The sequence below is a fragment of the Flavobacterium algicola genome (assembly GCF_022399565.1).
Lineage (GTDB): Bacteria > Bacteroidota > Bacteroidia > Flavobacteriales > Flavobacteriaceae > Flavobacterium > Flavobacterium algicola.
Map to the genome: position 1 here is coordinate 230,687 of NZ_JAJTUT010000003.1, position 230,686 is coordinate 461,372.

Annotated in this window: 188 protein-coding genes (2 of these 188 cut by a window edge); 83 read left to right on the forward strand and 105 right to left on the reverse strand. The window is 33.9% G+C overall.

Annotated elements, in window-relative coordinates; translation table 11 throughout:
• A protein-coding gene (locus LXH21_RS11835; RefSeq protein WP_239866115.1) for a Gfo/Idh/MocA family protein crosses the window boundary here: on the forward strand, positions 1–505 show its end. The gene continues 680 nt to the left of window position 1, outside the view; the window shows 505 of its 1,185 coding nt (coding positions 681–1,185); its start codon lies off the left edge, out of view; it ends in the stop codon at positions 503–505.
• Between the two features lie 111 nt (positions 506–616).
• Positions 617–2,458, forward strand: a complete 1,842-nt coding sequence (locus LXH21_RS11840) for a family 78 glycoside hydrolase catalytic domain (protein WP_239866117.1) — start codon at positions 617–619, stop codon at positions 2,456–2,458.
• A 78-nt stretch (positions 2,459–2,536) separates the two neighbouring features.
• Here LXH21_RS11840 and LXH21_RS11845 read toward each other — a convergent pair whose 3' ends face one another.
• Together LXH21_RS11845 and LXH21_RS11850 are read right to left on the reverse strand one after the other, a co-directional pair.
• Positions 2,537–4,105 carry a solute:sodium symporter family transporter gene (locus LXH21_RS11845; protein ID WP_239866119.1) on the reverse strand — a complete coding sequence of 523 codons (1,569 nt, stop codon included), beginning with the start codon at positions 4,103–4,105 and terminating at the stop codon, positions 2,537–2,539.
• Between the two features lie 16 nt (positions 4,106–4,121).
• The gene (locus LXH21_RS11850) at positions 4,122–4,994 is read right to left on the reverse strand and encodes an inositol oxygenase (protein WP_239866121.1); all 873 of its coding nucleotides are present in this window, start codon (positions 4,992–4,994) and stop codon (positions 4,122–4,124) included.
• 576 nt (positions 4,995–5,570) lie between these two features.
• Here LXH21_RS11850 and LXH21_RS11855 point away from each other — a divergent pair.
• The 25 genes from LXH21_RS11855 to scpA all read left to right on the forward strand — a co-directional run bounded on the left by LXH21_RS11855 (position 5,571) and on the right by scpA (position 52,659).
• Positions 5,571–8,675, forward strand: a complete 3,105-nt coding sequence (locus LXH21_RS11855) for a SusC/RagA family TonB-linked outer membrane protein (RefSeq protein ID WP_239866123.1) — start codon at positions 5,571–5,573, stop codon at positions 8,673–8,675.
• Between the two features lie 14 nt (positions 8,676–8,689).
• Complete coding sequence (locus tag LXH21_RS11860; RefSeq protein ID WP_239866125.1) at positions 8,690–10,354, forward strand: RagB/SusD family nutrient uptake outer membrane protein; 1,665 nt, start codon at positions 8,690–8,692, stop codon at positions 10,352–10,354.
• A 164-nt stretch (positions 10,355–10,518) separates the two neighbouring features.
• Positions 10,519–12,582: a glycosyl hydrolase 115 family protein gene (locus LXH21_RS11865; protein ID WP_239866127.1), complete on the forward strand. Its 2,064-nt coding sequence runs from the start codon at positions 10,519–10,521 to the stop codon at positions 12,580–12,582.
• Entirely contained in the window at positions 12,583–14,892 is a 2,310-nt protein-coding gene (locus tag LXH21_RS11870; protein WP_239866129.1) for a GH92 family glycosyl hydrolase, read from the forward strand.
• Positions 14,893–14,897: 5 nt separating this feature from the next.
• Positions 14,898–16,202 (forward strand): alpha-L-fucosidase, encoded by a 1,305-nt coding sequence (locus tag LXH21_RS11875; protein WP_239866131.1) that lies wholly within the window; start codon positions 14,898–14,900, stop codon positions 16,200–16,202.
• 22 nt (positions 16,203–16,224) lie between these two features.
• Positions 16,225–18,780 carry a glycoside hydrolase family 3 protein gene (locus LXH21_RS11880; protein WP_239866133.1) on the forward strand — a complete coding sequence of 852 codons (2,556 nt, stop codon included), beginning with the start codon at positions 16,225–16,227 and terminating at the stop codon, positions 18,778–18,780.
• A gap of 87 nt (positions 18,781–18,867) precedes the next feature.
• Positions 18,868–19,956 (forward strand): phosphatidylinositol-specific phospholipase C1-like protein, encoded by a 1,089-nt coding sequence (locus LXH21_RS11885; RefSeq protein WP_239866135.1) that lies wholly within the window; start codon positions 18,868–18,870, stop codon positions 19,954–19,956.
• Positions 19,934–22,918 carry a glycosyl hydrolase 115 family protein gene (locus tag LXH21_RS11890; RefSeq protein ID WP_239866145.1) on the forward strand — a complete coding sequence of 995 codons (2,985 nt, stop codon included), beginning with the start codon at positions 19,934–19,936 and terminating at the stop codon, positions 22,916–22,918. Before LXH21_RS11885 ends, LXH21_RS11890 begins: the two co-directional genes overlap by 23 nt.
• 26 nt (positions 22,919–22,944) lie before the next feature.
• Positions 22,945–24,780 (forward strand): metallophosphoesterase family protein, encoded by a 1,836-nt coding sequence (locus LXH21_RS11895; RefSeq protein WP_239866147.1) that lies wholly within the window; start codon positions 22,945–22,947, stop codon positions 24,778–24,780.
• Positions 24,781–24,819: 39 nt separating this feature from the next.
• Complete coding sequence (locus LXH21_RS11900; protein ID WP_239866152.1) at positions 24,820–28,884, forward strand: hybrid sensor histidine kinase/response regulator transcription factor; 4,065 nt, start codon at positions 24,820–24,822, stop codon at positions 28,882–28,884.
• Positions 28,885–29,140: 256 nt separating this feature from the next.
• Entirely contained in the window at positions 29,141–31,255 is a 2,115-nt protein-coding gene (locus LXH21_RS11905) for a TonB-dependent receptor domain-containing protein (protein ID WP_239866154.1), read from the forward strand.
• A 440-nt stretch (positions 31,256–31,695) separates the two neighbouring features.
• The gene (locus tag LXH21_RS11910; RefSeq protein ID WP_239866156.1) at positions 31,696–33,291 is read left to right on the forward strand and encodes a sialate O-acetylesterase; all 1,596 of its coding nucleotides are present in this window, start codon (positions 31,696–31,698) and stop codon (positions 33,289–33,291) included.
• Positions 33,292–33,314: 23 nt separating this feature from the next.
• A complete protein-coding gene (locus LXH21_RS11915; RefSeq protein ID WP_239866158.1) occupies positions 33,315–34,763 on the forward strand; it encodes a glycoside hydrolase family 30 protein in 1,449 nt (482 codons plus the stop codon).
• Between the two features lie 6 nt (positions 34,764–34,769).
• The gene (locus LXH21_RS11920) at positions 34,770–37,064 is read left to right on the forward strand and encodes a glycosyl hydrolase family 95 catalytic domain-containing protein (RefSeq protein WP_239866160.1); all 2,295 of its coding nucleotides are present in this window, start codon (positions 34,770–34,772) and stop codon (positions 37,062–37,064) included.
• A gap of 28 nt (positions 37,065–37,092) precedes the next feature.
• Positions 37,093–38,727, forward strand: a complete 1,635-nt coding sequence (locus LXH21_RS11925; RefSeq protein WP_239866162.1) for a GH39 family glycosyl hydrolase — start codon at positions 37,093–37,095, stop codon at positions 38,725–38,727.
• Between the two features lie 8 nt (positions 38,728–38,735).
• Positions 38,736–39,479, forward strand: a complete 744-nt coding sequence (locus LXH21_RS11930) for a DUF6250 domain-containing protein (protein WP_239866164.1) — start codon at positions 38,736–38,738, stop codon at positions 39,477–39,479.
• 31 nt (positions 39,480–39,510) lie between these two features.
• Positions 39,511–41,922 (forward strand): glycoside hydrolase family 3 N-terminal domain-containing protein, encoded by a 2,412-nt coding sequence (locus LXH21_RS11935; RefSeq protein ID WP_239866167.1) that lies wholly within the window; start codon positions 39,511–39,513, stop codon positions 41,920–41,922.
• A gap of 226 nt (positions 41,923–42,148) precedes the next feature.
• Positions 42,149–43,810, forward strand: a complete 1,662-nt coding sequence (locus LXH21_RS11940; protein WP_239866169.1) for a UxaA family hydrolase — start codon at positions 42,149–42,151, stop codon at positions 43,808–43,810.
• Positions 43,811–43,838: 28 nt separating this feature from the next.
• The gene (locus LXH21_RS11945) at positions 43,839–44,618 is read left to right on the forward strand and encodes an SDR family NAD(P)-dependent oxidoreductase (RefSeq protein ID WP_239866171.1); all 780 of its coding nucleotides are present in this window, start codon (positions 43,839–43,841) and stop codon (positions 44,616–44,618) included.
• 30 nt (positions 44,619–44,648) lie between these two features.
• On the forward strand, positions 44,649–45,503 hold the full coding sequence (locus LXH21_RS11950) for a fumarylacetoacetate hydrolase family protein (protein WP_239866173.1): 855 nt from the start codon (positions 44,649–44,651) through the stop codon (positions 45,501–45,503).
• Positions 45,503–46,327 carry an amidohydrolase family protein gene (locus LXH21_RS11955; protein ID WP_239866175.1) on the forward strand — a complete coding sequence of 275 codons (825 nt, stop codon included), beginning with the start codon at positions 45,503–45,505 and terminating at the stop codon, positions 46,325–46,327. Before LXH21_RS11950 ends, LXH21_RS11955 begins: the two co-directional genes overlap by 1 nt.
• 20 nt (positions 46,328–46,347) lie before the next feature.
• A complete protein-coding gene (locus LXH21_RS11960; RefSeq protein WP_239866176.1) occupies positions 46,348–47,130 on the forward strand; it encodes an L-fucose dehydrogenase in 783 nt (260 codons plus the stop codon).
• A gap of 43 nt (positions 47,131–47,173) precedes the next feature.
• Entirely contained in the window at positions 47,174–48,514 is a 1,341-nt protein-coding gene (gene fucP / locus LXH21_RS11965; RefSeq protein ID WP_239866177.1) for an L-fucose:H+ symporter permease, read from the forward strand.
• Positions 48,515–49,142: 628 nt separating this feature from the next.
• Positions 49,143–49,472 (forward strand): L-rhamnose mutarotase, encoded by a 330-nt coding sequence (locus LXH21_RS11970; RefSeq protein WP_239866178.1) that lies wholly within the window; start codon positions 49,143–49,145, stop codon positions 49,470–49,472.
• A gap of 1,054 nt (positions 49,473–50,526) precedes the next feature.
• Positions 50,527–52,659, forward strand: a complete 2,133-nt coding sequence (scpA, locus tag LXH21_RS11975) for a methylmalonyl-CoA mutase (RefSeq protein WP_239866179.1) — start codon at positions 50,527–50,529, stop codon at positions 52,657–52,659.
• A gap of 75 nt (positions 52,660–52,734) precedes the next feature.
• Here scpA and LXH21_RS11980 read toward each other — a convergent pair whose 3' ends face one another.
• The 5 genes from LXH21_RS11980 to dapF form a co-directional block, all read right to left on the reverse strand.
• Positions 52,735–53,376, reverse strand: a complete 642-nt coding sequence (locus LXH21_RS11980) for a peptidoglycan-binding protein LysM (protein WP_239866180.1) — start codon at positions 53,374–53,376, stop codon at positions 52,735–52,737.
• Positions 53,377–53,473: 97 nt separating this feature from the next.
• Positions 53,474–54,394 carry a DUF2279 domain-containing protein gene (locus tag LXH21_RS11985; protein WP_394799573.1) on the reverse strand — a complete coding sequence of 307 codons (921 nt, stop codon included), beginning with the start codon at positions 54,392–54,394 and terminating at the stop codon, positions 53,474–53,476.
• A gap of 2 nt (positions 54,395–54,396) precedes the next feature.
• A complete protein-coding gene (gene mltG / locus LXH21_RS11990; protein ID WP_239866181.1) occupies positions 54,397–55,437 on the reverse strand; it encodes an endolytic transglycosylase MltG in 1,041 nt (346 codons plus the stop codon).
• 19 nt (positions 55,438–55,456) lie between these two features.
• Positions 55,457–56,002: a GNAT family N-acetyltransferase gene (locus LXH21_RS11995; RefSeq protein WP_239866182.1), complete on the reverse strand. Its 546-nt coding sequence runs from the start codon at positions 56,000–56,002 to the stop codon at positions 55,457–55,459.
• Positions 56,003–56,027: 25 nt separating this feature from the next.
• Entirely contained in the window at positions 56,028–56,810 is a 783-nt protein-coding gene (gene dapF, locus LXH21_RS12000; protein WP_239866183.1) for a diaminopimelate epimerase, read from the reverse strand.
• 243 nt (positions 56,811–57,053) lie between these two features.
• On the opposite strand from dapF, the gene LXH21_RS12005 reads away from it, so the two are divergent.
• Both LXH21_RS12005 and LXH21_RS12010 read left to right on the forward strand, forming a co-directional pair.
• Positions 57,054–58,454 (forward strand): trypsin-like peptidase domain-containing protein, encoded by a 1,401-nt coding sequence (locus LXH21_RS12005; RefSeq protein WP_239866185.1) that lies wholly within the window; start codon positions 57,054–57,056, stop codon positions 58,452–58,454.
• An 826-nt stretch (positions 58,455–59,280) separates the two neighbouring features.
• Positions 59,281–62,088 (forward strand): TonB-dependent receptor, encoded by a 2,808-nt coding sequence (locus tag LXH21_RS12010; protein ID WP_239866187.1) that lies wholly within the window; start codon positions 59,281–59,283, stop codon positions 62,086–62,088.
• 141 nt (positions 62,089–62,229) lie between these two features.
• Here LXH21_RS12010 and LXH21_RS12015 read toward each other — a convergent pair whose 3' ends face one another.
• The 5 genes from LXH21_RS12015 to dnaA form a co-directional block, all read right to left on the reverse strand.
• Positions 62,230–63,111, reverse strand: a complete 882-nt coding sequence (locus tag LXH21_RS12015) for an SDR family oxidoreductase (protein ID WP_239866190.1) — start codon at positions 63,109–63,111, stop codon at positions 62,230–62,232.
• Positions 63,112–63,210: 99 nt separating this feature from the next.
• Positions 63,211–64,338 (reverse strand): methionine aminotransferase, encoded by a 1,128-nt coding sequence (locus tag LXH21_RS12020; protein WP_239866191.1) that lies wholly within the window; start codon positions 64,336–64,338, stop codon positions 63,211–63,213.
• Between the two features lie 12 nt (positions 64,339–64,350).
• Positions 64,351–65,073: an SAM-dependent methyltransferase gene (locus LXH21_RS12025; RefSeq protein WP_239866192.1), complete on the reverse strand. Its 723-nt coding sequence runs from the start codon at positions 65,071–65,073 to the stop codon at positions 64,351–64,353.
• A gap of 140 nt (positions 65,074–65,213) precedes the next feature.
• On the reverse strand, positions 65,214–65,681 hold the full coding sequence (locus LXH21_RS12030) for a low molecular weight protein-tyrosine-phosphatase (RefSeq protein ID WP_239866193.1): 468 nt from the start codon (positions 65,679–65,681) through the stop codon (positions 65,214–65,216).
• 8 nt (positions 65,682–65,689) lie between these two features.
• Positions 65,690–67,117: a chromosomal replication initiator protein DnaA gene (gene dnaA / locus LXH21_RS12035; RefSeq protein ID WP_239866195.1), complete on the reverse strand. Its 1,428-nt coding sequence runs from the start codon at positions 67,115–67,117 to the stop codon at positions 65,690–65,692.
• Between the two features lie 196 nt (positions 67,118–67,313).
• Between dnaA and LXH21_RS12040 the strand changes: the two genes are divergently transcribed.
• Positions 67,314–67,721 (forward strand): acyl-CoA thioesterase, encoded by a 408-nt coding sequence (locus LXH21_RS12040; protein ID WP_239866197.1) that lies wholly within the window; start codon positions 67,314–67,316, stop codon positions 67,719–67,721.
• A gap of 15 nt (positions 67,722–67,736) precedes the next feature.
• Here the strand turns inward: LXH21_RS12040 and LXH21_RS12045 are convergent, their stop codons facing one another.
• Genes LXH21_RS12045 through ribD form a run of 3 tightly spaced genes read right to left on the reverse strand, consistent with a single transcriptional unit; the run spans position 67,737 to position 70,015 of the window.
• Complete coding sequence (locus LXH21_RS12045; protein ID WP_239866199.1) at positions 67,737–68,369, reverse strand: IMPACT family protein; 633 nt, start codon at positions 68,367–68,369, stop codon at positions 67,737–67,739.
• 6 nt (positions 68,370–68,375) lie between these two features.
• Positions 68,376–68,978: an HAD family hydrolase gene (locus LXH21_RS12050; protein ID WP_239866201.1), complete on the reverse strand. Its 603-nt coding sequence runs from the start codon at positions 68,976–68,978 to the stop codon at positions 68,376–68,378.
• Positions 68,975–70,015 (reverse strand): bifunctional diaminohydroxyphosphoribosylaminopyrimidine deaminase/5-amino-6-(5-phosphoribosylamino)uracil reductase RibD, encoded by a 1,041-nt coding sequence (gene ribD, locus LXH21_RS12055; RefSeq protein WP_239866203.1) that lies wholly within the window; start codon positions 70,013–70,015, stop codon positions 68,975–68,977. The genes LXH21_RS12050 and ribD overlap by 4 nt, the downstream gene beginning before the upstream one ends.
• A gap of 114 nt (positions 70,016–70,129) precedes the next feature.
• On the opposite strand from ribD, the gene prmC reads away from it, so the two are divergent.
• Positions 70,130–70,984 (forward strand): peptide chain release factor N(5)-glutamine methyltransferase, encoded by an 855-nt coding sequence (gene prmC / locus LXH21_RS12060; RefSeq protein WP_239866205.1) that lies wholly within the window; start codon positions 70,130–70,132, stop codon positions 70,982–70,984.
• A 14-nt stretch (positions 70,985–70,998) separates the two neighbouring features.
• Here the strand turns inward: prmC and LXH21_RS12065 are convergent, their stop codons facing one another.
• A complete protein-coding gene (locus LXH21_RS12065; protein ID WP_239866207.1) occupies positions 70,999–72,240 on the reverse strand; it encodes an ABC transporter permease in 1,242 nt (413 codons plus the stop codon).
• 418 nt (positions 72,241–72,658) lie between these two features.
• Here LXH21_RS12065 and hisS point away from each other — a divergent pair, with 418 nt between their 5' ends.
• The 9 genes from hisS (at position 72,659) to LXH21_RS12110 (ending at position 81,850) form a co-directional block, all read left to right on the forward strand.
• A complete protein-coding gene (gene hisS / locus LXH21_RS12070) occupies positions 72,659–74,029 on the forward strand; it encodes a histidine--tRNA ligase (RefSeq protein WP_239866209.1) in 1,371 nt (456 codons plus the stop codon).
• A 296-nt stretch (positions 74,030–74,325) separates the two neighbouring features.
• Complete coding sequence (locus LXH21_RS12075; RefSeq protein ID WP_239866210.1) at positions 74,326–74,901, forward strand: nucleotide exchange factor GrpE; 576 nt, start codon at positions 74,326–74,328, stop codon at positions 74,899–74,901.
• Positions 74,902–74,950: 49 nt separating this feature from the next.
• Positions 74,951–76,069, forward strand: a complete 1,119-nt coding sequence (gene dnaJ, locus LXH21_RS12080) for a molecular chaperone DnaJ (protein WP_239866212.1) — start codon at positions 74,951–74,953, stop codon at positions 76,067–76,069.
• A gap of 130 nt (positions 76,070–76,199) precedes the next feature.
• Positions 76,200–77,120: an ABC transporter ATP-binding protein gene (locus LXH21_RS12085; RefSeq protein ID WP_239866214.1), complete on the forward strand. Its 921-nt coding sequence runs from the start codon at positions 76,200–76,202 to the stop codon at positions 77,118–77,120.
• A 70-nt stretch (positions 77,121–77,190) separates the two neighbouring features.
• Complete coding sequence (locus LXH21_RS12090) at positions 77,191–78,513, forward strand: ABC transporter permease (protein WP_239866216.1); 1,323 nt, start codon at positions 77,191–77,193, stop codon at positions 78,511–78,513.
• A 291-nt stretch (positions 78,514–78,804) separates the two neighbouring features.
• Positions 78,805–79,968, forward strand: a complete 1,164-nt coding sequence (locus LXH21_RS12095) for a sigma-54-dependent transcriptional regulator (RefSeq protein ID WP_239866218.1) — start codon at positions 78,805–78,807, stop codon at positions 79,966–79,968.
• Between the two features lie 50 nt (positions 79,969–80,018).
• Entirely contained in the window at positions 80,019–80,687 is a 669-nt protein-coding gene (locus LXH21_RS12100) for a DEAD/DEAH box helicase (RefSeq protein WP_239866220.1), read from the forward strand.
• A 47-nt stretch (positions 80,688–80,734) separates the two neighbouring features.
• On the forward strand, positions 80,735–80,953 hold the full coding sequence (locus tag LXH21_RS12105; protein WP_239866223.1) for a DUF2007 domain-containing protein: 219 nt from the start codon (positions 80,735–80,737) through the stop codon (positions 80,951–80,953).
• A gap of 99 nt (positions 80,954–81,052) precedes the next feature.
• Positions 81,053–81,850, forward strand: coding sequence for a Cof-type HAD-IIB family hydrolase (locus LXH21_RS12110; RefSeq protein ID WP_239866225.1), 798 nt, complete (start codon positions 81,053–81,055; stop codon positions 81,848–81,850).
• Positions 81,851–82,027: 177 nt separating this feature from the next.
• Here the strand turns inward: LXH21_RS12110 and LXH21_RS12115 are convergent, their stop codons facing one another.
• On the reverse strand, positions 82,028–82,279 hold the full coding sequence (locus tag LXH21_RS12115; RefSeq protein ID WP_239866227.1) for a hypothetical protein: 252 nt from the start codon (positions 82,277–82,279) through the stop codon (positions 82,028–82,030).
• A gap of 120 nt (positions 82,280–82,399) precedes the next feature.
• Here LXH21_RS12115 and mtaB point away from each other — a divergent pair, with 120 nt between their 5' ends.
• The gene (gene mtaB / locus LXH21_RS12120; RefSeq protein WP_239866229.1) at positions 82,400–83,734 is read left to right on the forward strand and encodes a tRNA (N(6)-L-threonylcarbamoyladenosine(37)-C(2))-methylthiotransferase MtaB; all 1,335 of its coding nucleotides are present in this window, start codon (positions 82,400–82,402) and stop codon (positions 83,732–83,734) included.
• 95 nt (positions 83,735–83,829) lie between these two features.
• Here mtaB and LXH21_RS12125 read toward each other — a convergent pair whose 3' ends face one another.
• The 4 genes from LXH21_RS12125 to LXH21_RS12140 all read right to left on the reverse strand — a co-directional run bounded on the left by LXH21_RS12125 (position 83,830) and on the right by LXH21_RS12140 (position 88,655).
• Positions 83,830–85,974, reverse strand: coding sequence for a VWA domain-containing protein (locus LXH21_RS12125; RefSeq protein WP_239866231.1), 2,145 nt, complete (start codon positions 85,972–85,974; stop codon positions 83,830–83,832).
• A 40-nt stretch (positions 85,975–86,014) separates the two neighbouring features.
• Positions 86,015–86,935, reverse strand: coding sequence for a hypothetical protein (locus tag LXH21_RS12130; RefSeq protein ID WP_239866233.1), 921 nt, complete (start codon positions 86,933–86,935; stop codon positions 86,015–86,017).
• Between the two features lie 2 nt (positions 86,936–86,937).
• On the reverse strand, positions 86,938–87,438 hold the full coding sequence (locus LXH21_RS12135) for an RNA polymerase sigma factor (RefSeq protein WP_187016547.1): 501 nt from the start codon (positions 87,436–87,438) through the stop codon (positions 86,938–86,940).
• Between the two features lie 500 nt (positions 87,439–87,938).
• Positions 87,939–88,655, reverse strand: coding sequence for a 3-ketoacyl-ACP reductase (locus tag LXH21_RS12140; RefSeq protein WP_239866235.1), 717 nt, complete (start codon positions 88,653–88,655; stop codon positions 87,939–87,941).
• Between the two features lie 329 nt (positions 88,656–88,984).
• Between LXH21_RS12140 and LXH21_RS12145 the strand changes: the two genes are divergently transcribed.
• The gene (locus LXH21_RS12145) at positions 88,985–89,872 is read left to right on the forward strand and encodes a L,D-transpeptidase (RefSeq protein ID WP_239866238.1); all 888 of its coding nucleotides are present in this window, start codon (positions 88,985–88,987) and stop codon (positions 89,870–89,872) included.
• Between the two features lie 134 nt (positions 89,873–90,006).
• On the opposite strand, the gene pepT is transcribed toward LXH21_RS12145, so the two are convergent.
• Together pepT and LXH21_RS12155 are read right to left on the reverse strand one after the other, a co-directional pair.
• Positions 90,007–91,278, reverse strand: coding sequence for a peptidase T (gene pepT, locus LXH21_RS12150; RefSeq protein WP_239866239.1), 1,272 nt, complete (start codon positions 91,276–91,278; stop codon positions 90,007–90,009).
• A gap of 327 nt (positions 91,279–91,605) precedes the next feature.
• The gene (locus tag LXH21_RS12155) at positions 91,606–92,013 is read right to left on the reverse strand and encodes a DUF1003 domain-containing protein (protein ID WP_239866240.1); all 408 of its coding nucleotides are present in this window, start codon (positions 92,011–92,013) and stop codon (positions 91,606–91,608) included.
• A 168-nt stretch (positions 92,014–92,181) separates the two neighbouring features.
• Between LXH21_RS12155 and LXH21_RS12160 the strand changes: the two genes are divergently transcribed.
• A complete protein-coding gene (locus tag LXH21_RS12160; protein ID WP_239866241.1) occupies positions 92,182–93,201 on the forward strand; it encodes a quinone-dependent dihydroorotate dehydrogenase in 1,020 nt (339 codons plus the stop codon).
• 69 nt (positions 93,202–93,270) lie between these two features.
• On the opposite strand, the gene LXH21_RS12165 is transcribed toward LXH21_RS12160, so the two are convergent.
• Positions 93,271–94,224 carry a sugar phosphate isomerase/epimerase family protein gene (locus LXH21_RS12165; protein ID WP_239866242.1) on the reverse strand — a complete coding sequence of 318 codons (954 nt, stop codon included), beginning with the start codon at positions 94,222–94,224 and terminating at the stop codon, positions 93,271–93,273.
• 164 nt (positions 94,225–94,388) lie between these two features.
• Between LXH21_RS12165 and LXH21_RS12170 the strand changes: the two genes are divergently transcribed.
• Together LXH21_RS12170 and LXH21_RS12175 are read left to right on the forward strand one after the other, a co-directional pair.
• A complete protein-coding gene (locus LXH21_RS12170) occupies positions 94,389–95,303 on the forward strand; it encodes an AEC family transporter (RefSeq protein WP_239866243.1) in 915 nt (304 codons plus the stop codon).
• Positions 95,304–95,400: 97 nt separating this feature from the next.
• Entirely contained in the window at positions 95,401–96,039 is a 639-nt protein-coding gene (locus LXH21_RS12175) for a peroxiredoxin (RefSeq protein ID WP_239866244.1), read from the forward strand.
• Between the two features lie 199 nt (positions 96,040–96,238).
• Here LXH21_RS12175 and LXH21_RS12180 read toward each other — a convergent pair whose 3' ends face one another.
• The 9 genes from LXH21_RS12180 to LXH21_RS12220 all read right to left on the reverse strand — a co-directional run bounded on the left by LXH21_RS12180 (position 96,239) and on the right by LXH21_RS12220 (position 106,037).
• A complete protein-coding gene (locus LXH21_RS12180) occupies positions 96,239–98,041 on the reverse strand; it encodes an alpha-amylase family glycosyl hydrolase (RefSeq protein WP_239866245.1) in 1,803 nt (600 codons plus the stop codon).
• Positions 98,026–98,196 (reverse strand): hypothetical protein, encoded by a 171-nt coding sequence (locus LXH21_RS12185; protein WP_239866246.1) that lies wholly within the window; start codon positions 98,194–98,196, stop codon positions 98,026–98,028. Before LXH21_RS12185 ends, LXH21_RS12180 begins: the two co-directional genes overlap by 16 nt.
• A 356-nt stretch (positions 98,197–98,552) precedes the next feature.
• Positions 98,553–98,996 (reverse strand): response regulator, encoded by a 444-nt coding sequence (locus LXH21_RS12190; RefSeq protein WP_239866247.1) that lies wholly within the window; start codon positions 98,994–98,996, stop codon positions 98,553–98,555.
• Positions 98,997–99,075: 79 nt separating this feature from the next.
• Positions 99,076–99,660: a helix-turn-helix domain-containing protein gene (locus LXH21_RS12195; RefSeq protein WP_239866249.1), complete on the reverse strand. Its 585-nt coding sequence runs from the start codon at positions 99,658–99,660 to the stop codon at positions 99,076–99,078.
• Positions 99,661–100,091: 431 nt separating this feature from the next.
• Positions 100,092–100,673, reverse strand: a complete 582-nt coding sequence (locus LXH21_RS12200; RefSeq protein ID WP_239866251.1) for an NUDIX domain-containing protein — start codon at positions 100,671–100,673, stop codon at positions 100,092–100,094.
• A 49-nt stretch (positions 100,674–100,722) separates the two neighbouring features.
• Entirely contained in the window at positions 100,723–101,994 is a 1,272-nt protein-coding gene (locus tag LXH21_RS12205; protein WP_239866253.1) for an adenylosuccinate synthase, read from the reverse strand.
• 88 nt (positions 101,995–102,082) lie between these two features.
• Positions 102,083–102,595, reverse strand: coding sequence for a Fur family transcriptional regulator (locus LXH21_RS12210; protein ID WP_239866255.1), 513 nt, complete (start codon positions 102,593–102,595; stop codon positions 102,083–102,085).
• A gap of 173 nt (positions 102,596–102,768) precedes the next feature.
• Positions 102,769–104,988, reverse strand: coding sequence for a RelA/SpoT family protein (locus LXH21_RS12215; protein ID WP_239866258.1), 2,220 nt, complete (start codon positions 104,986–104,988; stop codon positions 102,769–102,771).
• Between the two features lie 263 nt (positions 104,989–105,251).
• Positions 105,252–106,037: a TrmH family RNA methyltransferase gene (locus tag LXH21_RS12220; protein WP_239866260.1), complete on the reverse strand. Its 786-nt coding sequence runs from the start codon at positions 106,035–106,037 to the stop codon at positions 105,252–105,254.
• A 230-nt stretch (positions 106,038–106,267) separates the two neighbouring features.
• Between LXH21_RS12220 and LXH21_RS12225 the strand changes: the two genes are divergently transcribed.
• The 6 genes from LXH21_RS12225 (at position 106,268) to LXH21_RS12250 (ending at position 112,334) form a co-directional block, all read left to right on the forward strand.
• Entirely contained in the window at positions 106,268–106,870 is a 603-nt protein-coding gene (locus tag LXH21_RS12225) for a trimeric intracellular cation channel family protein (protein WP_239866261.1), read from the forward strand.
• Between the two features lie 168 nt (positions 106,871–107,038).
• The gene (locus LXH21_RS17300; protein ID WP_239866263.1) at positions 107,039–107,989 is read left to right on the forward strand and encodes a GNAT family N-acetyltransferase; all 951 of its coding nucleotides are present in this window, start codon (positions 107,039–107,041) and stop codon (positions 107,987–107,989) included.
• Complete coding sequence (locus LXH21_RS12235; RefSeq protein ID WP_239866269.1) at positions 107,986–109,089, forward strand: DegT/DnrJ/EryC1/StrS family aminotransferase; 1,104 nt, start codon at positions 107,986–107,988, stop codon at positions 109,087–109,089. The genes LXH21_RS17300 and LXH21_RS12235 overlap by 4 nt, the downstream gene beginning before the upstream one ends.
• Positions 109,090–109,094: 5 nt before the next feature.
• Entirely contained in the window at positions 109,095–110,360 is a 1,266-nt protein-coding gene (locus LXH21_RS12240; RefSeq protein WP_239866271.1) for an O-antigen translocase, read from the forward strand.
• Positions 110,361–110,996: 636 nt separating this feature from the next.
• Positions 110,997–111,335: a hypothetical protein gene (locus LXH21_RS12245; RefSeq protein WP_239866273.1), complete on the forward strand. Its 339-nt coding sequence runs from the start codon at positions 110,997–110,999 to the stop codon at positions 111,333–111,335.
• 660 nt (positions 111,336–111,995) lie between these two features.
• Entirely contained in the window at positions 111,996–112,334 is a 339-nt protein-coding gene (locus tag LXH21_RS12250) for a hypothetical protein (RefSeq protein WP_239866275.1), read from the forward strand.
• Positions 112,335–112,376: 42 nt separating this feature from the next.
• Here LXH21_RS12250 and LXH21_RS12255 read toward each other — a convergent pair whose 3' ends face one another.
• From LXH21_RS12255 to LXH21_RS12265, 3 genes are read right to left on the reverse strand one after another with little or no spacing between them, the layout of a single operon-like run.
• Complete coding sequence (locus LXH21_RS12255; RefSeq protein ID WP_239867379.1) at positions 112,377–112,847, reverse strand: DUF1456 family protein; 471 nt, start codon at positions 112,845–112,847, stop codon at positions 112,377–112,379.
• Positions 112,848–112,897: 50 nt separating this feature from the next.
• Positions 112,898–113,920 (reverse strand): aminotransferase class I/II-fold pyridoxal phosphate-dependent enzyme, encoded by a 1,023-nt coding sequence (locus LXH21_RS12260; RefSeq protein WP_239866277.1) that lies wholly within the window; start codon positions 113,918–113,920, stop codon positions 112,898–112,900.
• Positions 113,921–113,925: 5 nt separating this feature from the next.
• The gene (locus LXH21_RS12265) at positions 113,926–114,936 is read right to left on the reverse strand and encodes a dipeptide epimerase (protein ID WP_239866279.1); all 1,011 of its coding nucleotides are present in this window, start codon (positions 114,934–114,936) and stop codon (positions 113,926–113,928) included.
• A 222-nt stretch (positions 114,937–115,158) separates the two neighbouring features.
• Here LXH21_RS12265 and LXH21_RS12270 point away from each other — a divergent pair, with 222 nt between their 5' ends.
• Entirely contained in the window at positions 115,159–115,569 is a 411-nt protein-coding gene (locus LXH21_RS12270) for an excinuclease ABC subunit B (RefSeq protein ID WP_239866281.1), read from the forward strand.
• 30 nt (positions 115,570–115,599) lie between these two features.
• Here the strand turns inward: LXH21_RS12270 and uvrB are convergent, their stop codons facing one another.
• From uvrB to rlmF, 3 genes are all read right to left on the reverse strand, one after another.
• Entirely contained in the window at positions 115,600–117,588 is a 1,989-nt protein-coding gene (uvrB, locus tag LXH21_RS12275; RefSeq protein ID WP_239866284.1) for an excinuclease ABC subunit UvrB, read from the reverse strand.
• Between the two features lie 126 nt (positions 117,589–117,714).
• Positions 117,715–120,849, reverse strand: coding sequence for a TonB-dependent receptor (locus LXH21_RS12280; RefSeq protein WP_239866285.1), 3,135 nt, complete (start codon positions 120,847–120,849; stop codon positions 117,715–117,717).
• A gap of 682 nt (positions 120,850–121,531) precedes the next feature.
• Entirely contained in the window at positions 121,532–122,497 is a 966-nt protein-coding gene (rlmF, locus tag LXH21_RS12285; protein ID WP_239866287.1) for a 23S rRNA (adenine(1618)-N(6))-methyltransferase RlmF, read from the reverse strand.
• A 222-nt stretch (positions 122,498–122,719) separates the two neighbouring features.
• Here rlmF and LXH21_RS12290 point away from each other — a divergent pair, with 222 nt between their 5' ends.
• The 4 genes from LXH21_RS12290 to LXH21_RS12305 all read left to right on the forward strand — a co-directional run bounded on the left by LXH21_RS12290 (position 122,720) and on the right by LXH21_RS12305 (position 126,314).
• Positions 122,720–123,412: a response regulator transcription factor gene (locus LXH21_RS12290; protein ID WP_239866288.1), complete on the forward strand. Its 693-nt coding sequence runs from the start codon at positions 122,720–122,722 to the stop codon at positions 123,410–123,412.
• Positions 123,399–124,703: a sensor histidine kinase gene (locus tag LXH21_RS12295; RefSeq protein ID WP_239866289.1), complete on the forward strand. Its 1,305-nt coding sequence runs from the start codon at positions 123,399–123,401 to the stop codon at positions 124,701–124,703. The genes LXH21_RS12290 and LXH21_RS12295 overlap by 14 nt, the downstream gene beginning before the upstream one ends.
• 57 nt (positions 124,704–124,760) lie before the next feature.
• Positions 124,761–125,516: a YHYH protein gene (locus LXH21_RS12300; protein WP_239866290.1), complete on the forward strand. Its 756-nt coding sequence runs from the start codon at positions 124,761–124,763 to the stop codon at positions 125,514–125,516.
• A 189-nt stretch (positions 125,517–125,705) separates the two neighbouring features.
• On the forward strand, positions 125,706–126,314 hold the full coding sequence (locus LXH21_RS12305; protein ID WP_239866291.1) for a toxin-antitoxin system YwqK family antitoxin: 609 nt from the start codon (positions 125,706–125,708) through the stop codon (positions 126,312–126,314).
• 43 nt (positions 126,315–126,357) lie between these two features.
• Here LXH21_RS12305 and LXH21_RS12310 read toward each other — a convergent pair whose 3' ends face one another.
• The 25 genes from LXH21_RS12310 to trmD form a co-directional block, all read right to left on the reverse strand.
• On the reverse strand, positions 126,358–127,020 hold the full coding sequence (locus LXH21_RS12310; protein ID WP_239866292.1) for a thiamine diphosphokinase: 663 nt from the start codon (positions 127,018–127,020) through the stop codon (positions 126,358–126,360).
• Between the two features lie 156 nt (positions 127,021–127,176).
• Positions 127,177–127,998: a DUF4249 domain-containing protein gene (locus tag LXH21_RS12315; protein ID WP_239866293.1), complete on the reverse strand. Its 822-nt coding sequence runs from the start codon at positions 127,996–127,998 to the stop codon at positions 127,177–127,179.
• 3 nt (positions 127,999–128,001) lie between these two features.
• Complete coding sequence (locus LXH21_RS12320) at positions 128,002–130,410, reverse strand: TonB-dependent receptor (RefSeq protein WP_239866299.1); 2,409 nt, start codon at positions 130,408–130,410, stop codon at positions 128,002–128,004.
• Between the two features lie 432 nt (positions 130,411–130,842).
• Positions 130,843–131,532 (reverse strand): hypothetical protein, encoded by a 690-nt coding sequence (locus LXH21_RS12325; RefSeq protein ID WP_239866300.1) that lies wholly within the window; start codon positions 131,530–131,532, stop codon positions 130,843–130,845.
• A gap of 155 nt (positions 131,533–131,687) precedes the next feature.
• Positions 131,688–132,389, reverse strand: coding sequence for a hypothetical protein (locus LXH21_RS12330; protein WP_239866301.1), 702 nt, complete (start codon positions 132,387–132,389; stop codon positions 131,688–131,690).
• 157 nt (positions 132,390–132,546) lie between these two features.
• Positions 132,547–133,200, reverse strand: coding sequence for a porin family protein (locus LXH21_RS12335; protein ID WP_239866302.1), 654 nt, complete (start codon positions 133,198–133,200; stop codon positions 132,547–132,549).
• Between the two features lie 495 nt (positions 133,201–133,695).
• Positions 133,696–134,283: a hypothetical protein gene (locus tag LXH21_RS12340; RefSeq protein ID WP_239866303.1), complete on the reverse strand. Its 588-nt coding sequence runs from the start codon at positions 134,281–134,283 to the stop codon at positions 133,696–133,698.
• Between the two features lie 1,420 nt (positions 134,284–135,703).
• Positions 135,704–136,087 (reverse strand): hypothetical protein, encoded by a 384-nt coding sequence (locus tag LXH21_RS12345; protein ID WP_239866304.1) that lies wholly within the window; start codon positions 136,085–136,087, stop codon positions 135,704–135,706.
• 254 nt (positions 136,088–136,341) lie between these two features.
• Positions 136,342–136,965 carry an FEKKY domain-containing protein gene (locus tag LXH21_RS12350; protein ID WP_239866305.1) on the reverse strand — a complete coding sequence of 208 codons (624 nt, stop codon included), beginning with the start codon at positions 136,963–136,965 and terminating at the stop codon, positions 136,342–136,344.
• Positions 136,966–137,118: 153 nt separating this feature from the next.
• Positions 137,119–137,862, reverse strand: a complete 744-nt coding sequence (locus LXH21_RS12355; protein ID WP_239866315.1) for an abortive infection system antitoxin AbiGi family protein — start codon at positions 137,860–137,862, stop codon at positions 137,119–137,121.
• A gap of 1,157 nt (positions 137,863–139,019) precedes the next feature.
• On the reverse strand, positions 139,020–139,517 hold the full coding sequence (locus LXH21_RS12360; RefSeq protein ID WP_239866318.1) for a hypothetical protein: 498 nt from the start codon (positions 139,515–139,517) through the stop codon (positions 139,020–139,022).
• Positions 139,518–139,676: 159 nt separating this feature from the next.
• Complete coding sequence (locus tag LXH21_RS12365) at positions 139,677–140,387, reverse strand: hypothetical protein (protein ID WP_239866320.1); 711 nt, start codon at positions 140,385–140,387, stop codon at positions 139,677–139,679.
• A 178-nt stretch (positions 140,388–140,565) separates the two neighbouring features.
• The gene (locus LXH21_RS12370) at positions 140,566–141,168 is read right to left on the reverse strand and encodes a tetratricopeptide repeat protein (protein ID WP_239866322.1); all 603 of its coding nucleotides are present in this window, start codon (positions 141,166–141,168) and stop codon (positions 140,566–140,568) included.
• Between the two features lie 156 nt (positions 141,169–141,324).
• Positions 141,325–141,831 (reverse strand): hypothetical protein, encoded by a 507-nt coding sequence (locus LXH21_RS12375; protein WP_239866324.1) that lies wholly within the window; start codon positions 141,829–141,831, stop codon positions 141,325–141,327.
• 167 nt (positions 141,832–141,998) lie between these two features.
• Positions 141,999–142,427 carry a hypothetical protein gene (locus tag LXH21_RS12380; protein ID WP_239866326.1) on the reverse strand — a complete coding sequence of 143 codons (429 nt, stop codon included), beginning with the start codon at positions 142,425–142,427 and terminating at the stop codon, positions 141,999–142,001.
• A 184-nt stretch (positions 142,428–142,611) separates the two neighbouring features.
• Complete coding sequence (locus LXH21_RS12385) at positions 142,612–143,226, reverse strand: hypothetical protein (RefSeq protein ID WP_239866329.1); 615 nt, start codon at positions 143,224–143,226, stop codon at positions 142,612–142,614.
• Positions 143,227–143,396: 170 nt separating this feature from the next.
• The gene (locus LXH21_RS12390; protein ID WP_239866335.1) at positions 143,397–143,750 is read right to left on the reverse strand and encodes a hypothetical protein; all 354 of its coding nucleotides are present in this window, start codon (positions 143,748–143,750) and stop codon (positions 143,397–143,399) included.
• A gap of 331 nt (positions 143,751–144,081) precedes the next feature.
• Positions 144,082–144,573, reverse strand: a complete 492-nt coding sequence (locus LXH21_RS12395; protein ID WP_239866336.1) for a hypothetical protein — start codon at positions 144,571–144,573, stop codon at positions 144,082–144,084.
• 175 nt (positions 144,574–144,748) lie between these two features.
• Complete coding sequence (locus LXH21_RS12400; RefSeq protein ID WP_239866337.1) at positions 144,749–146,395, reverse strand: serine hydrolase domain-containing protein; 1,647 nt, start codon at positions 146,393–146,395, stop codon at positions 144,749–144,751.
• A gap of 1,189 nt (positions 146,396–147,584) precedes the next feature.
• Positions 147,585–148,166, reverse strand: coding sequence for a hypothetical protein (locus tag LXH21_RS12405; RefSeq protein ID WP_239866338.1), 582 nt, complete (start codon positions 148,164–148,166; stop codon positions 147,585–147,587).
• A gap of 170 nt (positions 148,167–148,336) precedes the next feature.
• Positions 148,337–148,954 (reverse strand): hypothetical protein, encoded by a 618-nt coding sequence (locus LXH21_RS12410; RefSeq protein WP_239866339.1) that lies wholly within the window; start codon positions 148,952–148,954, stop codon positions 148,337–148,339.
• Between the two features lie 160 nt (positions 148,955–149,114).
• A complete protein-coding gene (locus LXH21_RS12415; RefSeq protein ID WP_239866341.1) occupies positions 149,115–149,600 on the reverse strand; it encodes a hypothetical protein in 486 nt (161 codons plus the stop codon).
• Between the two features lie 624 nt (positions 149,601–150,224).
• Positions 150,225–152,450: an NADP-dependent isocitrate dehydrogenase gene (locus LXH21_RS12420; protein WP_239866343.1), complete on the reverse strand. Its 2,226-nt coding sequence runs from the start codon at positions 152,448–152,450 to the stop codon at positions 150,225–150,227.
• A 514-nt stretch (positions 152,451–152,964) separates the two neighbouring features.
• Positions 152,965–153,315: a 50S ribosomal protein L19 gene (rplS, locus tag LXH21_RS12425; protein WP_239866345.1), complete on the reverse strand. Its 351-nt coding sequence runs from the start codon at positions 153,313–153,315 to the stop codon at positions 152,965–152,967.
• A 283-nt stretch (positions 153,316–153,598) separates the two neighbouring features.
• Positions 153,599–154,276, reverse strand: coding sequence for a tRNA (guanosine(37)-N1)-methyltransferase TrmD (gene trmD / locus LXH21_RS12430; RefSeq protein WP_239866347.1), 678 nt, complete (start codon positions 154,274–154,276; stop codon positions 153,599–153,601).
• A 221-nt stretch (positions 154,277–154,497) separates the two neighbouring features.
• Between trmD and LXH21_RS12435 the strand changes: the two genes are divergently transcribed.
• The 5 genes from LXH21_RS12435 (at position 154,498) to LXH21_RS12455 (ending at position 161,018) form a co-directional block, all read left to right on the forward strand.
• Positions 154,498–156,576: a M3 family metallopeptidase gene (locus LXH21_RS12435; protein ID WP_394799578.1), complete on the forward strand. Its 2,079-nt coding sequence runs from the start codon at positions 154,498–154,500 to the stop codon at positions 156,574–156,576.
• A gap of 240 nt (positions 156,577–156,816) precedes the next feature.
• Positions 156,817–157,812 (forward strand): alpha/beta fold hydrolase, encoded by a 996-nt coding sequence (locus tag LXH21_RS12440; RefSeq protein WP_239866349.1) that lies wholly within the window; start codon positions 156,817–156,819, stop codon positions 157,810–157,812.
• Between the two features lie 113 nt (positions 157,813–157,925).
• Entirely contained in the window at positions 157,926–158,594 is a 669-nt protein-coding gene (locus LXH21_RS12445; protein ID WP_239866350.1) for a peroxiredoxin-like family protein, read from the forward strand.
• 264 nt (positions 158,595–158,858) lie between these two features.
• Entirely contained in the window at positions 158,859–160,028 is a 1,170-nt protein-coding gene (locus tag LXH21_RS12450) for an MFS transporter (RefSeq protein WP_239866351.1), read from the forward strand.
• Between the two features lie 57 nt (positions 160,029–160,085).
• Positions 160,086–161,018, forward strand: coding sequence for a peptidylprolyl isomerase (locus tag LXH21_RS12455; RefSeq protein WP_239866352.1), 933 nt, complete (start codon positions 160,086–160,088; stop codon positions 161,016–161,018).
• Between the two features lie 122 nt (positions 161,019–161,140).
• Here the strand turns inward: LXH21_RS12455 and LXH21_RS12460 are convergent, their stop codons facing one another.
• The 4 genes from LXH21_RS12460 to LXH21_RS12475 all read right to left on the reverse strand — a co-directional run bounded on the left by LXH21_RS12460 (position 161,141) and on the right by LXH21_RS12475 (position 164,783).
• Positions 161,141–162,607: a sensor histidine kinase gene (locus LXH21_RS12460; protein ID WP_239866353.1), complete on the reverse strand. Its 1,467-nt coding sequence runs from the start codon at positions 162,605–162,607 to the stop codon at positions 161,141–161,143.
• Between the two features lie 2 nt (positions 162,608–162,609).
• Positions 162,610–163,314 carry a response regulator transcription factor gene (locus tag LXH21_RS12465; protein ID WP_239866354.1) on the reverse strand — a complete coding sequence of 235 codons (705 nt, stop codon included), beginning with the start codon at positions 163,312–163,314 and terminating at the stop codon, positions 162,610–162,612.
• Between the two features lie 55 nt (positions 163,315–163,369).
• Entirely contained in the window at positions 163,370–164,227 is an 858-nt protein-coding gene (locus LXH21_RS12470; protein WP_239866355.1) for a transporter, read from the reverse strand.
• A gap of 94 nt (positions 164,228–164,321) precedes the next feature.
• Positions 164,322–164,783, reverse strand: coding sequence for a DM13 domain-containing protein (locus LXH21_RS12475; RefSeq protein ID WP_239866357.1), 462 nt, complete (start codon positions 164,781–164,783; stop codon positions 164,322–164,324).
• Between the two features lie 410 nt (positions 164,784–165,193).
• Between LXH21_RS12475 and LXH21_RS12480 the strand changes: the two genes are divergently transcribed.
• The 4 genes from LXH21_RS12480 (at position 165,194) to LXH21_RS12495 (ending at position 168,787) form a co-directional block, all read left to right on the forward strand.
• The gene (locus LXH21_RS12480) at positions 165,194–166,057 is read left to right on the forward strand and encodes a hydroxymethylglutaryl-CoA lyase (RefSeq protein WP_239866359.1); all 864 of its coding nucleotides are present in this window, start codon (positions 165,194–165,196) and stop codon (positions 166,055–166,057) included.
• A 33-nt stretch (positions 166,058–166,090) separates the two neighbouring features.
• Entirely contained in the window at positions 166,091–166,645 is a 555-nt protein-coding gene (locus tag LXH21_RS12485; RefSeq protein ID WP_239866361.1) for a hypothetical protein, read from the forward strand.
• Positions 166,642–168,042 (forward strand): DUF5723 family protein, encoded by a 1,401-nt coding sequence (locus LXH21_RS12490; protein WP_239866363.1) that lies wholly within the window; start codon positions 166,642–166,644, stop codon positions 168,040–168,042. The genes LXH21_RS12485 and LXH21_RS12490 overlap by 4 nt, the downstream gene beginning before the upstream one ends.
• 265 nt (positions 168,043–168,307) lie before the next feature.
• Positions 168,308–168,787: a VOC family protein gene (locus LXH21_RS12495; RefSeq protein ID WP_239866365.1), complete on the forward strand. Its 480-nt coding sequence runs from the start codon at positions 168,308–168,310 to the stop codon at positions 168,785–168,787.
• 3 nt (positions 168,788–168,790) lie between these two features.
• Here the strand turns inward: LXH21_RS12495 and LXH21_RS12500 are convergent, their stop codons facing one another.
• From LXH21_RS12500 to LXH21_RS12530, 7 genes are all read right to left on the reverse strand, one after another.
• The gene (locus tag LXH21_RS12500) at positions 168,791–169,291 is read right to left on the reverse strand and encodes a 4'-phosphopantetheinyl transferase family protein (RefSeq protein ID WP_239866367.1); all 501 of its coding nucleotides are present in this window, start codon (positions 169,289–169,291) and stop codon (positions 168,791–168,793) included.
• Entirely contained in the window at positions 169,288–169,542 is a 255-nt protein-coding gene (locus tag LXH21_RS12505; RefSeq protein ID WP_239866369.1) for an acyl carrier protein, read from the reverse strand. Before LXH21_RS12505 ends, LXH21_RS12500 begins: the two co-directional genes overlap by 4 nt.
• Before the next feature lie 86 nt (positions 169,543–169,628).
• Positions 169,629–170,906, reverse strand: coding sequence for a beta-ketoacyl-[acyl-carrier-protein] synthase family protein (locus tag LXH21_RS12510; RefSeq protein ID WP_239866371.1), 1,278 nt, complete (start codon positions 170,904–170,906; stop codon positions 169,629–169,631).
• A gap of 93 nt (positions 170,907–170,999) precedes the next feature.
• Positions 171,000–171,422 (reverse strand): 3-hydroxyacyl-ACP dehydratase FabZ family protein, encoded by a 423-nt coding sequence (locus tag LXH21_RS12515; protein ID WP_239866373.1) that lies wholly within the window; start codon positions 171,420–171,422, stop codon positions 171,000–171,002.
• Position 171,423: 1 nt separating this feature from the next.
• Complete coding sequence (locus LXH21_RS12520) at positions 171,424–172,476, reverse strand: type III polyketide synthase (RefSeq protein WP_239866375.1); 1,053 nt, start codon at positions 172,474–172,476, stop codon at positions 171,424–171,426.
• Positions 172,473–173,183, reverse strand: a complete 711-nt coding sequence (locus tag LXH21_RS12525) for a methyltransferase domain-containing protein (RefSeq protein ID WP_239866377.1) — start codon at positions 173,181–173,183, stop codon at positions 172,473–172,475. The genes LXH21_RS12520 and LXH21_RS12525 overlap by 4 nt, the downstream gene beginning before the upstream one ends.
• On the reverse strand, positions 173,184–174,302 hold the full coding sequence (locus tag LXH21_RS12530; protein ID WP_239866379.1) for an NAD(P)/FAD-dependent oxidoreductase: 1,119 nt from the start codon (positions 174,300–174,302) through the stop codon (positions 173,184–173,186).
• Between the two features lie 166 nt (positions 174,303–174,468).
• Between LXH21_RS12530 and guaB the strand changes: the two genes are divergently transcribed.
• Positions 174,469–175,941: an IMP dehydrogenase gene (guaB, locus tag LXH21_RS12535; RefSeq protein WP_239866381.1), complete on the forward strand. Its 1,473-nt coding sequence runs from the start codon at positions 174,469–174,471 to the stop codon at positions 175,939–175,941.
• A gap of 73 nt (positions 175,942–176,014) precedes the next feature.
• Here guaB and LXH21_RS12540 read toward each other — a convergent pair whose 3' ends face one another.
• From LXH21_RS12540 to LXH21_RS12560, 5 genes are all read right to left on the reverse strand, one after another.
• Entirely contained in the window at positions 176,015–177,877 is a 1,863-nt protein-coding gene (locus LXH21_RS12540; protein WP_239866383.1) for a CocE/NonD family hydrolase, read from the reverse strand.
• Positions 177,878–178,028: 151 nt separating this feature from the next.
• On the reverse strand, positions 178,029–180,278 hold the full coding sequence (locus LXH21_RS12545) for a cation:proton antiporter domain-containing protein (protein ID WP_239866385.1): 2,250 nt from the start codon (positions 180,276–180,278) through the stop codon (positions 178,029–178,031).
• A 164-nt stretch (positions 180,279–180,442) separates the two neighbouring features.
• On the reverse strand, positions 180,443–181,789 hold the full coding sequence (purB, locus tag LXH21_RS12550; protein WP_239866387.1) for an adenylosuccinate lyase: 1,347 nt from the start codon (positions 181,787–181,789) through the stop codon (positions 180,443–180,445).
• A 296-nt stretch (positions 181,790–182,085) separates the two neighbouring features.
• Positions 182,086–182,730, reverse strand: coding sequence for a YceI family protein (locus LXH21_RS12555; RefSeq protein ID WP_239866389.1), 645 nt, complete (start codon positions 182,728–182,730; stop codon positions 182,086–182,088).
• Between the two features lie 146 nt (positions 182,731–182,876).
• On the reverse strand, positions 182,877–183,569 hold the full coding sequence (locus tag LXH21_RS12560; RefSeq protein WP_239866391.1) for an SIR2 family NAD-dependent protein deacylase: 693 nt from the start codon (positions 183,567–183,569) through the stop codon (positions 182,877–182,879).
• Between the two features lie 209 nt (positions 183,570–183,778).
• Here LXH21_RS12560 and LXH21_RS12565 point away from each other — a divergent pair, with 209 nt between their 5' ends.
• Positions 183,779–184,441 carry a TrmH family RNA methyltransferase gene (locus LXH21_RS12565; protein WP_239866393.1) on the forward strand — a complete coding sequence of 221 codons (663 nt, stop codon included), beginning with the start codon at positions 183,779–183,781 and terminating at the stop codon, positions 184,439–184,441.
• A gap of 140 nt (positions 184,442–184,581) precedes the next feature.
• Here the strand turns inward: LXH21_RS12565 and LXH21_RS12570 are convergent, their stop codons facing one another.
• From LXH21_RS12570 to LXH21_RS12600, 7 genes are all read right to left on the reverse strand, one after another.
• Positions 184,582–185,673 carry a hypothetical protein gene (locus tag LXH21_RS12570; RefSeq protein ID WP_239866395.1) on the reverse strand — a complete coding sequence of 364 codons (1,092 nt, stop codon included), beginning with the start codon at positions 185,671–185,673 and terminating at the stop codon, positions 184,582–184,584.
• A gap of 170 nt (positions 185,674–185,843) precedes the next feature.
• A complete protein-coding gene (locus tag LXH21_RS12575) occupies positions 185,844–187,373 on the reverse strand; it encodes a PepSY domain-containing protein (RefSeq protein WP_239866397.1) in 1,530 nt (509 codons plus the stop codon).
• 6 nt (positions 187,374–187,379) lie between these two features.
• Positions 187,380–189,536, reverse strand: a complete 2,157-nt coding sequence (locus LXH21_RS12580; RefSeq protein ID WP_239866399.1) for a TonB-dependent receptor — start codon at positions 189,534–189,536, stop codon at positions 187,380–187,382.
• A 93-nt stretch (positions 189,537–189,629) separates the two neighbouring features.
• Positions 189,630–190,004, reverse strand: a complete 375-nt coding sequence (locus LXH21_RS12585) for a hypothetical protein (protein WP_239866401.1) — start codon at positions 190,002–190,004, stop codon at positions 189,630–189,632.
• Positions 190,005–190,136: 132 nt separating this feature from the next.
• Positions 190,137–190,649 (reverse strand): hypothetical protein, encoded by a 513-nt coding sequence (locus LXH21_RS12590; RefSeq protein WP_239866403.1) that lies wholly within the window; start codon positions 190,647–190,649, stop codon positions 190,137–190,139.
• A 247-nt stretch (positions 190,650–190,896) separates the two neighbouring features.
• On the reverse strand, positions 190,897–193,167 hold the full coding sequence (gene katG, locus LXH21_RS12595; protein WP_262916212.1) for a catalase/peroxidase HPI: 2,271 nt from the start codon (positions 193,165–193,167) through the stop codon (positions 190,897–190,899).
• 805 nt (positions 193,168–193,972) lie between these two features.
• Positions 193,973–194,347 (reverse strand): cupin domain-containing protein, encoded by a 375-nt coding sequence (locus LXH21_RS12600; protein WP_239866406.1) that lies wholly within the window; start codon positions 194,345–194,347, stop codon positions 193,973–193,975.
• 1,024 nt (positions 194,348–195,371) lie between these two features.
• Here LXH21_RS12600 and LXH21_RS12605 point away from each other — a divergent pair.
• Positions 195,372–196,220: a polysaccharide lyase family 7 protein gene (locus tag LXH21_RS12605; protein WP_317208802.1), complete on the forward strand. Its 849-nt coding sequence runs from the start codon at positions 195,372–195,374 to the stop codon at positions 196,218–196,220.
• Between the two features lie 526 nt (positions 196,221–196,746).
• Here the strand turns inward: LXH21_RS12605 and LXH21_RS12610 are convergent.
• The 11 genes from LXH21_RS12610 to LXH21_RS12655 form a co-directional block, all read right to left on the reverse strand.
• Positions 196,747–197,010, reverse strand: a complete 264-nt coding sequence (locus LXH21_RS12610) for a WYL domain-containing protein (protein ID WP_239866408.1) — start codon at positions 197,008–197,010, stop codon at positions 196,747–196,749.
• A 4-nt stretch (positions 197,011–197,014) separates the two neighbouring features.
• Positions 197,015–200,368: an AAA domain-containing protein gene (locus LXH21_RS12615; RefSeq protein WP_239866410.1), complete on the reverse strand. Its 3,354-nt coding sequence runs from the start codon at positions 200,366–200,368 to the stop codon at positions 197,015–197,017.
• Between the two features lie 281 nt (positions 200,369–200,649).
• Positions 200,650–202,251 (reverse strand): DUF2326 domain-containing protein, encoded by a 1,602-nt coding sequence (locus LXH21_RS12620; protein ID WP_239866412.1) that lies wholly within the window; start codon positions 202,249–202,251, stop codon positions 200,650–200,652.
• Positions 202,235–202,468, reverse strand: a complete 234-nt coding sequence (locus LXH21_RS17315) for an ABC-three component system middle component 7 (protein ID WP_394799574.1) — start codon at positions 202,466–202,468, stop codon at positions 202,235–202,237. The genes LXH21_RS12620 and LXH21_RS17315 overlap by 17 nt, the downstream gene beginning before the upstream one ends.
• 1 nt (position 202,469) lies before the next feature.
• Complete coding sequence (locus tag LXH21_RS12625) at positions 202,470–203,243, reverse strand: ABC-three component system protein (RefSeq protein WP_239866414.1); 774 nt, start codon at positions 203,241–203,243, stop codon at positions 202,470–202,472.
• Between the two features lie 437 nt (positions 203,244–203,680).
• Positions 203,681–207,028, reverse strand: a complete 3,348-nt coding sequence (secA, locus tag LXH21_RS12630; RefSeq protein WP_239866416.1) for a preprotein translocase subunit SecA — start codon at positions 207,026–207,028, stop codon at positions 203,681–203,683.
• 87 nt (positions 207,029–207,115) lie between these two features.
• Positions 207,116–207,337, reverse strand: a complete 222-nt coding sequence (locus LXH21_RS12635) for a DUF2795 domain-containing protein (RefSeq protein ID WP_007138072.1) — start codon at positions 207,335–207,337, stop codon at positions 207,116–207,118.
• Positions 207,338–207,546: 209 nt separating this feature from the next.
• A complete protein-coding gene (locus LXH21_RS12640) occupies positions 207,547–208,116 on the reverse strand; it encodes a cob(I)yrinic acid a,c-diamide adenosyltransferase (RefSeq protein WP_239866417.1) in 570 nt (189 codons plus the stop codon).
• Between the two features lie 127 nt (positions 208,117–208,243).
• On the reverse strand, positions 208,244–208,933 hold the full coding sequence (locus LXH21_RS12645) for an ABC transporter ATP-binding protein (protein ID WP_239866419.1): 690 nt from the start codon (positions 208,931–208,933) through the stop codon (positions 208,244–208,246).
• Between the two features lie 112 nt (positions 208,934–209,045).
• Positions 209,046–209,675: a carbonic anhydrase gene (locus LXH21_RS12650; RefSeq protein WP_239866421.1), complete on the reverse strand. Its 630-nt coding sequence runs from the start codon at positions 209,673–209,675 to the stop codon at positions 209,046–209,048.
• 16 nt (positions 209,676–209,691) lie between these two features.
• Positions 209,692–210,483 (reverse strand): O-methyltransferase, encoded by a 792-nt coding sequence (locus LXH21_RS12655; protein ID WP_239866424.1) that lies wholly within the window; start codon positions 210,481–210,483, stop codon positions 209,692–209,694.
• Between the two features lie 203 nt (positions 210,484–210,686).
• Between LXH21_RS12655 and LXH21_RS12660 the strand changes: the two genes are divergently transcribed.
• Together LXH21_RS12660 and LXH21_RS12665 are read left to right on the forward strand one after the other, a co-directional pair.
• Positions 210,687–212,240, forward strand: coding sequence for an SDR family oxidoreductase (locus tag LXH21_RS12660; protein WP_239866426.1), 1,554 nt, complete (start codon positions 210,687–210,689; stop codon positions 212,238–212,240).
• 147 nt (positions 212,241–212,387) lie between these two features.
• The gene (locus tag LXH21_RS12665; RefSeq protein ID WP_239866428.1) at positions 212,388–212,615 is read left to right on the forward strand and encodes a CDGSH iron-sulfur domain-containing protein; all 228 of its coding nucleotides are present in this window, start codon (positions 212,388–212,390) and stop codon (positions 212,613–212,615) included.
• Positions 212,616–212,722: 107 nt separating this feature from the next.
• On the opposite strand, the gene LXH21_RS12670 is transcribed toward LXH21_RS12665, so the two are convergent.
• From LXH21_RS12670 to LXH21_RS12680, 3 genes are all read right to left on the reverse strand, one after another.
• Positions 212,723–213,163: a hypothetical protein gene (locus LXH21_RS12670; protein WP_239866430.1), complete on the reverse strand. Its 441-nt coding sequence runs from the start codon at positions 213,161–213,163 to the stop codon at positions 212,723–212,725.
• Between the two features lie 165 nt (positions 213,164–213,328).
• A complete protein-coding gene (locus LXH21_RS12675; RefSeq protein WP_239866431.1) occupies positions 213,329–215,191 on the reverse strand; it encodes an ABC-F family ATP-binding cassette domain-containing protein in 1,863 nt (620 codons plus the stop codon).
• A 245-nt stretch (positions 215,192–215,436) separates the two neighbouring features.
• Positions 215,437–215,874: a hypothetical protein gene (locus LXH21_RS12680; RefSeq protein WP_239866433.1), complete on the reverse strand. Its 438-nt coding sequence runs from the start codon at positions 215,872–215,874 to the stop codon at positions 215,437–215,439.
• Positions 215,875–216,402: 528 nt separating this feature from the next.
• Between LXH21_RS12680 and LXH21_RS12685 the strand changes: the two genes are divergently transcribed.
• A complete protein-coding gene (locus LXH21_RS12685) occupies positions 216,403–216,726 on the forward strand; it encodes a hypothetical protein (protein WP_239866435.1) in 324 nt (107 codons plus the stop codon).
• Between the two features lie 2 nt (positions 216,727–216,728).
• Here the strand turns inward: LXH21_RS12685 and LXH21_RS12690 are convergent, their stop codons facing one another.
• The gene (locus LXH21_RS12690; protein ID WP_239866437.1) at positions 216,729–217,682 is read right to left on the reverse strand and encodes a T9SS C-terminal target domain-containing protein; all 954 of its coding nucleotides are present in this window, start codon (positions 217,680–217,682) and stop codon (positions 216,729–216,731) included.
• 73 nt (positions 217,683–217,755) lie between these two features.
• On the opposite strand from LXH21_RS12690, the gene LXH21_RS12695 reads away from it, so the two are divergent.
• The 12 genes from LXH21_RS12695 to LXH21_RS12750 all read left to right on the forward strand — a co-directional run bounded on the left by LXH21_RS12695 (position 217,756) and on the right by LXH21_RS12750 (position 227,515).
• Entirely contained in the window at positions 217,756–218,940 is a 1,185-nt protein-coding gene (locus tag LXH21_RS12695) for a glycosyltransferase family 2 protein (protein ID WP_239866439.1), read from the forward strand.
• A 65-nt stretch (positions 218,941–219,005) separates the two neighbouring features.
• On the forward strand, positions 219,006–220,325 hold the full coding sequence (locus LXH21_RS12700) for a dihydrolipoamide acetyltransferase family protein (RefSeq protein WP_239866441.1): 1,320 nt from the start codon (positions 219,006–219,008) through the stop codon (positions 220,323–220,325).
• 344 nt (positions 220,326–220,669) lie between these two features.
• Positions 220,670–221,440, forward strand: a complete 771-nt coding sequence (locus LXH21_RS12705; RefSeq protein ID WP_239866443.1) for a 3'-5' exonuclease — start codon at positions 220,670–220,672, stop codon at positions 221,438–221,440.
• 64 nt (positions 221,441–221,504) lie between these two features.
• Entirely contained in the window at positions 221,505–222,116 is a 612-nt protein-coding gene (locus LXH21_RS12710; RefSeq protein WP_239866445.1) for a fumarylacetoacetate hydrolase family protein, read from the forward strand.
• Entirely contained in the window at positions 222,117–222,464 is a 348-nt protein-coding gene (locus LXH21_RS12715) for an Hpt domain-containing protein (RefSeq protein WP_239866447.1), read from the forward strand.
• Positions 222,465–222,561: 97 nt separating this feature from the next.
• Positions 222,562–223,812 carry a CinA family nicotinamide mononucleotide deamidase-related protein gene (locus LXH21_RS12720; RefSeq protein ID WP_239866449.1) on the forward strand — a complete coding sequence of 417 codons (1,251 nt, stop codon included), beginning with the start codon at positions 222,562–222,564 and terminating at the stop codon, positions 223,810–223,812.
• A gap of 75 nt (positions 223,813–223,887) precedes the next feature.
• Positions 223,888–224,124 carry a 50S ribosomal protein L28 gene (rpmB, locus tag LXH21_RS12725; RefSeq protein ID WP_239866451.1) on the forward strand — a complete coding sequence of 79 codons (237 nt, stop codon included), beginning with the start codon at positions 223,888–223,890 and terminating at the stop codon, positions 224,122–224,124.
• A gap of 29 nt (positions 224,125–224,153) precedes the next feature.
• Positions 224,154–224,336, forward strand: a complete 183-nt coding sequence (gene rpmG / locus LXH21_RS12730) for a 50S ribosomal protein L33 (protein ID WP_108740707.1) — start codon at positions 224,154–224,156, stop codon at positions 224,334–224,336.
• 76 nt (positions 224,337–224,412) lie between these two features.
• The gene (locus LXH21_RS12735; protein WP_108740708.1) at positions 224,413–224,565 is read left to right on the forward strand and encodes a DUF4295 domain-containing protein; all 153 of its coding nucleotides are present in this window, start codon (positions 224,413–224,415) and stop codon (positions 224,563–224,565) included.
• Between the two features lie 101 nt (positions 224,566–224,666).
• Complete coding sequence (gene ftsY / locus LXH21_RS12740; RefSeq protein ID WP_239866453.1) at positions 224,667–225,647, forward strand: signal recognition particle-docking protein FtsY; 981 nt, start codon at positions 224,667–224,669, stop codon at positions 225,645–225,647.
• Positions 225,648–226,797: 1,150 nt separating this feature from the next.
• Positions 226,798–227,238 (forward strand): lipocalin family protein, encoded by a 441-nt coding sequence (locus tag LXH21_RS12745; RefSeq protein ID WP_239866455.1) that lies wholly within the window; start codon positions 226,798–226,800, stop codon positions 227,236–227,238.
• Complete coding sequence (locus tag LXH21_RS12750) at positions 227,219–227,515, forward strand: DUF721 domain-containing protein (protein WP_239866457.1); 297 nt, start codon at positions 227,219–227,221, stop codon at positions 227,513–227,515. Before LXH21_RS12745 ends, LXH21_RS12750 begins: the two co-directional genes overlap by 20 nt.
• 113 nt (positions 227,516–227,628) lie before the next feature.
• Here the strand turns inward: LXH21_RS12750 and LXH21_RS12755 are convergent, their stop codons facing one another.
• The 3 genes from LXH21_RS12755 to LXH21_RS12765 form a co-directional block, all read right to left on the reverse strand.
• Complete coding sequence (locus LXH21_RS12755; protein WP_239866459.1) at positions 227,629–228,048, reverse strand: nucleoside-diphosphate kinase; 420 nt, start codon at positions 228,046–228,048, stop codon at positions 227,629–227,631.
• Positions 228,049–228,117: 69 nt separating this feature from the next.
• Positions 228,118–229,707, reverse strand: coding sequence for a bacillithiol biosynthesis cysteine-adding enzyme BshC (gene bshC / locus LXH21_RS12760; RefSeq protein WP_239866461.1), 1,590 nt, complete (start codon positions 229,705–229,707; stop codon positions 228,118–228,120).
• 278 nt (positions 229,708–229,985) lie between these two features.
• Positions 229,986–230,686 carry the 3' portion of an SDR family oxidoreductase gene (locus tag LXH21_RS12765; RefSeq protein WP_239866463.1) on the reverse strand. The gene runs 106 nt beyond the window's last position, so only the last 701 of its 807 coding nucleotides appear in the window; its start codon lies beyond the right edge, outside the window — the gene reads right to left on this strand; the stop codon is at positions 229,986–229,988.

A 230,686-nucleotide genomic window follows, 5' to 3' on the forward strand; every position in this document is an offset into this window, starting at 1 on the left:
TGATTTTGCAAATTGGGTACTAGATGAAAAACCATATCAAGTTATGGGTACGGGTGGCGTAGATTACTGGAAAGATGGGCGTGAGACCTATGACAATACCCATTTGATTTATAACTACCCAAGTGGTGTAAAAGCTACTTTTAAATGTATAACAAGCAATGCTAATGATGGGTATCAAATAAAAGTGTTGGGAGACAAAGGCACAATTATTCTAGAATATGCAAAAGCTTGGTTTTATCCTGAGGGAACTTATAAAAAGGAATTAGGAATTGTAGATGGAGTATCGGGTGCTACAGTACTTTGGGAAAAAGGCCTTGGAATTCCGATAACTATAGATCATATCGAGCCTAGTGAGCAGGCATTGATGGATTTTAAAGATAGTGTGACTTTCAATAAAAAACCTATTTCAGACATTAAAACAGGAGCTAATACTGCTATCTGTATTCAGATGGGACTTGATGCTATGTATGATAACAAAATTGTAACTAGTCCTAAATTTTATTAATCGAAGATTATCAATTGTCAGTAGAATCTATTTTTCGCAAAATGGGTTCGTACTTTTTAAGAACAGCTTACTTTTAGTAGGCTGTTTTAATTTTAATTAAAACTACTTTAAATGAAAAAATGCATTCTTTTATTTTCCATCTTATCTGTATTTACGCAAGTAAAAGCTCAAAATGAAACGGATAAATTTGAATTAAAAACTACATTAATAAGTCCAGAAAAAATCACGAAAATAAATGAAGGACACTACTTCATAGACTTTGGAAGGGATTTTTTTGGTACCGTAGGCGTAACATCCAAGAGAGAACAAAACGATTCAATCATCTTTCGTTTAGGGGAGAAGCTAGAGACCACAAACAAAATAGATAGAAACCCAGGAGGGACTATTCGATACCAACAAGTTAAAGTAAATAGCTTATCTGCCAATCAATCTATTAGTTTGCAACTTACTCCAGATAAAAGAAATACGGGTAGTGCTGCAATTGTAATGCCCGCTGAGATTGGAGTCATTATGCCATTTAGATACCTAGAAGTAGAAAATCTAAAAGTTCCTATTGACGAAGTTGCATTTGTTCAAAAGGCGGTTCATTATCAATTCAATGATGATGCAAGTTATTTTTCATCTTCGAATAAAATAATGGATTCTATTTGGGACATGTGCAAACACACCATCAAGGCAACTAGTTTTACCGGTTTCTATGTGGATGGAGATCGTGAGCGCATACCTTATGAAGCCGATGCTTATATCAACCAGTTGAGCCATTATAGTGTAGATAATGATTACGGCATGGCAAGAAGAACCAATGCTTATTTTATGAGCAATCCTACTTGGCCTACAGAATGGTTATTGCATACTGTTTTAATGTTTCATACGGATTATATGTACACTGGTGACATTGGTCCACTTGAGGAGCATTACGAGAATCTAAAACTTAAAACGTTGATGGATCTAGAACGAGCTGACGGATTGATTTCATCACATTCTTCGAATCTAGATGAGGAATTAATTTTAAAATTAGGTTTTAAGAAAGCAAATGTAAAAATTAAGGATATCATAGATTGGCCTGGTGCACAAAAGGATACAGGTTGGAAACTTGCAATGCCAGAAGGCGAACGCGATGGGTATGATATCGTACCCGTGAATACCGTTGTCAATGCTTTCTACTATTATAATTTAAAATTAATGGTGGATATTGCTAATGCTATTGGAAAAAAAGAAGACGCTATATTTTTTAAAGACAAGGCAGAAAAAGTTATGGAGACTATTAATTCAAAACTTTTTAATCATGAAAAAGGATATTATTTAGATGGTGAAAACACTACGCATTCTTCTTTGCACGCCAATATGTTTCCTTTGGCTTTTGATTTGGTACCACAAGAACATGTGAAAACTGTTACCGATTTTGTAAAAACAAGAGGAATGGCTTGTAGCGTTTACGGAGCACAATATTTGTTAGAAGGATTATATAAAAATAATGAAGAGAAATATGCTGCAGCCATGATTTCTGATACTATTGGTGATCGCAATTGGTGGAACATGATTAAAATAGGATCGACCATGACGATGGAAGCATGGGATATGAAGTACAAACCAAATTCTGATTGGAATCATGCGTGGGGTACCGCTCCCTTAAATGTTATTACGAGATACATGTGGGGAATTCAACCAAAAACGGCTGGGTTTAAAACAGCAATGATTAAACCTCTACTGGGAGACCTTGAGAGTAGTAGTATAAAAGTGCCAACTATTTTGGGACCTATCACAGCTGATTATGTAGCAGCAGCCAATAATAAAAAACAGTATACCATCTCCATTCCAGAGCACATGACTGCAGATTTTGAAATTGGACAGGCTAAAAAAATCTATTTAAACGGAAAAAAAGTTAGCAAGAAAAAAGAAATAATTCAATTACAGCCAGGAAAAAATGTAATCGAAATTACTTCATCAAAGTAGAGGAATTACTTTTTAGAAGGATAAAAAATAACTCGTTGAGCGCCATTATTGATAGTGTGCTCAACGAGTTTCTTTTTTTTAAGATAATAATACATAAATTAATACGGTCAAAAATACGAGTACAAAGCCTGCTATTTTAACTCCCGACCAAGAATCTTCTTCGATCTCCGTAAGTTTAAATTCACTCTGAATTTCTGGATACATTCTTGAAACAGCAAACATAATTATAAAGTTCAGTACAAATTCAATTCCCCATAAGTGAATGAAGTGGATGTTCAATTCTAAAATAAAAGTAGTTAGGATATAAAAGACAAATCCAAAAAACAATCCTGCTTTGGCTCCTTTGGTTGTAATTTGTTTAAAGAATATACCCGCAATTATGATTGAAGAGATAGGAATAAAAAAGATTCCGTTTAATTTCTGTAACAGTTGATACAAACCATCTGGAGCATATGCTACAAGCGGTGCTACCGAAATAGCGATTACGGCAAGTACTACCGAGGATAATTTCCCATACCTTACAAGTTTTTCGTCGCTTACATTTTTATTGATATTTTTTTTATAAATATCGAGACAAAAGATAGTACTAGCAGAGTTCAATACACTATTAAAAGTGCTCAAAACGGCTCCCAATATGACAGCGGCAAAAAATCCGTAGAGGTAAGTAGGCAGTACTTTTTTGACCAATAAAGGATAAATCATATCTGGATTTTCATAATATTGATCTTTAAAGTAATAATAACTTATAAGGCCAGGAAGTACAATAATAATAGGCACAAATAATTTTAAAATACCAGTATAGATGAGACCTTTCTGTGCTTCAATCAAATTTTTTGCTCCAAAAGCGCGCTGGATAATAGCTTGATTCATTCCCCAGAAATAAATTTGGTTCACCATAAGACCTGTAAAAAGTACCGAAAAAGGCATCACAGAATCCGACTCACCGATTATATCAAACTTATCAGGGGCAAAATCGTAAACGGTACTCAAACCGCTAAAAAAATTTCCGTCACCAATTTGATACAGTGCAATAGCAGGAATAAGTAATCCACCGAGCATCAGACCAATCCCATTTAATGTATCCGAATACGCTACGGCTTTTAATCCGCCAAAAATGGCGTACAAAGAACCAATAAAACCAATTACGACTACAGTGTACACCAAGGATTCTTCTTTTGAAATCTGGAATAAGTTAGAGAAATCAAAGACACTTTCGATATTGATAGCACCAGAATACAAAACGATAGGCAATAAAGTAATTACAAAAGATGCCATTAATAAAAAGGCAACTACAGAACGTATAACGCCATCAAAACGTTTTTCTAAAAATTCGGGGATGGTGGTCAAGCCAAGTTTTATGAAGTGCGGAATAAAATAAATAGCAGCTATAACAAGAGCTATCGCAGAAGTTACTTCCCAAGCAATGACTATTATTCCGTTTCTGTAAGAGCTCCCATTCATACCAATTAAATGTTCGGTAGATATGTTTGTAAGTATCATTGACCCAGCGATGATAGGACCAGTCAAGCTTTTTCCAGCCAAAAAATAACCTTGGACCGATGTAAAACTTTCTTTTCGGAGTTTATAAATAGTGTAAAAAATAACAAAGAAGGTAAATCCAAAAAAACCTAGACATGTATATAACATAAGTTGATTTTTTTAATTAGAAATTTAACTTTTCTGGCAAATATTTAGAAACAAGTTCTTTGTAATAAGGCATTAGTTTTTTTACATCTGGTTTTACGGGTGCTTTGGTGTACAAATCATAAGGGTTGAATAGTTTTACCCATTCAAACATTTCCACATCTTTTTCATTCATCAAATGGGCATAATCATTTTCTCTATGTTGCGAATAAAAGGAGTGATAACGGATCATGTATAGGGCAGGATCAGGTAAATAATTTTTCATTATTTGATACAGATATTCATCGTGTCCCCAGCTCATCTTTACATTATCTAAACCGCAGTTTGGGCTGTAAACTCCAAATTTTGTATTGTATTTAGGATTTGTAGTATCAGGATTTTCAGAGAAAAATTCAGGATAAACAATCTTATCTGAAAATTTACAACCTACAGGGAAGGTGTCACCTACAACAGCCCATTGTGGCTCTCCAAACAAACACAATACTTTACCCAAATCGTGTATAAAACCAGTTAATATAAACCAGTCCGGATGGCCATCTGCTCGAATTGCTTCGGAGGTTTGCAATAAATGCTGCAGCTGATCTAAATCAATATCAGGATCACTATCATCAATTAGGGTGTTTAAAAAATCTACGGCTTCCCAGAGGGATAATTCTTTTTTATCAAATTTTAAAAATTCTTCTTCCTTGCTACAAACAAAATCATAAGTCTGGTACAAATGATTGATTCGGTAAAATTCTTTGACAGTTTCTAATCGTTCTGAATCGACATAATTTCGAAATTCTTCCTTTTCTTTTACAGTGGCATCGGGATCAGGATATCGCTCTTTCAAGTTGTCTTCCCAGTCGTCAATATTTTCCATGGGATTGTTCTGGTTCTTTAAATCTTTCATAGGTTTTTGTTTAGTTATTATAATTATTTAAAATTTTTTTAAGTGTCAAATCTTTTCGCATTCCGATAACTCATTTGTATATCTTAAAATTCTTCACTTCATTCGAAAAAAAAATACAGGAATGATTAACTGTTTTTGATGTTTATAAAATGAATTAACGGGTCTATAAAAACAAGTTTTAAAATGAGATTAGATGAAAAGGCATTATTCAAATTATACAGATAGAATTACATGTACTATTTCAAAAAAAGTCATTGTAATCTCCATAAAAATCATGCTCAAAAATGTCAAACAATAATTGAAAGTGTTCGAATGATCGAATGCTTTAGTGAAAATGTCGGGTCAAAGCGTTTTATTATCAGTTGATTAGATTTACTAATATAAAACTTAAAACCCTTTTTTAGATGGACAGATGCATCACATTCAAGGATAAATTATTCATTTTTAGATCGAAATTTACGCAGTACTAAACAGCTCGCTTTTCCATGTTTTTGAATAGATCGTCCATTTCTAAACTTAACTTTTATGCTAATTTTAACAAATCATTACTAACCATTATTAACTAAACTAACCAAAATGGAAAAACTTAAATTATTATTAACCGTGTTTTTAATAACGTTTTCAATTAACACATGGTCACAAACTACTCAGGTGAGTGGTACCGTTCTAGACGAATTAGGCATGCCACTACCAGGAGCCAATGTTATGGTAAAAGGAACAAAAAGTGGAGTTACTACAGATTTTGATGGGAACTTTACCATTGCTGCAGACAATAAGAAAGGTGTTTTACAGATCTCTTATATAGGGTTCACTAATAAAGAAGTAAGTTTAAATGGAGCTAAAAGTTATAAAATCAAACTTGGCTCTGATGCAACAGGACTAGATGAAGTAGCCGTGATTGGTTATGGCTCTGTAAAAAAATCAGATTTGACAGGGGCGGTTAAATCTTTAAACAATAAAGATTTGACAAGCCAAAAGAAAACAGATATCGGTCAAGCTTTACAAGGTAGAGTATCTGGTGTTGATGTTCAAACTTTGAGTTCAAAACCAGGAGCACCTCTTTCTATAAAAATTAGAGGTAATACGGTAATTACAAATACAACAGTAGACAATGACGGAGTTAGCGATGATGTCAACCGCGACTTGTCAAAACCACTTTATGTAGTAGATGGAATCTTTTTTAACAATATCAACATACTTAACCCAGCGGACATTGAGCAAATAGATATTCTTAAAGATGTATCTGCAACGGCGATATATGGTTCAAGAGGAGCAAATGGAGTTGTTATCATTACAACAAAAAATGGTATCGAAGGAAAAACAGAATTCTCATATGAGTCTACTTTTGGATTACGCTCTGCTACAAACTTACCAGACTTTTTTAATGGTGATGAATATTTAGATTTCGTAGATGATGCATTGAAAGCAGTTGTTTGGAGAGGAAAATTTACTACCAGTGGTGGAGTAGGTACTGTAGATGATTATAATAATGCAGTTATAGATCGTACAACGCAGATACAGACCAATAATACAGAAGCAGATAATGCAGATAGTGGAAAATATACTGATTGGGCAAAATTAATACGCAAAACAGGTATTCAAACAAGTCACAACTTGAGTATGTCTGGTGGTTCTAATGGGCTTGTGTATAGCGGATCATTGAGTTATTTAAAAGATGAGGGTGTTATAGGTATTGAAGGATACGATCGCTATAATTTAAGTGCTTCACTTTCTAAGAAAGTCAATGACAAATTAACTGTCGGAGTTAAATCTTATTTAGCATTTTCGACAAGGGAAGAGGGAAGTAGAGAATTGTTTAGAACTAGTTATAGATTAGCACCAACATTAAGTGCTTATGACACAAATGGGGAGATTATACCATTTCCTGATGCACAAGATAATTTTTTACCAAATCCATTGTATGAGTCAGAAGGGACATGGTTCACAAATACAAAAACGATTGATGTTATAGCAAGTGCATTTGTAAACTATAAACCAGCGAAATGGTTAAGTTTAAAAACACAGTTTGCGCCTAATATAAATACTACACGTTTTGGAGAGTTTCGCGGTTTATTGAGTAAATCTTCGGCTAATAATCCAGCATCTATTAGATCTTATTACAATACAGATTTTCATACTTCTTACACTTGGGATAATATTGCCGATTTAAATTTTGATATCAAAGAAGGTCATAATTTAAAAGCGACTATAATCTCTTCTATTTTTTACGACCATTATGAAGGTAGTGATACTGAAACTAGAAATTATGATACAGACGCTTACAGTTTCTACAATACAGGTGCGGGTACTGATATTAGAAATTATGATACGTATGCAACCAAAGAGACTTTATCTTCTTTTGCAGGTAGATTGAATTATTCGATCAACAATAAATATTTATTCACCTTCACAGGAAGATATGATGGATCATCAAAATTATCTGCTGGTAATAAATGGAATTTTTTCCCATCTGCTGCCTTTGCTTGGAAAGCTAGTAATGAGGAATTCTTAAAAAATATTAATTGGTTGAGCACGTTAAAAGTTAGAACGAGCTATGGTGAGGCCGGTAATGCTCAACGAGTTCCAGTATACAGCTCATTTCCTCTACTGTCAGCTTCAAATTATTTATTTAATACAACAATTGGATTAGGAAAAGATATTAGCACACTAGCAAACCAAGAATTGACATGGGAGGTTTCAAAAGAGTATAATTTTGGTCTTGACTTTGGATTCTTAAACAGTCGCATTAGCGGTAGTTTTGATTATTATAATAAGAAGACAGTTGGAAGTATTCTTTCTAGACAGTTGTCTTATATCACAGGATTTGGTACTTCTACAGCGGTGCCTTCTGCAATTGGTAATTTCGGTTCTGTTCGTAATAGTGGAGTAGAGATTGCATTAAAAACAGTAAATGTTAAATACAGAGATTTCACTTGGGCAACTAACTTTAATTATACTAAGAATACGAATGAAATCTTAAAATTAGATGGAAATTTAAATACAATTCCTTACGGACGAAATGGTGTACTTAATGTTGGGTCTTCTATTGATGCAGTATATGGTTACGAAAAACTTGGTATTTGGCAAATTGACGAAGCTCCAGCTGCAGCTGTTTATGGTGCCGTTCCTGGTTTGTATAAATTTAAAGATCAAAATAACGATAACATAATAAACCAAGCTGATAAAGTTGTTTTAGGTTCAAGAGATCCTAAATGGGTAGGTGGTTTAACAAATTCTTTTAGCTATAAAAATCTTGATATGAATGTTCAAGTAAATATTAGGCAAGGTGTTTACGGACATTCTGAATTTTTACAAAATTTTAATGCGCAGTCACCAACTTTTAATAGTTTGGATCTGAACTACTGGACACCTAATAATCCAACTGGAGATTATCCAATTCCAGGTTATGGAAATCAAAACAGTGGAGCAAGTAGCGCTGATGAGTGGTTTTTTGAAGATATGTCCTATGTAAGAGTTGGAAACATCGGACTAGGTTATAAATTTAATCAAGATTTATTAGATAAATTAAGTATGAATAATATGAGAATATCATTAGATGTTCAAAATCCATTTACGTTCACCAATTATAAAGGGCCAGATCCAGAAACGGGATTGCAAAACTCTTACAACATGACATATTCTGTTAGAACTGTATTACTTGGACTTAGCTTATCATTTTAATAAAAATATATATTATGAAACATTCAATAAAATTTAATATTTCCTATTTCTGGATTTTTTCAATGGTATTTTTATGCTCTTGTAACAATTACTTGGAAGAAGAAATTTATTCAGACCAAACTGCAGATTCGTTTATAACAGAAAATAATGCAGATCAATTAGTAGTAGCGACTTATACAGGCTTAAGAAGGATTTATACCAATTATGATTTCCAATTTTTAGGAACTGATATTTTCACAGCACAAACAGAGCTTTTTTCTATAACAAAGCAAAATGATTATGTCACTTTAGATTCTAGTCAAGGTTTAGAATACTGGGCATCAAATTATAACGTAATCGCTCAAGCTAATACGGTAATTAATAGATATGAAAATCAAATAAACTGGAGTACTTCAAAGTTAGGCGATAAAGCATATGGTATTGCTCAAGCAAAAGCGCTTAGAGGTTTGGCATTCTTTAATTTGGTACAACAATACGGAGGTGTAGTTTTACAATTAAACGAATCTTTAAGTATTCGATCAGATTATACAAGAAGTACTGAGCAACAAACTTACGAGCAAATAATAAATGATCTAGAAGCTGCCATTCCAAGTTTGCAAGACGTACCAGCTGCAGGACGTTTTTCTAAACGTGCGGCTCAACATTTACTTGCTGAAGTTTATTTGACAAAAGGATACAAATCTTATGGTAGCACTACCGATTTTAGTACTGCGGCTGCATTGGCAGAACTAGCTATTGGAACATATGATATTAGAACTCAAACGTATGCTAAAGTATTCGATATTACAAATCAAGTTAATGCAGAAGTATTATTTGCAGTACAAAATGGTACAACTGGAGATGTAAGCAATAGAACAAATACAAAACATTCTATTTTTATAAATGCTTTGAACAACTACAGTGGGATTAGTAGAACAAGCTCATATGGTCTACCAAACAGCACTTTTGTCGCAATGCCAACTCCATACTTTTATTCATTATTTGCTGCTAATGATACAAGAGAAGCGGTAACAATTAATCGTGTTTTATACGCAAATGAAGTTGCTACTTATGTTTCTTCAAACGGAACTGATAATGTTAAAGTGGGGGACACAGTAGTTTACTATCCTAAAAACGCACTTAGTGCTACAGATTTGGCCAAAAGATTGAACAGATATTTAGTGTATCAACCAACTGAATATTTATACGGATTGCCGGCAAATGTTGCTGGATCAATATACCAGTATAGTTCTAATATCAACAGAATTAACTTTCCGATTTTCAAGAAATTTGCTGATGTTGGAGTTGTTGGTAGCGAAAGTGGTTCCCGTGATACATTTATCTTTAGAGTTGCGGGTTCACATTTAGTTGCTGCAGAAGCATATTTAGCTGCAGGAAATGCAACTAAAGCATTGGAACATCTCAATAGAGTTAGAGAACGTGCAACTGGAGTTACTAATTTTTACACTGCAGTAACTGTTGATACAATTTTGAATGAACGTGCCCTTGAACTGGCAGGTGAAGACAATAGATGGGCTGTTTTAAAAAGAACAAGTAAATTAGAAGAGCGTATTAAACTTTATAATCCTCACGTAATTGATCATGGTGCTTATTCTGCAAGCACACATTCGCTACGACCTATACCTGCTATCGAGTTACAATTATCTCCGACAACGATGGTACAAAATAGCGGTTACTAATTAAAAGCCGATTAGATAATTAAACGCAGAGATTTTTATCTAGCAATACTTTGTTCAAATCATACAAGGTATAATTATACCCAAAAAAGGCAGACAAATTAATGTCTGCCTTTAATTAAAAAGGAAATATTTATTAAACGCAATTACTAGCACCTTTTAAATAAATGATGAAAAAATACAACAAAAAAAGAATAGTGTTTAGTCTTATTGTGGGGATGATTTTTCTTTTCTCATGCAAATCAAATGCGATAATTAAAACAAATTATTATTTAGTTTATGGTTCGAAAGCTTCAAAATTAGAGCTAAACAGCATAAACGATTTAAAAAACGACTTAAAAAAAGTCGTAAATGGTACGGTTACCACAATTTCGGATGCTACCGTATTGCCCAAAAACGGAATTTGTTTTATTCTGGGTACTCCAGAATCTAGCAAATTAATTGCTCAATTGGCCAAAGAAGGTACTATTTCAATTTCAAAAGATATTCCTGGTTCTAGGGGCGGAATATGGAATAAAGTAAAGAGTAAAAGTGGTTCTGAAAATATTGTATTATCTGGGTCAGATGTACAAGGACTTCAATATGCCATCTATGATTACTCAAAAGAAATATTGGGAGTAGATGCTCTAGAATATTGGACTGGCAAAACACCAAAAAAAATTAAGGATATTGATTTATTTAAATTCGAAAATAGAATCATTCCACCACCACAAATTCCAATACTAGGTTATTTTGAAAATGACGTAGATGAGTTGGCCAACTATAAAGGCAAATTATTAGAATACGACTGGGAAAGTTATACCGAGTTGATTAACTCTCTGGTAAGAATGCGATACAATGCTATTCAGTTATTCGACATGCTAGGTCGTCCTGAATTCTTTACTCGTCCAGAATATGTAGAATTAAAACCTGATTATAAATTAAGAACGACTTATGTGGATAGTTTGATCAACTATGCTCATGAAAAAGGAATGATGGTACAAATCGATATAAGTTTAGGGTACCAAATAAAACCATTAGATCAAGATAAAGCAGATTGTTGGGCAGAGAATAAGCAAGATTGGATTGCGACTTGGGCCTATTACTTTAAAGAGACACCGTTTAAAAAAGCAGACATATTTTCACTAAGACCTCGCAATCAAGTTTGGGATTGGGAGTATAAAAGTTCTTGTGGAGAAGACAAAATTGAAGTGTTTAATGAGGTTTATCAAGTTTTAGACAAGATGATTGATGACTTTAACCCAAACGCAAAAAAAGTATTGGTATGTTACGCAGATGGGATGGATATGTTTAACCAAAATTTCAGTCCACCCAAAGATTGGTTAGTAGCATGGTCAGATGATGGATTTGGAGGTTTCAAATATCTTCCAAAAAGTACCAAAGGCTATCAATTTGGGACATATATGCATGCTGGTTTTTGGTTGAATCATACAGTACATGATCCTTATCCTCAAAAGATTGATACTATCATGAAAAACATGGTGCGAGACTATCAGGCAGATCAATATTGTTTAGTGAATGGGCAGCAGTTTAGACCGTTTTTATTAAATATGGAAGCCTATTCTGAAATGGCAAAAGATGTAAAAGCCTTCGACGGAGAAGTTTTTTACAAGCAATGGGCAGAACGTTATTTTGGCAAAGAGGCAGCTGTATTTGCAATTCAATCGATGAAAAAATTACACGATGCACAAGCGGATCGAGGAGGTTATGTTGAGCACCTTTGGGAAATTAGAGAAACAGTATCTTATTTGTCAAATGCACCTATTCAACGTCCCGGTAAAACACCTATACCATTTGATTATGGTGTAGTTGAAACAGATTTTGAGCATGTAGAAAAACGTATTGAAATTCTGAAATCAGCTTTAGACGCTGCAAATAAAGGAAATAAACATATAGACAAACAAGACTTGTTTTATCACGATTACATTTTACTTCCTGTCAATCTCTATTTGGACTTATTAGAATTCGAAAATTGTTTGCATAAAATGGCACAATTCAAAAAAAGTTTTGAAGAAAAAGGAAACAAACAGGATATAACCCAGGCAATAAACTTGCTTGAGGATGCACAATTAAAATTAGAAATTATATACAAAAGGAGTTTAGAAGGTGATAAAAATCCAAAATGGAAAAATTGGTATGACCCAAAAATAAGAAGACCCAACAATGGTTTTCCATCTAATGAGATGCTTCAAGAGATAAAATCTAATTTAATGAAATTAAAAAACAATTAAATGAAACTAAAGAATTGTATTAGTAAAAAAGTCCTATTTCTGACTGTCGCTATTTTAACATTATATTCCTGCGCAAGGGAGCAGAAAAAAGAACTAAGCAAAAAATATTTATCTGATAAAGTGTACCCCCTGTTAGATACCGAAAATTCAAGATGGTTTTTCTTTTCATCTGCGAGTCGTCCTTTTGGGATGGTTAATTTAAGTCCAGACAATCAAATTGGCAGCGATTGGGGAAGCGGCTATAGATATAAAACAGATACTATTAAAGGTTTTAGTCATATCCATGCTTGGCAAATGTCGGGTGTTTCTATGATGCCAGTTACCATATCGGAAACAAATAAATCAAGTATATTCAAAGACTTTTATTCAAAGTTCAGTCACACAACAGAGAAGATCGCACCTGGTTACCACTCGTTGATTTTAGATCGATACCAAATCAAAGCAGAATTAACAAGTACAAAAAGAGTCGGTTTTCATCAATATACTTTTCCTAAGAATCAAAAAGCAGCACTGTTATTCAATTTGAATACTATGCTGGGAACATGTAAAAATTCCGGTGGGTTATTAGAGCAAAATGACAAAAACCAATTGTCGGGTCAAATCGTGATGGAGCCTACGCACAGGCGTCCAAAACCTTTGACTGTTTACTTTAAAGTTGAGCTTAACAAAGATATTGAGTCCGTTGATGTGGATAAAGAGACTGGCAATTATTTGGTTAATTTAAAGCCTACAGATGAGAAAGTTTTGGTCAAAGTAGGAATATCGTATACCTCTGTAACCAATGCAGCCAATAATATGAAATCGGAATTACCAGGATGGGATTTCGAAAATATTATTGACCAATCAAAAACAGAATGGAGTGACTTATTGGGTAGAATAGAGGTAAAAGGGAGTACAGAGATGGCACAGAGGAGGTTTTATACCGATTTATGGCATGCTTTACAAGGACGTCGTATTATTAACGATGTAAATGGTGCCTATCCAGATAATACGGGAACTACTTTTAGAGTGGGTCAACTACCATTAGATAAAAATGGAAAACCAGAATTTAATCATTTTAACTCAGATTCCTTTTGGGGAGCACAATGGACAATTAATACTTTATGGGGATTGGTATACCCAGAAATTATGAACGATTTTGTGCATTCATTAATGCAGTATTACAAAGATGGCGGCTTAATACCTCGTGGTCCATCAGGTGGAAATTACACCTTTGTGATGACCGGCGCTTCTACCACACCCTTTATTGTAACAGCAATTCAAAAAGGAATAATTACAAGCGATTTAGAAGGGATTTATCAAGCTTTGAAAAAGAACCATATTCTAGGAGGTATCATGGGTAAAGCAGGTTATGAGCACAAAACCAATTTGGGTGGCGGTTTAAAATATTATTTAAAAGATGGTTATGTACCTTATCCTATACCCGAAGGTGAATTTGGTGGACATCAAGACGGAGCGAGTCTTACCATGGAATATGCTTATCAAGACTGGACCTTGGCGCAGTTGGCCAAAAAACTAAATCATACCGATGATTATAATTATTTTTTAAATCGATCAAAAAACTACAAAAATGTATTTGATGATAAAATAGGTTGGATGCGTCCCAAAGATGTAGATGGCAAATGGTATGAGAATTATGATCCTTATGTTCATGAACATGGATTTATCGAATCAAATGGAGCACAATCTACTTGGTTTGTACCACATGATTTGGACGGTTTGGTTGAATTAATGGGAGGAAAGGAAAAAGCAATTCAGAAATTAGAACAACAATTTGAAAAGTCTGAAGAATTAAATTTCACAGCGGGAACTTCACACTCACAGGAATTGCATCCAGAGTACATGCGCATTCCTATAAACTACGGAAACCAGCCTTCTATTCAAACGGCCTTCATATTTAATAAACTAGGACGAGCAGATCTTAGTCAGTTTTGGTCTCGAAAGGTTGTGGATAAAGCCTTTAGCGGTTTGACTCCAGCAACTGGATATAATGGAGATGAAGACCAAGGATTAATGGGAAGTTTATCAGTATTGATGAAAATTGGACTTTTTCAAATGAATGGCGGCACCGAGAGCAATCCTGAATACCAAATAGGAAGTCCTATTTTTGACGAAATCATTATTAAACTAAATCCTAATTATTATTCGAATAAAACATTTACCATAAAAGCGACTAATAACAGCCCTAAAAATGTATATGTCAACTCAATAGAGCTTAATGGACAACCGATTAAAACCTTTTCTATTTTACAAAGTGATATTATAAAAGGAGGAGAATTAAACTTGAATATGTCTAATAAAGTTAAATAACCAATATGAGATCAAAAATACAAATAACCATTTTATTAGCGCTAGTATGTTGTTTATCAACTTTTGCTCAATTAAAAAATAAGCCGCAGCTTTCTGAGGATTTTATGGATATGGGCTTTGGTATTTTTGTTCATTGGAGTGTTGATTCACAGTTGGGTAGCGTAATCAGTCATTCTCTAGTAGGCGCATCCGACGATTATGTCAACAAGTATTACAACGAACTATCAAAAACATTTTACCCGGATAAATTTGACGCTGATGAATGGGCGAGATTGTTTAAAATTTCGGGCGCAGAGTATGTTGTATTTACGGCCAAGCACCATAATGGTTTTTGTATGTGGGATACAAAAACTACCAGTTTTAATAGTATGAATACACCTTATCGCAAAGATATTGTCGACCAATTGGTCAAAGCGTTAAGGAAACAAAACTTGAAAGTGGGATTGTACTTTTCGCCTGAAGATTTTAGCATTTTAAAGAAGCAAGGGAATCTTATTTCACGCAATAGTAAAATGAGCCAGGTAACAGAGAATCCAGAATTATTAGCGTATGATAAGAAACAAATATCAGAATTAATAGAAAAATTTCATCCCGATATGATGTTTTTTGATTCATTTAAGCATGGTGATTTGGTTCAATTTGTGCATGATAAGGACCCAAATATTTTTGTAACCCGTGGCGAAATTAAAACACCAGAACAATCGGTTCCTGATGCACCCATGCCAGGCCCTTGGGAAACATGCATGACGATGGGTACACAGTGGGCTTACAAACCAACTAATGAAAAGTACAAAAGTGGTACTGAAGTAATTAATAAATTGATCGAAATAAGAGCCAAAGGCGGTAATTTCCTATTGAATATAGGACCAAAGCCCAATGGTGAAATTCCGATCGAGCAAGAAGAGCGACTGAGAGAAGTGGCGCTTTGGATGTATGTAAATGATGAAGGTGTAAAAAACGTACGTTCATTACCAACTATTATCAAAGATGGTGATATGTGGTTTACAAAAAACAAGGAAGAAAACACAGCCTATGTTTTTATAACAGGCCAAAAGGATTGGTTCAAAGGTTTTAGAAGAAATTTTATGCTCAAAAATATGAAAGCGACCGAGAAAACTAAAGTCTCTGTCTTAGGACAAAGTGACTTGGAGGTGGAGTATTGGCCAGAAAACATTCCAGAGACAAGGTACATACAACATGAAAAACTGCTAGAAATATCAGTAAGTAGAGCGCAAAGATTGTACAATGATAAAATTTGGCCCAATGCAATTGTGGTCAAAGTCACCAATGTAGAATTTATTAAGAAATAAAATTAAACAGCTGTAGAACGTTATGAAATTAAACAAGCTCATATTATTTACCCTTTATCTATTTCCAATTGTAGTGGTATCTCAGACTAGATATGATTTTCAAAATCAGGAATTAAGTACCGAGAAAAGAGTAAATGACCTGCTACAAAGATTAACAGTAGAAGAAAAAGTATCCTTGTTGGTTTCTACTGCCGAAGCAATACCTAGGTTAGAAGTAGAAAAGTATTACCATGGTAATGAAGCCTTGCATGGTATTGTAAAAGGGGGACGCTTTACTGTTTTTCCTCAAGCAATTGGACTCGCGGCTACGTGGAATCCAGATTTGATTTATGATGTTGCTACAGCAATTTCTGATGAGGCTAGAGCAAAATGGAATTTCTATAATCAGGGTATAGATCAAAAAAATGTGTACAGCGATTTGCTTACTTTCTGGTCTCCAACAATAAACATGGCGAGAGACCCAAGATGGGGCAGAACACCAGAAACTTATGGTGAAGATCCTGTATTGACAAGTAAAATTGGTGTTTCATTTGTAAAAGGGTTACAAGGTAATGATGATAAATATCTAAAAGTAGTTTCTACTCCCAAACATTTTGTTGCCAATAATCAAGAAGAAAATAGATTTGCATACAATGCCATAATATCTGAAAAATCACTACGTGAATATTATTTTCCTGCCTATAAAGCTACGGTTCAAGAGGGTAATGCACAATCTATAATGAGTGCTTATAATGCTATAAACGGTATACCAAGTACCGCCAACAAATGGTTACTCAACAATGTTTTACGAGATGAGTGGGGCTTTAAAGGTTATGTTGTGAGTGATTGTGGTGCGCCTACCTATATTGTCAAGTCTCATAAATTTGTAGACTCAAAAGAGTTAGCAGCCAAAGCAGCAATTGAGGCAGGTTTGGACTTAGAATGTGGTAATGATATTTATGCAGATCATTTGTTATTGGCTTATAATAAAGGATTAGTCTCTGCTACTAGCATCGACCAAGCCGCTGCTAGAGTTCTTACAGCAAGGTTTAAATTGGGTATTTTTGATAGTACAGATAGAAATCCCTACACCAAAATTTTACCTGATGTAATTGGTTCGCAAAAACACCAAGAATTGGCACTTGAGACGGCCAGACAGTCGATTGTTTTGTTGAAAAACAAGAATAATATATTGCCTTTAAATTCGAATAAAATTAAAAAAATAGCCGTTGTTGGATTTAATGCTAATCAAGTAGTTTTTGGAGATTATAGCGGTTTACCAATGATAAAACCAATTTCACCTCTCGACGGAATTAAAAATAAAGTGGGTGATAAAATAGAGGTTACTTATGTGAAGTGGAAAACAGCTGCGAGAAATCTAAATCTCATAGAAGCCGAAAATTTACGTAATGACCATAATGATGAACCAGGATTATTTGGAGAATATTATAATGATAAATTTCTTGAAGGAACTCCACAAACGCGAGTTGATAAAGAGGTGAATTTTGATCCTGTTAATAATCCGCCAGATCCGTACACCAATTACAGACACAAATCGATGCGCTGGACCGGATACATAACGCCCAATTTTTCTGGTATTTACAAAATCGGAGTCAATTCAGATGATGGTGTTCGATTATGGTTAAACGATAAATTGGTTGTTGACCAGTGGCACAATCGAGGCATGACTACCGATCAAGTCGCTCTAACAATGGAGGCAGGTAAAAAGTATGCTCTAAAACTAGAGTATTTTGACAACGGAGGAGATGCCATGTGTCAATTGCTTTGGGAAGTACCAAGTTTGTCAAATGATTTGTATGAGGAAGATAAAGAGGTTGCAAAAGCTAGTGATTATGTGATTGCCGTGATGGGAATCAATAAGTCGATTGAAAAAGAAGGTAAAGACAGAACTACACTTGAGTTGCCCGAAGATCAAGTTAATTACTTGAAACAAATATATGCCGAAAATAAAAATCTAATTGTAGTCTTGGTGGCTGGAAGTTCCTTGGCTATTAATTGGATGGATGATACAGTTCCTGCAATTATAGATGCTTGGTATCCTGGAGAATCTGGCGGTGCAGCGATTGCAGATGTATTATTTGGAGATTATAATCCAGCGGGTAGACTGCCGTTGACATTTTATAAATCATTAACAGATTTACCAGCGATGGACGATTACGAAGTATCAAACGGTAGAACGTATATGTATTTTAAGGGTGATGCACTGTATCCTTTTGGACATGGATTAAGCTACACGAATTTCAAATACAGCGGCTTTAAAGTCGAAGAACAGGCGGATAAAATTGTCATTATAGCTACTGTAAAAAATACAGGAAATCATAATGGTGATGAGGTAGCGCAACTGTATTTTAAAGCACCTGAATCAGTTTCGAAAAGTCCAATAAAGAAATTAATAGGATTTAAAAGAACGACCATTAGGGCTGGAGAAAATCAGAAGCTCGTTTTTGAAGTTGCCAAAAAAAACTTGCAGTATTGGAACGATAACACTAAAAAATGGGTTTTCGAAAATGGAAATTATGAATTTATGCTTGGTGCCTCATCAGCTGATATTCGATTAAAGAAAGCCATAAAACTTTAGATTCAAATCTTCTTTCACTTATTCGAAACTGAAAAATTAATTCAAATTGGCCTTCTATTTTTAGATGTCAATTTAATATTCATCACCATGGTAAATAGTTATAAAAAATTCATTTCGATCTTCTTATTATTAGTTGGGTTGTTCTTCGGGGTTTCCTCTTTTGACTCGAATGATCCAAAACTTAAAATGAATGACATTCAAGTTATCGGAAGTCATAATTCTTATAAGATAGCGATAGAAGAATCATTATGGAAAATCATAAACACATTTGATTCAAAGGCGGGTCAAAGTTTGCAATACGGACATATTTCACTTGTAGATCAATTAGACTTAGGACTGCGCAATCTCGAACTTGATGTTTTTTACGATCCCAAGGGAGGTCATTTTTCTAAACCGAAGGGACTAAAAATGGTAAAAATGGCATTAAAAAAGCCCTTGCCTTATGACGAAGAAAAAAAATTAGAAGAACCTGGTTTAAAACTTTTTCATGTTCAAGATCTAGATTTTAGGAGTTATCATTTGTTGTTTAAAGAAGGTTTATTGGCAATTAAATCATGGTCGGATAAAAATCCTAATCACAGTCCAATTATCATAATCATCAATGCAAAAGATAGTAAGGTTAAAGGTACTCGTGATCCGCTTTTATTTACAAAAGAAGCGCTAAATGAGATTGATAACGAAATAAATGCTGTCTTCAGTAATGAAAAATTAATTACGCCAGATTTAGTACGCGGTAATTTCAGCACATTAGAGCAAGCGATTCTCACCAAAGGGTGGCCTGTTTTAGATAGCGTAAAAGGAAGGTTTCTATTTGTTTTAGACGAAAAGGAAGATAAAATCAATAATTATTTAGAAGGGCATCCTAGTTTAAAAAACAGAGTCTTGTTTGTCAACAGTATCGAAGGCAATCCTGAAGCGGCTTTTCGAATCATCAATAACCCGATCAAAGATTTTGAGTACATACAAAAACTGGTTGCCAAAGGTTATATGGTACGCACGCGTGCCGATGCAGATACGAAGGAGGCACGGGCAAATGATTATTCTCGATTTGAAAAAGCAAAAGAATCGGGTGCTCAAATAATTTCGACAGATTATTACCTGCCTTCAAAACTGTTTAAATCTGATTTTAAAGTTGTTTTTGAAAAGGATACTTATGAAAGAATTAAAACAAAATAACATGATTTATAGGAATATAGCAGTAAAATTAAGTTTTATAATAATGTTTTTTTGTGGTTTTGTAAATGCACAAAATACTACAAGTTTCCCTATTGTTTCAACTGAAACCAAGGCATCTATTGTAATTGATGACAAAGACGCTGAGGTGGTTCAAATAGCTGCAAAAATGTTGGTTGATGACATCTTTAAAGTTTCAGGAAAACAGATATCTAGCAAAGATAAACAAGCTCCCTTTCAAATTATAGCAGGAACTCTTGGGCAGAGTAAACTCATCAACGAATTTGTTGTAAATAATAAAATAGATGTATCCGACGTCAAAGGAAAATGGGAAACCTTTAAAATTTTGGTAGTAGAGAATCCTTCAAAAAATATTAAAAAGTCTTTAGTAATAATTGGTTCTGACAGAAGGGCTACGGCTTATGGATTGCTCGAAATATCAAGAATGATAGGAGTTTCTCCTTGGGAATGGTGGGCAGACGCTACACCAAACAAGCAACTAAATTTAGAACTTAATATTACTAATACAAAATATGGTTCTCCGTCTGTAAAATACAGAGGCATTTTCTTAAATGATGAAGATTGGGGACTGCAAAAATGGGCTGCACTTAATTTTGAACCAGAAACAGGCGATATCGGTCCAAAAACCTATGCCAAAGTATTCGAATTATTATTGCGTTTGAGAGCAAATACAATTTGGCCAGCGATGCATACGTGTACGAAGGCGTTCTACCATTATCCGCAAAATAAAGTAGTTGCGGATAAGTATGCTATTGTGATTGGGAGTTCGCATGCCGAACCTATGTTGTGTAATGTAAATGCAGAATGGAATCATGACACAATGGGGGAATACCGTTATGATACCAATGCTGAAGTTATCAAAAATTTGTTTAAAAAAAGGGCAAAAGAGACGGCAAATTATGATGGTATCTACACTGTGGGTATGCGTGGTGAACATGACTCACCAATGATTGTAGGCGAAGATGATACCGATTCACAAGTTAAACTTTTGGAAAGAGTAATTACAGACCAAAGAAATATTCTTAAAAATTATACTGTAAAGGGAGAGCAGAAACCGCAAGCTTTTGTGCCCTATAAAGAAGTATTACATTATTATCAAAACGGATTAAAATTACCCGAAGACATCACCCTAGTCTGGACAGACGATAATTACGGATATATGAGACAACTGAGTAATCCCGAGGAGCAGAAACGTAGTGGTGGTGCAGGTGTATACTACCATACATCATACTGGGGGCGACCTCATGATTATTTATGGTTAAATTCTACAAATCCTGTTTTGATGTGGGAAGAAATGGCAAAAGCCTATGAGTTTAAATCTAGGGATTTATGGATATTAAATTGTGGTGACATCAAACCCCATGAGTACAATATAGAGTTATTCTTAGACATGGCTTGGGATATGACAAATTATAAGGAAAGCGAAAGTGTAAAAAAACACATGACCAATTGGACAGCGAGAGAGTTTGGCTCAGAAAAATCAAATGCTATTACAGCTATTTTATTCGAACAAAATCGATTGGCATACCAGCGTCGTCCCGAATTTATGGCGTGGAGTCAAGTGGAACCGATCATTAAATCGGGAGAAACGGAACTTACTCAATACCATTATGGAGATGAAGTTTCTACGAGAATTGACGCTTACCAAGAACTCATGAATTCGGCAGAAGTAATCAAAGGTGATATTCCGTCACACAAGCAGGATGCCTTTTATCAACTTGTTTATTATCCTATAATTGGAGCCGCTAGTTTAAATAATAAATGGTTGTACGCTTTTAAGAATGATTTTGTAGCCAAGCAAGGTCGAAAAAGTGCTTCGTTCTTTGGTGAAAAGTCAATGGAGTCTTATAATCGAATAGTTAGTGAAACAAAATACTATAATGAAACCATGAAAAATGGGAAATGGAATCATATCATGAGTATGGCTCCTAGGCACTTACCCGTATTTTCTAAACCTACCATTGCGACTACAACAGAAAATTCTAAGCCAAAATTGGGTATTGCTCTTGAAAGTTATCAAATGGAGCTGAACAATAAAATTGTGAATAGCTATGCTAATGTCTTGCCTGTTTTTAATGCGTATACCCAAAACAGTTATTATATTGATTTGTTTGTCACGGGCAGTGGTACTGTAAACTGGGAAGCAAAACCCAAAGCAGATTGGATTAAAATTACAAAGACGTCAGGAGAGTTAAATAAAAATAAATTGGAGGAACGTTTATGGGTCACTATAGATTGGGACAAAGTTCCAGAAGGAGAAAATAAAAAGGAAGCTCCACTAGGGCATGATTATCAATTAATTCCACCGAGTTATAAAGTAAATTCAATGATTGATTTTGTAACCAAAGATACAGTGACTAGTATTGGTGTTTCTACTTTTAATCCGAAATTTAAAGCGTTAGACTCGTATCATGGATTTATTGAAGACAAAGGTTTTATCTCCATAAACGCAGAAAATTCAACCAGTAAAAAAGCAGGAAAAGTGGCAAGTTGGGATGTTTTTGAAGGTATAGGTTATACGGGTAAAGTTGCCGTAGCTTTACCACGAAGTGCAGAATCAGAAACTGAGATAGCATCAATTGTTAAAAACAGCCCAGTTTTAGAATATGATTTCTATAGTTTTAATTTTGGTCAAGCAGATGTTTATCTTCAAGCAGTTCCTACACATGCGCTATATGAAGGTAGAGGTGTGCGTTGTGCCGTTGCCATTGATGATGCCAATCCTGTAATAGTAGATTTTCAGACTTTTGACAGAAGTGAAACTTGGAAACAGAATGTTTTAAAAAATGCAGCAGTAGAATCGGCCAAACAAATTATAAACAAGTCAGGAAAACATACTTTAAAAATTTGGATGGTAGATTCGGGTGTGATGATTGACCAAATTTTAATAGATTTGGGTGGCTGGAAGAAATCGTATATGTTTCCTCCAGAAACCAAAATGTAAAACGATTGCTACTACGATAAAAAAAAATGAATCAAATTATAAAATACGTTCCGCTAGCACTTTTATTGCTATTCATTTCAGCCTGTAATAGTACTAAAATAGTGCAAAACAAAGAAGTGAAGATTGCTTTCTTGTCAGATGTACATTTATTAGATATCTATGGTGAATTTTCAGACTTCAATTATAGAGGTGTTTTAAATCCAATGACAAATAAATATACTCTGGCAAGGACTATGCAATCGCAGTTGCAGTCTACGAGGTTATTCAATGAAAATTATTTCGCATTTATTGCAGCATTGGATGATGTTGCGAAAAGAAAGATTAAATACGTTGCTTTGCCAGGAGATTTTACGGATGATGGACAGCCTTTGAACATTCGAGGAATAAAAAATATTTTAAATAACTACTCGAACAAATTTGGTATACAATTTTTTATTACAACAGGAAATCATGATGTGGTGCGACCTTTTTTGATGGATGGTGGGAAAAAAGATTTCTTGGGTGAGGGTGGCAAGCAGCAAGTAATTATGAGTAAAGAAGGACTTTATAGTCCAAAGGAATCATCAGAGTTACCAATAGTAGTGACAAAAGATATAGGTCGTTTGGGATATAATGAAGTTTTATCAGAACTAAAAGATTTTGGTTTTACTCCAAAACAGTCAGACGTATATTGGGAGACGCCATTTTCTAGCTATAATTATTCTGAATATAATTATAAAAAGGCTACTCAGGCAGCATTAATTGACAATAGAAAATATACGATACCACCCTTCGGTTCTCCAATTCCAGATTTAAGTTATTTGGTAGAACCGGTTGATGGTTTGTGGTTGTTGGCAATTGATGCCAATGTGTACATTCCAAAACAAAAAGCAAAAGATGACCCAAATAATCCAGACAATTATGATAGTCCCAATGTTGGGTACAACCATGTTTTGACACATAAAGAGCATTTGATCAAATGGATAGAGAAAATCACAAAAGAGGCTGACAGTAGAGGGAAAACTCTAATCACATTTAGTCATTATCCGATGGTGGATTATAATGACGATGCAACAGTAGCAATAGAAAATTTATTTGGCGAAGATAAAATGCAATTACACCGAGTACCAGATGAAAATGTGGCACAAATTTTTGCAGAGGCAGGTATAAAAATTCATTTTGGAGGTCATATGCACATTAATGACACAGGAGTGCGCACTTATGAAAATGGAAAAAGCCTAGTAAATATCCAAGTGTCTTCGTTGGCTGCTTACATTCCGGCATACAAACTGCTTACTGTAAAGAGCAATCAGCTTATGGAAATCGAAACTATTGTAATCGATTCCGTGGCAAATTTTAAAGAATTATTTCCCCTGTATAAGCAGGAACATGATTACCTGGTTAAAACTGGCAATAGTACGATCTGGAATGAAGACGTATTAAATTCAAAAACTTACAAAGAGTATACACAATGGCATTTAAAAGAGCTGGTTCGATTGCGATTTTTGAAAGAAGATTGGCCATTAGAATTTAAAGACTCATTGCTAGAAGCAAGCGGGAAAGATTTACTGTTCCTATTTGACCAAAATTTAAATGGAGAACTATTACCTGATAATATAGCATTAACTGATTTTGAGCAGTGGACAGGATTTGATATGATCTATGATTATTACAGACTCAAAAGTGCCGATGAGTTGGCCATAAATGATATTGGTATAGCTAGATTGGAACAATATAAATTGGTCTGTAAACAATTTGAAAAATCGGCAAACACCAATTTTAAATTGTGGGCTGAAATATTCGAAAAAACGTGTAATGGCGCTCCTTCAAATCATTTTGTAATCGATTTAAAATTAAATACTATTGATAGAATAACTCATTAACTATTCCTATCTTAGGATTTTTTACAGCATTTTATATTTATGAAAAAGATTTTTTTAATACTTCTATTCCTTTCATCATTCCTTACTATAACGGGTCAAAATATAAAATTTGAACATTATAATGATGGTGACGGTCTTTCTCATAATTCGGTTAGGCATATTGTTCAAGACAAAAATGGATTTTTGTGGCTAGGTACTTTTTCGGGACTTAATCGCTTTGATGGCTATCAATTCAAATCATATTTAAGTACATCGCTCAACGAGAACAAAATGTACAATGATGATATAACGGTGTTAAAACTAGATGAAGTATCAAATAATCTTTGGATAGGTACTAGAAACGGACTAACACTTCTTGATTTAGATACACAAAAATTCACCACTTATGTAAAGGAGAAAGGAAACCCCGATAGTTTACCTGATCAGGAAATTCGCTCGATATACGTTGATAAATTCAAACGAGTTTGGGTGGGTACCAAAAATGCAGGACTCTACCTTTTCTCGCCTACTGACGGTAAGTTCAAAAAAATAAATATCAAAGGATTTAATTACATCAAAGATATTTTTGAGGATTCAAAAGGAGATATCTGGATTGGTTCGTATGGCTCAGGTGCTATTGCAAAAATTATTCTTGATCGAAAGGGTGGTATTTCAGAAATTTCCAAGTACACGCTGTCGATTCCAAATTCAAAAGGAGTCAATCCTTACATTAATTTTATATACGAAGATTTTAAATCTGATATATTTGTAGGGACCCGTGAAGGGCTTTACAAATTAGATACAACTACCAATGCCTTTGTAAATCTCTACATTAGTAATTCTGCGGAAAGAGATAATTTAGGTCCTTACTTCCTCTCCATCGCCCGTGCACCCGACGGAAAATATTGGGTAGGAACATTAGGAGGATTATTGGTCTGTAATCAACTCGAAGACATTCAAAAAGGGGACTATCAGTGGCATTATTCAATACTATCAGACAATACCTCCTTGGTAGATAATTTAATTTCTGCTTTGTATTTTGATGCTTCAGGAGTCTTATGGATCGGTACAGAAGATGGTCTTGATAAATACGATCCTTTCGAAAATCAATTTAAGATCAATAAAGACATCTCACATTATATTGACAATAAAGCACCACGTATTAGGGGTTTTTCTAAAACCTATGACGATAATGTAATTGCTGTTACGAGACATAACGGACTATATATTTCTAGAAAAAACGGTTTTGTGCCACTGTACAATAATAAAAATGACATCGCAAGTATTTATTCCTATGACGGAAAAACATTTTACTGCGGATTATGGAGTGGTAAAGTGTTATTGTATGATTATGTAAACAATAGCTCAAAAATTATAGATGTAGGTTTCAAAAATTCACCCATTTTTACCTTTGTTGATTATGATGCCACTTCTATGATCATTGGCTCTTTTGGAGAAGGTGCAACAATATTAAATAAAAAAACGCTACAACCAATAACGCCTGTCGGGAAAATGCTACCAGGCTACCAAGTCAATAAAATTACAAAAGATAAAGCTGGAAATTTATGGTTTGCAACAGAAGAGGGATTGGTAAAATACCAATTTGCTACAAAAAGATCAAAGTTGTACAAACAAAATTCGGGAACAAAATATGGCCTGCCGCACAATAATGTGAGTGATGTAGTTATGGACGCTTCGGGTAAAATATGGGCCGCTACGCGCATGGGACTAGCGAGTTATTTACCAAAACATGACAAATTTGTAAAGGTTACAGAACCAAAGGAAATTAATGGTAAATGGATTACCGATATTGTTGTAGATAGCAATGGCGATTTATGGCTTAATATGAACAATAACAATATTGCCAAGTACAGAGTCAGTCAAAATAAAGCAAATATTTATCATGTAAATGGTGGAAATAAATTAGATATTTTTAGTTCTAGTGGTTTTTATAATTTCAACAGCTCTCAAATATATTTGGGTGGAAAGAATGGTATTATCTATTTCTCACCACATAAAATTAGTGAAAACAAATGGTCTCCAAAACCCATGATTACCGAGTTTAAAATTCAGGATAAAGAAATACTTCCGGGAATAAAAAGCAATGGTCAAATACCACTTTTAGAGGATTTAAACAAAAACAAAAGCATAACATTAAATTATAATAATCGTAATTTTTCGATTCAGTTCTCTACGCCTTCTTATACAAATGAGAGGCTCAACAAATTTAAATACATGCTTGTAGGGTTTGATAAAAATTGGATTGAAACCAACAGTGATTCAAGAACTGTACAATACACCAATTTATATTCAAAATCATATGTTTTCAAAATACAGTCATGTAATAGTGATGGAATATGGAGTGATACCGTTTCCTATGATATAAAAGTGTTACCGACTTTCTGGTTTACCTACAAAGGAATTATCTTAATAGTAGCACTACTTTCTTTTTTAATTTACTTCTTTAGTAAACAAGTTAATTACCGTTTAAAATTAAAAAAAGAACTGTTAACAGAGAAAATTAGAAGGGAACGTGATGAGAAATTAAACAATGAAAAACTTCGATTTTTCACAAATATATCTCATGAATTACGCACGCCACTTACTTTAATTCTAGGGCCTGTTAAGCAATTGCTAGACCAAGATAATAGTAACAGCTATGAGAAAAGCAGGGTGAATCTCATTTACCAAAATGCAAATCGATTGTTGCGATTGGTAAATCAAATATTAGATTTTAGGAGAGCAGAAACGGGTGAGTTAAAATTAAGGGTGACCAAAACAGATATCCTACCGGACACAACCGATATTTTTAACTCTTTTATCGAGATGGCGCATACCAAAAATATTAGTTTCAATTTTAATGTTGAAGATGATGTTATAGAATGTTGGATCGATATGGATAAATACAGTAAGATTTTATTCAACTTACTTTCCAACGCCATGAAGTTTACCAACAATTACGGAAATATTGATTTGTATATTGGTATCAAACAAGGAGTTGAAGAGACATTAATTATCGAAATAAGCGATGACGGAATCGGAATTCCACTAGAAAGTCAAGAACGTATATTTGATCGTTTCTATCAGGCAAGTAATAGTAAAGAAAACACTACGGGTACCGGAATAGGATTGTCATTTGTTAAAGCTTTGGTAGAAATAGTAAGAGGAACGATTAAAGTAGAAAGTGAACCGAATCGCGGAAGTATTTTTACCGTGGAATTACCAGTGGCTAAAAAAGCTTTTACAGAGGATGAAATTGATGATTCACCAATTGTTGAAAAAGACGAAAATATTGGTTTTACATCGAATGTGCTGCTTGCAAATCAAAAAGAAGTCAAACAAATAAGCAACGATAGGATTAATAAAAATGCAGAAATAAAACTTAAAATATTAATAATTGACGACAATACAGAATTAAGAAAATACCTTGTTGACTTTTTATCCAGTTTTTACAAAGTCTATGAGGCAGAAAACGGAAAAGAGGGACTTGAAGTATGTCGTAAAATCAAACCTGTATTATGCGTTGTAGATGTGATGATGCCTGTGATGGACGGTTTTCAATTTGTAGAAGAACTCAAAGCCGACGAGAATATCTGTCATACCGCTGTAGTACTTTTGACTGCTTTGGCCGAAAATAAAAGCAGAATTAAAGGTTATAAAATTGGTGTAGATGGCTATTTGGTAAAACCGTTCGACCCATCATTACTTAAAACAAGAATTGACAATATCATAAAGATTCATCTTGATTTGAAACAACGCTTTTTGGGCGATGTCGAAAGTGATGTTGTAGCCTTATCCCATTCTGAAATTGATATTGAATTAATTTCGAAAATAAAGCAACTTATCGAAGACAATATTGCCAACCCAGAATTGACTTCTATTTTTATATGCAACGAACTCGCTATGAGTTCGTCCAAATTGTACAGAAAGATCAAACAATTAACAGATTTATCTACAAATGAATTTATACGAATTATTCGTTTAAAAAGATCTGCAGTTTTGTTAAAAACCAAGAATTATAATGTGACAGAAGTGGCAGATATGGTTGGTTTTAATGATCCGCTTTATTTTAGTAGATGCTTTAAAAAACAATTTGGATACTCTCCAAGTAGGTTGTTGAAATAATAGTTTAGCAGATTTTTTTTCGAAAGTTATCTTGCAAACCTGTAGACTAACGAGCTATTGCTTTTGACTACTTTCGCACTTTTAATAAGCAGTTAGAACTTTCTATGATGGGACAAATAAAAAAAATCCAGATATAAATTAAATTGTGTAGTTTTACTTGCGAGTTATTTCTGCTATATTAAAACTTAAAATAAGTGTTTTAAAGATACTTTGAATAATTATAGACAGAAGTTTTATAAAATATAAGCCTGCAAGTATGAAGAAATTTTACGTGATTGTTTTATTATGTCTTGGATTTACAACCACACTATCTGCACAAAACCCTTCCGATAAGCATATTGAAAAAACAACCGAATTGGACGAAGTTTCTATTGTAACAGCCAAAAAAGCGGTGGAGCAAAAAGCTGATCGAACTATTTTTAACATAGCAGATCAACCACATCTCAATTCTGGATCTGTTTTGGAAGGTATTAAAAAGTTACCAGGATTAATCGCCTCAGATATTGCTGGAATGATGTACCAAGGAAAGCAATTAGCGGTATTTATGGACGGTAGACCACTTAATATTTCAAGCACAGAACTCAATGCGTTTTTAGAAGGAATGCCAGCCAATTCGGTTGAAAAAATCGAAATCATCACCCAACCAGGTGCTGAGTTTCCTGCCACTTCTGGTGGTGCAATCTTAAATATTATTACCAATAAAAATGCTAAAAAATATCTAAGCGCAACTTACACTAATAGTACCAGTTTTACAAATTACTATGATATGCGCTGGCGAGTGAACAATAGCATTTTGTTGAATGCTAAAAATAAATATTTTGGTTGGCAATTAAATGTTGGTCAGAATTATAGAGAAAGTGCGGTTTGGACTTCAGTTAAGAAGGAAGAAAATAATAATCTATCATTACTATCGCAAACAGATGCGGATCGTGTAGGACGAAATAATTTCTTAAAATCAGTTTTGACATTCGATATAGGTAAAGATCGTTTGTTATTAAATTATGATATTACACAAAATGATAATGACAGTTACACATTAGGAAATGGTCCTGGTTTTAATACAGATGACACTTCCTTGAGTGATGGTTTGCGCCAGAGTGCTGTAGCAACCTACCAGAAGAAATTTGAAAATTCAAGTCAAAAATTAGAGTTTAAGTTCAGCTATGATAATAATGACAATACCTTCGAGTTGTATCCAACTGGGAATACTTCTACAACATTAAACAATTCATCAAAACAAAATCTTTATAATTTTAAAGTTGATTATTCACAACCATTAAAATTTAGTGATAATGGTAAGTTAAGTTTCGGAGCATTGTATGAAGCATTGCTTTTTGAGGCTGCAAGTAAGGGATTGACCAATTTAGATTACAATCGTACTACCGCAGCATCCTACGTAGAATTACAAACAGAATTTGATAAATTTAAATTTATTGTAGGAACCAGAGCAGAAAATTATGATATATCGGGTACAACTGACACTGAGGATTTATCAGCTTTCAGACAGTTTAAACTTTTCCCCAATGCTAGCGCACAGTATAACTTTAATAAAATGATTTTTTTAAATGTAAACTATAACAAAAAAATCACACTGCCGAGCACGTCTGCATTAAACCCGAACAATACCAATTATCAAAATCCAAATATTGATTACTCTGGAAATCCAAATTTGCAGCCGACCATATTTAATAATTATGAGATAAAATTAAGCGCCTTTGATTATGCTTTTTTGAGTTATAATTTAAGTTCGGCAAAAAATCAAGTGATAACCAGAATTTCACTTCAAGATGACTTGGTATTCAACAGTAATGAAAATTTATCCGAAGTAAAAATTCATAATTTTAATTTCGGTATGCCAATTCCGTACATGTTATTTACAAAAGGTTTGGCAGAAACGATGAAGATGAATGTGAATCCTGATACTATGAATTTTCTTTATGTGTATTCGGGATACCAATACCATCAAATTCCAGGCGTAAAAACCAACGGGTTCTGGCTTTTTAATTTTATGTCGCAAATTCTGCTTCCAGAAAAAATAAAATTTGTAGCCAACTATAATTACATTGTACCAAATGGGAATTATTATTATTTCACTTTTGAGAAATCATTTAGAAATTCGTTGGATTTGAACTTGTCAAAAAAGTTATTTAAAAATCAAGTTACCTTATCAATTTATGCCGATGATATTTTAAATTCAAACAGAACCGTAATTAATTCGTTCGGGACACCTTTACTTCTTAATAATAAAATGGACTCTAGAAAATTCGGATTTAGTTTAAATTACAAGATACCAACAAAAAATAAATTAGCAAAAGAAGATTCCAATTTATTAAATAACACTAAAAAAGAAGAAGAAGGGTTACTCAATTAACACCAGCTTTATAGCTTCTTACAATGTAAATATAAAGATATTCAGAATAAATTATTTCGAAAAATAGATAGTCATATTGTTTTTTCAAAATGTTACAAAGCCTTGTTTGCTCCAGCAAAACAAGGCTTTTCTGGTTTTATTTCATAAATGAGTAATAAGTTAAAGCCTAAGCACGCTAATTTATATCGTTATTGCTTACTAAATGATAATATTGTATGTAGTATTATCGGTTCTCTTGAGATTATAAAAGTGTTTATTACTTTTAGATAGTAATGCATAAATTTAAAATGTAAATCCATTGATGCTAATTAAAAAGTAGATATGACCTAAATAAAATTTAACTGGACTTGATAACTGCCGCATTAAAGAAGCTAATAAATCGAGTGAAATTTTAGAAAATATAAAAAAACAATTGTTATCTAATTTTAAAAAAATAAAAAATGAAAAAGCACTATCAATTCTTATTACTGTTACTTTTTGTTTTACCAAATATCGCCAAAGCAGATGTAAAACTAAACGCCCTTTTTTCTGATCACATGGTAATTCAGCGAGAAACTGTTATTCCGATTTGGGGTTGGGCAGATGCAAGTGAAATCATTACGGTCGAAACAAGTTGGGGAGCATCTGCACAAGTGATCACAGATAAAAACGGAAATTGGCGTGCCGATATAAAAACACCCAAAGCAGGAGGGCCTCATCAAATTACAGTTTTTTCGAAAAATAAGATAGTGATCAACGATGTATTATCGGGCGAAGTATGGCTTTGCACGGGACAATCTAACATGGATTTTGATATGTCGAAATTTGCAAATAAAGCAAAAGATCCAAAAGATCAACCGCTTGCAGATTATATTAAAAACGAAATTGCAACTGCCAACGATGATTGGATACGCCATATCGAAGTACCTCAGACTACTTCATTGTTAGAGAAAAAAATGAATTTTGAAGACAGTTGGAGAAGTGTAAATCCTAGCCAAACTAGTAAAATTACAGCTACAGGATACTTTTTTGCCAAAGAACTGCGCAAGCGTTTAAATGTTCCTGTAGGTTTAGTAGAATGCTCATGGGGAGGTACACGTGTGCAACCTTGGATTTCTGAAGAAGTTTATTTGGAGGATAAAAATAGAAAAGATTATTATGAAGCAAGTACAAAAGAGTCTCTTGCTAAAATCGAAGAAATGAATGCTGCAGGTTATGTAGATACCAATTACCAAAAACAATTGGCAGAATGGGAGAAAAAAGGAAAAGTTGGAAAAAAACCAAAACCTACAAACGGACCATTGAAGGACATGCAGTTACCAGCAACTCTTTATAACGGAATGCTTTCTGCGGTTATTCCTTATGCCATAAAAGGAGCAATTTGGTACCAAGGAGAAAGCAATGCTGTATTTATGCCAAATGAATATGAGGATTATTTTACTGCAATGATAAAAGGATGGAGAAAAGATTGGAAACAAGGTGATTTCTCATTCTATTGGGTTCAATTGGCTGCTTGCAACAGAGGAAATGATAAAGCTGAAGATGGTTGGGCAACTGTAAATGATCAATTAAGAAGATCGTTAAAATTACCAAATACGGGTATGGCAGTCTTGTATGATATCGGAGAGCCAATGGACATACATCCACATAATAAGATGGATGCAGGAAAACGTTTGGCTTTATGGGCTTTACAAAAAGATTACAAAATGGATGTGACTGCAGTAAGTGGACCATTATACAAGGACATGCAAATTAAAGGAAACAAAATCGAAATCGACTTTAGTGAAGTTGGTTCTGGATTAATGGTTGGTAATAAAGATCGCCTTACTGATACGAAGGAAGTCAAAGAGCCATTAAATTGGTTTGAAATCGTTGGCGCTGATGGTATCTGGAAAGTGGCGAAAGCCAAAATAGTAGCGAAGAATAAAATTGAAGTTTCAAGTGATTTGGTAGCTAATCCTGTAAACGTACGCTACGCTTGGAAAGGAAATCCTGAAGGAGCCAATTTGTACAACAAAGAAGGTTTACCAGCAGCAGTTTTTTCTACAATCAAATAATATAATAAGCGAAACCAACGACTATGAACCAACCAAATAACCAGAGAGTAATACGCATTCAACTAATGATGGCTGTATTTTTTGTATGCAGCATGAACTATGCGCAGAAAGCGGAATTGACCTATAGTACTGCAATAAATCGCTGGGTGCAACCCAAAAAATTCTTGCTAAAAGGGAATGAAGCTACCGCATCAAAAATTACCATCTATACCGATAGTTTATTGCAGAAAGTGGATGGAATTGGTGGTGCTTTTAATGAATTGGGTTGGGAAGCCATTCAGTCCTTAGAAGATAAAAAAGGTCAAGAAGTAATCGATGCACTTTTTTCTAAAAGTGGTTGCAACTTCTCTATGTGTCGTATTCCAATTGGAGCATCTGATTATTCATTGAGTTATTATTCTCATAATGATGTTCCAGGAGATTTTGTAATGCGCGATTTTAATATTGATAGGGACAAATACATTCTCATTCCTTATCTAAAAAAAGCTTTAAAAGTGCGTCCCGATTTACAAATTTGGGCTTCGCCATGGACACCTCCCGCATGGATGAAGGTAAATGAACATTATTCTTTAAGAGCAGGGGATTGGAACGGTCGCGAGCAAGGGAACAGAATGGATCCCGGAGCACAGATACTTAGCAACGCTACCGCTTTCAAAATGCAAGATCAATACTTAAAAGCGTATGCTCTTTATTTTTCGAAATTTATTCAGGCTTATAAAAAAGAAGGAATTGATTTATTTTCGATTCAGCCTCAAAACGAAATTGCATATGCGCCAAACTGGCCAAGTTGCACCTGGAGACCAGATGATTTTGCAGTTTTTATTGGTGACTATCTAGGACCACAGTTTGAAAAAGATAATCTGAATACCGAAATATGGTTGGGAACTATAAATTTTGCAGATCCCAAATATGTTAGAACTATTTTGGATAATAAAAAAGCAGCAAATTACATCAAAGGTGTTGGTTTTCAATGGGCAGGATCTAAGGCTATCCCTACAATTAAAAAAGAATATCCGAATTTAAAATACATGCAGACCGAAAACAAATGTGGAGAAGGGGAAAACGATTGGACTTCCTACGAGAATTCATGGGAAACTTTGGTACATTTTTTTAACAACAATGCAGGTTCACATATGTATTGGAATATGGTACTAGACCAAACGGGGAAAAGTGCTTGGGGTTGGCCACAAAATTCAATGGTGGTAATAGATAAAGAATCAAAAGCAGTAAAATACACCGATGAATTTTATCTATTCAAACACTTATCTCATTTTGTGCAACCAGGAGACCATTTGGTGAAATCTTCTGAGGGAAAGAATCACTTAGCATTTCAATTAAAAAACGGAAAAATAGCCGTATTAATCAACAATCCAGACGACAAAGTTCAGTCAATACAATTACAAATAAAAGATAAATCAGTAGCTATTGCAGTTCAGCCAAAGTCCATCAATACAGTAATTATTGAAAATTAAGGAGCTATGGTAGGGGATTTTTTAAAAAATATATTTTTAGTAGCTGCTTTTTTGATTAGTTACACTGCCAATTGTCAAGTAGTTAACAAAATTGATTGGCCCAAATTCATGGGGCAACATGATTTATTATGGGAAGAAATTCCGTTGCAGTGGAATGAAGGAGCCTTTACGGGAAACGGTCAGGTTGGAATGATGATTTATGCCACTAGGACCGAAAATCGCATTGATTTTCATATGGGTAGGCAGGATGTCACAGATCACAGAGGAGCGCCCAACAGCAAGACTTCAATGGGAATAAAAGGAACTGATTTATATGATTTTTCTAGATTAGATATTGGTCGAATGGCGCTATATCCTGTTGGGAAAATTAAGTCGGCATCCATTAGACAAGATTTGTGGAATGCTGAAGTTCGCGGCCAAATTTATACAGATTTGGGAGTAATATCTTTTCGAGCATACACTCCTTACGGCAGAATGATGAATATTATAGACATTCATTCGACTGAAAAAATAAAAGGTAAATCGGCAGAATACAAATGGGAGTGGCTAGCAGGAAATCCAATAACGCCTCGCGTATACGCAAAGCCAGACCATGAAAGTACTTTGAATTACAAGCCAAATCCAAAACCGGTAATAAAGGTAGAAAACAATATTTTAATTTGCACACAATCACTTTTAGCTGGGGGTGATTATGCAACAGCATGGACAGAATTAAAAGAAGTAAAGGGAAATAATAAGAGTACATTATTTGTGGCCATTGCTAATGAAGTTCCGTCCTCAACAATTTCAGAAAAGGTAGCAGTCCAAACAATAAAAGATGTAATTACTTCAAAAACAGTAGAAAGCACGCATAGAGATTGGTGGCATAATTATTATCAAAAATCTTTTATATCGATGCCAGATGCAAAAATGGAGTCCTTCTATTGGATTCAGATTTACAAAATGGCGGCAAGTTCACGAGCAGATGGACCTGCATTAGATCTGATGGGACCCTTTTACAAAAATACAGGTTGGCCAAGTTTATGGTGGAATCTAAATGTTCAGTTGACCTATTGGCCCTTTAATACAAGTAACCATCTCGACATTGCTGAAAATTTCATTAGGTTAATCGACACGCATTTTGAGTACATGATTGCAAATAAAAGTGGTAGTAACTTGGGTGACTTTGCTTGGGCAACGCATAACTATTGGTTGTACTTCAAATACAAAGGAGACGATGAAGCAATTCAGAACAAGTGGGTACCAAAAGCCATTGAAATCTTAAAGAAGTACGACAATAAGATGGTTCGAAATGAACAAGGCAAATTAGAATTGAAACCAATGGGATCACCAGAATATTTGGGCTTTAAATCATTTTCGAACACAAATTACAATTTAGCGATTTTAAGATGGTTGCTTAACGGACTAATTGATTCGAATGAAAAATTCCAAAAGCATACAAATGAAATTCCGATATGGAAAGGAATACTTGCTGATTTAGTTGATTATCCAGTTAATGAAAACGGACTGATGATTGGTAGTGATCAAGCTGTAGATATGTCGCACAGACATTACTCGCATTTATTAGGCTTGTATCCTTTGTTTCAATTAAATCCTGACTCACCCAAGGACCGAGCCTTGGTTGAAAAGTCGGTAACGCATTGGCATAAAATCGAAAACGGAAATAAATTGGTAGGCTATTCATTTACAGGTGCGGCTTCACTATATGCTGCACTAGGAAATGGAAATGAAGCCTATAATATCATGAATCATTTTTTAAATGGCAAGATTGGTACAGCTTTACTGTTATCGAATACATTTTACATGGAGGGAGATGGTAAAAATCCAGTGATTGAAACCCCTTTGAGTGCAGCAGCATCGATAATGGAACTGCAATTACAAAGTTGGGGTAATAAAATAAGAATATTTCCTGCTGTCCCAGATTTATGGAAAGAAGCTTCTTTTCAAGATTTAAGGGCGCAAGGAGGCTTCTTGATTAGTGCCAGTAGACGAGAAGGAAAAACGGAATGGGTATCTATTAAAAGTTTGGCTGGAAATCCTTGTACTGTAAAAATTCTAGATTGGAATGACGCGCTACAAGTGAGTGCAGGAAAAAGAATTACTATACAGAAAATAGGAACAGATGAATACAGTATCGATTTAAAAAAAGGGGACATTATAACTCTTGTTAATCAATATAAAAAAAAATTAATAGTAGAACCTGTCAAACATTCAAATTCAGAGACAAATCAATACGGTGTCAAGAAAGGAAAAAATTACACTGAAATTATGGAGTACAAAGTACCCAAATACGAATATTAGTAAATTAGAAATCTATAGAACAAAGAGTATGAGATTAATAAAAAATATTGCTACCGTCTTTATGTTAAGTGGTTGCTTTGCGATGAATGCTCAAAATGCAATTAAAATCAACGCTACAGATAAAGGAGAAAAGTTTGATCATTACTGGAGTAAAATGGTAGGAGCAGGTAGAGCCAATGAAGGTTTAAGAGCAGGATGGCTAGAACAAATGCAGCAAGTACAAGAAAACTGCGGATTTGAATATGTTCGTTTTCATGGGCTTTTTCATGACGATATGTTTCCAGTTGTAGAAGAAAAAGGTAAAATGGTATACAATTGGCAGTATATAGATGATTTGTTTGATCGAATGCTGGATTTAAAAGTCAAACCATTTGTAGAGTTAGCTTTTTTGCCATCTAGTATGGCGGCCAAAGATTCCAGAACTGTGTTTTGGTGGAAAGCGAATATAACACCTGCAGAAGATTCTTTTGAAAAGTGGCACGATATGGTCAAGGCATTTACACAACATTGTGTAGATCGATATGGTAGAGAAGAAGTACTTTCATGGTATTTTGAAGTTTGGAACGAACCTAACTTGTACAAATTATTTTGGGATGGTTCAAAATCACAATATTTTGAATTGTACAAACAGTCAGTAATGGCGGTTCGATCTGTAGATAGCAGGTTTAAAGTAGGTGGACCTTCGACTAGTAATTTTGTTCCAGATGCTCGATTTGATGGTGAAGTTACAAATGACAAAGTATCTGAAGCAGTTTTTAACACAAAAAACATTAATGAGCTGCAATGGCGAGGGGTGTGGATAGAAGACTTTTTAAAATATTGTAAAAAGGAAAAACTACCTGTGGATTTTGTTAGCTGTCATCCTTATCCAACAGATTATGCTTTTAATCCAGATACTGGTAAAGGAAAAGGACTTACAAGGTTTGTTCAATCAACCAAATTAGATTTGGAGTGGCTTAATAAGGTAATAGCAAAAAGTGCTTTTCCTAAAGTCGAAATTCATTTAACCGAATGGAGTACTAGTCCGAGTAGTAGAGATGAAATGCACGACCGTTTACCAGCTGCGGCTTACATTGTTAAATCTAATTTAGATTGTATTGGTTTGGCAAATTCCCTGTCATACTGGACATTCACCGATATTTTTGAGGAAAAAGGGGGCGCTTCAAGTATCTTTCATGGTGGATTCGGAATGATAAATTTTCAAGGTTTGGTTAAACCATCTTATCATGCATACAGAATGCTTAATCAATTGGGTGATGAGAAATTATACAAAGATGATTATCTTTTTGTTAGTAAAAAATCAAGCAATGGTGCTGTAGTAGCATTAGCATATAACTATCCAGAGGAGTACAATGATGCTGTGCCATCAGGAACGAATAAACGTGAAAGTGGGACGGAAAAAAAATTAGATTTCACACTATCTGGTTTAAAATCGGGTGCTTCGTTTAAAATTGAAATTTTAGACAAAGACCATGGTAACATTCATAATTTTTGGGAAGCAATGGGCAAGCCAGAACCACCAACCAGAGAAGAAATCAAGGTGATGAAAAAATATGCAAATACGATGAAAGTCGAATATGTAAATGCGGATGAAAACGGAAAGTTAACCATAAACCGCTCCATAACGCCATGGAGTCTGGTATTAATCAATCAAATTAACTAAAAGGTAGAATGAAGAAATATAGTAAAACTATCGGCGCCATAGCAACTCTATTACTGCTTAGTTGTATGACTACTTCTTGTGGTAATAAAATGAAGACTATTAGTATTAAAGGGGGAGATGTGAAGACCAAAATTGTCTATACTGATGACTTTAGTAACGGAATGGACAATTGGCTTGTAGAGCAAATGCCCCAAGGTAAAGTCTTTGTAAAGAATGACAAATTAGAAGTAGATGATGTTTCGGGTTGCACCATTTGGTTTAAAGAAAAACTGACTGGTTCTATTGTGATTGAGTATGATGTATTTATTATTCAAAATGGAGGAAGCAACGACAGAGTTTCAGATTTAAATTGCTTCTGGATGGCTACCGACCCACGCAACCCGACAGATTTATTTGCAGATGCAAATCTTAGAGGTGGTAAATTTTCAAACTACGATTCGCTTCAGTTGTATTATATAGGAGTGGGAGGGAATGATAATAAAACAACTCGTTTTCGACGTTATGTTGGTAATGGTGAACGACCGTTACTGCCCGAGCACGATTTAAAAGAAGCTAAATTTATGTTGGAGCCAAATAAGAAGTACCATATAAAAATTGTAGCGCATGATGGTATCATTCAGTATTATAGAGACAATGAAATGTTGGTCGATTTTGAAGATTCAAACCCTTATACTTCAGGTTATTTCGGACTAAGAACAGTAAAAAATCACATGACATTCGATAATTTTAAAGTTTATCAAATACAAAAATAAAGACAGTGCATAAATCAAAATAATTGAAACGATGAAATCCAGTACCTTAAAATTAGTTCCATTGATAGCTGTAGCTTTTTTATTTACGGGTATGAAAAGTGATAAAAATCCAATTTATCATCGAGATTGGATTGATTTTAATAAAAATGGTGTTAAAGATGTTTTTGAAGACTCCAAGGCACCGATAGAGCAGAGGGTACAAAACTTAATTTCATTGATGAATGTTAATGAGAAAACATGTCAACTAGTTACCTTGTATGGCTATGCTCGTGTATTGGAAGACGAATTGCCAAATGAAAAATGGAAATCTAGAGTTTGGAAAGATGGGATTGCCAATATCGATGAACATTTGAATACGATTTGGAACCAAGAGAAAACACATTCCAAATATGCCTTTCCCTATAGTACGCATGCCGAAGCCATCAATACTGTTCAAAAATGGTTTGTAGAAGAAACCCGTATGGGAATTCCTGTAGATTTTACAAATGAAGGTGTACATGGTCTGTGCCATGAAAAAGCAACACCGCTACCTGCGCCCATAGGTATTGGGAGTACATGGAATAAAGATTTGGTTTATAAAGCTGGTAAAATGGTTGGTCGCGAGGCAAAAGCATTAGGTTATACCAATGTCTATGCTCCTATTCTAGATGTAGCGCGTGATCAACGATGGGGCAGGGTATTAGAATGCTATGGTGAAGAACCTTTTCACATAGCAGAGATGGGGAAACAAATGGTGCTAGGTATTCAATCACAAGGAGTAGCTTCTACGGTAAAACATTTTGCTGTATATAGTATTCCAAAAGGAGCTAGAGATGGTGATGCTAGAACAGATCCACACGTAGCGCCGCGTGAAATGTTTCAGTTGCATTTATATCCTTTTGAGCGAGTGATAAAAGAGGCTGCACCTATGGGTATTATGAGTAGTTATAACGATTATGACGGTGTTCCTATAACGGCAAGTCCTTATTTTTTAACAGAACTACTTCGCGAAAAATTTGGCTTTAATGGTTATGTGGTATCAGATAGTGAAGCAGTAGAATATGTTTCAGAAAAGCACCATGTGGCCGAGGACTACAAGGAAGCCGTTAGACAAGTTATAGAAGCCGGTCTAAATGTTCGCACAACTTTTAGAACTCCAGAATCATTTGTAGAACCACTGCGAGAATTAATTCAAGAAGGCAAGATTTCGATGAAAACAATTGATTCTAGAGTTGCTGATGTTTTGCGCGTAAAATTCAGATTGGGATTATTTGACAATCCTTATGTTAAAAATCCAAAAGAAGCTGATAAATTAGTTCATACTCTGGCAGATGAAGCTTTTTCCAAACAAATTAACCGTGAATCTCTGGTATTATTAAAAAACGAAAATAACTTGTTACCGTTGGATATCAGTAATTTAAAAAATATTTTAGTTACAGGACCTTTAGCCACAGAACTTAATTTTACCTTCAGTAGGTATGGTCCTGCTTTTAACCCTTCTGTATCGGTATATGAGGGAATAAAAAATTACGCGCAGGGAAAAGTCAATGTTGATTATGTCAAAGGCTGCGATGTTGTTGATCCTGATTGGCCTGGAAGCGAAATTATTCCAACTGAACTTTCAATTACAGAACAAGCAGAAATAAATGCCGCTGTAGAAAAAGCGAAAAAATCTGATATTATTATTGCTGTAGTTGGCGAAGATGAAAAGCGGGTTGGAGAAACAAAATCAAGAACAAGCCTCGGTTTGCCAGGACGTCAATTTCAACTTGTTCAAGCACTTTATGCAACAGGAAAACCGGTTGTTTTGGTTTTAATAAACGGGCAACCGTTGACAATTAATTGGGAAAATAAATTTTTACCTGCAATACTAGAAGCTTGGTTTCCTAGCACTGCAGCTGGAGAAGTAATTGCCGAAACCTTATTTGGGGATTACAATCCGGGCGGAAAATTATCCGTTACTTTTCCGAAATCTGTTGGTCAAATTCCGTTGAATTTTCCTTTCAAACCAGGCTCTCAAGCAGGACAACCAGGAGAAGGACCAAACGGCTACGGGAATACTCGAGTGCTTGGATCGCTATATCCTTTTGGATATGGACTGAGTTATACAACATTCGAATACAGTAATTTGTCTTTGTCAGCAAAAACTATTAATTCACAAGCCGATATAGAGCTGACATTCGATATAAAAAATACAGGTAAACGCACTGGAGATGAAGTAGTCCAATTATATATTAAGGATAAAGTGAGTAGTGTCACAACTTATGAATCGGTACTCCGCGGATTTGATCGTGTTCGATTAAAACCCAATGAAACCAAAACGGTTCATTTTACTTTGCATCCTGATGATTTAAAGTTATTGGATAAAAATATGGTGCGCCTTGTCGAACCTGGAGAATTTGAAGTCTTGATTGGTAGCTCGTCTGAAGATATAAAACTTCGAGACAAGTTTTGGGTCAAGTAATGTATTATTAATGTAGTATATTTCAATTATTTACCTATAATTTATTCGAAAATAATAGAGGTAAAATGATTAAAATTTACGCTTTCAACTATACAAAATGATAGTGTAAAGACTTTTTATTTAAAAATTAAGCAATAATAGTATTACTATTGGTCAAATTTTAAGAAGTGTTAACTATTAGTTTTTAGTATTATTGCTTATTACAATTTTATCATATTCAGTATTTATGGAAACAAAACAAAATGTGCTTAGAATACACGAGAAAGACAACGTTCTTGTTGCGCTCACCGATTTAGAGAAAGGAACAGAAGTTGTTTTTGATGCACAGCATTATACAATGCAAGATACCATTCCGGCAAAACACAAATTTGTAACTCAATCACTTGCAGAAGGTGATTTGGTTTATATGTATGGTGTATTGGTAGGAAAAGCAAAAGTGGCTATCGCAAAGGGTGGTATTGTGAACACCTCTAATTTGGAACATGAAACTGAAGCATATGGAGTTAATGATTCAAAAGAAAGAGAAGCTTGGCAAGCACCGGATGTTTCTATGTTTGCAAATAAAACATTCAATGGATACCATAGAAAAGATGGTAAGGTAGGAACAGAAAATAATTGGATAATTATTCCACTAGTTTTTTGTCAAAATCGAAATGTTGAGGTTTTAAAGCAGGCAATAGTTGATAAATTAGGATATGGTAAGCAGCAACATCTTGGTTTTGATGTTGATGCATTAATCAACGATTACAAAGCAGGTGCATCAATTGATGCAATTTTGTCAAAAGATATTATAAAAGATGGTGAGGGTATTTCTAAAAATCCTCTGTTCCCAAATGTTGACGGAATAAAATTTTTAACTCATGATGGAGGTTGCGGTGGTGCGACTTCTGACGCGGTCACTTTATGTAACTTGCTTGCGGGATATATAAACAATCCTAATGTTGCAGGTGCAACAGTTTTGAGTTTGGGTTGTCAACATGCACAGGCAAGTATTTTGCAAGAAGCGCTGTCAAAAATGGCGTCAGCAAATACAAAACCTGTTTATGTTTTAGAGCAGCAACAAAGTACCTCAGAAAAAGAGCTTATGGCAGAGGCTGTAAAGAAAACTTTTGTTGGTTTAATTGAAGCAAATAAAACTGAAAGAAAGCCAGCAAGCCTCTCAAAGCTTGTAATTGGTCTAGAATGCGGTGGTTCTGATGGATTTTCTGGTATTTCTGCAAATCCAACTTTAGGATATGTTTCGGATTTAATTGTAGGTCTAAAAGGAGCTACAGTTCTTTCAGAATTCCCAGAACTTAATGGTGTTGAGCAAGAATTAATTAATAGATGTACAGATGCTGAAAAAGCTAAGAAGTTTTCGCATATCATGTCTACCTATAATGCAAAAGCAGAAGCTTTGGGTGCAGCCTTTTCTATGAATCCATCTCCTGGTAACATAAAGGATGGTTTGATAACTGATGCTATAAAATCTGCTGGAGCAGCCAAAAAAGGAGGGACATCACCAGTAGAAGATGTTCTAGATTACACAGAACAAGTAGTTACATCGGGTTTAAACCTATTGTGCACGCCAGGTAATGATGTAGAATCGACAACTGGTCTAGCTGGTTCTGGATGTAATATTATATTATTTACTACGGGTCTAGGAACACCAACGGGTAATCCTATTACGCCGGTGATAAAAGTATCATCAAACACAAAATTGTTTGATAAAATGAATGATATTATTGATTTCAATACCGGATCAATTATCGAAGGTACAAAGACGATTGAACAAGCAGGAATAGAACTTCTGGATTTTGTTATCGAAGTAGCTAGTGGTCGACCAACGAAAGCAACACTACTAAGACAAGACGATTTTATTCCATGGAAAAGAGGAATGTCTTTGTAAATAATAAACAAAACAATAAATTAGAAGAATGAAATTTAGTTTAAAAAATAAAGTAGCCGTAGTCACTGGTGGAGGAAGCGGAATAGGTAAAGCAATCTCACTAACTTTTGCAAAGCAAGGGGCAGAGGTGCACATATTAGATTTTAATCTTGAAGGTGCAGAAGAAACTGTAAAAGAAATTGAAGCACTTGGCGAAAAAGCAAAAGCACACAAATGCGATGTTTCCAATCAAGTAAATGTGGAGAGTATCATTCATTCAATTACAGAGAATGGTAAAATCGATATTTTGATTAATAATGCAGGTATAGCACATGTTGGAAATATAGAGGCTGTCGAAGAAGATGATTTAGACAGATTGTATAACGTTAATGTAAAAGGCGTGTACAACAGTATAAAAGCTTGTATACCAAGTATGAAAAAAAACGGAAGTGGTGTTATTTTAAACTTAGCATCAATTGCTTCTTCTGTAGGTATAAACAACCGTTTTGCTTATTCTATGAGCAAGGGAGCAGTACTCACAATGACATATTCAATTGCAAAGGATTACGTTGCAGATGGAATCCGTTGCAATTGCATCTCACCCGGGCGCGTACACACCCCATTTGTTGATGGATTCATCAATAAAAATTATCCTGGTAAAGAAGCAGAGATGTTTGAGAAATTATCAAAAACGCAACCTATCGGGCGTATGGGACAACCTCAGGAAATGGCAGATTTAGCCCTATATTTATGTTCAGATGAAGCTGGATTTATTACTGGGTCGAATTACGCAATCGACGGCGGATTCATTACATTAAACGGAAATTAAAAGAAAGTAAATTTTAAATAATCATAACAGATGAAATTAATAAGATTTGGAACTGAAGGAAAAGAAAAACCAGGAGTACAATTAGAAAACGGAAAAAAAATTGATGTTTCTGCTTTTGGAATGGATTATAACGAAGAATTTTTTGGTAATGAAGGTATCGAAAAATTAAGCAGTTGGTTAAGTAAAAACGAATCTTCTTGCCCTGAAATTGGAGATGATGTTCGTTTGGGAGTTCCATTGACTAGACCTTCAAAATTAGTATGTGTTGGTCTTAACTACGCACAACATGCTGCAGAAGCGGGAATGGAAATTCCAAAAGAACCTGTATTGTTTTTCAAATCAACTACCGCAATTACAGGACCATTTGATGATGTTATTATCCCAAAGGGAAGTACAAAAACAGACTGGGAAGTAGAACTGGCAATAGTAATTGGTAAAAAGGCATCTTATGTTGAAGAGGCAGATGCATTTGATCACATAGCGGGTTACATCTTACATAATGATGTGAGCGAGCGTGCTTTTCAAATTGAGCGTTCAGGTCAATGGTGTAAAGGTAAAGGTTGCGACACATTTGCACCTCTAGGGCCCTTTATTGCTACAAAAGACGAAATCAAAGATCCAAACAATTTGAACCTTTGGTTAAAATTAAACGGAAAAATGATGCAAAATAGTTCTACTTCTGACTTTATATTTAATGTTCAAAAAGTAGTAAGCCATATCAGTCAATTTATGACTCTTTTGCCTGGTGATGTTATTTCTACAGGAACACCATTTGGTGTTGGACTAGGTTTAACACCTCCTTTGTATTTAAAAGCAGGTGACGTAATGGAATTAGGTATTGATGGTTTAGGTATTTCTAAACAAACAGTAATTGATTACAAATAATGAGAATCGATTCTCATCAGCATTTTTGGAACTTCAATCCAGTTAGAGATAGCTGGATTGATGATTCTATGACAGTAATAAAAAGAGATTTTCTTCCGCAGGATTTGCAACCTATTTTAGAAGCAAATAAAATAGAGGGATGCATTGCTGTGCAAGCAGATCAGTCAGAAGAAGAAACTACTTTTTTATTACAACTTGCCAACGATAATAGTTTTATTAAGGGTGTTGTTGGCTGGGTTGATTTACGAGCCAGTGATGTAGAAGACCGTCTTGGTTTTTTTTCGAAAAATAATCTATTTAAAGGTGTCCGTCACATTGTACAAGCAGAGTCGGAAGATTTTTTATTGAGAAAAGATTTTCGAAATGGTATCAGTAAATTAGAACAATTCGGACTGGTTTACGACCTATTAATTTATCCCAACCAATTAAAAAATGCAATCAAGTTGGTACAAGAATTTCACAACCAACAGTTTGTTATAAATCATATTGCGAAACCCAAGATAGATGGTGATTTTGATTCGGAATGGGAGAAGCAAATTCGAATACTGGCAACTTGTAAAAATGTGAATTGCAAAGTATCAGGTTTGGTAACAGAAACAGCTGACTTGAAATGGAATGAAGCGATATTTACTCCCTATCTCGATGTTGTTGTAGATGCATTTGGTATTGACCGACTCTTGTTTGGTTCAGATTGGCCAGTGTGTTTACTAGCAGGAGAATACCGAGAAGTGCTGCAAATTATCGAAAATTATTTTGCTGAATATTCAAAAGAGGATAAAGAGAAAATTATGGGTCAAAATGCAATTAGAATATATAAGCTATAAATAAATTAATACTATAAATATTGGATTTACAACTTAAAGATAAAGTAATCATAGTAACGGGCGGTTCAAAAGGAATTGGCTTAGGTATTGTGGAATCATTAATAAAAGAAGGTGCTATACCTGTTATAATTACCAGAAATAAGGAAAGCATAGACGAAGTAATGCAAACCTATGAAGAATCTGGAGAAGAATTATTTGCTGTTGTTGCCGAATTAACAGTTCCTGAACAATGCAAAAATGCGGTTCAAACAGTAGTAGATAAGTACGGTCGAATTGACGGACTTGTAAATAATGCTGGTGTAAATGATAGCGTGGGGCTTGAAAACGGAAACTACGAAGATTTCATGCAATCACTAAAACGCAATGTGGTACATTATTACCTCATGGCACAATATGCATTGCCAGAATTAAAAAAGAGTAAAGGTTCGATTGTGAACATAGGATCAAAAACTGCAGATACAGGTCAAGGTGGAACTTCTGGCTATGCTGCTTCAAATGGAGGTCGAAATGCTTTGACTAGAGAATGGGCCGTTGAATTACTGCCTTATAGCATTCGTGTAAATGCAGTCATTGTTGCCGAATGTTACACGCCACTTTATGAAAAATGGATTAGTACGTTCGCAGATAAAGAAGAAAAACTAGAAGCCATTACTAAAAATATTCCATTTGAAAAGCGAATGACGACTGCTGAAGAAATTGGAGATACAGTAGCATTTCTATTATCAAGTAAATCTAGCCACACTACAGGCCAACTACTATATGTTGATGGAGGTTATACGCATCTGGATAGAGCATTAGAATAATTATTGACTGACCAAAAAACACAAATCAACCCAACCAACTCTTATGGATTCTTCTTCAAAAATTCCTATTGTATCTCGCAAGGTACTTTTTCCATTTATTCTAGTAACGTCATTATTTGCATTATGGGGTTTTGCCAATGCTGTTACCGACCCGATGGTAAATGCATTTAAAAAAGTTTTAGAATTATCAAATACACAAGCATCTTGGGTACAAATGGCTTTTTACGGCGGTTACTTCTGTATGGCTTTGCCCGCAGCATTATTTATGCGTAAATATTCGTATAAAGTTGGTGTACTTATCGGTCTCGGTTTGTATGCTATTGGGGCATTATTATTTTATCCAGCAGCAATTACAGAACAATTTTGGTTCTTTTGTTTAGGTTTGTATGTACTTACTTTTGGATTGGCATTTTTAGAAACAGCTGCAAATCCTTATATCTTGGCGATGGGGGCAAAGGAAACAGCAACCCAACGCCTTAATTTAGCACAGTCAGTTAATCCAGTAGGATTAATTGCCGGTTTATTGGTGGCTAAGTTTTTTGTTTATGACCACTTACAATCAGATGATATCACTGATTTTGGAGCATTAGATGAGGCTCAAAGAGCCATGATTAGAGTAGCCGATTTGGCAGTTATACGAGATCCTTATGTTATTTTAGGCTTGGTAATATTAGCAGTTTTCTTTTTATTCTTGGTTAATAAAATGCCGCAGTCAAAAGAAGAAGGAGATATGCCAAGCTTATTAGATACTTTCAAAATATTAGGAAAGAATACAAAATACGTTTTGGGCGTAGTTGCACAAATTTTATACGTTGGTGCACAAATAATGTCTTGGACATACATTTATCAGTATGCAGAAGCAATTGACTTAGCAAATGTTGGCGTACAAGGCTACGAAAAAGTAGATGTGTTCTCTTATCAATTTATCGCATTTGTTCTATTCACAGTTGGTCGTCTTGTTGGAATCGCTTTGTTACGTATTATGAGCCCCGGAAAATTACTCATGTCCTTTGCAATACTTGCAATGGCATTTGTATCTGGCGCTATATTTATCGAAGGTATGGTTGGGCTGTATTGTGTAGTCGGAATTTCGTTTTGTATGTCATTAATGTTTCCCACTATTTACGGTATAGCATTAAATGATTTAACAGAGGAACAGTCAAAGGTAGGTTCTGCAGGTCTTGTAATGGCAATTGTTGGTGGAGCTTTATTACCAATGTTTCAAGGAATGATTATCGATGCTGGAGGTAACGGTGTAGCAGATACAAAAATAGCAGGTGTTTCTGAGGTCAATTTTTCATTTATTTTACCGCTGATTTGTTTTCTATATATCGCTTGGTATGGATTCCATATTTTTTCGAAACATGAGAAGAAAATCATTTAAACTCTAATATAAAAATGATTATCATTCAACATTAAAGAGCCACAATTTCTTCATATTAAAGCTAATCAATTGCTAAAAAAATCAGTAATATATCTGTTATTTTTAGCAATTTTTTTCTTTAGTATCTATATTTTACCAATTTATTATTCTATTGCCTACCTAGATGCTAATAAGCGCTAATTAAATTAATAGATGTCTCACTTCCATAATAGGTATTTAGTTTTTTTCATAATTACTTGCTGTGATAATGATAAAAGCGAAATAATTTTTCGTCAACCTCTTCTTCTTATTTATTTACTTTTATCATTAATTTTCCTATTCCTATCGAACTAAGTTAAAAATTTGGTGTTAAGGCTTCAAATACTATTACGTTATAGTGGATAATTTTACAGTTTTCGTTCTTTATTTTTGCCTATTGTAGCTATGCTTTAAGTAAAATTCTGTTCTAATAGTTTATCTTTGCGTGGGTTAAATTATTCCTATTTTGCAACGTTTATATGCGTTGAGAATAGATAATTTATACCATTCTAAAAATGAAAAATAGAAATTTTTTAGAATCGAAATATAAAATACTCTTCTCTTGAAGTTGTATAATTTAACACTAATTCGCATTATAATAAAGCACTATATGAAAAAGCATTGTTTTGCCTTGGATTTGATTGATGATTGTAAATTAATTGAAGAATATAAGATATACCATAAGAATGTCTGGCCAGAAATAATAGATAGTATTAAAGAATCTGGTATTACTAATTTAGAAATATTTTTGGTAGGAAATAGAACTTTCATGATCATGGAGGTTGATGATACGTTTTCATTTGATAAAAAGAAGCACATGGACGATGAAAATCCAACAGTGGTGAAATGGGAAACTTTAATGTGGAAATACCAACAAGCATTGCCCGTAGCCAAAGAAGGTGAAAAATGGATTTTAATGGAGAAAATTTTCCAGTTATAAAACGTTTTATTCTACATAAATAAAGCGATTCAATCTTACTATAATTTCGATTAAATATAATAGGTCAGTAGAAAAGCAGATTTAATTAAAATCTTTTTTCTTACTGACCCATTTTCATTTTAGTCTATTCGAAAATAGTTGTAAAAACAACTTTTAATCTTTTTTATCATTTTGTTCTGTTTGATTTTGTTTTCTAATAGTAACATCATCTCCCACATTCATACCGTTTGCAATTCCAATCATAAAGGCAGTAATAAATAGCATTGCTTTCCTTTTTAGCCAAAGGAAAAGCTTTTGGGAATACCCCAAGTTGTTTTTTTTAAATTGATACATGAGTAGTTGATAATTGATTGTGTATAAATTATAATATTATCAATATGCTTAAAAAAGCACTGTTCCTAGAGTTTCAAATAAATCCAGGTCGCATGTATGCTATAATTGAGGTAATGTAGATATAATTTTGTTTAGAAAAATTTCCTGTATTTTAAATTTATCTATATGTAGAGAAAAAGTTTTATTTAGCTTTAATGAGATAGTTGTTTTCAGACTGTGAACTGTTTGTAAATCAAGCTGCTCAAGTTGAAAAGGAGCAAAGTAAGTAGCGCAATTTAAAGAACTTTTTAATCTATATGTTGTGCAATGATGGTCAACTGTAGTAGCTGTATTTGCATGATAAACCTGGAAATAGTCAGTTTTGTCGGAGGTATTGTTTACAGTGAAATTATCAGCCATCAACATCAATGTCAATAATAATGAAATAAGATATTTTAAACGGTTTTGCAAATTATTGAATTTAAAAAGTAATATAAGAGGTTTGTAAAAAATTAAGTTTCACTTGTTACACTTTGTAAAATTAGTGTTTTATTCATTAAGTGATTATTATTTTTAATTACTTTAATGCTTTAAAACAATAATCTGACCATAAAATTTAATTTTCGAACTTGCCTGAAAGAATCATCAGTTGAAGTTCATTTTTTATTTTAAGTTTTTAGAATTTGATTTAAACTCCTAAAAGGAATACCTTTGATTAAAGCAGGTAGAATCTGTTATGATTATGAAAAGAAAAGACATTCAACATATTAAAATTAGGGAAGCAACTCCAAAAACCGGAGAAATTAAAGGGAAAGAAACCTTTATGACATCGGAGGAAATTCCAATTGCCACTAATTATTCTGACGAAGATGTGAGCGATGCCCCACATTTGGATTTTGCAGCAGGTTTCCCTCCCTACTTACGTGGGCCTTATGCCAACATGTATGTATCTAAGCCTTGGACTATTCGACAATATGCCGGATTTTCGACTGCTGAGGAAAGCAACGATTTTTACAAGAAAAACTTAGCATCTGGTCAAAAAGGATTGTCAATAGCATTTGATTTACCTACACAAAGAGGTTATGATTCAGATCATGAGCGCGTTACCGCAGATGTAGGCAAAGCAGGTGTTGCGATAGACTCTGTAGAAGATATGAAAAGATTGTTTGATGGAATCGCATTAGATGAAATTTCTGTTTCCATGACGATGAATGGTGCTGTGCTACCCATAATGGCATTTTATATTGTGGCAGCAGAAGAGAAAGGGATAGCTCCAGAGCAATTGATAGGAACAATTCAAAACGATATATTAAAAGAATTTATGGTTCGTAATACGTATATCTATCCACCAGAGGCATCGATGAAAATTATTTCAGATATTTTTGATTACACCTTTAAAAAGTTACCAAAATTTCATTCTATTTCCATATCTGGTTATCACATGCAGGAAGCAGGAGCTACGGCTGATCTTGAACTGGCATACACCTTAGCAGATGGTTTAGAATACATTCGTACAGGATTGGCAACCGGAATGTCTATAGATGATTTTGCTCCGAACTTGTCTTTTTTCTGGGCAGTAGGAATGAATCATTTTATGGAAATTGCTAAATTGCGTTCTGCTCGTATATTGTGGGCCAAATTGGTGAAACAATTTGAGCCTCAAAATCCAAAATCAATGATGTTGCGCACCCATTGTCAAACTAGTGGTTGGAGCTTGACTGAGCAAGACCCGTTTAATAATGTATCGCGAACTTGTATAGAAGCCTCAGCTGCAGTTTTTGGAGGCACTCAATCTTTACATACCAATGCGCTAGATGAGGCAGTAGCTTTGCCAGCCAACTATTCGGCTCGAATAGCTAGAAATACGCAATTATATTTGCGTGAAGAAACCAAAATCACCAAAAGCGTTGATCCATGGGGCGGAAGTTATTATGTAGAAAGTTTGACAACTGAACTTACAGCAAAAGCTTGGACATTGATTGAAGAAATAGAATCTCTGGGAGGAATGACAAAGGCAATTGCTACGGGTATTCCTAAATTAAGAATTGAAGCTGCGGCTGCGAAGAAGCAAGCTAAAATTGACAGTAATCAAGAAACTATTATTGGAGTCAATAAATACCAGCTTCATAATGAAGAGGAATTATCTATCCGAGATATCGATAATAAAAAAGTTATGAGTCAGCAATTGAGACAAATTTCGAATGTAAAAGCAAATAGAGATGAAGTTTTAGTCGAAAAATGCTTAAACAACTTAACAGATTGTGCAAGAGATAAACAGGGAAATCTTTTGGAACTTAGCATTGAAGCAGCAAGAAATAGAGCTACTTTAGGTGAAATTAGTTTTGCCCTTGAAAAGGTTTTTGGTCGCTATATAGCCAAAGTAGAATCAAATGAGGGTTTATATGAAGCCACCATAGGAGAAGATCCTAAATTTGAACTAGCAAAACAGTTAACAATTGAGTTTACCAATAGTAATGGTAGTGCTCCTAGGATTATGATTGCAAAATTAGGTCAAGATGGTCATGATAGAGGTGCAAAAGTAATTGCGACTGCCTATGCTGATTTAGGTTTTGACGTTTTTATAAGTCCTCTTTTTCAAACTCCTACTGAAATTGCAGAACAAGCCATTGCCCATAATGTGCACTTTTTAGGAATTTCATCAATGACAGCCAGTCATAAGCTATTAGTACCGCAGGTAGTGCAAAATTTGCGTTCTCATAACACTAGTAAAATCAAAGTAATTGTAGGGGGCGTCGTGCCTGTTCAAGACTATGATTTTTTGATTGAAGCTGGCGTTTTTGCTATTTTTGGTCCTGGATCAGTCATTGCAGAAACAGTAATCAAATTATTGAAATCCGAATTGAAGGAAATATAAATAGTAGAATTAAAAAAAGTGCGATGTTATCTGTGAAGATGCATCGCACTTTTTTATCTTGAATAAGTAAGCATTCTAATTTAAACTAACTACCGCATTGTTATCAGGAACAATGAAAGAAGTATCATAACCTCCAAATGCCTTCATGTAGCTTCTGATAGAAGTACCGTAAGCATCTCTTAAATAACGTGATCCGTTACTTCTAAAAAATTTCTTTACTGATCCCGCACCACCTAAATGTGCTGCAGCAAGAATACCTGATTCTGTTATCTTAATACCGCTGACAACTTTGCCATCGTACTTTTCAATAACGTCACGTAAAATCCATTTGTTTTTCGCCAAGAGCGCTACAAATGCTTTTTCTTGCAATTTTGGACTGCCTAAAAATTTGGGGCTGTTTTCAATTCCGATTGTTTTTAGGGTTTCTACACCAAACTGGTATTTTCCTAAATAACCTAGGGTATTAATCTTTTTGTACTTCCCTTGGGACTCTTTGAAGCCGATTGCTTCTTTGAAACCAATAAATAAATTTCCAGTAAAAGGAATATTTAAATTGGTGTAATCTTCCTGTTCTTGTGATGGATATAAGTACTGAGATCCATCGGGGTTTTTTATTAAAAACCAATGATTAGAATCAATTTTAAGAGGTTTAAAACCTGAGCTTAAAAAAGCTATAATAATCGCTAATGTTGTATAAAAATACCATTTCTTTATCATAAATTGTTTTTCTTCAGAACGCTGTCACCATCTGAAATTTCTGCATGCAAATATACAAAAATTTTTATAAATCTGAAAGTCAGCTTGTTAAAGTTGGTTAAAAGTGAAGGAGATGAACCTTAACTGACTCGTTAGCTGTTATTTCTACTGTGGGTGCCGGAATTTTTATAGTGTTAAAAACAGTGAAAATAGTTTTTAAAAAATGCGATTTTGTGTCAATTTTCTTCAGGTCGACGTCAAAACTGAGATAAAATTGTCTTTTTCTGGCCAGTTGTTCGTCGTTAAAAATGAATAATTTATCGTCATCACCACTAAGCATTCCATCAGCTCCAAGTCCGACTGCAACATTAAGCCATTTGGGTATTTTTGAATCTTTTGCAAAGGAGTGCAAATTGACCGAGAGCCAATAAGTTTGACCATTATAATCTTTTAATAACTGCTCACTCATACTACTTCCCAAAAGTTCCGGTCGCTCTGCAGCATAAGGTGATTTTTGAAATGAAAACTTTGGAATTATGCGTTGTTCTTTCCAAATTAATTCTTGTGAAACAAAGAGCGCTGTACCCGATGCATTGGCAATTACATCTCCGATAGACGCTCCCCATTCGCTAGAAAAACCATCCAAAATTTCTACAGCAGTAAGAAAAGTAAAACCTAGACCTGCACAATATAGTAGTTGCTGCTGCTGCGTTGCACCACTCCATTGCAATAATTCGGCACCAAATCTTCCCATTTGGTAAGAGGAATAGCTATGACCCAACTTGTCCATTTGCAGCCATTCTTTATTATCGTTTATAAAATGAAATTTTGAACGAGGATAGTCAGCATACCACAATTGGTTCAATCCTATTAATGCTGTTGTCGCTGAAACGGCTTCGATGAGTAGAACCGAATTTTTCCTTTTGAGATGTAAAGAATCTGAGGGTTTTAGAAATGAAGAAATTCTGTTTTGAGCGTATGTAGGAGAAGTCATCACTCCTATACAAACAAAACAAAAGTATATTTTTTTATAATTCAAAATTATCTTTTTACTCCTTGACTATTAATCCAGTCTGAATATTTTTTTGCGTTTACGGTGTGCTCAGCATAAGTTGCTGCAAATTCATGATAACCAAATCGTTCTACGCTGGCGCAGAAATAGATAAAATCATTTTTTTCTGGATTTAACACTGCCTCCATAGCAGTAATGTCTGGCATTGCGATAGGACCAGGAGGAAGTCCGATATTTACATATGTATTATACGGGGAGCTCATGGTTAGATCGTTATAGAAAACACGTTTGATTACTTGATCAAAATTATTTGATTTCTTTTTTAATGCATAGATAACAGTAGGGTCGGCTTGTAATGGCATAGCAATTCTCATACGATTAAGGTATACACCCGCGATACGAGGTCTTTCATCTTTCTTCACAGACTCTTTATGAACTATAGAGGCAAGAATTGTTGCTTCTACGGGAGTTAAGCCCTGAAGTTTAGCTTTGGCAACACGCTCATCTGTCCAAAATTTACGATACTCTTTAATCATTTTATCTCTGAATTTTACTGCAGAAGTGTCCCAGTAAAATTCATAGGTATTAGGAATAAACATAGCAAAAACCGTTTCTTCATTAAAACCATTTTCTGCCATAAAAACAGAATCCTTAATTGTTTTAATCAATGAGATGCTATCAGCTTCGATTTGAGAACTTATTCTTCCAGCAAAATTTTCTAATCTTTCTTGATTATTAAATGCTAATTTCACAGGAACATTTTGTCTTAGTGATTTTACTAAGTCATAGCTACTCATCCCTTTTGTAAACAAAAAACGCCCCGATTTCACATTTTCTGGGTAATTACGTTTGCTAGCCACTAGCTCAAATCGGTCCATGTCTTCAACATAAGTTGCGATAATAGCTTTTGCCGTTGCATACGTTGCATCTGTTGGTATGTGTACGTAAATTTCCTTCTCTGAGAATTTAGTATTTACGGCAAATATTTGTCGTACGAGTATAAAGCCATATATCAATAATCCAGAGATTACTACAATAGCAGCAATTGAAATGATTTTTTTTAAGTTCAAAGTCTGAGTTTTAAATTTGCTACGTCAATTCGTCGACGCCCGTGTTTATTAATTGGTATATTCCTTCATCTTTATAAACACCATTTATAAGATTCCAGTCTTTTTTAATACCGATGCATTCAAAGTCAAATTTAGTAAAAAGTGCTTTACTAGCTTCGTTTTCCACGTTAATATTTGCATACAATTGATGCAAGTTAAGGTGTCGAAAAGAATAGTTAATCAAGAGGTTTAATGCTTCAGAACCAACATTTTGTTTGCGGTAGATATTGTCTTGAATCACAATACCTATTCCGGCTTTATTATTTTTGGGATCAAAATCAAAAATATCAATCAATCCTATAGCAGGAAAATCTTCTTCTATGCAAATGGCCAAGCGCAATTGTTTAGCTTCGTAAATATCTTGCTGTGCGTTTTCTAAATACTGACGAATTAAAAAACGGCTGTAAGGAGTTTGCGTATTGCTAACTTCCCAGATAGTCTCATCATTCTCCATTGCATAGACGAACTCTAGATCATTTGGTTCTAGGGCACGTAAATAAATGTTTTCTCCTTTTAAAGTGATCATCTGAAAGTTATGTGATATTGATGTATTATATGGTTACAGTTCCAGCAAAAACAAATTCTGCAGGACCGATCAAAAATACATTTGTATATGATTTGTCTTTCTTATCAAAAGAAACTGCTAGTTTACCGCCCTCTACATTTATATTCATTGCTGTCGCATCTGTTTGACCGGTGGCGTTCATCGCAATAGCAACGGCGGTTGCTCCAGTGCCACAAGCTAAGGTTTCGTCTTCGACTCCTCTTTCATACGTACGTAACGAAAAGGTAGTGTCATTTATTTTGCTAACGAAGTTAATATTACTACCCTCTTTACCATATAAAGGACCATAGCGTAAAGCAGCACCATTCTCCTTGATATTATAATTTTTTAAATCTTTAACCAGTTGCACGTGATGTGGCGAACCAGTATTCAAAAAAGTGTAGTCAGGTTGTTCATTAATAGTATCGACATCAATCATTTGTAAAGACACGATGCCATCTGTATTGATGCTAGCATGATGCAGACCATCTATTGCATTAAAAGTGGCATTGTTATCGACAACTCCCATTTTTTTAGCAAACGCAACCAAGCAGCGTCCTCCATTACCGCACATAGTACTTTGATTACCGTCTGAATTGTAATAAACCATCTTAAAATCTGTATCAGGGTCATTCTCCAATAAGATTAGTCCGTCACCACCAATTCCGAAACGTCTGTCGCATAGGTGAGCGATAACTTTTGTATTTTCTTTTGGAAAAGTTTCTGTTCGATTATCGACCATCACAAAATCATTTCCCGTTCCTTGGTATTTATAGAATTCTATTTGCATTTTTAAACTTTTTTCAATTACAAAAGTACAAATTCTAACAAACGAATTACTATTTTACTATAAAAGACTTAGAGTCGAATTTCAAGATATTTTCAAAAAAAATAAATTAAATTTAAATAACAATGAGATGTATAAAACCTAGTATTAATGAAAAGTTAAGCCGCGTTAAAGAGCGTTAAATAGTTATTTAGTAATCCATTTAAGTGTTAAATTTACAGCACAATTAATATAACTTAATGAAATATGAATAAAATTTCACAGCTTTTTATAGTTTCACTGATGAGTGGAGCTACTACTTTGGGAGCTTATAAATTATTTTTTGATAGTAACGCTCCTTTTTCTTTAGATAAAAAACCTTTGACAACTTTAGCAACTAATTCCTATAATAGGAATGTGGGTTTGTCATCTAATGTATTAGATTTTACAGAGGCGGCAGATAAAACCGTTCATTCTGTAGTCCACGTGAAGAATGTTTCTCGTAGGACAGTCTCAAATCCGATGTTGGAATATTTTTATGGCTATCAAGGAGGTCAATCACAAGAGCAAGTAGGTACGGGTTCTGGTGTAATAATATCTGAAGATGGTTATATAGTAACCAACAACCATGTCATCAAAGACGCTTCTGAAATTGAAATTACTTTAAATAATAGAAAATCCTATAAAGCCAAATTGGTAGGAACCGATTCTAAGATGGATATTGCATTATTGAAAATTGATGCAAACGAGAAATTACCATATACAACTTTTGGAGATTCAGATAATGTAAAAGTAGGAGAGTGGGTATTGGCTGTCGGAAATCCATACAATTTAACTTCTACGGTAACAGCCGGAATTGTTTCTGCAAAAGCTCGTAATTTGGGTGAAAACGGAATTCAGTCTTTTATACAAACAGATGCAGCAGTAAATCCAGGTAATAGTGGTGGAGCATTGGTCGATACACAAGGAAATTTGGTCGGAATAAATACGATGATTTCTTCAATGACAGGTTCCTATGTAGGTTATTCGTTCGCAGTACCTTCCAATGTGACTCGCAAAATTGTTGAAGATATAATGGAATTTGGGAATGTTCAAAGAGGAATTTTAGGTGTTGAAGGTGGTGAGCTAAATGCAATGGCATCCAAAGAACTTGGTATTTCTCAAACTGAGGGATTTTACATTAGTAGAGTCACCAAAAATTCAGGAGCAGAAAAATCAGGACTTCAAAAGGGGGATATTATTGTTAAATTAGACAGTCGTAGTATTTCAACTTTTGCAGACCTTTCTGGCTACATCAATACAAAACGTCCAAGTGATAATATTATAGTAACTTATGTGAGAGACGGAAAATCTAAAACGGCCAATGTAATTTTAAGCAAAAATGAATTTTTCTCTACTGAATTTAAAGGGATAGAATTAGAAAACTTAGAAGCGGCAGATAAAAAGCGATTTAAACTAAATTATGGAGTAAAAATTAAAGCAATCCATAATGAAAACTTAGCTCAATATGCAGATGAACTCACAGGAAATATTATTCTAAGTATAGATAGTGTAAAGGCATCAGACATAGAAACAGTGTCGTCCTTATTAAGTAAAAAAGACGAAAATCAAAGTATTCGATTAGAAATGATTAATAAAAAAGGCGAAGTAATTCGAATAATAATTTAATAACACATTGAAAATCAATTAAAACCAATTCTTTTATAAGGGTTGGTTTTTTTTATAAAAAAAAGTATAAATATATTTTACGAAATCGATTGAATAAAGTATTTTTGCAGTCGATTTAATAAATAAGGCTTATTTAAATCACATAAAAGTTAAATACAAAGATCAATTCAAAAGATTGATTATTGATTTACAGGATGTAACTGCTGAGGTTAAATTTTTAGTTTTTAGTTTTTAGTTCAAGTTTCAGATTAAGGTTTACAGCAGTTCTTCCTGATTTATGAAAATCCATCTCGCAAGAGGTGGATTTTTTTTTGGAGCACTAAGTACTGGTTTAATAGGACAAGTCGTCCTGCTCTACACTATATCTATTGCTTTGGCTATCGCCACACAATAGGATTCCGCTATGATCAGGGCTATTTTACAATCAATCATTTTCATAATAACATTTAAAGTAGAGCGCCAACTTTAACTTCATGGCAAGTTTTACGAATTCAATCAGTGATGCTTACTAGTAATACAATCTCAATGACAAATGATTTGGTATGAATAACAGAAACTAAGTTAATGCTGGGCTGGAATCTAGCGATTTAATAATTTCATATATAAGTTTTATCTTCTTTATTTATAATTTGATAAAAATGAATTATAAAATATATCCAATAAATCTTTGATTTTATCGTGAGCATTTTGGCTGAAAACGTAATTATATGATGAGAAGTCCAGTCTGTTTTAATTGTTTTTGACAATAAATGAATTTCCAAAAATTGCGTTAACTTATGCATATCAAAATGTTATATTTTTGCAAAAAATTTATAACTAAAATAAAATGAAAACAATAAAAGATTGGTTGCTCTCTGGATTACTGTTTCTAGTAGTTGCGACTGCATTTTCCCAAGGAAAAATCACTGGGACTATTACTGACGCCCAAGGGTCATTACCTGGTGCTAATGTTGCTGTCAAAGGTAATGCTACGGGTGTATCTGCCGATATTGACGGTAAATTTTCAATTAATACTACGGTTAGTTCTGGAGAATTAATTATTTCTTTTTTAGGTTACGAGCCTAAAAGTGTTAAGTTTTCTATCGCCAATGGAGCAACTAAGAATTTAGGCACTGTTGTTTTGATATCTAATTCAAATGAATTGGACGAGATAGTAGTTAAAAGTGGAGTAATAGATGTTGCTAAAGCAAGAAAAACTCCGGTTGCAGTTTCTACAATTAAAGCTATTGAAATTCAAGAAAAGTTAGGAACTCAAGAGTTTCCTGAAATTTTAAAAAATACACCTTCTGTCTATGTAACAAAGTCAGGTGGTGGTTTTGGAGATTCGAGAATCAACATTCGTGGTTTCGATCAAAAAAACATTGCGGTTATGATCAATGGTGCACCAGTAAATGATATGGAGTCTGGAGCTGTTTATTGGAGTAACTGGGCTGGATTGTCAGATGTAACCTCTGCAATGCAAGTTCAAAGAGGTTTAGGTTCTTCAAAGTTAGCAATTGCTTCTGTTGGAGGTACCATCAATATTATTACAAAATCTTCTGATTTAAAAGAAGGTGGTTCTGTATCTTCTGGTTTTGGTAACGCTAATTACTTTAAAGTACAAGGTTCTTACAATACTGGAGTAATGGAAAATGGTTTGTCAGCTTCTATTCTTTTGAGTGCTACTCAAGGTGATGGTTATATTGATGGAACTGAATTTGAAGGGCAAAATTATTACATTGCTTTAGGTTATAAATCAAAGAATGACAAGCATGATATTCAATTTACTTTTACTGGTGCACCTCAATGGCACAACCAAAGAAGTACTTATGTATCTATCGCTAATTACATCAAATATGGTTCTGATGGAGAACCAAATACTAGATACAATTCTGATTGGGGAACTCTAGACGGAAAAGAGTTCAATATGAAGAGAAACTATTACCATAAACCTGTAGGTTCTATTAATTGGGATTACAAAATAAATGAAACTACTAAATTGTCTACAATTGTATACGGTTCTTGGGGTCGTGGAGCAGGTGGAAGCGGTACAGGTGGAATAGCAGGTAATAATTATGTAAACGATAATTTGAGAACTGCAACTGGTTTGGTTGATTATGATAAAATTCAAGCATACAACTCTGGACTTCCTGTTTCTATAAACGGACAAACTAAAACCAGAACTATGATTGATAATCAGTTTCAAAATAGCGCGTCTACAGGAACTGCTACAAATACCACAAATGGGATCTCTCAGATTTCATCGTATAATTCTCATGACTGGTACGGTGCTATTGCAAGTTTAAACAAGCAATTAAACAAAAATTTAGTTTTAGATTTTGGTGTTGATGCTAGAACATACAAGGGTATTCACTACCAAGTATTGAATAATTTATTAGGAGGAAGTGTATTTATTGATAGTGGTAATAAAAACTTACCAGCAAATCAACAAATTACTAAGACTTATTCTGTAAGTCCATCATTCAACCCGTTCGTATCTGCAAGCGCAGATCAAAAAATTAATTTTGATTACGATGGTAAAGTGAACTGGGTTGGTGCATTTACACAATTAGAATATTCTAATGATGATTTAACTGCATTTGTTCAAGCCGCAATTTCACAACAAGGTTTTAAAAAGATTGACCGTTTTCAATATCCTGAATTCAATCAAGGTACAACGGTAGCAAATCCAGATTATGATTTAAGAGAAACTGATTATAAAAATATTACCGGTGGTAATGTTAAAGGGGGAGCAAATTACAACATAAATGAAAACCACAATGTTTTTGTAAATGCTGGTTACTACTCTAAACAACCATTTTTTAACTCTGTTTACCCAAATAACAAATCAAAGTTGAATGGAAATTTGACGAATGAAAAAATTACAGGATTTGAAGCTGGATACGGTTTCCGTAATAAATCAGTAAACGTTAATGTGAACGTTTACAATACAAAATGGAAAGATAGATACCAAAGATCTACTGATGGTGGTACTGACAACGTAGGAGGGTATTTTGATTTTTCTGGGATCACAGAAATTCACTCTGGTATTGAAGTAGAAGGAACTGTAAGGGTTACTGATAAATTAAAAATAAACGGGATGTTCTCTAAAGGGGACTGGAATTACAAAGGAAATAGTTTGAGTAACAGATACGATGTGTCCAATAACCCAATTGGAGGAGGAACTCCAACTACGTTATATTTGGATAAAGTAAAAGTTGGTGATGCTGCTCAATTAACAGCTTCTTTGGGTGCTGCTTATGAAGTTCTTACACGATTGACTGTTGATGCTAATTACAATTACAATGATGATTTGTATGCTTCTATCTCTCCAAATAACTTTTCATCTGAAACAAATAAAGGAGCTTTAGAATTACCTTCTTACGGTTTAATGGACGCTGGTCTTTCTTATAAGTTACTAGTTGGTAAAAAGAAAGATGATTCTGTTAACTTCAGATTAAATGTGAACAACGTTTTGGATAAAGTTTACATAGCAGAATCTAAAACAAATGTTTTTGCTAGTGATTTTGTTTCTGGAACTTCTGGAGCAACTTATGCTTCTTCTGGTGCTACTTACCAAGGAGTTGCAACTTCTAACAATGTTTACTTCGGATTTGGAAGAACTTGGAATTTTAGCTTACGTTATAATTTCTAATTAATTTTATAAATTATTTTAAAGGCGACATTCACTTCGGTGCAATGTCGTTTTTTTTTGCTAAATAATTAAAAATGTCTTAAAGCCAAAAGGCATCGTACTAATACGATGCCTTTTGTTTTTATAAAGATTGTAAAATGTTTATTTATTTTTCTTAGCTTTTATCATTGCTTCAAGTTGATCCCACAATTCTTCAGGTATGGCTTCAAGTAGATTAAATTGTCCGGCGCCTTTTAACCATTCTCCACCATCAATTACAACAATTTCACCATTTATATAAGCTGAAAAATCGGAGACTAAATAAGCTGCTAAATTTGCTAATTCTTGATGGTCACCAACACGTTGTAAAGGTACTTTCTTAGCCATGTCAAATTTCTCTGCCAAGTCGCCTGGTAGTAAACGGTCCCAAGCTCCTTTTGTAGGGAATGGGCCCGGTGCAATTGCATTGGTACGTATACCATATTTTGCCCATTCTACAGCTAAACTACGCGTCATAGCGAGTACTCCAGCTTTGGCTGTTGCGCTAGGTACCACATAAGCAGATCCAGTCCAGGCATAAGTGGTAACAATGTTTAGAACGGTTGAATGTTCCTGCTTTTTATCTATCCAATGTTTTCCAAATGCTAAGGTGCAGTTTTTGGTTCCTTTTAAAACAATATCGATTACAGTATCAAATGCATTGGCTGATAACCTTTCGGTTGGCGATATAAAATTTCCAGCTGCGTTATTAAGTAAAACATCTACTTTACCAAATGCTTTTAATACATTTTCTAGCATTGTCTCTACTTGATCATAATGTCTTACATCACATTGAAGTGGTAAACAAGTACCTCCTGTCGCAGTTTCAAGTTCAGAAGCTGTATTCTTCAATTTGTCTAAATCGCGAGAAGTTATAGCAACTTTGGCGCCTAATTCTAAAAAATACTGAGTCATAGCTTTACCTAAGCCACTTCCTCCACCCGTTACAACTATGACTTTGCCTTGAAGTGCATCGTCTCTTAACATTTTATCTTTAAAATTCATATGGTTAGCTTTTTAGTAAATATAAGTATTTTTCACTTACAATGCGTGCATAGTAAGTGAAAAAATAATTAAGCATTGTAGCATTTTTAAGATATTTGTTTACAAAGAGATTAACTTTTCTGCTGCTGCAGCAAGTGTGATATCCCTTTTTGCAAAGCAAAAGCGTATGAGTTTTTGATCCTTACCATTTGCATAAAAGGCGGAATTTGGAATTGCAGCCACGCCATGCTCAATGGTCAACCATTTGCAAAAGTCAACATCGCTTTTTTCTGAAATAGCGGCGTAAGAAGCTACTTGAAAATAAGTTCCCTCACAGGGAAGTAATTTAAAACGGCTGGTACTGAGTAAATTATTGAAATATTCTCTTTTCTTTTGATAAAATGGGGCTATATCTTCTAGTGTAACTACCTCAAGATACCTACTAATGGCTACTTGTGAAATACTATTTACACTAAAAACCATAAACTGATGTACCTTCTTTATTTCGATCATTAAATTTTTTGGAGCAATAAGGTATCCAACTTTCCAACCCGTAATATGAAATGATTTTCCGAAGGAGGAAATTATTATAGATTTTGCAATGAGCTTTTCGCGTGTATTAATTGAAATGTGTTTTTGTTCGAAAGTGATATATTCATACACCTCATCAGATAGTAATAATATGTTTGGATATTTTTCTAGAATTTTTTCCAGAGCCTCAATATCTGCTTGTGTAAAAATTCTGCCAGTTGGATTGTGCGGATTATTAATGATTATCATTCTTGTTTTAAAAGAACAAGCTTGATCCACCACAGTCCAATTCACCGTGTAGTCATTGTTTATAGGAATGCGGATGGCGATACCACCACTCATAATTATTGAGGGTTCATAAGAATCGTAACTAGGGTCTAATACAATAACTTCATCTCCTGTTGATAATAGTGCTTGTAATGTAGTATAAATACCTTGAGTAGCACCAGCAGTTACTAAAATTTCAGTACTCACCTGTACAATTCGATTATACTGCTTTTTGGTAAGTGTAGCAATTTGCTGAAGCAAGGGTTCATATCCAGCCATAGGCATGTATTGATGTACACTTTCCTGCAGTACATTCTCTGTGATTTCTATAAGTCGTTTGTCAACACTGAAATCAGGAAAACCTTGAGATAAATTAATTGCTTTATATTCTGAAGCCAACTGCGACATAGTTGAAAAGACACTTGCAACAACATTGGGGAGTTTGCTCATACCGAATTAAATTTACATTTTATGGATGATAAAAATAGTTGGACGTTTGTGTAAGTCAATCGTCTCTTTCTTCCAAGCTGCTATTTTTTTGGTCTTTATATATTCTGTAGGCAATGTAATATCTGCAGCAATACATAAGTGAGTTTCTGGATTCAATGTCTGAATCAAATCTTCAAGGAGCTTATTATTGCGATAAGGCGTTTCGATAAAAATTTGGGACTGATTCTTTTCAAAAGAGGTTCTTTCCAATAATTTGAAGCTGGCTTTCTTTTCATCTTTTTCGATAGGTAAATATCCGTGAAAAGTAAAACTTTGACCATTCATTCCAGAAGCCATCATAGCCAAAAGGATCGAAGAAGGGCCCACTAAAGGTATAACTTGAATTCCTCTATCATGAGCGATCTTCACTATCACCGCTCCAGGATCTGCAACACCAGGACAGCCTGCCTCGCTCATTAAGCCCATGTTTTTGCCTTCTAGCAATGGTTTTATAAAATCCAAATGCTCCTTGGTTTCAGTATGTTTATTCAGTGCAAAAAGAACAAGTTCCGATTGTTTTTTATCAGGTTGTACTTGTTTAATAGATTTACGAGCTGTCTTTTCGTTTTCAACAATATAATAGTCAATTAATTCGATAGCTCTATTTATAGTTTGAGGTAGTACGTCCATTGGGTCACATTCACCCATTGTTGTTGGAATTAAATAAAGTTTTCCTAGTGTATTATTGGCTGCCATTACGCTTTTTGTTTTATCTGCAATTGAGTTACAAAGAACGTAATTTATACGTATAAATCAAGCGTAGAAGTAATAAAACAAAAGGATCTAGTAAAAATAATAATGCAGATTATTGCTGTAGAATCTTAGGACTGAAAAATTTAAATGTGTTTTTCAATAAGTTTATTAGCAATGATAGTGCAAGCATCATCAAGCATTTTGTAAACCATTTCAAAACCATTTGCAGATCCATAATAAGGATCGGGAACATCTACATTCTCATTAGGAAAAAGTTCATTCAAAATCATTTGAACTTTATTGGATTCTTCTGTGTTGTGAGAGAGTGCAAGGACATCTTTGTAATTAGACTGATCCATAACGTAGATATAATCAAATTCTGCGAAATCATTTTTTGTAAAATGCCTGCCTTTTTGATTGGAAATATCTAGTTTGTTTTTTTTTGCAATGTCTATAGAACGCTTGTCAGGAGAATGTCCTACATGCCAAGAACCTGTTCCAGCCGAAGTAACGATAAATGTATTGGCTGGAAGTTTGGAAGCTAGTATACCTTCGGCAAGAGGGGAACGACAAATGTTACCCAAACAAACCATAAGAATTTTGATTGGCATAGTGCTTTTTATAGCGTTAGTTTTTTATGAATATCCTCTACGTATTTTTTGAATTGTTTGTCTGTAGAGACTAAGTTGTCTACTGTTTTACAAGCGTGCAGCACGGTAGCATGATCACGGTCTCCAATTTGAGAACCAATGTTTGCTAATGATGCTTTGGTAAATTTCTTTGCAAAGAACATGGCTAATTGTCTTGCTTGTACAACATGTCTTTTTCTTGTTTTAGATTGCAATGTTTCTAAATCCAATTGAAAGTAATCCGACACTGTTTTCTGAATGTAATCGATAGAAATTTCTCGTTTCACATTTTTTACAAACTTTTCTACAACACTTTTTGCCAGATCAATTGTAACTTCTTTTTTGTTGAATGACGATTGTGCTATTAAGGAAATAATTGCACCCTCAAGTTCTCTTACATTTGATTTAATGTTACGTGCTACATATTCAATGATATCGTCAGGCATTTCAACACCATCACGATACAATATATTTTTTAAGATCGAAATTCTAGTTTCGTAGTCCGGTTGGTGTATCTCTGCAGACAATCCCCATTTGAAACGAGAAAGTAATCTTTGCTCAATATCTTGCATGTCAACAGGTGCTTTGTCTGAAGTCAAAATCACTTGTTTACCATTTTGGTGTAAATAGTTGAATATATGAAAAAACACATCTTGAGTACCAGATTTTCCCGAAAGGAATTGTACATCATCGATGATCAAAACATCTATCAATTGATAGAAATGAATAAAATCATTTCTATTATTTTTCTTTACAGAATCTATATATTGTTGAGTGAAAATTTCAGCAGAAATATATAAAACTGTTTTCTCAGGATACTTATCTTTAATTTCAACACCAATAGCATGTGCTAAATGTGTTTTACCCAAACCAACACCCCCAAAAATTAATAATGGATTAAATGAAGTTCCACCTGGTTTATTGGCAACAGCCATACCTGCAGAACGTGCTAATCTATTTGAATCTCCTTCTAGAAAATTATCAAAACTATAATTAGCATTCAACTGAGATTCGATTTTTAAATTACGAATTCCAGGAATTACAAAAGGGTTTTTTAATTCAGGATTTAAATTTTTTAATGGAGCATCTACCTCTTGAGGTCTTAATGTCACTCTATTGGCACTAGGCAACTGTTCTGTAAACGGTTGTTTATTACCATAAGTGTTCTCCATTTTAATTTTATAGAGTAACTTTGCGTTTTTTCCAAGTTCTTTTGTTAATGCCACTTTTAATAACTTTACATAGTGTTCTTCTAACCATTCGTAGAAAAACTTACTAGGTACTTGAATATATAGAGCATTGTCTGTAAGCTCAACGGACTTGATTGGTTCAAACCAAGTTTTATAGGCTTGGTCCTGAATGTTGTCTTTAATAAAGGACAAACAATTTTCCCATACTGATTGAGCAGTTTTAGTCATAAATTCTATCTAAATTATTTTATTTTGTGTTAAATTACTACTTGGAAAAGTAAGCGATTTTTAGTGGTTTTTTGGGTTAACAAATATGTGAACAAATTTCTGTAAAAAAAAATATTTGGAGGTTGAATTTGTAGAAATATTGTTGTAAGTGAGTAAAAATTATCTAGTTTTGGATAAAAAAATAGTATAAAAAAATATGAAAGAATTTGAATTTAAAGTGAGAGTGAGATACTCTGAAACAGACCAAATGGGAGTCGTTTATCATGGGAACTATGCACAGTATTTTGAGATGGGACGCGTGGAATGGCTAAGGAAAATGGGGGTTTCTTATAAAGTCATGGAGGAAAACGGTGTAATGTTACCAGTTGTTTCTTTAAGCACAAATTTTAAAAAACCTGCTCGTTATGATGATTTATTAACCGTCAAAACTATATTCAAAAGTCAGACGTCTGTGAAAATAGAATTTGATTATGAAATTTACAATGAAGAGATGGAGTTGTTAACAATTGGGAACTCAATTCTGGTTTTTGTAAACATGAAAACGGGGCGTCCGATGCTTCCTCCAGAGTATATTAAAGAATGTATATTAGGAATGGGTGAATGAGACATAATTTGCTAATTATTCTTTGCTAATTATGTCAATTTCGTATAAAGCTGTAAAAATGTCGAATATCATTTCGGCATTTTTTTTTCTTGTTTTTATTTCAATTTTTCCTGTTGGAAGATTAGTCTCTGCGTTGATCTCCATTTCTTGATTGACAATCTCTAATTTTTTCTCCTTGATAACTCGCATCGCTTTATTCATATTTTGGTAATCAAAAGATATAATGTAATGCAGGTCGATTGTTTTTTCTACAATTTCGCAGGAATCTAATGTAAGTTGCGCAGTTGTTTTGTAAGCAGCAATTAAACCTCCTACACCAAGTTTAATTCCTCCAAAAAACCGAACCACCAGAATGATCACATTTGTGAGTCCAAATGATTGAATTTGACCATAAATGGGAGCTCCTGCCGTATTACTTGGTTCTCCATCATCATTGGCTCTGTATTGCACTGTTTCTGTGCCTATTTGGTACGCGTAGCAAATGTGTCGCGCATTGGGATGTATCTTTCGTAAATGTTCTATAATAGGCTTTACTTCCTCATCGTTAGTTATAGGGTAAGCATAGCCAAAGAATTTGCTGCTTTTCTCTTTAAAGAGTATTTCGCTAGAAGGTGCTGCAATCGTTTTATAGGTATCGATAGTCTCCAATAATGATTATATTATTTTCTTCTCAAACAATTCAACAACATCTTCCTTACCCACCTGCAGGTTCCATACATGAATGCCCAATGTGGCAGCAGCATCCGTATTTTCCTTTTTATCGTCTACAAATAATGTTTTGTGTGCTTCTAAGCTGTGATTGTTTAGCACATGCTCATAAATTGCCACATCTGGTTTGCGCATTCCCATTTCAAAAGAAAAATAAACATGCTCAAAACAGTGATAGAAATCATTATAAAAACTCTCACCTACTTTTTTCTGAAATCGTGCAATATGTATGGCGTCTGTATTGCTAAGAAGAAACAAACGGTATTTTTGCGAGAGCATTTGTAAAAACTCCAATCGATATAATGGAAAATCGGCCAATATTGCATTCCAAGTCTTTTTGATCTCCGAGATACTAGCGTCTTGGCAATGTTTTTGAATACCATTTAAAAAATCGTCTTCCGAAATTTTACCCATTTCAAATTGTTGGTTCAATTGGTCTAGGTCTTCATTCCATTCAGAAGCGCCAAGTTTTTTTAATCCGTCAAAAGTTGCAGGTTTGTCGAGATTGATGAAAACATCACCAAAATCAAATATAATTGATTCTATCATTTTTTATAAGTTTTAAGTTCGTCTTGACCAATTTTTAAATGATCAAAAAACGAGTAGTTAGTTAGTATAGGTGCAGGTTTACCGTTTTCGAAATTTACAGTGCCCTTAAACACAAAGGCTTCATCCCAAAGATCAAATTCAATAAATGATTGTAAAATATGTCGGCCTCCTTCAATAATAACCGACTGAATTTGAAATTTATACAGCACTTTCATGATTTGAGAAGGCAATTCTTTTTCGAAGTCGATACACTCAAAGATACAATTTTCTGTGTTTTGATTGGTTAACGACTCGCAAATTACGATGGTTTTAATGCTGTTATCAAAGAGGTTGCTGTTTTTGGGAATACGATTCTTTCGATCTAGAACAACACGTATTGGGTTTTTACCTGTCCAGTCTCTCACATCGAGTTTAGGATTATCATCAATAGCGGTTTGAGTTCCTATAAGAATTGATTGTTCCTCACTGCGCCATTTGTGAACCAGTTGCCTCGTATATTGAGACGTAATCCATACCGGTTTCTGTTCGTTTTTCGTTAGAGGTGCTATAAATCCATTCTGGGTTTCTGCCCATTTTAAAATTATATAAGGTCTTTTCTTTCGATGAAAGGTAAAAAAACGCTTATTGAGCTCGTTACACTTCTCTTCCAATACGCCAACGGTAACATTTACTCCCGCATCAATTAATTTTTTTATTCCACTACCAGCAACTTGGCTGTTTGGGTCAATCGTACCAATTACAACATTTGGAATTTTGTTTGCGATTATTAGGTCGCAACAAGGGGGTGTTTTACCGAAATGACTGCAAGGTTCTAGGCTCACATAAATCGTTGCTTGGGCAAGGAGTGATTTATCTTTAACCGATTGCACTGCATTGACTTCTGCATGGCCTTCACCTGCTTTTCTATGCCAACCTTCGCCAATAATGGAGTCGTTATAAACAATAACGCTTCCTACCATAGGATTTGGATAAGTTGTTCCTCGTCCATTTTCTGCTAGGTCAATGCAACGTTGTATGTATTTTTCATTGGTGTTCATTAGACAAAAATACTATTTTGGATTTTAGTTTTAATGTTAAAACTAAAAATTGCCAAGAACTATTGTTACTTTTGTGCAACATTTGCTGCTTAATTTTGAGTTTAGAATCCTATTATGAATATTAGAAACTACCGTGCCCAATTTATTGAAAAATTAACTCCACGTTATGGAGATGACGAAGCGGAGAGTTTTTTCTATTTAATTTTAGAAAACAAAAGACAATTAAAGCGCGTAGATTTAGCCCTACAACCAGAATTGAAGTTTTCGGAAGCTGAAGTTTTGGTGTGGAACCATTTACAGCAACAGCTAGATCTAGAAATTCCCATTCAATATTTACTTGGCACAACTCATTTTTTTGGCTTGGATTTTATTGTGAACGAAAATGTTCTGATACCGAGACCAGAGACAGAAGAATTAGTAGACTGGATCATTCACCGCCAGCAAACAAAAGAAAATAGCTCGACGATTAAAATTCTGGATATCGGTACGGGATCGGGTTGTATAGCAATTTCATTAGCCAAAAACCTACCAGATGCTATGGTATTCGCTTTAGATGTATCTGCAAATGCTTTGCTAACGGCTAAGGAAAATGCTTTAAACAACAAAGTATCCATAACTTTCTTAGAGCAAAATATATTAGAGGTAGATGACTTAATGCAGGACTTCGATATAATTGTTTCCAATCCTCCTTATGTTCGAAATTTAGAAAAAGAAGAAATCAAAAATAATGTTTTGAAGAACGAGCCGCATTTGGCACTTTTTGTAGCCGATGACAATGCGTTGGTTTTTTATTCTAAAATAGCGTTACTGGCCAAAAATCATTTAAAACCAAATGGTCAATTATTCTTTGAAATCAATCAGTATCTAGGAAAGGAAATGAAAGAACTGCTTCGAGGACTCGATTTTAAAAATATTGAGCTTCGCAAAGACATATACGGAAACGACAGAATGACTCGTGCCGAAGTTTAAACAATAATCAGCGATTACTCATAACGCAAAGCTTCAATTGGGTCAAGTGTAGCTGCTTTAATAGCGGGATACAATCCCGAAATAATGGCAACAATAAAACTAGTCATGAAGGCTGCAAAAATAGCCAACCACGGAATTACAAAATCAAATTGCATTGCGGTTGCAATTCCAAAACCAATTAATATTCCAAGTATAATTCCAATTAATCCTCCCAATTGTCCAATCAATAGAGTTTCTATAAAAAACTGAATGGCAACTGTAGATTTTTTTGCTCCCAATGCCTTACGCACACCAATTTCCCGAGTACGTTCGGTAACCGAAACAATCATAATATTCATCAAAGCAATCGAAGAACCAAGAATTGTTATCACTCCAATTCCCCAAGAAGCTAGTCCCAAGTATTTGGTGATTCCGAGGATTTTGTTTATCAAATCATCAGAACGCACAATTCCGAAATTATTTTCTTTCACAGGGCTAAGACCTCTTATATTACGCATCGTAATAATAGCATCATCAATAGCTTCATTCAGTAATTCGCTCTTTTGAGTTAAAATACTCACACTATAATTAATGTTGGGTGCCGTAAATAACGAGCGCGCTAATTGAATAGGAATTAAAACTCTTAAATCTTGGTTATTTCCAAAGGTGGCTCCCTTTTCTTTAAGCACTCCAACCACTTTAAAACGAGCACCGCGAATAGAGATTGTCTTTCCGATCGGGTTTACATTTTTCAACAATCCTTTCTCGATATCAGATCCTATAATACAAGAATAGGTATTATTACTAATGTCAAAATTGGTAAAGTTGCGGCCCGTACTAGTCTCGAGTCCAGAGTTGACCATAAAGTAATCATCTACACCCATGACGGTGATCTCTGGATCTGTTTTTTCTGTTTCAAATTTAATTTCAGCAGTACTCGTTGCTTTAAAAGAGAGCGACGTTTCGCTTAGTGGGAACTGGTATTTATTTTGAAAAGCTACAGCTTCAGGATAAGAAATAACAGGATTTATGATTTTCTGCGTTTCACCACGGCGATTGCGTAAATCATTTTCATATTGTTTAACCGAAAAAGTATTAGCACCCATTGACGAAAAATCGGTAGCAATAGTATTTTCAAGTGCTGATACCACTGTTAGAATCCCTACCAAAGCTGTAATTCCGATAGCGATAATAATGACCGTCAAAATGGTTCGCAAAATCTGTGTTCGTATAGAACCCATCGCAATCCGTACATTTTCTCTAAATAAATGAAGCATGCTAAAATATTTTGGTACTAATTTACACATTTTGAACAAATATAAAGGCAGTCTTTATTATTTGTAGCTATTTCCAGCTATCTGTTGCAATGATTTCTCCAAACACTTTATTTTCAATGCTCAAAAGGAGCTTCCATTGGTCGCTCTTTTGAGCAAGAAAACAATTGCGTTTATTCGTGCATCATTTTCACTTCTATCTGGGCTAGAACTTTGCATACATAATAAGACATCATGATTTTTATAAGAGTATTATATTTAATTGGTAACCTTAAATGATTTCAAACTTTACAATAGGATAAGATTTTAAATTAAGGGTATGTTTAAAAAACGATAATAAATAAACAGATTTATTTTAAAAATAAGATATTTGCAAAGATTTGGATTCAAAACCAAAATCTCAAATATTTAAACAATTACAATGGCATCAAAACCAAGTATTCCTAAAGGAACAAGAGACTTCTCACCAGCCGAGGTGGCAAAAAGACAATACATTATTCAAACTATCAAAAATAATTTTGAAAAATTTGGTTTCGCACCTATAGAAACACCTTCTTTTGAAAATTCGGATACCCTAATGGGAAAGTACGGGGAGGAGGGAGATCGCTTGATTTTCAAAATATTAAATTCAGGAGATTATTTGACAAAAGCAAATGCTGCATATCTTGAGGCAAAAGACAGTACAAAGTTAACAGCGAGTATTTCTGAGAAAGCGTTGCGTTACGATTTGACCGTACCGTTTGCGCGTTATGTAGTGCAACATCAAAACGAAATTGAATTCCCTTTCAAAAGATATCAAATACAACCAGTTTGGCGTGCCGATCGACCGCAAAAAGGACGTTTTAGAGAATTTTTTCAGTGTGATGCAGATGTTGTAGGCTCTAAATCTTTGTGGCAAGAAGTAGAATTGGTACAATTATATGATGCCGTTTTTACCGATTTGGGTTTAGCAGGAGCTACCGTAAAAATAAACAATCGTAAAATTCTATCTGGGATCGCAGAGGTAATCGGAGCTTCAGATAAATTAATCGATTTTACAGTAGCTTTGGATAAATTGGATAAAATAGGCGAAGATGGAGTTAAGAAGGAAATGATAGAAAAAGGAATTTCTGAAGAAGCCATCATAAAAGTTCAACCGTTATTTAATTTCACAGGAAGCATCACTGAAAAGCTTGAAAAGCTGTCTGAGCTTTTAGCAGATTCAGAAGAAGGTTTAAAGGGAGTAGCAGAATTACGTTTTATATGTGATAATGTATCAAATTTAGGGCTGTCGACCGCTATTTTAGACTTGGACGTAACTTTGGCTAGAGGGTTGAATTATTACACTGGAGCTATTTTTGAAGTTGCTGCACCAAAAGGTGTTGCAATGGGATCGATAGGTGGGGGAGGTCGTTATGACGATTTGACTGGTATTTTTGGATTAAAAAATATGAGTGGAGTTGGAATTTCTTTTGGACTAGATCGAATCTATTTGGTGGTCGAAGAATTAAACTTGTTTCCGCAAACAGTAACTGTTTCTACAAAGGCTTTGTTTATTAATTATGGTGAGAAAGAAGCTTTATTTGCTATGACTGCAATCAAACAATTGAGAGCTGCAGGAATTAAAGTCGAACTCTATCCAGATAATGCCAAAGTTGGAAAACAATTTCAACATGCCGACAAACGATCTATACCTTACGCTGTAATTCTAGGAGAAGATGAGATGAATCAAGGAAAATATGCATTGAAGGATTTAGCCACAGGAGAACAAAATATAGTGGACTTAGCGGGTTTGAAAAATGCCTTACTATAGCAGTAGAGCAACAATCAGAACCCATAAAAAAAGCTTTGTTTTATAAAACAAAGCTTTTTTTTGATATAAGGTATAGTGAATTAATAATGTATGTAAATAACCTTAGACTCTCTCCTTAAAGAGAACAGATTACAAACTTAGAAAAAACTATTGATATAATTCCTAATATTATAATAAAATTTAAATCAATAATGAAAAAATTATCCTCATTTTTATGTTTTTCAAAAAAGCAACTGACAATTTGACGTTGCGCATGTTTTGGCAGTAATTTTGCTTTCCAAAAGAAAGTTCAAAATATGTTTAAGAATATTTTTAAAAATAAAGGTAATATGACTACTGAAAATACAGATATCGATCAAAAAGTAGAGGATGTAACATTGGATAACAATGCGACTGAAGAGCAAGTTCTTGTAGAAGAATTAACTGTTGAAGAACAATTAACGAAAGACTTAGCAAATGAAAAAGATAAATTTTTGAGATTATTTGCTGAATTTGAAAATTATAAAAGAAGAACAACTAAAGAACGTATTGAATTGTTTAAAACAGCCAATGCGGATGTAGTTGGAGCTTTATTACCAGTTTTGGATGATTTTGATAGAGCTATTATTGAAATTGCAAAATCAGAAAATGAAGCTATCTCAAAAGGAGTGGAATTAATTCATGAAAAATTAAAAAGTACTTTAAATTCAAAAGGTTTAGAAGTTGTTGATGTAAATGCAGGTGATGCATTTAATGCTGATTTTGCAGAAGCAATTACACAAATACCAGCGCCATCTGATGATTTGAAAGGTAAAATTGTAGATGTTCTTGAAAAAGGATACAAATTAGGAGATAGAATTATTCGTTTTCCAAAGGTTGTTATTGGGCAATAATTTAGCGTAATAATACGCACTGCTGTAATTTTCAACATAAAAGAATACAATGAAAAAAGATTTTTACGAAATATTAGGAATTAATAAAGGTGCAGATGCTGCAGCTATTAAGAAGGCCTACAGAAAAAAAGCCATTGAGTTTCATCCTGACAAAAATCCGGGAGACAAAACGGCAGAAGAAAAGTTTAAAGAAGCAGCCGAAGCTTATGAAGTACTAAGCGATCCTGCCAAAAAAGGTAAATATGATCAATATGGTCATCAAGCTTTTGATGGTTCAGGTGGTTTTGGTGGCGGTGGTGGTCATGGTAACATGAACATGGACGACATCTTTAGTCAATTTGGAGATATCTTTGGTGGCGGATTTGGCGGATTTGGTGGTGGCGGTTCTCGTGGTCCACAAAGAGTCAAAGGAAGCAACCTTCGTATCAAAGTTAAATTGACGTTGGAAGAAATTGCTAATGGTGTTGAGAAAAAAGTAAAAGTAAAACGCAAGGTGCAGGCACCAGGTGTAAGCTATAAAACTTGCTCTACTTGTAATGGTCAAGGGCAGGTAATGCGTGTTACTAATACGATTTTGGGGCGTATGCAATCTGCAACCACGTGCCCGACTTGTGGAGGTGCTGGTCAACAATTAGACAAGAAACCTGCAGAAGCAGATGGACAGGGAATGATTTTGGAAGACGAAACTGTTTCTATCAAAATTCCAGCTGGTGTTGTAGACGGAATGCAGTTGAAAGTTTCTAATAAAGGAAACGATGCACCAGGAAATAGCGTACCTGGAGATTTGATTGTTGCAATTGAAGAATTGGAACATGAGTTTTTGAAACGTGAAGGTGAAAATTTACACTATGATTTATATATCAGTTTTCCAGAAGCAATTTTGGGAGTTTCAAAAGATATCGAAGCAATCAATGGTAAAGTTCGTATCAAACTTGAAGATGGAATCCAATCGGGTAAAATTCTTCGTTTGAAAGGAAAAGGTATTCCAAGTATCAATGGCTACGGAAGTGGTGATTTATTGGTGCATGTAAATGTTTGGACTCCAAAAGACTTGAACAAAGAGCAAAGACAATTTTTTGAGAAAAACTTAGCTGATGATCATTTCATTCCGAATCCTGAAAAGTCAGACAAATCATTTTTTGAAAAAGTAAAAGATATGTTCTCTTAATTAATAATAGAATGTATTTTCTTTAAAATATAAAACCCATCCTTTTTAATAATTAGGATGGGTTTTTTAGGTTGTTAAACGAAGGATTTCGCTTCGATTTATTTACTTTTACACAAATTCAAAATAGAGAATGAATAACTTACTTGAAGTCAATAAAGTTGTCAAGCAATACGGAGATTATACTGCTTTGAACGAAGTTTCATTGAATGTACCAAAAGGTAGTATTTATGGACTTTTAGGGCCAAATGGCGCTGGAAAAACATCCTTAATTCGAATTATCAATCAAATAACCTTGCCAGATAGTGGCGAGATTATTCTTGACGGCGAAAAATTACAGCCTAAGCACATTCAGCATATTGGCTATTTGCCAGAAGAAAGAGGTCTATATCAAAGTATGAAAGTGGGTGAGCAGTGCTTATACTTGGCACAATTAAAAGGTTTGTCAAAAACTGAAGCCAAAAAGCAACTGGAATATTGGTTTGACCGTCTTGAAATTCAAGGATGGTGGAACAAAAAAATTCAGGAGTTATCAAAAGGTATGGCACAGAAAATTCAATTTGTGGTTTGTGTGCTTCACCAGCCTAAATTATTGATCTTAGATGAACCCTTCTCCGGATTTGATCCTGTGAATGCCAACATTATTAAAGACGAAATATTAGCACTAAAACAAAAAGGAACTACAATTTTGTTTTCTACACATCGCATGGAGAGCGTCGAGGAACTTTGCGACGAAATCGCTTTGATTCACCAATCGAATAAATTGATTGAGGGAAAATTAAATGATGTAAAGCGTCAATTTAGAACTAATAGTTACGAGGTAGGTATTCTAACCTCAGATGTCGAAGGATTAATGTTTGCCATTACTCAAAAATTTACCGTAAGCCCAGCACATTTTAAGTCGTTGAATAATGAATTGAAATTAGAAATAAATATTGGTGACGCTACACCCAATGAACTATTAAATTTATTGGTCTACAAAGGGCAGGTTACCCATTTTGTAGAGAAGATTCCATCTGTCAATGATATATTTATCCAAACAGTAAGCAAATAAATATAAAATGTCAATTTTAGATTTAGAATCGTTTATTTTCTAAATTTTAATTTTAATGTAAAAGTATAAAATGAGTATCATTTCATTGATTATCAAAAGAGAATTTATATCCAAAGTACGCAATAAGTCTTTTGTTGTAATGACCTTTTTAAGCCCACTGCTTTTTGTAGCGGTTACTGTTTTTATTAGTTATTTAAGCTCGATGAAAGCAGATACCAAACGAATTGCGATTCATGATGCTTCAGGCGTATTTGTGCATGAACTGGTAGCACAAAACCATAAAGATGGTGAATATAAATATGTTGATTTATCGCTCATAGATGTACTTTATTTAAAAGACAGTATTGCCAATCAAAGCTACGAGGGATTGCTTTTAATCCCTGATGAAGGAGACGCTACAACATTCGAAAATAAAATTCAATTTATAGCCAATACAAGTCCTAGTATTTCTTTTATCGAAAATGTTCAGGATGTGATTGGTAAAAAAATTACACAGCTTAATTTACAGAAAGCACATTTAGACACATTGGCCATTCGTAATGCACAATCGCATGTAGTACTTAATCTTGCAAAAATATCTGGAGAAGAAACAGTAAAAGGACTCAACGAAATCAAAATATTTATAGGTGGTGCGTTCGGATACTTAGTCATGATGTTCATCATTATGTATGGTAATATGGTGATGCGCTCTGTAATCGAAGAAAAAACAAATCGAATAATCGAAATCATTATTTCATCAGTGAAGCCTTTCCATTTAATGATTGGTAAAATTGTAGGAACCTCTTTGGCTGGAATTTTACAGTTTCTTATTTGGTCTATATTGGGATTATCGATCATAACTTTTGCATCGTACTTTTTAGGAGTTAATGTGGGGCCAACAGCCCGAATTTCGCCAGAAATGATGAGTCAAGGTCAAAATGAATTTGTCAGCACTGTTCAAATGTATATTCTAGAAATTTGGAATTTGCCCATAGCATCTATTTTGCTTGGATTTATAGTTTATTTCGTTGGAGGATACTTTTTATATAGCTCATTTTATGCGGCAATAGGTGCAGCAGTAGACAATCAAACGGATTCGCAACAATTTCTTCTACCAATCATAATGCCACTTGTCTTAAGTGTTTACATTGGTTTTTTTAGTGTTGTAAATGATCCAAACGGAACCATAGCTGTAGTATTTTCAATGATTCCGCTTACATCGCCAATCGTGATGCTCATGCGTATCCCGTTTGGCGTACCTTTGTGGCAAATCGCTATATCGGTAACTATTTTATTTGGAACTTTTTTTGGCGTAGTTTGGTTTGCAGCCAAAATATATCGAGTTGGTATTTTGATGTACGGTAAAAAACCAAGTTGGAAAGAGCTATACCGATGGTTAAAATATACGGGATAAGAATTTGATTCAATTATATTGTAAATAGTTTTTAAAATCGAATGGCTTGGTTTTTGTCAGTTAATAAAATACATGCTATCATTCTTACTTCTTGTTAGTATTGCGAGGATAAGGCTCAAATTATATTCGAAAAATAGTTGAGGATATTATAGAGCAATTGAGTTAGTAAGGTATATGAATAAATTTAAAAGTAGTTTTATTCACAGTAACAATTTTAGAAAATAAAAATTAGAAATTTAGGAATTGAGTTAGTAGTAACTTGCAGCCAAAGAACTTTAAAAAAACAACCAGATGCCGAAAATATTAGTAATTGAAGACGAAGCCGCTATTCGAAGAGTATTATCAAAAATACTTTCAGAAGAAAATGATACGTACGAAGTAGAAGAAGCTGAGGACGGATTGATTGGTTTCGAAAAAATTAAAAATAACGATTACGATTTAGTACTTTGTGATATTAAAATGCCAAAGATGGATGGTGTTGAAGTACTCGAAGCGGTAAAAAAAATAAAACCAGAGATTCCGATGGTGATGATTTCCGGTCACGGAGATATGGAAACTGCCATAAATACCATGCGTTTGGGTGCTTTTGATTATATTTCAAAGCCACCAGATTTAAATCGATTGTTGAATACAGTGCGTAATGCATTAGACAGGAAGCAACTGGTAGTTGAGAATAAGATTCTCAAAAAGAAAGTTTCAAAAAACTATCAGATGATCGGTGAGAGTGATGCAATTGACTTGATCAAATTAATGATTGATAAAGTAGCGCCAACAGATGCAAGGGTTTTGATCACAGGTTCTAATGGAACAGGGAAAGAATTAGTAGCACATCAATTGCATGAAAAAAGTGAGCGTGCTAATTTTCCTTTGGTGGAAGTAAATTGTGCTGCTATTCCATCAGAATTAATTGAGAGTGAATTATTTGGTCACGTAAAAGGGGCTTTTACCTCTGCTGTAAAAGACCGTGCAGGTAAGTTTGAAGCAGCAGACAAAGGAACTATATTTCTAGACGAAATAGGCGATATGAGTCTATCGGCTCAAGCCAAAGTCTTGCGTGCATTGCAAGAAAGTATGATTACTAGAGTAGGAGCAGACAAAGATATTAAGGTCGACGTTCGTGTAGTGGCCGCTACCAATAAGGACTTAAAAGTAGAGATAGCCGAAGGACGTTTCCGTGAGGATTTGTACCACCGATTAGCGGTGATTTTAATAAAGGTTCCTTCTTTGAATGAAAGACGTGAAGACATTCCCTTATTAATTAGTCATTTTGTAAGTAAAATCGCTTCAGAACAAGGGACGGTAGTTAAAAAATTTTCAACAGAAGCAGTAAAATTGCTTCAAGAATACGACTGGACTGGTAACATTCGTGAATTGCGTAACGTTATAGAACGATTAATTATTCTTGGAGGAGCAGAGATATCCGAAAATGATGTGAGGCTATTTGCTTCCAAATAAATAAAGTTAATGGTTTAATTATATGATTTTAAACCTATCAATTATATCAAATGAAATTAAAGAAATTAAACGAAGGACTGCAACAATCATTAATTGACTGTGGTTTAACTCAAGCAAATGATTTGCAAAAGGAGACATTTTCAACTATTAAAAGTGGGGCAGATTGTTTGATCTTGGCTCCGGCTGGATCTGGTAAAACGACAACAATTGTTTTAAATGTTATTCAGCAATTAGTTAAAGAAGGAGAACAATCTCCTAGAGCTTTGATTGTGGTACAGGATAAAGAGAAGGTCGTTGAAATGCTTTCTATTTTCGAAAAATTGGGAGCCCATACCGATTTGACTGTGTATGGTACGCATGATAAAGGAGATACTGATTACGATAAAAATTATATTTCGGGTGGAATAGATGTTCTCGTAGGTACACCACATAAGCTCAGCGAAATGTTGAGTACTGCGGGCTACAACGTTAACCGTTTGAAAATGTTTATCGTAGATGACGCTGACCCAATGTTGAAACTGCGTCACGAAACAAAAATCGCACGTATTTCTAGTAGTATTGCTAAAACACAACGCATCATTTTTGCAACAGAAATGACTGAACGCATCGAAGCATTAGCTGATAGGATGCTTGTAGAACCTGTTGAATTTGAATTTGGTGAATACGAAGAAGAGGATGAGGATGAAGATGAAGATGAGAATGAAGAAGTAACGGCATAAATAAAAACTCTTCATTAAAATAATTACAAACGATAAAATTAAAAGATATGGGATTAATGAAAGTGTTCTCTGGAAGTGAAATTTTGGCTATTGCTTTGAAAGAAAAAATTGAAGCAGCAGGTGTTGATGTTGTGCAGAAAGATAACATTCAATCGGCTCGTTTGGCAGGTTTTGGTAGTTATGGTCAAGCCGTTGAATTGTTTATTCAAGAAACGCAATACGGAAAAATTTATCCGATTATTGAGGAATTCAAGATGAATTTGTAGATGATTATAATTGTTCTTGACTGCGCTCGAACTAACATTTCTAGTAGTAAAGATTTGTTGCATCGTGCGCATTCGAGATGAATTGTTAAAAAAATATACATGAAATACAAAATGCTGGTTTTAGACATGGATGATACTTTGTTGATGGACGACCACACCATTTCGGAAGAAAATAAAAAGATGTTGGCTTTGGCTAAAGAATCTGGAATTCATATTATTCTAGCTTCAGGTCGTCCTACACCTGCAATGGTTGCTTATGCGAAAGAACTGAACTTAGAGGATTCTTATATTATTTCGTATAATGGTGCTGTTATCACAGATTTAAAAAGTAATGAAATTATTTTTGAGCAAAATTTGACCCAAGAGCAAATTCATGAATTGTACGATTACAGTGTGCAAAATAAGACTGATATCATAACTTATGTGGATGGATCGCTAGTAAGTGAAACTGAATCGGAATATATTGATATCGAATTGAACATTACAGGAATGCATCATAATTTGGTTCCTAGCTTTAAAGAGGCCGTTTACAAGCCAGCGATCAAATGCATTTTGCTAGAAGAACCATCTTACTTAAAAACAGTTGAAGCAAAATTAAAAGCAGCCATGCCTCATCTAAGTGTATGTATGTCAAAACCTTTCTTTCTTGAAGTGGCTCAACATGGTATAGACAAAGCAGCCAGCGTACATTTCTTAGCCAAAAGATTAAACATCGAGCAAGCCGAAGTGATTGCAGTTGGTAATGCAGGAAATGATTTGACGATGATAGAATACGCGGGACTTGGAGTGTGGGTAGATAACGTTGATCCAGAACTTAGAGAGCGAGCAAATGTGATTGTAGCTTCAAATAATAATCATGGAGTTGCTGAGGTAGTGAAACGTTTTATATTAAATTAGATTTTTACGATTTATATATTTTTTAAACCATTAAAGGATTAAGGAGAGTTAAGAGTTCATCTTAATTGGACTTATTTTTTTGATGGTTTTTTTGTGTCTAGTACTTAATTCTATATAGTTTTTTCGCAATCTTGTCTTTTCGACGAAGGAGAAATGTTCGCAAGCAACTTTACTAATTTAAGATTTCTTTTCATTGAAGCTTTTTCTAACATTGTTTTTTACTTCTTCCCAACTGAAAGAAGGTTCTTCGCCAGAATAATATTTTGCAGTAGCTTCTTCTACTATTGTCTTTTGTTCATCGGTCAATTCGTATTCTGAATTGTCATCATTCAAGACCTCTTTTAAAAAGGCCAAGGTATTTTGATCTTCTGTGTGGATGATTTTATTAATTAATTCCAGTTTATCTTTTTGTAAATTAGTTGGTTGCATGACTTTTTTGTTTAAAATCTATTTACAAATATAATCATAATCGAATTTTAATTCTTGCAATTTATATGTAAATTTGCACACGCTAATTTTTGACAACGATTTCATTATTAGTGACTACATATGGAAAACAGAAAAAAAGTAGCGTTCTACACGCTTGGTTGTAAATTGAACTTTTCAGAAACATCGACTATTGCGCGTAATTTTCAAGATGAAGGTTTTGATCGTGTAGATTTTGAAGATGTAGCAGACATGTATGTAATCAATACTTGCTCTGTTACCGAAAATGCAGATAAACAATTTAAGCAAGTGGTTAAAAAAGCCATGAAACTCAACAACAAAGCTTTTGTAGCTGCTGTAGGTTGTTATGCCCAATTAAAGCCAGAAGAATTGGCTGCAGTTGATGGTGTAGATTTAGTACTTGGTGCTACAGAGAAATTCAAAATCATGGATTATATCAATGATTTGAGTAAAAATGATATGGGTGAGGTGCACTCTTGCGAGATTGCCGAAGCTGACTTTTATGTAGGTAGTTATTCTATAGGAGACCGAACTCGCGCTTTTTTAAAGGTACAAGATGGTTGTGATTATAAGTGCACTTATTGTACAATTCCGCTAGCGAGAGGAATTTCGCGATCGGATGCGCTTGAAAATGTTTTACAAAATGCATCTGACATTTCGAAACAAGGAATTAAAGAAATTGTACTTACAGGTGTCAACATAGGGGATTATGGGAAAGGTGAATTCGGAAATAAAAAGCACGAACATACTTTCTTAGATTTGGTACAAGCACTAGATGAAGTTAATGGCATTGAACGTTTGCGTATTTCATCTATCGAACCTAACTTATTGAAAAACGAAACAATCGAATTCGTGTCAAAAAGTAGAACATTTGTTCCACATTTTCATGTTCCTTTGCAATCAGGAAGTAATGATATATTGAAGTTAATGAAACGCCGTTACCAACGCGAAGTCTATACAGAGCGCGTGAACAAAATACGCGAAGTCATGCCACATGCTTGCATTGGTGTAGATGTTATTGTCGGTTTCCCTGGTGAAACGGATGAACACTTTTTGGAAACTTATCACTTCTTAAATGAAATGGATATTTCCTATTTGCATGTTTTTACTTATTCTGAAAGGGACAATACAGAGGCTGCTCATATGGAAGGAGTAGTTCCTAATAATGTACGTGCAAAACGTAGTAAAATGTTAAGAGGTTTATCTGTGAAAAAACGTCGTGCTTTTTATGAAAGTCAACTGGGAACACAACGAACTGTTTTATTCGAATGTGAAAATAAAGAAGGTTATATTCATGGTTTTACTGAAAATTATGTAAAAGTAAAAACACCCTGGAATCCAGAATTGTCCAATACCTTGCAAGATGTAACTTTAACGCACATTGATGAGGATGGAAGTGTGCGTATGGAATTTGTAAAGCAAGAAGTAGTTGTATAAACAATACTTTCATTCGTTAAGAAAAAGTAACACATAAAAAAAACTTCAATCTTTATATAAAGATTGAAGTTTTTTCATTTTTGAGGTATCCTAATTTATTGAATAGCCTCAACCAATCGAATGAATTCTGCACGGTAACCACCTTTGTCAGTCGCTAATCCGGCATTTGCCAAGGTTTCAATAGCTGCTGTATCTTTGTTCGAAACCAATTTTGAATCTCTTAATTTCAATCCAAACCAAGCCACGGCACTGCTGAATTTAAAATCAGCTGAAGCATTTTTCGCAAGCTGGTTTGCTATTGTGGTTACCATTTCGATACTTTTTTCACCATCTGGTTTTTTGTATCTAAATTTAATAGTAGCCAGCTCGTTGCTAAAATTAGACGTATTGGTTGGTGTAACCGAGTATTTCAAGTCAGACGCCACGTAATCACTTTCGGTACCGGTTAAAATGATTTCGTATAGCGCGGTCACCGTATGTCCGCTACCAAGTTCTCCTGCATCAATGGCATCATTTTTAAAGTCTTCGGGACGTAATTTTCGATTTTCGTACCCAATCAATCGGTACGACTGCACGTGCTTTGGGTTGAATTCAATCTGAATCTTTACATCTTTGGCTATCGCAAACATCGAACCTTTGAATTCCTTACTCAAAAAGCGATTGGCTTCTTGAATATTGTCAATATACGCATAGTTTCCATTGCCTTTGTTGGCTAGAACTTCCATTTTACTGTCTTTGTAATTCCCCATTCCGTATCCCAAACAAGTCAAAAATACACCAGATTTTCTTTTTTCTTCGATCAAAGTTTCCATGTCTTTGTTTGCAGAGCTTCCCACGTTAAAATCTCCGTCGGTTGCTAGTATGACTCTATTATTCCCTCCTTTAATGAAGTTTTCTGCTACGGTAGTGTAGGCCAATTCAATTCCGGCACCACCAGCAGTACTACCACCAGATTGTAATTTGTCCAAAGCATTCAGGATCGTTTTCTTTTGGTCGCCCGCGGTAGGAGGTAAGACCAAGCCCGCAGCGCCTGCATATACCACAATGGCAACTTTATCTTCTTTACGCAATTCGTTTACCAAAATTTTAAAAGATTGTTTCAATAAGGGTAATTTATTGGCATCGCTCATAGATCCCGAAACATCAATCAAGAAAACCAAGTTGGACGCTGGTAAATCATCCGTGGGAATGTTTTTTCCTTGTAATCCTATTTTCAACAATTGGTGTTTTGGATTCCACGGACAGTTGCTGTATTCGGTATTGATCGAAAAAGGGTCTTCGTTCGTAGGCTGTGGATAGTTGTATTTAAAAAAGTTCATCATCTCCTCAATACGCACGGCATCTTTAGGGACTGCTTGGCCGTTGTTGATCATGCGGCGAATGTTGGTATAAGAGGCATTGTCTACATCAATAGAAAAGGTCGACAGCGGTGCGTTTTTTGGTGATTCAAATTGGTTTTCAACAAAACTCTCATAATCTTCTTGGTTGGGATTTGGTGCAACTATTGGATTGATATTTAATTTGTCCAGTTCTTTTTTTAACTCTTTTTCTGTCAAACCTTTGTATTGTTGGTTCTTGGTCGAAATGATTATAACGCCATTCGAACCTCTTGCACCATAAATTGCTGTTGCACTTGCGTCTTTTATAACATCCACCGAAGCAATGTCTTGCGGATTTAATTTTGGTTCGCTTGTGTACGGAACCCCATCCACTACATACAAAGGCTTAGTTGCATTGACAGAGGCTACTCCTCTAATGATTACAGGTGATGGCGAATTATTCGCATGTGTAATCTGTACTCCTGCAACTCGCCCTTGCAACGCATTGGGAACCGAATTTGGTGCATAACTCTTTGAATCTTGAAGAACAGATCGTGAAACCGCTCCTGTTAACGCTCTTTTTTTCTGAACACCATACCCCACGACAACTACTTCTTCTAATCCGGCTTCAGAAGCCTCTAGTTGTATGTTAATGGTTGTTTGGTTGGTGAATTTTACGGTTTTCGAATTGTAACCTATGTAAGCAAAAACCAATAGTTCACCATTTTTGGCCGTAATGCTGTAGTGTCCGTTATAATCTGCTTGTGTCGATTTTGTAGTGTTTTTAATAGTTACATTGGCGCCCGGCAAGGGCAGTTGTGATTCATCTGTGATGGTTCCTGTAATCGTAATTTCTTGTCCAAATGTTAGAACAGAAAAAAGCATAGCAATGGCTAATGAAAGAAGTTTTAGACTTTTCATAATGTTGTTTTTTTAGAATGTTAGTATTGTATGTTCTGAATTATTTTGGCAGTGGTTTTCCGTTTTTAGTACTGATAATTACGACTCCTTTTTTACCTTTTTCACCATATTTCTCAATGGCTTTTTCATTTTGTAAAACAGTGAGTGACTCAATTTTTTGTTTACTCAAAGGCGCATACGGACTCGTTGGATGTTGCCCAAACAACGATTCTTCGCTGTATTCAACGCCATTGATAATATAGAGTGGTTCATCTAGCACAACTAGTGATTCCAGTTCGTTTTCATAGATGTCAGCGATGGCTTCCTTCGCATCCTTCACTGATTTATATTTTTTACTAGAGACCAGATCACCATTCATAACTACCAGCGGCGCACTTGTAGGTGCCTTTTGCACTTCGGCTACCGCTGCTGGTGCGGCTTGAGTTTCATATGCACTTTCTACCACTTTGGCTTCATAAATAGTACCTCGGTTAAAACGGCTGCTGCTTTTGGCTTGACTTTGTCGAGCTAGAATTGCTTTTTCGTGTTCGATAGCCTTATCGGATAGTTCGTTCTTTGGCTCTTGGACAGCTACAGCTTTTGTTTTTTGGATTGTTGTAGCCGTTGCGATTTGAGTCTGCTCTTCAATAGCTTTTTTAATTTTTAAAGTATCGAGTAAAGGGGAGGTCACTATTTTTTGATCAGTAGGTTCGGTGGTTGTCGCTTCTTGAACCACGACCGTTTTTTGAATCTCCGGAACAGCTATTTTCGTTTTGGTTAATTGGTATCCTAATGAAACCACTAGTAATACCGAAGCTGCAATCGCTACTTTTTTCCAAACCTTAGTTTTGGTAGCCAAGGCTTCTTGGTCTAGTTTCTCGTCCACACGTGCCCATACCTTATCCATGCCTGTAAAGGGTTGATCCTCGGCTTGGTGAGCAGCTTGTTTGATTTGGTTAAATAATTTATCTTGATTGTCCATGACTAATTCGATTTTTTGTAATACAGGTTGTTCACTAATTCTTTCAACTTGGTTTTGGCCGCATTCAGTTGCGATTTGGAGGTTCCTTCAGAAATTTGAAGCATTGTGGCAATCTCCTTGTGTCCGTAACCTTCAATCACAAAAAGATTGAAAACCGTTTTGCATCCGTCCGGAATTTGGTTGAGTAACTGCAATAAATCTTCTTCTTCCAGGTGGGTGTCTTCCTCAGTAAACGGCAATGCAATAGTGCTGACATCGTCCAAATACATATTAAAGTTGGTTTTCTTTTTGATAGTGGCCAGACATTGGTTCACAGCAATCTTGCGAGCCCAAGCTTCAAAAGCGCCAATTTCTTTGAGTTGATCCAACTTGGTGAATAGTATAAAAAAAGCATCCGCCAAAGCTTCCTCGATTTCTTCTTCTTTTTTCAAATAGCGCTTGCAAGTTGCATATAGCTTGGGTGACAGCAGTTCATACACTTGACGCTGGGCGTCTCGCTGCATTTTTTTACACGCTAATATTAGATTTTCGTTTATCACAATAGTGTCTTTACTAGTATAGAGAGTAATTTAATCAAAAAGGTTGGGAGGGGAGTGAAAAAAAATTAAATTAATGATTTTTGATTTTTGATTAACGATTGATGATTTGCGTTGAGCATTCATCATTTAAGTTTTGTTCCTGAAATTAATTTTTAAGTTTGACAATTAAATTTGCTTTTTGCGATTGCTTTTTGAAATTGCCTATTGAACTTGACCTTTTAACTTGATTTTTTAATTATCCTCAAACTTATCTCCAAAGTTTGTCTCGCTGAAAGCGTCTCACATCAGCTGAGCAACTTTGCTGAGACGCTATCAGCGAGACAAAAGGTTTCGTTTGCTTTTTTGAAATTGCCTTTTGAACTTGCCCTTTGAACTAACCCTTTGCCCAAAAAAAAAGTCCACAGTATTTAGAAACTAAACACTGTGAACCTTTGTATCTTTTTTGCGAAGATTCGCTAGATAAATTATGGATTAGTAGACCAAATGCTACTGTTTTTTATAAATACACGACGGTTTAATTTTAATTGAGCTACAATTAATTCCGCCATATCTTCAGACTGCATTACTGAGTCAGGATTTCCGTCTGTTAGTTTTAAGTCTTTGGCCATATCGGTAGCAACAGTACTTGGAGTCAATGCAGTTACTCGTATATTGTGTTTACGAACTTCTTGCATTAAAGAATCTGTCAAACCTAAAACAGCAAATTTTGATGCACTATATGCACTTGTAATGGCATTTCCTGCTAGTCCTGCTGTTGATGAAATATTGATGATGTCTCCTGTTTTTCTGTCAATCATATTTGGTAAAACCGCACGAGTAGTATAATATGTACCCATTAAGTTAACCTGAATAATACGTTCCCAATCCGAAACTTCCATTTCCATAAATTTACCAAAAGCTGCAATTCCAGCGTTGTTGATCAAAATATCAATAGTCTTAAATTCGTTAAGTGCTTTTTCAACAGCAGCGCTCACCGAATTATTGTCTGAAACATCTGCAGTTACGGCTAATGTTTTTACACCATATTGTTCAATTTCTATGGCAACTTCATCTATGTCGGCTTGCGTGCGAGCAACCAAAATCACATTTACACCTTCTTTTGCAAGAGCAATTGCTACTGCCTTTCCAATTCCTTTTCCAGCTCCAGTTATTAACGCATTTTTATTTTTTAAATCAGTCATTATTTTAAGATTTTAATTCACTAACAAAGTTAAGGTATTGCAATTGGTCAAGGGAATTAATCAATGTGAAAAAAATGATAATTTTTAAAAGTTTTTTACATCAGAATGAATAGATAAAGGCGAGAAGCATAAAATGCTGTTATCTGTAATTGTACAATAGCGTTGGTATATGTACACTACTGTATGAGGTAAATAAAGTATTTGAAGTTTTCTTAAACGAGCAACTACCAATTATTTTCGACCTACCTTAAAATTCAATAACATTTTTAAAAAATACTATAACAAGTTTGGATTGCTAATCATGCATCTTTGTAATGTAAAATTGAATTATGAAAAAATATATAATGATAGCATTTTGTATGACCTTATTTTTAACGTCATGTAAAAACAATGAAACTAAAGAAGAGGAAACTACTAGTACAGAAAATACAGATCAACAAGAAGTAATTGCCATTGAGCGCAGAGAGAAAGTAAGTGGTATACAGTACAAAATGATGAATGCAAAGACTTGGTTAAAGTCGAATGAAACCAATGAAGCTTCTTTGCAGATTGTAATGGATGCCAATCGTACAGATAAAAAGAATTTAGCCAAAATGGACTCTATAATAGTACCTAATAAACTAGATGGGAAGAGAGAAGATTATTTGCCATTTCCGCTACAGGTCGAGTCAATTAAAAATATAGATAAGATTATAATTTTTTCATATCCTACTCAAACTTTTGCTGCCTATAAAAATGGTACGCTTGATTATACAGGTCCAACTAATATGGGGAGAGAAAAAGATCCCACACCAACTGGATTATTTTATACCAACTGGAAAGCAGAAGAGTCAACAAGTACGTTTGACGACGAGTGGCAGTTGAAATGGAATTTTAATATCGAAAATAAACTTGGGGTTGGTTTTCATCAATATGAGCTACCAGGTTATCCAGCATCACATTCGTGTTTACGTTTACAAGAAAAAGACGCCCGTTATCTATATGATTGGGCAAATCAATGGGTGTTAGCTGATAAAGAAAATGTAAAAGCTAAAGGTACTCCGGTAATTGTTTTTGGTTCTTATCCTTTCAAAGGTAAAAAACCATGGTTGCAATTGTTGACCAACCCAACTTCTTTTGAAATCTCAGAAGATGAAATCTCAGAATTGGTTAAACCACATTTAGAGACAATCATCAAAGAACAAAAGAATAGCAAGCTCGTAGCACAAAATAAATAGGTTTAGTTTTTTTTTGGGGTAGAAAGGCGGCTAATTGCAAAATTAGTCGTCTTTCTTGTTTAAAGTACTAAATGAAGGAGGAGCTCTAGAAAATATAATTCTCTAGAACTCCTATTTATTATGCTTTAAAATAATTATTTCTTTTTCTTAGAAACAGGTAGCCCGTAATTGGGTTGACTCGTCAACTCAGCAATTTTTACAATTACCTCCACTGCTTTTTCCATACTTTCAACAGGAACATATTCATATTTTCCATGAAAATTATGGCCACCAGCAAAAATATTAGGACAAGGTAAACCCATATACGATAGTTGGCAACCATCAGTACCACCACGAATAGGTTTGATAATTGGTTTTATTGCAACATCATTCATTGCTTTTGCAGCAATATCTACGATATGTTTAACTGGTACAACCTTCTCTTTCATATTGTAATATTGATCATCAATTTCTGCGATTACAATATCTTCGCCAAATTGTTTGGCATATTTTTTATTTAATTTTCGAGTAATTTTTTCGATTAACTCTTTACGTTTTTCGAATTTTTTCTTGCTGTGGTCTCTTATAATTAATTCCAAAACAGTCTCTTCAATCCCGCCAGTAAGATGGTGTACATGGAAGAAACCCTCGTAGCCTTTGGTTTCTTGTGGAGTTTCTCCTTTTGGTAATGCATTGATAAAATCATTCGCAATCAACATAGAGTTAATCATTTTACCTTTGGCATAACCAGGATGAACACTCTTACCTTTGAAAGTAATTGTCGCTCCAGCAGCATTAAAGTTTTCATATTCCAACTCACCAATTTGGCTACCATCCATGGTGTATGCCCATTCAGCTCCAAATTTAGCTACATCAAAGTGATGAGCGCCGCGACCAATTTCTTCGTCAGGAGTAAAACCAATTCTAATTTTTCCGTGCTTAATTTCAGGATGATTGATGAGGTATTCCATAGCAGTTACAATCTCTGTAATTCCGGCTTTATCATCTGCACCTAGAAGTGTAGTACCATCTGTAGTGATTAGTGTTTGTCCTTTGTATTGCAGCAAGTCTTTGAAATAACTAGGGGATAAAACAATATTCTTTTCTGCATTCAGTACAATATCTTGTCCGTCATAATTAGTGATAATTTGCGGTTTTACATTTGCACCAGAAAAATCTGGGCTAGTGTCAAAGTGCGAAATAAATCCAATAGTAGGTACTTCATGATCAACATTAGAAGGTAAAGTCGCCATGATATAGGCTTTATCGTCAATGGTTACTTCTTGCATTCCAATAGTTTTTAATTCGGCTACAAGTTTGTTTGCCAAATCCCATTGTTTAGAAGTACTAGGTGTGGTATTCGATTTTGAATCAGATTCGGTATCTATGGTTACATAGCTAATGAAACGGTCTATAATAGGTTGCATAAATTTGTTGTTTTGTGAAGATGCAAAGATACCTTTTTTGCTTCAAATGAATATTTTTTGCAGTGATAAGTCTTAGAACTTCCTAAATGATATTTATTTTCAAAGCTTTTAAGGAAAATGATAACATATATCTTTTCGTTTCGAAAATCTTCAGAAAGATTCGTAACATTATTTTTGAATGGAACGATGATTTTGCCATAATACAAGCATTAATCAAGTTGTACATGATCTTTTTGATTTTCGAAAATTAAAATTATTGCTACATATTCTGCTCTGATTTCGATAGAAAAATAATCGAGATATGCAGTACTGTCTGTTGCAAAATGACTATTTCATCTGTTCCAAAATTTTGATGATCTTGTCGAGTTTCTCAACTTCTATCGCATTCAGCTTAGCTGCAAGCGCTTCGATTTCAATCTTTGCTTCTTTATTTGTATTGTAATCGTCTTGTGCTTGTACACGATCGCGCTCACTTTGACGGTTTTGTGCCATCATAATAATTGGTGCAGCATAGGCAGCCTGAGTCGAAAACAAAAGATTTAAAAGAATAAAGGGATAGGCGTCCCAATGCTTAAAGTAAGCCACAACGTTCAATCCCATCCAGACAATTACAAATGCAGTTTGAATAATAATGAATGTCCAAGATCCCATGCCTTTCGCTACTCTATCTGCTACTCGCCCTCCCAGTCCTAGACTTTTACGGTGTTTTTGATGCCAATTTTCGGTAAAATTCATAACGGTATTATTTTATTTAAAAGTACCAAATTTATTGACTGTACAGAATGTTATTTTAATCGAATTATAGTATTCGAAAGTGCTAATAAGAAAGGTTATAAAAAAGGTACTCAACTATTTCTTATTCTGCCATATAGTACTATTTTTGCAGAAATTAAAAAAACATCCATGTACAAGTTATTACTACGACCTTTATTTTTTTGTTTTGATCCAGAGAAGGTACATTATTTTACATTCTCTTTAGTTCGATTCACGTCCAAAATTCCCGGATTTAGTGCTTTGTACAGAGCTTTATTCTTGGTAGACGACAAACGATTAGAAACTGAGGTATTTGGATTGAAATTTAAAAATCCAGTAGGATTAGCAGCCGGTTTTGATAAGGATGCTAAGTTGTATAAGGAATTATCAAACCTTGGTTTTGGTTTTATCGAAATTGGAACTTTGACTCCAAAAGGCCAAGAAGGAAATCCAAAAAAGCGACTGTTTCGATTGAAAGAAGATTCGGCTATTATTAACCGAATGGGTTTTAATAATGGTGGTGTACTAGAAGCTGTAGAGCGATTAAAAGCCAATAACGGTGTTTTAATTGGTGGAAATATTGGTAAAAACAAGCTTACTCCAAACGAAGAAGCAACATCAGATTATGAAATTTGCTTTGATGCACTTTATGATCATGTTGATTATTTTGTGGTAAATGTTAGTTCGCCGAATACTCCCAATCTTAGAGCTTTACAAGACAAAGAACCACTCACACAATTATTGCAGACACTGCAAAATAAAAATATCTTAAAGCCAAAGCAAAAACCAATTTTGCTTAAAATTGCTCCCGATTTGACAGATGAGCAATTGTTGGATATTATTGACATAGTGAATGAAACAAAAATTGCAGGAGTTATTGCCACCAACACTACAATCTCCCGCGAAGGATTACAATCAGAGAATAAGAATGAAATGGGGGGCTTATCTGGAAAACCATTAACCAAGAGATCTACAGAAGTAATTCGATTTTTATCGCAAAAAAGTAACAAGTCTTTCCCAATAATTGGGGTGGGAGGTATTCATACCGCTGAAGACGCTATAGAGAAATTGGATGCTGGCGCAAGCTTAGTACAGCTTTATACAGGCTTTATCTATGAAGGTCCAGCTTTGGTAAAAGCTATTAATAAAAAACTATTGGCTAGAAAATAATTTAAAATTATTCAAATAGAATCAGAAAGGGAGCAAAGATTATTTTGCTCCTTTTTATATACGTGTTATTTAGGCTTCTTTCCACAGTTTTTGTACGGCTTTTAAATCTTTCTTCATCGCTTCAAAAACTACTTTTTTGTCCACTGTAATGGTTTTATTCCCTTTTTCAGCACCACCTAAATCATATTCCAGATGCAGGGAAACAGGAGGTTTTAATCCGGCCTTTTTTAGTAATTTGAAATAGGATTTAAAATCTACCATTCCTTCTCCAATAGGGGTGTCTTTTGCTTGCCAAATACCATTTATATTCATCCATTTAAAATCTTTTAAAACGATAGTTTTAATCTGTGAATGTAATAGGTTAAATCCGTTTTGCCAAGAGTATCCTCCTTCTGCAGTAGCGTGTCTAATGTCATATTGCATTCCGAAAAAATCTTTATTAGCTGTCTTTAGTAAATTTTCGATTTCCCAAAATGATGCTCCTATAAGCAAACCAGCATGATTTTGATAGCAGCCAATAATATTATTAGCTTTATTAAGTTCACTCAATTTCTTTATCTCTTGTTGGTAAAGCAATATATCTTCTTGCATTGTATTTTCCCTGGTATATTTGTACCAATCAGTTCTGTAAAAGTCAATGCCTTCTTTGGCTGCTGTTTCTACAATGGCGACATCTAGCGGATTAGAAATACTTGAAATCGCTGTAGTTATCATAGAACAACTTGATCCTGCTTTTTTAATTTCGTGAATCGCTTTTGGTAAATCATTCTTGACTAATTCTGGAAGAACATGACCGTTGTTACGAACCGTTAAATCCAAACCTGTAAACCCAATTTCGGCTGCAGCTTCTCCCGCGTTGTAATAATCTAAAAATTGTAAATGTTTAGAAAACACATTTACAGATAAAGAGTCCATATCGTTATCATCATTTTTAAACAAGGGGTAGGGCAAGTTGATAAAAGGAAGTGCAGTCATTCCTAATGCTGATTTTTTTATAAAATCCCTGCGATTGGTTGAATTCATAATTAGGTTTGTTAATTGGTTAACCAAATATACAGAAATTAGTTTAGAATTTAGAGTTGGAAATTTGAGCTGTATACTAAATAAGTTTTGAAAATAGGAAGTGGTTTATATGCTTACCTTTCAAATTATACAGATATTTGCACTCTTTATCTAAAAGCGTCTTCATGTTTAACTTTATACTCATTTTTGTCTGTTTGCTGCTCGGAATCATTCTTCAAAATATTAAAGTGATTCCTATTGCAAAAGTGTATAAGATATTAAATAAAATAGTAGTTACCATTTGCATGCCAGCTATAGTGTTGTTCTATATTCCGAAGCTAACTTGGAGTAATGAATTGTTATATCCTATTGGCTCTGCTTGGATTTCTTTTATAGTTGCTTTTGTCCTTTTTTACTTTTTGGGAAAGAAATACGGGTGGTCCAATAAAATGATAGGTTGTTTGGTGCTTACGGCTGGTCTAGGCAACACTTCTTTTTTAGGATATCCAATTATTAGCGCCTTATATGGTGAACAAGGTTTAAAAATGGCAATTCTGGTTGATCAGCCAGGTACGGTAGTGGTACTCTCCACTTTGGGAATTCTAGTCGCTACTTATTTTTCAAAGGATAATCTCAAACCAATTCAAATGTTGGTCCGGGTATTAAAGTTCCCTCCATTTGTTTGTTTTTTAATAGCTTGTTTTTTAAATGTTTTTTTGATAGAATTACATTATAATTTTCAGTTAGTTTTAAAAGTTTTAGCTAGCGCTATGGCACCACTAGCATTAACATCTGTAGGTATGCAACTGCGATTTGAAAGTAAAAGTCAGCACTGGCGTTTCTTAGGTCTGGGACTGCTTTATAAATTGATACTTACGCCAATATTAATCTTTACTTTGTATGTTTTAATTTTCAAACAAAAGGGATCTATGATTGAAGTTGTTCTGATGGAATCGGCAATGGCTTCGAATATCACAGCAAGTATTTTAGCAACCTCTTATGGTTTAAAACCAAGACTGGCAAGTATGATGATAGGTTACGGAATTCCACTATCTTTTATCACATTGGTTTTTTGGTATTTTGTAACACAAATTATCTAATTTCAATACAGCTTTTTAGACTTTTTTTATGATGGGTTAATCCGAATGTCTGCCTTTTTTTGACTAATTTTAAGGAAATTTAAAAATCAAAAATGACATGGCAACAATACGTTTAGGAGATATTGCTCCAGATTTTACTACAAATACAACACAAGGACAAATAAGTTTTCATGAATGGTTAGGCGATTCGTGGGGAGTCCTATTTTCACACCCGTCAGATTTCACACCCGTTTGTACCACAGAATTAGATACCGTGGCTAATTATTATACGCAGTTTGAGAAGAGAAATACAAAAGTAATAGCACTTAGTGTTGATGGAGTAGAGTCACACCTTAAGTGGATTAAAGATATTGAGGAAACTCAGAATGTAACATTACAATATCCTATCATCGCTGACGAAAGTAAGAAAGTAGCCGATTTATATGATATGATTCATCCTAATGCAGACAATACGTTGACAGTACGTTCTGTATTTATCATCGGAGCAGATAAGAAAGTGAAATTGATCTTGACCTATCCAGCTTCTACTGGTAGAAACTTTGACGAAATTCTACGCGTTATAGATAGTTTGCAATTGACAGCAGATTATAGTGTAGCAACACCAGCCAACTGGAAAGATGGAGATGATGTTGTAATCTCTCCTTCAATTAAAGACGAAGATATACCTGCTAAATTTCCAAAAGGATTTAACCGCATCAAATATTATTTGAGAATGACACCACAACCTAATAAATAATAGGCTGCTTTTAAATAGTAAAAGGGAATTCAATTAAAAATTGAATTCCCTTTTTTTATCAAGTTCACTTTAAAGAATGTTTTGAAACTAATTCTACTCAATACTTGATATATCGAACTAAAATTGAAATATTCTAATCCTGCTTTGCAGCTTTATATTATAGAATGTTGTAGTGTTGAACTATAACATTTGTTATGCTTTATTTATTTTTTGGAGTATAAATTAATGCAGTATACGCTGGTAAATTTGTAACTGCTTTGCATGCTTCTCCATTGTATTCTTCGTTAAAAATAGAAACAGGACTCACTACCATATCTGTGAATTCTTCATCATATCCTTTCCAGTCACTATTAAAAACTAATTGATACTCTTCTGCATAAGGGATTCCAAAGGTAAAATCTTCGAATGAATCATTAGATAAATTAAGTAAAACTACAGTAGAGTTCGAAAAATCTTCATTTGTAGAGCGCGCATACGCTAAAACTTTATTATCGTCATCAAAATGGATCACTTTTGTATATTGGCCCTTTAAACCCTCACTTTCACTCTTATATTCCGTACGAATCTTAATCATATCACTGACCATTCGCGTGATTCCAACATGCTTTTCTTGCTGCTTCCAATCTAGCGCCTCAGAATCTTGAAAATATTCATCTTCTATAAATTCCTGCCCTTGAAATAGCATTGGTATTCCAGGAGATGTCAATGTAATTGCAAGTCCTAGTATTGCTCTTTTCTTTCCAAAGAAGCTATCTGCGTTTCCTGGCTCAATCTCTTCAGGTACGCGCGCCTGGCCATTCGCAACTTCATCATGGCTTTCCGTATAAATAATTCTTTCAAAAACATCGTTATTGTATTTAAATAAAATGGCATCAACTAGCGCTTGCATGTCGCGATACTCATCTCCTTGTTCGATTAAAAATTTTCTTACTGGATGAACAAAATTCATGTCCCACTGTGATCCATATCCTAAACCACCAAAATCGGAACTCAACGTTACTACACCAGCGCCTTTTAAATCTTCTGCAATAGTAAGTTTACCAGGATATTTTGCTTTTATTTCCGCATTTATATCTCTCATCAACATATTACCTTCAGGTATTTCACTGTCGTAGCCTAAACCTCCTCCTTCATATCTTATGTAAGATGTAGCATCCATACGCAAACCATCGCAATGATAGTCTTCAATCCACATAAAGGCATTATCTCTAATGTATCTTCTCACTTCTTCTCTTCCGTAATCTGGTCTTGAATCTCCCCATGGAGTAACAGATCTGTGATCATTGTAGAAATAAATTCCACCTTTGTCGTTATCAGACCAACCATCAAATTGCCATAAATCCATATCAGATGGTCCAAAATGGTTGTAAACAACATCTAGAACTACTCCAATATCTGCTTTATGGAAAGCGTTTACCATTCTTGCAAATGCTTCAGCACCTCCATAATCACGTTCAATTGCAAATGGGTAGGAGGGATTGTAACCCCAAGAAATTCCACCTGCAAATTCTGCGATAGGTAAAATTTCAACGCAATTGATTCCTAATTTTTTTAAATAAGGGATTTTTTCAATAATCGAATCAAATGTCGCTACACTATCAAGATCCTTCCTGTTAAAAGTCCCTACATGTAATTCATATATGACCAAATTATTCCAAGATTTCATCTGAAAATCTTGATCTTCCCATTTAAAATCTAAATTTGTAATGACACTATTTCCATTACTGTTTGTCATTTCTTTAGCGTAAGGATCATTTCTTTGTAAAATTTGATCTCCATTATGAATAACATATTTGTATTCATTGCCAGTTTTAGCTTTTGGTACGCTACCAGACCAATATCCATTTTCTTCTAGGTCAAGTTCAAATTGAGAATTATCCCAATCATTAAATGTACCTGTAACAAAAACTTTATCAGCATTGGGAGCCCAAACTCTAAATGTTGTACCTTGTTCTGAAGGGATGGCACCCATTCCTTCTACTTTTTCTATAACCTTTTCCATAGTCTTAAATTTTCAGCAATAACGCTAGTATCAATCTTTGAGTCCTTTGACTCTTGATTGTGCATTGTTTGAGATTTTGTCCAAGGATCATCCTCTCTAATTATTAATGTTGTTCTTGGATAGGTTTTACCGACTTTTGCAAATTGAGTGTTCATCTTGTCTATATTTAATGTTGTTAATAGTTACATGCAAAGATGAATGATTTGTCCTTTTAGAAATTTATAGAATTATTTCAGGTATTTATATAATTATCACTTAATATCACATTTTGTAATTTTAAGCACCAAATAATGACTCAAAGGAGGCAATGTATGCAGTAAGCTCAGTCATTTGATAAGTCAGCTATATTAATTGTATTCGAAAATTCGGATATTCAAAAATTAGTTTTATAATTATTGAATTTGAAAACTGCAGAAATAAGATTATTTTTTTTATAATTTATGACAAAGAAAAAGAGGGGTATCATGTAATTTAATGTTACATGATACCCCTTTTTAAAATTGTATTGATATTATTTTATAAGGATAAAGTTATCGAGATCGACTTTGTTATCCTCCCAGTTGATGTCTATAACATCTTTAATCATTTTTATTAGATCGTTAAAATTATAAGGTTTAACAGCATAATAATTTGCTCCAAGGGAATGACTTTTTTCGATATCTAATTTATTGGAACTTGTGGAATAAATGATGACCGGAAATTGATTTGTACTTGCTTCGTTACGTATTTCTTGTAAAAAATCAAAGCCTGATTTTCTTGGCATGTTTAAATCTAAAAAAACAACGCCTTTTTTTGATTTATTTTCTTTAATTGAATTGAGAAGGTTTTCTCCGTTTTTATGAATATGTAATTTTACAGATTGATTTGAAGTTTTGGAAATACTATCTACCGCGTCGTTAAAAAACATTAAATCGTCTTCGTCATCGTCAGCATAAAAGATATTTATTTCATTCATATATTTTAAAATTTAGGATGTAAAATTATCTTATTTTATTTAATAAAACTTCATTTATTCCAGTTGATGTTTGTAAATTTTATTGCTTTTTATTGGCCAAATCTTCATTAAGTTCTTGAATCGCTTTGCGTCTAATTTTTTTTAAATTTCTAAAATGTGAAGGTGTGAAACTGGTAATTTTTTTGAACTGAGTCGAAAAAGCTGATAGACTGCTAAAATTTAATTTTTCGGCTATTTCAGAAAAATTGTATTCTTCGAATAAAATCATTTCCTTGGCTTTTTCCATTTTTAGTAAATTAATGTAATGTACTATTGTACAAGTGGTAACATCAGAAAAGGCATTCGATAGGTAATTATAATCTAAATCTAATTCCTTAGTAAGGTAATCAGAAATATTTATTTTTATCGGTTCATCGCTATTTACATATCTCAGGCAGGAATTTTTAATTTTTTCAATTAAAATGCCTCCTTTGCTTTCTACTATTTCTAAACCAACTTTCTGAATAATAGAATTTAGTTTCTGCTTCGTCTCTGCATCAATTTCTTCCTTTATAGTGACTTCGCCAAGATTTACTTTTATTGGGTGTAAATGCAATTCTTCAAGTGCATCTGAAACAACTACTTTGCAGCTTTCACATGCCATATTCTTAATGTAAATTTTCATTTGGTTAGGTTTGAAAAAGTCTGTTTTAGGATTTTTTTTGTAAATATATAATTATTCATATACAAATATGTTTATTAGTACCGCGTTTTACTTCTTTTAGGTATATAGGGGAGAATAGAGTCAAATTCCTGAAAATAAAATACTACTTAATTCTTAATCATTGTCAATCTATGTTGTTTTAGATTGAACATTATATTCTAATTTTTGAATTTGGATTTTACTGAAATAACTTATTTGTCTAAATTAAATTGTTGTCTGCCATTTTCTGCCAGGATAGAAACGGAAAGCCCGCAAGCAGTAAAACGTTGAAAAAATAAATCCCCAAACAGCGACCGGAGGAAGCTCGTATTGGGGATTGTATTTTTCTAGTTTTGCTGTGCGGACTTGTAGTGCATAGCCTGAAATAGCAGCCAAATAGGATAACTGATATGCTATAATCCTAAATTGATTTTGCCATACTGCAAAAGTAAAATCGTCTTAGCATCTCTTATTTCTCCAGTAGCAATCATGTTATATGCTTTTTCGAATGGCCACTCTAATACCTCGATTTCTTCTTGCTCATTTTCGAGTCCGCCACCGTCGCTTACTTTCATACTTGCGTCATATTCACCAACGAACAAGTATAAAATTTCTGTTACCGCGCCTGGAGACATATAGGTTTCCATTACTTTTTTGACATCTTGAATTCTGTAACCTGTTTCCTCCTCAGTCTCGCGTATGATGCATTGCTCGGGATGATCTGCATCTAATAGTCCTGCACACACCTCAATTAACATTCCGCTAGGATTTTCATTTAAATAGGAGGGAAGTCTAAATTGTCGCGTAAGTATTACTGTTTTCTTTTCTTTGTTGTAAAGTAGTATTCCTGCGCCATTTCCACGGTCGTATACTTCTCTATTTTGTGTAATCCAAACTCCTTTTTTATTGAGATAGTTAAAAGTTACTTTGTTTAGTAGGTAATAGTCGTTTGCTAGAACGTCAGTTTTTTGTATTTTGATATTTGGGTTTTGCATCTTGATTTTTAGGGTAAAAAAAACGCTCTGAAGTTCAGAGCGTTTGGTATTATTTAATGATTGTTTGTTTTCTGTCTGGTCCAACAGAGACAATCTTAATAGGCACTTCAACTTCCTTCTCTATGAAGTCAATGTATTCTTTTAATTCTGCAGGCAACTCATCATAAGTTGTCATACCAGTAAGGTCTTGTTTCCATCCTTTGAACTCTTTGTAAACAGGAGTTACATTTTCTGGCTCAATATTGTATGGGAAATGTTGAATGTCTTTTCCTTTATAATTGTAAGAAGTACAAACTTTTAATGTTTCGAATCCTGAAAGAACATCGCCTTTCATCATCATTAATTGTGTTACTCCATTTACTTGAATAGCATATTTTAAAGCTACGATGTCTAACCATCCGCAACGTCTTTGTCTTCCTGTTACAGATCCAAATTCGTTACCTACTTTAGCCATAGTTGAACCATCTTCGTCAAAAAGTTCTGTTGGGAATGGTCCACTACCTACACGAGTAACATAAGCTTTAAAAATTCCGTAAACTTCTTTGATTTTGTTAGGAGCAATTCCTAAACCAGTACAAGCTCCAGCAGCGGTAGTATTAGAAGAAGTTACAAATGGATAAGTCCCAAAGTCAACATCTAATAAAGATCCTTGAGCTCCTTCACATAAGATTGCTTTACCTGCTTTTTGAGCTTGGTGCATGTATTCTTCACTGTCGATGAAGTCTAATTTTTTGATTTCTTCGATAGATTCAAAAAACTCAGCTTCTAATTCTTCTAAGTTGTATTCTAATTCAACACCATGGAATTTAATCATAGCCTCATGCTTGTCAGCAAGGGCGCGGTATCTTTCTTTAAAATCTTCTAGTTCAATATCACCAACTCTAAGTCCATTTCTACCCGTTTTGTCCATGTATGTTGGTCCAATTCCTTTAAGCGTAGAACCAATTTTAGCTTTACCTTTTGAAGCTTCAGAAGCTGCATCAAGTAAACGGTGCGTAGGCAAGATTAAATGTGCTTTTCTAGAAATAATTAATTTCTTTTTGATATCGATATTGAACTTAGCCAATCCTTCGATCTCTTTTTGGAAAACAACTGGGTCAATTACAACTCCGTTTCCAATCACATTTACCGCAGTTTTATGAAAAATTCCAGAAGGGATTGTTCTCAATACGTGTTTTATTCCGTCAAATTCTAAAGTATGTCCTGCGTTTGGACCTCCTTGGAAACGAGCAATAATGTCGTAATTTGAGGTAAGAACGTCAACAATTTTTCCTTTTCCTTCATCTCCCCATTGTAATCCTAGTAATAAATCTACGGTCATTTTAATTTCTTTATTAAATCGTTAATCTGTTTTGGTGGTCAGACACAGTTAGGCGCGACCTTTTATATAAACTAAATATTTCTTATAATTATTTTTCTTCTTCCTTATTAATAGTTTCTTCAACTATAATAGCAGCCTCTTCGATTTTTGGTTTTCTTTTGGCTCCGTAAAAGTACAAGGAATGATTGGTTATATCTACATCAAAAATCTCTTCAATGGTTTTTTTAATGATTTGGATTCTAGGATCACAAAATTCTACTACCTCGCCCGTATCGGTCATAATTAAATGATCGTGTTGCTTGTCAAAATAAGATTTTTCGTAATGCGCTTGATTTTGTCCAAATTGATGTTTACGAACTAAGGCACAATCCAAGAGTAATTCAATCGTGTTGTATAAGGTAGCACGACTCACACGGTAGTTTTTGTTTTTCATCTTGATGTATAGATTCTCTACATCAAAATGTTCTTCACTATCGTAAATTTCCTGGAGGATAGCATAACGTTCTGGCGTTTTTCTATGTCCTTTGTTTTCAAGATACATTGTAAAAACATTTTTTACAATTTCTTGGTTTTTGTTGTTATCTGTGGAAATGAGTGTCATATTCGGCAAAGATAAATTATTATTTTAATAGTTCCCTAGGATTGAATTTAATTTTGTGAATTTCGAATAAAAAGCGCTAAGAATTAGCGATATATCAATTTTTAACAAATGTTTATTATTCTCGAAAGTTCAACGCTATTTCATCAGAACTCTTATTATTAAATTGATTATTACTAATTGGTGTAAACACGTGTTACTTTGTCAACGCCATCGATTTTTTTGATGTTGTCGATTAATTTTTTCAAAATACTATTGTTTTGAACGATCACAATTACTTGTCCTTTAAACAATCCTGCATCACCGCTTAGTGAGATACTTTGAATATTTACATTCATATTGTTAGAGATTACTTTGGTTAATTCATTGGTCAGTCCTTTTGTATCCATACCTGTAATATTTAACATGGCCTTAAATTCTTGACGACTTGAATCAATCCATTTCGCCGGCATGATGCGATAAGCGTAATTTGATTGCAGTGAAATTGCGTTCGGACAATCTTTCTTATGCACTTTTATTCCCTCGTTTATTGTAACAAATCCAAATACATCGTCCCCTGGAATTGGGTTACAGCAAGCTGATAATTTATAGTCGAGTTTGTCTTGCTCTTTACCAAACACCAACATATCGTAATTGTGATTTAGAATATGCTTGTGGATGTCTGGAGAGGCTGTCTTCTCGGTACGTTTAATTTTATTTTTAAAAAAATTAATTAACGTATTTCCTTTTTGTGCGGCGTAGTCCTTTAATTGTTGGTTTTCTATGGATCCCATTCCTACGCGGTAAAATAAATCCAAACTCGTTTTGAGGTTAAAAAAGTTAACCAGTTCATTTACCGTAGTCTCATTAAGATTTACTTTAAGATGTTTCAGTTTACGAGTAAGCAGTTCTTTCCCGTGTTCTGCGATTTTCTTGGTATTTTCATTAAGAACATTCTTAATCTTCGTCTTCGCTCTAGATGTGGTTACATAATCGAGCCAGTTGGCAGTAGGTTTTTGATTGGGTGAAGTAATAATTTCTACCTGATCTCCACTTTTTAACTCATAATTTAAGGGAACAAGTTTACCATTAACACGAGTACCTCGCGTCGTAATTCCGATTTCAGAGTGAATACTAAATGCAAAATCTAGTGATGTTGCTCCTTTGGGCAATGATTTAATATCTCCCTTTGGTGTAAAAATATAAATTTCCTTAGAGTACAGATTCATTTTGAAATCCTCAACAAAATCTACCGCATTTGATGCGGCATTTTCTATTGCTTCTCTCAATAGATTAAGCCATACGTCCAAACCATGCTCTTCGTCGCCACCATTTTTATATTTATAATGAGCAGCATATCCTTTTTCTGCAATTTCGTCCATTCGCTCGCTACGCACTTGTACTTCTACCCAGCGACCTTTTGGTCCCATCACAGTAATATGTAAGGCTTCATAACCAGTAGACTTTGGAGATGAAATCCAGTCGCGCAAACGACTTGGACTAGGTCTATAGTGGTCGGTTACTATCGAATAAATTTTCCAAGCGATAAACTTTTCGTCGTGCGGAATTGATTTGTAAACGATACGTAAGGCAAATTTATCATAGACTTGATCGAAGCCTACATTTTGCGCTTGCATCTTTTTTCGAATCGAATAAATAGATTTAGGGCGTCCCTTGATGATGTAATCCAAGCCTTCTTCATCCAGCGAGGTTTTTAAGACAGCAGAGATGTCTTTTATATAGTTGTCCTGCTGCTCTTTAGTCTCTTTTATCTTGCTTACTATCTCATTATAAATAGTAGGTTCTGTATATTTTAATCCTAAATCTTCAAGTTTAGTTTTTATATTATAAAGTCCGAGACGATGGGCTAGAGGAGCATAGATGTATAATGTTTCAGATGCTATTTTTTCTTGTTTATAATCGTCCATCGAGTCCATAGTTTGCATATTGTGCAACCTATCGGCAAGTTTGATCAAAATTACGCGTACATCATCATTAAGCGTGAGGATCATCTTTCTGAAATTCTCTGCTTGCATCGAAATTTTAGTGTCCTTTTGTACTAGAGATATTTTAGTCAGTCCTTCAACCAACTGCGCAACCTTGGGATTGAACATTTGCTCAATATCCTTTACTGTAATAGGAGTATCTTCTACAACGTCGTGCATTAATGCTGCAGCAATAGAAGTAGCACCCAAACCAATTTCTGAGGCAACAATTTTTGCTACCGCAATAGGATGAAATATATAAGCTTCCCCTGATTTTCGGCGTTGCTCCTTGTGTGCATCAACAGCTACATCAAATGCTTTTCGTATCAGTTTTTTATCTTCAGTAGATAATGTTTGGTAACTTATACGCAGTAATTCTTTGTATTCTTGAGCAATTGCCTTATTTTCTTTTTCGATGTCTATTTCTATCATAACTGGGGTGTTCATTCTCTAAAAATAAGTATAAGTTAGCATATATGCAAGCGAATTGTAGCCCTAATTATAAAGCAATTATTAGAGCAATATTAAGCTATACAGGTCAATTGGATAGCTCTTTTTGCAATGAAAATTAATTCATTTGCAAAACAAGATTGATTTAAACTAAAAAAAAACAGAAGATGAAAACGACACGAAAATAAGCAAGTAGTTTACTGAGAGTAACTTAACTCTTTTAACTCTTTGTCTTAACAGCCAATTTAAAAACCACGTTGTCTTTTGGCTTCAAAAATTAAGATCGCAGCAGCAACAGAAACATTCATACTGTCAATCTCTCCTTGCATTGGTATGATAATATTTTGCGTAGCAGCATCTCGCCATTCTTGTGTGAGTCCTGTCGCCTCAGTACCAACTACAAGCGCCGTGGGAGTGGTAAAATCTTGAGTGTGATAAGATGTAGAATTCTGTAAGGTTGCGCAATAAAAATTAATCTTTTTTTGCTGTAAAAAGTTAATGATTTCGGCTGTAGTTCCTGTTGCAATTTGATTGGTAAACAAACAGCCAACGCTAGAGCGCACAATATTTGGATTGTATAAATCACTTTTTGGATTTGCAATGATCACAGCGTCTAAATTTGCTGCATCTGCAGTGCGTAACAAAGCTCCTATGTTTCCCGGTTTTTCTGGGGCTTCAGCGATTAAGATAAGTGGATTTTCAGATAGCTTTAAATCAGATAAATTCATAGATTTTATTTCGGCAACGGCCAATATACCTTCTGTAGTGTCGCGATACGCTAACTTTTGAAAGATATCTTTATTAATCTCAATAAAATCAGCAGCTTTAACCACTTTTTGAGCTTCTGTCTCCGAACAAATTTCAGGGAAAAACAATACGGTTTGTATGCTGTAACCACCTTTGATAGCAATTTCGATTTCTCTCTTTCCCTCAATAATAAATGTACCAGTCTGCTTGCGGGTTTTGGCTTTTTCCTGCAATAAAACAAGTGATTTTATGTAAGGATTCTGGATAGAGGTAATTTGCTTCAATTGTTGCTATTTATAGTTTATGTTGTATCCTCAAGTAGATCTCAGGTATTTTATGTATTATTTAAAGACACTTAATGCCTCTTAAAAATTAATGAGGAGTTTTAAGAGGGCTAAGATACTATAGATTTTTTTAATTTAAAATACATTCCTGAGATGGCTTGCGAAATAGGGAACATTATGCTTTTAATTTTCTACTTTTGCACTTTTAAAATCGATTCTAATTTTGTTGTATGTTTTATTTAATTCAAATTATTGGTGTTTTGGCTTTCTCAATGTCTGGCGCATTAACAGCAATGAACAAAAGAATGGATATTTTTGGTATTTTTATTATCGCTTTTGTTACAGCTTTGGGTGGTGGAACACTGAGAGATGTATTAATTGGTAAGACCCCAGTGGGTTGGATGGAAGATTTAACTTATGTGAATTTTGTTATTGCAGGTTTTGTCTTGGCGATCATTTTTAGAAAAAAACTAGAACACTTAAGAGTCTCCCTTTTCTTATTTGATACAATTGGTCTTGGCGTTTTTACCTTAATTGGTATTGAAAAAGGTATTAGCGTAGGATTGCATCCTGTAATTTGTATTGCGATAGGTACAATGACAGCTTGTTTTGGTGGTGTTATTCGTGATATTTTATGTAATGAGATTCCGGTGATCTTTAGAAAAGAAGTTTATGCAACTATTTGCATTTTTGGAGGTATCGTATACTTTGGATTAAAAACATTCAATTTAAATGATGATATTTTATATCTAATAACTTCGTCGATAATTATTTCGATTCGATTAATGGCTGTAAAATTCAAGTGGGCGTTACCTACATTACAGCACAAATAAATCTTTTATTACTGCACATTACTTTTGAAAATAGAAGATTTCTTTAAAAGTCTACCACAGCAAACTATTCAAATTCAATTATTCGATATTGTAAATAAGTGAATTTGTATTTTAATTTATAAAATCGATAAAAAGTCTTATTTTCACAGCCTAATAGATAATAAGGACGTGAATCATTACGAAATAACTCAATATCAAAATAGCAATTACAAGCAATGGAATGACTTTGTGTCGCTAGCTAAAAATGCTACCTTCTTATTCCATCGTGACTTTATAGAATACCACAAACAGCGTTTTGACGATTGCTCGTTAATGATTTATAAGCAAAATAAATTAGTCGCCCTTGTTCCTGCCAATCGGCTAGAGGACGAATTGCATTCTCATCAAGGCTTAACTTACGGTGGAATATTATATAAAGCAGCTGTGAAAGGTGAACAAGTCGAAGAAATAATCGATGCCATTTTAAGGTACCTGAAAGAAATTGGAATTAAATCTTTTTATCTAAAGCAAATCCCAGCGTTTTATTCTTCTATTGGTAATGATGAAACTGACTTCTTTTTATTTAAAAAAGGAGCTGTTTTATACCGAAAAGAAATGAATCTGGGGATAAATCTTAATTTGCCTTTATCTATTTCAAATAGTAAGTTAAAACATTTTCGAAAAGTCGAAAGACTTGGTTTGGAAATCGAAGAGAATTCTGAATTTGATCCTTTTTGGGAACTTGTTTTAGAACCTCGCTTACAATCTAAACATCAAGCCAAACCAGTTCATTCGTTATCAGAAATTAAGTTTTTAAAAAGTCAGTTTCCTAATAATATTATTCAGTATAACGTGTATTGTGAAAGTGAAATTATTGGCGGAATAACAATATTCAAAACCGATACAGTTGTCAAGTCACAATATGGTGCTACTACGATAAAGGGCGAACAATTGAGAGCAATGGATTATTTATTTATAAAATTGATCGAAAAATATATTAGTGAAGGAATTTTCTTTTTTGACATGGGTATTGTAGGTGAAAAAAATGAGAAAGGATACAATCCCGGTTTGCTCAAACAAAAAGAAGAATTAGGCTGCTCTATTTACAATCAAGATTTTTATAAGTTGGAGGTACTATGATTTCATTCTTAGATTTAAAAAAAATAAACAAGCCATACGAACCACTCTTTCAAGAAAAGTTAAAAAGCTTTTTAGAAAAAGGATGGTATGTATTGGGTGATGAAGTAACTGCATTTGAAAAGCAGTTCGCCCATTTCTGTGGCACGAAATATTGTGTTGGAGTAGGGAACGGGCTGGATGCTTTGGTCCTGATTTTAAAAGGATATATTACCCTTGGTAAATTTCAAAAAGGAGATGAAGTCATTGTACCTGCAAATACTTATATCGCAAGTATTTTAGCAATTTTACAAGCTGATCTTGTACCCGTTTTTGTTGACCCAGATTTGGAAACATACACTATTAATCCAAGTTTGATAAGTAATAGTCTAACATCAAAAACTAGAGCTATATTAGCTGTTCATTTATATGGGCAGATCTGTGATATGAGCGCTATTCAGACAATTGCAGCCCGTAATAATTTGCTTATCGTAGAAGATGCAGCTCAAGCGCATGGTGCCGTCTTAAATAATAAAAAGGCCGGAAATTTAGGTCATGCCGCCGGTTTTAGTTTTTATCCAGGCAAAAATTTGGGTGCTTTGGGTGACGCTGGTGCAATAACCACCAACGATACTGCTTTGGCTGAAGTACTCTTATCATTACGTAATTATGGTTCTAAAGTAAAATATAAAAATGATCATGTTGGCATCAATTCAAGATTAGATGAATTACAAGCTGCATTTTTAAATATTAAATTGCCAAATTTAGATAAAGACAATCGATTACGCAGGGATATTGCCAAAAGGTACCTATCTGAGGTAAGAAATAAGCATGTCATATTGCCCGTTTGGAATTTTTCCGATAGTCATGTTTTTCACTTATTTGTTATTCGAACTAAAAATAGGAATCATCTACAAGAATATTTACTAGATCGTGGCATACAAACAGTAATTCACTATCCCATTCCACCGCACCAACAGAAAGCTTTAAAAGATTGGAATGATTTCTCTTTTCCTGTAACAGAAAAAATTCATGATGAAGTTCTTAGCCTTCCTATAAGTCCTGTTTTAACGAAGCATGAAGTTACTTTGATAATAGAGGCTTTAAATGAATATTCGTTTTGAATTTATTGAAAAAAATAACAAATTCTGAACTCTTTAAGATATCATCTTTAAATGGTATTAGTGTTCTATTAAAGATAGGGATAGGTCTTATTTCGTCAAAAGTTTTGGCTGTATTTGTGGGACCAAGTGGTATTGCACTTCTTGGAAATTTGCGAAATTTTATGACGTCTTTGGAAAGTGTTTCTACGCTAGGTTTCCAGAATGGAATAATAAAATACGTTTCTGAACATAAAAATAGCACAAGTGATTTGCAGAAAATTATTTCAACTAGTTTTTTTGCACTTTTATTTATTGCACTACTACTTAGTACTGCATTATTCTGTTTTGCAAGCTTTTGGAACCAGCAGATATTTGGTGCTTCATTTGATTTTAGTTTCGCGATAAGAGCCTTGTCTTTGGCTCTACCATGGTATGCTGCATCTGTCTTTTTTAACTGTATCATTAATGGACTAGGCCTTTTTCGAAAAGTAATCTGGATTACGATCATTGGCAATTTCATAAGTATAGCTATGACATTGGTTTTGGTTATTAATTATGATACATTAGGGGCCTTACTAGCCATTGTATTGTCTCCTGCATTGGTGTTTTTTGCTAGCTATTATTTTATTAATGCAGCGTTATCATTGTCCACATTGCTTAGGTTTCAATATTTTGATTTTAAAATTATAAAGAATTTATCATCCTACTCTTTAATGGCAATGGTTCCTGCGCTATTAGGACCGCTTGTACTATTGCGAATTCGAACCGCAATTATTAGAGAAGTCGGAATTGATCAAGCTGGATATTGGGAAACAATGTCCCGCCTTTCTACCTATTATATGATGTTCATAGGTACAATTTTGTCGGTATTTTATTTTCAAAAGTTAGCACAAGCCAAAAATAACGAAGAAACCAAGACTATCTTCTGGAGTTATTACAAGAATATTATTCCGCTATTTAGTCTCATGTTGGTTATAATCTATTTTTTGCGTGTTCAAATCGTACAAATTGTTTTTACAAAAGATTTTTTACCCGTAGCTGATTTATTTTTTCTACAACTAACAGGAGATGTGTTAAAAGCCTCGTCACTAATTCTAGGCTATCAGTTTTTGGCAAAGAAATTAACCATCGGTTATATCATTTCAGAAATAGCATCTCTAAGTGTCCTATATATAGGTAGCATTTATTTAGTTGGTATTCTCGGAGTTGATGGTGTATTGCTTGCTCAATTAATAGATAACTTAATCTATTTACTTATTTTAATTGTAATCTTCAGAAAGAGCTTATTCTAATATCTCTAAAGATATAAACCACTCACCCTGACATTAAGCTAGTTCTTAGCAAATTACACTTAGTCGATCTAATATAATATATTACAGTATAAGGTTGTTGTACATTTAGAATAGGATAGTTATCGTATTCCCCAATTATAGATTCTATCTTTCTAACTTAAAGCAGAATCTATTGCGAATTCTGTATTTGATGCAAGATATAGTACCTATTAAAATTTTAGAAAAACACTATAACGTTGTAGTTATGCGATTTTGTTGAACATAATTCAATGTTTTGAATGTTTATGATAGATTTTTGATTGAATTAGAGGTGATATTTAGATATTAATGAGAATTTTTTAAGAGTTGTAATAGTGGTTTTCTAAGCCCAATGTAAATTTAATGTTATGTAAACATTTCCTAATTGTTAAATGTTATCTTTTTTGAAAATAATTTTATTCTTGAAATTATGGATATAGCATAATTTTAAGCGTTTTTTTTTATATATCTACTAAATTATAAATGGTTATATTAAATACTCAGAAAAAATAATTGGTTTACACTGCGATAAAGCTGTTGTTATGCTATTTATCATGTTATTGTGCATCTAAAACTTCACTGTACATTTGTACCATAATAATTCAAAACAGAAATATCATGAAAAAATTAGTATTATCATTAGTAGTTGCTTTATTCGCGAATGTAGCATTGGTTTCAGCAAAAGACATGTATCCAAAAAAGAGTTACGTTAAAGTAAATCAAGAATTATCTTCATTATTGAACCCAAGTTATGCTGTAGGTTTGTTAGAAGAAAGTGAAGTAGTAAAGGTTAAGATCCTTGTAACTGAAGCAGGTGATATTGTTGTATTGCAAGCTGATACAAAAAATGAAGCTTTAGATTACTACATCAAAGAAAGTTTGAACTACAAAAAGTTCTCAACAAACGAATTGACTCCTGGAGCTCACTATGAGTTTATGGTTAACTTCAAATCATAATGTGTATTATGAGAGAGAAGGTCAGTTTGATTGGAAAATAAGGATCCTAAGTTGAAAAAGCTTAGGATTTTTTTTTGCTTTAAATCGAAAATTCTTTGCTTCTCAATCTCATCCTCATTTTAGTAAGTCAATTTTTAATTATACTTTACTCCTAAGTAATGTCATTAACTATTAGTTGTACTTCGTTCTAATAACAGTACAAGCTATTATCTACTTACGATAATCTTCCTACGAAGCCCTACTAAACTAATTACAAACTCTCGCTTTGTAATCCTCTTTTCTGAAAATGATAATTTAAATAGCTTATTCATCAATTGGTGCTATATCTTTCTATCCCATTTTCAGCATGTTATCATAAATAGTGATAATAAAATTACCATATACATCTGGCTGTAATTGTTTCTAACGTTAATCTAATACTTACAAAATGGATTAATTTTACTTTTCTTTAAAAAAGTCAAATATTTTCATTTTATATGAAGTGTTTTTTACTTCACTTATTTTTATATATCTAATAATTATGGTCAAAATAATTATAAGCTCTATAAAATTACCTGATTTATCTATTGTATTCTCATTTTGATGTAAAATCTGCAATTTTTTTAGACTCAAAATATGATGTACTTTTGAATAACGCAAATCTTTAAAAAAAATAAAATTATGAAAAAAGCCTTAATATTATCAGCTTTAGCAATCGTTATGAGTTTTGGAACACTAGCAGCAAAAGAGGTTAAGCCTAAGAAAAATAGTAGTTCTATCAAACAAGAAATCACTCAACTTTTAAGACCTTCTTTTCTAGTAGATGAATTAAAGAATGATGTTGTAGTACTAGTAAAAGTACTTATTACGCCAAAAAATGAAATTGTAGTATTAAAAACGAATAGTTCTAGTGCCGTGTTGGATGCTTATATAAAAGACTCTTTGAATTATAAAAAAGTCAATTCTACTGATGTAGTATCTGGAGATGATTATGAATTTGAAGTGAAATTCAAATCATAATTCAATAATTAAATAAATCAAAAAAAAATCCTAAGTGAAGACTTAGGATTTTTTTTTGTTACCGTTGCTGTATTTTACTTTTTCAACTACTTGTACTTTCGGAGCTGCTTTCTTATCTTTAGATTTAAAAGAAGGCTTTTTCTTAAAATCTGCTTTCGCTCCAGGCTTTTGATCTCCTCTTGCACCTTCACTATCTTTTGGAGTAGCTTTAAACTCTGCTCTCTCCTTGGTGCTATCCTCAGCTGGGATTTGAGCTTTATGTTTTGCTAAAACGTCAGTAGGGTTTTTTGGGTTCTCTTTAGTTCCTCTTAAATGAATTACTAAAGCATTTAAGAAATTACGCAATACTTGATCACCACATTCCATATAATTTGGGTGCTTTTCATCTCGAAAGAAGGCCCCAAGTTCTGATTTAGTTATTCTGAAATCGACTAGTTCTAAAATTTCTACTATTTGATCATCGCGAAGCATTAATGCTACTCGCAATTTTTTGAAAATATCGTTATTGGTCATCATTGCTTATTATTTTGTACAAAGGTACGTTTAAAAACTAATTCAATTAACTATTGATTGAGAATCGCCACTATTTTATCTAAATCTTTCTTCTTGTGATTGGCTGTAAGCACGATTCGATACAATTCACCTTTAAGATTTGGATAGGCAAAATGAGTTATAATTATTTGCTCCTTCTCCAAGATGGAATTTAAATCTGGAATTTCTGGATAAATAACGGGATAACGAGGATCGAATTTATAGTTATCATTCGGAATCAACTGTGAATTAAGATAATCTAATTTCTTTAACAGCTTCTTATGCTGCTTTTTATAGATTGCTTTAGCATCTGCAATAGATTGAACAAAGGCAGGATTCATTCCGGCACTAGATACAAAATTGCTATTGAGTTTCACTTGTGCGATGAAATCAATATCCGATGCGATCACTCCACCAGTTAATCCCATTGCTTTTCCTAGAGAAGATAACATAATTTTTCTATCGATGATAGGAAAATCGATCGTAGAAAAAAGTCCGCATCCATTTTCACCCAATATACCTAAAGAATGAGACTCATCTATAACAAGTGTAACTTTTTTTGTTTTCGAAATTAAAGACAAGACCGATAAATCGATAGCGGTAATATCAGAAGAAGGAACGGCGTCGGTTAGAATTGCTATCCTCTCGTAGACCTCGTCCGTTAATCTAGGATTGATAGTGCCATCAACAAAGATAGCTAAACTATTTGGTGCCTTTATGGCTGAATGTGTACCCGGAAAATGGTAAAAGTGATCAGTTGTAGAAGTTAAGGTTTCGATAACTAACTTACCCGCCAACATTCCAGAGGAGACGGTAAGGGCAGCTTCCGACTTTATAAATTCAGATAAAAATGCTTCACCCTCGTCGTATGCCGTAAGCTGGATATTAGAATTTCTAGAACTACCATATGTGGTTCCCCATCTTATTATATTCCTAGTAAGTATTTTTTTAAATTTATTATGATTTGGTAATCCCAAATACGACGTTCCGCCAAAATATAAATAGGATTTGTCATCAATTGTCAGCGTTCTGTCTGGAGATTGTGCTACTTTCATATTTATTATTTTAAAATCACACCTGTACCATTCGTTATAGTGTAAGTGATTTTTCCACTTTCAATAAGTACTCCACTGGCGATATCTTCAGCTAATAACAAAGGTCCATCCATGTCGACATAATCCAGTTGAGGTAATAAATGTGCAATAGCAGAAATACCCACAGATGATTCGGTCATGCAGCCTACCATTGTTTTTAGTCCAAGATCTTTAGCCTCTTTTATCATACGACGTGCTGGTGTAAGTCCGCCACACTTGACTAATTTTATATTTACTCCATGAAAATGATTGTGGCATTTTATAACGTCAGACTCTATAATGCAACTTTCATCTGCAATTACAGGCAAAACAGATTCTTTATAAACTTGTTTGTGCCCATCCCAATTGCCTGCTTTTAAAGGTTGTTCTAAAAATTCTACTCCTAACTTTTTAAGTTCGATAGCATTTTTTATAGTTTCATCGACACCCCAACCGCAATTGGCATCAATTCTAAAAATTGCATTAGATCGTTTTCTAAGTTCTTTTACTATAGCAATGTCTTCTTGAGTACCCAATTTAATTTTATAGATAGGCCAAGGAAGTTCCTCCATTTTTTGAACCATCTTGTCAATACTATCGATTCCGATAGTGTAATTTGTCATAGGATTAGAATTAATATTATAATTCCATAACTCATATAGTTTTTTACCTTTTTTTCTAGCATACAAATCATTATAGGCCATGTCTAATGCGCATAGTGCAAACAAATCCGCTTTTAAAAAGTTGTACATTTTGTGCCAAAATTCTTTTGGTGTATCATTAGCGGTGTTTTCGATTTGTGGCCGAATGGCTTCTAAGTCTGCCGTCATTTTAGGAACCGTAATATTATAATACGGATTGGAAGTAGCTTCGCCAAATCCTGAAAAGCCATCACTTCGTAGTTCAACAATCATGGAAGGTTGAACGTCAAATGACTCTCTTGAAATAGTGAAAGTATGTTTTAATTTTAAATCGAAGGCTCTAATAATTAATTCCATAAATATAATAGTTGCATTTTTATAATATCTTAAATCTAATAAAATAAACCAAGAATTAAACTATTTATTTCTAAAAAAATAGTCGAAAATGTAGGTGATTTTTGAATCTTACAATACAGTTTTCAGAAAAAAGGGCGGTTTCAAAAATTATATTATCAAAAAATCAATTGTTTTTTGCTTATTGTGATAAAAATGATAAATTAGCATAAATTAAATTACTAAATGGACGTCTACCAAGAAAAAAAGAATTTGCTGCTTGACATGATTGCTTATGCAACAGTCAATGAAGAATTGGATAAAAAAGAATTTGATTTTTTATTTATGTTATCAAATACACTGGATATTGAAAAAGGTGGGTTCATGGAGCTTTTTTACAAAGGCACCACTTTAAAAATGATCAAAGATGAGTCTGTACGCATTTTGCAATTTTATCGACTTGCAATTTTAATGCAAAAGGACGGAAATTTGTTTACCAAAGATGCTACCGCAATAAAGCAATTTGCTATTCATATGGGAGTAAATCTTGATGCTGTTAAGAAAGTTCTTAAAAAGATGAAAGCAGCTCCAGATACTCAAATAAGTATTAATGAGTTATTGCGTATTTTTAAAGATGTTGAATATCATAATGAATAATTTCAAACCAATAATTATAGTAAATTAAAGTTACAGTTTTTCTTGTAACGCCTTAATTTCGTCGCGCAATTTAGCAGCTTGCATAAAATCAAGCTCTTTTGCGGCTTTTTCCATAGATTTTCTTTTTTCTCGAATACGTTTTTCTAGTTCAGCTTTCGATAAATATTCATTTTCAGGTTCTGCCGCTGCGCTAAGTGTGTTTCCTAGTTCGTAATCTACCAACGGATTTTTTACAAATGCACTTTCGATCTTTTTGTTTAACGCTTGCGGTACAATATTATTGGCAGTATTAAAGTTCATTTGTTTTGTACGGCGGTATTCTGTTTCATCCATAGTTTGTTGCATACTGGCAGTTATTTTGTCAGCGTACAAAATAGCTTTTCCGTTTAGGTTACGAGCAGCACGACCAATAGTCTGGGTAAGTGATCTATGACTACGTAAAAATCCTTCTTTGTCAGCATCTAGTATTGCTACCAATGAAACTTCGGGTAAATCTAATCCTTCACGAAGCAAGTTTACACCAATCAATACGTCAAACAATCCTTTTCGTAAATCTTGCATGATTTCAATTCGTTCCAGCGTATCAACGTCCGAGTGTATGTAGCGACAACGAATATTTACTTTCGTTAAATACTTTGCCAATTCTTCAGCCATCCTTTTGGTTAGTGTAGTCACCAATACACGCTCGTCTAATTCACAACGAACTTGAATTTCTTCTATTAAATCATCAATTTGGTTCAAGCTAGGGCGAATCTCGATAATAGGATCCAATAGTCCAGTTGGGCGTATAACTTGCTCAACATAAACACCATCACATTTTTCTAATTCATAATCAGCAGGTGTTGCAGATACGTAAATGACTTGGTTTTGCATCGCCTCAAACTCTTCAAACTTTAAAGGACGATTGTCCATTGCAGCTGGCAAACGGAAACCATATTCTACAAGATTCTCTTTACGACTGCGATCGCCTCCGTACATAGCGTGCACTTGCGAGAGTGTAACGTGGCTTTCGTCAACAACCATTAAAAAGTCTTTTGGGAAATAATCCAGTAAACAAAATGGTCTTGTTCCGGCCAACCTACCATCAAGATAGCGAGAATAATTTTCGATACCAGAACAATATCCTAGTTCGCGTATCATTTCTAAATCAAAATTGGTACGTTCTTCCAAACGTTTTGCTTCAAGATGTTTACCAATTTCTTTAAAATAATCAACTTGTTTAACTAGATCTTGCTGTATGTCCCAAATAGCGCCTTGTAGTACATCGGGTGAGGTCACAAACATATTTGCAGGATAGATGGTAAGTTTTTTAAATTTCTCTATAACCTGAGATGTTTTAATGTCAAAAGTTTCGATTTCCTCAATTTCGTCTCCAAAAAAGTGAATTCTAAAAGCATCATCGGCATAACTTGGATACACTTCAATAGTATCTCCTTTGATTCTGAAATTTCCAGGAGTAAAGTCGGCTTCTGTTCTAGAGTATAGACTTTGTACTAATTGATGTAATAATTTTGTTCTCGAAATTACTTGGTCTCTTTCGATCTCAATTACATTCTTTTGAAATTCCACTGGATTACCAATACCATATAGACAAGATACTGATGCTACTACCAAAATATCTCGTCGTCCAGAAAGTAAGGATGAGGTAGTACTCAAACGCATTTTCTCTAACTCTTCATTAATAGATAAATCCTTCTCTATAAATACACCAGTCACGGGCATAAAAGCCTCAGGTTGATAATAATCATAGTAAGAAACAAAATACTCTACTGCATTGTTTGGGAAAAATTGTTTGAATTCTGAATATAATTGCGCCGCCAAAGTTTTATTGTGCGCTAAAACCAGAGTAGGGCGTTGAACTTCCTCAATAACATTGGCTACTGTAAACGTTTTACCAGAACCAGTAACTCCGAGAAGGGTTTGGTACGGATCGCCGTCATTAAGTCCTTGGACTAATTTTTTTATAGCTTCTGGTTGATCTCCTTTGGGTTGGTAATCAGATACGACTTGGAAATTCATATATTATATTTCGAAATTTTGAAATGCAAAGTTACGAAGTTTAAAAGCATCCTTGTCTAAACATAATGCCAAAAAAAAACCATCATGCGTACATGATGGTCTTTAGTAAAAAAGAATGTGTTTATATTAGAAACTCAAGCTTAATCTAGCAAAAAGGAACCTTCCGTTTTGTCCAAATTGAGATGTGTTTCTTGAATATACAAATTGATTACCATTTGATAAATCGATAGTTGATGTTGTTGGAGAATAAATAATATTACCATTAGAGTCAACTCCAGATGCTCTTGAAGTAACTGTTTGTGGACCTAAATTTCTAGATGGGTAAATATCAAAAATGTTATTTGCACCAATTACAATTTTAGTAGAACGTGAGATTTTGTATCCAACAGATAAATCAGTTACAATTCTTGCTCCCCAATGTGGGTGCTCGTTTTCAACAACTTGATCGTTTACAATAATCGCGTTAATTTTTCCGTCACCATTAGCGTCTGCAATATTTGGATCTGTTACTTGACCGAAATATACATTTCTTAAGAAGAAATCGAATTTTTCAATTGTCAAAGTGTTTGTCAAGTTTGCTTTTGCTCTTGGAACAGCTTCTTCTAAGTATACTCTGCTTGATTCTGAGAAATATCTGTTTGTTTGTCCGTTATCCTCTAAAATTTGAGAACCTTTGATGTCTCCAACTTTATTTGTTTTAGAAATCGTACCTGATAAATCAGTTTTCAATGTTAAACCATTTCCAATATTTGCCTTATGGCTTATTACAACATCAATACCTTTTGATTGTGTATCGATTGCATTTGCAAAAAATGTTGCAGCAGTTGCGTTTGCTTCATCAAAAAGATCTTGCAAATCTCTTTGTGTAGTTCCAATTGGATAAAAATAATTTGGAGCAACACCACCATTAGTTTTTGATAAACTAGGTCTAGAGAATTGGTCAGTAAGAACCACTCTGTTTTTGATTTTCACGATGTAAGCATCGGCAGTAATAGTCAATTTTGCTTCTGGAATTTTAGCAGTAAAACCAAAACTGGCACTTTGCGAATCTTCTTGTTTCAATTGTGGAATTCCTAATAATTTTGCAGCAGGAGAATCATTGCTGAATGTTCCTACTTCAAATGGTACACCACCTACAAATTGTGTCGCAGTAGAGTTGTAGTAAATTTGGTGTAACGATGGCGCTCTAAATCCAGTTGAAACTGCACCACGTAAATTTACATTGTCTGTAATTTTGTAACGGGTAGCAATTTTATAGTTTGTTGTACCTCCAAAATCAGAATAGTTTTCATAACGCAATGCCCCGTTTAATAGCCATTTGTCCGTTACGTCATATTCAAGATCTGCGTAAACTGCACCACTTGTACGACTTTTGTCAACTGCATTTGAAGGTTTGAATCCTGGGAAAACTTGTGCTCCTCCAGCTCTTTGTCCATTGTAAGCTTCGGTTGCTGATCCGTAAATTGCTCCAGTATAACCACCTAAGACACCGTCATAAAAATCGGTTATTTTTAAATTATCAGCAGTTGTTCCAGTTACAACACCACCATTTATATCATATTGATTATATGAATCAGGCTCCCCTTGTTTAATTTGAAAATTTTCATGTCTAACTTCTGCTCCAAAAGCAACGTTCAATTTGTTGATTTTTTTCGAAATATCAAAGTTAGTTGTGTTTTGAGAGAAAGCTAATCCACCTGCATCAAATGAAGTAGGAGAGTCCTCTCTTAAAGAAGCATTTGATGTGTTTTCGATATTGTAATCAAAACCATTTCTACCAAAAGTGTTGCTCAAATCAAATTTCCAATCTTTCAAGATAGTACCTCTAGTTCCTACTGCTGCAGAAATATCGTTGATTGTAGAATGAATTTCAGGTAAAAAACCATTAGCATATAAAGCTGTGTATGTTCTAGATTGATTTGGTTTTCTATAGAAACCTGCTGCTTCACCAGTTCTGTGACTTGTTCCTCCAAAAGCATACAATTCTAAATTATCATTAATTGGATAGGCTGCGTTTACAAAAAATTGTGCGCTTTGCAATGATGATTGTCCGACATTCATGTTGAAAGCACTTCTCTCTAAGTTTCTGTAGTCTAATTCTCCAGCTGTAGCATCAAAATTCAATGCTGTTTGCATTTCTGATATAGTGGTTGCACCAAGAATTGAAGCTTGTTGTCCTTCTGTAAAATAATCTACATTTAGTGCAGATGATTTAATAGTAGATAAAATTTGAGATGAGTTAGCAGTATTATTGATGTTTCCCCACAAAGCATTAATATTAGTACCGTTTTCAGTCGCTCTTTGTTCAATTGCGTTAAAGGCACTAAATAGATTTCCTGTAGCATCTTTTGCTCTACTTGTTTGCCCTCTAAGTTGAAAACTTCCTGTTACATTGATAAAACTTTTTTCTTTACCAAGACCCGTACCGTAGTTTACGTCAAGTTGTGCATTGTTTCCATCATTACCACCTCTGTGATCATTAGCATTTTTAGAAAAATAACTTCCGCCCAAGATATTGATGTCAAGTTTATTTGTAGCTTTTTTTACGTTTACGTTAATAACACCAGCAATCGCATCAGATCCATATTGTGCAGCAGCACCATCTCTTAATACTTCAATTTTGTCTATTGCAAAAGCAGGGATTGCGTTTAAGTCGGTTCCAACAGATCCTCTACCTGGTGATCCGTTTATGTTTACAAGAGAAGAAGTATGTCTTCTTTTTCCGTTTACCAATACCAATACTTGATCTGGTCCAAGACCTCTTAATTGTGCTGGATCAATGTGATCTGTTCCATCTGCTACTGTTGTAGTATTTGAAGTAAAAGAGGGTGCAACCATGTTCAAAATCTGATTTAAATTGGCTTGAGAACCTTGAGAAGCAATTTCTTTCATGTTGATTACATCAATAGGTACTGCAGATTCTGTTACTGTTCTCGCAGCGCTACGTGATCCAAGTACAACTACATCTTGCAAAGTTTCACCTCCGCCTGCAAGCATTACATTGATAGTGCTACCTGTTACCTTTATAGTCTTAGTCTCCAATCCAATAAAAGAAAATTGAAGTGATTCTCCCATTTTTGCAGAGATAGTATATTTTCCGTTAAGATCAGTTGTGGTTCCTTTTGATGTTCCTTTTACCATGACAGTTGTTCCAGGTAAAGTACTTTTAGTATCATCGGTTACAATACCTAAAATTCTTATTTCCTGAGCAGACATGACGCCGCAAAAAATTAAGGAGAGTATTAAAATTAATTTTTTCATAAATATTGAATTACGTTAAATTTTATTTTGGTAATTATTTGTTATTTTTATGTTAATGATTTTGTAAATTTATAAGTTTTATCATTACAAATTTTAGTAATCTGTATAATTGTTAAATAAAAATTTAGGGAACAATTATCTGACTATTATTTATTTATGTTAGTGGATTTAAGTCAATTTAACAAATGGAGAGTTATTTATAGTCGAAATTTGATAATTTAAAATTTATCAAAGTAGCCTTGATTAATTTAATACTATCAAATTAAGCGTATCTTATACGTTAAATTATTAAGAGAGGTTTAGATCCTTTAGTATTTGAGATATCTTAAATCTCTATTTTCTGTCGTTAATTTTATGATATTTACTCGACACCTTATTTGAGTGTCTTTATGTGAAATGAATTGTAGATTGTTCATTTGTATTTACCGTAGATTAAAAGTTTATACCTTATAATTGGGTTATTTCTAACAAAAACAGGAGTTGCTGTTTTTATTTTTAATTTTCCTAAAACATATAATCTGGCAATAGGGAGGGTCAAGAATTTTATAAATTAGATAGATTATCGACTAAGTATAAAAAATTCGATTGATATTATTTACTTTATAAATAGCGATTACTACCTAAATTACAAATGAAATTTAGGTGCTTAACTTAAATTGAAATTTCAACTATTTTTAATTAACTATACTACTTGGTTACTTTTTTCGAATTGCCATTCTGCTTGTTGCAGGTCGCTCAAAAATGACCACGCTAGAATGCGACTAGTTTTTTGCCCCTGCGCCATATCAATCGTTCTGATGTTGGCTGCCTTAACTTTGTTTAATACATTGTAAAGACTTTTAAGGTGTGACTGTTTGGCAACCAAAGTTGTGAACCACAAACACTGCATAGGGTATTTGGCGCTTTCATATATCATCTGAGAGATAAAACGAAATTCCCCTCCTTCGCACCATAATTCAGCATTCTGACCACCAAAATTCAAGATAGGCTTGGTCGTTTTTTTATTTTCTAAATTATTTATTTTTCGAATACTTCCTTGTGTAGCTTCCTCTTGAGAAGTATGGAAAGGCGGGTTACAAAGAACAAATTCAAATTTATCCTCGGGAGTAATAATGTTTTTAAAGATAAATCGTGGTTCAATTTGTTGCTGCAGACTAATAGCTTCAACCAATTTTGGATTGGTTTCTATTATTTTGCTACAATTGCTAAGCGCTTTTTCGTCAATATCGGTTCCTACAAAGCTCCAGCCGTAAATTGCATTTCCTAAAATTGGATAAATACAATTGGCACCTATACCAATATCAAGGCCTTCGATACTTTCTCCTTCTGGAATTTTGCCGCCATTTGAACTTGCTAATAAATCGGCAATATTATGAATATAATCGGCTCTTCCGGGAATCGGTGGGCATAAATAGTCTTTAGGAATATCCCAGTTCTGAATATCGTAATAAGTAATCAGTAAGGCTTTGTTTAACGCTTTGACAGCTTCAGGGTCACTAAAGTTAATCGTTTCAATTTGATGTTGATTGGTAGCAACATGCTTTTTGAGTTCGGGGTATTTTTCTATTAAAAGTTTGAAATCGTATCGAGAACGATGTTGATTTCTAGGATGTAGATTGGTTTTTTCTGTAATTGAATTCGATTTCATCTTTTTAATTGAGAGTGCAAAGATACTATAAAAATTACACTTAATTCATAAGTGATTAAAATTCAATAGTAAACAAACGAGTAAATTAGTGGTGTAATCATTTTTAATATTAACCGAAATAGCTAATGTTTTTATATTTATAATACTGATTTGTGAATAAGCTATGAGCAAATATTAAACTAAACTTCAAATTCACTTCAAAGTTTTTATTTACATTGCAATATGAAAGTATTAATAATTGAGGACCAAAAAAGTCTCGTACAAGATATCGTAGAATATTTATCTAATAGCCAGATTATAACTGAAAAAGCTTTTACTTTTGAGGAAGCAAAAGGCAAGATAATCAGTTTTGAATATGATGTAATCTTAATTGATTTAATGCTTCCGGGTGGTAATGGTTTAGATCTCGTTGAGTTACTTAAAGAGATTCACTCAAAAAGTGCAATATTAATTATTACAGCAAAAGATTCTTTGGAAGATAAGATACAAGGTTTAGAAAGAGGGGCAGATGATTATTTGTCAAAGCCTTTTCATCTAGCTGAATTGAAAGCGCGGATTATAGCATTGTACCGCAGAACGCGACTTAGTGGAAATAGCGTTATTATTTTTGAAGAAATAGAAATCGATACTAATACTAAAAATGTCAAAGTTTGTGGAAATGTTTTGGTTCTAACTCAGAAAGAATACGAATTGCTCTTACTTTTTTTATCCAATAAAAATAGAGTTTTAGGGAAGAATACTATAGCAGAGTCTTTATGGGGCGACTATGTTGACGCTTATGATAATTATGACTTTATTTACCAGCATATTAAGAATTTGAGAAAAAAAATGATCGAAAATGGGTCAAAACCATTTATTCAAAATGTTTATGGAACTGGATATAAATTTAATACTTACTTAAATGAAGTTAGTTAATAAAGTCTCTTTCTTTACCCTATCATCAAGTTTGCTAATTTTAATTATGGGGGGAGGATTGATTTTTATTTTTTTTGATAAAATAATAAAAGATGATGCTTATCATGAACTTAATTATTATATGCAAACTGTTACTCAACAGTTAGAAGACGGTGTATCTGTCGAAATTTTAGAAAGAAACGAAAATCTTTCCATCTTAGCGCTAAGTCCACATGCACTTCATAATGAAAACCCGAGATATGGTAAAGTAAAATTAGAAGAAGATGTTCCGCCACACCCAAGAAGGCCCGATGATACGGATTTTAATATCAGACCTCTCGGACAAGGATTTGAAAAAGCTACAGTAATTAGAGATGTTTATGTGAAAAAACAGTGGTTCAGAGTTACCTATTCTCGAGTGAAAATAGCGCCTTCGCTACTTCTTTTTACCACATTTAAAAGTATTTTTATTTTACTCTTGTTGTTGATTGTTAGCACAATTATAGGTAACCGAATTTTATTTAATTTTTTATTTCAACCATTTTACGCTACACTAAATCAGCTAAAGTTCTTCAGCATTACAAAAAAGAACACCTTAAAATTTGCAATTTCAAATGTCGATGAATTCAATTTTTTAAATGAAAAAGTAAGCTATTTTGCTCAAAGATCTCAATCAGATTATGACCAATTGCGAGAGTTCTCAGAGAATGCGTCGCATGAACTGCAAACTCCACTTGCTATTATTCGTTCAAAGTTAGATTTACTACAACAATCAGATAATTTGAAGGAACAAGATTTAATTCGAATAGAAGAAATTCAGGAGACTTTACAGAAAATTACACAACTAAATCGCGCGTTATTATTATTGAATAAGATAGGCAATCACCAATTTTCTGATCGCAAAATATTTAGTATAAATGCAGTGATTAAGTCAAATTTAAAACACTTTTCTGAAATGATTTTGTTGAAAAATCTGAAAGTTAATACGAGTTTAGAGGATTTTACAATACATGCAAATCCATACCTTATTGATGTATTCATTCGTAATTTGATACAAAATGCCATACAGCATAATTTTTACGGAGGTAACATCAGAATTACTTCGTTTCCAAATAAGATATTAATAACAAATGACGGCGAAGCTTTGGAAAGTGATGCAGAACATTATTTTCAACGGTTTAAGAAGGGGAATCAAGGACTTAGCTCTACAGGATTAGGTTTGTCAATTGTCAAGAAAATTTGTGAAGTTGAGGGATTTACAGTTGTTTATAGTGCTGTGGGTACTAGACATAGTATACAAATTAATTTTTAACTACTTCAAACTTACTTCAAAGTTAATCTGTTTATTTGTTTAATAAATCTAATGATTATGAATAAAATATTTTTAGCAACGATGCTAGTAGTACTCTTTTCCTGTAATGATGACAGTAGTTCTAGTGATGATTCCTCTGAAGAAGGTGTAGATATTTCTACTGTAGTTATTAATTCTTTTAAAAACTCTTACACCAATGCGGTCAGTGTTAAAGTTAGTGATGGTTACATCACAATTAGTAGTACAGGATTACCGGATCACAAAACACCATATTGGGGTGTAGGCCATGAAATGTATGAGGATTTTCCAGGTACTAATCATGCAAATGCAAATACGAGCATGACGACCTATAATTATGCTATGAGAATCCCTGTTGTCCCTTCCGAGGCAACTACAAAGGAAGTTACCGAACTGGGAGCTGTAGGTATGGCTGTAAATGGGGTGCCTATTTATAATGATTATGAAGGTTCTGGTGTACTGCAGGAAAATGCATGGAGTACTTTTGACTCTTCTGGAGCTCATCCTGGACCCAATAAAGATTATCACTACCATTGTGAAGGAACTTATTTAACAGTTGATTCAAATAATTTAATTGGTTTTCTAAGAGATGGTTATCCAGTATATGGACGAAAAGATGCGGACGGAACTTATCCTTCAAATCTAGATGCAAATGGCGGTCACACCGGTACAACTACCGATTTTACCGATGCAATTTATCACTACCATGTAAGTAATAACGTTTATTCTACTTCTGGATTATATGTGATAAAATCAGGTTCTTATCATGGGACTAAAGGGACTTTTACACAATAATTAATGATTAGTCACATTAATAAAATAAGAACGCTTTATTAGAGCAGCAATGTAGGATCCATTGGTTATAAAGCCAATGGTTTCCTTTATTTTTATTTATTAAATACCTAGTGATTCCAATAAAGGATAATAAAAATGAATTTACTTTTTTTTTGTATGCGATTGCATTTAATGTTTAAAATTGGTCTTTTGTTTTCATTTTTATTGCTTTTTTCCTGCAGAGAGAAAAATGATTCAGATATAGCACTAAATCAAGTTTTTGATTATTCAATTGATACGACAAAGATCCCAAAAGATACCATTGAATTTGACAATTCTAAGGTTTCATTGGTCAATGGCATCTATTATTATGGCAATAAGAAATATTCAGGAATTCTTCACAAAGTTTTAAGGGGATATAATGTACAAAGTTACAGCTCATTGTTGAATGGAGAACTCCATGGAATCTATAGAAGTTTTTATCAGAATGGTCAACCTTACGAAGTGAGAAGGTATAAGAATAGTTTATCAGTGGGAAAGCAATATGGATACTGGCCTGACAATGGCAAATTAAAATTTGAATACAACTATTATAATGAAAAACGAGAGGGAGTTCAAAAAAGTTGGTATTACGATGGTTCAAAAAGTTATGTTTACAATTATAAAGATGATAAACAAGTTGGTTTGCAACAAGCTTGGCGTAGTAATGCTACCTTGTATCGAAATTTTGTAGTAAAAGATGGAAAACGTTACGGATTGCAGAGTTCTTTTACTTGTTACGAAATAAATAAAGGAAAAGTAAAGCGATCAAAATATTAATGCTAAGTTATGTCAATTGGTTTCTTTTACTTTTAGAAGTTAGCTAATCCATACATTCCATAAGTAATAAATCACCCTCTGAATGTTCGATAGTTACAATTCCATCTTTGGCTACATGATTACTGCTTCCTGTTTTATAGCCAATAGTTAAACTATCCTCTTGGAGAGGATAAAAAAGGTTATCAGAAGAAATACCACTTACATGTCCAATAGGGATTAAAGATATGGGTGTATTTGCCGTATACCATTTCTCGAACTTTCGAGCTAATAAAAAAACTTTGGAGTGGTCGTCAAGGATTACAATCTTTAATAAATCGCGGTAACGTACAATATTTGTTAAGTTAGTAATTGTATGATCAGCTCTTCTACCTGTGGCCCAAACTACGTTTACAGCTGGAATTTTCTTTTCGATTAAATAATCAAACGCTTTTTCTAAATCTGTTTTATTCTGATCGGGCGTATGGATTATTTCAATAGGATATTGTTTTTCTTTGTAATAATTAGCATCAAAATCACGATCAAAATCCCCCAATAAAACATCAACTTTAATATTTAGCTTCATAACACGTTCCATTGCTGAATCAAGTACGATAACTATAGGAGACCATTCTAATAATTGACCTAATAATTCTGGATTACAAGCGGCTCCATTAGCAATGATTAAAGCGGGTTCTTGGTCGTCTCGTACGATGTGATGTGAAGACATAAATATTTTTTTAATCTGTAAAGATAGAAAATTAGGGAGTAAATATCGTTTTCCTCAACTTAATTATAACTTCATTAAAAATCATATTGATGCTAACTTTCGAAAATTTAAAAGATCATACGCACAGTGATTTATCTCGTTTCTATTTATAAGTCTTTACTCAATAATGTAGGTTCTTGTGTCTATTTCAGATAAAGAGAAGAATCCTAATGCATAATTATCTTTGTCGGTTACATTGATGATATTGCCTCGTACAGTTGCGGGAGGAGCCTGGAAAGGACCACCGCCGCCGCCGCCAGCAATTCCAATTAGTATGTTCATATAATTGTAATATGTTTTTGAAATTCCATAATGCACAATACTTACTTCATCACCTATTTCTAACTCATCGTTTTGTGACAAGCTAAAAAATCTATTACCTTGAAAATAGCTGTCTTCATCAGCGTAAAAAGTTTGTTTAATTTTCCCAGTATAGCTGTATTGATATAGGTAATAATTTGTTTCTAAAACAGGATCGGTAAAATAAGTTTTAATTTGAATGTCTTTTCCTGTAATTCCACCATCATTTTTTTGTTCTACTTCTGTAATAGGAGCTACAGATTTTAGTGTTTCGGTAGCGGTGTATGTCTCACCTTTACTAATTACCGTTAACGTGTAAACTTCCTCTATTTTTGGAATAAAATTGTAGCAAACGTATTCTCCAGTAGTACCAACTTCGGTAAAATTAAATGTTGTATTTGTACTGTTCTTCACGGTGATCGTAGCTCCTGAAACAACAGGAATTTCTGTGCTATAATAGGATGTAGTTGTTGATAGTTTGATTCTTTGTTCTTTGCCAGTAGTTCCTTTTTTCCATTTGATGGTAGCTTCAACAACTAACTTCGGATCAGCAGTGGTTAAATCTACGTCAATCACTTCTTCGCAGCTATATAAAAAGAGTAAAGTAAATAGAGATAAAAATAAATGTATTTTTTTCATAGTCTAGAATTTAAAATTATAAGTAACTGCAGGAACTATTCCAAAAATAGAGGTTCTTACAGCTTCATTAACGCCTGTATCTGAGTTTTGACTAAAATTTATCGAAGCAGCATTTTGACGGTTGTAAAGATTGTAAATGCTGAAAACCCATTCGCCTTTCCATTCTCTACCTTTGTTGTTTGATGGTGTTAATGTTGCAGACACATCAAGATGATGGTAAGCTGGCAAGCGGTTTTCATTTCGCAAATTATAACTAGGTACAACTATACCTGCGTACGTGTACTGTCCGTTAGGATAGGTAACGGGCTGTCCTGTTTGTAATACAAAATTAGCTCCAAAAGTCCATTTGTCACTTCTCTTGAAAGAACCAGTTACAGCCAAATTATGCGTCTTGTCGTAAACCGAATTGTACCATTGTCCTTTGTTAATACCCGATTCCTCTGCTGTTCTTCCAGGAGTTTGCTGCTCTGATTTTGATAGCGTGTAAGAAATCCAACCACTGAACTTACCTTCATTTTTACGCAACATAATTTCGAGACCATAAGAACGCATTTGACCGTTTAATACGATTTGTTCAATTGCTTCGTTGGCAATTAAATCGGCTCCATCAATATAATCCAATCTGTTTTTTATTTTCTTGTAATAAGATTCTACTTCTAAAGAAAACATATTGTCTTGAAAATTTTTGAAGTAACCTATAGCTACCTGATCAGCAATTTGAGGCTGAATGAAATTATCACTTGGCATCCACACATCCAAAGGAGTAGGTGAGGAGGTGTTCGATATTAATTGTAGGTACTGAACCATTCGGTTGTAACTCCCCTTTACAGATGAATTATCGTTTAGCTGATAAGATAGCGCCAACCTTGGCTCTAAATTATTAAAACTTTGTATGACCTCGTTTTTATCGTAAAATTCGGTAGCTATAGGTGTTGCTTTTTCGTAAATCTGCAAATCGGTGTTAAAAACTACTGGGTTATTATCATCGTAGATATTTACTGTTGATTGACCTAAACGATAAAACATACTGTAACGTAGTCCATAAGTAATGGCGATTTTCTTAGATATTTCATGCTCTGCGCTTATGTACAGCGAAGGTTCAAAAGCATATTTTCTATCTAGTTGGTCAAAGTTAATTCCTGAACTATCATCGGTAGGTTTTATCGTTCCTGGATTAAAGGAGTAGTAAATTGCATTAAGACCGTAATTCAATTTGAATTTATCAGACACATAGTTCTTGAAATCGTATTTTAAATTATAATTTTTGATGCCAGAATCCCATTTGAAACCTACGAAATCCAAATCCAATCCGTAGTAATAATCACTGTAAATAACAGATAAATTAGAGAATAACTTATCTGAGAATAAGTGGTTCCATCTCAAATTTAAAGTAGCATTTCCGTACGTGTTAGAAAAACTATTGCTAATTGCAAAAACATCGCGACCAAAGTATCCGGATAGGTATAAATTATTATTATCATTAAGCTTGTAACTTATCTTAGTATTCAAATCATAGAAATAAGCAGAATTATCTTTTTGATCTTCAGATAATTTTAAGAATAAATGCGCATAAGAACTTCGTCCACCAATTAAAAACGAACCTTTGTCTTTTACTATTGGTCCTTCGAGTAAAATACGACTAGAAATAAGTCCTAGTCCACCGCTGGCATGAAAAGATTTGCTATTTCCATCTTTCTGGTATATATCTAGAACGGATGATGCTCTACCTCCAAAGTTAGCTGGAATTCCACCCTTGTATAATTTTAAATCTTTGATCGCATCTGGGTTAAAAACAGAGAAAAATCCAAACACGTGTGAAGAGTTAAATATGGTAGCCTCATCCAAAAGGATTAAGTTTTGATCCGCTCCACCACCGCGGACATTAAATCCGGAAGCTCCTTCACCAGCGTTTGTTACTCCGGGTAAAAGCAATAAGGATTTGATTACGTCCACTTCACCTAAGACTACAGGCATCTTTTTTATAGATGAAATAGAGAGCTTATTGATACTCATTTCCGGCTTACGTATCTGCGTGCTTGTATTGGCTCCAGTAATAATTACTTCATCCAGCATTTCTTGACTGTCTGCTAGTGTAAGATTTAACTTTGTGCTCTTGTTTAGCGTAATGCTTTTTGATACGTTTTGAAAGCCGATATAGCTTATAAGAATTGTGTAAGAACCTTGTGGTAATGTAATGGAGTAGAAACCGTATTGATTGGTATTGATACTTGATTGGGTCTCTGGAATGTATATGTTGACACCAATCAAGGTTTCGTTGCTTTTGGCGTCAGAAATTGTTCCGCTTAGTGTGAACTTCTGCTTTGTTTGTTCATCATCATTTTTTTGCTGGGCGAAACTAAAAACGCTAAAAGAGAGAAACAGAATTATGGTGAAGAATTTTTTGTCCAACATACTTTTTTTAATTTGAGGTACAAATTTGGTAAAATTATAAGTAATTAGCTAGCAAACAAAAATTAAAACTCTGTTAATAAAAAAAGACAACTGTTTAGGGTTGTCTTCATTAAGTATCTGCTAAGAAAAAATGATTAAATCTATGCGATAGCAGTTTTTGCTTTCCGATTTTTCATTCTAATTTCCACCTTAAATCAAATTCTGTTGATCGATTTAAATCATTTTACGTTTACCAGTTTCGTAAATCTAAAATCTTCTGTAATTTTTTCCCGTTCCGTACGATAAGGTAAGGCAAGGGCATACTGCTTTAAAATGGTGGGAATTCGTAAACGCTGAGATTTCGGCTAAGCGAAAGTACGATTAGATGACGGTAATGCCACTAAATTCACAATTTCTACAAGACGAGTGTTTGCAAATTCTTACGTTTATACGCTATTCGATTTCCTCCGCATAAATATCAAAATCTTTAAAAAGAACTTTTCCAAAGTCTTTGGTAGTTTTGATTGTTTTCTCAACTTTTTTGTGGTCACCTGCGTTAAAACTTTCTCCACCATCTTGTTGTAAGAACCAATTGTTGTGTTCTTTTGAATATTTATATGTTATAATTCTTGTCCATCTCCACGCACTTCCGCCATAATGTTCTACTGAAAAAAAACCTTTTTTTATAGTAATTCCTGTATAAGGATCGCCCATCATTCCACCGCAGTCGATGCAATAAACAGATTTATCATTTCTTTCAACAAGTTTATATTTATCATTTGGTGCACCTATTAAAATTAAAAGTGGTCTTTTTTCAGGATTTTCGATTACATCTGAAGTTTTTTCTTCATGGTTCTTTTTTAACACCAAAATCATATCATTGTAACTATCCAAATTTAGATTGCCCGAAACTGCATCTAAAACTGAATAATTTTCTGGAATAAAATCTTTGATATTTTCTGTTAAATCATTGACTTCTTCTTTAACTGACTGTGGCAAATTTTTTTTAGTACTATCGTTTACGATAACCTTATTTGTTACTATTGCCGGTGATTTTTGTAATTTTACTTTTCCAGTTTTTTCATTACAAGATCCAAGAAGAAATACAATAACAATGATGATTAATACAGTAAATTTATTCATAGTTAGTTTTATACGTATTTTTCTTAGACAACTTGCCTGACACGTTTCGCCAATTTAAAATGTTGGAAAAAATGTAACCGCTTAATTTTCGGCTTAATGAGACCTTGATGCGGAACGGTAATTCATTAAGATTGTCAGAGTAATTATTTTTTTGCTTATTCAACATCAAGCTCGTCAAAATCCTTAATATCAGATAGCCTTATTAATTTTTTCTTTTTTATGGTTTCCCAAGTGTCTTTAAAATTATCAGCAGTATATTCATCTCCATCTACATCCTTGTTTAGATTATCACTTGTCAGTTTCTTTTGTGTCAAAAAATTGATACTGACTTCATATTGTGGTACAGGACCTCGGCTTGAGTATGAATCATAACCAATTAATTCCATATCTCCATTTTGATATCTAAATGTGTAACTCCAGTTCCCATATCTACCATGCCCATAACTGACATATAAGTTCCCTTTTTTTATTTCAACATAAAGCTCAGGAGCAAAATACACGCCACCATCTTCATTTTCGGAAGAAAAACAATCGTAATTTTTTGTGGCCAGTTGATAAAAACCTCCCTTATTAATCAACACGATTATACCTCTACGATTTCGGTCTAAATTACCACGGTAATCATCTTTTATTATTTTACTTTTGTCAGTTCCTTTTATGATAAGAACAATATCTTCCAACCCGTCTTTGTTTAAGTCACCTTTTATTTCGTCCCAGCTTCCAGATGAAACTCCGCCTTCATACTTATGAATACTATATCCTTTTGGTAAAAAATCATTCGGATTTTTCTTTTGTACCATTTGTCCAAAAGCAGTAACTGTTAGGGTAAGTAAAAAAGATGTAATTTGTTTCTTCATTTTTGGTTGTTATATAATTGCCGGTAAAGTTGATATATAAGGATAATTGCGGGTTTGCATGCGAGGATTTTCCGAAGGAAAATCAGATGTAGAAAACACGCAACAGCCTTTAAACGAGCACTATATTTAAATTATTTTTAAACTTTGTTGTAACTTGTTATATTTTACATTCTATTCCCAAATTGAAAACGGATGATTTAATAGTATTATTTCGTTCAATTAATCCGGAAAAGTATCTTGTATGTAGATTAATTTTCTCTGAAAACTTATAACCAATTCCAATCGTTAGTCCGAAATCAAATTTGTCATAATCAAAATCCAACGGTTCGGTTGGTGTTCCTGACATAGCTGCAAATGGGTCTTTAATAATTTTCTCTTTCCGATTTATTATATATCCAAATTGTGGACCACCTTCAAGATAGAAACTTTCGCTGACAAAATACTGTGCAACAATAGGGATTATAATTGTAGATTCATTAATATTTGATTCGAAGTCAACTATTGAACTGAAGCCATTGGTATCAGTCAATTCAATATTTTCATTTACAAATTTTGAAGCTTGTACTGCAAAAATTAGTTCAGGTTGAATCTTAAAATCATCTGATATTTCAAAATTCGCGAAGCCACCGAGATAAAAACCAAATTTTCTATCATAGCGTACATCCTCAATTCCAGAAATTATATATCTCGGTGTGTAAGATGAATAATTAGTACCAGCTTTAAGTCCGATTGCCATATCAGTATTCTGAGCTATTACATTATTAATGAAAGTTAAAAAAACAAATACTAATAAGAAAAAGTGTTTATTCATAATTTTGGGTTTTAATTGCTCATAGCGTCAGTCTGTGAAAAAACTAACATTTGTTTGGATCAAATATAACATATAATGTCAAATAAAAAAGAAGAAAAGTTGTATATTTAAATATGCAACACATCACTAGAATTCCTCGCAATTAGCTATTTTTTAATAGTTTAGAAGAAACCATTACTTCAGATAACGTTATTTGTATTATCGATGCTTTTGTCGATGTGTATTCATTAAAATCATTACGTTTTAGGGTTTGTACTATAAATATGGAAGGATGTTCAACTTATGGTTAGGTCATTTTATGTCCAAAAGTGAAGGAAAATACTAGAAAATTACATTGAAATTTACTGCAAAAAACAGAGGGAGGATAGTCTCTTGCAATTCTTAAAACATATATAACGAAAAACCCATAGGGATAGATGTTGAGCGGTTCCGTTCAATACGAGTTTTATTATTTGTGCTTCGTACGCAACGACACTCAAGCTGTTAGCAGTAGCACTAATACATAAAATCAAATGGTGTAAAATCCTGTAATTTTGGCAATGGGTATAACTTTTCAATCGATTCATTTTTTTCTATTATTTTATCAGAATCCCATGATTTATTTATCATTATTTTTTTTCCAGTAGATAAATTATAATCTACTGATTCTATATAACCAGGAACTGCCCCATTATATGTATAGCCTATTAGTTCAAAATTTCCATTTTGATATCTAAATTTGTGAGTTAAATTACCTCTAATTAGTGCATTGGAAAAAATCAACATTCCTTTTTTAATTTCTAAATTCTCCAAAACGGCACTATCTCTAGTGTCATGAGATTTTTCCATTACTGCCTTTTCGGTAATTAAAACTGATTTATATTCCCCCTTTTCATTCCCAAATTTGATTTCTAATGAACATGGATGGAACTCATTATTTGTATATTCTTTTACCATCACTAAATCCTTGATATTATCATTGTTCAAATCTCCATGTATTTCAAACGTAATTTTAGTGTTCTTGTTTTTAGATTTCTGACAATATATATTTCCGGAAAAGAAGAATATAAAAATAAGGATGATTTTAATTTTTATGATATTCATATTATTAATGCTACGTCAGTCTGTGAAAATACTAACATTTATTTTAATCAAATATAACATATAATGTCAAATAAAAAAGAAGAAAAGTTGTATATTTAAATATGCAACACATCACTGAAATTCCTCGCAATTAGCTATTTTTTAATAGCTTAGAAGAAACCATTACTTCAGATAACGTTATTTGTATTATCGATGCTTTTGTCAATGTGTATTCATTAAATCATTACGTTTTAGGGTTAGCACTATAAATATGGAAGGATGTTCAACTTATGGTTAGGTCATTTTTATGTTCGAAAGTGAAGGAAAATACTATAAAATTACATTGAAATTCAATGCATACTTGGCGTTCCCTATTTAATTACCAAACTTCAAAAATGGAAATCACCATACAAGGCAAAAGTCTTGCTTTTGCTAAAAACGACGTATTTAAACCCGAATACAGACTTCCTGTCGTTCCAAACTAAATCAGCTGCCTAAAAAAAATAGCCTTCTTAGAAGGCTTCATTTAAGTTGTGATATCGTAAAATTTAATGATTATTGTAGAAAAAAGAGGTTTTTTCACAGCCTGACGTTCTCGCGCCTTGCGCCGTTTGCGACTTACGAAGACGAGTATTTTCGGCTAAACGAAAATACGGTAAAAAAACGGTAATTCCACTAAATTCGCAAATGGCGCAAGACGTGTGTTAGTGGCTGGCTTTTTTACATTTATATTTTTAAATTCTACTTTTCTTCAATTTTTTTGTTTGGGTTGAAAAAATAAAATCCGAAGGAATTTACAAATATCATTATTATCAATCCTATAAATACTTCATTACCATTAAACTTCCAAAATCTAATTGTAATTGAATAATTCGAAAATAGAGACCAAACTATAAATGGCACGATTGGTATTAAATAAATTAACAAATTGCCTTTCAAAAAACTCAGTAAAAGTTTTAAAAATATTCCGTTATAAATACAAAGTATAAAAACATATGGTAAATATAAGATGAATGCAAAAGTTGAAGTATTCGTGTCTGTATTTTCATTTATAATTAAAGCAACTAAACTTAAAACGAATGCAAACATTAACAATATTTGAGTTTTTACTATACTATAATTATTAATATTTTTCATAATTCTGATTTTCAAGTTTCTGTTGACAAAATCCGACTTTCTAGTTTCTACTTTTAGATTTTAATTTTTAAATCTCTATCATTTGAAAGTTACATCTTCAATTTATAACCAAATATAAAATATTGTCTTTTAGTGAATTACGTTTCGGTTTTTTTAAGCTTGCCACTAACGTTTCGCCACTTAGCGATGTTGCGAACTTCGTGACCAATTATTTTCCGCTAAAGATAAATAATCTTGCGAAACGTAAACGTGAATTTACCACAAAACTAGCAATATTGCTAAATGGCTGTTAGCAATAGTTGTTTTACTCACAATTTATAATTTCAATTTTTTTAAGGTATTGTTTACTGGTTTTTCCTTTAAAGTTTTTTAATCCTTGATTAGTCAGCTTATTCACTTTTCTATATGATGGAATTTTTACAGTATCATTTCCCATTTTTTTCGCAAATTCTAGCAATTCATTATATTTTGATTTCGGAAAAGGCATATACTCAAGTTTATTTCTTTTAACTACGAACTTCATTTCTCCCTTAAACTTGTTGTTTTGGTTTTTTAGTGAGTCAAAAAATATAATTAAAGTGTCTTTTTCAGTTTTCCAAATTCCTAGCGAATTGTTATTCTGCATATCACCTTGAAAATTCAGAATCGCATTTCCGCTACAATTTAAAGTCAAAGTTTTGCTAAACATTCCGTAACTATTAAAGTTAGTTCTGTATTTTCCAATAACGACTTTTTTCGAACACGAAATTAAAGTTATAACTAACAAAAAAAATGTAATTATTATAAAATGCTTTCTCTTCAAGTTCGATTTTTTTTACAATTATTGCTAACGGTTTGCTGCTTTGAGATGGCTGGAAGTTCGTAACCGCTAATTTTTCTGCTAAACGAAAATTTGATGCGAAACGATAATTCCACTAAATTCCAGCTAGCTCAAAATGGCGGTTAGCGGATGTCTCTTTTTATGTTTTCAATTTCTGTTTGCATTTTATATTCCCAATTTTTTCCGTTTCTCTTTTCTAAATATGATTTTACAGTCTCTGAATATTTTTCTTGAGCTTGGATTTCTACCAAATCTACTATGCATCCTGTGTTTACATATTTAATACCATATTTCTTTCTAATACTATCAATACTATTTTCATTTTTTTGGGAATACATCGGAAGTTGAAGTCCGCCTGCAAATTTATAAGTGACATTATCGTCTTTTATATCACGTTTTGCTTCTTTTATTAGTTCGTTTTCTCGTTTAGTTAATTCTATTTTTGTTGTTAAATATAATTCTGTGAAATTGTATATTAAGAATAATAGTAGTAAACAATTTAGAGAAAAGAAAACTCTACTAAACTTACTTATATATTTTAAATTTTTGATGTCAATTAAGCTTATCATAGCAGAAAAAAAAGCGAAACTTAAAAATAATATTGACAGCATTTTCCATTCGAAATATTTCGTACTCCACCAGTACTGAAATTTCATTTCAATAGGTGAGAAGTAATCACCAAAAATAGAAACAACTATTATTACTAATATTATTATTGTATTCAAATAAATGAATTTCTTTTTCATCTGCATTTTTTTTGAGATATCCGCTAACGCTTTGCCACTTTGAGATGGCTGGAAGTTCGTAAACGCTCAGTTTTCGGCTTAACGAAAACTTGATGCGGAACGATAATTCCACTAAATTCCAGCTAGCTCAAAATGGCTGTTGTAAACAGTTATTTATAGGTCTGTTTTAATTTGTTCAGATGTAATAATTCTTGTCATTAAACGTTCGACGTCATTGTAACTATATTTATTACCTTTAGATTTCTTTAAAATTTCAACAAATTCTGAAATCTCAGCCTCTCTTTCAATAATAATATATTTAATGTCATTAGGCTCGAATTCAAGTCTTAGATGATCTATTTTTTGGTTTACAAGATTTTTTTGCTCGACAGTTTTGTATGAATCTGTGTGAATAGCTATTTCTTTACAATCTTCAAAACTTGGTGTGTATCTCCACTCTCTTTCATCTGAAAATCGATAGTTTTTTATAACTTCGCCACCTCTTGATAAGTCAGCTTCATAGTTTTTAACATGTCGCAATATATTTAACCAATTTTTCTGCCCGTCTGTTAGCTGATCAAATTGTACAGATTCACCGGTAGTTATTTCTCTATAGCTTTCATCAATACTTTTGGACAAAAAAGATTCAGATTGTATATACAAAACAGGGTTTAGTTTGTTTTTTTGCGCCCATTCTTTCGTTAGTCCAATGCCGTACGCCCCATATTTTCCAATATGGTCTTTAATTTGCGATAAAGGTATATCACAAAAACTTACCATTGGTGCTGCGTAATTAAGTTCGTTATGTAAGTTAACATCTTCTTGGCAATATTTAATCTTAAAATTTTCTTGTAATATTCCTTTTAAAGCTTCACTGGTTTTAGTGAAATGTATAATTGTGTTTGAACTTAATGGCATAAATGTCTCATTTTTTTATAATTGTTTACAACGTTATGCCACTTTGAGATGGCTGGAAGTTCGTGACCGCTTAATTTTCGGCTTAACGAAAACTTGATGCGGAACGATAATTCCACTAAATTCCAGCTAGCTCAAAATGGTGGTTATATGCTGCTTGTTTTTTAGGTGAAATTACGATTTTAACCGCTGACTTTTCAAGTTTCTTTTGGCAAATTCCAACTTTCAAGCTTTTGTTTTTCGGTTCGTAAGTTTTAGTTATGATTAGACAACTTGTTTGTTATTTACAATTGTTATGAAATTCTTTTTTATGAACATCGGTATTAATAAAATCAAAATATTAATTAAAGAAAACAAAATTGAGAGCCAAATATTAAATGGATTAAAAATCGGCAATGAAAATATTCCTAACGACAAAATAAAAAATATCCAAGTAAATAATTTTCTATTCAATTTTGCGGTTAATACATTCTGAATCGTTACAATTATAAAAAAAGCAAATATAATAAAAGGAAATACAGTTCCAATAACTAGTTTTTGATTTGGTGTTATTGTTAAATATACTACTGCAAGTAGGAAGGAATAGAATACAGTTTGTATTATACTAGTTAAAAATCCAATTGCTAAAATTCGTTTCATATTTCAAACACTATTAAATTATTTTCTAATTATTCTAAATTGTATTGTTGTGTGGAAATTACAATTAATTGAAAACTTTACAATTTTCACGTTTCTGCTGTCAAATTCCAACTTTCACGCTTCTGCTTTTCAGATTTCAATTTTCAAACTTCAATTGTCATATTCAAATTTCACGTTTCCACTTTTCATATTTCCATTTTCAAAATCCAACTTTTAAGCCTCGATATTCTATACTTTACAAACTATTTTTCAAATTGTTTCCGTCAGCGTCATTTCGGCACAAGTAGCACATAACGTTTCGCCACTTAGCGATGTTGCGAACTTCGTGACCGATTATTTTCCGCTAAAGATAAATAATCTTGCGAAACGTAAACGTGAATTTACCACAAAACTCGCAATATTGCTAAATGGCTGTTAGCGGTTCGGTTTTTTATCTATATTTCTTGTCAATTCCACTTTACGGTTCCGTTATATGTTTCCATTTCACAAACTTTTCAAGCATCTATATTTTCGGTTTCCTTTCAGTATTGTTTTTTATAAGTTGTCTTTTTAAAGTTGTAAAATTTATTAAGCTTTTTGTCATAAAGATTATAAGGAAATGATTTCGATATTAGTAGTGAATCTTTAATGTAAAATTTTTCGTTTCTAAAAATTACATAGCCAATATTTGGCGTACAATCTTTCTTTGTCTTTTCGATATTATAATTATCATTCGCAGTCGTATCTTTTGGCGGTGGAGGAGGTTTAAGTATAAAACTTTCAATATAATAACATCCTCTAGGTTCAAAACTATTTAAAACTAAAGTGTCATTATTTATTTTCCACTTCCCTTTCGATATCGAATGTGAAACACAAGCAGAGCGATTGAATTCAAATGTATTGTTTGAATTTATTGTTAAATTCCCATCTAAAGAATACCATTTATGTTCAAAAGAATTTGCAATAATTACTTGCTTTTTTTTACAACTCAAAAGAGTTAGAAAAACTATAGCTACAATATAAAGATGCTTTTTTTTCATTTCTACGTTTTTTTCACAACTGACCGCTAACTTCTTGCCGCTTGGCGTGGTTGGGGACTTTTGAAACCGAGTATTTTCGGCTTAACGTAAATGTAGTGAAAAAACGGTAATTCCACTAAAGCACCAATCTCGCCAAACGGCTGTTACCAGCAGGTTTAACTATTTTTCTAATTCAATTATTTTCCAATTCAAATTTTTAAACGTATTTATATTTCCCATTTTATTTGGAACGAAAAAGAAAGAATCTAAATTTATTAAATCTTTCTTTTTTAATCGACATTGTATTATTTTCTTTTGTTCTAATGACATAATTGTAATTTCTATGAATTTATCTTCATTTTTCCAAACCGGAGTGAAATCAGCAAAGCATTGTGCAAGTTTTTTGAAAACACTAATTAAAGTTCCGCTATTTGTATTTTTGAGTAAGTGAATAAATGCTCCATCTTGTTCTTCTCTTATTAATTTTAAAATATCTTTTCCAGTATTCATTATTCCAGAATTTTTGTATTTAAATTCAATATTTAGTTTTCGCTCGTACTTATTGGAAACCTTTTCATAGATGCACATATCATGTGAAGCCGATTGACCTTCATCTTCTATTTTGATTGTCTCATATTTTTTACTTAAATTGAATTTCCCCGAAGTAGGCGTTTCAATTGAATAATACAAACTTGGATACTTAATTTTAAATTCTTCAACAAATAAAAATCGTAATTCTTGCTCAGAATATCTAATAATTTCTTTTTTTCTATCAGCTTGAAATTTTGAAGGAAAAATTAATTTTTCATCTGAATTTCCGCCATCTTTCTCAGAATTTAACTCACACAAACGAGCTAGAACTTTTTTATTTATTTCGAGAATATTAATCATATTTAAATTAAATTATAGTCGTTTTACTATGTCGTTTTCAAAACTTGCTGGTAACGTTTCGCCACTTTGAGATGGCTGTAAGTTCGTAACCGCTCAATTTTCGGCTAAACGAAAACTTGATGCGGAACGATAATTCCACTAAATTCCAGCTATATCAAAATGGCAGCTGTATGCTGTGCTAATTATCAGTTCCGTTATGCCACAAAGCAATTAATTCGGCTTTAGTTTTAAATTTGTATTCAGTTTTATACACTTTTAATATTCCGTTGTTTGGAAAATCTCGACTTATGTTTTTCAGTTCAAGTTCTGCTTTTTTCAGGTCTCCTTTTGTTTCTAAAGCAGATAAATATTCCATTCGGAAGTTAAAATCATTTTTCAGTTCGGTTTTCAATAAGTTTTCATATTCACTTAAACCAATTTTATAATTTTTTTCAGCTTCAGTTTTGTTTCCATCGATGTCAAAGAAAAGTCCACGTTGAATTTTCCATAATGGTTGCTTTGGTCTCAATTCTATCATTTTGGCATTATTTTTAATTGACTCTTTGACGTCTTTTTTCCAAGTCAATATTTTACTTTTGGTATAATATGCATTAAAATAATTTTCGTCAATTTCTATAGCTTGATTAACTAAAACTAAACAACTATCAATTTTTACATTTTCGTCTATATTAGATTTCATAAAAAAATCATTAGCTTTTTTCACTAAAACTTTAGCTTCTTTTTCTTGTCTACCACAAGAAAAAATCGATAAAAATATTGTCAGAATAAGTAGTTTTTTCATTTTAGTATTTTTGGCTGCATTGCATACAACGTTTCGCCACTTTGAGATGGCTGGAAGTTCGTAACCTTTCAATTTTCGGCTTAACGAAAACTTGATGCAAAACGATAATTCCACTAAATTCCAGCTATATCAAAACAGCTGTTAGTGGCTGGCTTTTTATTGGGTTAGTCGTTTTAGTTTTAAAATATAATCCATTTTCCCGTTATCATATTCAGATTCTTTTTTTTCAAGTGACAAGATTTTAAACTTATCGATTAACTTATTTTGGTTAAAAAGTTCAATTATCAAATAATTTTGTTTTTTTTCAACATTTAACTTAATCCAATCATTTTCAGTTGTAACTTTTTGGCTTGGTGGTTCGTTGCAAAAATCTGCATTTCCAATACTAAAAGCATCTTTTTTGTAGAAATTCCAATTTATTATTTTGCAATAATCTCGTTTGTAACTTTTAGCATTTTTTAAGGTTATAGTATCTTTTGTAAAATAGTTTTCGTTTGTATTGTCTGTAAACCAAGGGTTTGAATTAGTATGAATAGTTCCTTTCTCTTTCTGAACAATTGTTTCCTTAAATGCTTTAAGTAATTCAGCTTTTGAAATTTCAGTTTCTTGAGAGTAAGAAAATTGAATTATAAATATTAAAACCAAAAGTGTTGTTTTCTTCATTTTCTTAGGATTTTCTGTAAGGTTGCCACTAACGTTTTGCCGCTTGGCGAGGTTGCGGACATCGAAGACGAGTATGTTCGGTGTAGCGAAAATACTAATAAAAAACGGTAATTCCACTAAATTCCGCAATAGCCTCAAACGTGTGTTGTGCGTTCGCTTTTTTCTTTTTAAAACATCCATTTTATAATAGTTGCAAATCCAACTAAAACAGAAATTACAAGTATGATTCCAAGAAATCCAAAACCAAGAGATATTAATTTTTCGATGTTTTTTGTCTTATAATCCTTTTGAACATTAATTTTTCGATTGTAATATAGCGGTTCAATATATTCTATAATTGTATTGCTATTTTCATCTATCCAATCTTCATTATGTTGAAATGGGATAATTGTTTTTTCACTATCATTAAGTACTTCTTCGGTAGAATTGGCAGACTTTAAAAGTTCAAGAGCAAATAACTCAAGTCCTTCTTTATTAGCTTTTATAAAGCTTTCATCTGAACCACCACCATACTGAAATATTCCAAAAATGCCTTTAATTTTTAAATCATTTTCGTCAAATTTTTCAATTATTTTATGTAATTGTACGTTTGTCAAAATCTTTTTATTATTTTTTTATTTCAATTTTTCTCTTATTTTTTCCCGTTTTTTTGGCAAAGTGACGCACAACGTTTTGCTGCTTTGAGATGGCTGGAAGTTCCTAACTGCTCAATTTTCGGCTTAACGAAACCTTGATGCGAAACGATAATTCCACTAAACTCCATCTAGCTCAAAACAGTTGTTACCTACTGTTTTTTCTTCTTCGCAATGTAATTATTATAATGATTATTATGAGTGAAATATTAAGAAACAAAAGACCATAAATGATTTTTTCTTTCATTTTTAATTTTTCTTCAAATGAGTTTTTAACCAAACCAATTTGATATTCAGTATTATTTTCTAATCTTATTGTTCGAACTTCTGAATTGTCAGATAGATATTTCGAGTATAGTTTTTCAAGAGTTTGTATTTCTTCTTTTTCTATATTTTTCAGTTTATTAGTCCGTGAACATATTGAGCAAGCTAAAGTTTGACTTTCTTCTATCGCATAAATTAAGTAAACTTCTCCAACCGTAAACATAAAGTCACAACTTGCTGAACTTTGACTTATAACAGTTCTTAATTCTCCTTCAGGGAAAATTTCTGATTTATAAGATTTTATGATTTTTACGGTGAAAGAATAAATTTTAGCTCCATCATTTCCATATAGTAAACTATCAACTTTAATAATTTTTCCAGTAAAAACAACATTCGCGGCTTCCCAATTTTTTTCGATAGTTGGTAAACCAGAACATTCGCAAGAGTAACTTTTTAAGCCGAAAAAAAGGAAAATTATTAAAACTATTAACTTTTTCATTATAAGTATTTTAGGTCGTTTTTTGGCCAAAATAGTAGGTAACGTTTTGCTGCTTTGAGATGGCTGGAAGTTCGTAACCGCTCAGTTTTCGGCTTAACGAAAACTTGATGCAAAATGATAATTCCACTAAACTCCAGCTATATTAAAACAGCTTTTGTGCGTTCGGTTTTTTATTCTGGTGGAGTAATTTCCGCTTTTATTTCGTCACTCAAGCCCATTAAATCATTCCTTTTAGGTGTTGCCCAATAAAAATCCCACTTTTTGTCTTCTTTTGAACAAGCCAAAATATAATTTCCATTTTCAACATCTTTTACGTAAAAATTTTCGCAATCAGCAATATTAAAACTTGTTATTAAATTTTTAAATGTTTTGGTTTCAACTTCTGTTGGTTTTTTCCAGGGTTTTTCAATAGAAACGTTTTCACATGCAATCATTATTGTTTTCGGTGCGAAAAGTTCAACGATAATGAAGAATACAACTAAAATAGATAAAATTGAAATTATAAGATATTTAATTATTTTCATTGTATGGTTTTTTTGCATTCAAATTTTTACTTTCAGTTTTCTGTCGCTCTAAACTGACGCACAATGTTTTGTTGCTTTGAGATGGCTGGAAGTACGTAACCGCTCAATTTTCGGCTTAACAAAAACTTGATGCGAAACGATAATTCCACTAAATTCGCAAATGGCGCAAGACGTGTGTTAGCAGATGTTTTTTATATCCAATTAAAATTTTTTAGAATTATTTTAATATTTCCACTGAGAATCTTTTCATTAAGTTCAGGAGTTAAATCTAATAAAGATGAAATTATTATAATTTCGCCCTTATTATAAATTTCTGTTTTACCCAAATTTATTAATTTATTAATTTATTATTTATAGATGTTTCATATTTTACTATTGTTACATCTAAAGAATTTAGGTCTATGTAACTTTCAAATTTATTTTTCTTTACTATTAGCTTTCCTGTTTCTTTTTCAAAATATACATTTCTAATAGATTCAAAATATAGATGTCTAAAGAAATATATGCTTGTTTTTAAGAATAAATAACCTATAGTCAATGCAAAAACAGCTAACAAAACTAAAAATAATATAGCCCAGAATTTAAGATTTTGCTTAAAAAAAACAAAATTTAAAAGTTTAAAAAAAAAGAAAAAGAAAACAACTGATAGTCCAATTTTTAAATTCTCAATCAAAAATTCAAAAGTTAAACCTATGATTTCAAATTTTTGTTTTATTACCATTTCTTTACAGACTTTAATATGATGTAATGTAGATGATATCAATATTATGGGACAAAGCATAACAATTAAAACAATAATTATTTGTATTTGGTATTTTTCCATTTATGTTAATCTTTAGTTCTTTTTCGGGCAAAACTGCTGGTAACATTTTGCCACTTTGAGATGGCTGGAAGTTCGTAAACGCTCGGTTTTCGGCTTAACGAAAACTTGATGCGAAACGGTAATTCCACTGAATTCCAGCTATATCAAAATGGCTGTTAACTGCCGTTTTTATTTTTTATTTTGTTATTGCTGGTATTAAATATTCCTGCATAATCTTTTCAACTTGTTTTTCTCCATATGGTGTATTATATGCGGTGGAAGTAATTACAATAACTATTGGTTGGTCTTTGAAAATGAAAATTCTATTTCCACCATTTCCGCTAGAATAGTAAACTTCATAATCTTTGCCATTCAGTTTGTAGGTTTTATTCCAGAATAAATATCCATAAAACTCATCTTCTGATATTGCTATTTGGTGCGACATACTTTCTGCAATCCATTCCTTTGACAAAATTTGTTTGCCATTCCAAGTTCCTTGATTTTTGTATAACTGGCCAAATTTAGCATAGTCCAATGAATTTAATTGCAAACTTCCTGCTGTATTTGCAACTTTTTGCGGTGTAAATTGCCATTTATATTTTGTAATATTCAAAGGTTTAAATAATTTTTCCTGAGCATATTTTTCCAAACCATTTGGAACAGATTTATGAATTATATCGCCCAAGACTATGCAACCTGCCGTAAAATAGTCCCATTGTTTATTTATTTCTTTTGTATCATCGATTGGAAGGTTTAATGTGAAATCAACCCAATTATTTGTTGGATACATATTTTCTTCGTTTCCTGGTGATTCTGAATTCATATCGGAACCTTCAAAAGTTGAACTCATTGTCAGTAAACTTTTTAAAGTTATACTGTCTTTTGATGCAGAGTAGTTTAGAAAAGATTTTAGGTTGTAGAAATCTTTTAAGGTTTGAGTTTCACTTTTTATGAATTTATCTTTGATTGCAATTCCTAAAAGAGTTGATGCAAATGATTTACCCACAGAACGTGTGTCGTGAAGTGTATTTCTATTTGCTCCATTGAAATATTCTTCAATAAAAATTTTACCGTCTTTTATAGCAACAATACTGGTTACATTTTTATAGGTTTGCTTTGCAATTTTTCGGTTTAATTCTTCAATTTTAGCAACATCAATTTTCTCTGTTGAAATCTTCCAATCTTTAGTTGGTTTAATCGATTGAATTTTAACCAGTTTTTCATCAATTTTTATTTCTGGAACAATAATTTTTATTTGACCTTCAGCAATTATGTTACCGGTCAAAACCTCGGTCAGTTTTAGATAAGGTCTGATTTCAATTTTAAGTTGATGTTCTCCTTCTGAAAGAGCATCTTGTCCGCCATAGCCAAAAAATCTATTCCAAAGAAATCTACCCCAAGAATCTTCATTAGTTGAACTTATTAATGGAACTCTGAAAATCGTATTTTGATTTTTACTCTCAACACTTCCTGCACCAACATTTACGTTTTCAGCATAAACTTTTTTGCCGTCAACAATAAAAGTAAATTGATAATTCCCACTTTTTGTAAGTTCTTCACTGGTCAATTGAGGCGAAAGTAAATGAAGATAATTTGTTAATGAATTGCCTAAAAAAACTCGAATGTTTAAATCAGTTTTCTCTTTAATTTCAGCCGATTTTAAAAAATCGGTTTCTTTGAAGTTTTCAATTACAATTGCTTGTTTCATAAAAACAATTTTGCCAATGTTTGATTTGTGAATTGGATAAATTATGCTATCGCTTTTAACAAATTCGGTCTTTTGTCCAGACACATTCAAATATGTCATTAAACTTAATGCTAAAATAGTGATTTTTGATGCCATTGATTTTTGATTGATTTTGATGATTATGTTTTTAGCAGTTTCGTGAGCAAAAATGGAAGTTAACGTTACGCCACTTTGAGATGGCTGGAAGTTCGTAACCTTTCAATTTTCGGCTTAAAGGAAACTTGATGCGAAACGATAATTCCAATAAATTCCAGCTAGCTCAAAATGGCGGTTGGCGGATGTTTATATTTTTTCCGTTCGCAAATGTCGCTATTGTATATTTTTAATATTCGCTGACCTAATTCTGAATTTTCGCAATGTGCTGAAATAGTTGTTGTCAACTCTATTTTTATCGGATAATTTAAGATTGTATCTATTTCAAAAGAACTATTATATTCCGTTATTCCGCTTACTAGTTATCGTATATAATTTTTTTCAAATCCAACTTCAATTTTCCCTTTACTCGCCTTCAAGGCAGGCCAATTAGATATTTTTTCTGTAACAGTTTTATTTACTTTAATATCAAATTTGTTGAAGTTTCTTATTACACTTTCTCCAATAATTTCCTATGAGCTATTTAGATCAATTACTTCGCAATTTTCTTGTTCAAAAGTATAACTAGCTTTTATTTCTTTAGAAAGTGGAGCGAGGATAATCTCGGAATGTTTTCTGATATGTAAATTGACAAACTTTTGATTATTTTTAATTTAGGTTCAGGAACTTTAAATATCAAACTTTTAAATTTCATTGCTTCAGTTAAGTTGTTAATTATCGATTTTTAGTCAGCTGTTCTTCTCCTTTATAAATAAACTCAATACGAAGAAAGTTATGAAAAATATTACGAATTGAATTATGAAAACTGGATATAATAGATCTGATTCGGCATACCTAAAACCGAAACTAAATATTGATACAGGAAATGTTAATAGTAATCCATAAAGTGACCAATCTCCATAAAATAAATCTTTTGTATAAATTGAACAAACAGACAAAGTTCCAAATGCAACATAAAATAGAGAGATTTTAAATGCTAATTTTCGGTTTTCAATGATTTTTATAAACTTATCCACATTTCTGATTTAATACTTTTTCTCTATTCGTCCAGTTTCTCGAAAATATTCGCCAACGTTCCCGCGCTTTGCGCTGTTGCGAGCTTCGGAACTGCTTGTTTTCTGTTCAAGATAATATTTCTTGCGAAACGTGAACGTGAATTTACTACAAAATTCGCAATAGCGCAAAACGTGTGTTAGTGGCAGTACTTTTTCAATTTAATAGTTTTTATTGCATTTAAAAATTCTTTTTCTGTTTTCTCTTTCAGATTTTCTCCATAAAAGGAAAATTTAGTTTTATTTGAATTTTGTCCACCACCTTTTAGACTATCAATATAAATTCCAGTTGTTCCAAATCCTTTATTTCTTGTTGTAATAATTTTTGCTTTGAAACAATCAGTTTTTACAATTTCAAATTTTTGTGTTAGATAATTTTCAAAATCTATTTTTCCTGAAATTGTGTCTACAATTAAATGGTTAGTATTTTTTAAACGTTTTTTTTGCTTTTCAGTTAGTTCTGCATAACTTTTTTTATCGAAAACTAACGGTAAATTATTTTTTGAAACGTCTGGTGAATATGCTCCGATATCAAAAATTAATGTGTCATTTTCAGATGTTACAATTCCGCCAACATAACTGTCAGTTCCGTTAAGTTCAATTTCTGACCACTTTTTAGGAACAGTTATTTCAAAACTTTCAAAATCTATAGTTTTAAATTCGGATTTAGGTTGGCAAGAAAAACAAGCAATTGAAATATATATTAAAATAAAAATTTTCATAGAGATGTCTTATTTTTCGGTTTCTGCGGTCGTATTGCCACTAACGTTTTGCTGCTTTGAGATGGCTGGAAGTTCGTAACCGCTTAATTTTCGGCTTAACAAAAACTTGATGCGAAACGATAATTCCACTAAATTCCAGCTAGCTCAAAATGGCGGTTGGGCAATCGTATTTATGACATATTACAATTGTTAGATTTGTAATAAACGCCATTATTCTTCAATTTAAAGTTTCCAATTGAGTCTATTTCGACTTTTATAGATTCCTTTGTTTCGGGGCAACCTTTAGCTTTCATCATATATAATTCAAATCCATTAGTTGTCTTTTTAAATGAACCCGCTTTTTTTTCTTTATGGTCAAACCACAAATCATACATTTCTAAAATTAGAATTGCTTCTGCAAGATTATCAATTTTGCCAATGAATTTTTTCATTTCTGTTTCATCTGTGACGTAATGAACATCATCGTTTTCAATATATGTAACATATGAAAAACAAGTCCCAGGTAAACATCCATTAAAGAAACCCGATTGGGGAGGATAAAAAGTATAACTATTTCTAATTAATGTATCACCATATTTTCTAATCACCTCTTTTTTATTTTTATATAAATCGGGTCTGAATGTAGCATAATCCCAATAGATATAATCTTTATTTGGTTTTATCTGTTCGATTAGTTTATTTCTATCAAGATATTCATCATTAATTTTAGTAAAACCATTTTCAATTCGGACAGAATTCTTACTGCAAGAAATTAAACTAAGAAAAATTAATATTGATATTTTTTTCATTCACATTTTGGTTTAATATGTTGCCCAACGTTTCGCGGCTTTGCGAGGTTGCGAACTTCGTAACCGAGAACTTTCGGCCAAGATAAAATTTCTTGCGGAACGTAAACGTGATTTCACTACAAAATTCGCAATCTTGCAAAACCGCTGTTACCAGCAGTTTTTATTTTTTTATTAATTTTATTCCAAGTAATACAAGCAAAACTATGTTTGTTAATACTAAATACATTTCTAATTCTACACTTTTGTCTTTCTTGAAAGTTAACTCTTTTGCTAATTGGTTTTTATCAAGTGCAACATTTTGATTTACGTTTATTTTAAAATCAGTTTTCTTGTTTTCTGTTTCTTCGAGGTAAACAATTTCATTTTCCTTATTTTTTGCAACTATCCAAAATTTCCCTCCATCGCTGTCAATACAAAATTCGGAAGTTTCATTCGGCTCCAATTCTGAATTATAATTTACAAAATTTCCGCTTCCATTTCCATAATCGTCCCAAAATGCAATTGCGTAAATTCTTAAATTTTGATTAGTTACATTTTGCGTAGTAATGTCAATTGGAGTTGAAGCTCCAAAACAACCACCAAACAAATGATTTAATCCCAATGTAGAAAAACCGATAAAAAGTCCAAAATAGATTAGCAGTTTCAAACTAATTTTTTTCTCATTTAGAAAAAAGTAAATAACTAGTAAAATAATTATATTCAAAAATATAGAAAAAAATAATAAGTTCATTTTTCAGGTTTTTCGGTAAAATTGCTGGTAACTAGTATATATGCGAAACAAACCTTCGCATAGCCACCCAAAATCGGGTGTATAAGGGAAGGTTTGTTTCGCTTTTGTTGCTATTTCAAATATATTGTTTTTTTTTCTTACAAATCATTAAGACGACTTTTAATCTGTTGATTACTTATCGTACGTAGGAGCTGTGTGTTTCAACAGTTTTATGTCGTGTCCTAACACAACAACCGATGTATAATTATAAAAAACAAAAAATTCCAAATGAGCCCCGATTACTTCATTTAACTTTTATTTTTTCAAGAGTTTAGTGAACTTTGTTTGCAGCGGAAATCCTTTTCCTTCTTCTCCTAAAAAGGAAAAGATTGCAACGTCCCGAAGCATCGGGAGCGGGAGGAATGGTGGTTGTGCAAACGGGTATTTCTGCTCCTTAATAATACACAGTAAAATGATGACTTGTTGGTTTTTGACCAAAAAAAAAGACAACCGTTTCGGGTTGTCTTTTTTGAAATTTATATTGAAAAATAAAGCAATTTGTTAAGCATTTATTTTCGCTAGTATTGTGTTAAAAGTTTCGCTAGGGCGCATTGCTTTACTCACTAACTCAGGAGTTGGCTGATAGTGACCATTGATTGCTTGAGGTTTTCCTTGAGCAGCAATTAATTCACTGTTGATCTTAGCTTCATTTTCAGTAAGCTCTTTTGCAATAGGAGCAAAAGTTGCTTGCAATTCAGCATCTTGAGTTTGTGCAGCCAATGCTTGAGCCCAGTACATGGCAAGGTAGAAATGAGAACCACGGTTATCAATTCCGCCTACTTTTCTAGCTGGTGACTTATCATTTTGCAAGAAAGCATCATTTGCTTGATCTAATGTTTCAGATAAAACGATCGCTTTCTCATTGTTTAAAGATTGTCCTAAGTGTTCTAATGATGCACCTAAAGCTAAGAACTCTCCAAGTGAATCCCAACGTAAATATCCTTCTTGTGTAAATTGCTCAACATGTTTTGGAGCAGATCCACCAGCACCTGTTTCAAACAATCCACCACCACTCATTAAGGGAACGATAGATAACATTTTTGCAGAAGTTCCAACTTCAAGAATTGGAAATAAATCTGTTAAGTAATCACGCAATACATTTCCAGTAACAGATATTGTATCTAATCCTTTGATGATTCGCTCACAAGTAAATTCAGTTGCTGCAATTGGGTTTAAAATACGAATATCTAATCCAGTTGTATCATGATCTTTTAAGTATAAATTTACTTTTTCAATCAATTCTCTGTCATGCGCTCTTTTTTCGTCTAACCAAAATACAGCAGGAGTTTCAGATAAACGAGCTCTATTTACAGCAAGTTTAACCCAGTCTTGAATCGGAGCATCTTTCGCTTGACACATTCTAAAAATGTCTTTCGCTTCAACTGCTTGTTCCATTAAAACGTTTCCGTTTGTATCAACAACACGAACAGTTCCGTTTGCAGCCATTTGGAAAGTTTTGTCATGAGAACCATATTCTTCTGCTTTTTGAGCCATCAAACCTACGTTAGGAACAGATCCCATTGTAGTTGGGTCAAAAGCACCATGTTTTTTACAAAAATCAATAGTAGCAGTGTAAATTCCAGCATAAGAACGATCTGGAATGATAGCGATAGTATCTTGTAATTTGCCTTCTTTGTTCCACATTTGACCAGAAGTACGAATCATTGCTGGCATAGAAGCATCAACGATAACGTCTGAAGGAACGTGTAGGTTGGTGATTCCTTTGTCAGAATTCACCATTGCCAAAGCAGGTCCGTTTGCAATAGCTTCATTAATAGCTGCTTCAACCTCTGCTTGTTTTGCATTACCTGCAATCTTTGCATAAACATCACCTAGTCCATTACTTGTGCTTACGCCAAGTTCTGTAAATAATGTAGCATATTTAGCAAATACATCTGCAAAATAAACTTCTACAATAGCTCCAAAGATGATTGGGTCAGAAACCTTCATCATAGTTGCTTTTAAGTGTACAGAAAGTAAGACTCCTTCTGCTTTTGCTTCAGTAATAGTTTTAGCAACAAATGCTTTTAAAGCATTTAAATGCATTACTGAACTATCAATTATTTCACCAACTTTTAGAGGTGTACTCGCTTTTAAAACAGTAGCTGTACCATCTTGTGCTACAAATTCGATTTTTACATCTGTAGCCTCTTTTATAGTAACAGATTTTTCACTTCCGTAAAAGTCACCTTCACTCATAGAAGCGACAGCTGTTTTTGAATCAGCAGACCAAGCACCCATAGAGTGTGGATTTGCTTTTGCGTAATTTTTTACTGCTTTTGGAGCTCTACGATCAGAGTTTCCTTCACGTAAAACTGGATTTACAGCAGAACCAGAAATTTTCGCATATTTAGCTTTGATTTCCTTTTCAGCATCCGTTTGAGGATCTTCTGGGAAATTAGGAACTTTGTAACCATGTGCTTGCAATTCAGCAATAGCACCTTTTAGTTGCGGTATAGAAGCCGAAACGTTTGGTAATTTAATAATATTTGCTTGTGGATCAGTAGCTAATTTTCCTAATGCTGCCAATGAATCTTTTACTTTTTGATCCTCAGTCAAAAACTCAGGAAAATTTGCAAGAATACGAGCTGCAACCGAGATATCTTCAGTCGCGATCTCAATACCTGCAGTTGCAGTAAAAGCTTGAACAATTGGTAAAAAAGAATAAGTAGCTAACAAAGGTGCTTCGTCAGTTAGTGTGTAAACAATCTTTGATTTTTGTGTCATGTTTTTTATTTTATAATCGTAATTCTTCAAAAAGAATGTGAAATGTATGGTTTGCTTTGAATAAAGCCGAGCAAAGATATGAAAATCATGCCAAAATATAGAGTAGTTTTGAATAGAAATATGCGATTTATAGGATAACTAACGACAATGTTGTAAAATGTTATTTTTTTATTGAAAGGCCTCATTTTTAGGAATAACACTATGATCCTTCAATAATGCAAGAAGCAGCCTATTAATAAATTGTAACGTTCAATTTAAATTTACTTTTTAAAGCATGTTTAATTTCAAACTGTAATTCTCAAATTCTTCTCAATTGATCTAATTAATCGTTTTAAGGAAGCACGATTTTGGTTTAGAAATTAACAGTTTAATGTAGAAATATATTAGATTCTTAAACGATCTAATTAAAAGTAAGTAGTGAGAGAAGTAGAATATCATATTTAATTTTGAAGCAAAAAAAAAGTCCCAATTCCGATTGATCGGAATGGGACTTTTATGATAAAGGGATATTTGACTATCTTCTTTTGTCTTTGATTCTTGCTTTTTTACCAGTAAGTTCTCTAAAGTAGAAAATTCTAGCTCTACGTACAGAACCTTTTTTGTTGATTTCAACTTTTTGTAAAGCTGGTAAGTTCACTGGGAAGATACGCTCAACTCCAATTGCACCAGACATTTTACGAATAGTAAAAGTTTCAGTACTTCCAGAACCTCTTCTTTGGATTACAACTCCTTTGAAAAACTGTGTTCTAGTTTTTTCACCCTCTTTAATTTCGTAGTAAACTGTGATTGTGTCTCCAGCTCCGAATTCAGGGAAATCTTTTTTTGCAACATATTCGCTATTAACGAAATCAATTAAATTTGCCATTTTAAATGCTAATTATGGTTGTTTGATTAGAGCAACATTCACGGATCTCGCCAGAGGTTAGTCTAAGTGGGCGCAAAAGTACACTATTTGTTTTAAACTGCAAATATTATTTATAGTTTTTAGCTCTGTCCTAAAATACTTTATGAAATTAAAATAAATGGATCAGCAATTTTATGAGCTACTGGCAATGAGTTTGTTGTCTCAATTTTTTAGGAATTCTAGTTTTAAGATTACAGTCAAATTGCAATTTTTCAGCCTAAGAAATCAAGCTGAATAGAACTAATTACTCTTCCAGCAAATCAGGCCTTCTTGTTTTTGTATGCTCATAAGCCATATCCTCATTCCATTTGTCAATTTTAGCAAAATTACCACTGGTCAAAACTTCAGGAACTTTCCATCCGTTATAATCGGCAGGACGTGTATAAATAGGTCCTGAAAGTAATCCATCCTGAAAACTATCTGTTAATGCAGAAGTTTCATCACTCAAAACTCCAGGAATCAAGCGAATTAACGCATCTGATAAAACCAAAGCGCCCAATTCTCCTCCTGATAAAACATAATCACCAATCGAAATTTCCTTTGTAATAAAATGATCTCGCACTCTTTGATCTACTCCTTTATAATGACCACACAAAATTATGATGTTCTCATACATCGACATTGTGTTGCACATTTTTTGATTTAGAGTTTCTCCATCCGGCGACATATAGATTATCTCATCATAACTTCTTTCATTTTTCAAATGTGTAATGCACGCATCTATAGGTTGTACCGTCATTACCATACCTGCACGACCACCGTAGGCGTAATCGTCTACACTTTTTTGTTTATTGGTCGTATAATCTCTTAAATTATGAAAATGTACTTCGACCAAACCCTTGTCGATAGCGCGTTTCATAATCGAAGCTTCAAACGGACTTCTTAATAATTCAGGTAAAAGGGTAATAATATCGATACGCATGATTCTTTTCTGTTTTTTCAACCGCAAAGATACAAAGTTTTTCAGGAGTTATTCAGCTAGCTTTTTTTCGAATAAAATAATCGGATTGTAAAAAAAATTATGCAAAAATATTAACAACTGTTAGCTTTCTGAGATGCTTTTTTTTATTTACTTTTATCAAAATTAATAAACAATTTATGAAAATTTTATCAAACATAATTCTATCAGGTACGATGCTTGTTATGATTACGTCCTTGCAAACGATTAATGCTCAAAATAAATCTGTTAAAATGACAAATCCACTTTTGCAGAAAAGCGCACTGCAATACCAGGCGCCAAACTTTAGCTTGGTTAAAGATGAATATTTTAAACCTGCTTTTGAATATGGACTTGCTGTCCAGGATAAAGAAATCCTTGCTATCGCAAACAATCCTGCAAAAGCTACTTTTCAAAATACAGTACTAGCTTTAGAAACATCTGGAGTAGATTTAAAAAGAGCAACTGGAATGTTTTATAATCTAACAAGCTCAAATACAAATCCAACGCTACAAGCTTTACAAGCAGAATATGCACCGATTTTCTCTGCGCATAGCGATAAAATGTATTTGAATAGTAATTTATACAAACGTTTCAAGTCAATTGACTTGAACTCACTTAAAGGTGAAGATAAAAAATTGACAGAAAGTTATATTCAAGATTTTGAATTGGCAGGTGCAAATTTATCAGATGCTGATAAAGAGAAAATGAAAAAGATCAATGGAGAACTAGCTACGCTAAGCACTTCTTTTGGTGATAAACTATTGACAGCTCGTAAAAATGGAGCGGTTTTATTTGACAATGCAGTTGATCTGGACGGACTAAGTGCTAGTGATCTTGCTGCTGCAAAATTAAAAGCAACAGAAGAAGGTCATGACGGTAAATATTTAATTGTATTGCAAAACACTACACAACAGCCCGTTTTGCAAAATTTAACTAACAGAGCGTCTAGAGAAAAAATCTTTAAATCATCATGGACTCGTGCAGAGAAAAATGATGATGGAGATACACGTCAAGTATTAGAGCAAATGGCAAAATTGCGTTTACAAAAAGCGCAGTTAATGGGTAAAAAGAATTTTGCCGAGTGGAAACAACAAGATCAAATGGCTCAAACTCCAGAGAGAGCGATGAGTTTATTGGCTGAAATTGCAGCACCAGCAGTTGCAAAAGCTAAGGTAGAAGCAAAAGAAATTCAAGCTTTAATAGATGCTCAAAAAGGTGGTTTTAAATTAGAACCATGGGATTGGGATTTTTATTCTGAGCAGGTTCGTAAAGCAAAATACGATTTAGACGAGAGCCAAGTAAAACCGTATTTTGAATTGACAACTGTTCTTGAAAAAGGAGTATTTTTTGCTGCAAAAAAAATGTACGGAATCACTTTTAAACAACGTACAGATTTACCAGTATATCACCCAGATGTTGTTGCTTACGAAGTATTCGATAATGACGGAAAATCAATGGCAATCTACTATTTAGATTTCTATACTAGAGATAATAAAAAAGGTGGAGCATGGATGAACAGCCTTGTGAAACAATCTCATTACTTAAAACAAAAACCAGTTATTGTAAACGTTTACAACTTTTCAAAACCAGTAAACGGAAGCCCTTCTTTGATTAGTTTTGACAATGTAACTACGATGTTCCACGAGTTTGGACATACATTACACGGCTTGTTTGCCAATCAAAATTACGCTAGTCTTTCTGGTACTTCTGTGCCACGTGATTTCGTAGAATTTCCTTCTCAAATCAATGAGCACGCCGCTTTAGATCCTGAAGTGTTGAAAAACTATGCATTACACTACGAAACTAAGGAAGTAATTCCACAAGATTTAATAGATAAAATCAAGAAAGCAGAATCTTTTAATAGTGGGTATCACGTTACAGAACTTTTGGCTGCATCAACTTTGGATATGGCTTGGCATAGTGTAGAAAACGAAGCTGATTTCAAGCCAACATTAGTATTCGAAAAAGAAGCACTAGAAAAATATGGTCTATTGGTGAAGGAAGTACCTACAAGATACCACTCTCCATATTTTGCACATATCTTCTCAGGTGGATATTCTGCAGGATATTATGCTTACACTTGGTCAAAAACGCTAGATTACAATGTATATGACTGGATGAAAGCAAACGGTGGATTGACAAGAGAGAATTCTGAGAGATTTAGAAAATACATCTTATCTGTTGGTAACAGCGTAGATTTAAACAAAGCCTTTGAAGAAATGATCGGTCACAAAATGGAGATCGAACCTTATTTGAGAAATGCTGGACTTACAGAAAAATAATCAAACTGTATTATACTAATAAAATGACATTCGTAAAGGATGTCATTTTTTTTTGGAGCAATTTCCAGCTGTACACTATATCTATTATGCCGAACCCCGGCACAATAGGATGCCGTTTCCATCTGGGCTAGGAGAATAGTACGCAATACAATTTGGTTTTGAAATTGTAAATTTTTCCTAATAGTTTTTCAATAGGATTGTTTCTTCTTAAATTTACAATAATAATAAAATACACATCAAATGAAATTCAAACTTTTTACAGCACTCTTTTTTATAACACTTGGGTCATTTGCACAACAGGAGCAATTAAAATGGTTGGACATCAATTTAACTAATTATGAATATCCCTATCCTGTACATTTTATAACTTTAAATGTACAAAAACAAGAACTCCAGATGGAGTATATGGATGTGAAACCGGATAACTACAATGGGAAAAATGTTCTTCTTTTGCACGGTAAAAATTTTAACGGAGCGTATTGGAAAACAACTATCGATGCTTTGACTAAAAAAGGATTTCGCGTAATCGCACCCGATCAAATTGGTTTTGGGAAGTCGACAAAGCCAGCAAATTTTCAGTACACTTTCCAGCAATTGGCAGAAAATACAAAACAAATCTTAGATACTTTAGGAATCAAAAAAATTGCAGTTTTAGGACATTCGATGGGCGGAATGGTTGCGACACGTTTTGCACTCATGTATCCTGAGGTAACTGAAAAATTAATTCTAGAAAACCCTATTGGTCTGGAAGATTGGAAATTAAAAGTGCCCTATCAAAAAGTAGATTGGTGGTACAAAAATGAACTAACACAAAGTTACGAACGTATTAAAAAATACCAACTAGATAGTTATTACGACGGAAAATGGAAACCAGAATACGACGAATGGGTAAACCTTTTAGCAGGTTGGACATTAAATTCTGACTTCGAGAGAATCGCTTGGAATGCAGCACTAACCTATGACATGATATTTACGCAACCTGTAGTCTATGAATTTCAAAATATAAAAGCTCCTACCTTACTAATTATCGGGACGAGAGATAGAACAGCTTTGGGAAAACCATTAGTTTCAAAAGAGGTGCAAGCTACAATGGGATTGTATGCTAACCTAGGTAAAGAAACTCAAAAGAAAATACCAAACTCAAAATTAGTTGAAATTCCAAACATTGGGCACATGCCACACATTGAGAGTTTTGACAAATTCATCACGCCATTAACGGCATTTCTAGAAAAATAAGAATTCAAATTTTCGCTAAGGGAAAAATGGACAACAAATAGATAAAAAAGACCAACTTATATAAATAGGAGAGAACTAATTTTGTCTTGAAAAATAAATAAAAAATAAAAATTATGAGCACAGATAACAAAAATACAGGATTACAAGCAACACTGGATGAGGCTAAAAATACTTGGGAAGCAAAAGCACCTGAGCAAATTAAAGAAATTTATGCAGAGGGTATTGCAGATGTAACCCGTCAAAATATAATCGCCAATGCTAAGAAAAATGATGACATTGCACCCGATTTTATCTTGACAAATGCTACTGGTCAGGAGGTACAATTGAGTGATTATTTAAAAAAAGGTCCAGTAGTTTTAACTTGGTACCGCGGAGGATGGTGTCCTTATTGCAACATGACCCTACATTACTTGCAAGAGCAATTACCAAATATTCAAGCCAAAGGTGCTAATTTATTGGCCTTGACACCTGAATTACCAGACAAGTCTATGTCAACTGCAGAAAAACATGATTTGAAATTTGAAGTTTTAAGTGACGTTGCAAACAAAGTTGCAAAAGAGTACGGAATCGTTTTTAAATTAACGGATGAAGTTGCTGAATCATACCAAAACGGATTTGATTTACATGGCTACAACGGTGATGAATCTGATGAATTACCATTGGCTGCTACTTACGTTATCGGGCAAGATGGTAAAATCGTCTATACTTTCTTGGATGCTGAGTACAGAAACAGAGCAGAGGCCGATGTTATATTGAAAGCCTTAGAAGGTTTAGAAAAATAATACGTTCGATCTATCGTTATAAATTGGTAGAAGCTCAAACATACTACGGTCAAAGTGATATACTTGGATCAAATGTATAGCTCTAGACTTCGCTTATCTACATCGCAAATCACAGTCGAAAAAATAATGAATACCTATAGTAAAAACTACCCTCAAGAGCTGTAATCTTTTGAGGGTATTTTTGATTATCATAAATTAGATTTTTACTATAAAATTAGCTTTTGTTTAAATCAATAAATTACAAACACAACGTACTTTTGCGCGATGAATTTATCAAAAAAGAATGTCCTATTTATGGCAGCGGCTACCGGGTTAATTGTAGCCAACTTATATTATTGCCAACCCTTAATCGTTCTTATTGCAGACGAGTTTAAGATTCCTCATGCAGATGCTGGAACCATCACATATCTTACACAAGCAGGATATGCCATTGGCTTGTTTTTTATGGTGCCGCTTGGCGATAAGATTGAGCGCAAAACGCAAATATTATACACCACATTTGCGTCGGTAATAGCCTTGATTATCGCAGCAACTGCACAAAGTTACATCGTACTTGAGATTGCTTCACTTTTGATCGGAATAACATCAATAGTGCCGCAACTTATTTTGCCACTCGCTGCCTCGTTAAGCGCACCCGAAGAGAGAGGGAAAGTTGTGGGAACGATCATGAGCGGACTCCTTGTCGGGATTTTATTGTCAAGAACCTTGAGCGGTTTTATAGGTGATGTATTAGGATGGCGCGCTATGTTTTGGATTGCTTCTGGACTTTGTTTGCTTCTCTTTTTCATTATAAAAAAACAATTTCCATACAACAAACCCGTTTTCGATGGGTCTTATGGGCAATTAATTAGTTCGCTATTTACACTTATAAAAGAGCAGCCGTTACTTCGTGAAGCGACGTTAATTAATGTATTTAGTTTTGCTCAGTTTGGAGCATTCTGGACTACGATGGTATTATTGCTTTCAGCAGATCCTTTCAATTTCAACAGCGCTACCATTGGTTTATTTGGTATCGTCGGCGCATCTGGAGCATTAGCTGCACCCTTAGTTGGAAAACTAGGAGACAAAGGTAGTTCAAGAGTAGCGGTAGGTTACGGTTGTTTGCTAATTGCTCTGAGTTTTGCCGTATTTTACTTCTCGGGATTGAGTGTTGTTGGGATTGTAATTGGAATTGTACTAATTGACATTGGCCTGCAGGGAGTGCACATTTCGAACCAAACTCGAGTATATTCAATTCTGCCAGAAGCTAGAAACCGCATGAATACTGTATTTATGTCTTTTAGTTTTCTAGGAACTGCTGCAGGATCTGCCTTTGGTTTATTTCTATGGGAATTAGGTGGCTGGCATGCTGTAGCGCTAGGGTGTTTATTACTGTCAGGATTATCATTTGCAGTTTATGCATCAACGTATAAATCAAAGCGGAAAGTCCTGTAAAGTAGGAATGGATAAAAATTAATTTGTAAATTTGCACTTCAACAAAAATAAATAAAGATGGAAAACGGAATATACGCTAAATTTAACACTGCAAAAGGTGCTATTTTGGTAAAGTTAGAGCATGAATTAACTCCTGGAACAGTTGGTAATTTCGTAGCTCTTGCAGAAGGTAACATGGAAAACAAAATCAAACCTCAAGGAGAAAAATTCTATGATGGTTTAAATTTTCACAGAGTTATTCCTGATTTCATGATTCAAGGAGGATGTCCTCAAGGAACTGGAACTGGAGATCCTGGATACAAATTTGATGATGAATTTCACCCAAGTTTAAAACATGACAAACCAGGTATTTTGGCAATGGCTAATTCAGGACCTGGATCTAATGGTTCTCAATTTTACATCACTCACGTACCAACTTCATGGTTAGACGGAAAACATACTGTTTTTGGTCACGTTATCGAAGGACAAGATATTGTTGATGCAGTTGCACAAGGAGACAAATTAGACTCTCTTGAAATTGTAAGAGTAGGTGAAGAAGCTCAAAAATGGAATGCTATCGAAGCTTTCGTAGGTTTAAAAGGAGCACGTTTGAAAAAACAAGCTGCTTTAAAAGCAGAATCTGAGGCAAAAATGGAAACATTGGCAGCTGGTTTTGAAAAAACAGAAAGCGGATTACGTTACCAATTTATCCAAAGAGGTGAGGGGAAACAAGCTGAAGCAGGAAAAACAGTTGCTGTACACTACGAAGGTTCATTAGAGTCTGGTAAAGTTTTTGACTCTTCTTACCCAAGAAAAAAACCAATCGAATTTAAATTAGGTCAAGGACAAGTAATCGAAGGATGGGACGAAGGTATCGCTTTGTTGAAAGTAGGAGACAAAGCTCGTTTTGTAATTCCATCTGACTTAGGATACGGACCAGCAGGAGCAGGAGGAGTAATTCCACCAAACGCTACTTTGATCTTTGATGTAGAATTAATGGATGTAAAATAATCGCTTTTTTAAAGCTTTTGTTATAAAAAATAAAGCCGATTCAATTTATTTTGAATCGGCTTTTTTAGTTTTTGACTTTACATAAAATAATTGAAAAGCTTTACAAGTAATAATCGTATGATTTAATTACACTTTAATCTAAAGATAAAGGCACTTCCTTTTCCTTCGTCACTTACGAGTTCTAGGTTAGATTCGTGAAGGTCTAAAATTTTCTTAGCTATGGCGAGACCAAGTCCGGTACTGTTTTTTAGATCAGTATAATTGTTGGCTCGATAATAGCGTGCAAAGATGCGCTCACGGTCTTTTTCGGGAATACCTATTCCGTTATCTGCAATTGTTATCCTTATATGGTCATTTACACATTTTTCTGTTGTGATACTAATGTTTCCGTTCTCTGGTGTAAATTTTATAGCATTGTCAAGCAAGTTTTGAATCACTCTTTCGATCAACGCAATATCAGCAAATACAGGTGCCAATTCTTTCGATAGAAAGGTGTCAATAGTTATTTTTTTATTACGCGCCATCAATTGGTATTTTGAGCTAATGTCATTTAATAATTCACTAATGATGAAAGCTTCTTTATTGGGGCGAATTTGATTGGCTTCTAATTTGGACAATTCAAAAAGTTCGTTTACTAGTTTTTCTAATTTTACAGAGCTTTGACTCACCATATCAATGTACCGCTTACGCTCGTCATCGGTGAGGGTTTTCTCTTTCATTTGTAGGGTTTCTAGGTAACCGCGTATAATGGCAATGGGAGTACGCAAATCATGAGATACATTGGCAATCAACTCTCTTCGCAAATTTTCTACCTCTTTTAACTTGTCAATATTTGTGGTGAGAATATCAGCCATTTCATTAAACATTTCAGCCATCTGTTTTTCACTACCTACTGTCTTAATATCAATCCTAGCGGCCAAATCACCTTGTTTGAATTGTTGCATCACAGATAATATTTTGGCATAATTTTTTGTAATCGCTCGCAATAATAATAATCCGACCAAAAAGGTAAAAAATAAGGTGATTGCGGTGGTGCCGTAACTGACGCGTAGTAAATAATCGGCAAATAAATTGTCTGATGCGGCAGTTTGCTTTTGTCCATCAAGCACAACATAAATATAAGCATACAACATGTTATTCATCATCAACGGATGTGCCGAAAAAATCTTTTTGGTTTCTGGGTTCAATGGGTCATCACCTCTAATGAGATGCTGTGACTTGTCATTTATAAATTCTTTTATGGGATCTAAGTCGATAGCTTTAAGTGAAATGTTTTTCTCAGGTGGATACCAAGAAAGTATTTCGCCTTTTGGATTGACCAAATACACCTCAAGACTTGGATTAATCGCCATCACGTGATGGAACATTTCATGTAGGGCAGGTACGATCACCTTTCCATTATAAAAAGGAGTCGAATTTTCTACAATATTTTTGGCGGTGTCGTGGTTGAGTCTTTGATTTACTTCTTCGATATAGTCTTTCGAGTATTTAAAGCTAATGTAGGTGTGGGCAATACCAACAATTGCTAGAAGTAAAAAGAACGCCAGCGAAATTTTCCAAAATAGTGTGTTGTAATTCCTCGTTTTCATATTTATTTAATTTCGTCAGTAAAGCGGTAACCAATGCCCCATGTGGTTAGGATATATTTGGGGTGGGTTAGATTTTCTTCTATTTTGGTACGCAATCTGTTGATGTGCGAATTTACAGTATGCTCATATCCTGAGAATTCATATCCCCAAACCAAGTTTAATAACGTTTCGCGGGAGTAACTAATTCCTGGATTAGCCATAAATAAATAGAGTAAGTCAAATTCTTTTGGTGTCAATTCAATCTTTTGATCGTTGAGAGTAACTTTTCTTTTTTGGGCATCAATAAGGAGGCTTCCACATTGTAGTACTTCTTCAATAGGAGATTCAATTTCCGTGATATTGAGTTCACTTCGTCGAATAAGCGCTTTTATGCGAGCGGTAAATTCTCTAATACTAAAGGGTTTTGTGAGGTAATCATCAGCACCCGTTTCTAGCCCAATTATTTTGTCAATCTCTTCGCTGCGCGCGGTAAGCATCATTATAGGCGTAAAGTTTTTCTCCGCTCGAATGCGTTTGCAGATTTCGATTCCATCAATATCAGGCAACATGATGTCCAGAATAATTGCATCAAAATGATTGGTGTTTGCCAGATGCAAACCTTCAAAACCGTTATAAGCTTTGGTGAGTTCGCAATGAATGTCTTTTAAATGAATACTAGCCAACTCTACGATAGAGGGATCATCTTCAATCATTAATATTTTTTTCATGGCAATACATTTTTGGAATAGTGGTAAATATAATATTTAGGCTTGACAATCAAGATTATTTTTTTTGATATACAATTCCAAAAGAGAGAATATTATTTGCGTAAATGTTTTTGGCTTTTACAATGGCACTATTCGAATTAAAATATTGAGCCGTAAGTCCAAAGTTTTTTCCAATTTCATATAATCCGCCCACAGATACACCTGTATAGCTTGTACCATCGCCTCTTATAAAGTCTGCAGTCGTGGGCTGTGCACCTACACCTGTAAGGATAGATACTTTTGTGTTTACCCATAATCTATCAAAAAACTGATAACCTACCTCGACACCGGCTTGGTATTGATTTTGAAAGTCACGTTCTTTATATTTTGTTCTATAGTTAAATGCACTGTAAGCACTTGCATATAATTTTAAAGGGGTGAAAGTATGAGAAACAGCTAACGTTGTCCATACATTGAACTCGCCATCACCAGATGGTAAATTAATTTGTTCCAGAGGATTACTTTTATTTACTGCAAAATTATCTTTTTTGCCTGTTGGAAATTCTGGCGCAATGGAAACCGATAGCGGAAAAGATTTGTTCAGTAAAGCGTATTTTAATTCCAATTTTACATCACCAAAACCACTAACCTTATTGGTGGTTTCATAACTATTTTGTTTAAAAAAAGGAACAAAAGCAATGGCCGTTAAACGATTGCTTATGCCGTATTCTCCATATGCCGAAATTGCATTTTGTGTAAAGTCACTGGTTGTTAAGCTATTTCCTGTATTGTTTCTAAAGTCAGATGAAGTATAAGAGCTGTAATCTACTTTTAAAAAGTAAGTATCCTTTGGTTTTGTCCATCCACTTTGCGCTTGCACTGCCGTTGGCGCATAAAGCGCAAAAAGCATAAAGGTGTAAATGTATTTTTTCATGGTATTAATTTTTATAAAATGAGGTGTTTTTAATCGAAAAACAAAAGACATCAGTAAGTACTAATGTCTTTTGTAGAAATTATAAAGTAAATTTTTATTGTAGTAGTCCATTTCCAAAAGGAATATTTGCTGAACCGCACCAGATAATTAAATAATTTAAATTGGCTGCTATTGTACCATTTACTTTATAATAAATTTCGCCATTTTCGGTAACAATTCCGATTAGTTTTAGGTCAGGATTTCCAGTACCGGGACTAGCAGTGTAGGTAGAAGTAGTTGAAAGGTAAACCGTTGCGGTACCGGTACCTAATTCTGTTGTAAAATCAGACCCAAGGTGTACAAAAGTAGTGTTTTCACTATCTACTCCAATTTCGATTTTACCAGCTGTTGGTGTTCCATTTTGAGCGGTTAATGTTCCCGATTTTGTAACGGTAAAAGTACCTACTGGTAAGGCAGAATCAACTTCTACTGTTGTAGTTTCATTGTCGTTAGAGCAAGATACTGCTGTCATTGTTGTTAGAGCTAGAGCGAAGATTGCGATGAAAATTCTTTTCATAATTTTGATGTTTAAATTAGTATTCGTTTTTCTTATTGCAAATATCCTCGAGAAGTATCACAGAAATATCCCGAAAGAATTACAAAAGGGTAAAATTTACTTTTTATCAAAATATAAGTAGGAGATGGCAACTTAAGTGGTAGTAAGTGTTGGGTCTCATATACAATGAAGCTTTCGGATTATACATCCTCTTCCAAAAAAAGTAAAAATATAAATTCGATTTATGTGGTCTAGCGTTTAATTGAGAAAAACACACCGTAGATAGAGCAAATCGACACACCTTGTTGAGGTTTAAATTGTTTTATGGTATAAAATAAAGCACATATCATGAGAAGAATGTGCCTTTTAGTTCTGTTAAATAAGAGAAGTCTCATTTCTATTTCTGATTAGTTTTTATATCTTTGATTACTATGAACGCAGTCAAAATTATTGAATGTCCTAGAGACGCCATGCAAGGAATAAAAACGTTTATACCCACCAAACAAAAGGCAGCGTATATACAAGCCTTGTTGCGCGTTGGGTTTGATACGATTGATTTTGGAAGTTTTGTTTCTCCCCGCGCAATTCCGCAAATGCAGGATACCGCTGCTGTTTTAGATTCACTTGATTTATCAAAAACAACAAGTAAACTTCTTGCGATTGTAGCAAATACTAAAGGTGCTGAAATTGCATCCACACATTCTCAAATTGACTACCTAGGTTTCCCTTTTTCTATATCAGAAAATTTTCAGATGCGGAATACCCATAAAACTATTGGGGAATCTTTAATTACTTTAAACGAAATTTTAAACATTGCAGATAAAAGTAATAAACAAGTAGTAGCTTACCTATCTATGGGTTTTGGAAATCCTTATGGTGATCCTTGGTCTACTGAAATTGTAGGGCAATGGACAGAAAAGTTAGCTGGAATGGGAGTGAAGATTTTATCGCTATCCGACACTGTTGGTAGTTCAACTCCCGAGGTAATTCGTTATTTATATTCGCACTTAGTACCACAATATCCCGAAATCGAATTTGGTGCACACTTTCATACGACGTACGATAAATGGTTTGAGAAAATTGATGCAGCTACCCAAGCAGGATGTCGCCGTTTTGATGGAGCCATTCAAGGTTTTGGCGGCTGCCCAATGGCTAAAGATGTACTTACAGGCAACATGCCAACAGAGAAATTATTATCTTATTTCACTAGTACTAAAATAAAGACGAACCTAAACCCGTTAAGTTTTGAGTCATCATACAATGAGGCATCAAAATTATTTGGTGAATTTAAATAAGGTATAAGCCCAATTACTAATTATAACCATTATATGGAAAAGAAATCTACTATTCGAAATATATTATCCGTGCTGTTGTTAGTGTTTTTGACACCTTCATGTTCCAGTGATTTAGATTTTAACCAATCAGAGGATTTATTATTGACTCCCGTTATTGTAGCTAACCTTACTAATTTTGATGTGCCAGCTCCAGATTTTGTAGAAGGCGGTGTCGAAACAACAGTAGCTTTTGAAGTTGAAAATTTTGACGTTTTTCGAGATACTTTTTTTCGAGATAATTTGCAACAAGCAGATTTCTTGTTCGTAATTACAAATACAATAGACAGAGATTATGTAATTGAATTAATTTTGTACGATATTTTTAATAACGTAGTGGATAGTATCGTCTTTAATATTCCAGCATCAGCCGGTACACCACAAGTGATTACTGAAAAAAAAACATATCAAAATGCCTCATTAGATCAATTAAAGCGAACGGATAAAATGGGATTCAGGATAACAATGTTGCCAGGAACGCCTCTAACTGAAAGTAGTGCCGGTAGTTTAAAATTGAAATCAAGTGCAACCGTTTATATGGAAATAGAATGAAATATATAGCAATACTATGGCTTACTGTTCTAGTTTCAGTAAACATGTTAGCCCAGAACAAACAAATTTTGTACAACTTTACCGCGGTACCGCAGTCAATGATGACGAATCCTGGTGCAGATGTGTCTTATAAATTTTACTTTGGAGTTCCTTTTCTTTCCGGAATTTCAGCAAATATGGGTTCGACTGGTTTTTCGGCCTATGATTTATTTGCGGACAACGGTGTTGACTTTAATACCAAATTACAAAGCGTAGTCAATTCAACTACAAACAAAGATAAATTGGTATTTAATGAGCAATTAGAAATCGTTACGGGTGGATTTCGTTTAGGAGAAAGGGATAATTATACTTATGTGTCTTTCGGAATGTACCAAGAGATAGATGCTTTGATCTACGTCCCAAAAGATCCGTTATTATTGGCCTTAAACGGAAATCAAGATTATATAGGAAAGTCTTTCAACCTTGGTGACTTAAATGGTAGAGCAGAAGCAGTTTCAGTTTTACACTTAGGTTTTCATAAAAACATCAATGAAAAATTAATTTTGGGAGCAAGAGGTAAGATTTACACCAGTGGTTTTAATGCAACCACAACCAACAACTCAGGTTACATATACACCATTCCGTCAAATACATCTATGTATGAGCAGGTGATTTACTCAGATTTGCAAGCACATACCTCAGGTTTGTCCAATTACATTGATAACGAGAGACAATTTGAAGGAGGGAAAAAGGCATTACAAAAAGCATTTCTAGGTCCAGATTTAGGTCTAGGACTTGATCTTGGGTTTACTTATAATCCAAAGGAAAATATACAATGGACTGGGAGTGTTTTGGACATTGGTTTTATTTCTCATAACAATGATACTAAAATTTACACATTCAAAGGAGTGTACGATTACCAAGGTGTCAATCCTGATTTCAACAACACCAGCGGAACGGGTGGTAATTTTCAGGACTTTCAAGATGCCATTCCGCTCGATACCATACGTACAAAATACAGAACATGGCGTCCTGTGAAGATCAATGCCTCTTACAAATACTCATTTGATGATCGCCGTGGCGGAGGTGACTGCAACTGCTATGGTGATGAAAATAAAGGATATAAAAATGGAGTAGGAGCACAACTGTATATGATGACTACACCCAAAACACCCTTAGTCGCCTTGACAGGTTTCTATGAAAGAAGACTTCTAACGAATCTAAACATGAAAGCAACCTACACCGTAGATTCTTTCTCGTATACCAACATTGGTTTAGGACTGGCGGGAAGTATAGGAGCATTTAATATGTACCTCATGGGAGATAATTTACTGGCGTACCGCGATCTATCCAAAGCGAAGACCTTATCGTTGCAATTCGGAATCAATTTTATCTTTCAAGACAAAGACGGTGAATAGGTAGTTGGAGTAATTCCCAGCTGTACTTTACAAGTCCTCACTAGTAGCACCCTTTTTCTAAGCCCAAAAAGGAGCTTCTTTCAGTCGCTCTTTTTGAGCAAGAAAATGTGCTGCTACACGTTCCGGGCTTTCCATTTCCATCTGGACTAGAATGACTGTTTAATTAAACTTAACTATTTTTTAAAAATTCATATTGTAGACTGAACAAAATATTTTGTATTTTTAAAGCTTTATAGTGAAGTGCAAACCATTAAAAATCAGTAATATGGATCCGAAACACATTTACCCAGGAGCGCATTCCTTGAATGCATACATCATAGTAAAAGGTTGTAGTGACGCAATAGAATTTTATAAAAAAGTTTTTGGAGCAGTAGAGAAATTTCGATTACTCATGCCCGACGGTGCAATAGCACATGCTGAAATCGAAATCGAGGGATCACTCTTAATGCTGTCTGATGAAAATGTAGAGTGGGGAGCCTTAAGCCCAACAACGATAGGCGGCAGTTCAACGACCTTAAGCATTTATGTAAAAGATGCCGATAAAGTTTTTAATACCGCCATCTGTCAAGGAGCCACAGCTGTTATGCCAGTAAAAAATGAGTTTTATGGAGATAGAGTTGGGCAGATTTTAGACCCTTTTGGCTATAAGTGGATGATTGCAACGCATGTTGAATCTGTAAGCCCAGAAGAAATGCAAATCAGGATGGATAAAATGTTTGCAGGTGAGTCAGAAACTACGGACTAGATATTAAAAATGATTTTGTTTTATTCCCACAATTTTCTTTGCCCGACCATGATGACTTACAGATATAGGTTTTTTATAATCTGCAGAGATAGGTAATCCATTTTCGTTTTTGATATATGCAAGTTGATCAAAATACAGTATTTTGTCTAGGTCACCTTTATTTTGTACGGCAATTGTAAAGATAATTTGGTCAACAATTTGACTTTCGCCATAAAATATATTTCCAAACAATTCTATTACCGATCTAAACTTGCCATCTTGCAAGTTCAGGGATAGTACTGCAATTTTAATAGGGTAGAAACCTTGTTGGTAGTGTATTCTTTGATACGCTTTATACACACTTTCTTTGATGCTCCACAAGAGCCAAACGACTTCATCTTGGTTTGTTGCATTTTGAATTAGATCTTGTTCCGATGCCGTGAATAATTTATCCAGATAGCCTTTCCGTTTCCAGTTGCTTTCTTTTCTTGCTAAAACTAAATCTACGACATCGTTACCTATCATTTTTCTGCTTGTTTTGTTTGTATGATTGCAATAGTATTTTCGATATCGGTCATTTTCTCCATAGATTCGTTATCGATTACAATCGAGAAAGCATCTTCTACATCTAAGATAATATCTACCAGGTTGGCCGAATTAATATTTAAGTCAGTGATAAAATTGGTCTTATCGGTTAAGTTTGCAAATGCCTCTTCATCATTAACAAATGGCTCTACAATAGGTTTAAGTTTTTCTATGATTTCTTCTCTGTTCATTAGTTTGTTTTTTTATAGTTTAGTATTGTGAAGCATTTTCACGCTAAGGTATATAAGTATATGGTATATTTAAAAAGACAGGCTAATCAATTTATCGCGTACTTTTTTAGAATTAAGCAACCATTTACATCTCCAAAGCCAAAACTAGCTTTTATTACCACATTAAGCTCTTTTTCAATTAATTGATGCGGTATTTTTTCAACAGCTACGCATTCGGAAATTTCAGGATGTAAATCGTCACAGTTTATAGAAGGAAAAATAAAACCATTGTACAATTGTAAGACTGTAGCAACTGTCTCTATGCTTCCTGCTGCAGATAAGCAATGTCCCACCATTGACTTTAAAGAATTTATATATGGAAAATCTGTACCCTTTCTATTCAAAGCTTCACTCCAGTTTTTAATTTCCAAAGCATCTTTTGACGTTGCAGTCAAATGTCCGTTGATATAATCTATTGCTTCTGCTTTTACATTTGCATCTGCCAAGGCATCAACAATGCATTTTTGAACAGCAACAGAATTAGGTGCCGTCATCGTACCTTCGCCTCTTTGTCCGCCAGAGTTAATATTTCCGCCGAGAATTTCTCCATATATGCGAGCGCCACGTGCAATAGCTGACTCTAAATCTTCGATAACCAACGCTCCCGCGCCACTGCTTGGCACAAAACCCGAGGCTGAAGCACTCATAGGTCTAGATCCGTTTTCTGGTGATTGGTTGTGTTTAAATGTGCACACTTTCATTGCGTCAAATCCACCCCATATGTATGGGCCTGAATCACTTGTGCTACCCACGAGCATTCGTTTTGCTTTGCCTTGCTGAATGCGTTCAAAGCCCATCATAATACTTTCGGTTCCTGTCGTGCAAGCCGATGAATTAGTAGTAACTTGATTGCCTAGACCCAGTTTCCCACCAAGATAGGCAGATACACCACTATTCATCGTTTGTGCTACTGCAGTGCTACCCAAACGTCTCGTTTGTAAATCATCAATTTTATAAATCGATTCTCTAAATTTTTCGATTCCGCTCGTTCCAGTTCCAAAAATGGTACCTGAATCCCAGTCTGGATTATCATTAATATCAATCGAAAGTCCAGCATCTTTCCATGCATCCAAACCAGCCATTACGCCATATAAAATTCCGGTAGAATTAAAATTCCGAAGTTCGAGTTCAGTAAAGTATTTGCGTTTTAGCGCTTCCGAAATGGTTGGAGTTCCCGCTATTTGACAAGAAAATTTTAAACGCTCCAATTCGGCATCGTGTGCAATACCCGAAATGCCGTTTTTAATTGCATTTGTAAACGCATCGAGACCCACTCCATTGGGAGCAACAATTCCTAATCCAGTAATGACAACTCTATTTTTCAATGCTATGTATTTTCGATAATTAATATGAAATCTAACTTTATGTTGAGTATAAATTTAATGCCTCTAATCGTGTCTTAGATAAAAAATAATATATCAAACAATTATTCCTGCTAGCGTTCCCATGCACACAAGCTCTTTCGCTTCATTAAACATTTTTACTTTGCATTTTAATTTTCCAAAACGATAATAGATTTTTTCTGACACTACGCTTATTTTTTCGTTAGGATAAACCGGTTTTAAAAACTCAACTTCAGAGGAGGTAAAAGCAATATTTTTGATTGCAGTTCCCTCGCATAGATATATTCCCAGACAAACCAATCCTATTTGTGCCATAGTCTCAATAAGAATTACGCCTGGCGTAATTGGATTATTTTTGAAATGGCCTTTATAAAAATCTAAATTTTCGTCGAAAGTAAAGGTACCTTCGGAGCCATTTTCATTAATTGACACAATGTCATCCACAAATAAAAAAGGTTTAGAGTAGGGCAGCTGCTGTAAGATATCGGATGTATTCATATTACCATTCTAATAAAACGCGTTGTGCTGTAAATCCAGGACCAAAACTAAGCATGACACCTTTTTCTCCTGCTTTTGGTTTCTTTTCGAGTATCCGTTCTAGAACATAAATTACTGTGGCACTAGACATATTTCCGTAAAGACGCAAAACTTCCTTGGTATCATCAATATTCTTCCCTAGCTCAGAAAAAAGACCTTCTACTAAGTTAACTATTTTTTTTCCACCAGGATGAAAAATCAAATGGTCAACATCTGCTATTGTAAGTTCGTTTCGCTCCAAAAATGGATGAATGATAGCAGGGAAGTGAGATTCAATAGTATCGGGAACGGCTACATCCAATATCATTTTTAATCCTTTGTTGGTCAACTCAAAACCCATCATTTCTTCATTGTCGTAAAAGTGGTACATTGATTCATCAACAACTTTTGGTCCTACTTCATCTTCATACGATGATAACAAAACACAAGCAGCTCCATCGCCAAATATTGCGGCACTAACAATATTAGCCATTGAGTAATCGTCCAACTGAAAAGTTGCTGTTGGACTTTCGACTGTTATTACTGCTGCTCTCTTGTTAGGATTTGCTTTTAGGAAGTTCTTGGCGTAAATAATTCCAGACACACCACCAACACAACCCATCTCAGTAACTGGTAAACGTACAACGTCTTGTTTTAAGCCGACTTTATTAATCAAATAAGCATCAAGTGACGGAATCATAATTCCGGTACAGCTAACGGTGATAATAAAGTCTATGGTGTCGGGTTTCCAATTTGCTTTATCCAAGGATTTACGAAGGACTTTTTCGCCTAGAACAATCATTTCGCGCGCATAAATAGCATTGCGTTCTTCAAAAGAATGTAGCGAGAAAACTTCCGCGGGATCCATGATCGAGTACCGTTTGTCAACTTGTGCTCCTTCAAATATTTTTTTTACTTTTCTTTGAAAACGTTCTTCTTGATTGGCCAACCATATATCTAAAAAAGGTAATATATCCTCTGTTTCTCTAGAGTAATCTGGTACTTGTGTAGCAACACTTATTATTTTTACACTCATATTTCTGTTTTAATAATCCATTGGTAGCGAAAAGCCCATTTCCACTGGATGCTGTGATTTTTTAAATTATTTATTTTCGAAAAAGCTACTAACTCTTTCTTTTTAAACCCTCTCAAAATGGAGACTAATCCATCTTCTCTTGACATTCTATTCAATCTAAAAACAAAACAAACAGCCTGAAATAAGCGATAGGCAATGCTAGTGCGATGAAGATCATTAATCACAATACCAATTTTAGCTTGCTTTGCAAATAACTGAAGCAGGTAATTAATTTGATCCGTTTTAAAATGATGTAATGTTAAAGTACATAATACTATGTCATATTGTAGCTCTTGAAATTCCTTTTCGAAAATATCAATACACTGATAACTAATAGTTGGGTATTGCTTTGATAATGCAACGGCATGATTGATGGTAAACGCGTTAGCATCGATACCAATTAAATCGAGTTCTAGATTGTTTTTAGCACCATAATCAGCCAAAGTGCGCAGCATGTCACCATTACCGCATCCTACATCTACTATGGTCAATTTTCGCTTTTTTTCGGAAATCAGCTGTTTGACCCCTTGCAGTGTTAATTGATTACCTCCCAACAACTGGTTTATGGAAGCTATTTTATCCAATGCATCGCGCAGTTCTTCTCCCTCAAGGGAAAAGTCATCCATGATTTCTTCTTCGGTTGTTCTATAAGTTGTATTTAAAAACATTTAGACTGGTTTTCCATGGGTTTTTTTGATAATAAAAGGCAGTAAGAAAGGGAATGCTATTAGGCTTTTCATGACTAATTTTGATAAGCGCTCATTCAACAATATTTTCGATAAAAATTTTCCAAACTGAATTCTGGCTCGAAAAGTTTTATTCCAACGACTTACATACTGACTTTCAAATTGAATTCTTGTTATTTTATTTTGAAGAAAACGAATTGTTAATTCACTCGCAATTTTAGCGCTGTGAATTGCAATCGCCATACCGTTTCCACAAAGGGGATGAATCATTCCAGCCGCATCACCAATCATGATCATATGGTTTTCAATTTTTGGTTTGTCTTCAAAAGAAATTTGACTGATAGTTAAAGGTTTTTCAAATATCATTTTACTATTTTTAAAGATAGTTTTTAAATGTGGATTTGTTGCCATCACATTCTCTTGAAAGTCTGCGATATCTTTATATTTTTTGAAAGAGGAATAGCGTACAAGATAGCAAATATTCACTTTATCATCTTCCACTTTTGATACACCACAATAACCTCCTTCAAAATTATGAAGCATCACAACGTCAGCTGGCAAGTCTAGCGCGTAATGCGCTTTAACCGCTAACCACGGTGATTTCTTTTTAATAAAATCACGGTTTAATTGTAAATCTAAATTGGAGCGTTTACCAAAACTGCCCAAAACCACCTTAGCGGTGTAATTTTGATTATCATCCGTTGTAAGTACAAATTGATCATTTGAAAATAGTACATCAGTTACATTAGATTGAATTACCACACCTCCCAATTCTTGAACTTTTTGGTACAGATAATAGTCTAATGTGTAACGACTGATTCCAAATCCACCTAACGGTAAATTGGTTTCAATACTTCTGCCAGAAGGAGTAGATAGGAACGTAGAATTTATTTTTGTAGGATTTAGTGATTCTATATCGAGATCTAATAAGTTTAGATAACTCCATACTTCATTCGAAATAAATTCACCGCAAACTTTATGTTTGGGAAAGCTATTTTTTTCCAATACAGTGACCGAGAATCCTTGTGTTAATAAATGAATAGCCGATGTCATACCAGATAAACCAGCACCAATGATGACTATTCCGTTAGTATGCTCCATCTCGCTAATTTATGCAATGCCATTTAGATTTTTGTTTATTAATATCGAAATTTTTAACTCATTCAGATTAAAAATTAAACGAATCATAACAAATGATATCTATTATTCAATTTTTAATTGAAATAAATTGACTATATTTGCACGCAATTCAACTAGAAATTGCACCATGATAGCACACAACACCAAGATTATCGGCGAAGGTTTAACTTACGATGATGTATTATTAGTTCCAAATTACTCCAATGTGCTTCCAAGAGAAGTAAGTATCCAATCAAAATTTTCACGAAATATTACTCTTAACGTTCCTATTGTATCAGCTGCAATGGACACCGTTACAGAAAGCGCAATGGCAATCGCTATGGCGCAAGAAGGCGGAATAGGAGTATTACATAAAAATATGACAATCGAGCAACAAGCTGCCAAAGTACGTAAAGTGAAGCGTGCCGAGTCAGGGATGATAATCGATCCTGTTACTTTACCTTTAACTTCTTTGGTTGCAGATGCCAAAGCAGCAATGAAAGAATATGGAATTGGTGGTATTCCAATTGTGGATGAAAACCAAATCTTAAGAGGAATCGTTACCAATCGCGACTTGCGTTTTGAAAAAAACAATGCAAGACCAATTGTTGAGGTAATGACAAGTGAAAACTTAATCACCGTTGCAGAAGGTACTTCATTAGAACAAGCTGAGGTTGTTTTACAAGGCTATAAAATTGAAAAATTGCCTGTTGTAAGCAAAGACAATAAACTAGTAGGTCTAATCACCTTTAGAGATATTACCAAATTAACTCAAAAACCAATTGCAAACAAAGATGTTTACGGTCGTTTACGCGTAGCAGCTGCAATTGGAGTTACGGGAGATGCGGTAGAAAGAGCAGCAGCACTTGTACATGCAGGTGTAGATGCTATCATTATTGACACTGCTCACGGACACACTCAAGGTGTAGTGAATACGTTGAAAGAAGTAAAAGCAAAATTTCCTCAAATTGACGTTATTGTTGGTAACATTGCTACTCCAGAAGCGGCTAAGTTTTTAGTAGAACATGGCGCTGATGGTGTGAAAGTGGGAATAGGACCTGGTTCTATTTGTACAACTCGTATTGTTGCAGGTGTTGGATTTCCTCAATTCTCTGCAGTGCTAGAAGTAGCCGCAGCTTTAAAAGGAACAGGTGTACCAGTTATTGCTGATGGTGGTATTCGTTACACAGGTGATATTCCTAAAGCAATAGCTGCAGGTGCTGACTGTGTAATGTTAGGATCGTTATTAGCAGGGACAAAAGAATCTCCAGGTGAAACAATTATTTTCGAAGGAAGAAAATTCAAATCATATAGAGGAATGGGTTCTGTTGAAGCAATGGAAACAGGATCAAAAGACAGATACTTTCAAGATGTTGAAGACGATGTTAAAAAATTGGTTCCAGAAGGAATTGTAGGTCGTGTTCCTTACAAAGGTGAATTAAACGAAAGCATGCTTCAGTTTATTGGTGGTCTTCGCGCCGGAATGGGATACTGTGGATCAAAAGACATTCCTACTTTACAAGAAACAGGTCGCTTCGTTAGAATTACTGCTAGTGGTATCAATGAAAGTCACCCGCACAATGTTACAATTACCAAAGAAGCTCCAAATTACTCTAGATAATTTTTAGCAATTTATATAAAATTAAAAAGCGGTCTAATTAGACCGCTTTTTTAATGTGTAGAATTATTATATTTTATTTTAAAACATCCACTTCTAGAGCACTATCACCATAAATTTTAATGAATGCTTTCGTATAATCGGCTTTGGTTGCTAGATTAACATTCGGAATAAATTTTTGAGGATTCACCGCAAAAAGAGGAAACCAAGTACTTTCAACTTGTACTTGTATTTTATGCCCTTTCTTAAAAGTATGCATCACATCTTGCAACTTTACATGTACTGCAGTTTTTTGACCTGGAATTAAGGCTTCTGGATTTTCGATCGAATTTCTAAATCTTGCAGGCATTATTTCACTACGAACCAATTGATGGTAATTGGCATACAAAACATTAGGTTTGTCTGCATTCGCAGGTTCGTCTTCAGGATAAACATCTATCAGTTTTACTATAAAATCGGCATCAGTAGCTGTTGTTGAGATATTTAGTTTTGCTAATAGCTCTCCTCCAAATGTAATATCGTCGGTTAAGACTTCTGTTGTAAATGTAGCTACATCAGGGCGCATTGCTGCAAATCTTTGGTCTTCACTCATGTAATTTCTAGGAGTAAATCCATTAAAGTCTTTTAGATTATCTGAACTTAAAACTGGCTTGCTAGGATCGCTATAATACTCTGTGTAATTGTCTGAAGGTTCTTTTTCAAGCGTATTGTTTGCAAAGTAAAAATTCAACTTCTTTACATTCGCTGGTGGGTATTTGGAAAATTCTCTCCATTTTTTGGCACCAGTATCAAACATAACAGCTTCGGGTATTCCGGCATCTTTCTTTGTATTGCCTTTTAGGTAATGCGTAAAGAATTTTGTTTCAATATTTTTTTGGTAATAAGTGGCAATACTATCTCCGAAATAAATATCGTTATGATATGATTTTCCAGTTTCTCTTCCCCATGCACCATGAGAAAAAGGTCCCATTACTATAGTGTTTTTAGCTTTTGGTGAAGATTTTTCAATCGATTTGTAAATATTCAAAGGACCCGATAAATCTTCTGCATCAAACCATCCTCCAACAACCAAAACAGCTTGCTTTACATTTTTTAGATGAGGTAATAAGTTTCTTTTTTTCCAGAATTCGTCATAATTAGGATGGTCCATAATTTCTTGCATGAAGAAATTATCTTTATAATGTTGATCAACACCTTCTTTTAAAGTTCCCATGTCTGTGTAAAATTTTAATCCGTCATCAGAATATTTTTTTACCATTGAACTAGTGTACCAAGCATTTGGAGTAGTAGTGGTTTTTTGAACACCAAATACTGGAAAAGTTCTAAAATAACCAAGCATAAATCGACCATTATGTAAAAAGTCATCATTCCAAAAATTAGAAATAGGGGCTTGAGGAGAAGAAGCGACTAGAGCAGGATGGTTTGACAAAATTCCAACTGCAGTATAAAAACCAGGATAAGATGTTCCATATTGTCCCACTTTTCCGTTATTGTTAGCAATGTTTTTAACCAACCAATTAACAGTGTCGTAGGTATCAGTACTCTCGTCAATGTCTTGATTCGTTTTATGTTCTACTTGAGGTGTCATATTCGTAAAAGTACCTTCGCTCATATACCTTCCGCGTACGTCCTGCTGCACAAAGATATACCCGTCTTTTACCATAAATGGATTTGGGCCTACTCGTGTAGAAAATTTATCTTCTCCATAAGGTGCAATACTATAACAAGTACGCATCATAACCATTGGATATTTTCTGTTTTTCGAAATATCTTTTGGTGTGTAAATAGAGGTGAATAGTTTTACACCGTCACGCATTGTAATGTATATTTCCTTTTTTGTGTAATTGTCTTGTAAATAGCTATTACCAGTTGCTTTTTGCTCCTGACCAAAACTAATTACAAACGTAAAAAGCGAGATAATCGAAAGTAATTTTTTCACAGTTTGATATTTGTATAATTGATATATTTTATTTTAAGTGTAGTTTTATTCGAACGATTTTAAGATCATGACAAGCTTCGATTTTCGTTCTAGAATCGCAGAGTAATGTTAATTACCGTAAGAGAACCAATTAACTCATTAATTATTTGAATTAGCGATCAACAAAAATAGTATTCAGTAATTTTTTATTTCCTACAATCCAGACGATATCATCACGTTCTAATACGACATTGGATTCTGGGTTTAACATACGAACACCATTTCGTTCAATACCAACGATTAATCCTTGAGTTAATTCGCGCAGTTTTGACTGACCGATAGCCTTACCGATGAACCTTTCATTTTCAAGTTCGATTTGTCGTAGTATCACTTCATTATCAACCTTTTCAGGAATTTCAATTTCATTTTGACGTAAGTAATCAGAAAATGCTTTTACTTGATCATCTGTTCCAATCACCCCGATAACATCTCCAGGAAAAAGACGCTCCATTTTGTTGGGAACTTGAATGGTGATTTCACCACGGTTGATGTATGCTATATTGACGCCCAATATTTCTCTCATCTTAATTTCACGCAAGGTCTTACCTGCAAGATTTGATTCTTTTGCAATAGTAAAATTGGTCATGTGACCATCCCACGGAGTCAAGTTGGCATGTTGTCGGTTAATTTTTCCAGCTTCACCTTCTGTTCTATCATTCAAGTTTTTCAGAAAGTGACCTTCAATTTTATGGTATTGGCGGTGTAATTTTTTGGGGAATAAAAAGTAAATCGTCAACGCACAAACCAACGCGATAAAGGCGATGATAGGAGAGAAAAAGATATTCAATAAGAAACCAATATAGAATACAGCAAGTCCCATTCTTAAGAACAAAAGCATCAAGATCGGTCCTTTGTACTTTCTTTCTTTAAATAAAATGGCCACTTCTTTTACCGCAATCTTTCGCAATGACAGTGCATATAAAAAAGGTGAAATAATGATAATCGTTATCGCGGCCGATATGGCATTCCCAAACTTAGAATCTTCTACCAACGGAATAACAAACTTAGAACATAATAAAATTATAGAGGTGATAATAATAGTATGAAGTACAATATGCATCAAATGAGTTCTTATTACCACTTGCCAAGTACTTACGGCTCGAATTGCTTGCGCATTGGTACTGTAACGGTTTATTTTCTTTGTAATTCTACGAGGCAATTTTCGCTCTAGAAATTCCGAAAACGGTCCCGCCGCTTTTACCATGAACGGCGTTGTAAAGGTCGTAATTGCCGAAACAGCCACAACTATGGGATACAAGAACGAACTCGTTACATGCATCGTTGTTCCCAAAGTGGCAATGATAAAAGAGAATTCCCCTATTTGAGACAAACTCATTCCAGTTTGTATGGACTGCTTTAACGGTTGTCCCGAAATTAAAGCGCCCACTGTTGAGCTGAATGATTGACCGAATATGGTAATTACTGTAAGGATCAGTACTGGAATTGCATGCTCGTATAAAGTATCTGGATTGATCAACATTCCCACCGATACGAAAAATACTGCACCAAATAAGTCTTTAACTGGTTTTATAAGGTGTTCAATATGTTCTGCCTGTGTGGTTTCAGCTATGATAGACCCCATAATAAAGGCACCAAGAGCAGGAGAGAAGCCTACATCTGCAGCAAGAATTACCATCATCAAACAAAGAGCTAATGATATAATAAGCAACATTTCATCTGTTAATAGATGCTTTGCTTTTTTAAGTAGTGTCGGAATAAAGAAAATACCAGCTACAAACCAGGCAGTTAAGAAAAATGCTAATTTAAGTACAGAGAAAATTAATTCGCTACCAGAAAAGTTTTGGGTGGCAGCGACTGTTGATAATAATACCATCATCAAAATGGCAATAATATCCTGCACAATAAGGGAACCAATTACAATTCCAGCAAATTTCTGTGCCTTTACGCCAAGCTCCTCAAAGGTTTTTAAAATGATGGTGGTCGAGGAAATGGAGAGTATAACACCTAGAAATATACTGTCCATTAATTTCCAACCCATCCATTTTCCCGCCAAGAATCCAAATAGCACCATGGTGATGATCTGGGTGACGGCGGTGATGGAGGCGGTACCTCCAACCTTCATCAATTTCTTAAAACTGAATTCGAGCCCTAAACTAAATAGCAAGATAATAACTCCAATTTCTGCCCAAACTTCTACACTCTGAATATCTTTTACCGAAGGAAAGAAATCAAAATGATTTCCAGCCAAGAATCCGGCGATCAAATAGCCAAGAACTAGAGGTTGTTTTAATTTTTTAAAGATCAATACCGCAATTCCTGCTGTCATTAGGATAAGTCCTAAATCGCTAATTAAGGGTTCCAAATGGCTAGTGGTTTCGGCTACTGTTGCTGCGGCACTCATAAATGTTTTTTTTTAGATGGTAATGCAACTATATATTAGGGTCTAAATATAGCAAAAGCATTGGTTGTATGCAATCTATACCTTGGTATCAATTGATAAATTGTAAATTCATAAAAAAAGCTATCTGCAAGGATAGCTTTGTAAATATATAAAGGTTTTTACTACTATATTCCCAAGAAATTACTTGGAGTGATATGTAATAATTCGGTTTTAATGGCATCCGAAACTTCCAAGGTTCCTATGAACTCATGAATCGACGCTTTTGTTATTGCTTCATTTGTTCTTGTTAATCCTTTCAAAGCTTCGTAAGGATTTGGATATCCTTCACGACGTAAGATAGTCTGAATAGCTTCCGCTACTACTGCCCAGTTTTTTTCTAGATCTTCGTGGAACTTAGATTCGTTTAGTAATAGTTTATTCAAACCTTTCATAGTGGCTTCAAACGAAATAATAGTATGTCCCAATGGAACACCAATATTTCTTAAAACAGTACTATCCGTTAAATCTCGTTGCAATCTTGAGATTGGTAACTTAGCCGAAAGGTGTTCGAAAATGGCGTTTGCTATTCCTAAATTTCCTTCCGAATTTTCAAAATCAATTGGGTTCACTTTATGTGGCATAGCTGATGATCCAATTTCACCTGCTTTGATTTTTTGTTTGAAATATTCCATTGATACATAGGTCCAGATATCGCGATCCAAATCAATAACAATGTTGTTGATTCTTTTTAAAGCATCAAAAAATGCAGCGAAATGATCGTAATGCTCAATTTGAGTCGTTGGGAAAGAGTGGTGCAAACCAAGTGTGTTTTCTACAAATTTATTTCCGAACTGTTTCCAATCAATTTGAGGGTAAGCAACATGGTGTGCGTTGTAGTTTCCTGTAGCACCTCCAAATTTGGCTGCAAAAGGAACGCTAAATAATAATCGCATTTGCTCTTCTATACGTTCTACGAAAACAGCAATTTCTTTACCTAAGCGAGTAGGGGAAGCTGGTTGTCCGTGAGTACGTGCCAACAATGGTATGTTTGCCCATTCAACACTTAATTCTTTTAACTTTGCTACTAAAGCAATTAATGACGGCAAGTAAACTTGTTCAAAAGCCTCTTTTGTAGACAATGGAATCGCAGTGTTATTTATATCTTGAGAAGTCAATCCAAAGTGGATGAATTCTTTGTATTCTGATAATCCTAATTTTTCAAATGCATCTTTAATAAAATATTCTACTGCTTTTACATCATGGTTGGTTACCTTCTCAGTATCCTTAATCCAAATTGCATCTTCTGTAGAGAAATTTTTGTAAATATTACGCAAACTTTCAAACACACTAGCATCAACTCCTTTTAATTGTGGCAAAGGCTGCTCACACAAAGCGATAAAATATTCAACTTCAATTAAAACGCGGTATCTTATTAAGGCTTCCTCAGAGAAAAATGGAGCCAAATTTTTAGTCTTATTTCTATATCTTCCGTCAATTGGCGAAATAGCATTCAATTCGTTTAAAGTCGTCATTGTAAGTGTTTTTTTGAAAAGCACAAATATAGTTAGATTTTAAGTTTATGGCTACTACTAAATGGTTTTTATCGCGAAAAAACACTGATTTTTTTTAAATTATTAGCTGAAATACACATTTCTAATTATTGTTATTCGAATTACAAAATTAACTATGAGGCACTACTGCTTTGCAAATATCATTTTCTACATAATTTGCGAGACTCTCTAATATCTAAAACAAATTGGGTGTAATTATCGAAATAACTACACCCAATCAAGAAATTTAATAGCAGCTATTAACTGTACATTAAAAATTATTTCTTCAATACTATGTCTGCATGAACTGCAACTTCGCTCCAAGTTTTGCTTACTCCATCTGCACCTGTGTGTAAAGCTTCACATGCTTTATTGATAGAAGCAACTGCTGCCAAAGCATCCCAATTTTCCAAATTCATAACTCCGTCAAATGAATAACTTGTGTCGCTGTTTGCAACATATTGTAATGGGATATTTGATGTTTTACCGTTAAGTGTTACATCAATTGTACAAACATTCTCAGGAGAAACTTTAAATTCACCAGAAATTAGTTCTGTATCGCTCATCACTCCAAAAAAGAATTTTAAAATCTTAGGATCTCTAGTTCCAGTCGCGTCGTTTGTAAATAAACTACTAACTGGGATACTAAATTTTGTTCCATTTAATGCTTCCAATGGTGTTTTTCCAGGTTTGTTATCTGTTAATGTAATCTCTTTAAAGGTTCCGCCAACTGGAGTTTTGTCGGTCGTTTTGTAGGCAGTAAAACTTACTTTTGTAGAATCATTTACCAATGTATATTCCTCACCTGTCGTCTGAATTTCTGTTGCGGGATCTGTTCCCATTTCATCAGATTTTTTAGAATCCTTACAGCCAATAGCAGTTATAAGAATCATTCCTAGAGCAATAAATTTTAAATTTTTCATTGTATTTATTCTTTTTAATTTTGTTGTAAATTTAAACATAATAACCCGAACCGCTGTCTTTATGAGTTCCCTGTCTTGACGTGATGGTGTTAAACCTTATAAAACGGAATGTTAACTTATGTTAAAAGCATTTCTAATAAAGAGATTTATAGCAATATTCTCAATTTGTCTTGTAATACTACGATTCCGGTTCCTATATTCATCGGAATCAATTCTAGTTTGTTTTTTAGGTTTGGAATCGGTGCTGGTTTTGGGTCTATGTAAAACAACAGGCAATCTTTGGAAGCAAAATCTATTAATCCTGCTGCAGGGTACACTTGTAATGAAGTACCTATAACAACGAGATAATCTGCTCCTTCTACTATATCAATTGCTTCTTCTAGGGCGGGCACGTCTTCTCCAAACCAGACAATGTGTGGTCGTAATTGATTTCCTTTAGTATCCACATCTCCTAATACCAAATCACCTTTCCAACTTTGAATTTCAGCATCGTTAACGGTACTTTTTACTTTCAATAATTCGCCGTGCAAGTGTAACACATTAGTGCTTCCCGCACGCTCGTGAAGGTCATCTACATTTTGCGTAATAACATGTACATCATAATCTTTTTCCATTTCAGCCAAAATTAGGTGCCCTATATTAGGTTCAACTTCAAGTAGCTGCTTGCGCCTTTGGTTGTAAAAATCCAATACCAAGGCACTATTTTTCTGCCAGCCTTGAGGTGTAGCCACGTCCATGACATTGTACCCTTCCCACAAACCATCACTATCTCTAAATGTTTTGATACCACTCTCGGCGCTCATTCCTGCACCCGATAATATTACAAGTTTCTTCTTCATATTCTGTTTATTTGGGCGTGATAATCGGGCTTTCGACTGTATCTTTTTGGGCAAAAAAAAACCAAAAAGGATGCCGTCTCTATCCCGCACGCAATCCTGATTCTCAATTCGAGATTTCACTTCTAGTCAAACACAGGAAGGATTCAATTTATTTTTCTAGGCATAAAGCTAGTCTTTTTCACTACTTTTGCAAAATAAAACAACCCATAATGATTGACATCGATTACCTTAATTTCCTCGAAAACATCTTGACTGACAACCGCAAAGAACGATTTTTGAAAGTGCTTGAAAACAGAACCAATCACTTTACAATAGCGGTAGAAGATATTTTTCAGATGCATAATACCAGCGCTGTAATGCGCAGTTGTGAGGTTTTCGGAATTCAAGAACTCAACGTCATCGAGGAACGCTACGGAAAAAGTATCGATAAAGAAATTGCTATGGGCGCTCAAAAATGGGTAGACATCAATACTTTTGACTCAGTAACAAGTTGTCTTGATTCGGTAAAGAGTAAAGGCTATCAAATTATAGCAACAACTCCTCATGATAACGATTGTTTGATGGAAGATTTTGATATCAGCAAACCGAGTGCTTTGTTTTTTGGAACCGAGCGCGACGGACTGTCTGAAGAAATCTTGAAACGTGCCGATGGCTTTTTAACAATTCCGATGGTTGGGTTTACAGAAAGTTTAAATATCTCAGTTTCGGCAGCGATTATAATTCAAAATTTAACCAATAGGTTGCGTCAGTCGGATATCGACTGGCATTTGTCTGAGGAGGAAATGTTGGTCAAAAGATTGGCCTGGGCCAAAAGTTCTATTAAAGATATTAAAAGAATTGAAGCCCGTTACTACGAAGAGCATCCAGTATAATTTTATAAATTCTATATTAATATAAATGAAATATTGTAATGTAATGATCAATTAAAGAGGTAGTTAGCTAATTGAATAAATTACTTTTAACAGTTCAATTTTTATATTAATGAAAGTTGCACTTATTATTAAGTATTTGATCACTTTAAAGTTCCGTTACTAACTGTAACGTTTATCAACTTATAACCAGCATCAGTTCTTAAAAACTCGAAGTGATTTTGGGAGAAGCCTTTGCTTTTTCCTTGTGACAAAACAATTGTCATAGTTGGGTATTTATTATCAATTGACTCACCGCAATCATTATAATATTTTTTAAAAGCCTCCCCATTAAATAAAAAATTGTTTAGCCCACCAGCGTAAATAAAATAGTCCGTTTTAGGTTTTTTAATTTTTAATAAATTATTTTTCAATAGCTTATAGTTTTTAGTAACAAATGACTTTCGTTTAGTTTTCATCCAATTATCCGAAGATTGCCAGCTTACAGTTGCAAGACAAGCTTCCTGTAATTTCTTGGCTGTCAAATTAAAAAGTAGCTTTTGCTTTAACCATTGTCTAAATTCCTTTTCAAAATCTATAAAAGAATAAAATTTGCCGTCTGTTGCTAAGAAAGAAGTTCGAATATAGTCTGATGAAATGCTGTCTGTAATTTTAAGTGAGTAGAGATTCAATTTTGAATTATCTTTAAAATTTTCGATCAAGATAGTATTGTGAGCATTGATCAACAGTTCTTGACCTCCCGACCAGCTATAGTGTTCTTTATCTCTAGATTGTTTTTTTATAGCACCTTTTAAAGCGATTATCATACCATTATTAGATCTGCTTAATTCATTGTAATCTGCTGGAACAGTCACTTCGCCATTTTTATCAAACAGACCAACTTTATCATTGGTATTGTCCTTGAATCGAATAAATCCTTCTGATTCACAATCATGACCATTGTCAAAAATGTGCAAGCTATCTTTACCAACGATTTTACCTGATCTAGTGAGATAATAACTTTTCCATTTTCCCTTTTGGGTTTCTTCTACAACAGCAATTATATTTCTAAAATTTGTAGCATGATTGGTAAAACTAAACTTAGGTTGTATTTGTACAATACCTTTTGCATCTCTATAGCCAACGGCTGTAGAATCCTTGTTATAAAATGCAGTCCACAAATCATCAGATTGTGCAAATATGTTAGTGGTTGAAAAAAAGAAGAGTAGAAAGATTGTTTTTACTATAGCAGTCATATATCAATATCGTAATTATTTATCTCTAAAATTCAAATATATAAAATTTAAATTTTGACAGTAGGGTGTGGAAGTGTCTGTATTTTCAAATTTTTTATAAAATTGAAATGCTACAATTCTTTTAATTGTAGAGAATTGTAGCATTTCAATATTTCTATTCTAATTGTTGCCTATTTCCTTTTTAAAAATAAGTACAATCCCATTAAACTAACAGCTAGAACTCCAAGTGCTGCAAGAGACATCACTAAATCACGAATATTTTTTCCTGCCCAATCCATAAATAAAAATTTGTGAAGGATGGCAAAACTGTAGCCTTCGATTCGGTCGGAATCAGTTACAAAAGCGGCCAGTCGAGAAGTAGAAGGATCTATATATATGGCAGTATGATCTTCGGTATTATAACTTAATTTAATGACTGGCAATCTTTTATTCACAAAACCATATTCACGATTATCAAATTGATATAATATTTTGGTATCTACCAATTGTGCTCCTGCAATACATGACTTTAAATTTGCCATATCACAACAATCCGCTGGAGTTTCTGCATGACCAACCGCCTTCAATTTTGCAAACTTATTGGCCAAGAAGACAATGTACTTATTTTCTACGGCTTTATCTTCGATTCCAGTTTGGCAGTTGATGTACTTTGTTAGAACTTCATCGTCGTCATTTGGGAGTAAGCTTACTTGTAAATAAATGATACCGTCAAGCTGCACCACTGAATAATTGGACCAATTTGATCCTGGTTTTACTACTTCATCGAGAGTTGACAAATCAGATGTTTTAAAATCTGTCGTATAAATCATTTTATCCAAGGTATAAGGGTCCAACTTTTTGGTCGCATGGTAGCCGCCACTAAAGGTGAAAGTCAAGGTAACCAATGAAACTGCAATACCTATTTTACGATGGTGCTTTCTAAATCTACTTTGATTGTCTGTAACAGGAGCTTTCTTAAATACTTTCCAAAAGAAACCGTAAATAACAATGCCGCTCAAAGCAGAAAAGCCGATGATGCTGAGCAACAAAATCATCACTGTTATTTGAATAGTTTTATTGGTAATGCTTTCTAAAAAGTTCCAATTGTGAAAGGTGTCAAAAACCCAAAGCTGTATTTTTCGTGAGGTAGGATTGTAGGTTGCCAATTTACTTGAAGTTGTTTCAACATATACATCCATATCATTAGCTCTGTTAAAAGTAAGTTTCCAAACAGGTAAGTACCGGTTGACGTATTTGTACTGACCATCAAATTCAGTTTGTAACTTAAGAGTAGCAACAGTACTTTTTTGATCATCGATAAAGTAACGAGACAACCATTCGGCATAAATGATGTCTCCATTTACCAATTCGCTTCCATTCGAAGCATTAAAATATAAAACCTCGTGTTCTTTGATAGTTTTAACTTGATAATAGATTGAATTATTAAAGTGCACCAGTCGAAAATTATGAAAACGTTCTACTTTATTGCTAGTAAGCACATCATGAATAGAGAGCTTAATTAAACTAGTATCTATTGCAGCAGCTTGCAATTTTTCATGAGCAATCGAGGGTTTAAACCAATGCGCCATAACAGGATGCATTAATCCTGACAAGCACCAAAAAATCACAGGCACAATGGTAATAATTCCAAGTGTTCTATGCCATTTGTACAGATTTTGCTTTAGTTTTTTGATCCACTTTTTTGTTTTCGAATTTTTCATTTGTGATTATTTTTTCAGAGAAAGATTGTATTGAAGACCGATCAAAAAGGTTCTAGGAGCTGCTGTAGTATAACTCGATTGGGAAGTAGTTAAATTGGCTCTACTCACGTTGTACGCATATAATTTGTCTGTTATGTTCATGACATTTCCGTATATTTCAATACATTTAAACTTGTATCCAATACGACCATTAAATAAATTATATCCATCATATTTCACAGTATTGACTTGGTCTTGAAAGTAACTGCTTATCAACTGCCATTCGACTGAAGCCCGCAGATTTGGCAACCAATTAGGATAATAACTTACTTCTGAATTTCCAGACCATCGTGGTGCTTGTGGCATTTCATAGCCACCTAAATTCTGTAAAACGTCACTAGATTTATCCGAAACTTTAAAATCAATGTATTCATGCTTGGAAACTGTTCCACCAATACGCAAATTCCACTGTGTGCTGGGCTTGTATGTCAATCCCAATTCAATTCCCTTATGACTCGTTTTTCCCGCAGAACGGTAATCGGTTGAATTGTCTTCTAATTTGACACTTAATTGCTCATTCGTACCTACCATATAATAGAGTGCATAGTCAAAATTTAATTTGTTTTCGAATAAAGAAAGCCATCCGCCGACTTCATAGTTTTCAAAAGTGGCTGGTTCAAGGTTGTAATAAAAGTCAGCAGGAACTCCAGTGGTTCCACCAGTACCCGTTTTAAGTCGAAAAATAGAAGTGATTCCAGGAGGTGCAAATCCTTGCGAATAATTTCCGTAAAATCCAGCTTCTTTATAAGGGTTGAAATTTGCTCCTGCTTTAAAGGTAAACTTATCATAAGTTTTCTCTCCAGTAGAAAGATTGATCGCATTTTGATAATCCAATTTCATGTTGTCATAACGACCTCCGATTGTTACTACCAATTCTTCAATGGGGCTGAAACTAACTTGATTAAAGAAAGCTGTATTGTAAACATCAGACGAATAATCTACTAATTTAGTTTCAGGATGTTCAGCAACAATCTCATATTTACTTACGGTTTGCTTGCCAACTTCTCCGTCATTTAAAGTAGCCGAAAGATTGATTAGATATGCCCAGTAGGTAACAGGCGAAAAGTCAAATGAAGCGCCACTGACCATTGTTGTCCTCCAAAAATCAAATTTTTGAGTGTGTTGCGCAACGCCACCATAGCTCTTAAAATTGCTAGAGTTAATTTGTCCAGTTGCAGTAGTAGGATTATTTGTTTGACTCCAAATGATAGAATAAGAAGGGTTTTGTCCCAATTTGTTATCACGATGATAAGCTGTAAATGATGTACTGGACTTCGAATTCCAATCGTGTTCTAGTGTTAAGCGAGTGCGTAAAGCTTCGGACTTTCGATAAGTAAAATCAGATGTACTAGTGTAGTTTCGACTGTAGAAATCTGCTTCGTTCAAACTACTACTCATGTCAGAATAATAGTTACCAACCATAGTATTGCTAATCAGTCGGGTATGGTCAGTGATTGCATAATCTACTCGTACATTCAAATTGTCTTTTGTATAATCGGAATTTGCCAACCATGAATTTTCTTGTAGGCTAGAAATACCTGCAACGTGAAAACCAATTTTGCCAAGGGTGGCTCCTCCAGCTGCTTGGATTCTCTTGTACCCCCATTGATCGGCTTGAATACCAAATTTAAATTCAGGGTAGTAAGATGGTTTTTGCGAAATCAAATTTATTGTCCCTCCAATGGCTTCAGGACCGTACAGAGAGGAGACGGGACCTTTTACAATTTCGATACTTTGCAAATTGAATTGATTGATCTCTAGTAAAGCATTGTGATTAAAGATTCCGAGTGGGCGAATAGGCAAACCATCTTCGAGGTATAAATAGTAGCTAGAGTAGGAGATGGGCTGGCGAATGGACATGGCATGTTGCTCATTGCCAAGATTCACCATAACTACGCCTGGTGTTTTATTGGCGATTTCATATAAAGCAGACGCTTTTGTTTCATCAATTGTTTTGGCAGTAATTTTGCTAATAGCAACTGGCGTTTCTTTACGTAAGGTTTTGGTTCTGTTTGCTGTAATGAACACATCTTCTAATGAAGTTGATGTAGTGTCTTGTTTTTGAGTATTTTGGGCATAGGTGAATTGTCCTAATATTATTAGGATTGTGACGAATTTGTACATTTTAATTGGAATAAATTATAATATTAGTGACTGCCTTTGGCTTAAGGCCAAAAGAAAATAGCCGTAATCAAACAGCTAGAGTACTATTATAATTTAAACGAGGGGAGGGCGAAAAAGTGCAAAAACGATTGCTTTTGTTTTTTTGGTGAAACTTACGAAAACCTTTGGCTTTCTTTGTGAGATGTAGGAAGTGTGAACTTGATAATCTACTGTATTTGCAGTGTAAACTAATGCTGCTTTTTCATTAAGATTACTATTGTTCATTCTCTTTTCGTTTTCATCATATTTCTTTAAACTCTTCAAAAGTTCGCAACGACCATTACAACTGTTATTGATGTTGTCTCTTTGTACACAAATAGTTTTAGAAATTTGATCTTGAGCCATTTTAAATTGCGCATAAATTACAACACTTCCCAAAGAAGGAAGGAATATAATCAATGATAGTAAAGTCGCAAAAAAAAGTTTCAATTGGTGAAATTTAAGATCGAGCAAATATATAAAAAATGATTATATTATGGTGATCTATCTACATATTTGCAAGCTTCTTTTTACTCTTTTTTAACTCGCTGAAAATAGAATGAGCCATGGCTGTTACAGTAATTATACTTTTCTATTTTCTTCAATTACCAATTTTAAAGAGTTGATATAATCGGTGTCAAATTCTATGACTCTGATTTTAGAAAGTTTAAATGGCATTTCGCCTTCAAACGTGCCTTCGGGTCCTAAGAAGTCGATGATTGCCTCTTTTTCATTAACATCCAAAAGTTTACCGAGATAAACGGCTTTGTCTGATCTTTTTGCAATTTGAAATATACCCTGTTTTTTTGCTAAAAATTCGAGAATAGTTTGCAAGTTAGTCAATGGTATAATTTCTTCGGCACTCGTTTTTAAGCCTTTTAATTTGATGACGCGCTCGGTGAATTCATAATCTTCATCTTGGCTTATTGATTTTACATTTTTGTTTCTTAAGATCGTGTAACCATCAATGATAAAATCATAAGGATTATTTTTGATCAAAATCCAATCTTCAGTATAGTCAATTAAAAAACCTGTGAAAATTTCTTTTTTATCTTCAAAAACGATCGAAATCAATTGACGTAAATACTTTTCCATGTTGTTTAAAATTTTATGGGTTGTTTGCGATTTGATGAACAAAATTTATATAAAGACGAAAATACAAAATATTATAGAGAGAAGGAAAGAATATAATAGTTTTGAAAGTATAGTTTGTGGTAAAAGGTATTTCTGGTGGTTTACGTCATAGCCAGTAGAGTCCCAAACTACGAGCAGCAGAATTAGCTGAAAAAAAAATATCCCCAACTACTAGGTAATTGAGGATATTGTTAAAAAATGGGTATGATTATTTTAAGTCAAAACGGTCGGCGTTCATTACTTTGGCCCATGCTTTTACAAAATCAGCAACAAATTTCTCTTTGCTGTCGTCTTGTGCATATACCTCAGAGTACGAGCGTAAAACTGAATTGGATCCAAAAACCAAATCCATGCGGGTTGCGGTCCATTTTACTTCGCCTGTTCTGCGATCGCAAATATCATAAAGTCCTTTTGTTGTTGGTTTCCAGCTGTTTCTCATATCGGTTAGGTTGATAAAGAAATCATTGGTCAATGAACCCACAGCATTGGTGAAAACACCATGTTTGGTATTACCATAATTTGTTCCTAGCACTCTCATACCTCCAACAAGCACTGTCATTTCTGGTGCGGTTAAGCCCATTAATTGGGTACGGTCTAGCATCAATTCTTCGGCGCTAACCACATAATCTTTCTTACTGTAATTACGGTATCCATCTGCCAAAGGCTCTAATGGTTCAAATGATTCAACATCTGTCATTTCGGCTGTGGCGTCTCCACGACCTGTTGAAAACGGAACCGTTACAGGCACACCTGCTGCTGCAGCGGCTTGTTCTACTCCTAAATTCCCAGCAAGTACAATCGTATCAGCAACACTGATTCCGAATTCTGCTGCGATAGGTTCAAGAACAGAAAGTACGTAACTCAAACGTTGTGGTTCGTTTCCTTCCCAGTCTTTTTGAGGTGCTAGTCGTATGCGGGCACCATTAGCACCACCGCGCATATCAGATCCTCTGTAGGTACGTGCGCTATCCCAAGCGGTGTTCACCATTTGCGGAATCGTTAAGTTGGCCGCGGCGATTTTATTTTTTACAGCTGTAACATCATAATCTGCTTTTCCTGCAGGAACGACATCTTGCCAGATTAATTCTTCTTGTGGTACATCAGGTCCAAAATAGTTTGCTTTTGGCCCCATATCTCTATGTGTAAGTTTGAACCAAGCGCGCGCAAAAGTTTCTGAGAAATAGGCTTGATCGTTCATGAATTTTAACGAAATCTCTTTGTAGATTGGGTCCACTTTCATGGCCATATCGGCATCGGTCATCATAGGGTTGTGACGGATACTTGGGTCTTCTACATCTACTGGTCTGTCTTCGTCTTTGATGCTTACTGGTTCCCATTGCCAAGCGCCTGCTGGGCTTTTGCGTGGTTCCCATTCGTGGTTGAAAAGCATTTGAAAGAATCCGTTGTCCCATTTGGTTGGGTTTGTTGTCCAAGCACCTTCTAGTCCGCTGGTTACGGTATAGCGCCCTACACCTGAGTTGCTAGGATTTTTCCATCCCAAGCCTTGCTCTTCCACACCTGCTGTTTCGGGATCATCACCTAGTAGGCTTGCATCACCGTTTCCGTGTGTTTTACCCACGGTATGTCCACCAGCAGTTAAGGCTACTGTTTCTTCGTCATTCATTGCCATACGAGCAAAAGTTTCACGTATTTGTGCGGCCGTTTTCATTGGGTCTTGTTTCCCGTTTACTCCTTCTGGATTCACATAGATCAATCCCATTTGTACAGCTGCCAGTGGGTTTTCCATTGTTTTTGGGTCGTCAACATTGTCGTAACGCTCGTCACTTGGTGCTAGCCATTCTTTTTCGGCTCCCCAATAGGTATCTGTTTCTGGGCTCCAAATGTCTTCACGTCCAAAACCAAAACCATAGGTTTTCAATCCCATATCTTCATAAGCGATGGTACCTGCAAGCGCAATCAAATCGGCCCAGCTTACTTTATTTCCGTATTTTTTCTTAATAGGCCATAATAATCTTCTCGCTTTGTCCAAACTTACGTTATCAGGCCAAGAGTTCAAAGGGGCAAAACGTTGGTTTCCCGATCCAGCACCACCACGTCCGTCAGAAGTACGGTATGATCCAGCAGAGTGCCAAGTAAGACGTATCATCAATCCACCATAATGACCCCAATCTGCAGGCCACCAATCTTGACTGTCTGTCATAAGTGCATGCATGTCTTTTTTCAAAGCGGGAATGTCTAGTTTTTTTAATTCTTCTTGGTAATTAAAGGTTTGACCTAGCGGGTTTGTTTTTGTATCGTGTTGGTGCAAGATATCAAGGTTCAGCGCATTAGGCCACCATGACATTACGTTTGATTTTGATGCCGTGTTTCCACCGTGCATAACAGGGCATTTACCTGAAGAAACTGATTCGTGATTCCCTTCAACAATTGTAGCACCTTCATTCAATGGAGCTTGTCCGTGGTTTACTGGACATTTACCTGGAGAGTTTGATGGGTCTGCATTATTATTATTTTCCATATTAAAAATTTTATAGATTTAGTTTTTTTTTCTTTTACAAACTTACCTTTATTGTTTGGGGAAAGTTGGGGATAACAATCTTCATATTTTATTACAACATAGTCAAAAACTATTATTACTTAATTTTCTATAGTTTTTTAATATGTTAATATTCATTTGTAATTATAGAATTCGCCACTCTTCATCTTATTAATCGAAATCGAAAATGACAAATACTTCTTAAACACCTTACAAGTTAAGAAATAAATCGGTTACAATTTTAAATAACTAGAACTAAGCAGTTATAAAATAACAGATTGCGATTGCAATACTAGTATACAATTCATTTCTATCTTTTAAAGTTAGCCAAAATAGTCGGAAAGGAATTGACTTAACAAAGATTTATCGTTGTATTAATAAAGGAGTTTACCGCAATTTTGTTCGAAAGTGATTCAGATTACCTTTTTAAATTCTGCCGCTACTGATAAATTTGCTTACCAATAAGTTGAATGAAATTGAACATGTACACAATCGAAGTTCAGCAAAAATGTCGCGTAGGGTAGTGGTAATGTGGTCAATTTATAGTTAGCAAAGATCGAAAATATCTAGCAGGAGATAAGTTAAAATGACTGCGCTCGAATTGACAATAGTATCGTGTTAAAGAACGATTTGTCAGGTCGAGCGCGGTCTAAATTTTTTTAGTAGCGTGTAAGTTGTTTGTGTAATTTTTCAATAGTATGCTATTAAACGAACTACTGTTCGAGCAAGTGATTGTGTCACCGTATTGGCGTACTATTGCAAACAGAAAATGATCTGCAGTTTTGTATTATTCTTTGTCTCCAAAATAAGAAACACCACCACCACTTAAGAAATCTTCTCTTACTGGGCTAAAAGTGTCAATAAGCATTCCTTCTTCCAAACATACGGCACTGTGCAATAAGTTAGGCTCAATATAAACACCATCTCCAGCTTCTACAATTTTCTTTTCTCCATCAATTTCAAATTCAAATTTACCTGAAACGCAAAAAGTAGCTTGTGTATGAAAGTGTTGGTGTGGAGCTCCCAAAGCACCTTTGTCAAACTTCACTTTTACCATCATGATTTGGTTATCGTACCCTAAAAATTTTCTAGATACACCGCCACCAAGTACTTCCCATTCCATGTCTTTGGTACTGATGTATTTTTCACTAAATCTTTCCATTTTATATTTATTTGTAATTAATAATAATTCGACCAAGATAATTTATTTCTAAGAAATGAGAAGAGTAAATAGTAGAAATTTTGTGACTTTAGCACTCGTTATTGTTTTAAAATGACAATGTACATTTTCAAATGTTTCCGTATTGATTAATGCTCTAGAAATAAATTATGCGCTTTTTATAGTTGACAATCTATCGCTTATTTTGTCCTGTAACCCGATATTTCTGGAGTCGAAGTCATTTTTAGTGGAGAGTTCAATAGAGGAAAGGTCTTCGACAGGCTCAGACTGACGGACTGTATTGAATCATATGACTTTTTTCAAGAAACTGTTATTCGACTGTCCCGGTATTTCTGGAGTCGAAATCATTTAAGTAAAAAGGTAAATAGGAAAGGTCTTCGACAGGCTCAGACTGACGGACTGCATTGAATCATATGACTTTTTTCAAGAAACTGTTATTCGACTGTCACGCTATTTCGGGATTTGAAGTCATTTAAGTAAAAAGGTAAATATTAGGAAGGGTCTTCGACAGGCTCAGACTGACGGATTGCATTGAATCATATGACTTTTTTTATGATACTGTTATCCGACTGTCCCGCTATTTCGGGAATTGAAGTCATTTAATTAAAAAGATAAATGTAGGAAGGGTCTTCGACAGGCTCAGACTGACGGACTGCTTTAAAGCAATATTTTTTATCGAATACTATTTGTCCAACTGTCCCGAAACTTTGGGAGTCGAAGTCTTTTTTATGGGAATAGATAATTCAGAGTAGTTTAGTCTGCCTTTTCTATAATTTATCTCATCACTATTTCGGTCACAGATAAATATTAGGGCTAATGTTTGTTCCTATTCGAGCGATTGAGGCAGTATAATTATCAATGCTGAATTATTTCAATTCAAAACTACAAAATTGGTTAACCAATGTTTTTTTTGTTCCATTTATAGTAGTAGATTTGTCTTTGCCATATTGGTTAACCAGTATGTAAAAAACTTTTCTATACTATTAATTTACCAAATTTATTCAAAATGAAAAACAAAAATTATAATATTCATCTCTTTTTATCTTTAAGTATTCTGTTACTATGTCTCACACAATCGGCAGTAGCTCAGGTTCCTGCAGATTTAATCCGAAATTGCAAACAGTGGTATATTACATATCCTACAGGTAAAAATGTAAATACTATTTGTAACGAACCCAGTAACGAATTTTATTTTGTAAATAAAGATAAAAACGCAATCACTTTTCGTGTTCCTATCAGAAGTGACAATGGTACCACACCAAATACTAGAAACATTCGATCTGAATTGAGAGAAAAAACAGCCGATGGTAAAGAAAATATATTTTGGACTACAGATGGGACGCACCAAATTTATGTAAAACAAGCTATTACTCATTTACCATTAAAGCATCCACAACTTGTCGCCACCCAGATTCATGGTGATAAAGCTGCTGGTATCGATGATGCCATGGTCATGCGATTAGAAGGAAAAAAATTATTTCTATGTTTTAATGGAGGTAAATTACATCCCAATGTAATGATCAAATCTGATTATGTTCTGGGCACTGTTCATGAGGTTATTTTCAAGATAGTTGACGGAAAACATTATTGTTATTATTCCGAAGATGGAAAACTTTTGTCAGCTTACAAAAACGGAACTGCTGAACGTTATTTAATTAAGGACGGAAATAATGATTTTGTGATGGACAAAAATTATGATAAATCTTATTTTAAAGTGGGAAATTATACGCAAAGTAATCCGACCGATGAAGGTGACCTAACGGGTGACCCAAATAATTATGGTGAAGTTGTTGTTTACGATTTCGATGTAGATCATTCAGGTAAAGGCTTTACTACTGCAAAAAGTTCAAAATAAATTTTAAATGCCGGGAATGGCTCTTCCTTAAAGCCAGAGTTCTAGAATACTAAAATCCCGATAATTGAAAAACGAATTACAAGCTTTTGTATAAAGTGGATATTCCACATAAAAAAATGGCAAATGAATTTTATTTCATTTGTCATTTTTTTTATTTTTATGAGAGTGGAAAGTTTCATTAAGAACTCCTCAAAGTCATGTAAAACTTTTATCCTTTGTTAAGTTCGTCGGCTAACTTATCTAAATATCTTATTTTTTTTAATTTGCATACAATTCTTCACTGTTAAAGCTACAGATAAATAGCTGTGCTAACGTTTGTGTATGTATGAGCGATTGGGTTCAGAACTTACAAAATAAGCTCCTGTTTTTTCTCCAAAATTCTATTTTGTACTCATTCGATTATTATTAAATTACTTTGTAGGCACGAGCGGGACGCTTGCGCTAGCGTACGCTCAAGCCAGCGGGGGCAAAACTGCGCGGTCGAATTATGATTCATCGCTGTGCGTATTTACAATTTATTCATTTTTTAAATAATTTCAGCCTTTATAATTCGGCTAATTTTAAAAGTTCGTTCTTCTTGTCTTAGATGACAAAAGGCCTTTATGTGGGCATTAAAAAAACCATCATTTTGAAATTCATTATTAAATCGTATTTGGCTCAGGGTGCGTACGCTAGCCTCACCATCATTATTTTGATAACTTATTCTTATTGTTTTATTTTCGTTGATCGCTCGTGTGATTAATGCTTCGATGTTGTCGTTTGGTTTGTTCCAAAGGTCTAATAATCCCATAAATTTAGTTTTTATTGGCTACAGTATCTGCATAATAGGCTAAGTTAGACAATAATGATTTTCCTCGTTGGTTGTCTTGTAATGATTTGCAAAATCTTTTGTTTCCAATAATATACAAAGCACTACGAGCTCTTGTAACGGCTACATTGATAATGTAAGGCGACAATAAGTTTATAAAATTAATTAAGCTAGGTCTAGCATTGGTGCTTACTACAAGGCTAAAGAGGATAATGTCTTTTTCGTCTCCTTGAAATTTATGTACAGTATCACAAAGGATGTCTTGAGTATTAGGTACTCTATTAAGTTCTCTAATAATTGCCTCTTTTTGGTGTTTGAAAGGCGTAATAATTCCGATACTTGCTTTAGGGTTTTCTTCCCGCAACTTTTTCACTAGACTGATGCAGTTTTCGACTTCTAATGCATTTACATTTTTAGTGGTATCTAGTTGCCCTATAGTATGGACCCAATTCATGCCGGGATTTCCAAATATAAATTGTTCTTTAGTAGTTTTTATATCCAGTTCGTGACCTGCTTTTGGCAGATAATAGTATTTGTTACTAAAATTGATAATATCTGGATGGCAGCGGAAATGTTCTTCGAGAAATGCAGACTTTAAACCAGAGCGTATTCCAAGACTATCGGCATGATTAAACAGGGAATTGTTTACATAATTTAGTATAGCCTTATCTAGGCCTAATTTTTCTAAAACAAAATCTTGCTCATGTTTGGCAACAGAAGTTATGTGTGGTAATTGTAATGGATCACCAATAATAACTGCGCTTTTGGCTCTATATAACAATGGTAGTGCTGAGGCTACATCGCATTGGGATGCTTCATCAATTACAACCAAATCAAATAACTCTTCTTGTAATAGAAATGCTTTCTTGACGGTTAATGAAGTTAAAGAAATAGCTTTGAAAACACTGGTAAACTCATTGGAAACCTTAGCGAAATTATTTTTTTCATCTACCTTCCATGGAATATTATTATTGATTGTTTCCTTGTATTCTTGCAAATATTCGATCATTGCTAATCGATTAGATTCATTAATAGTGTATTTCAAATATTCTCTACCTAATTGGGGTAGTTGGTTTTCTATCTCAAGTATTCTGGCTTCATTATTTTTCTTTTCTGCTATACAGTGTTTTAAACGCTTCTTAGTTTGTTGTAAGTTGGATAAAGCTTGGGAAATATTTATATTATGATTATCATTGGTTTTTTGAACATCCGTTTGAGTCTTAGCCAGTTCCTGAATAAAATTGATATTTGATAAGAGTCCTTGGGCAACTTTAACATCATTAGCAAAATAGGGAGCCTCTTCATCTACATATTTTTGAATATCTTGTTTTAAATCTTCGTTCAAGTCTTTAACTTTTTGAGTAAGTTTTTTTTGCTTAAATATTTTAAAAATAAAACCCGTAATCCCTCCATTTAAACCGCTTTTAAGTCCGTTTCTTAAATCATTGATATCGCTGTTTTTTATCTCTATTTGTAATGCATTTGCAATAAACAACTCTTTAATCTCATTAGGTACACTTTTCAGCCAAATTTCTTTTTCCTCATTAAGATTACTTAATACGTCTGAAAGTTCTACTTCCTTTTTAGTTAAGACTTCGATGGCTTCTATTTCTGCTTGCAAAAAACTTAAAGTACTTAATTGCTGAAGGTAATTTTGTTTGCTAGTAACAAGCTCAGTGGCTAGATTCGGAAAGTTTTTTTGTCTATTATTTTCAATTACATTTTCTATAGCTTTTGTAGCTTCCTTAATATGTTCCGTTGTTCCTAATCTTAAAAAATACTTGGTATCAAGTAATTCATTTAGTCGTTTATACACATTATCAACTGCTTGATTATTTTTACTCGCAAAAAGTACTTTCTTCCCCGCAATAGCTGCATTTGCCAGAATATTTGCTACTACCTGACTTTTTCCTGTACCAGGTGGCCCAGTAATTACCGTAAGTGGTTGTTGAAAACTGAGGGCTACGGCTTTCTTTTGAAATTTGTTTAGAGGTGTAACCTGAATTAATTTTTCTTCGGGAATCATTGTTGTAGCTGGTAGCTTTTTCCCAGTTACAAAACTCTCAAATAAAGTTCCTGAAACGGGTATGCTTCCTTTTACAAACTGATTTAGTTCTGATTGCAATTGAGCGGTAAATATACTTTCAGAACTTAAACCTAGTGAAATAGTCTCTGTTAGGATTAAAGGCGTGTCTAAATAGTTACTAACGGCTGTGATTTTATCTTGTACCGTGTTATTATTAACTACCAATGCTGCAATTTCTTCAATGGTATCTTCAGTCAGATTTAGCTCATTCAGTATTTTTCTATATAAAACAAAGTCATCGAAATTAACATCGACGCTTTTTAGATTCGTTACATCGGAATTTACTATAATGGTATAAAAAAGAGGAACAATGGTACCGTTCATCATTACATTGATACTCAAAAATAGATTCTTGGGAAATCTTTGCGACTGGTTGTTTCGAAAAATTTGATGAAATTGTTCGTGACTTTCAATATTTACAAAATATTGCTCATTTGTCCAGTTTTTCCATTCCATTGGATAAGAGCATACATCACTTACCGAGGACTCATTAATACGCTCAATAGAGATCATCGTACTGTAAAAAGCCATGGCTTTTATCTCCTCTGAAGCATTTGTAACGTTAGGAATTAATTGTTTAATTCTTTCCAATCTAGCAGGCACAATATTGATATTAGACAAAGCTTCATCTATAACCGCTTTTGCATTGTATGAGGAACTGTCGTCAATATTTAAAAGCTTTAATATATTATTGATTTCTATATCCGTCAAATTTAATTTACTGGAATGTAAATCATTAATTCTTCCAATGACATTATTTGCATCTGTGATATGAAAAAATCGTTGGATCTTGGCGGGAATTTCGTTATTGTCAAATTGAATTTCTCTGTGAAATAAAACAATTGAATTAGTGTGGCTCCATTCTACTTTATGATTTGGTTCTAAAATAGTACCTTCCTTGTCAGACAAAAGCAAGAATAACGAATAACGATATGCTTTTACCTGTTGAAATGGATTTCTTGCAATGGCACCACCTGCTACAAAAATAAAATCATTATTTTTTTTTATTTTCCAAGGACCGTTTTCAGAAAAGGTTAATTGTCCTTCGTAATCTTTAAAATCAATTACGATTAAAGCTCCATTCTTAATGAAGACAGCATCTAATGCATGACCTCCAACACTAATATTTCCAATAAAAACGTGATTGCCAGCTATAGTAGCGTATGCTTCTTCAAATCGGTTATTTAAATCTCTAAAAAAAATATTTTCATGAGTCGTTTCAAAACGCTCGACTAGATATGATTGATATGCCATAAGGTTGTATTAGGCCGCTTAAACGGAATTTAATTCTTTTTTAATTTCATTTATTTAGTTTTCAAATTATTAGGTGTTTTTTTATTTAAAAAACTTGTCTTAACTACAGTGTAGACCAAATATTCCATATCTGTAAGCCAACTTTATGCCACTTTGCGATGGCTGGAAGTTCGTAACCGCTCAATTTTCGGCTTAACGAAAACTTGATGCGGAACGATAATTCCACTACATTCCAGCTATATCAAAACAGCGGTTAGCGGATGGACTTTTATTTATAACGGTTATCTCCAATCTTGATTAAATAATTTTCTTGAATCATTTAGTTGGATTACTTTCTTATTTGTTAAAATTTCAATAGATTTTTCACTGTATTTAATTATTCCGTCTAACGAAACGAAAATCTGTTTTTGTTCGGTTGAATATTGCTCAATAATTTTATCAACCGCTGAATCTTCAATATTTTTAAATACTACTGAATCGTGAATTAAAAACGGTAAACAAGTTAATTTTAAAACCACTAAATCAAATTCAATTAAATCAGAAAATGATTTTCCTGTACCTGTATTATTTTGATGGTCGAATGTATATGATCGTTTATTTAATATTATTTTCGGAGTTTTCTTATTTCCAATATGTATTTCTTTATTGATTGTAATTAGTTCTGTATTAATTTGCTCTTCAATGTTTTTCAGAATGCCAGTAATTTTATCTTCTAAATCTAAATTCAATTGTTTTAAATCGCTTGTTACTTGTTCTTTTTCAGTGTAAAATTTATTTACTGTAGATATTTTATTTGATTCAATTGTTAAATCATAAATTTTCTCAACGATAAACTTTGGACTTTTTACATTTTCAAGTAAACTTGATATTTTTAAATCGATTTTAGAGATTTCCTCTTCTATAATATGATTTTCTTCTTCAAGTATTTTCTTTGCATTATTTAATTCTCTTTTTAGAATTGTACCGATTTTATTATGAAAAGATTCTATTTCTTCAATTTTAGCTTCGTTTGTATTTTCAAAAAAACTTGAGAGTTTATTAAAATATTTACTTTTTACACTTCTTTGCTCAAGATTTAATTGTAAGCGGCGAATTTTATTTTGATTAACTGATTGTAATTGCAAAAATTTACTTTTTTCAGTTTTCAATTCTATCATTTCTTTACTTGTTAATTCCTCAATATTTAAAGTATATTGTAATAGATTATCTTTAATGTTTGTTATATCATCTTGTATGCGTCTTAATTCAATTTCATTTTTTTTAAAATCTGTTTTTGTTATTTTCTCAACATAGTTTTTTTTGTGGATGCCTGCGAGTACTTTCTTCGATTCACCATGTTCCTTAATTTGTGCTTCAGTTTTAACTATTGCCTCGTATAAATCAAAGAGTTTTATTAAATTAGTTACTGCTGTTGATTCGGGTTCTTTAGTAAAAGCTTGCAATGGTTTATCTACATTGTAATTATCTTTGCCCCATATTCTTGAAAAATTACTAACGATTTGTCTAAAAGATAAAAACGGATTAATAATATTATATTTTTCTTTAAGTGTTTTTGTAAAAACTTCAACTGTATTTTCTGTTAGAGTGTTATATTCACTATCACAAAATGAAACAATTTCGGGGTTTTCAGTACTTCTTTTGAAGTAATGATTTTCTTTTTCAAATTCAAATTTAAACGAAAATATTTGGTGACCAAGTTGTTTTATAACACCTGAATCATTTGTTAAAAAGGATTTACCGCCAAAAGCAAAATCAACAATCATTAAGAGTGTTGATTTTCCAATTGAATTTGTTGAAATATCATCACCTAAAACTGCATTTAAACCTTTTGAAAATTTTATTGGATTTTCAATGAATTGTTCTGATTTAATTTCTTTTAACATATTTTATAATTTCGTTTTCAAAGTCTATTTCAATTTCATCTAAAATATATAATACATCTAATGAGTATATAAATTCATCTGCATTTTGAAATTTTGATATTGTGTTTGTAAAAAGTTCAGTAATAGATATTTCAGAGTACTCTTGAGCTTCTAAAAGAAAAATCATTTTATATATAATTGATTCTTCAAATTGGATATGTTTATTTGGATATATCATATTATTCGAAGATTTCACAGTTCTGTATGAAATAAGAAATTATTATTTCTGACGATTCATATGATTGATTATTAGTTCGTTTATTTAACCACTCAATCATTGCGTCAAATATTTCTTTCTGATTTTTTTCTGAGTTATGCTTTTTAAGTAATAAATAATGTTGCTTTATCTGAATGGAAATTGTTTCCGTTGTACCTGGTTGAAGGGTATCCAATTCTCTAAATTTTGATTTTACTTGATTAAAGTAATCTTGAATGTTTTTATGTATTTTTCTTTTTACAAGTTTTGTAATTGTCGAGTTTGTTTTTTCGTCAATTGTTTTTGGATTGTAATTTAAAATATCTTCTTGGTTAAAGTCAAAATCTTCATTTGCTAAAAAATCAATTATTTGAAAAATTTCATTTTCTATATTTGAATTTATCCAAATTGATTTTTCTTTTGTGAGTCTGATTAAGTCTTTTTTCTTTTTTACTAAATTTAGGTATTCTTCAAGAGTTCTTGGATTATCGAATTCATTATGACATTTTAAACATAAACAGATTAAATTATGTATGTGATTTAAATCTTCATTTAAAATTTCTTGGTTTTTCAGAATTTCAAATTCATCTGCTTTAGGATTTAAAGGATAAATATGTGCAATTTCATAATCTTTTCTTTTTTTTCCAACTTTGTCACCAATCAAAATTGTTGGACAATTTGGACACACTCCGTCTACTTCTGCAAAAAGTTGAAGTTCATCATATCTTGAAATTTTCTTTCGATTATTTTCTTTCACTTATAGTTTTTTTCTGCATTTTTGGTAGTCTATCCGCTAACTCGTATATATGCGAAAGAAACCTTCGCATACCCACCCAAAATCGAGCATATTTACGAATGTTTGTTCTGCTTCGTTTCTTTCCCAAATATATAATAATATTCAGAATAATCTTAGTTTAATTAATTATCTAATTGTAAATCTAATTCCTTTCTTCAATCCTATATTACGGAAAACCGTAATTACACAAAATAAATATTTTAGCATAGCCCAATAGTCCCGAACTGTCGGGAGAAATTCTCTTGTGGAGTGATCTCGGAATAAAATATTGCTACGTCTCGAAGCCTCAGGAGCGGGAGGGAAGCTGTATTGAAAACCAATCTTTCTGCTTCAAAAAAAAGCAAAAAAAATCCCCAACTACTTTCGTAATTGGGGATTTGCAATAATTAATAAGTGGATTATTTTACAACAACCCATTGACCTGTGGCGATTAAGCTTTCGGCTTTTTTGAATTTCATTTCTTGTGTTTGTCCGCTGGCAACATTTTGAACAGTAACTGTATCGTTGCGATTGATTTTTGGCATATCGCGTACTACAGTTTCTGTTACCTGACGTTGTTGCGTTTCCCCAGCCTCACGGTTGGCAGCTTCGCTAGAAACGATTTCGTCCTTTTGAGTTTTTAAATTCTCTTTCGGACGTGGTAATTCTTTTGCTTCATGAATGATTTCTGGAGCCGATTGCTGTGGTAAATCTCCTTTGAATAAGAAAGATATAACCTCTTTGTTGATTCCGTTAAGCATGCTGCTGAACAAGTTGAAAGCTTCAAATTTGTAGATAAGCAATGGATCTTTTTGCTCGTGAACGGCCAATTGAACAGATTGTTTCAATTCATCCATTTTGCGCAAATGTTTTTTCCAAGCTTCGTCAACAATTGCTAGGGTGATGTTTTTCTCAAAATCAGCTACCAATTGTTTTCCTTGTGATTCGTACGCTTTTTTAAGGTCTGTAACTACGTTCAATGATTTTACACCATCTGTAAACGGAACGACAATACGCTCAAATTGATTGCTTACATCTTCGTAAACATTCGCTATGATAGGGAAAGCTTCTCTAGCAGAACGTTCTGTTTTTTCGTTGTAATATTTTAAGGCTTCTTTGTAAAGTTTCCCTGTTAATTCTGACTCAGGTATTCTTGTGAAATCTGCTTCTGAAACTGGTGACGTGATAGAGAAGTAACGAATGGTATCAAATTCAAATGCTTTGAAGTCATTGGTTGCTTTACTGCTTTGTACTACAAGTTCGCAAGTGTCGTATAACATGTTTGCGATGTCTAGTTTTAAACGTTCTCCAAACAAAGCATGACGACGACGTTTGTACACTACTTCACGTTGTGCGTTCATTACATCATCATACTCAAGTAAACGCTTACGTACACCAAAGTTATTTTCTTCTACTTTTTTCTGAGCGCGCTCAATAGACTTCGTCATCATAGAATGTTGGATTACTTCTCCTTCTTCTAGACCCATTCTGTCCATTACTTTTGCTACTCTTTCAGATCCAAACAAACGCATCAAGTTGTCTTCTAGCGAAACGTAGAATTGTGAACTTCCCACATCTCCTTGACGTCCTGCACGACCACGTAACTGGCGGTCAACACGACGTGAATCGTGACGCTCTGTACCTACGATGGCCAATCCACCTGCTGCTTTTACTTCAGCAGATAATTTGATATCCGTTCCACGACCTGCCATGTTGGTTGCGATCGTTACAACTCCTGGTTTACCTGCATCCTCAACGATTTGTGCCTCTTGCTTGTGCATTTTGGCATTCAATACATTATGCGTAACGCCTCTCATTTTAAGCATACGGCTTAACAATTCAGAGATTTCAACAGAGGTAGTACCAATAAGTACCGGACGACCTGCTTTTGATAATTCGGTTACATCTTCAATAACAGCATTGAATTTTTCACGTGTTGTTTTGTAGATGAAATCTTCTTTGTCTTGACGTGCCATTGGTCTGTTGGTTGGAATCTCCACCACATCCAATTTATAGATTTCCCATAGCTCTCCAGCCTCAGTAACCGCTGTTCCAGTCATACCACCTAATTTGTTGTACATTCTGAAATAGTTTTGCAAAGTTACCGTTGCAAAAGTTTGAGTAGCAGCTTCGATTTTTACATTCTCTTTGGCTTCAATCGCTTGGTGTAGTCCGTCAGAATAACGACGACCATCCATGATACGACCTGTTTGCTCATCGACAATCATAATTTTATTGTCCATGATCACGTACTCTACATCTTTTTCGAATAAAGAGTAAGCCTTTAACAATTGTGTTAAAGTATGGATACGTTCACTTTTGATACTGAAATCTTGGAATAATCTTTCTTTTTCTTCTGCTTCAGCATCTTTATCAAGATTTTTCTTTTCGATAGCTGCGATCTCTGTCCCAATATCTGGAAGTACAAAGAAATCAGCATCTGTATCGCCAGATAGGTACTTAATACCGTTATCTGTCAATTCTACTTGATTGTTTTTTTCTTCGATAACAAAATACAACGCTTCATCAATCTTATGCATTTCGCGGTTGTTATCCTGCATATGCGTATTCTCTGTTTTTTGAAGCAATTGCTTGATACCTTCTTCACTTAAGAATTTGATCAACGCTTTGTTTCTTGGCAAACTTCTGTAAGCTCTCAACAAGACAATACCACCTTCTTTGGTATTTCCTTCTTTGATTAATTTTTTAGCCTCAGACAAAAATCCATTCGCTAATTGACGTTGTAAGTTAACTAGATTTTCGATTTTTGGTTTTAGTTCATTAAATTCATGACGGTCTCCTTGAGGAACTGGTCCAGAAATAATCAATGGTGTTCTAGCATCATCAATCAAAACAGAATCGACCTCATCGACAATTGCAAAGTTGTGTTTGCGTTGTACCAAATCTTCTGGCGAGTGCGTCATGTTATCTCTTAGATAGTCAAAACCAAATTCGTTATTGGTACCATAAGTAATATCAGCGTTGTAAGCTGCTTTTCTTCCTTCTGAGCTTGGTTGGTGATTGTCAATACAATCAACAGTCATACCGTGGAATTCGAAAAGTGGTGCTTTCCAGGTACTATCACGTTTTGCTAAGTAGTCATTCACGGTTACTAGGTGTACTCCGTTTCCTGTCAAGGCATTCAAATACATCGGTAGGGTTGCAACCAATGTTTTTCCCTCTCCCGTTTGCATCTCTGCTACTTTACCTTGGTGCAATACCATACCACCAATCAACTGTACGTCGTAGTGAATCATATCCCAAGTGATAGATTTACCAGCAGCATTCCATTGGTTTTGCCAAACAGATTGCTCGCCTTCAATAGAAACGTAAGGTTTGATACCAGCAAAAACTCTGTCTTGCTCCGTTGCAGTAACAGCTATTTGAGAGTTGTCTTTAAAACGTCTTGCTGTTTCTTTTACTACTGCAAAAGCTTCAGGAAGAATTTCTAATAACGTTTTCTCAGAGATGTCGTAAGCTTCTTTTTCAAGAGCATCGATTTTCTCATAAAGATCTTCTCTTTTATCAATATCTTCTGTAGCTTCTACTTCATCTTTTAACGATTTTATTTTGTCGTCAACAGCAGTACGTGCTTCTTTGATTTGATTTTTAAAGTAATACGTTCTCGCTCTTAAATCATCATGTGATAAAGTGATTAAAGTGCTTTCAAACGATTTTATTTTTTTAAGATAAGGCTGTAACGCCTTAACATCTTTCTCGGATTTGTCCCCGACAAAGGCTTTTAAAATGCTGTTTATAAAACTCATAATAGTTTTTGTTACTGAATTATTTTCATTCTTATGTTTAACCAAAAAAAAAGCCTCAGATTGAGACTTTTTTCTTTGATTTATTTTCTAATATTCGTCCTCATTCCAAAGATAATCTTCGTCAGTAGGATAATCAGGCCAAATTTCTTCCATTGATTCATATATCTCGCCTTCGTCTTCAATAGACTGAAGGTTTTCTACCACCTCTAATGGTGCTCCTGCACGTATAGCGTAGTCAATAAGTTCGTCTTTGTTAGCAGGCCACGGTGCATCACTTAAATAGGATGCTAATTCTAATGTCCAATACATCTTTTTATCGATTTAGTTTTTGCAAAAATAAATTTTTTACTGAAAAATACAAGTAAAAAAAGTTTTTTTTATAATAAATTTAAGAACGTTTGCAATTATAGTTCGATTTTAGCTCTAAAACGTAGCTTCAGATGCTGAAAAATAGCTATTATTGGCAGAAAATTCATATTCTACTTCATAAATGGAAACTGAAATTAGTGATTAAAAAACTATTTTCTTGGTATCCATTTTACCTCTTCTGCTTGTAAGTCAAAAGTCAACTTTCGTGCCAAGACAAAAAGGTAGTCAGAAAGTCGGTTAAGGTACTGAATCGTCAGTTCTTCAATAGGTTCATCGTGGTTCAAATGCACGGCCAAACGTTCTGCTCTGCGACAAACACAACGTGCAATATGACAATATGACACGGTAGTATGCCCACCTGGGAGTACAAAATGCGTCATTGGCGGAAGTGCAAGTTCCATCGCATCGATCTCGTTTTCTAATAAAAGAAGATCACTTTCTATAATACCAAGGTTTTTTAATCGTGGTTGCCCATTTTTTAAAAGCTCTTTTTCTGGTGGAGTAGCCAAAATAGCACCTACAGTAAAAAGGCGGTCCTGAATTTCGATCAAAACTTCTTTATAATGTGTGTCTATTTCTTGGTCACGAATCAATCCGATATACGAGTTTAATTCGTCTACGGTACCGTAACTATCAATTCGTATGTGATCTTTAGGAACGCGGGTTCCTCCAAAAAGTGCTGTGGTACCACCGTCACCGGTTTTGGTATATATTTTCATTATGTGTAATGCTTAAATTCTTTGTGGCTTGATAGCCAAAGAATGTATTTAAATTTGCTGAAGAATTATAGGTGAGAGGCGGAAGCATTCTTTTTACTCTACCAGTGAGAATCTTGATAATTCTAAACTAACTTTTGCGGGTGTCGCTTTCGACCAATCCATCTCTTAATCGAATGATTCTATTGGCGTGCTCTGCGATATCTTCCTCATGTGTAACCAATATAACGGTATTACCGTTTGCATGAATTTCGTCAAAAAGTGCCATAATTTCTACAGAGGTCTTACTGTCTAAGTTTCCGGTTGGTTCATCGGCAAGTATAATCGATGGTTTGTTGACCAAAGCTCTAGCGATGGCAACTCTTTGTCTTTGTCCTCCAGAAAGTTGGTTGGGTTGGTGGTCCATACGATCAGCAAGACCTACTTGTGTCAACACTTCTTGTGCTCGTGCTTTTCGTTCTGATTTTATAAAACCTGCATAAATCATTGGTAATGCAACATTGTCAATAGCATCCATTCGAGGCAAAAGATTAAAGGTTTGAAACACAAATCCGATTTCTTTGTTTCGAATGCTGGCCAATTCATCATCTCGCATTTTACTAACATCCTTTCCGTTTAAAACGTAATTTCCAGATGTGGGCGTATCCAAACAACCCAAAAGATTCATTAAAGTTGATTTTCCTGAACCAGACGGTCCCATCAAAGCAACATATTCTCCTTTGTTAATTTCCAAATCAATGCCTTTAAGCACATAAACGGTTTCTTCGCCTAAGGCAAAATTACGCTTGATATTTGTTATTTGTATTAATGGGTTTGCCATTGCTATCGTCTGTTGATGAATTATGATTTCTAGTTTTTAAAAGTACAAAAGACTTTTGAATTATAGAGGAGTTCTGTTAAAAATACAGTTTTGGCCACAAAATAGTTTTGCACTAGTTGCCAATTTTATAGATGGCCATAATATCTTTCAAGATGGCATCAAAGTCAATTTTTAAATCGATAAGTTCTCCTGTATGTATGTCAAAAATCCAGCCGTACACTTTCAAATTTCGTTCGGTATTTGCTTTTTGCACTTCAGCAGTTTTGATGACATTCATGCACTGCTCTTGTACATTCAATTCTACCAAACGTCTGTATTTGGCATCTTCGTCTGTGATAGCATCGAGTTCTTTTCTGTGTATGCGGTACACATCACGTATGTTTCGCAACCAAGGATTTAGTATGCCTAAGTCAGACTGTTGCATGGCAGCCTTCACACCGCCACAACCATAATGGCCACATACCACAATATGATTTACTTTTAAATGCATCACAGCATAATTAATCACCGACATCGAGTTCAGGTCGGTATTGGGTACCATATTGGCAATATTGCGGTGCACAAATACTTCACCAGCTTGCAGTCCCATTAATTCTTCGGCAGAAACACGGCTATCAGAACATCCAATATATAGAAATTCAGGTGATTGTCCTTTGCCTAATTTATCAAAAAAGGTGGCATCTGTTTTTAGTTGCTTGGCTATCCATTGTTTATTATTTTCGAAAATTTGTTCGATATTCATATTCCAGTTTTAATTTTTAGGTTCGAATGATAAAATGCTCTTTGGGCTGTTCTCGTCGAAAGAAAACCAAACCCCATTGGTAAGTATCGATGGTTACAGTAACTTTGGGATGCTGTTTGATTGTCTCCCAAGCAGCTTCCATATCGGCTGACCAATGTATGTCGTCAAAAATCCAAACACTGTCGTTTGTAATGGTGGGAATTAAAAGTTCAAAATAGGCTAAAGTTGCTTTCTCGGAATGATTGCCGTCAAAGTATATGAGATCATAAGAGGTTGCATCTATCTTGTCATTCTTGAGATAAGAATCAAACTGAGTGGTGATACAGTCAACGTGATCGAATTTGAATTGCTGCAACTGATTTTTTGCAACTGCCATTGTATTAGGGCAACCTTCTAGTGTTGTGATTTTCACTTCGTTTTCAGTTAATTTCGATCCCAATGCCAAAGCAGAAGTTGCCAAACCTAGTGAAGTACCAATTTCAAGTATGGATTTAAATTGGAAATAAACTGATATTCGATACAATAATTGGGCACGCTTTACGCTTATTCCCGCTGTTTTAGCAATCTGCGCAACAGCACGCGTATTGGATTTAAAAACTAATGAACCCGCACCAAAGTCAGATACTTCGATTGTGCTTGTGTTTTCCAAAAGAGATTGGCGGTACTTTTCTAAAAGTAAATAATCTTCTTTGGGTTTTTTATCATAGAAACACTTTGTTATCAACGTGAAAACAAAAGGCGAATGTACAGCATGCTCATTTTTTGAATGCCAAAGAAAGGTAAGGTAGGATTTAATTTGAAATAGCATGTTTTTTATAGCTTCAGTAACACAAAGGTACGAATGAAAGTTTGAAATTTTTAGGCTAGTTTTTAAAAATAGATACGAAATAAAGCGTCTAGCACACTTCTTTTTGATCAAATATAATAGTTTGCATCTTTATTTATATGCAACTTAGACCCTTCAAAAAAAAACTATATTTGCGCTCTTAAAATCAACAGTAATAGTTTCGTATGATGATGAATGAAGAACAAATACATGAAGGAGTAATATCATCGGAAGAAATCAGCCGTTGCATTGCCATTCTTTCGCAGCTCAACAGTGATACCGACCAAATATTCGATATTCCGAAAGAGCAGCGTACAGCACTTATCAAAGCGGCTGGGCAGTTTGCGCGACCAGATCGTGACGAACTTTCGCGTCGCAAAAAAGATGGTGCCAAAGCGGCCAAACGCAAACTGGAAAAGCGAGATCGTACAGCACGCAAGGAGACGGGAATACGTCATGCTCGCGAAGCAGCGATTTTTATGGCGCCCAAATTGTTAGCCTATACCGACCTGGCAAGTAAAGAACAACTGGAACTTGAAACTCCTCGTAATTGTTATGTGTGTAAAACATCCTTTACTATGATGCATCACTTTTACGATACTATGTGCGGTGATTGTGGGGACTTTAATTATGCCAAACGTTTCCAAACCGCTAATGTAGAAGGACAGTTAGCAGTAATCACTGGTTCCCGATTAAAAATTGGTTACCACATCACTTTGATGTTATTGCGTGGTGGTGCTACAGTGGTTGCAACTACTCGTTTTCCAGTAGACTCTGCTTTGCGCTTTGCCAAGGAGCCTGATTTTAAAGACTGGGAGGACCGTTTAAAAATTCATGGCTTGGATTTAAGACACATTCCGAGTGTGGAAATTTTTTGCAATTTTATTGAGCAAAAGTACGGTCGACTGGATATACTTATCAACAACGCTGCGCAAACTGTGCGGAGACCTTCTGGGTTTTATACCCACTTGATGGAAAATGAAGAGCGTCCCATTGCAAATTTACCACAACAAGCGCAAACTTTATTATTGGATCACTTGAATTGTTTGGATGAGTTGAAGGTATTGACTTCTAGCATTTCTTCAAATCAAAATATGCCCGTAACTTGGCATGGACCAGAACCCGGAATCGGCTTGAGAGCTTCGGCTCAGTTGTCTCAGATTCCGTATTCATTTGATAAAGCTTTAGTGGCCAATGAAGTTTTTCCAGAAGGAGAACTAGATGCCGATTTACAACAAGTTGATTTGCGTAAAACAAATAGTTGGCGCTTAAAATTAGGACAAATTGAGACCACAGAAATGATTGAAGTGCAACTGGTTAATTCTGTAGCACCATTTGTTTTGTGTAATCGTTTATCCGAATTGATGAAGAAAGACAACACGGGTCAAAAACACATTATCAACGTTTCGGCGATGGAAGGAAAGTTTTACCGTGATTTTAAAGAAGCCCGCCATCCTCATACTAATATGGCAAAGGCTGCCCTGAATATGTTGACACATACAGCGGCGGGGGAATTGGCCAAAGCTGGAATCTTTATGAATGCCGTTGACACTGGTTGGGTCACAGATGAAGACCCAGCAGAATTGGCGAAAAGAAAACAAGAACAAGAAGATTTTCAGCCGCCACTTGATATTGTCGATGGAGCTGCTAGGGTTATGGATCCGTTGTTTGAAGGTATCAATACGGGTAAACATTGGAGTGGGAAATTCTTAAAAGATTACGGACCAATTGCTTGGTAGTTTTTTAATTTTCGAAAATAAAGGTCATATTTTTTATTAAATAATAATGGGTATAAATAAGCTTTTAATCCCTTTAAAAGTGCAATGACCGCTATTATTTTAGAATTAAATTGCAATCTTTGGCTTGGAAAAAAAAAACTAAAGAATATGAGCAAGACAAAATTAACAATCAATAAAAATGGTTCTATCAAAGTCGAAGGGGATTTTGAGATAGTAGATAGTGAAGGAACAGTATATGGATTAGAGGGAAGAACAGCATTAGGACTTTGCCGTTGTGGATTATCTGCAAACAAACCTTTCTGCGACGGATCTCACCGCAATACTTTTGATCACGAATCAAAAGCATTCGATTTACCACCAATGAAAACCAAATAAGATTTTTAGAAAATAGAAAAAGCTGCATTTTTAAGGAATGCAGCTTTTTTTATAATCCTCATGTATGTAAATCAAATCTACATTGATGATAAATTGCATTACAAATTTTATCCGAAATTTTTATATTTACTGTTTTTTGTATGCAACTCTTCTACAAAAGACTCATAATTTAAAATTTGCTGTTCAGATTCATTTTTAAAATGTTCAACAGTTTCCTTAACATTATCTTCATAAGAATAAAGTTTTTTTCTTAAATCAGAATTTCTTGAAAATTGAAAAATAGAATTCCCTACAAAAATAAATAAGGTAAATAATATAAGACCTTGCTGACTGTCATTTTGAGAACTATTATTATTAGCTATTAGAAATAGTAAAAATGGCACGGCAAAGCAAATGTAAGTTCCTATTTTGTGACTGCGATCCGATTTTTTAAATTGACCAATATCAGTTAAAAGTTCTGAATATTTTTGAACTTTAGTATTTAATCGTTGTATTTTAAATAGTTTGTAATTTCGAATTTCTTCATTAATTTTCTCTGTATCGGTCATAGTAGGTAGGTTTAAATATATTTGGGATTGATTATATCAATGTAAATATAACTGATTAGTATTACAAAACAAACCCTAAGACTTTTTAGTAGTTTAACTAATAAAGTTTTAGGGTTATGACTATATAATGATAATATATTGTTTCTACTTAGATAAATTGCAAATTTACCCCTCCATCTTAGCGCTCAATTCGAACCATCGTTCTTCCTTGCTTTCCATTTTATTGATAAGGTTTTGCAGTTCATTTCCTTTCTTCTCGATATCGGCATCGCTTACTTTTCCGTCTGAGAATAATTGTTCAATTTTTACTTTCTGTTCTTCAAGGTCTTTAATTTCCTTTTCTATTTTCTGAAATTCTTTTTGCTCGTTAAAAGATAGATTTCCAGTAGGATTTTTTTGCTTCCATTCTTTTTTCTCTGCTTTGTTATCTTCTTTTTGAGCAACGTCAGAACTGTCTTCGTAAGCTCTAAAGTCAGAGTAGTTACCTGGGAAATTTTCAACAACTCCTTGACCTCTAAAAATGAACAAGTGATCTACGATTTTATCCATAAAATAACGGTCATGCGATACTACCAATAAACATCCAGGATAATCTAAAAGGAAACTTTCAAGTACATTTAAAGTAACGATATCTAAATCATTGGTAGGCTCATCCAGAATTAAGAAGTTAGGATTCTGAATTAACACCGTACATAAATACAAACGTTTCAATTCACCACCACTCAATCGATCTACAAAATCATACTGTTTTTTAGCATCAAAAAGAAAACGCTCCAATAATTGGGAAGCCGAAATCATTCTTCCTTTCATCAACGGAATAAATTCTCCGTACTCCTTAATCACATCAATTACGCGTTGTCCCGGTTTTGGATTGATTCCGCTTTGGGTGTAATAACCAATTTTTATAGTTTCACCCACGACCACTTTTCCAGCATCAAGCGGTAAAGTACTAGTTAGTAAATTCAAGAAAGTTGATTTACCGGTTCCGTTCTTTCCTATAATTCCGATACGTTCTCCCGGTTGAAAGTCAAAACTAAAATTGTCCATGATCACGTGATCTTTGAACTTTTTAGAGATTTTATGGAGTTCAATAATTTTATTCCCCATGCGCTCCATATTGATTTCTAGCTCTACCTTGTTCTCACGACGGCGGCTTTGTGCTTTTTCTTTAATGTCATAGAAATCATCTTGACGCGACTTAGATTTGGTTGTTCTCGCTTTTGGTTGACGACGCATCCATTCTAATTCTTTTACAAAAAGATTCTGTGCTTTATCTACACTAGAATTTTCTGAAGCAATACGCTCTTCTTTTTTCTCTAGATAGTAAGAGTAATTTCCTTTGTAACTGTATAATTTTCCATTGTCCAATTCGATGATTTCATTACAAACACGCTCCAAGAAGAAACGGTCGTGCGTCACCATAAACAAAGTAATATTTTCTTTTGCAAAATAAGATTCCAACCATTCGATCATCTCCAAGTCTAAGTGGTTGGTAGGTTCATCCAAGATTAATAAATCAGGACGATTGATCAAAATAATAGCCAAAGACAAACGCTTTTTTTGCCCTCCCGAGAGACTTTTTACTTTCAGTTTAAAATCTTCCAGTTTTAATTTGAACAAAATTTGTTTGTATTGGGTCTCAAAATCCCAAGCATTGTGTTGGTCCATTCCGTCAAAAGCCTTTTGGTAAGCTTCTTCATCCTCAGGGTTTTCTAATGCTTTCTCATAGGCTTCGATTACTTTCAGTGTTTCATTATCTGAAGCAAAAATACTTTCTTCGATCGTAAGCTCGTCTTGCAAATTATTATTTTGTGACAAGAAAGCCATTTTAATTCCTTTTCTCAAAACAACTTGACCCGTATCTGGCTCATCAAGTCCATTGATGATGCTCATGATGGTTGTTTTTCCAGAACCATTTTTGGCTATAAAAGCAATTTTTTGGTCTTTGTTAATTCCAAAGGAAATGTCTTTAAAAAGGGTTCTTTCTCCAAAAGATTTCGATATATTTTCAACTGATAAGTAATTCACTAGAGTAATTTTTTTTGCAAAAGTAAGCTATTCAGTTGTAAAAAGAGAATTCAAGGAAGAATAGAGAGAGGAGTTATCGCCAAAGCGGATAAGTCGCCCTAATTTTTAGTAATCTTTTGCTAGCAGTTTTATCAATTTCAAATCAAATAGGTCATAAAAAAAAGCATACCATTAAAATAAAAGACACTCTAAAAGTTGATCTGATATTTTAATGATATGTAGGTGAAAATTACGTTTTGACTATGTTATTTCTTTCGATCTAATAAGGAAAGAATTGCGGCTGTCGTTAGTGCACCCGCCACATAGTAGCTAATAGTTAGTGCTTTGGTTACCAGTGATTTTGCCACAGGCTCGTCATTAAGTCCCATTTTGTTAGGTAATTTAACTGCTCCAACTCCAGCCATAAGTCCAGATGATGCTGCAGTAGACCAAAGTTTGTTACCTCTGTTATTGATCAAACTATAATACAAAGTATTGCTAATTATATCACTTACAAGAGCACTTCTATATAGTGAAGTACTATCTTTAATTTCCATTCCCAATAGGGCTGATGTTTTTAACACCGCTTCTTCGCCAACAAGATCAATTTGAGGCATTTTGTTATCTAATCCTTTCAAGGATTCGTTTAAAATGTTCAACACTAGTGCTCCTCCCAAACCAGCTATTATATTATTAGTTATCATATTTTCTATTTATTAAATTAAGTAGTAATTATAAAATTGACCGATGCTTGGATTATTGTTGTGTGACTAATTCCCCTTGAACAGTGGAGACGTAGGCTTTTTTATGCATGCCCGAACGGGTGGAAAGGACATGCGCCGTTACAGCTACTTCAACAACCTGACTACCCGTGACCTTCGTTGCAACAAGCATCGGTTCAATTTAATATGTAGTTCTAGTAAGAACGGAATCAAAATTTAGTTTTTACTTTATTTTTGTTTTTAATACTTAAAAATTGATTGCTAAAGATTTGCTTAAATTTTGAATGATAAAATTATAAAGGAAGTAGGTATTTCATTTTATAGAATTTTTAAATTAATTTATATTATTTAAATAGTGCACAAAATATTGGTAACTAATTGATTTAGAATTGATGTTGTAGTAATTTTAAAATCTTTGAGGAGAATGATATAATATAAAGGAGGAATTAATTCGGAATTTTACATAACACAATATTGGATAAAATTAGTAACAAATAAAATTACCTTATTATGGAAAATTCACAAAACAACAATTACAACGATAAAGACAGTTTGATCGAAAAACCAGATATTAAAAAAGAACCTATATCTACGCACGATGCTGGTTTAACCAATGAAAACGAAGAGCTTTATTCAAATCCAGAGAAGGATGGCCCTAAGAAGGCACATTTTACTAAAGGCGAGAAGGCTCTAGAAGATTCGAAAGATAATGATGCCGATGGCGTGGATTACTTTGTAGATGAAGAAGATATTTTAAATTCACAGAATTCACCTGAAAAAAGGAACAGCCAAGATGCATTTGATAAAGAGTATGGAAAAGACTCAATAAAGTAGTATCAGTTTGCTAGATATTGAGTCAGATCAATTCGGTGCATTTGCTGCGGAGTATTAAATAGCGGCTTTCTAACGGTTTTTTCATTAGTAATATAATAGCTAAAACCATTGGGAGTCGCTATTCCTTCTACTTGGTGAAAGGGTAATTTTAATTTGACTTTCCGCTTATTTCCAGAGAAAAAATGTACATCTCTATAATCATATAGTAGAAATACAAAGGGTTGTAATAGTTTAGAGTAAGCTGTTAGCGCAATCAGTTTCGTTTGGCTATTGTATGTTGCTCCTGTTACCAAACCTTTAATGTTGTATGTTTTTACGGCCTTCGCTATATAAGTTCCAGGTACTTTGGGTACAGTATAAACTGTGGTTTGTAAATCTTTATAATGTTTGGTAAATAAATAAATACTATCCTCTAAAACAATAAAGGCTTCACAGTCAAAATTTGTTTTGTTAGGTTGCTCAGGAGACAGAAGCAATTGGTCTTCGTAGTTAAACGTAATGGTATCAATTTTTGCAGCACCAGTTTCAAATTCATTTTTGGATAATCGTAAAATTTTGAGGTCATTGCGATTTCCCGAAATATTATTTCCAAAATCGCCTAAATAAATATAGTCTTGATCTTGACTGATTTCTTCCCATTCTTTATTTTTTAATCCATCAATAACAATTTTCCTTTTAATTACCCCATTTTCATCCATTCCGTAAATGTTAGTATCTGCATCATCGTTAATTGTCCAGAATAGAGAATCAAAATATAGTAAACTAGAGTTCTCAACCAATGAATCACTAAGTTCTACTGAAAATTCAGGTTTAATTTTAGTTCTTTTATAACGGCAACTACCGTCATTTACAGTAGCTTTTGGATTATAATTTTTTGACAAAGGATCTGTGCAACCCGAAATTTGGCTCCATGAACATGTGACGCATACTAGGAAAATGAAAAAAGTAAATCTCAAAACCTTTTAATTTTAATATCAAAAGTACTTCAAAAATAGTTTACGAGATATTTTAACTCATTATATTTGTAGTATGCAGTTATCAGTGGTCATACTCAATTATAATGTTCAACACTTTTTAGAACTTTGCCTTTTAAGCGTGCAATCTGCTATCGAAGGTTTAGATGCAGAGTTAATAGTTGTTGATAATAATTCGCCCGATGACAGCTGCGACATGGTAAAAAGAAAATTTCCAAATGTCATATTAGTAGAAAATAAAGATAATGCTGGTTTTCCAAAAGGCAATAACATAGGAGTTGCCATTGCCAAAGGAGCGTATGTTTGCATTCTCAATCCGGATACCGTTGTTGCTGAGGATACATTTATTAAAGTACTGGCATTCGCCGAAAGGCAAAAAGATCTAGGAATTGTAGGAGTGAAGCTCATTGATGGCGTTGGTAATTTCTTACCAGAAAGCAAACGTGGTGTTCCAACTCCTTGGGTTGCTTTTACCAAAATAGCAGCCTTGTACAAATTATTTCCAAGAGTAAGTAGCTTTGGTCAGTATTACGCAAGCCATATAAATGAAAATCAAACGGGTAAAGTAGCGATTTTAGTAGGTGCTTTTATGATAATGAAGCGACAATTGTATCTCGATATAGGTGGTTTTGACGAAGATTGCTTCATGTATTCAGACGATATAGATCTGTCCTACATGGCTTTGAAAAAGGGGAAGACCAATTTTTATTTTCACGAAACGACGGTTATACATTACAAGGGAGAGAGTACGGTCAAGGATGGCACCTATATGAAGCGGTTTCAAGAGGCTATGAATTTTTTCTATAAAAAACATTTCAGGGTTTCGATACTATTTTCTTTATTTATGAAGATCGGAATTTTGTCTTTTTCGATAATAAAAAGATTTCAAGGTAAAGATCGAAAGCATAAGGACAAAGATCATTTTATTTTATTTTCGAAAAATAGAAGTTTGGTAGAAAGTATTGAATCAGTAGTTCAAAAGAAAATCGATTTTCGAGATTTAGAAGCAAACAGTTTATTGCTTTCAGGCGTTAATCACAGTATTTCGGGAACAGAAATCATACTAGACAATCATTTTATTTCGTTTAAAGAATGTATTGCTTTTATGGAATTGTTAAAAAGTTACAAGTTTACCTTTAAAATACTACCAAAAAACACCAATTTCTTAATAGGAAGTGACAATTCTAATGAAAGGGGAACGGTGTTAAAGATTGAGTATAAAATGCATAATATGAAATGATTGTTTTAAAAAATCACTAATTTCGCAAACAAATAATAAAACGACACCTTTTTAGGTTAAATGATATGGCAAGATTTGAATTAAAACTTCCTAAAATGGGAGAAAGCGTCGCAGAAGCAACTATTACTAACTGGCTAAAATCCGTTGGTGATAAAATCAATGCTGATGAAACCGTGGTTGAAGTCGCGACAGACAAAGTAGATAATGAAGTTCCTAGTGAAGTATCCGGAATCTTGGTCGAGCAACTTTTTGATAAAGATGATCTGGTACAAGTGGGTCAAACTATTGCAATTATTGAGACAAGTGAAGGCGATGATACTGATGTTGAAGAGGAACAAATTGATCCTGCTATCATTGCTGAGGTAGAAAAAGCAGTTGAGGTAGCCAAAGAATCGGTAGTACCTCCCGTGGACTTTGCTGGTTCGGATAAATTTTATTCACCACTAGTCAAAAATATAGCAACTACTGAGGGCGTGTCTATAGAAGAGTTGGAAACAATAAAAGGTACCGGAAAAGATGAGCGAGTAACCAAAGACGATATTTTGAATTATGTTCAAAATCGTGCTGGTAAAAGTGCGCCAGTAGCAGCAGCAAGAGAAACAGCAGCACCAGTAAAGAAAGCGCCAGTTTCTGCAACAAAAGAAGTGTCAAAAGCAGCTCCTGTATCTGTAAGTGGCGAGGATGAAGTTGTAGAGATGGACCGCATGCGAAAATTGATTTCGGGTTATATGGTAGCGTCTATTCAAACTTCTGTACACGTGCAATCGTTTATCGAGGTAGATGTGACCAACATTGTGAAATGGCGTGACAAGCATAAAACTGAATTCGAAAAAAGAGAAGGAGAGAAGCTAACTTATACGCCCATATTTATGGAGGCAGTAGCGAAAGCCTTAAAAGATTATCCAGGAATGAATGTTTCTGTTGATGGTGATTATGTTATCAAAAAGAAAAATATCAATCTCGGAATGGCAGCAGCTTTGCCAAATGGTAACTTGATTGTGCCTGTGATCAAAAATGCGGACCAACTTAATTTGGTAGGCATGGCAAAAGCCGTAAATGATTTAGGAAACCGTGCAAAACAAGGCAAGTTGAAGCCAGATGATACCAAAGGAGGTACTTACACAGTGACAAACATAGGTTCGTTTGGTAGTGTTTTTGGTACGCCGATTATTAACCAGCCGGAAGTTGGAATTCTAGCGCTAGGAGCTATTCGCAAAGTTCCTGCAGTAATTGAAACTCCCGATGGTGACTTTATAGGTATTCGTCAAAAAATGTTTTTAACACACAGTTACGACCATCGTGTGGTTGACGGTGCGCTTGGTGGAATGTTCGTAAAGCGCGTAGCCGAATATCTCGAAAAATTTGATATTTCTAGAAATTTCTAGGACAATAACAATAGCATACAAACCCTCAAATCAATTTGGTCTGAGGGTTTTTTATTTGTTGTAAGAACTAAATTTTTATTTTGGGCGCATCCCGCAGAAAAAGCGGGACCGGGCTATGGGTTACAATCTTTTTTAGGGCAAAAAAAGCCCAAAAAAAGGATTTTCACTTCTATCCCTTTCGCAGAGGCAAACTTCATCATAGAGGGCATATTGTTGTATTTTTTTAAAATATATTTTAGGATGCGTTTGTTTTTTCTATCTCCCAAAAAATAATTAAACTACTCCAAAAGCCTACGATTTTACACTTAAAAAATTTATATTTGTAGTTCATACAAAAAAATAAAATGGAATTAAAACTCAACAGGCCAATTTGTTTCTTCGATCTTGAGACCACCGGAATTGATATAGGTAAAGATAGAATTGTAGAAATTTCGATATTCAAAGTATATCCAAACGGAAATAAAGAAAGCAAAACGTGGTTAGTCAATCCAACTATTCCAATTCCCGCAGTAACAACCGCTGTGCACGGAATTACAGACGAGAAGGTAGCTAATGAACCAACCTTTAATGAACTGGCTTCGCAGGTATACGCAATGATAAAAGACAGTGACTTAGGTGGATTTAATTCCGATCGTTTTGATATACCATTATTGGCTGAAGAATTGTTGCGTGCAGGAGTAGATTTTGATATGAAGAATAGAGTGTCTGTAGATGTTCAAACTATTTTTCATAAAAAAGAAGAGCGTACTTTGAGTGCTGCTTATAAATTTTATTGTGGTCAAAGTTTAGAAAACGCCCATTCTGCAGAAGCAGATACTATGGCAACTTACGAAATTTTGAAATCGCAGTTAGATCGTTACGATGATTTAGAAAATGATATCAAATCTTTATCTGAATTTTCGACACGTAAAAAGATAGCAGATTTTGCAGGAATGATTGCATTTGATAAAGATGGTGAAGAGATTTTTTCATTTGGTAAACACAAGGGAGTCAAAGTAGATAAAATTTTAGAAACAGAACCTGGTTATTTTAGTTGGATTCAAAATGCAGATTTTCCACTGTATACCAAAAAAGTGTTAACTGCAATAAAATTGAGAAAGTTAAACACAAAATAAGTTAGTAATCTCAGTCGGTAATAAAGATTTTCTAACTGAGAATGAAAATTTTAAACTTTAAATTATGAAGATAATCTGTGTTGGTCGCAATTATGTCAAACATATTGAGGAATTGCAAAATGAACGCCCTACAGAACCAGTGATTTTTATGAAACCCGATTCGGCGGTTTTATTGAAACAACACCCTTTTGTCATTCCAGAATTTTCTGAAGATATTCATCATGAAATTGAATTGATTGTTAAAATCAATAAAGTTGGGAAGTATATCGATGCAAAATTTGCACACAAATACTATGACGAAATAAGCGTCGGAATAGATTTTACGGCCAGAGATTTGCAAGCTAAGCTAAAAGCAAAAGGATTGCCTTGGGAGATTGCTAAAAGCTTTGATGGTTCGGCAGTTATTGGAGATTTTTTGCCTAAAAGCCAGTTTAGTTCCCTAGAAAATATTACATTTGAATTAACTAACAATAATAGTACTGTACAAAAAGGAAATTCGAATTTTATGTTGTGGAAAATTGATGAACTTATAGCATACGTTTCACAATTTTTTACCTTGAAGATAGGAGATATTATTTTTACGGGAACTCCAGAAGGGGTAGCTGCAGTAAAAAGTGATGATGTCCTAGAAGGATTTCTAGAAGGTCAGAAACTATTTAGAATACAAGTAAAATAAATGGCTTTACACTACAACCTTTCCAAAGTTTACGAACTTTCAGATAACGATCAAGATTTTGTAAACGATGTTTTAACATTATTCGTTACAGAAGTTCCTGAAGATTTATCCCAAATAAAAGAAGGGATAAAAAAGAAAGATCATAAACATGCGTACGCCTACGCACATAAAATAAAACCAACCTTAGATTTATTGGGATTAAATGTTGCTTTTGAAGAGATTCTTCAAATTGAAGCATGGACCAAAGAAGAGGGGAAGAAAAAAGATATTATTGATACTTTTAAAAGCGTTAGAAAGCAAGTAGAAGATGCGATAAAGGAAATTAATAAAGATTTTAATCTACCGTAAGGTTGTTGAAATTAGATTAAGAATTATGTAAATTCAACATTTAATTAAATATTAAGTGTTGAATTTTCTGTGTTTAATAAAGTCAAAATAAATAATAATGAAAGCAACTATAGTTACGATAGGAGATGAGATTTTAATCGGTCAAATTGTAGATACAAACTCTGCTTTTATCTCAAAATCACTGGATAAAATAGGGGTAGAAATACACGAAATGCTGTCGATAAGTGATGATAAGCAACATATTTTAGATACCTTCAAAAAGCTTCAAAATAATGTAGACTTGGTGTTAATTACAGGTGGACTAGGCCCAACTAAAGATGATATTACCAAAAAGACTTTCTGTGACTATTTTGATGATGAATTGATAGTTGATACAAAAGTTTTGGCTCATGTTACAGAGTTAATAGAGGGGTTTTATAAGCGACCAATAACGCAAATTAATAAAGATCAAGCATTGGTTCCTTCGCGATGTACAGTACTTCATAATCAAGTGGGTACAGCGCCTGGTATGTGGATGAAAAAAGAAAATACAGTCTTTGTTTCTCTTCCAGGAGTTCCCTACGAAATGAAATATTTGGTAGAAAATGAAATCATCCCAAAAGTAGTTAAAGAATACAAGCGTCCGTATATTTTGCACAAAACGATCCTAACCTACGGGCAAGGTGAGAGCATGGTAGCGGAACGTATTGAGGAGTGGGAAAACAGCTTGCCAGAATTTGTAAAATTGGCTTATTTGCCAAACCCGGGAAGGGTACGTTTGCGTCTGTCTGCCAGAGGTATTGATAAAAATATTTTAGAAGCAGAGATTGAAAATCAAATTGGATTATTAAATGCGATCATAAGTGATATTATTGTTGGTTATGAAGAAGATGAGACGATTGAAGTGATTATTGGTCAATTGCTACAAAAACAAAAAGTTACGGTCGCTACTGCAGAAAGTTGTACCGGTGGAGCTATTGCCTCATTGCTAACATCAGTTGCTGGTGCTTCTAGTTATTTTAAAGGAAGTGTAGTTTCTTATGCAACACAAGCCAAGGTTGACGTTTTATCTGTTCCAAAAGCAGTTATAGAAGAGTTTTCCGTCGTAAGTGCGGAGGTTGCATCTGCTATGGCTTTGAATGTTAAAAAGTTAATGAATACTGATTATGCAATTGCCACTACCGGGAATGCTGGACCAACAAAAGGGGGCGGAAACGCAGAAATTGGCGCAGTTTTTATCGCTTTGGCTACTCCAAATGGTGTAATTGTCGAAGAGTTTAATTTCGGTCAACCGCGTGAAAAAGTGATAGATAGAGCAGTTTATAAAAGTTTAGAAATACTTCAGAAAGAAATAATGAAATTTGTGTAGCAAAATTTTGTTTGATACGTTTATTTTTCTTTTCTTTGCACCCTGATTTTGAATAACGATTAAAAGAGATATATAATGTCAAGAGTTTGTGACCTTACGGGTAAAAGAGCGATGGTAGGAAATAACGTTTCTCACGCTATGAATAAAACTAAGAGAAAATTTTCTGTAAACTTAGTTAAGAAGCGTTTTTATCTTCCAGAAGAAGATAGATGGATTACTCTTAGAGTAGCAGCATCTACGGTAAAAACAATTAATAAAAATGGAATTTCTGCTGTTTTGAAAAAAGCACAGGCTAACGGATTTATCAAATAATCTTTTTCCAATACTAAATATATAGCAAGATGGCAAAGAAAGGTAATAGAATTCAGGTGATATTAGAATGTACAGAGCACAAGACAACTGGTGTTGCTGGAACTTCAAGATATATTACAACTAAGAACAAAAAAAATACTCCAGACAGATTAGAGATTAAGAAATTTAATCCAGTTTTGAAAAGAGTAACTGTTCACAAAGAAATTAAGTAATAATTAGAGATTTATACTATCTCAAATGGTTTTCCATTAGAGTTTTATTAAAATTTCGATAAACAAATAATTAGACATGGCAAAGAAAACAGTAGCATCATTGCAAACAGCTTCTAAGAGATTATCAAAAGCCATCAAAATGGTGAAATCTCCAAAAACTGGCGCTTATACTTTCGTAGAAACTATTTTAGCTCCTGAGTTAGTTGATGAATTCTTGAAAAAGAAGTAATCAAAAACACGTTATATAAAAAAGCTACTTTCTATCGGAAGTAGCTTTTTTATTTTTATCTTTATCCTGTTATTACATACGAATTTAGTACAATTCCGAATATGAGTTTTTTCAAAAGAATTTTTTCATCTGACAAAAAAGACCAAAGTCTTACAGAGCAAGAAAAAGTGGTGTTAGACAAAGGGTTAGAGAAATCAAAAACATCTTTTTTTACAAAGTTGTCCAAAGCAGTAGCTGGTAAGACAAAGGTAGATGATGATGTTTTAGATAATTTAGAGGAGATCTTAGTATCCTCTGATGTTGGTGTAAACACCACATTAAAAATAATTACGAGAATTGAAAAGCGTGTTGCTGAGGATAAATATTTAGGAACAGAAGAATTAAATCGCATTCTACAAGAAGAAATTGCAGGTTTGTTATCTGAAACTAATTCTGGTGAAGCCACTGAATTTATCATTCCGACTCAAACAAAACCTTATGTTTTGATGGTCGTTGGAGTTAATGGTGTAGGCAAGACTACAACAATCGGTAAATTAGCGTATCAATTTAAGAAAGCAGGTCATAATGTAGTTTTAGGTGCAGCCGATACTTTTAGAGCTGCAGCTATCGATCAATTACAAATTTGGGCAGACAGAGTAGGAGTGCCTATTGTACGCCAAGATATGGGAAGTGATCCTGCATCTGTAGCTTTTGACACATTGCAATCTGCGGTAGCTCAAAATGCCGACATTGTAATTATAGATACAGCAGGTCGTTTGCACAATAAAGTGAATTTGATGAACGAACTTTCTAAAGTGAAGCGAGTAATGCAAAAGGTGATAGCAGATGCTCCTCATGATGTATTATTAGTTTTGGATGGTTCAACTGGTCAAAACGCTTTTGAGCAAGCTAAACAATTTACAGCAGCTACTGAAGTTACTTCGCTAGCCGTAACCAAATTAGATGGTACCGCAAAAGGCGGTGTTGTAATTGGAATTTCAGACCAATTTCAAATTCCAGTTAAGTATATTGGAGTAGGAGAAGGCATTGAAGATTTACAAGTCTTTAATAAATACGAATTTGTTGATAGTTTCTTTAAATAACAGCCATGGATTTTTTTAAAAGTTTAAGCTCTTTACATTTATACATACTAAGTGTTCTTTGTTTCGTAGGGGCCAATTTAATGCGCTCTAGGAGTGTAGAAATTTATTATATACTATTAGTTGTTGGAGTATTATGTTTTGTCTTTGGACTTAGTAAAAGAATAAAAAAGAACTAAATACTTTTAGATTACTTTAATAAAAAAAACCGCTTATAATTAGTTGATTATTTCAGCTAATTTATAAGTGGTTTTTTAATGTCTTCCTATTATTTCTTCGCTTAACGATCATTCGAATACAAGTTAGTAGCTCTTTTAGTGCTCGTCTGCGACGAATATTTACGTACATACTTTTGAAAACAAATTGCTACATTGTAACCTAGCTAAAATAAAATTACGCTGTTCCATCGGGGAGCATAATTTACGTTTGCATTTGAGAGGAACTTCATTTTGGTGATAAGGTTCAAGCCGTTCTAATTTACAAAGTTCGTACTTCCGTACGAATCTCATTTGGAGTGATTAGTTAGTGTGTGACGCTTTCATCGAGACAAATTTCGGGAGGGATGTTTGATTGTTCATTTCGAAAGTCCATGCAGTTTGTCTTTCCGAAGGAATCTCTTTTGACGTGATTGGTTTTTGTGAGACGCTTCTAGCGAGACAAACTTATAGTGGAATGCTTAATGGTTCGCTTCGATCGTCTATGCAGTTTGTCTTTCCGAAGGAATCTCTTTTGAGGTGATTGGTTTGCGTAAGACGCATTCAGCGACACAAATTTTGGGTGGTAATTTTGGTGGCTTGTTTCGAAAGTCCATGTAGTTTATCATTCCGTAGTAATTTCATCTAAGGTGATTGTTTGTGTTATACACTTTCAGCGACACAAATTTTGGGTGGTACGCACTACTACAAGGAATTTGCAGTACAAATAGGAACTTTTTTCGGATTATAATTTTAAAACCTAATAAAATCCAACTCTATTTTACATTCTGAATTCCTGATTAAAACCTATCTTTGTATCTCTAATAAAAAAGGTGATTTAGAATTAGAAATTATAGCCCTGATGGTAGCGGCATCCTTTTTATTTTGCTCTTTTTGCAAAATAAAAAGATAGAGTGAACAGCAGGATAAAGCTCCAAAGAATATAAACAATAGTACATATGAAGAGTGTTTTAAAAATGGCATTACTTGCCTTATTAGTGGTAAGTTGTAACCATAAAGTCGAGCCTGCAGATGTGGCGAATTTAAATGGTTATTGGGAAATTGAAAAAGTTGATTTGCCAGAAGGTGATGATAAAAATTTTAAAATTAACGAGAGTTACGATTTCTTTGCGATAAAAAACAATGAAGGAATTCGCAAAAAAGTTATGCCACAACTTGATGGCACTTTTATCGTAAATGATACATATGAAGAGGTGAGGGTACGCTTTGAGAATGATAAAGCCTACTTGGATTATTCAACAGATTTTGCAAAGTGGTCTGAAGAGCTGATTACACTAACTGACGAGGAGTTGGTTGTGAAAAATGAAGAGAAGAAAGAATATCATTATAAACGAACGGGACCGATAAATTTAACAGGAAATGGCGAAAAGATTAAATAATCAAAGTACAGTTGGGGATGTGTTGAAGCAGATTATTCAAGGAAATAAATTACAGCCGGGTATGGATCAAGTCAATGTAAAAGAGGCTTGGGCAAATTTAATGGGGAATGGTGTTAATAGTTATACGCAAAATGTTGTGCTAAAAAATAGTACGTTGTATGTAGAGCTAACATCTTCTGTCCTTCGGGAAGAATTGAGTTTGGGAAAATCTAAAATCATTAAAATGATCAATGAGGAACTTCGTCGAGAGGTTGTGACCAATGTAGTTTTAAGATAATTATGATTGTGTAGGTACCAGTATCATATATTAGATTTAATCACAATAGTGCATAAAAAAAATCCATTTGTTTGATCAAATGGATTTTTTTATTTCGAAAGAATTCTTAACAGTTAGAACAATTCTCTACCAGAGAAGTGAAAAGCACCTTCGATAGCTGCATTTTCATCACTATCTGAACCGTGAACTGCATTTTCTCCTAATGAAGTTGCATATAATTTACGTATTGTTCCTTCAGCTGCATCTGCTGGATTTGTAGCTCCGATTAAAGTTCTAAAATCAGCTACTGCATTTTCTTTTTCTAAAATAGCAGCAACTATTGGTCCGCTTGACATGAATTCTACTAAACCATTGTAGAAAGGTCTTTCTGAGTGCACTTCATAAAAAGCTTGTGCATCTGCAACAGTCAATTGTGTTAATTTTAAAGATACAATTTTGAAGCCTGCATTGGTAATCATTGCAAGGATGTTTCCGATGTGTCCATTTGCAACTGCATCTGGCTTAATCATTGTAAAAGTTCTGTTGGTTGTCATTTTATTTTTGTTTTATGTACTGCAAAATTAGTTATTTTTTTTGCTTAAAAAGCATTTGTTTGTGATATTTTAAAATATGATTACTTCAAAATTTTGCTCCAAAGGTTTTAGTTGATTCATGATTGAAGGAATTAAATCAACTCCTTGCTCTAAATAAAATTCAGAGAAGTTATTTTGGCGCTCTTGTAAACTTTTATTGGGAAATAATTCATTTTGTAAGTCGGTAGCACGCTCTAATTGATCCTTTAATTTTCTTTTTTGTGCTTTAAGCAATCTTTTTTCAAGATTTTCAAGCCCTTTTATTTGTTTTGCTTCTTGTGCCTTTACAGCTCCACTAAAGGATTTATCAGTTTGCTCCGCAATTTTATAAAGTGCATCAAATTGCTGACATAGTTGCTCCTTTTGTTTTGCCAAATCAATAGGGAATGAAGATAATTTTTGAGTCAATTTATTTTCTAAGTTAGCTTGCTTAGAGAATAAATCAGACCAAGAAAGTTCGAGCTTGTCAATTTTTGAAACTTGTTTTTGAGTTGCTAATAGGACTGAGTTGCGTACTAATAATATTGGGAAAGGAACGTTTACCGTATTAAAAAATGATTTAAGTTCCAGCCAGTAAGCAATTTCTCCTCCACCACCAATATAACACAGGTTGGGCAAAATAACCTCTTGGTATAAGGGGCGCATTATTACATTGGGACTGAATTTTTCTGGGTTTGTGGTTACTAAATCTAGTATTTCATTTTCAGTAAATGCTAGGTCTGTATTGTTAACTACATAATTATCATTTTCATAAATTATTCGTTCACGAATCGAGTCTTCAATATAAAAAAGATTGATTTCTCTTGGATTTACTTGAATGTTGTATTCACTAAGCTCTTTTATCGTTTCGGTAACAGACTTGTAAGCATTTTGCTTTGTTAGTTCCTGCTTTATAAAGGGAATGAACAATTTTTTTAGATCGCTAGTATCAGCATCAATTATCACCAAGCCTTGTTCTCCAAATAAGGCGTTGGCAAGGTGTCGAGTAGCGTCTGCCAGGTTAGAATGTTGTAAATACGCTTCTTCAAAAAGTACTTTTATTTTATTGGCATTAGTAGTATGTCCTAATTCTAAGGCAAAAATTTCAAAAAAATCATTTAACCCATCAGTGTTCAATCGACCTACAGGACCGGTACTTTCTGCATTCCATCGAAATTTCTTTCCTTTAAAATTAAAGTAATTGATTTCGTCAAAATCATGATCTTCTGTAGCCATCCAATAGACAGGAACAAAATTAGAAGCAGGATATTTAGCTTTTAATTCTTTAGTTAGATTGATGGTTGAAATAATTTTATATAAAAAGTACAACGGACCACTAAATAAATTTAACTGATGTCCTGTAGTGACAGTAAAGGTATTGCTGACTTTTAGTGCCTCAATATTTTGCTGTGTCAACTCGGAGATTGTAGTATTTTTATACTGATTCTGCAGTACGTTTGCTAATGTGGCTCTGGTTTCATCATTAAAACTTTCCTTTTTTTCTTGGAGTTGTGCAGCAAAATTTTCTAAAGTAGGAAATCGGTTGTATAAAGAGCGAAGATTTGCTTTTTGATTCAAATAATCGTTCATCAAAGGTGTGAAATATCCTGATGTTTGATAGCTAATACAGTCGGTAGGCATGATGTGTAATTCTAAATTTACTGCTAAAATAAGAAAAACTTAAGTTACACTTTTTAATTTGTGAAAGCTTTAGTAAAAGTTGAAGACATATTATTATCATTCACCTATCTAAATAGGTGTTTATTGGATTTTATATATTAACTCTTAAAGATGATCGATGACTATTTGTTATTTATATCATCAAATTTAAGAGTTGTGTGTTTTTATGTTTAGTGATAAAAATTGGTTTTAGAATACATCTATAATATAGTGTGCATCTAGATTACATCTTCAATATATCATCCGCCTTTCGAAAAACCTTCAAAAACAGTCATTCCACCGTCTATAAAGATACTTGCACCAGTAATATAGTCAGAATCGTCAGAAGCTAAAAAAACTGCTAGATTGCCAACGTCTTCGGGCTGTCCTATTCGATTGTATGGTATCAAAGACATTAGATCATCTAATGCTTTTGGCGTTTCCCAAGCCTCTTTATTGATCGGAGTTTGGATAGCTCCTGGACTTATACTGTTTACTCTAATTTTTCGGTCGCCATATTCTTGAGCAAGTGTTTGCATCAGCATTTTAATCGCTCCTTTTGACGCGGCGTAGTTTGCATGTCCACCCCAAGGAATTAATTCATGTACAGAACTCATACAAATGATCTTTCCCAAAGCTTTGGATCGTTCTGGAACTATTCCTCTTTTAAGAAATTCACGTACGGCTTCTCGCGCGCACAAGAACTGGCCTGTTAGGTTTACATCAATTACATCTTGCCATTGTTGCAAAGTCATTTCGTCAAATTTTGCGTCTTTTTGCATTCCAGCGTTATTCACCAAGATATCAATAGTGCCAAAAGTGCTTATTGCTTCTTTAAACATGTTTTGGACTTGGTCTTCCTTGCTTACGTCTGCTTTGATGGCAATTGCATCCGCTCGCATGGCTTTTAATTTTGCTACAACATCATTTGCTGCCTTTTCACTCGAGGAATAATTTACAA

Bases quoted from the DNA above. Each gene is read 5' to 3' on its own strand.
- LXH21_RS12255 (WP_239867379.1), bottom strand. From the start codon at position 112,847: ATGACCAATAACGATATTTTCAAAAAATTGCGAGTAGCATTAATGCTT.
- LXH21_RS12735 (WP_108740708.1), top strand. From the start codon at position 224,413: ATGGCAAAGAAAACAGTAGCATCATTGCAAACAGCTTCTAAGAGATTA.
- LXH21_RS11875 (WP_239866131.1), top strand. From the start codon at position 14,898: ATGAGATCAAAAATACAAATAACCATTTTATTAGCGCTAGTATGTTGT.
- LXH21_RS11940 (WP_239866169.1), top strand. From the start codon at position 42,149: ATGGAAACAAAACAAAATGTGCTTAGAATACACGAGAAAGACAACGTT.
- LXH21_RS12170 (WP_239866243.1), top strand. From the start codon at position 94,389: ATGTTTAACTTTATACTCATTTTTGTCTGTTTGCTGCTCGGAATCATT.
- LXH21_RS11900 (WP_239866152.1), top strand. From the start codon at position 24,820: ATGAAAAAGATTTTTTTAATACTTCTATTCCTTTCATCATTCCTTACT.
- LXH21_RS12210 (WP_239866255.1), bottom strand. From the start codon at position 102,595: ATGACACTCATTTCCACAGATAACAACAAAAACCAAGAAATTGTAAAA.
- LXH21_RS12720 (WP_239866449.1), top strand. From the start codon at position 222,562: ATGAAAGCAACTATAGTTACGATAGGAGATGAGATTTTAATCGGTCAA.
- LXH21_RS12145 (WP_239866238.1), top strand. From the start codon at position 88,985: ATGAAAAAATATATAATGATAGCATTTTGTATGACCTTATTTTTAACG.
- LXH21_RS12310 (WP_239866292.1), bottom strand. From the start codon at position 127,020: ATGTCTTCACATCACATCGTACGAGACGACCAAGAACCCGCTTTAATC.
- LXH21_RS12300 (WP_239866290.1), top strand. From the start codon at position 124,761: ATGAATAAAATATTTTTAGCAACGATGCTAGTAGTACTCTTTTCCTGT.
- LXH21_RS12190 (WP_239866247.1), bottom strand. From the start codon at position 98,996: ATGAATGAAATAAATATCTTTTATGCTGACGATGACGAAGACGATTTA.
- LXH21_RS12530 (WP_239866379.1), bottom strand. From the start codon at position 174,302: ATGGAGCATACTAACGGAATAGTCATCATTGGTGCTGGTTTATCTGGT.
- LXH21_RS12710 (WP_239866445.1), top strand. From the start codon at position 221,505: ATGAAGATAATCTGTGTTGGTCGCAATTATGTCAAACATATTGAGGAA.
- LXH21_RS12590 (WP_239866403.1), bottom strand. From the start codon at position 190,649: ATGGAAAAGTATTTACGTCAATTGATTTCGATCGTTTTTGAAGATAAA.
- dnaA (WP_239866195.1), bottom strand. From the start codon at position 67,117: ATGACTAAAACTGCTCAATCAGTATGGGAAAATTGTTTGTCCTTTATT.
- LXH21_RS11915 (WP_239866158.1), top strand. From the start codon at position 33,315: ATGAACCAACCAAATAACCAGAGAGTAATACGCATTCAACTAATGATG.
- LXH21_RS12235 (WP_239866269.1), top strand. From the start codon at position 107,986: ATGATTTCATTCTTAGATTTAAAAAAAATAAACAAGCCATACGAACCA.
- LXH21_RS12545 (WP_239866385.1), bottom strand. From the start codon at position 180,278: ATGAGTGCCGCAGCAACAGTAGCCGAAACCACTAGCCATTTGGAACCC.
- scpA (WP_239866179.1), top strand. From the start codon at position 50,527: ATGAAAAGAAAAGACATTCAACATATTAAAATTAGGGAAGCAACTCCA.
- LXH21_RS12125 (WP_239866231.1), bottom strand. From the start codon at position 85,974: ATGAAAAGTCTAAAACTTCTTTCATTAGCCATTGCTATGCTTTTTTCT.
- LXH21_RS12250 (WP_239866275.1), top strand. From the start codon at position 111,996: ATGAAAAAAGCCTTAATATTATCAGCTTTAGCAATCGTTATGAGTTTT.
- prmC (WP_239866205.1), top strand. From the start codon at position 70,130: ATGAATATTAGAAACTACCGTGCCCAATTTATTGAAAAATTAACTCCA.
- LXH21_RS12520 (WP_239866375.1), bottom strand. From the start codon at position 172,476: ATGAGTGTAAAAATAATAAGTGTTGCTACACAAGTACCAGATTACTCT.
- LXH21_RS12700 (WP_239866441.1), top strand. From the start codon at position 219,006: ATGGCAAGATTTGAATTAAAACTTCCTAAAATGGGAGAAAGCGTCGCA.
- LXH21_RS12270 (WP_239866281.1), top strand. From the start codon at position 115,159: ATGGACGTCTACCAAGAAAAAAAGAATTTGCTGCTTGACATGATTGCT.
- LXH21_RS12465 (WP_239866354.1), bottom strand. From the start codon at position 163,314: ATGAAAAAAATATTAATGATTGAAGATGATCCCTCTATCGTAGAGTTG.
- LXH21_RS11935 (WP_239866167.1), top strand. From the start codon at position 39,511: ATGAAATCCAGTACCTTAAAATTAGTTCCATTGATAGCTGTAGCTTTT.
- LXH21_RS12500 (WP_239866367.1), bottom strand. From the start codon at position 169,291: ATGATAGGTAACGATGTCGTAGATTTAGTTTTAGCAAGAAAAGAAAGC.
- LXH21_RS12340 (WP_239866303.1), bottom strand. From the start codon at position 134,283: ATGAATATCATAAAAATTAAAATCATCCTTATTTTTATATTCTTCTTT.
- LXH21_RS12480 (WP_239866359.1), top strand. From the start codon at position 165,194: ATGAACGCAGTCAAAATTATTGAATGTCCTAGAGACGCCATGCAAGGA.
- LXH21_RS12215 (WP_239866258.1), bottom strand. From the start codon at position 104,988: ATGATAGAAATAGACATCGAAAAAGAAAATAAGGCAATTGCTCAAGAA.
- LXH21_RS11950 (WP_239866173.1), top strand. From the start codon at position 44,649: ATGAAATTAATAAGATTTGGAACTGAAGGAAAAGAAAAACCAGGAGTA.
- LXH21_RS12685 (WP_239866435.1), top strand. From the start codon at position 216,403: ATGGAAAATTCACAAAACAACAATTACAACGATAAAGACAGTTTGATC.
- LXH21_RS12130 (WP_239866233.1), bottom strand. From the start codon at position 86,935: ATGGACAATCAAGATAAATTATTTAACCAAATCAAACAAGCTGCTCAC.
- LXH21_RS11855 (WP_239866123.1), top strand. From the start codon at position 5,571: ATGGAAAAACTTAAATTATTATTAACCGTGTTTTTAATAACGTTTTCA.
- LXH21_RS12655 (WP_239866424.1), bottom strand. From the start codon at position 210,483: ATGCTATTTCAAATTAAATCCTACCTTACCTTTCTTTGGCATTCAAAA.
- LXH21_RS12665 (WP_239866428.1), top strand. From the start codon at position 212,388: ATGAGCAAGACAAAATTAACAATCAATAAAAATGGTTCTATCAAAGTC.
- LXH21_RS12140 (WP_239866235.1), bottom strand. From the start codon at position 88,655: ATGACTGATTTAAAAAATAAAAATGCGTTAATAACTGGAGCTGGAAAA.
- katG (WP_262916212.1), bottom strand. From the start codon at position 193,167: ATGGAAAATAATAATAATGCAGACCCATCAAACTCTCCAGGTAAATGT.
- LXH21_RS12185 (WP_239866246.1), bottom strand. From the start codon at position 98,196: ATGAACACTCAATTTGCAAAAGTCGGTAAAACCTATCCAAGAACAACA.
- LXH21_RS12330 (WP_239866301.1), bottom strand. From the start codon at position 132,389: ATGAAGAAACAAATTACATCTTTTTTACTTACCCTAACAGTTACTGCT.
- LXH21_RS12420 (WP_239866343.1), bottom strand. From the start codon at position 152,450: ATGACACAAAAATCAAAGATTGTTTACACACTAACTGACGAAGCACCT.
- uvrB (WP_239866284.1), bottom strand. From the start codon at position 117,588: ATGAATTTCCAAGTCGTATCTGATTACCAACCCAAAGGAGATCAACCA.
- LXH21_RS12435 (WP_394799578.1), top strand. From the start codon at position 154,498: ATGATTACGTCCTTGCAAACGATTAATGCTCAAAATAAATCTGTTAAA.
- LXH21_RS12405 (WP_239866338.1), bottom strand. From the start codon at position 148,166: ATGAAAATTTTTATTTTAATATATATTTCAATTGCTTGTTTTTCTTGC.
- LXH21_RS12325 (WP_239866300.1), bottom strand. From the start codon at position 131,532: ATGAATAAATTTACTGTATTAATCATCATTGTTATTGTATTTCTTCTT.
- LXH21_RS12385 (WP_239866329.1), bottom strand. From the start codon at position 143,226: ATGAAAAAGTTAATAGTTTTAATAATTTTCCTTTTTTTCGGCTTAAAA.
- LXH21_RS12290 (WP_239866288.1), top strand. From the start codon at position 122,720: ATGAAAGTATTAATAATTGAGGACCAAAAAAGTCTCGTACAAGATATC.
- LXH21_RS12020 (WP_239866191.1), bottom strand. From the start codon at position 64,338: ATGAGCAAACTCCCCAATGTTGTTGCAAGTGTCTTTTCAACTATGTCG.
- LXH21_RS12645 (WP_239866419.1), bottom strand. From the start codon at position 208,933: ATGGCAAACCCATTAATACAAATAACAAATATCAAGCGTAATTTTGCC.
- LXH21_RS12445 (WP_239866350.1), top strand. From the start codon at position 157,926: ATGAGCACAGATAACAAAAATACAGGATTACAAGCAACACTGGATGAG.
- LXH21_RS11905 (WP_239866154.1), top strand. From the start codon at position 29,141: ATGAAGAAATTTTACGTGATTGTTTTATTATGTCTTGGATTTACAACC.
- LXH21_RS12175 (WP_239866244.1), top strand. From the start codon at position 95,401: ATGGCAACAATACGTTTAGGAGATATTGCTCCAGATTTTACTACAAAT.
- LXH21_RS12475 (WP_239866357.1), bottom strand. From the start codon at position 164,783: ATGAAAAGAATTTTCATCGCAATCTTCGCTCTAGCTCTAACAACAATG.
- LXH21_RS12410 (WP_239866339.1), bottom strand. From the start codon at position 148,954: ATGAAAAAAATATCAATATTAATTTTTCTTAGTTTAATTTCTTGCAGT.
- LXH21_RS12375 (WP_239866324.1), bottom strand. From the start codon at position 141,831: ATGAAGAAAACAACACTTTTGGTTTTAATATTTATAATTCAATTTTCT.
- LXH21_RS12705 (WP_239866443.1), top strand. From the start codon at position 220,670: ATGGAATTAAAACTCAACAGGCCAATTTGTTTCTTCGATCTTGAGACC.
- LXH21_RS12165 (WP_239866242.1), bottom strand. From the start codon at position 94,224: ATGAATTCAACCAATCGCAGGGATTTTATAAAAAAATCAGCATTAGGA.
- LXH21_RS11870 (WP_239866129.1), top strand. From the start codon at position 12,583: ATGAAACTAAAGAATTGTATTAGTAAAAAAGTCCTATTTCTGACTGTC.
- LXH21_RS12600 (WP_239866406.1), bottom strand. From the start codon at position 194,347: ATGGAAAGATTTAGTGAAAAATACATCAGTACCAAAGACATGGAATGG.
- secA (WP_239866416.1), bottom strand. From the start codon at position 207,028: ATGAGTTTTATAAACAGCATTTTAAAAGCCTTTGTCGGGGACAAATCC.
- LXH21_RS11865 (WP_239866127.1), top strand. From the start codon at position 10,519: ATGATGAAAAAATACAACAAAAAAAGAATAGTGTTTAGTCTTATTGTG.
- LXH21_RS12505 (WP_239866369.1), bottom strand. From the start codon at position 169,542: ATGAACAGAGAAGAAATCATAGAAAAACTTAAACCTATTGTAGAGCCA.
- LXH21_RS12640 (WP_239866417.1), bottom strand. From the start codon at position 208,116: ATGAAAATATATACCAAAACCGGTGACGGTGGTACCACAGCACTTTTT.
- LXH21_RS11885 (WP_239866135.1), top strand. From the start codon at position 18,868: ATGGTAAATAGTTATAAAAAATTCATTTCGATCTTCTTATTATTAGTT.
- LXH21_RS11880 (WP_239866133.1), top strand. From the start codon at position 16,225: ATGAAATTAAACAAGCTCATATTATTTACCCTTTATCTATTTCCAATT.
- LXH21_RS12015 (WP_239866190.1), bottom strand. From the start codon at position 63,111: ATGAATTTTAAAGATAAAATGTTAAGAGACGATGCACTTCAAGGCAAA.
- LXH21_RS12075 (WP_239866210.1), top strand. From the start codon at position 74,326: ATGTTTAAGAATATTTTTAAAAATAAAGGTAATATGACTACTGAAAAT.
- LXH21_RS11920 (WP_239866160.1), top strand. From the start codon at position 34,770: ATGGTAGGGGATTTTTTAAAAAATATATTTTTAGTAGCTGCTTTTTTG.
- LXH21_RS12470 (WP_239866355.1), bottom strand. From the start codon at position 164,227: ATGAAAAAATACATTTACACCTTTATGCTTTTTGCGCTTTATGCGCCA.
- LXH21_RS12580 (WP_239866399.1), bottom strand. From the start codon at position 189,536: ATGTACAAATTCGTCACAATCCTAATAATATTAGGACAATTCACCTAT.
- LXH21_RS12555 (WP_239866389.1), bottom strand. From the start codon at position 182,730: ATGAAAAATTTAAAATTTATTGCTCTAGGAATGATTCTTATAACTGCT.
- LXH21_RS12750 (WP_239866457.1), top strand. From the start codon at position 227,219: ATGGCGAAAAGATTAAATAATCAAAGTACAGTTGGGGATGTGTTGAAG.
- LXH21_RS12010 (WP_239866187.1), top strand. From the start codon at position 59,281: ATGAAAACAATAAAAGATTGGTTGCTCTCTGGATTACTGTTTCTAGTA.
- ribD (WP_239866203.1), bottom strand. From the start codon at position 70,015: ATGAACACCAATGAAAAATACATACAACGTTGCATTGACCTAGCAGAA.
- LXH21_RS12400 (WP_239866337.1), bottom strand. From the start codon at position 146,395: ATGGCATCAAAAATCACTATTTTAGCATTAAGTTTAATGACATATTTG.
- pepT (WP_239866239.1), bottom strand. From the start codon at position 91,278: ATGCAACCTATTATAGACCGTTTCATTAGCTATGTAACCATAGATACC.
- LXH21_RS12455 (WP_239866352.1), top strand. From the start codon at position 160,086: ATGGAAAACGGAATATACGCTAAATTTAACACTGCAAAAGGTGCTATT.
- LXH21_RS12515 (WP_239866373.1), bottom strand. From the start codon at position 171,422: ATGAATACATCCGATATCTTACAGCAGCTGCCCTACTCTAAACCTTTT.
- LXH21_RS12095 (WP_239866218.1), top strand. From the start codon at position 78,805: ATGCCGAAAATATTAGTAATTGAAGACGAAGCCGCTATTCGAAGAGTA.
- LXH21_RS12050 (WP_239866201.1), bottom strand. From the start codon at position 68,978: ATGATAGAATCAATTATATTTGATTTTGGTGATGTTTTCATCAATCTC.
- LXH21_RS12360 (WP_239866318.1), bottom strand. From the start codon at position 139,517: ATGAAAAAAAAGCATCTTTATATTGTAGCTATAGTTTTTCTAACTCTT.
- LXH21_RS11845 (WP_239866119.1), bottom strand. From the start codon at position 4,105: ATGTTATATACATGTCTAGGTTTTTTTGGATTTACCTTCTTTGTTATT.
- trmD (WP_239866347.1), bottom strand. From the start codon at position 154,276: ATGCGTATCGATATTATTACCCTTTTACCTGAATTATTAAGAAGTCCG.
- LXH21_RS12115 (WP_239866227.1), bottom strand. From the start codon at position 82,279: ATGCAACCAACTAATTTACAAAAAGATAAACTGGAATTAATTAATAAA.
- LXH21_RS12620 (WP_239866412.1), bottom strand. From the start codon at position 202,251: ATGTTAAAAGAAATTAAATCAGAACAATTCATTGAAAATCCAATAAAA.
- LXH21_RS12065 (WP_239866207.1), bottom strand. From the start codon at position 72,240: ATGCTTCATTTATTTAGAGAAAATGTACGGATTGCGATGGGTTCTATA.
- LXH21_RS12460 (WP_239866353.1), bottom strand. From the start codon at position 162,607: ATGAAAACGAGGAATTACAACACACTATTTTGGAAAATTTCGCTGGCG.
- LXH21_RS12265 (WP_239866279.1), bottom strand. From the start codon at position 114,936: ATGGAATTAATTATTAGAGCCTTCGATTTAAAATTAAAACATACTTTC.
- LXH21_RS12100 (WP_239866220.1), top strand. From the start codon at position 80,019: ATGAAATTAAAGAAATTAAACGAAGGACTGCAACAATCATTAATTGAC.
- LXH21_RS12225 (WP_239866261.1), top strand. From the start codon at position 106,268: ATGTTTTATTTAATTCAAATTATTGGTGTTTTGGCTTTCTCAATGTCT.
- rpmB (WP_239866451.1), top strand. From the start codon at position 223,888: ATGTCAAGAGTTTGTGACCTTACGGGTAAAAGAGCGATGGTAGGAAAT.
- LXH21_RS12680 (WP_239866433.1), bottom strand. From the start codon at position 215,874: ATGATAACTAATAATATAATAGCTGGTTTGGGAGGAGCACTAGTGTTG.
- LXH21_RS12635 (WP_007138072.1), bottom strand. From the start codon at position 207,337: ATGTATTGGACATTAGAATTAGCATCCTATTTAAGTGATGCACCGTGG.
- LXH21_RS12570 (WP_239866395.1), bottom strand. From the start codon at position 185,673: ATGACTGCTATAGTAAAAACAATCTTTCTACTCTTCTTTTTTTCAACC.
- LXH21_RS12560 (WP_239866391.1), bottom strand. From the start codon at position 183,569: ATGAAGAAGAAACTTGTAATATTATCGGGTGCAGGAATGAGCGCCGAG.
- LXH21_RS12490 (WP_239866363.1), top strand. From the start codon at position 166,642: ATGAAATATATAGCAATACTATGGCTTACTGTTCTAGTTTCAGTAAAC.
- LXH21_RS12565 (WP_239866393.1), top strand. From the start codon at position 183,779: ATGATTGACATCGATTACCTTAATTTCCTCGAAAACATCTTGACTGAC.
- LXH21_RS12715 (WP_239866447.1), top strand. From the start codon at position 222,117: ATGGCTTTACACTACAACCTTTCCAAAGTTTACGAACTTTCAGATAAC.
- LXH21_RS12355 (WP_239866315.1), bottom strand. From the start codon at position 137,862: ATGCCATTAAGTTCAAACACAATTATACATTTCACTAAAACCAGTGAA.
- LXH21_RS11945 (WP_239866171.1), top strand. From the start codon at position 43,839: ATGAAATTTAGTTTAAAAAATAAAGTAGCCGTAGTCACTGGTGGAGGA.
- LXH21_RS12180 (WP_239866245.1), bottom strand. From the start codon at position 98,041: ATGGAAAAGGTTATAGAAAAAGTAGAAGGAATGGGTGCCATCCCTTCA.
- LXH21_RS11970 (WP_239866178.1), top strand. From the start codon at position 49,143: ATGAAAAAGCATTGTTTTGCCTTGGATTTGATTGATGATTGTAAATTA.
- LXH21_RS11955 (WP_239866175.1), top strand. From the start codon at position 45,503: ATGAGAATCGATTCTCATCAGCATTTTTGGAACTTCAATCCAGTTAGA.
- LXH21_RS12160 (WP_239866241.1), top strand. From the start codon at position 92,182: ATGTACAAGTTATTACTACGACCTTTATTTTTTTGTTTTGATCCAGAG.
- LXH21_RS12200 (WP_239866251.1), bottom strand. From the start codon at position 100,673: ATGCAAAACCCAAATATCAAAATACAAAAAACTGACGTTCTAGCAAAC.
- LXH21_RS12345 (WP_239866304.1), bottom strand. From the start codon at position 136,087: ATGTTTAGCAAAACTTTGACTTTAAATTGTAGCGGAAATGCGATTCTG.
- dnaJ (WP_239866212.1), top strand. From the start codon at position 74,951: ATGAAAAAAGATTTTTACGAAATATTAGGAATTAATAAAGGTGCAGAT.
- LXH21_RS12040 (WP_239866197.1), top strand. From the start codon at position 67,314: ATGAAAGAATTTGAATTTAAAGTGAGAGTGAGATACTCTGAAACAGAC.
- LXH21_RS11925 (WP_239866162.1), top strand. From the start codon at position 37,093: ATGAGATTAATAAAAAATATTGCTACCGTCTTTATGTTAAGTGGTTGC.
- LXH21_RS12615 (WP_239866410.1), bottom strand. From the start codon at position 200,368: ATGGCATATCAATCATATCTAGTCGAGCGTTTTGAAACGACTCATGAA.
- hisS (WP_239866209.1), top strand. From the start codon at position 72,659: ATGGCATCAAAACCAAGTATTCCTAAAGGAACAAGAGACTTCTCACCA.
- LXH21_RS12485 (WP_239866361.1), top strand. From the start codon at position 166,091: ATGGAAAAGAAATCTACTATTCGAAATATATTATCCGTGCTGTTGTTA.
- mtaB (WP_239866229.1), top strand. From the start codon at position 82,400: ATGGAAAACAGAAAAAAAGTAGCGTTCTACACGCTTGGTTGTAAATTG.
- LXH21_RS11850 (WP_239866121.1), bottom strand. From the start codon at position 4,994: ATGAAAGATTTAAAGAACCAGAACAATCCCATGGAAAATATTGACGAC.
- LXH21_RS12110 (WP_239866225.1), top strand. From the start codon at position 81,053: ATGAAATACAAAATGCTGGTTTTAGACATGGATGATACTTTGTTGATG.
- LXH21_RS12450 (WP_239866351.1), top strand. From the start codon at position 158,859: ATGAATTTATCAAAAAAGAATGTCCTATTTATGGCAGCGGCTACCGGG.
- LXH21_RS12295 (WP_239866289.1), top strand. From the start codon at position 123,399: ATGAAGTTAGTTAATAAAGTCTCTTTCTTTACCCTATCATCAAGTTTG.
- LXH21_RS12745 (WP_239866455.1), top strand. From the start codon at position 226,798: ATGAAGAGTGTTTTAAAAATGGCATTACTTGCCTTATTAGTGGTAAGT.
- LXH21_RS12335 (WP_239866302.1), bottom strand. From the start codon at position 133,200: ATGAATAAACACTTTTTCTTATTAGTATTTGTTTTTTTAACTTTCATT.
- rplS (WP_239866345.1), bottom strand. From the start codon at position 153,315: ATGGCAAATTTAATTGATTTCGTTAATAGCGAATATGTTGCAAAAAAA.
- LXH21_RS11995 (WP_239866182.1), bottom strand. From the start codon at position 56,002: ATGATCACTTTAAAAGGAGAAAACATTTATTTACGTGCCCTAGAACCA.
- guaB (WP_239866381.1), top strand. From the start codon at position 174,469: ATGATAGCACACAACACCAAGATTATCGGCGAAGGTTTAACTTACGAT.
- bshC (WP_239866461.1), bottom strand. From the start codon at position 229,707: ATGCCTACCGACTGTATTAGCTATCAAACATCAGGATATTTCACACCT.
- LXH21_RS11930 (WP_239866164.1), top strand. From the start codon at position 38,736: ATGAAGAAATATAGTAAAACTATCGGCGCCATAGCAACTCTATTACTG.
- LXH21_RS12280 (WP_239866285.1), bottom strand. From the start codon at position 120,849: ATGAAAAAATTAATTTTAATACTCTCCTTAATTTTTTGCGGCGTCATG.
- LXH21_RS12395 (WP_239866336.1), bottom strand. From the start codon at position 144,573: ATGGAAAAATACCAAATACAAATAATTATTGTTTTAATTGTTATGCTT.
- LXH21_RS12350 (WP_239866305.1), bottom strand. From the start codon at position 136,965: ATGAAAAAGAAATTCATTTATTTGAATACAATAATAATATTAGTAATA.
- LXH21_RS12440 (WP_239866349.1), top strand. From the start codon at position 156,817: ATGAAATTCAAACTTTTTACAGCACTCTTTTTTATAACACTTGGGTCA.
- rpmG (WP_108740707.1), top strand. From the start codon at position 224,154: ATGGCAAAGAAAGGTAATAGAATTCAGGTGATATTAGAATGTACAGAG.
- LXH21_RS12155 (WP_239866240.1), bottom strand. From the start codon at position 92,013: ATGAATTTTACCGAAAATTGGCATCAAAAACACCGTAAAAGTCTAGGA.
- LXH21_RS12260 (WP_239866277.1), bottom strand. From the start codon at position 113,920: ATGAAAGTAGCACAATCTCCAGACAGAACGCTGACAATTGATGACAAA.
- LXH21_RS12205 (WP_239866253.1), bottom strand. From the start codon at position 101,994: ATGACCGTAGATTTATTACTAGGATTACAATGGGGAGATGAAGGAAAA.
- ftsY (WP_239866453.1), top strand. From the start codon at position 224,667: ATGAGTTTTTTCAAAAGAATTTTTTCATCTGACAAAAAAGACCAAAGT.
- LXH21_RS12495 (WP_239866365.1), top strand. From the start codon at position 168,308: ATGGATCCGAAACACATTTACCCAGGAGCGCATTCCTTGAATGCATAC.
- LXH21_RS12315 (WP_239866293.1), bottom strand. From the start codon at position 127,998: ATGAAAAAAATACATTTATTTTTATCTCTATTTACTTTACTCTTTTTA.
- rlmF (WP_239866287.1), bottom strand. From the start codon at position 122,497: ATGAAATCGAATTCAATTACAGAAAAAACCAATCTACATCCTAGAAAT.
- LXH21_RS12525 (WP_239866377.1), bottom strand. From the start codon at position 173,183: ATGTTTTTAAATACAACTTATAGAACAACCGAAGAAGAAATCATGGAT.
- LXH21_RS12090 (WP_239866216.1), top strand. From the start codon at position 77,191: ATGAGTATCATTTCATTGATTATCAAAAGAGAATTTATATCCAAAGTA.
- LXH21_RS11980 (WP_239866180.1), bottom strand. From the start codon at position 53,376: ATGATAAAGAAATGGTATTTTTATACAACATTAGCGATTATTATAGCT.
- LXH21_RS12085 (WP_239866214.1), top strand. From the start codon at position 76,200: ATGAATAACTTACTTGAAGTCAATAAAGTTGTCAAGCAATACGGAGAT.
- LXH21_RS12695 (WP_239866439.1), top strand. From the start codon at position 217,756: ATGCAGTTATCAGTGGTCATACTCAATTATAATGTTCAACACTTTTTA.
- LXH21_RS12105 (WP_239866223.1), top strand. From the start codon at position 80,735: ATGGGATTAATGAAAGTGTTCTCTGGAAGTGAAATTTTGGCTATTGCT.
- LXH21_RS12365 (WP_239866320.1), bottom strand. From the start codon at position 140,387: ATGATTAATATTCTCGAAATAAATAAAAAAGTTCTAGCTCGTTTGTGT.
- LXH21_RS11840 (WP_239866117.1), top strand. From the start codon at position 617: ATGAAAAAATGCATTCTTTTATTTTCCATCTTATCTGTATTTACGCAA.
- fucP (WP_239866177.1), top strand. From the start codon at position 47,174: ATGGATTCTTCTTCAAAAATTCCTATTGTATCTCGCAAGGTACTTTTT.
- LXH21_RS12605 (WP_317208802.1), top strand. From the start codon at position 195,372: ATGAAAAACAAAAATTATAATATTCATCTCTTTTTATCTTTAAGTATT.
- LXH21_RS11890 (WP_239866145.1), top strand. From the start codon at position 19,934: ATGAAAGAATTAAAACAAAATAACATGATTTATAGGAATATAGCAGTA.
- LXH21_RS12320 (WP_239866299.1), bottom strand. From the start codon at position 130,410: ATGTTGGACAAAAAATTCTTCACCATAATTCTGTTTCTCTCTTTTAGC.
- LXH21_RS12370 (WP_239866322.1), bottom strand. From the start codon at position 141,168: ATGAAAAAACTACTTATTCTGACAATATTTTTATCGATTTTTTCTTGT.
- LXH21_RS12005 (WP_239866185.1), top strand. From the start codon at position 57,054: ATGAATAAAATTTCACAGCTTTTTATAGTTTCACTGATGAGTGGAGCT.
- LXH21_RS12670 (WP_239866430.1), bottom strand. From the start codon at position 213,163: ATGACCGATACAGAGAAAATTAATGAAGAAATTCGAAATTACAAACTA.
- LXH21_RS12030 (WP_239866193.1), bottom strand. From the start codon at position 65,681: ATGCCAATCAAAATTCTTATGGTTTGTTTGGGTAACATTTGTCGTTCC.
- LXH21_RS12025 (WP_239866192.1), bottom strand. From the start codon at position 65,073: ATGGCAGCCAATAATACACTAGGAAAACTTTATTTAATTCCAACAACA.
- LXH21_RS12575 (WP_239866397.1), bottom strand. From the start codon at position 187,373: ATGAAAAATTCGAAAACAAAAAAGTGGATCAAAAAACTAAAGCAAAAT.
- LXH21_RS11895 (WP_239866147.1), top strand. From the start codon at position 22,945: ATGAATCAAATTATAAAATACGTTCCGCTAGCACTTTTATTGCTATTC.
- LXH21_RS12245 (WP_239866273.1), top strand. From the start codon at position 110,997: ATGAAAAAATTAGTATTATCATTAGTAGTTGCTTTATTCGCGAATGTA.
- dapF (WP_239866183.1), bottom strand. From the start codon at position 56,810: ATGCAAATAGAATTCTATAAATACCAAGGAACGGGAAATGATTTTGTG.
- LXH21_RS12660 (WP_239866426.1), top strand. From the start codon at position 210,687: ATGATGATGAATGAAGAACAAATACATGAAGGAGTAATATCATCGGAA.
- purB (WP_239866387.1), bottom strand. From the start codon at position 181,789: ATGACGACTTTAAACGAATTGAATGCTATTTCGCCAATTGACGGAAGA.
- LXH21_RS12195 (WP_239866249.1), bottom strand. From the start codon at position 99,660: ATGAAAATTTACATTAAGAATATGGCATGTGAAAGCTGCAAAGTAGTT.
- LXH21_RS12610 (WP_239866408.1), bottom strand. From the start codon at position 197,010: ATGGGATTATTAGACCTTTGGAACAAACCAAACGACAACATCGAAGCA.
- LXH21_RS12390 (WP_239866335.1), bottom strand. From the start codon at position 143,750: ATGAAAATAATTAAATATCTTATAATTTCAATTTTATCTATTTTAGTT.
- LXH21_RS12755 (WP_239866459.1), bottom strand. From the start codon at position 228,048: ATGACAACCAACAGAACTTTTACAATGATTAAGCCAGATGCAGTTGCA.
- LXH21_RS17315 (WP_394799574.1), bottom strand. From the start codon at position 202,468: ATGATATATCCAAATAAACATATCCAATTTGAAGAATCAATTATATAT.
- LXH21_RS12135 (WP_187016547.1), bottom strand. From the start codon at position 87,438: ATGCAGCGAGACGCCCAGCGTCAAGTGTATGAACTGCTGTCACCCAAG.
- LXH21_RS11860 (WP_239866125.1), top strand. From the start codon at position 8,690: ATGAAACATTCAATAAAATTTAATATTTCCTATTTCTGGATTTTTTCA.
- LXH21_RS11910 (WP_239866156.1), top strand. From the start codon at position 31,696: ATGAAAAAGCACTATCAATTCTTATTACTGTTACTTTTTGTTTTACCA.
- LXH21_RS12650 (WP_239866421.1), bottom strand. From the start codon at position 209,675: ATGAATATCGAACAAATTTTCGAAAATAATAAACAATGGATAGCCAAG.